We start from the raw sequence: 228,992 nt of genomic DNA, 5'->3' as shown, positions 1-228,992 counted from the left end.
GCCGGGGCGCTCGTGCTCGGTCTGGTGCTGATGGTCCTGGTCCCGCTCACCGGCGATGCGAACTCCATGAAGCTCGGCATCAAGTTCCTGGTCGCGGCAGTGGCGACGGCGTTCGCCTACGTGGCCGCCTACCGCCGCGAGCAGACCCCGTCGGTGATCTGGTTCGGCATCCCCACCGCGATCATCGCCAACATCGTCATCGCCGTCTTCGTCTGAGACCCGGTCGGTCCGGGCCGGCTGGTCCCGGCCGGTTGGTCCCGGTCCGTCCGGTACCCGGCCTCTGTGGTCACTGCTCGTCGGCCCTGCCACGGTCGCGAGCCCCGGCGTCGGATCGGCGCGCAGCGTGCCGTCGTCCACACCAGGGCCGCGCCACGTGCTGACCGTCGGCCCCCGCGCCTATCCTGGTGTCCCCATGAGTTCACTTTTCGACGACCTCTCCCTGCCCGACTCCTTCCGCCGTCTGGACGGTGTGCGGGTGGCGCCGGCGAGCCCGGATCCCGCGGCAGCCGCTGAGCGCGCAGGGACAGCAGGCGAGCGCACAGGGGCCGGCGACGCCGGCGCGCCGGCGGTCAGCGCCATCGACGGCGCACCGGCAGCGGACCCCGTCCCGGACTCGCGGGGGCTCGCGGAGGTAGCGCTGGATGCGCCCCCTCTGGAGGAGCCGCCGCCGGAGGAGCCCCCGTTCGATGAGCCGCCCCACGACGAGGAACCACCTCAGGCCGCCGTGCCGCAGCCTCCGGCCCACCACGACCAGGCTCCCCACCCCGCGGACCGCGACAGCCTCGACCACATCCGTCGCGGCGCCCCGTGGGGCGGCCCGGACGCCACGCTCCTGGGTGAGCTCACCGATGACCTCAACCCCGCCCAGCGCGAGGCCGTCGAGCACCGGGGCAGCCCGCTGCTGATCGTCGCCGGTGCGGGCTCCGGCAAGACCCGCGTCCTCACCCGGCGCATCGCCCACCTGCTGCGCACCGGCGAGGCGATGCCGGGGGAGATCCTCGCCATCACCTTCACCAACAAGGCCGCCGCCGAGATGCGCGAACGCGTCGGCGAGCTCGTCGGCCCCGCGGCCCGCAGCATGTGGGTCTCCACGTTCCACAGTGCCTGCGTGCGGATCCTGCGCCGCGACGCCCAGGCCGCCGGCCTGAAGAGCTCGTTCACCATCTACGACAGCGCCGACTCCCTGCGGCTGATCACGACGATCGCCAAGGATCTGGAGCTGGACACCAAGAAGCACGCGCCGCGCATGCTGGCCTCGCGCATCTCCTCGCTGAAGAACGACCTCACCGACCCGATCGACTTCGCCGACCAGGCCGAGGCCGCGAAGAACCCCTTCGAGAAGACGCTGGCGCGGATCTACACGAACTACACCGAGCGGCTGCGCCAGGCCAACGCCGTCGACTTCGACGACCTCATCGGTCTGACGGTGACGATGCTGCGGGAGAACCCGGCGATCCGCGAGGGGTACCGGCGCCGCTTCCGGCACCTGCTGGTCGATGAGTACCAGGACACCAACACCGCCCAGTACGCCCTGGTGCGCGAACTCGTGGGGGAGGATCCCCGAGCGGATCTCACCGTGGTCGGCGACTCCGACCAGTCCATCTACGCGTTCCGCGGCGCCACGATCCGCAACATCGTCGAGTTCGAGCAGGACTTCCCCTCGGCACGCACCATCGTGCTCGAGCAGAACTACCGCTCCACCCAGCGCATCCTCTCGGCGGCGAACGCGCTGATCGAGGGCAATGAGGGCCGGCGCAAGAAGAACCTGTGGACCGACCAGGGCGACGGTGACCAGATCACTCTGTACGTCGCCGACGACGAGCAGGCCGAGGCCCGGTACATAGGGCGCCAGATCGATGCCCTGGTCGACGATGGCCGCTCCGCCGGGGACATCGCGATCTTCTACCGCGCCAACGCGCAGTCCCGCGCGCTGGAGGACCAGCTGATCCGCGTGGGCCTGCCCTACCGCGTCATCGGCGGCACCCGCTTCTACGAGCGCCGCGAGATCAAGGACGCCGTCGCCTACCTGCAGGTCCTGGCCAACCCGGCCGACGAGATCAACCTCCGTCGCATCCTCAACGTGCCCAAGCGCGGCATCGGTGACCGCGCCGAGGCCACGATCGCGATGCTCGCCGAGCGCGAACGGATCAGCTTCGGTGAGGCGCTGCGCCGGGCCGATGAGGCCCCCGGGATCGCGACGCGCTCGTTGAACGCGGTACGCAGCTTCGTCGCGATGCTCGAGGACCTCCAGGAGATGGCTCGGCGCGGGGACGGCCCGGCCGAGCTGATCGAAGCGATCCTGCAGCGCTCGGGGTACTACGCCGAGCTGCAGGGCAGCGAGGATCCGCAGGACGAATCCCGGCTCGAGAACCTCGCGGAGCTGATCAGCGTCGCCGCCGAGTTCGAGGCGCAGACGGAAGCGGCCGATGCCGCCGCCAGCGAGTTCGAGGAGGACGAGGCGGACGAGACTGAGGGGACCGCCGCACCCGAGGGCGCCGCCTCGGACCACGCCGTCCCGGATGTCGCCGTCCCGGATGTCGCCGGCCAGGACGTCACCGGAGCGGATGTCGCTCCGGACGCGGCGCTGGCGGCCCCCGAGGATCCGGACGCCTCCCTCCTGGATCGCTTCCTGGAGAAGGTGTCCCTGGTCGCCGACGCCGACCAGATCCCCGGCGCCGAGGACCAGTTCGTCACCCTCATGACGCTCCACACCGCCAAGGGACTGGAGTTCCCGGTCGTCTTCCTCACCGGCATGGAGGACGGCACGTTCCCCCACAACCGCACCCTCGGCGACCCCCAGGAGCTGGAGGAGGAGCGGCGCCTGGCCTACGTGGGCATCACCCGTGCCCGCGAGAAGCTCTACCTCACCCGCGCCCAGATGCGCGCCATGTGGGGCCAGACCCAGTTCATGCCCGCCAGCCGATTCCTCGATGAGATCCCCGAGGAGGTGCTCGACGTCGCCCGCGCCGGTTCCACCCTCAGCGGGGCCGGCTTCGGCCAGGGCTCGTCCGGGGGCTACGGGTCGGGCGGCTACGGCGGCGGCCAGCGAGGTCCCTCGTTCAGCGGCGGCCTCGGCGGCGGCCGGCGGGACGTCAGTCGCCCCAGCCTCGGATCCGGACGTGCGCCCACCCCCGCCTCGGCGATGCCGCAGCTCGCGGCCGGGGACCGCGTCACCCACGACTCCTTCGGGATGGGGACGGTCACCGAGGTCGCCGGTCAGGGCGAGAAAACCCAGGTCGAGGTGCAGTTCAAGCCGCCGAACGGGAAGAAGCGCCTGCTGCTGCGCTACGCCCCGATCACCAAGCTCTGAGTCGCGTCCTCAGGATCGACGTCTCATTCCGTACCCGACCAGGGCGAGCGTGATGGCGACCGGCCACAGCATGAACGGCACGTAGCAGACAGCCAGCATGGCGCGCTCCGCGCCGTCCATGCCCCGATCCGGCGTCCACGCCTCGGTGGCGCCGGTCCAGCTGCCGACGAACGATGCCAGCAGCGACCCGAAGATGGCGTACATGGCCACGTTCCCGGCGCCTCCGATCGCGAGCGGCACCGTGCGGGGGATGGCACGCCCGCCCAGGCCGGGAACCCGCCGGGGGAGCCGTTCGCCCCAGGGCATGATCAGCCCCAGGCACAGCCCGCCGACGACGAGCTCGACGGCGTTCAGGCCCAGCACGTACATCGTGGGCCCGGGCTGACCGCGGAACAGTTCCGCATCGGCGAAGCCGACGTCGACGCCGGCCAGCATGGCGAGCCGCCAGAGGACGGAGGGCAGCGGCAGCAGCAGGCACGCCCAACCTGCCGCGCGTGCCCAGCGGGGAGGGGGCCTGCCCGTGGCCCCCACCCTTAATAGAGAGCGGATTCCAGAACGCATGATCTGAAACCTAGCTAGGATCCCGTCCCATGGCAAGACCCGCCCGCTTCACCGAGGACGACGTGCTCGACGGGGCCGCCCGTGCCCTGCTCGACGTCGGCCCCACGGTGACCATCGCCGACGTCGCCCGAGAGATCCAGGGGCCCAGCGGATCGATCTATCACCGCTTCGCCTCGCGCGAGGAGCTGCTGGGCCGGCTATGGATCCGCTCCATCCGGCGCTTCCATGTCGGCCTGCTCGAGGCCGCCGCGCGCCCGGACCCGCGAGAGGCCGTGATCGCCTCCGCCCGGCACATCCCCGCCTTCTGCCGACGCCATCCCGCGGACGCTCGCGCGATGCTCCTGTTCAGCACCCGGCGCCTGCTCGAGACCGGACCGGCGTCGCTGCACGGGGAGGTCGCCCACCTCAACGACGACGTGGACCAGGCGCTCGAGCGGTTGGCAGAGCGGTTGTACCCGGAGCCGACCCCGCAGCGCCGCGAGCTCCTGATGGTCGCCACCCGGCTCGCGCCCTACGGGATCACGCGACCCTTCATCGCCCGCGAGATGCCCGACTGGCTCGAGGACGCCGTCGAGGCGGCGGCGACGTCGATCGCCGACCTCGGTGGTGCCCTTCACCGATAGTGCTGGTCCGGCCGGGGCCGCAGGGCCGGGACCAGGGCCGCACGGCCGGGGCCGGGACCACAGAACCAGGGCCGGGACCGGGGGCGCAGGACCGGGGGCGCACGTCCATGACCGGGACCCCGTGGCCGGGACCGGGACCGCAGGAGCGGGGGTGCACGTCTATGACCGGGGCCCGTGGCCGGGACCGTGTGGCAAAAAGGTGGAGGTGAGCGGCACCAGACCCCTCTCAGAGGAGGGCGAGTGCCGCTCAGCTACAGGTTCGTGCCGGAGGCCGGGGGTGCGGCAGGAGGATCCAGCGGGCGGGTGAGGATCGCAGTGGTGGATCGGATCGTGCCCGCCGACACGGAGTGCTCCTCGCCGGTCGGTCGGTAGCCCAACCGCTCCCAGAACCCCTGTGCCGCGTCGGCGTTCGTCCCGACGATCCCGGCGCGGAGCTGCGCGATGTCACCGCGGGCACGCAGCTGGGCTATCACGCTGTCGTGCAGCAGGCGCCCCAGACCGCTGCCCTGAGCGGCATCGTCGACCAGCAGCAGGCCGATGTGGGCGGTCTCCGGAGAGGGCCACCCGTGGATGACGTCGCACAGTCCGCGCAGTGCCCCGGAGTCGTCGCGCAGGCCGAAGACGGTCTTTGCGGAGGCCGCTGTGCCCGGCGGGCGGTCGATGAGGACGCCGTGGCCGTCGTCGCCGGCGACCGAGCGCCCTCGGGTTCGCAGCGTGTAGCCGGGGGAGCGGGCCAGAAGCGCCTGGACGTCCTCGGCGTCGTCGGCCGTCAGCGGCAGGATCGTGAAGGTCATGCCGGGCCGGGCCCGTGGTCCTCGGCCGGGTCGTCAGGGGCGGCCGGGGACCTGCGCCGGGCCAGCAGTCCGGTCGCGAAGCTGATCGCGACGATGACCAGCACCACGATCAGCACCGTCGTGAAGGGGATCTGGATGCCGGCGGCTGCGAGCACGATCCAGAAGACGAACAGGGACAGGCCGATCAGCAGGGCGTCACGCAGGGCGCGCATGAACCGCGGGACGATCTGCGCCGAGTGCACGCGCCGCTCGGCGACCGTGTAGTACGCCGCCGCGTCCTTGCGCAGACGACTCGTGTCGACCGCCGGGCGCTCGCGCGCGGTAGTCGCAGCCGGCCGGGAGGACGCGGAGCGGCGAGGTTCCTCCCGGTCTCCGTCGATGTCCCCGTGCCGGCGGGGCTCCCGCTCCCGATCGGAGGCATCGCGACGGCGAGGTTCCTCCCGAGCCCCCTCCCTCTCGCGGTCGGCGCGCCGGCGGGGCTCCTCGTCCTCCGACCGGCCCTCATCGATCGCCTTGCCGGCGGCGCGGACATAGCCGCTCGCGCGGGACGAGGCGCGCCGGGCGGCGTCACCGGCGGCGGGCGCCTGCTTGCGGGCCGTGTTGCGTGCGGCCTTCGCGTAGGTTCTCCAGTCGGCCATGGCGTCTCCTCGCCTCAGCGGTCCTCACGCGGACGGTCGTCCTCGCGCCACCGGATGTCGCCGCCCCCGCGCTGCTCGACATGGGGGCGAGGGGAGCGGGCGCGGCGGTCGTTGTAGTAGGACAGCCCGACGTTCAGGGCGAGCGTGATCGCCACGGACAGGGCGAAGCCCGCGAACGTGGAACGGACGCCCACCAGGCGCAGCACGATGAACAGTACGCCGATCGCGACCACGCTGAAGCCGAGGTGCTCGCGGATGCGTTGGGCGAGACTGCGGTTTCGTCGGCTCATCTCCGCATCGTATCCGGGGCAGCTGAACGGCAGGGGGCGGGGGAGGCGGTTTCCCGGCCCCGGGTGAGACACCGCGCACACGGGTGGCGGCCGTACGAGCCGGTGCGGCGGAAGCGATACCCTGGCCGTATTCCCAGGGGTGGCACCGAGGCCGAGTGAGGCCTGCCGCCCACTGCCGATATCGAGAGGAATGCACCCCGTGGACCTGTATGAATACCAGGCCCGCGATCTCTTCGAGAAGCACGGTGTGCCCGTGCTCGGAGGAGTCGTCGCGGAGGACCCCGCCACTGCCAAGGCTGCTGCTGAGCAGCTCGGCACCCCGGTCGTCGTCGTCAAGGCGCAGGTGAAGACCGGTGGCCGAGGCAAGGCCGGCGGCGTCAAGATCGCCAAGTCCCCCGAGGAGGCGGAGCAGAAGGCCTCCGAGATCCTCGGCATGGACATCAAGGGCCACACCGTGCATCGCGTGATGATCGCCGCCGGCGCGGAGATCGCCGAGGAGTACTACTTCTCGCTGCTGCTGGACCGGGCGAACCGCAACTACCTCGCCATGTGCTCCGTCGAGGGCGGCGTCGAGATCGAGCAGCTCGCCGTCGAGCGCCCCGAGGCCCTCGCTCGCGTGGCTGTCGACCCCAATGTCGGCATCGACGAGGCCAAGGCCGCCGAGATCGTCCAGGCCGCGAACTTCGACGAGGAGACCGCCCACAAGGTGGCCCCCGTGCTGCAGAAGCTGTGGGACGTCTACCGCGAGGAGGACGCCTCCCTGGTTGAGGTCAACCCCCTGGTCAAGACGGGCGACGGCAGCATCATCGCCCTCGACGGCAAGGTGACCCTCGACGAGAACGCCGCGTTCCGCCACGAGGACCACGCCGAACTAGTCGACGCCAGCTCCGAGGACCCGCTGGAGACCAAGGCCAAGGCGCTGGACCTCAACTACGTCAAGCTCGACGGCGAGGTCGGCATCATCGGAAACGGTGCGGGCCTGGTCATGTCCACCCTCGACGTCGTCGCCTACGCCGGTGAGCAGCACGGCGTCAAGCCCGCCAACTTCCTGGACATCGGCGGCGGCGCCTCCGCCGAGGTGATGGCCAACGGCCTGGACGTGATCCTCGGTGACGAGCAGGTCTCCGCCGTGTTCGTCAACGTCTTCGGCGGCATCACCGCCTGCGACCAGGTCGCGGGCGGCATCGTCGGCGCCCTGCAGAAGCTCGGCGACGCCGCCACCAAGCAGCTGGTGGTCCGGCTCGACGGCAACAACGTCGAGGAGGGCCGCAAGATCCTCGCCGACTTCGCCCACCCCCTCGTCACCCAGGCCGACACCATGGACGGCGGCGCCGCGAAGGTCGCCGAGCTCGCCGCCGCAGGAAAGTGAGCAACACTCGACATGTCTATCTTTCTCGATGAGAACAGCAAGGTCATCGTCCAGGGCATGACGGGCTCGGAGGGCATGAAGCACTCCCAGCGCATGCTCGACTCCGGCACGACCATCGTCGGCGGCACCAACCCGCGCAAGGCGGGCCAGACGGTCTCCTTCGAGGGCGGCCACGAGGTCCCCGTCTTCGGCACCGTCGCGGACGCCATGGAGGCCACCGGCGCCAACGTCTCGGTGGTCTTCGTGCCCCCGAAGTTCGCCAAGGCCGCCGCGATCGAGGCCATCGACGCCGGCATCGAGCTCCTGGTGATCATCACCGAGGGCATCCCGGTCAAGGATTCCGCGGAGTTCTTCAACTATGCCCAGGCCAAGGGCGGCACCCGGATCATCGGGCCGAACTGCCCCGGCGTGATCAGCCCCGGCAAGTCCAACGCGGGCATCACCCCGGCCAACATCACCGGTCCGGGCAAGCTCGGCCTGGTCTCCAAGTCCGGCACCCTGACCTACCAGATGATGTACGAGCTGGCCGACCTCGGCTTCACCACCTGCATCGGCATCGGCGGCGACCCGGTCATCGGCACCACCCACATCGACGCCCTGGAGGCGTTCGAGGCCGACCCGGACACCGTCGGCGTGGTCATGATCGGCGAGATCGGCGGAGACGCCGAGGAGCGCGCCGCGGCGTACATCAAGGACAACATGACCAAGCCCGTCGTCGGCTACGTCGCGGGCTTCACCGCCCCCGAGGGCAAGACGATGGGCCACGCCGGTGCCATCGTCTCCGGCTCCGCGGGCACCGCGCAGGCGAAGAAGGAGGCCCTCGAGGCCGCGGGGGTCAAGGTCGGCAAGACGCCGACCGAGACCGCAGACCTGATGCGCGAGATCGTCTCCGGGCTCTCCTGAGCGTGGAGCTGCCCCCACCGGGCAGCTCAGATCCTCGTCGGGGCCCGTCCTCGACCACCCGTGGCACGCCCCGGACCCGCGCGGTCCGGGGCGTGCCGCTGTGTGCGGTGGCTGTGCTCGGCGGGCGCTGCGGACGGCCATCCCGCCTGACGGACTAAGCTTGTCGCAGCTACCGCGCGCCCGCCGAGCGCGCCTACCAAGGGAGGGGCCTCGTGACCGGAGATCTCATCGACACCACCGAGATGTACCTGAAGACGGTGTTCGAGCTTCACGAGGCCGGTGTCGCCCCGATGCGTGCCCGGATCGCCGAGCGACTGGGCCACTCGGGCCCGACGGTCTCCCAGACCGTCGCCCGCATGGAGCGCGACGGTCTGCTCCATCTCGACGATCAGCGCCGCATCCGCCTGACCGAGCAGGGCACCGAGGTCGCCGTCGACGTGATGCGCAAGCACCGGCTGGCCGAGCGTCACCTGCTGGACGTGATCGGGCTGGACTACGCCCACGTCCACGAGGAGGCGTGCCGCTGGGAGCACGTGATGAGCCTCGAGGTCGAGCGGCGGCTCGCCGAGAAGCTGGAGCCGCCGTTCACCGATCCGTACGGCAACCCGATCCCGGGCCTCGCCGCCCTCGGCATCGCGGAGACCCACGCCACCACGGAGGGTAAAACCCCCGCCAATCCGCCTCTGGAGCTGCTCGAGGCCATCGCCGACGGTGGCACCGCGACGATACGGCTGGACCGGATCGGCGAACGCGTCCAGAGCGACGTGGAACTTCTCGGTGAACTCGCAGGTCAGGGCATCTTTCCCGGGGTCGAGATGCGCGCGGAGAGGGTTGCCGGGACGGTGGTTCTGCGAGGCCCGGCCGGCGGGGAGGTCGCTGTGCCCGAGATCGTCGCGACCCAGCTCCACGTGACCCCTCTTCTGGCCGGGTAAAGTCTCCGTCAAGCTCTTCCCCAGAAGCTTTCAGTTCGGCTCTCAGGGGCGCCTGTGACCCCTAGGGTCGAACACGTGCCGAGGCGGCCGAGCCTCGACATTCCCCCCGGAAGAGCCCATCGCGCACCGGGTGCGGAGTACGAGAGCTGCAGAGCGCGAGGGCCGATGCCCGGGGCTGGGAGCGAAACGTGTCGAAGACTGCGAACAACACTCACCGCCGCGCGATGCGCACGGTGACCCCTGCTGTCCGCGCCGGACGCGCCGCCGCCGGAACGGTGATGGCCGCCGGCCTGCTGCTGGGCGGTGCCGCCGCCGCGACCGCCGAGCCGCAGAACGATGCTCCGCAGGCCCCGCAGGCTGAGGGTGCCGCTCCCGCGGTCCTGCCCCCCGTGACCGCTCCCGCCGTCGGCATCCCCGCAGCCGAGTCCGCCGAGGGCGACGACGAGGCCGAGAGCGCCACCGCCGACATCGCGGACATCACCGTCGAGCTTCCCGAGCCCGAGCCGGAACCTGAGCCCGAGCCCGTCGACGAGGAGTCCGACGAGGACGCCCAGAGCGACGAGGCCCAGCAGGATTCCGAGGACGAGGGCGACCAGCAGCGCGAGAGCCGCGAGGACGAGGACGCCACCCGGTCGAACGAGCGCTCCAGCCGCGAGGACTCCGAGGACGAGCGCTCCGAGTCCGAGGACGAGGAGTCGCAGGAGTCCTCCGAGTCCGAGGAGAAATCGGCACCGGCCCCGTCGGCCGCGAAGGGCAGCTCCGTGCTGGCCACCGCCCGCTCCGGCATCGGGACGCCGTACGTGTACGGCGGTGCCTCGCCGTCCGGCTGGGACTGCTCCGGCTTCGTCCAGTGGGTCTACGCCCAGCACGGCGTCAGCCTCCCGCACAGCGCCGGTGGCCAGGCCTCGGCGGGCACCGTGATCCCCAAGTCCCAGGCCAAGCCGGGCGACCTGGTCTACAAGCCGGGCCACATCGGCATCTACGCCGGAGGCAACACCTTCGTCGACGCCGGCAACAAGCGCGTCGACACCTCCGAGCGCAACATCTACTCCGGCAGCTGGACCTACATCCGCATCGGCTGATCCGTCCCGCATCGAGCACGGCCCCGTACCACCTGGTGGTGCGGGGCCGATCTCGTCCCGGCGGTCGGGGTACGGGGATCTCCCGGGCGGTCCCGGTACCGTGTGCGGGTGTCTTCCGCACGTGATCTTCTCGCCGCCCTTCTGCTGACCCTCGCCACCGTCCTCGGTGCCCTCTGGCTGCCCGGCGTGTGGCTCCATGAGCACGTCATCGACCAGGAGGGCTTCCTCGACGTCGCCCAGCCGCTCGCGGAGGATCCCGAGGTCCAGCGCACCCTCTCGGACAGCGCGGTGGAGACGCTGCTGGACGATGATCGGATCCCCGGCTGGGTCGCGGACCAGGTCGCTCCCATCGCCCAGGAGCAGGCCCCGAGGATCACCGGCACCGACATGTATGCGACCCTCTGGGACGAGACCATGGCGGACCTGCACGAGGCCCTGTTCACGCCGGGCGAGGACGCGCTCGGCGTCGACCTCGGCCCCGTGATCGACGAGCTCCTGGTCTCCGTCGAAGAGGTCATCCCGTTCGATATCCCGCGGCCCGACGATGCCACCGCCACGCTCGCGACCATCCCGGACGTACCGCTGCTGAACCACGCAGCGACCCTCGCGCCCTGGACCCCCTGGATGGGACCGGCAGCCCTCGCCCTCGCCGTCCTCGCTCTGGCGATCGCCGCGCACCGCCGGTCGTTCCTGATCCTGGCGGGCATCGCCGGGATCCTGGCGGGCGCGCTGACGTGCCTGCTGGCTGATCAGATCGGCACCGTGGTCCCGGACTCCGTGGACCGGGCGGATTTCATCGGTCCCATCGTCCAGGCCTTCGAGGTCCGTTTCGCGGCCGACCTGATGCCCCAGGGCGTGATCCTGCTCGGCGTCGGTGCCCTGGTGGCAGCCGCGGGACTGGTCCTGGTCGGCCTCCGCCGCCGCAGCTGACCCCGTGCCTCAGAGCAGCCCGAGGCGCTCGAAGGCGATCAGTACACCGTGCTCGGCGGGGCCGGGCACCTCCAGATCTGCTGCCTCGCGCAGCGCAGCCGGTGCTCCGTGGATCACGACGCCCGTCCCGGCGGCTCGCACCATCCCCAGGTCGTTCATCCCGTCCCCGATCCCGACCGTCGCGGTGAGCTCGATGCCGAGGTGCCCGGCCACCTGGCGGACGCCGTCGGCCTTGTCGATCTCCCGCAGGTGCAGCTCCCCGGAGCTGGTGTCGTCCTGCGCGATCGAGTTCGGCAGCGCCCCGACCTCCGGGCCGATCTCCTCGGCGAGCTGTTCGACCCGGACCGGCGAGCCCCACAGCGAGATCTTCGCGAAGGAGCACGTCGCGAGGTCCGCAGGCGTCCGCGCGGCGTCCACGATGTCCTGAGGGCCGCGGCCGACACCGCCGGCGAGACCGGGCTGCGGTGAGCCGACGCCGGCGCGGATCCGTGCTGCGGTCTCGGGCGTGCAGTACAGCGCTTCGGGGGCCTCGAGCGCGAAGGCCACGCCGTGCCCCTGCAGGATCTCCACGGAGCGACGGCCGAGCTCCTGGGGGAAGCGTGTATCGCGCAGGACGTCCGTGCCCACTCGGACGTACGCCCCCGCGGACGCGACCACCCCGTCGAAGAGCGCGGCGACGTCGGGCGCGACGATCGAGGCGGGCCGCCCGGTGCACAGCAGCACCGTGTGTCCGGCCGAGCGGGCACGGCGGACGGCGTCGGCATGCTGGGGCGGGGCGACGCCGTGAGCGGCGAAGGTGCCGTCGAAGTCGATGAAGACGCAGTGTCGTGCGGGCATGGATCCTCCGGTGCGGGGTGCGGGGTGCGGGGTGCGGGGTGCGGGGTGCGGGGTGCGGGGTGCGGGGTGCGGGGAGCGGGTCAGCGCGGGCGGTGCACGCTGATCAGCACGGAGACGCTGACCGGCGGCGGTGAGGCCGGGTCGAGACGGGCGAGCGCAGCATCCAGATCGGCGACCTCGAGGTGCCGGGCGCTCGGCGTCATCCAGGCCAGGTCCCGGGCGGTCTCCGCGGACAGGGACAGGTCGACGTGGAGCTCGCGCCGGGCGGTCTCCGCGAAGTGCGGATCCAACGCGGCGTGCAGCCGCTCCTCCTTGTGGGGATCGACGGCGACCGTGCCGGGGACCAGGTCGCGCAGCTGGGCGAGGTGCCCCTCGAGCGGCCGCACCACGATCAGGCTCCCGCCGGGGCGCAGCACGCGCGCGAACTCGGTGGGGTTGCGCGGGGCGAAGGCATCCAGCAGCAGGTCGGCACAGCCGTCGGCGAGGGGGAGCGGGGCGAACACGTCCGCGCTGCAGACCGCCGCGCGGTCATGGCTGCGAGCGGCGAAGCGCAGCGAGCGGACGGAGGTGTCGAAGCCCAGCCCGCGAGCGGCGGGGAAGCGATCCAGGAGCCCGGCGAGGTAGTAGCCGGGCCCGCATCCGGCATCGAGGATGGTCGGGGCCGGGCTGCTGCTGCGGGGTGCGTCCGCGGCCAGGTCCGGGACGTGTGACTCGGCGAGGTCACCGATCGCCTCGAGAAGGGGAGCGTAGGCCCCGGTGGCCAGGAACCGCTGTCTGGCCCGGGCCATCTCGTCGTCGTCCCCGCTGGTGGCGCCGCTGCCGCTCAGCAGTGAGACGTAGCCGGCGCGAGCGAGGTCGAAGGTGTGCCCGTGGCTGCAGCGCAGCATGTTCTGCGAGGCCTGCAGGGCGCCTCCGCAGGCGGGGCAGCGCAGCGCATCGAGGAGCCCTGCCAGGGCGGAGGGGACGGCGGTCGGCACCCACATAGAGTACGTGCCGTCGGCCCTCAGGCCTCAGCCCCCTCCACGGCGGCGGTCGCGTGCTTTCCGGCCGAGGAGATGTACTCCCGCAGATGCTGGCCGGTCAGCGTCGAGGCATCCGCGACCAGCTGCGCCGGAGTGCCCTCGAAGACGACCTCGCCGCCTTCGACGCCGGCTCCCGGTCCCAGGTCGATGATCCAGTCCGCGTGCGCCATCACGGCCTGATGGTGCTCGATCACGATGACGGTCTTCCCGGTCTCGACCAGCCTGTCCAGCAGGGCCAGCAGATTGCCCACGTCGGCCAGATGCAGCCCCGTGGTCGGTTCGTCGAGGACGAAGACACCACCCTTGTCGCCCATGTGGGTGGCGAGCTTGAGCCGCTGGCGCTCGCCTCCGGAGAGCGTCGTCAGCGGCTGCCCGATCGTGAGATACCCGAGCCCGACATCGCTCATGTGCCCCAGCAGCTTCGCCGCGGTCGGCACCTTCGACTCCGGGGCGGAGAAGAACTCCCGGGCCTCGTCCACCGACATCAGCAGCACGTCGGCGATGTTCGTCCCGCCGAGCGTGTACTCGAGCACGGCCGCCTGGAACCGCCTGCCCTCGCACTCCTCGCACGGGGTCGTGACCGTCTCCATGAAGCCGAGCTCGGTGAAGATCACGCCCGCGCCCTTGCAGACCGGGCAGGCCCCCTCCGAGTTGTTGGAGAACAGGGCGGGCTTCACGCCATTTGCTTTGGCGAAGGCCTTCCGGATGGGCTCGAGCAGCCCGGTGTAGGTCGCCGGGTTGGAGCGGCGGGAGCCGCGGATGGCGGATTGGTCGACGACGGTGACGTCGGCCCCGCGCGGCAGGCTGCCGTGGACCAGTGAGCTCTTGCCCGACCCGGCGACCCCGGTGATGACGCTGAGCACCCCCAGCGGGATGTCGACGTCGACGTCGCGGAGGTTGTGGTGGCTCGCGCCGCGGATCTCGATCGCCCCGCTCCGCTCGCGCACCTGCTCTTTCAGAGCGACGCGCCGGTCGAGGTGGCGGCCGGTCAGGGTGGCGGAGGCGCGCAGGCCCTCCACGTCCCCTTCGTACTGAAGCCGGCCGCCCTCGGCGCCGGCGCGGGGGCCGAGGTCGACGACGTGGTCGGCGATCGCGATGGTCTCCGGCTTGTGCTCGACGACCAGCACGGTGTTGCCCTTGTCGCGCAGCGCGAGCAGCAGCTGGTTCATGGTGGCGATGTCGTGGGGATGCAGACCGATGGTGGGCTCATCGAACACGTAGGTGACGTCGGTCAGCGCCGAGCCGAGGTGGCGGATCATCTTGGTGCGCTGGGACTCGCCGCCCGAGAGCGTGCCGGAGGGGCGGTCCAGGGACAGGTACCCCAGCCCGATCATGACGAACGACTCCAGCAGGGCCGAGAGATTGCTCAGCAGCGGCGCGACCGTCGGCCCGCTGTGCCGCTCGCGCAAGGACTCGACCCAGCCCGCCAGATCGGTGATCTGCAGGGCGCTCGCGTCGGCGATGGAGACTCCGTCGATGGTGGAGGTGCGCGCGTGCTCCGCCAGACGCGTGCCCTCGCAGTCGGGGCAGACGATGAACTTCACGGCACGGTCCACGAACGCGCGCACATGGGGCTGCATGGACTCGCGATCCTTGTTCAGCATGGATTTCTGGATCTTCGGGATCAGACCCTCGTAGGTCATGTTCATCCCGTCGATCGAGATCTTCGTCGGCTCCTTGTACAGGAAGTCGTGCATTTGGCGCTTGGTGAAGGACTTGATCGGCTGATCCGAGGGGTAGAAACCGGAGGAGGCGAAGATCTTCACGTACCAGCCGCCCGGTGAGTAGTTGGGGATCGTGAAGGGTCCCTCGTCCAGTGACTTGTTCTCGTCGTACAGCTCGGCGAGGTCGACGTCGGAGATCTGTCCCATGCCCTCGCAGCGCGGGCACATCCCGCCCACCCTGGAGTAGCTCGCCTTCTGGGCGATCGTCTTCTCGCCCTTGTCGACGGTGACCGCGCCGGCGCCGCTGACACTCGGCACGTTGAAGGAGTAGGCGCCCGGCCCCCCGACGTGCGGCTCGGCGAGCTTGGAGAACAAGGTGCGCAGGTAGGCGCCCGCATCGGTGACGGTGCCGACGGTGGAGCGCACGTTGGCGCCCATCCGCTCCTGATCCACGATGATCGCCGTGGTGAGGTTCTGGAGCTCGTCGACATCGGGACGGGCGAGGGAGGGCATGAAGCCCTGCACGAAGGAGCTGTAGGTCTCGTTGATCATCCGCTGCGACTCCGCGGCGATCGTGCCGAAGACCAGCGAGCTCTTCCCGGAGCCGGAGACCCCGGTGAAGACGGTCAGCCGGCGCTTGGGGATGTCGAGCGAGACGTCGCGGAGGTTGTTCTCCCGGGCACCGCGCACCCGGATCGCATCGTGGGCATCGGCAGGCGGCTGGTGCGGCGAGGGGGCGGTCATCGGTTCCTCCAGGGCGTCGAGATCGTGCGGCCGGTCCGGGTCCTGCGGTCCTCCAGCCTATCCTTGAAGACCCGGTTGAGACCTGGTAGCCGGTGGCGCAGCCACGGGCGCGAAAATCCTCAAAGGAGGTCGAGATGCGGCCCATCGACCTGGCCCGTGAGCACGGGCTGTCGTCGCAAGCGGTGCGCAACTACGAGCAGGCCGGCGCCCTGCCGCCCGCGGAGCGCACCGCCTCCGGCCACCGGGTCTACACCGCCCGGCATGCGGCGGCGCTGCGGGCGTTCCTCGCCCTCGTGCAGGCGAGCGGCCACCGGCCGGCGCTGGAGATCATGACGGCACTGCACGCCGACGACGTCGAGCGGGCACTGGCGCTGCTCGACGGCGCGCATGCCCAACTGCTGCGGGACCGCTCCACCCTCGACACGGTCGCACAGGCGGCCGGCGCTCTCACCGGCGAGGGCGACACCGCGGAAGCCGCCGGGTCGAAGTCGGCGCGCGGCGCGGGGACGCGCGGCACCGGCACCGGCGACACCCGGGCGGGAGGCGTCGCCCGGCTCCGAGACGCCCCGGGGCGCGACCTGCGCATCGGTGAGCTCGCGGCCCGGCTCGAGATCTCTCCGGCCACCCTGCGGGCGTGGGAAGACCAGGGACTGATCGCCGCGCCTCGCGAGCGGGGCAGCGGCCAGCGGCTGTATCCACCGGCGCAGGTGCGCGACGCCGAGCTCGTCCACCTGCTGCGCCGCGCGGGCCACCGGCTGGAGGACATCGCCCTCGTCCTCGACCAGGTGCGCAGCATGGGGGAGACCTCATCGGTCCGCACCGCCCTGGAGGCCTCCCGCCGGCAGGTCACGGCGCGAGGCCTCGCCCTGCTCGAGGCGTCCGCCGCACTGGCCGCCTACGTCCGCCCGGAGGCGACTAGCCTGAGACGGTGACCGATGAGCAGACGCACGATGAGCCCACCCATTACGACATCGCCCTGATCGGGTCGGGCTCGGCCAATTCGTTCCCCGGCCCCGAGTTCGCCGATCGTCGCATCGTGCAGATCGACCGCGGAGTGGGCCCGGACCACGTGTTCGGCGGAACCTGCCTGAACGTGGGCTGCATCCCCACCAAGATGTTCGTCCACACCGCGAACCTCGCCCACGTGCCCGCCGAATCCGGCCGCTTCGGCCTGACCGAGCAGCTGCGCCACGTGGACTGGCGCGCCATCCGCGACCGCATCTTCGGGCGCATCGACCCGATCACCGCGGGCGGGGAGGCGTACCGCCGTGATCACGAGGACAACTCCAACCTCACATTGATCCGCGGCACCGCCACCTTCACCGGTCCCAAGACCCTCTCCGTCCTCGACCGCGACGGCGGCACCCGCACCATCACCGCGGACGACATCATCCTCGGCGCCGGGTCGCGCCCGATCCTGCCCCCGATCGACGGGCTCGAGGACGCTGAGCCCCACACGTCGGACACCATCATGCGCATCGAGGAGCTGCCCGCCTCCCTCGCGATCCTCGGCTCCGGCGTGATCGCCGTGGAGATGGCGCACGTGTTCGCCTCACTCGGCGTCGAGGTCACCCTCATCGCCCGCTCCGAGCAGGTGCTGCGGGCGGCCGACGCCGACGTCTCGGCGCGGATCACCCAGATCCTCGGCGGTCGACTGACGCTGCACACGCGACTGTCGACCACGTCGGTCCATCGCACCGACGAGGGGGTGCAGCTGCGCGGCCAGCGCGACGGAGAGGAGATCGTGGTCCGCGCCGAGGAGCTGCTGGTCGCCACCGGGCGCCGCCCGAACTCCGATCTGCTGGACGTCGCCGCCGCCGGCATCGACACCACCGCCGACGGTCGCGTGCTGGTCGACGCGCATCAGCGCGTCCTCGGCGGCGGCGAGGTGCTCGAGGGGATGTGGGCGCTGGGAGACCTCTCCAGCCCCCACCAGCTCAAGCACGTCGCCAACCACGAGCAGCGCATCGTCCGGCACAACCTCGCCCACCCCGAACGGCTGCGCCGCTCGGACACCATGCCGGTGCCCAGCGGGGTGTTCACCCATCCGCAGATCGCGTGGGTCGGGATGGACGAGGCCGCGGCGCGGGCCGACGGGCGGGACGTGAAGGTCGCCGTCCAGGAGTACGCCTCGATCGCCTACGGCTGGGCCATGGAGGACACCACCGGTTTCGCCAAGATCATCGCCGACGCCGAGACCACCGAGATCCTCGGCGCCCACATCATCGGCCCCGAGGCCACCACGCTGATCCAGCTGCTGATCCAGGCCATGAGCACCGGCCAGACCGCCCGGGACATCGCCACCACGCAGTACTGGATCCATCCGGCGATGCCGGAGCTGGTCGAGAACGCGCTGCTGCAGCTGGTGGACTGACCCGGCGGGCCCCGGCCCGGTCGCTGGCCCGCCGCCGGGAGCCGGCGAGAAGTGCTCAGCCCTGGTCGGCGCCGGGGAGGCAGGACTTCAGCGGATCCTGTTCGATCTCGGGCGCCTTCTGCGACGAGTCCCCGGAGCCCTCGCTCGGCGTGGAGGACTCGTCGGTCGGTTCGGCCTCGGTGGTCTCCTCCTGCGAGGGAGTCTCCTCGGCGGGCGAGTCGCCCTCGTCGGTGCCGGGCTCGCCCTCGGGCGGGGCACCGGTCTCGGCGGGCTCGTCCGAGCCGGGCTCGGTCTCGCCGATCACGGATTCCGGCGGATCCTGCTTCATGGAGTCCTCGATCGAGGCGTCGACCCAGTCCTCGAGGTAGTCCCAGTCGGCGTCGTAGGACGGTGTGACGTCCTGTGTGATCGGGTAGGAGGTGAACCCGCCCTCCTTGACCCGCAGGGCGAGATCGATGAAGGCGTCCAGGTTCGAGACGGGGATGTCCGTCTGGATGTTCTCCTCGGTCGCGTTGACCAGCTTCGGGATGGACATGGCGACCGTCGCGGGGTCGGCCTCCTCGGTGACCGCGCGCACGATGCGCTGCTGGCGGCACATGCGGTTGAAGTCGTTCGACCCCTCGCGGGAGCGTGCGTACCACAGCGCGTGGTAGCCGTCGAGCTCCTGCTCGCCGGGCTCGATGTATCCGGAGATGGGGCCGGCGCCGCCGCCGATGGGGATGCGGCGCTCGACGACCATCTCCACGCCGCCCAGGGCGTTGACGAGGTCCTCGAAGCCCTGGAGGTTCACCATCGCGTAGTAGTCGGTCTCCAGGCCGAGGGTCTCCTCGACCGCCCACGTGGTCGCCGTCAGCCCCGGGTTCGGGTCGTCCGGGAAGAGATCCGGACGGTCCTCCGCCCAGGTCCACACGGCGTTGATGAGGTTCTGCTGCGGCCCGAAGTAGTCGAAGCCGTCGGGGAACACCTCGGCCGCCGCCGTGCCCTCGGGGAACTCGACGCTCTCGAGGTTGCGGGGGATGGAGAACAGGGCCGTCTGCCCCGTCTTGGTGTCGATCGAGGCGACCATGAGCGTGTCCGGACGGGTCCCGGTGCGATCCGCACCGGCATCCTGCCCGAGCAGGAGGATGTTGACCCGTTCCTTGCCCGCCCAGGGATCCTTGCCGTCGGCCAGCGGATTGTCCCCGTTGCGCCCCCCGAACACCGTGTCGGACCCGAGCAGCCCCTGGTACGCCCACAGCGACTGGACGCCCCGACCGAAGGGGACGGCGACGGCCACCACCATCAGCGCGGCGAGACCGAGGGCGACGAAGCGCTTGGCCCCGGCCAGACGCTGCTCGGTGGAGTGGGCGAGGTTCGCCAGCACGATCTGCAGGCCCCAGACGAGCCCGACGACCACGACCGTGACCATGGCCCCGATCAGCAGGCCGCGGTTGGTGATCAGCATCATGGCGTTGCGCAGCGGATCGCCCACCTGCATGAACGCCACGACGGATACGAGCGCGAGAGCGAGCAGCGCCAGGAGCACCCAGCCCAGCCGGCGCATCCGCGTGGTCAGCAGGCCCGCCCCGGGAAGGATGGAGGTCAGGACGGTCCAGAACGCCACTTTCGGCAGCGACCCGGAGTCGGCGTCCGGGGCGCCCTCGCCGTCCGCGTCGGGTCGGGTGCGCAGGGGGCGCCGACCGTCGGCATCCGCGGCGCCCTCGGAGGGGACGGCGGAGGACGCAGGATCGTCGGAGTCGCCGCCCGATGACGCGGCACCGGGGCCGGCGGACGACGCGGGACCACCGGGGGACGCAGCACCGTGGACGTCGGACGTCGGTCCCGCGGCCGCAGCCGCTTGCTGCCCCTCCGGGGCAACCGGTGCAGAGGGGACGGACGGTGCGGACTGCGCCGAGACGGGCGTCGTGCGTCCCGGGACGACGGTCGGGCCGCGCCCGCTCGAGTCGGGTTCGCCGCGCCGGTTCTGGCGCGCGGACTGCCCGCTGGACGAGTCCTCCGCCGTAGGTGCCTCGTCCGCCGGGCGCGATCCTGAGGGGAACGTCCGCGCCTGCGAGTAGTCCCGCGCGGCATCTCGCCGTTCGGCACCGAGGCCTTCGCTGGCACCCGGGGCGCCGGATCCGGCGCTGCTATCGGGGGTGATGGGCGGCGACGCGCCGGCGCCGGGCGCGAGCGGCTCGGCGGGGGATCGGGGAGCGTGCTCGCTCGACCACGCGTCGGGCTCCGGAGAGCCCTCGGCGGCGGACCAGGCATCGTGCTCCGACGTGGACGACGCCGACGATGCGGAACCAGCGGAGGACCAGGCGTCGTGCTCGCCGGCGGACGCGGGCCCGGCGGCGTCAGCCGAGCCGGCCGCGCCAGCGGCTCCGGCGGCTCCGGCCGCGGCAGATCCCTGGAGCGGGAAGGCGGCACGGCGACCACGGGCACGTCTCGGCGCGGATCCGGTCGGCGACTGCGGCTCGCCGGACGGCTGCGTTCCGACCGGCGACGACGGCGACTGCGAGCCGGGCGGCGGCTGCGCGCCACCCGAGTGCGGCTCGGCGGAGGGCTGCTCTCCGCCGGAGGACCGAGAGCCGGAGGACTGAGAGGCCGCGGTCTCCTCCGAACCGCCCGCGGGGGAATCGGGGAGGTCAGTGGCCGGCAGCTGCGCCGTGGGGGGCTCGGCCGCCGATGCGGGCTCTGCAGAGCCTCCGGAGGCCGGGGTCCCGCCGATCCACGTGCGCTTGGGTTTGCGGGCGCCGAAGGCAGCGTCACGATTCCTCTGCGCCTGGTCCGGCGGCAGGCTCGGGGAGTCGGCACGTCGGGCCGGATCTTGGTGTCTGCCGGACCGACGGCGCCGGCGCCGGGGGGCCGAGGGCGGGTCCGTCATGCACTACATCCTAGGTTCACGGCGTCGGATCCTCTCGCATGTCGCTGTGAGAACGTCGTGGAGGTCATGTGCAATATCCATCCGGGGTGCATCCGTATCCTGGTCCCATGCGCCTGATCCACACCCCGACGACGGACCTGACCTACGACGACTGCTTCTTCCTGCCGGCTCGTTCCGCGGTCACCTCCCGTTCCGACGTCGACCTCAGCAGCGACGACGGCACCGGCACCACCATCCCGCTGGTGGCCGCGAACATGACCGCCGTGACCGGCCGCCGGATGGCCGAGGTCATGGCACGGCGCGGTGGCCTCGCCGTGCTCCCGCAGGATCTCTCGCCGGAGCGGATCGACTCGATCGTGCGCTCGGTGAAGCAGCGAGACCTGCTCGTCGACCACCCGCTCACGCTCACGGCGGACGGCACCCTGGGTCAGGCCGCGGAGCTGCTGCTCAAGCGCCCGCACCCCATCGTCGTCGTGGTCGATGAGCACCACCGCCCCCTCGGCGCCGTCTCCGCGGAGGAGATCGCCGGACGCGACTCCTTCGCCGCCGTGGGCGACGTGCTCAGCGAGGACGTTCCCATCCTCGGGACGGCGGACCTCGCCGTCGAACCCGCTGCACTGCACGGACGGATCGCCGCCACCCACCACGACGCCGCCATCGTCGTCGACGACGCACCCGGCCGGAGCGAAGGCGGAGGTGCCGGTGTGCTGCGGGGCGTCCTGACCGCCACCAGCGTGCTGCGCTCGACGATCTACCGCCCCGCCACCGACGACGCGGGCCGGCTGCGCATCGCCGTCGCCGTCGGCATCAACGCCGACGTCGCCACGCGGGTCCGCGACCTGGTCGATGCCGGCGTCGACGTGATCGTGCTGGACACGGCCCACGGCCATCAGGACCGCATGCTCGAGGCCCTGCGCAGCGCCCGCGGCGTGCTCGGGGACAGCGGGAGCACGCCGGTGCGCCTGGTCGCCGGGAACGTGGTCACGGCCGAGGGCACGCGCGAGCTGATCGAAGCCGGCGCGGACATCGTCAAGGTCGGTGTCGGTCCAGGCGCGATGTGCACCACCCGCATGATGACCGGCGTCGGCCGCCCGCAGTTCTCCGCAGTCCTCGAGTGCGCCGCCGAGGCCGAGCGGCTCGGCGGCCACGTGTGGGCCGACGGCGGGGTCCGCCACCCCCGTGACGTGGCGCTCGCGCTGGCGGCGGGCGCCTCCAACGTGATGATCGGCTCCTGGTTCGCCGGGACCTTCGAGTCCCCGGGCCAGATGCGCACCGACGAGAGCGGCCGCCGTTTCAAGGAGAGCTTCGGCATGGCCTCCAAGCGAGCCGTCTCCCATCGCACGGCCCACGAGGACGCCTTCGCCCGCGCCCGCAAGGGCCTGTTCGAGGAGGGCATCTCCACCTCCCGCATGTACCTCGCCGACGGCAGGGGAGGAGTGGAGGACCTGATCGACGAGATCACCGCCGGCGTGCGCTCCTCCTACACCTACGCGGGGGCCCGCACCACGCCCGAGTTCCGCGAGCGCGCCGTGATCGGGCTGCAGAGCGCCGCAGGCTATGCCGAGGGCCGGCCTGTCGCGGCGTCCTGGAGCTGAGCGCTAGGCTTCGAGCATGACGACTCTCGTGATCGGTGGCGCCGGGTACATCGGATCGCACGTGGTGCGACTCCTCGTCGAACGAGGGGAGACGGTGGTCGTGGTCGACAACCTCTCCACCGGGATCGAGCAGCGCACCGAGGGTGCCGAGCTGCTCGAGCTCGACATCACCGCACCCGACGCCAGCGAGAAGCTCGCCTTCCAGCTGCGGGCCTCCGGCGCGGACTCGGTGATCCACTTCGCCGCGCACAAGCAGGTCGGCGAATCCGTCGAGAAGCCCGAGATGTACTGGCACGACAACATCGGCGGTCTCGCCAACGTGCTGGCCGCCTGCGCGAGCGCCGAGGTGCGCGACGTCGTCTTCTCCTCCTCCGCCGCGGTCTACGGGATGCCCGACGTGGACCTCGTGACCGAGGAGCTCGAACCCCGGCCCATCAACCCCTACGGCGCGACCAAGTACGTCGGTGAATGGATGCTGGCCGACGCCGAACGCGCCCACGGGATGCGCACCGTGGCGCTGCGCTACTTCAACGTCGCCGGCGCCGGCTGGCCCGAGCTGGCCGACACCGCTGTGATGAACCTGGTGCCGATCGTCCTGGACCGCCTCGAGCAGGGGAAGGCGCCCGTGGTCTTCGGCGACGATTACGACACCCCCGACGGCACCTGCATCCGGGACTACGTGCACGTCCTGGACCTCGCCCACGCCCACATCGCTGCGCTGGACTACCTGCGCGGCGAGGATCGCCCCCACCGGGTGTTCAACGTCGGCACCGGCGAGGGCTCCAGCGTGCTGGAGGTCATCGACGCCATCGCCCGCGCCAAGGGCATCGAGATCACGCCCGAGATCGGCGAGCGCCGCCCCGGGGACCCCGCCCGCCTGATCTGCTCCGGGGACCGCATCGCCCAGCACCTCGGGTGGAAGTCCGAGCACGGGCTCGATGACATCGTCCGCTCGGCTGTCGAGGCTCGCTCCGCGACCGTGGAGCCCGACGTCGAGGCGTACCCAAGGGCCTGACGGCACATCCCCTCGGAGCCTGAGTCCGCTCGTCCAGAGACCTGACGGTGCCCACGCCGGCAGCCAGTTCGCAGCCACCGCCCTGTCGGCGGATCGTCCGTGCACGAGTGCTCAGGACGGGTGCTCAGGTGAGGTAGCGGTAGATCGGCTCGCTGGGGTCGATCCGTTCGATGTGCAGGTTCGAGGCCGCCATGCGAGACATCAGCGGTTCGAGGTCCGTGCGCTCGCCGATCTCGATCCCCACCAGCGCCGGCCCCTCCTCGCGGTTGTTGCGCTTGATGTAGTCGAACAGCACGATGTCGTCGTGGGGGCCGAGCACCCGGTCCAGGAAACGGCGCAGCGCCCCCGGCTCCTGGGGGAACGTGATCAGGAAGTAGTGCTTGAGGCCCTCGTGGACCAGGGAGCGCTCGACGACTTCGTGGTATCGGGAGACGTCGTTGTTGCCGCCCGAGAGGATGACGATGATGTCGCCGGTGCCCTCCGACGCGGCGTCGGCCGGCTCGCCGTCCACCTGACCTGTGCCGCCCTGTCGTGCGGTCGCTCCGGTTCCCCCGATCGCACCGGTGGACACGGCGGTCGCGGCCAGCGCTCCGGCGGGCTCCGCGATGATGCCGTCGACCTGATAGAGCTCGAGCATCTCGGTGCAGACTGCGCCTTCGTCGACCGTCGTCAGCTCGGGCTCGGCGGCCTGCACCATCCGCAGGGGGTCCGCGCCGACCCGGCGCACCGAGGCCCCGTCGACGAAGCGATCCATGTCCTGCAGGGTCACGGGGTGACCGGCCTCCAGCGCGGCGGCCATGGACGCCGCCCCGGCGGGTTCGACGCCGAGCATCCGCACTGACGGGGCGCGCTCGCGCAGCCAGGCGGCACAGCCGCCCAGCAGGCCGCCGCCGCCGACGGGGAGCACCATGGCGGCCGGCTCACGGCCGTGCTCGCTGCGCAGCTGCTGGACCGCCTCGAGCGCCACCGTGCCCTGTCCCGCCATGACCAGGGGGTCATCGAACGGCGGCACCGGGGTGGCGCCGGTGCGCTCGGCGTCCGCGGCCGCGGCCTCCGCCGCGTCGTCGAAGGTGTCGCCGATCAGCACCAGCTCGACGAGGTCACCGCCGATAGCGGTGATCCTCTCGCGCTTCTGCCGCGGCGTGGTGCTCGGGACGTAGATGCGGCCGTGGATGCCCAGGGACCGGCAGGCGTGGGCGACGCCCTGGGCATGGTTGCCTGCGCTCGCGGCCACCACGCCGGCCTCGCGGGCGGCCCGGTCGAGGGAGTCGAGGAACAGATGGGCGCCGCGCAGCTTGTACGAGCGCACCGACTGGAGATCCTCGCGCTTGAGCCACACCGGCACCCCGGCCAGGTCGCTCAGCCGCTCGCTGCGCAGCAGGGGAGTGCGCCGCAGGGCCGGTTCGAGGCGCACGGCCGCGGCCTCGACGTCCTCGGCGGTCAGCGGCAGCGTCGCACCGGACGGCGCCGTCACGACTCCTCCTGAGCGGCCACCAGGGCGGTCGCCATCGCCGCCAGCCCTTCGCCGCGCCCCGTGAGGCCCAGAGCGTCCGTGGTGGTGCCCGAGACGGACACCGGAGCCCCGGCGGCCTCGCTCATCGCGGCGCAGGCCTCGTCGCGTCGGCGCGAGAGGTGCGGGCGATTGCCGATGACCTGCACCGAGACGTTGGAGATGGTGAATCCGGCCTCGCGGACCCGCCGGGCCGCCTCGGCGAGCAGACGCGCCCCCGAGGCCCCGGCCCACTCGGGCCGGTCGGTGCCGAAGTGCGCGCCCAGATCGCCGATCCCGGCTGCCGAGAAGAGGGCATCACAGGCGGCATGGCAGGCCACGTCGGCATCGGAGTGCCCGGACAGCCCGCGCTCGCCCTCCCAGTGCAGCCCCGCGACCCACAGCTCCCGCTGAGCGCCCTCCGGGGCGAAGGCGTGCACATCCACGCCGATGCCCACGCGCGGCAGGCCGGGCGTCATTCCCCGCCCTGCGCGTCGATCCGGGCGAGCAGACGGTCGATGTCGTCGTAGGTGACCTGGGGGCTGGTGCCCAGCAGCAGGGGCATCCCCGAGACCGTCGGGACGCCGAGGGCGGCCGGCAGATCCACGGTGCTGACGACGAGATCGGCGTGGAAATCCGCAGAGAGCAGGTCCATCACGGTCGCCTGGACGACGTGCGCGTCGCGGCCCTGGGAGGCGATGTGATCACGCACCTGCTCCGCGACGAGCGCGGAGGTGGCGATCCCCGCGCCGCACACGATGGCAATGGTGAGCATTCGATCTCCTGGACAGGTCGGAAGTGGGAGGCCGGCGGCCACGGACGACTGCGGTCCGCGGGCGTGACGGTGCCCGGGCGCCGGTCGATTCTGTCACGAGCAGGCTGAGCGGTCCACGAACGCTCCCGCGGACGTCTACGATGCCAGCGTGAATTCGTCCCGTCGCCACCGTTCCCGCCGGCGCGGCCGCGCCGCGGCAGTGGTGCTGGCCGGCGGGTCCGGCAGCCGGGTCGGCGCCGGGATCAACAAGGCCTTCCTGCCGCTGGCCGGGCGCAGCATCGCCAGCTGGGCGCTGAACACGCTGGCCACGGTCGAGGGCGTCGGGATCCTGGTGTTCGTGGTCCGGCCCGACGATCTCGAGCACGCGCGCTTCGTGGCCGGCCGCGAGACCGACGAGCCCCCCGAGATCATCACCGGCGGCGACACCCGCCAGGAGTCGGAACTGCTGGCGCTGCGTCATCTGGCCGACCGCATCGACACCGGCGCGGTCGACACCGTCCTCATCCACGACGCGGCCCGGCCGCTGATCTCCCACGGGCTCGCCGCCGCCGTGCTGCACGCCGCGCGGGAGAGCGGGGGAGCGGTCCCCGGGATGCCCGCCGTGGACATCGCACCCGTGGGCCGGCCCGGTCGCCTCGCCGCGGGGGACGGGTTCCGCCCGGACAGCCTGGTGCGGGTCCAGACCCCGCAGGGCTTCCACGCCGCCACGATCCTGGACGCCTACGAGGCCGCCGCCCGGGACGGCTTCGTCGGCACCGACACCGCCTCCTGCGCCGAGGCCTACACGCATACCCGCGTGACCTGGGTCCGCGGGGAGGAGACCAACTTCAAGATCACCTACGGCCAGGATCTGCTCCTGGCGCAGGACGTGGTGACCGCGCTAGGTTTGAGGACCGGGTGAGGAGGAGCTGATGTCCGTCCAGGAGAGCTTCCTGCGATGCACCGCCTGCGAGCAGGAGGCGGAGCACGTCGTCATCTATGCCGGGCGCTTCGTCTCCGAGATCCAGTGCACCGGCTGCGGAGCGCTCACGCGCCTGGACGTCTCCGACGCCTACCTTCCCGATCTCCGGCAGCGCATCTCCAGCAAGCCGGGTCGCCTCGTGCGTCGCCTGCGCAACGATCCCGGGGAGCTCGCCACCAGCCTCCCTCATCGCACACTGTCGAAGCCGAAGCGGATGGTCGAGGAGTTCCGCACCGTCTGGCGCAGCCGACGACGAGGCTGACCACGCTGATGACGCCCGGTCCCGGCTGAGGCCGGCCGCCGCGCTGGGCCACGGCGCTGGGGGCACCGCGGGGGCACAGGTCCCTCGGGCGTTTCGCCGCCGCCGAAGGGATCCGATGCGCGGCCGTGCGAGCCCGTCAGGACCGTCGAGCGAGACCGTGGTGCTGCGAGGTGTCGCGCGCCAGCCCCAAGGCGATCTGCGCTCTCCACAGACTCAGCCGGTCCACGACCGCGAAGCCGGCATGGGAACCGTGGACGGTGCGCACCTCCGCCCCGTCGGCCAGGGCCGCGAGAATCTCGTCGTACGGCTCCGCGGAGCCGGCACCGGCTCCGACCCCGTCGGAATGACCCGGACGTTCCGCCTCCCCCGCGACGCGGGCCTCCGGCCTGGCCAGGGCGCGCTCGAGCGTCGCCCGGCGCAGCAGGCGCGGGCTCTGCATCGCTGCCACGCTCGAGCGGTCGATGTTGTGCAGGCCGTCGTGGTCGACGCCCTTGACGGAATCGGTCATCGCGACCACGGGGACCACGGCGTCGATGCCCGCCCCGAGCGCGGCGAGCACCTCGGTCACGACCGTCGCCGGGGTCAGGGCGCGCTCGGCATCGTGGATCAGCAGCAGATCGTCGGTGGTCGCCGCGAGGGCGACGGAGAGGCTCGCGCGCCGGTCACCGTCGCTCGCGAGCACCTGTGCCCGGTCACCGAGGACCCGGCGCAGCGCGGGCACCGAATCGTGAGGGGCCACGACCACGGGCGAGGAGAGGCCCGCACCCTCGAGTGTGGTGAGCAGGCGTTCGATCAGCCGCGAGCCCCCGAGCATCTCCAGACAGGGCGCCACGGCCCCGTGGGAGGCGCCGGGAGCCAGTGGCGTACGGGCGAGGACGATCGGCCGCACCGGGGGCGTCGTCGGGGAATCCGGCACCGAGAGGATCCGGTTCAGGAGGCGAGGACCTCGTCGAGGATCGACTCGGCACTGGCCTCGTCGGTCTTCTCCGCGAGCGCCAGCTCGGAGACGAGGATCTGGCGCGCCTTGGCGAGCATGCGCTTCTCTCCTGCGGAGAGCCCGCGGTCCTGATCGCGGCGCCACAGGTCGCGCACGACCTCGGCCACCTTCTTCACGTCACCGGAGGCGAGCTTCTCGACGTTCGCCTTGTAACGACGGGACCAGTTGGTGGGTTCTTCGGTGTAGGGCTGGCGCAGCACCTCGAACACCTCATCGAGCCCCTGCTTGTCCACCACGTCGCGCACGCCGACCAGGTCGACGTTGTCGGCGGGGACCTCGATGGTCAGATCGCCCTGAGCGACCTTCAGCTTGAGGTAGGTACGATCCTCTCCCTTGACGATGCGGGTCTTGACCTCTTCGATGAGCGCTGCACCGTGGTGCGGGTATACGACAGTTTCGCCAACGGCAAAATTCATGTGGTGGGCCCCTTTCCGCGCATCAGTCTATCACCGGTGTCTCATGCTAAAATTCGCGCCCTCGCGCGAAGGCGCTGTTCAGAGGTGCGACTCAGGGGTGCGACGCGGCAGGGAAGCAGCGCGACGGCGAAGGCGGTCCACGGTGGGGGAGCGCGTCATCGGGCTCGCCGATCCGGGGGTCGCGGTGGGGTATCGTGGCACTGCTGTCCCCGGAACACCCCGCCGTCCTCCGCGGCACCGAACAGGAGTCCTCCGTGCGCCGTCCCCGCCGTCTCGTGCTCTCCGCAGCCGCCCTGGGCCTCGCCCTCGCCGCCACCGGTTGCACGTACTTCAATCCGGTGCAGACGCACGACTTCTACCAGGCCGGCGACGGCACCAACGCGAACATCGAGCAGTCCGGGCAGCTGGCCGCCGGGATCCGCAACGCGATCGTCGTGGTCGCCGAGGACGGCAGTGCGGCGTTCTCCGCCACCGCTGTGAACTACACCGACCAGGAGCTCACCGTCGAGCTCGAGGGCATCGGGGACGATGGCAGCACCGTCTTCTCCTCGCAGGTGACCGTGCCCGCCCAGCAGACGCTCGAGCTCGGGCCGGAGGAGGGCCAGCAGCTGGTCGAGATCGGTGACCTGGGCGCACAGCCCGGCAGCGTCATCGATCTGAACATCACCGTCGGCGAGCAGAGCACCGTGATCACGTTGCCCATCATCAGCACGGAGCTCGGCCACTACGGGCTCGAGTCGGCCCCTGCCGAGGGCTGAGACCGCACGATCCCCGGCGCGGCATCCGCGCCTCCGTGACGGCCGGCCGGGTGGATCACCGGCCGGATCTCAGCCGACGGATGACTGCCCGGCGGACTCGAACTTGTAGCCCAGCCCGCGCACCGTCACGAGGTGGACCGGGTTCTTCGGGTCATCCTCGATCTTCGCGCGCAGACGCTTGACGTGGACGTCGAGGGTCTTGGTGTCCCCGACGTAGTTGGCGCCCCACACGCGGTCGATGAGCTGACCCCGGGTCAGCACGCGATCGACATTGCGCAGCAGCATCTCCAGCAGCTCGAACTCCTTCAGGGGGAGCGAGACCTCCTCGCCGTGGACCTGGACCACATGGCGCTCCACGTCCATCAGGATGTTGCCGGCGCTCAGCGCCGTGTCCTCCTCGGTCTCGGCCGAGTCCTGGCCGCGCCGCAGAACGGCCTTGATGCGGGCCAGCAGCTCTCGTGAGGAGTACGGCTTGGTGACGTAGTCGTCGGCGCCGAGCTCGAGGCCCAGGACCTTGTCGAACTCGTCGTCCTTGGCCGTGAGCATGACGACCGGCACGCTCGAGGTGCGCCGGATCTCGCGGCACACCTCGGTGCCGCTCATCCCCGGCAGCATCAGGTCCAGCAGCACCAGGTCGGCGCCGTGGGCGGAGAAGATCCGCAGCCCGTCGGTGCCGTTGTCGGCGACCGCGACCTCGTACCCCTCCTTGCGCAGCGAGTACGACAGGGGATCGGAGAACGATTCCTCGTCCTCCACGATCAGGATGCGCGTCATGTCAACTTCCCTTTCCCGGCGTGTGGTCCGGTGCAACGGTACGCGAGTCCTCGCCGGAGCCGGATCGCCCCGTGCTGGCCGGGCCCGGTGATGCCTTCTGAGGCGCCGCGTCGTCCTGCGCCGCCTCGTCCTGTGCGGCCGCGCTCTGCGCCGCCTCGTCCGATGTCGTGCTCGGACCCCGTGCCGGGGAGGCCCCCTCGACCGGGTTCTCCTCCGGGGAGGCGTCGTCCGACGGCGTCCCGGCTCCGGAGGCCGAGCGCTGGGGGTCCTCCGCGGGCCTCGCGCCGCCGACGGTGATCGTCTCGGTGCGGCCCATCTCCGGGAGGCGGAGCGTGAACGTCGATCCCTGCCCGGGCATCGACCACGCGGTCACCTCGCCGCCGTGATCGGTCGCGATGTGCTTGACGATCGCCAGCCCCAGTCCGGAGCCCCCGGTGTCCCGGGAGCGGGCCTTGTCCACCCGGAAGAACCGCTCGAAGACCCGCTCGAGGTTCTCCTTGGAGATCCCGATGCCCTGATCCTTGACCGACAGCTCGATCATCCCGCCGTCGCGACGCACCGAGACCCCGACCCGCGTATGCGGCTCCGAGTAGGTGATCGCGTTGGAGATCAGGTTGGACAGGGCGGTGGTCAGCATCGAGGCAGATCCGTAGACCCGCAGACCGTTCGTCCCCCCGACGGCCACCTCGATCTTCGACCCCAGCGCGAAATTGCGGTTCAGGCCGACGGCCTGCTCGACGACCTCGTCGATCTCGACCGGTTCCGCGTTCAGGAGTGCGGAGCTGCCCTGGACCCGCGAGAGCTCGATGATCTCCTGGACCAGGTGCGAGAGGCGGCGCGTCTCGGTCTGCATGTGCTCCGCGAACCGGCGCACCGCGTCGGGATCCTCGGCGGCGTCCTCCATCGTCTCGGCCAGCAGCGTGATCGCGCCGACCGGCGTCTTCAGCTCGTGGGACACGTTGGCCACGAAGTCGCGTCGGGTCTCCTCCACGCGGACCGCACGGGTGAGATCGTCGGCCAGCAGCAGCGCGCCGTGCTCTCCGAGGGCGCCGATGCGCACATCGATGACCGCGTCGGAGTCGCCGCGGCTGGAGCGCCGAAGGGTCAGGCGCTCGTCGCGGAAGCCGCCGTTGCGGCCGACATCGGACGCCAGTTCCATCAGCTCGGCGTTGGCCAGTCGCGGGTAATCACCCTCGGCGGCACGGACGATGCCGTACGAGTAGGCGAGCGGGGAGGCGCGCAGCACATCGCCGCTGGCATCGAGCACGACGTACGCCGAGGACAGGATCGCGAGCACTTCCGCGGCGGAATCCGGCACGACCGGCTGCGGCGCCGACGGGGCCGCCGAGGGCCGACGGTCCGATCGCTTCAGCGCCAGGGTCGCCGCGCAGCCGATCACGAGACCTATCGCTCCGGCGAGCAGGAGAAGGGCTGTCAAGGGCACCCGTACAGCCTAGGCCCGTCGCGGCGCCCGCCTGGCCTTCCGCGGCCGGACGCGAGAGACTGAGGGTCAGGAGTTCACGGGGGAGACGCTCGGAGTTCACTTATCGCCGGTGCGCGTTCATCCGGGGTTGCGACAATCCGTGGCGAAGCCCCCATCAGACAGAGGAGTATTGACCATGCGCGAGGCGTACCAGAGCGACCTTCGGCATATCGTCGACGACCTGCTCGACATGGCCGGACTCGTCGGGACGGCCCTCGAGAGCGCGACGACGGCCCTGCTCGAGGGTGACCTCGGCCTGGCGGAACGCGTGATCGCCGCCGATGCCCATCTCGACGAGCGTCAGGTGGAGCTGGACGGGAAGGCCGTGGAACTGCTCGCCCGGCAGGCCCCGGTCGCCACCGACCTGCGGCTGCTGGTCGCCACCCTGCGCATGAGCTCCTCGCTCGAGCGCATGGGCGACCTCGCTGCGCACGTCGCGCTGGTGGCGCGCCGCACCCACCCGACGCCCGCCGTTCCCGAGCAGCACCGCGACCAGATCGCCCGGATGTCCGAGCTGGCCCTGGCCGCCCTTCAGCGTGCCGCGCAGGTCATCGCCGAGCGGGACCTCGCCCTCGCGGCGCAGGCCGAGAAGGCCGATGACGAGCTCGACGAGCTCATGCTGCAGATCTCCCGCGAGATCTCGCGGGGGGAGGGGTACACGAACTCCGAGATCGTCGATCTCACCCTGCTGATCCGGTTCTACGAGCGCATCGGCGACCACGCGGTCTCGCTCGTGCGCCGCATCGGGTTCCTGGTCACCGGCGACTCGCTGGATACGCTGCACGAGGGCTTCGACGTCAGCGAGTTCTGAGAAGTCCGCGAGTCCGGACAGTCCGCGAGTTCTCAGCGCTGCCCCCGCGTCGCAGCGGCACGGCGCCGCGCTCGTGCCGGAGCGAGTCGTGGAGACCGCCCGCGCTGCACGCGCAGCAGCCCGTCCCGGCACGTAGACGACAGCAGAACCACGCACCGCAGTGATCACGCACTGCGATGCGTGGTTCTTCTGTCTACGGGCGAGGTCTGTTCCCATGTCGGCTGCCCGGCGTCGGGACGTTTTTCGTCTCGGCTGTCCAGCAACGGGACGCTCATCGAGGACGCCCTGCGATAGGCCGGGCACACTCGCGTGACATCCCATCGGTGGTCGGTGGAGCAGCGCGTGCGCCGTGGAGTGGTGCGCCGGACCGTGGCGCGGGGCGCCGGGTAGTGGCGCGTGACCGGCGACGCAGCACGCCCGCCCGCAGGACTCGGTGCGCCCGGCTGCAGGAGACGTAGCTGGCCCGGACTCAGCCTCGGTTCGCGCGCGGCCGGCGCGCCGTGAGCCGCTCCGCGCCGGTCTTGGCACCCCGCTTGGCAGCGATCCGCAGGCCTTGCAGGATGACGCCGGAGACGAGTGCCCACAGCATCACCTTCCAGACCGGCTGGTCCTCCATCGGGTCCTTGATCTGCGAGATCTCAGCCTTCGGGCGACCTTCCTTCTTGGCCTGCTTGCGGCGCTTCTGCGTCTCCTTCTGAGAGTTCTTGGCAGCCTTGACGGTGGGGGCGTCCTCACCGAAGACGGCGCCCCAGCCGGCAGCGGCGGCCTTGTTGCCCACGGCGGCGGCGACGATTCCGGCCACGGGCACGGCGATCTTGACGAGCGGATTGGCCACGGGATTCCTCCAAGCGGTGGGGCGGCTGGGACGTCGGGACCGGCGGGTCAGGTGCCGGCGTTCTGAGCGTAGTAGGTCCCCATGTCGTCGGAGCGCAGAGCCTCCCGCAGGACGTCCATCGACTCCTCGTCGGTGCCGACGACGCTCGCGCCGCCACTGGTCGTCTCCGGGCCGCTGTGGGGGACCGAGAGGAAGTACAGGTCATCGGTGCGCACGGAGCGCAGCGAGAGCCCGAGCTCGACCATCTTGCCGGAGCTGAGCCCCTCGTCGGTGGTCAGATACGGCGCGATCGCGCCGACGGTGTCCGAGAGCTTGCCGGGATCGCTGAGCGTGTCGGTGCTGATGAGCTTGCTCGCGATCCCCTTGAGGACGGCCTGCTGGTTGCGATTGCGCTGGAAGTCGCCCTCAGCGAACTGCTTGCGCTCTCGCACGAAGACCAGCGCCTCCTCGCCGTCGAGGGTCTGGGTGCCCTCGGTGAACTGGTGGCCGCCGGCCTCGAAGCTCTCGGGGATCTGTACATCGACCCCGCCGAGCGTGTCCACGAGACCTTCGATGCCGTCGAAGTCGATGAGCGCGACATGGTCGATGGGAACCCCGGTGTAGTTCTCGACCGTGGTCACCGCCAGGCCCGGCCCGCCGAACGCCAGTGCCGCGTTGATGCGGTTCTTGCCGTGGCCGGGGATGTCGACGTACAGGTCGCGCGGGAACGAGGTGATGTAGACCTGCTGGTTGTCGTCGGTGACGTGCACCAGCATCACCACATCCGACCGCTGGCCGCTGACACCTTCGGAGGCGGCGTCCTCCTCGGAGCGCTTGTCCGAGCCCAGCAGCAGGAAGTTGCGGCCGCTCCCCTCGACCGCCTCGGGGCGCTCGCCGTCGGAGGCGCCGCGGGTGATCTGCACGACCGTGCGCTTCTCGTACTGGTTGCTGAGCCCGTTGAGGTAATTGGCCACCACCAGTCCCACGCCGAGCACGAGCACGGCGACCAGGCCCAGGGAGATCAGGGCGATACGACGACCGCGACCGCGACGCGGCTCGGACTGGTCGTCGTCCTCCCAGTCGGCGGGCAGTTCGACGTCGTCGGGGACGTTCATTCGGGCTCGCTCTCACGCAGTGTCGCCGGCGGCGACGGAGGGTCCTCGGGGAGTGTCAGGCGTCGGTCGTCCGGTGCCGGGACACACGGACGTACGCAAGATCCCATACTAAGCGGCCCGCGCGCTGTCCTTTGCTCTCGAAGCTCGTCTTCACACGACCCTCGAATCGTGGCGCCCAGCCCGTCGCGGGAAGATCCTCGGGGACGGTGTCGCTGGTCTGCTGACCTGGGGCGGGTCCGTCGGGATACAGGAGTTCGAGCTCGGGGCGCGCATCCAGGAGGCTGCGCATGTGGTGTGCGTACTGTGCCCAGTCCGTGGCGAGACGGAACGTGGCGCCGTCGGCGAGCAGCGGCAGCACCGCGTCCAGGAACGGGGGATTGATCAGGCGTCGCTTGTGGTGGCGGGACTTGGGCCAGGGATCGGGGAAGTAGACCCACAGCTGCGAGATCGCGCCCTCGGGCAGGAGCGCGGGCAGCGCCCTCTGGGCATCGAGCGGCAGCAGCCGGACGTTGCCGGGCTCGCCGGCGCGTTCGATGCGGCGCAGGGTCTGCGCCAGGCCGGGGCGGTACACCTCGACACCCAGGTGGTCGCGTTCGGGATGCTCGGCCGCGGCGGCGGCGAGGTTCTCGCCCAATCCGCTGCCCACCTCGACGACGAGCTCACTGCGGCGCCCGAAGACCTGCTCGAGGTCGAGGTGCGCCTCCGGGCCGGGCAGGGTGTCGCGCTCACCCCGCGGCGGGTCGAGCACGTAGGTCGCGGCCAAGCGGTCCCACGCGTCCTGCCGGCCGGGTGAGAGCCGTTCGCCGCGACGGACGAAGGAGACGACCTCGCGTGGGGCGCGGTCCTCAGCCGGCACGGCGGACGAGACCGTCCTGGACGACCACGGACACTTCCGGCAGGTGCGTGGTGGCCGGTCCCAGCAGGACGTCGCCGGTCTCGGCGTCGAAGCGGGAGCCGTGGCACGGGCAGTCCAGCTCGCCCTCGGTCTCCTGGCGCAGGGCGCATCCGTTGTGGGTGCAGTAGCCGGAGTAGGCGGCCAGGTCGTCGCCGCTGCCGCGCACGAGCAGCACGAAGGGCCGCTGCCCTCCGAAGTTGACCAGGGTGCTGGCGTTCTCCGGGACGTCCTCCAGCGGGACCGCGCCGTCCTCGGCCCGGACCGGCTCCGCGGTCCCGAATCCCTCGTCCTCCGGGGCGCAGGAGGCGAGACCGCCGACGGCCGCGGCGGAGGCGGGCAGCAGGAGGGCACGGCGGCGGGAGAGGCACGGACGTTCCATCCCGCCAGGATAGCCAGTCCGCTGGTCCGAGCGAGAAGCACGGGTCGGCACTGTGACCGTCCAGACGATCCGGGCGGGGCCGACGGGCGACGCGGGCCCTCAGACGTCGGCGGCCTCCAGCTCGCGCGGGTCCCAGGTGAGGATCGACCGTGCCCGCCAGCCGCGATCGCTGATCGCATCGAGTGCCTGCCGACGCCGCGCCGGCGTGAGGCGATCGAGGTACAGGGACCCCTCCAGGTGGTCGACCTCGTGCTGGAGCGCGCGAGCGAGCACCCCGCCCTCGTCCTCGACGACCACGTCGTGGCCCTCGAGGTCGGTGCCGGTGACCCGGGCGCCCCGGTGCCGCGCGGTGGGGAAGCCCTCGCCGGGCACCGAGAGGCAGCCCTCGATGGTCTCCTCGTCGAGCTCGATGCCGCCGAAGCGTTCCAGTCGCGGATTGATCACCACTCCGCGCTGCTCCGTCCCGCCGGCGTCGGCGCAGGAGTAGACGAACAGGCGCCAGCGGGATCCCACCTGAGGGGCGGCCAGCCCGGCCCCGTCGGCGGCGTCGTTGGTCTCGAACATGTCCGCCACCAGTGCACGGATGTCGTCGGTGATCTCCCGGACCCGGCGGGTGCGCTGTTCGAGGGCACGGTGACCGACGATCGTGATCGGGCGGATCGTCATGGGGAATGATCTCCTGTTCTCGGTGTATCGCTGGATCTCGTGGACCCGGTGGACCCGGTGGCCCCGGTGGACCCCGGTGGGCTCGTGACGCGGTGACGCTTGGGCGGATTGACGGCCAGCGGGTTGCGGGCGTCGACGACCCAGGGTCCGCGCTCGCGACGCAGCGGCTCGCCGTCGCGGGCGGCCCCCGCGACCGCACGGCCGATCTGCTCCGCCTCGGCGGCATCGGCGGCCAGGAAGTCCATCGTGTGGGTGGCATGGGAGTCCAGCACGATGTGGTCCCAGGCGTCGAGCCCGCTGGCGATCTGCCGTGCCCGCAGGAACTCCGCGTCCAGCGCCGCGCCGGCCACGATCACGATGGTCGCCACCCACAGCAGCAGGAGGATGGCGATCAGGCCGTTGAGGACGGTCAGCACCTCGGCGATGCGGGTCGCATAGTTCATCAGGCGCCCGGCCAGCAGCGCGGAGCCGAACAGCGTGAGCACCGACAGCACGGAGCCCAGGGTCATCAGCCGGTACCGCGGCAGCCGCACGTTGGGGAAGAGGTAATAGGCCAGGGAGACCCCGATGATCAGGATGACCAGCAGGATCGGCCACTTCACCAGGTTCCAGGCGAGGAAGGCGAAGCGCGGGATCCCGATGAGCTCGCCGATGCGCTGCGAGGCGTCATTGCCCACGATCAGCATGCCGATGGCCAGCAGCACCACGGAGACGATGACCAGGGTCTCCCCGAAGACGATGGTCCGGAACCACAGGAAGGGGCGCCCCTCCCGGGTGTCATAGACCCGGTGCAGCACGCGATGGAAGGCGGCGACGCCGTTGGAGGCGGACAGGACCGAGCCGAAGGTGCCCAGCGCCAGTCCCAGGATCCCGCCACCGGTATCGGAGGCAGCCTGGATGGCCGCCAGGTACGGCTCCGGATCCAGGGTCGGGAACAGCTCGGTGCTCATCCGCCCCAGCGCATCGAGGGTCTCGGAGCCGATCCCGATCAGCGACATCAGCGAGACCACGGCGACCGCCCCCGGGAACAGGGAGAGGACCGCGTAGAACGTCATGGTCCCGGCCACGTCCCAGACCTGGATCTCCAGCATTCGCATCCGTACCCGGTTCAGGACGTGCAGGACGCTGAGCCGGGGTCGGGGGTACTCGACCGTCGGCTTCGGGCGACGAGGGCGCGTGGCGGTCACCGGAGCACACCAGCGGACGTCGCGCGGAGGATGGCGGTCGCCGCCGCATGGCCGCCGCGGCACGGGGCGGTGGCGATGCTCATGGTGCTCGATGCTCCTCGGGGCAGACAGGTCACGTCGGGGAATGACGCTGGTGGAGCCTATGCCACCGAGAGGTCACATGCCCCGCTCAGCCGGTCTCGATGATGTCGTCGGGATCGGTCGCGACCGGATACTGCCATGGATCCTCGGGGTCCTGCGGCACGTAGGAGGTCACGATGGACCCGTCGGCGCGCTGGTCCCCGAGGCCGACGGGCGTGGCCAGGACCGCGTCGTCGAGCACCGGGCCCTGGTCCGCGAGCGGCACGGCGACCCCCTCGGCGGTGACCGTGACGTCCTGCTCACGCACCGAGACCTCGATCTCGGGGCCCTCCTCGAGCGTGAAGGAGATCTCGTCCCGCACCAGCCGCACCCGGAAGCGCGAGCCTCGCACCGTCAGGGGGAAGCGCAGCTCCGGCCACTCGGCGGGAAGACGGGGATCGAAGCAGATCCGGCCCTTCACCTGCCGCATACCGCCGAACCCGTGGACCAGCGCGTTCCACACGCCCCCGGCCGAGGCGATGTGCACCCCCTGGGAGGTGTTGTGATGCAGATCGGCGATATCGACGAACAGTCCGGCCCGGAAGTAGTCCAGGGCGGCCTTCTGGTGGCCCACCTCGGCGGCCATGATCGACTGCACCACCGCCGAGAGCGAGGAGTCGCCCGTGGTGATCGGGTCGTAGTACTCGAAATCGGCCCGCTTCTCCTCCGGGGTGAACTCGGCGCCGCGCAGGAACAGCGCGAGCACCACGTCGGCCTGTTTGAGCACCTGGAACCGGTAGATGACCAGCGGGTGGTAGTGCAGCAGCAGCGGGAACGAGTCGGCCGGCGTGTTGGCGATGTCCCACACCTCGCGCTCGAGGAACCGGTCCTCCTGGAGGTGGATCCCGAAGGTCTCGTCCTTGGGGACGTGCATGCCGTCCGCGCAGGCATCCCACTGCTCGAGCTCCATCTCGTCGAACTCGATCTCGGCGGCCAGGACCTGATAGGCCTCCGGGTCGGCGGCGCGCAGCTCGCGCACCGCCCGTGCGGCCCGGCGCAGGTTGTGGCGGGCCATGACGTTGGTGAACATGTTGTTGTTGACCACGGTGGTGTACTCGTCCGGGCCGGTGACGCCGTTGATGTGGAAGCTGGAGCGGCCATTGCCGCTGAACCGCCAGAAGCCGAGGTCGGCCCAGAGGCGGGCGGTCTCGGCCAGCACCCGCACCCCGTCGCGGCGCTGGAAGTCGAGGTCGCCGGTGACGTCCACGTACTGGGAGAACGCAAAAGCGACGTCGGCATTGATGTGGTACTGGGCGGTGCCGGCGGCGTAGTAGGCCGAGGCCTCGTCCCCGTTGATGGTGCGCCAGGGGAACATCGCTCCGCGCTGGTTCAGCTCGCGTGCGCGCTCGCGAGCCTTGGGCAGCAGATTGGCGCGGAACCTCAGCGCGTTGCGCGCCCACGACGGCTCCGTGAAGGTCAGGAACGGGACGACGTAGATCTCGGTGTCCCAGAAGTAGTGGCCCTCGTACCCGGAGCCGGTCAGGCCCTTGGCGGGGATGCCCCACTGGTCGGAGCGGGCGGAGGCCTGGGCGAGCTGGAACAGGCACCAGCGTGCGGCCTGCTGCTCGGCGGGCTGTCCGGGCATCTCGACGTCCGAGCGCTCCCAGAAGTCGGCGAGGTAGTCACGCTGATCCTGGTAATGCTTCTGGAACCCCTCGGCGCGGACGCGGTCCAGGGTGCGACGGCACCGATCGAACAGTTCGCGGTGGGGGACCGAGCGCGAACTGTGGTAGGCGACGGCCTTGCGCACGGTCAGGGTGTCACCGGGTCCCAGCTCGGCCCGGCTGACGTGCCGGCCGAGGTCCGGCATGGTGTCGATGAGTTCCTCGACCTCGACGTCGGATTCGACGGTGTGGTCGGCGCCGACGGCGAGCGTCATGCCGGAATCGGCGACCTTGTACCCCAGCAGCATCCGGCGCTGGCTGTGCCAGTCCTGCTGGGGCTCGAGCACGCGGTGCTCGAAGGACGTGGTCTGGCGGGGATCGTCCTTGGTGGCGATCGGCCCGCCGTCGATGCCCTTGCCGTAGTCGTCGGCGATGTCCTGACGGTTGATCAGCTGTGAGGAGATCGCCACCGGGGCGGAGCCGTCGAGCATGGTGACCTGCATGCTCAGCAGGGCCAGATGCCGCTGGGTGAAGGACACCATGCGGTCGGTCGTGACCTTGACCCGCTTGCCGGCCGGGGTGCGCCAGATCAGCTCGCGCCGCATCACGCCCTCGCGGAAGTCGATCCAGCGCTCGTAGGTGTCCAGGTCGGCCATCGACAGCAGCAGCGGCTCGTCGTCGACATACAGCTTCAGCACCGAGCAGTCGGGCACGGAGATCATGGTCTGGCCCGACTTCGCGAAGCCGTACGCGGCCTCGGCGTGGTGGATGCGCCAGGTCTCGTGGAACCCGTTGAGGAAGGTGCCGTGGCTGTGCACGTCACGGCCCTCCGAGGGCGTCCCGCGCATCCCCAGGTACCCGTTGGCGGTGGCGAACAGGGTCTCCATGAGCCCGAGGTCGCCGTTGGGGCGGGACTCGACCAGTCGCCACTCGTCGACGGGGAGGTGGACGCGGTCGACGGGGTCGGTGGGTACGTTGCGCTGACGGTTCATGCGATCTCCTCGAGGTCGGTCACGACGAGGGTGGCGCCGGCGGCGGAGAGGTCATCGAGGCCCGCCCCGCGATCGACCCCGATGACGGCCCCGAAGTCCCCGTCGGCCCCTGCCTTCACGCCGGAGACGGCGTCCTCGTAGACGACGGCGTCTGCCGGGGCCACGCCCAGCAGCCCGGCGGCGTGGACGAAGGTATCGGGCCGCGGCTTGCCGGGCAGCCCCTCCCGCGCGGAGACGTTGCCGTCCACGACGTGCTCGAAGCGCTCGAGCAGTCCGGCGGCGCGCAGGACCTCCTCGGCGTTGCGGGAGGAGGAGACGATCGCCAGCCGTGCGCTCCGGGGCAGGGAGTCGAGATAGGTGACGGTGCCGGGGTAGGGCTTCACGCCCTCGGCGCGCAGCAGCTCCAGCACGAGATCGTTCTTGCGGTTGCCGAGGCCGCGCACGGTCTCCTGGCCGGACGGCTGGTCGGCGGGGTCGTCGTCGGCCCCCTCGGGCAGTTCGATGCCGCGGGAGGCGAGGAAGGTCCGCACCCCGTCGTAGCGGGGCCGGCCGTCGACGTGGGTGAAGTAGTCCAGATCGGTGTAGGGTTCCTCGACGCCGCGGGCGGCGAGGAACCCGTCGAACATGCGGGCCCAGGCGCGCATGTGCACCTCGGCCGTGGGCGTGATGACGCCGTCGAGGTCGAAGAGGTGGGCGGTGAAGTCGGACGGTCTGAAGTCTGCCTCGTAATCCACGGCCGCCATGCTACGGGCCGGAAGCTCGCAGGCGCCGGGGAAGGGGACCGGTGGCCATCTTGTGACCGGTGGCCGTCCTGTGGCCCCGGGCCGTCCTGTGCTCGCCCGCGGGAGCCGCCCGTGGGCGACCCCGCCGGTGCCCCGTTCGCTCACAGCGCGCTGCGCACCCATGGCACGGTGCGCTCCCGTGGGCTAATCTTCGATCGTCCGTGCCCGCGCACAGTCGCCGGTGCGGAGCGGTTCGACCCTCCGAGGAGAAGATGACTGTCACGGAGTCGCTGCCCGTGATCGATGCGGTGCGACGCGAACTCGAGATCGATGAGCAGCTGCATGAGGGGCGTGCCCTGGTGCGCACCGTGCTCACCCTGACCACCAATATCACCCGGGCCCCAGCGCAGCTGTGGCCGCTGCTGACACGCCCGGATCAGCTCGCCCGCTGGTTCGGCCCGGTGGCCGGGGACCTGCGCGAGGGCGGTCGGTTCGAGGCGCCGGAAGGTGCGGTCGGCCGGATCCTCCACGTGGAGGCGCCGCACAAGATCTCCTTGACCTGGGACCGCGGCGGCGCGGAGGACCCGCTGCTGATCCGGCTGGACCCGGAGGACGACGGCACCACAGAGCTGCGCGTGCGCCATACGACCCTGATCGAGCGCGATGAGTTCGACCGCGTCGGCCCCGGACTGGCCGCGGTCGACTGGGAGATCGCGCTGCTCGCGCTCGCCGCCCTGACCGACGGCTGGCGCGCGAGCTGCCTGCTCGATGTGCCGACGCCGACGCCCGCCTGGCTGGACAGCGCCGAGGGCGCCGAGCACGTGCGCGCCTGGTCCGTGCGCTGGGCGGCGGAGGCGATCGCAGCCGGCGTCGACGAGACCACCGCCCGGCGTGGGGAGGCGGCGACGGCCAGCGCCTACGGCGCCTGACGGCTCGCGTCTGACGGCTCGCGCCGAGAAGAACGACCGCGGAGCGCGCGGTTCCGGACCTGCCGTGCGTCCGCGTCGTGGAAGTATTTGCCCAGGCTCAGTACCCGGTGGCAGAATCTGCCCGTGACACCGCCCGCGCAGATCTCCCCGACGGGGCGGTCGCGCAGCCCGCGCCAGGTGATGTGGGCGCTGACCCCGTCGGTGTACGCGCCGAGCCTGCTGGAGTTCTCCGGTCTGGCCGCCCTGATGCCGGTGGTCCCGCTGCTCGCGCTCGACCTCGGTTTCAGCGTGCCGCAGTCGGCGGCGCTGACCACCATCTTCGGGCTCGCCTCGTTCCTGGGCCCGATCCCCGCCGGGCGGCTGATCTCGCGGTTCGGGGCGAGAGGCTCGCTCGTGGCCACCGGGTGCCTGCTGGTGATCGCCAACCTCATCGCGTTCTTCGTGATCACCCCGGCCCTGTCCGGTGCGCCCCGTCTCGCCCACCAGGTCACGCTCGTGGTGCTGCTGACGGTGATGGCGACCAGTACGCAGGTGTGGCAGCTGGGCCGGCAGGCCTATCTGGGGACCGTGCTGCCCCCGGCGATGCGGGCCCGCGGGATGACGCTGTTCGGCGGCGTGATCCGTATCGGCCAGGTGATCGGGCCGCTGCTCGGGGCGATCGTGATGGCGCTCGGCCCCGACACCGGCGTCTTCGTGCTGTTCGCGGTCACCTCGGCGGCGGCGACGACGATGGTCGCGGTGTTCCTGCCGCCGGGGGAGAGGCCGGATGTCACGCCCCGGCCGCGACGCGGGAGGGGCTCGCGCACCGAGGCTCGTACTCGGCTGAACCGTGCCGTGGTGGCCCGCATGGTCGTGGTGGGGCTGGGGATCGCACCGGTGATGATGGCCCGAGTGAACCGTCCCGTGATCATCCCGCTGCTGGGAGCGGCACTCGGCCTGGGCTCGGTGTGGGTCTCCATCGTCTTCGGCGTCAGCGCCGTGATCGAGATCCTGCTGGTGATCCCCGCCGGGACGATCATGGACCGCTACGGCCGCGTCGCGGTCGCCGTCCCGTGCGCGGTGATGATGGGGGCCGGGTTCGTGCTGCTCGCCGTGCTGGGCGAGGCGCTGGCCGGACGCGGCGTCGCGGCCGCGCTGGTCGCTCTGCTGGTCCCGACCCTCCTGATCGCGCTCGGCAACGGGCTGGGCTCGGGCATCGTCATGACCCTGGGGATCGACGTGTCCCCGGTGCACGGCCGCACCGGATACCTGGCGTGGTGGAACACCATGCTGGGCGCGGGGCGGCTGGCGGCACCGCTGATCGTCACCGGCATCACCCTGATCGCCCCGGTCGCGGCGGCCGGGGCCGCCACCGGCGGACTGTGCATCGCGGGCGGACTCTGGCTGATGCGGGTGCTTCCTCGCCTCACGCCGTCGGGCAGCACCCGGGTGCGCTGAACGGGAGCGTCGGTCGAGGAGCGTCGGCCGAACCGGGCCGCGCGATGAGCCGGACCGGCGCAGCGGCCCGGCTCGTGCAGCCCCTCAGGCCGCCGAGTCCCCGTGGCCGGCGGCTCCGCCGGCCTGAACGGCCTGCTCAGCGGTATCGACCAGCAGCTGATGGGCGTCATCACGCGGGATGTCGCGGGCGATGGCGATCTCGGTGGCCAGCGGCGCGATCGCCTGCTTCAGCAGTGTGCGCTCGGCGAGGCTCGACGGTGTGCCTCCCGAGTCACCCAGGATGCCGCGGATGACCTCGATGCGGTCCGTGAGCCGACCGGTCTGCAGCTGCATGGTCAGCGCCTTGATCCGGTGCGCCCAGGACGCCTTCTTCTCCGGAGGCTCGATCGGTTCGCCGAGCTGCTCGATCAGCTCGGAGATCTCCTTCTCCTCGAGCAGCGGGCGCAGCCCGATGACGTCATTGCTGTCGGCCGGGACGGAGATCCGCATCTCGTCCCCGACGACTTCGAGGTCGACGTAGTCCCGGTCGGTCCCGCGGACGGAGCGGGTGCAGGTGGCCAGGATGCGAACCGGGCCGTGGACCGGGTGGGTCAGCAGATCGCCGGGCTTCGGCGGGGTGGTGCTGACGGGTGCGGTGGCAGCGGACAAGGGGGACCTCCTCGTTGGACCTGTGCGTCGCCGGTACCGGGAACCGGAACGGTTCACGGCGGCCGTGCGCGACGTCTCGCGACGACCCGGGCGGGGAACGGGGACGGCGAGTGCGCGCACAGCAGCTCGGGTGCCGTCCGACCTGCAGAAACAGGGTGCCGGCACCTACGGCGGCGCCCCACCAGGATCTCACGGGGCGGAGACGATATCCAGTGGCGGGCCGCCCGGGATCTCTCACACCCGATCGCGCGGCCCCGGCCGGGCGGCCTCCGGGGTGGGTGCCGCCGACAGTGCCGGCTCGGCCCTCGTCATCGCGACCACGACCGATGGCGGATGCCCGGCCGCTCCGCGATGAGGTCTCATGGGGCCATGAGTCGCACTCCCCGGCGCAGCGCCGCGAGCCCGTCGCCCGTTCCGGTCCGGTTCGAGGGCGTCGGCGTCGTCGCCGACGAGAACGTGCTGCTGGCCGAGGCCACCGGGAGGGTCCGGTCGGGGGAGATCCTCGCTGTCACCGGTGCCAACGGATCCGGGAAGACGACGCTGCTGCGCGTGCTGGCGGGCGTCATGGCACCCACGGCGGGCAGTGTCCGCATCGCCGGTCGCGTGCCCGACGATCGGGATCGCACCTTCCGTGCCGCGCTCGCCGCGCTCATCGGGCCGCCGCAGACGGCGCGGGACCTCACGATCGCCGAGCACCTGCAGTTCATCGGGGCCACCTGGGGAACGGCCACCGGAGCAGCGCGCAGGCGCGCCGACGACCTGCTGGAGGAGCTGGCGATCGCCCCACTGGGACGACGTTTTCCGCACGAGCTCTCCAGCGGGCAGTCGCAGCTGGTCGCGCTCGCCCTGACCTTCGCTCGTCCGTGCAGCGTGCTCCTGCTCGACGAGCCCGAGCAGCGGCTGGATGCCGAGCGCCTCGGCCTGGTGATCGACGCCATCCGGGCCCGGGCCGAGGCCGGCGCGGCCGTCGTGCTGGCCAGCCATAGCCCGCGTCTGCTGGACGAGCTCGCCGGCGCGCGCCTGGGCCTGGAGGAGCAGGCGTGAGCAACCAGCTGGCCGCGGTCCGGGAGGTCTGGGCCCAGCGCGACCAGGCCCGAACCCGCGGCGATGTCCTCTATCTCGTCTACGTCGCGGCCCTCAGCGTGCTCGTGTTCGGCTCGTCGGCACTGCAGGCGGCCGGCAGCGCCCTGGCCCGGCCGGACGTGCTTCCCGTCCTGACCACGACGGCCGCCCCGCAGGTCAGCACCGCGGTGACGCTCGCCGCGGGCGCTGCGCTGGTCCTGCTCGGTGCGGTGCGCGGTCCCGCACTGCTCGCCCCGTTCTTCATCGAGACGCTCGCCTGGAGCGGGATCCGCCGCCGCGCGGTGCTGTGGCGTCCTTTCCTCCGCGCCCTGATGGTGCCGCTGTTCGCCGCGGTCGTCCTCGCGGCGCTGATCGCGGTCACGCTGCTGACGGCCGGGCACACCACGGCGGCGGGGTCGATGTGGTTCGTCGTGGCCGCGGTGGGCACCGGACTGCTCCTGGCCACCTCGTGGCTGGCGGGCCAGCTGCTGGACCCGGCGGGGCGACGTCTGCTGGCCGGGGCGCTCGCGGTGGGCGCGGTGCTGACCGCCTTCGCGCCGTTGACCGTGGGCCTCGGCGGTGCCTACCCGGTCGGTGCCGGGGCGGCCGGCGCCTGGGCGCTCGGCCTGCTCGTGACGGGGATCCTGCTGACCGCGGCGGGAGTCCCGCTTCTGGATCGGCTGCGCGGGCGGGTGCTGCAGGAGCAGGCGCAGCGATGGCAGTCCGCCGTCACGGTCGCGACCAGCGGCGATCTTGCCGCCGCGGCCGGCACGTTCCGCCTGCCGCCTTCGACGGGCAGGCGCCTCGGCGCCATCGGGCCGGGGCCGCTGATGCTGGTCTACGCGCGACGGGATGCCGTGGCCTGGCTGCGGTCGCCCGAGAGCGTCACCACCGGTGCGCTGGTGACGGTGCTGGCGGCCGCGACCCTCGCCGGATCGACCACGATGACCGGGCCGCTGGCCTGGTTCGCCGTCCTCGTCGGCTCCATGGGCCTGTGGGCCGCGAGCGGGCCCTTCGTCGACGGGATCCGCCACGCCGTCCACACCCTCGGGGCGCCCGGCCTGTTCGGGCAGAGCGCCGAGGTCCAGGCGCTGCTGCACACCGTGGCCCCGGCCCTGCTGCTCGCCGGCCTGGCGAGCGTCGGCGGCGCCGGATACTGGCTCATCGGGGCCGGGGGCCCGGGCGCGCTGCAGGCCGTGCTCCTGCCCCTCGCGCTGACGCCGGTGATGATCACGGGTCGCGTGCGCGACGCCGCGAAGGGGCCGATGCCGCTGCGGCTGATCACCCCGATGCCGACGCCGCAGGGCGATGCGTCCGTGATCCCGATGCTCGCCTGGCAGTCGGACGCGGTCCTGCTCGCCGTGGCAGCCGGGGCGCTCACGGCCGCGCTCGGCCTGCTGGGACCGCTCTGGATCCTTGTCGCTGCGGCCGGCCTGACAGGGGTCACAGGGCTGATGGCACGCGCTCGCCTGCGCGCCCTGCGCACCTGAGTCATCCGGACGGACGAGGAGAGGAACGACCATGGACATCCGCACCACCGAGAACCCGGTGATCCGCTGGGCGGGCCGCGGGCTGAAGCGCCTCAACGACCGGCATCCGTGGAACCACAACCACCACTTCCACCCCTGGATCCTGCGCTCCCTGCCCGCCACCAGCGGCCGGGTGCTCGACGTGGGCTGCGGGAGGGGTGATCTCGTGGCCGCCCTGTGCGCTCACGCCGGGCGCATCGATGGGATCGACCCGGACCAGGCCATGGCCTATGCCTCGGCCACCCGCTTCCACGAGAATCCCCGGGTACGCATCTGGCGCCGCACGCTGGCCGAGCACTCCGAGCACTCCGAGCACTCCGAGCATGCCGAGCACTCTGGCCTGCTCGGCACCTACGACGCCGTGACCATGGTCGCGTCGTTGCACCACATGGATCTCGACGAGGCCCTGCTGCAGGCCCGGGATCTGCTGTGCCCCGGCGGCCGCCTGCTCGTGGTCACGCTGGTTCGCCCGGCCGGCGTGCTGGATCAGCTGTGGGATGTCGCCAACGCTCTGGCCAATCCGCTGATCGGGATGCTGAAGCACCCGCGACCTGCACCGGAGCCCTCGCGACCCGCGTCGAGGGAGCCCGGGATCGTCGTGCAGGAGCCGCGCGAGATCTCCCCACCGGTCCGCGAGGCGGCCTGGTCCCTCGGCACACTGCGCGAGCGTGCTGACCTGATCGTTCCGGGTGCCGTCCTGCGGCGCCGCGAAGGATTCCGGGTGACGCTGCGCTGGCAGAAACCGCGCGAGCTCACGGCGTAGCGCGGCCGACGACGGGCCACGGCGACGGCGTCCGGCTACTGACGGCGGGCGGCGCGGCCACGCATCAGGACGTACAGCGCTCCGAGCACGACGCCGAGCAGGACCAGTCCGGGCGCCACCCACGGTGTCTCCGTCCAGAACCAGCGGAGACCGGTCCGGTCGACGGAGAACCCGAAGGACAGGCAGATGCTGATGATGGCGGCGACGAGCAGGAGGCCACCCGGCCGGCTCTCCCGTTGGTTCTGCGTGGCATGCATGACGACCCTCCCCGGAGCCCTCAGCTCGCTGATCCACGTGTGAGTGCTGTCACAGACCACCGTACGCCGTCCGGCGCCGCGCCTCAACGACGGCGCGTCTCAGTTCCGCCCGTGGCGCGCGATGACCTCGCCGAGCCGAGTGATCGCCTGCTCGATGACGGCGGGGGAGTGCGTGACGAAGCTCAGTCGCATCGTCGAGCGGTCCGGGTTCTCGGCGAAGAACGACCAGCCGGGCAGGTAGGCGACGCCGGCCTCGACGGCGTCCATGAGCATCGTCTGCGCGTCATAGCCGTCGCCGAGCGCGGTCCACAGGAACATGCCGCCGTCGGGATGGGTGACGTGGGCTCCCGCGGGCAGCACCGGTGCGATCGCCTGCGCCATCGCATCGCGCCGCTCGCGGTAGACGGCGGCGACCCGGGTCACGTGCGCATCCAGGTCCGTCGTCTCGAGATACCGGGCCACGGTCAGCTGATCCACCACGGAGGACTGCATCGAGATCGCGGCCTTGGCGACCGCCAGCGTGTCCAGGATCGGGCCCTCGGCGCGGATCCAGCCGATCCGCAGGCCCGGGCTCATCAGCTTGCTCATCGAGTTCAGCAGCAGGGTGCGCTCGCCCATCCCGGGCAGGGAGGCGATCGGGGCCCAGGTGCTGCCGGTGAAGCTGAGCTCCCCGTACGGGTCGTCCTCGATCAGCGGCACGTCGTTGCGCTGGAGCACGTCCGCCACGGCCTGCCGGCGGGCCACGGGCATGGTGCGCCCGGTGGGATTCTGGAAGGTGGGGATCAGATAGACCATCCGCGGGTGATGGGTGCGGATCGCCTCCTCGAGCGCTTCGGGCACCACGCCGTCATCGTCGGTCTCGACGCCGACCATGCGCGCGCCGTGGACGGAGAAGGCCTGCACCGCCGCGAGGTATGTCGGCGACTCCACGAGCACCACGTCACCGAGCTCCAGCAGGGCCTCGGCGACGACGAACAATCCCTCCTGCGACCCCGAGGTGATGCGGATCTGGGAGGCGGCGGTGGGCAGGGAGCGGGACAGGCGCGCAGCGGCCTGCTCGCGCAGCTCCACCTCGCCCTCGCTGACGCCGTACTGAAGAGCGCGATGACCCTGGTGGGAGAGGACCCAGTCATAGGCGGCGGCCACGTCCTCGAGCGCGAACAGGTCCGGGTCCGGGATCCCGCCGGCGAAGGAGACGACGTCCTCGCGGGCGGCGAGGGTGAAGATGTCCTTCAGCGGCGAGGACTCCATGCCCGCGTAGCGGGCGGCGACGGGGAAGTGGAACGGGTGCTGCACGGGTCGGGACATAGCCGACATCGTGTCACGCGGGCAGGGCCCCCTCGAGGACCAGCAGTGCCTGTTTCGTCTCTGTTCCGCCCGCGTACCCGGTGATCGCGCCGCTGGTTCCCAGCACGCGATGGCAGGGCACCACGATGGAGATCGGGTTGGAGCCGACGGCGGCGCCGACGGCCTGCGCGGCGCGGGGACGGCCGAGGTCGTGGGCGATCCGTCCGTAGGTGGTGGTCGACCCGCGAGGGATCTCCCGGAGCCGGTCCCAGACGGCGTGCTGGAACGGTGTCCCGCGCGGGGCCAGCGGCAGGGCGAAGTTCTCGCGCTCGCCGCCCAAGTAGGCGAGCAGCTGCTCCTCGGCGCGGGTGAGCAGCAGGTCATCGGGCGATGCGGGTCTCCCGAGCCGCTCCGGCCTGGGATAGTGGCTCTGCCGCGCGCGCCAGAGCCCGGTGATGCCCTCGCCCTCCGCGGCGAACACGTACTCACCGAGCGCAGTGGCCACGCGGCGGTGGCGCGGTGCGTTCGGCGACGTGGTCGCCGGTGCGCTGCGGGCCGGGCTGCCGGCGACCGGCCCGCTGGGTGCTGTGCGGCGGGGAGCCGATGTGTCGGCGGCCGACGGACCGAAGGGGTGCGGCTGAGTCATGGGAGATGTCCTTCCGAGAGGTCGCGGACCGGTGCGTCCCGGTCCGTCCGGGACCGGCCGCGGCCGGCGGGCTGTTCAGGAGCGCGCAGCTGGGCCTGGTGGTGCCAGAGCTGCATCGCGGCGTAGGAGCGCCACGGAGAGGCGGCGGCGAGTGCGGCCTCGAGCGAGGCGTGGTCCTGGGCGATCCCGAGGTCGCGGGCAGCGGCCAGCAGCGCGACGTCTCGTGCCGGCGCGACATCGACGGCCCTGACGGCACGCAGCAGGACGTAGTCGGTGCTCCAGGGACCTATCCCGCGCAGTGCGAGCAGTCGGGTCCGCAGCTCGTCGAGGGGCAGCGAGGCGTCGATCCCGGCGTCCGGGTCGGTGGCGGTGCGGACAGCGGTCTGCAGGGTCTCGCGGCGGGCGCCGGGTCCACGGAACCATTCCTCGGCGTGGGCGGCCGCGATGCCGGGATCCACCGGCAACCGGCTGACGCCGTCGACGTGCAGGCTCGCCGGCAGCGGCGTCCCGAGGAGATCCGTGGCCCGGGAGACCTGATCCCGGGCCTGAGCGGTGGTGATCTGCTGGCCGGTGACCGACCACAGCAGGGCCTCGGCGATGCTCGGAAGGCCCGGCAGGCGCACTCCGGGGCGGTGGTCGACGAGGTGGCCCAGTGCGGGAAGTGCAGCGGCCAGCCCGGCGTCGATTCCGGCTGGGTCCGCGTCCAGGTCCAGCAGCCGACGGGCCAGGGAGATCGCCACGGCGTGATCGCGCAGATCGGCCAGATGCACCCTCAGGGGCAGCGGTCCCTCGGCCCCCAGATCAACCTGCAGCACCGCAGGCCCGTGCTGAAGGCGGAGCGCCCGCGTCCACCGCAGTCCCCTCACCTCCTCCACGCCGGGCACCGCCCGATGCGCGAACCATGCGGCGAGCCCGGCTCCGTCGAAAGGGCGGCGCACAGCCAGCTGGGCGGTGACGATGGCGGCGTCACCGGTCGCGCCGGCCGCGTCACCGGCCCGCCCCCGTGCTGCGCCGCCCTGTCGGCCCCGAGCCTCCGGGCCACCCCGCGCACGTTCGCGGACCACCGAGGGCGCATGGCCGAAGATGCGGGTGAACGTCTCGTGGAACTGCCGTTCGCTGCCGAACCCCGCCGCGTGCGCGATCTGCGCCAGCGGCAGAGAGGACCCGACGACGAGCTCATGGGCGCGGCGCGCCCGGCGCAGTCGGGCATGGGCGAGGGCACCGGCCCCGGTGGCGGCCAGCAGTGCCCGGTGCAGCGTCCGCTCGGAGACCGCCAGCCGCCGGGCCAGGCCGGGAACCGTGCCCCCGTCGTCCAGCGCCCCGGCGTCGATCAGCCGCAGCGCCCGCCCGGCGAGCGAACCTGTCGGGTCGTCATCCGGGCTGCCGGGAGGGGCCATCGGCCCGCAGCGCTTGCAGGCCCGGTACCCGGCGGCCACCGCAGCAGCGGCCGACGGGACGAACTCCACGCCGGTGCGTCGCGGGGTGCGGGCCGGGCATGAGGGGCGGCAGAAGATGCCCGTGGAGCGCACGCAGGTGAAGAACATCCCGTCGAAGCGGGTGTCCCGGGCGCGGATCGCGGCGTAGCGCTCGTCGTCGGTCATCACGGTCATGTGCCCAGTGAACCGCGCTGCGGCCAGCGGCACCAGCGGGATTCGGTCACCGCGATGCGCGCGGGGGCCCTCGAGGGGCGAGAATGCCGGTCATGGGACCCGATCCGCTGGTGGCGCGGCTGCGCCGTGCCGGCTGTGTCTTCGCCGAGGACGAGGCGCGGCTCCTGCGCGCCGCCGCCGAGAGCGAGGACGAGCTGGAGAGGATGACAGCTCGCCGCATGGCGGGGGAGTTCCTCGAGCACGTGATCGGCGCCGTCGAGATCGCGGGGGAGAGGCTCCGCGTCGGGCCAGGGGTGTTCGTCCCCCGCCAGCGCACCGAGCTTCTGATCGAGGAGGCCGCCGCCGCTGCCCACCGGCGCCCACGAGCCGACGTGCTGGAGCCCTACTGCGGCATCGCCCCGATCGCCGCGATCGTCGGCCGCCGGGTCCCCGGGGTGCGGCTGCACGTGAGCGACCAGGACCAGCAGGCGCTGCGCCACGCCCGGCGCAACCTCCCGCCGGGCTCCGGCGTGCACCACGGCGCCGCTCTGGCGGGCTTCCCGGGCGAGCTCATGGGCACGGCCGACGTGATCGCGGCGGTCCCGCCCTACGTTCCCGCTCCCGCGCTGGCCACGATGCCGCGCGAAGCGCGTGAGCACGAGCCGGTCGCTGCGCTGGTGGCCGGGGACGACGGCCTGACGGAGATCCGTCGCCTGCTCTATCAGGCACCGCACTGGCTCGCCCCGCGAGGCATGCTGCTGATGGAGATGCACCGCGACCAGGCACCCTCGGCGCTGGCCGCAGCGAGAGCGAACGGCGCGCTCGGACACGGGGACACCGTGGTGGCAGAGGACGGGGAGACCGTCGTCCTGCGGTTCCCGGCAGGGCGGCCCCGGCCCGTCATCCCGACGGCGGACCTGGTGGCGCTGCGACGGGCGCGAGACCGCATGGACCGCGATCACGCCCAGGCCCTCGACGTCGACTCACTCGCCCGCTCGGTGCACATGTCCGCCGGGCACTTCAGCCGCCGCTTCCGCGAGGAGTACGGGGAATCGCCGTACTCGTACCTCATGACGCGGCGGATCGAACGGGCCATGACCCTGCTGCGGCAGACGGACCGATCCGTCACGGACATCTGCATGGAGGTGGGCTTCACGTCGCTCGGCACCTTCAGCACGCGGTTCCGAGAGCTCGTGGGCGTCCCGCCCTCCGTCTACCGTGAGCGGGGCGCCGACGTTCTGGACTCCATGCCGCCGTGCATCGCGCGCCGCGTCACCAGACCGGTCAGGAATCGAGAAGCGTCGGCTCCGGAACCCCTCTAACGTCTCAGGCATGACCACGAACGCCGAGACGCCCCCCGCCCTGACCATCCACTCCAGCTTCCTGCCCCACACCGATGCGGAGGCCTCGCTCGCCTTCTACCGTGACGTCCTCGGCTTCGAGGTGCGCCTCGACGTCGGCGGCGGCCAGATGCGGTGGATCACCGTCGGGCCCGCCGGTCAGCCGGACACCGCGATCGTGATGCACCCCCTGTTCGAGGGCAACGGGGTCACGGCCGAGGAGAACGCGACCCTGCAGGCGATCATCGCCAAGGGCTCCTACTTCGGCGTCAACCTCGCCGCGACAGACCTCGATGCGACGTTCGCTGCGCTCGAGGCCGCCGGGGCGGACATCGTCCAGGAGCCGATCGACCAGGACTACGGCCTGCGGGACTGCGCTGTGCGCGACCCCGCCGGGAACATGATCCGCATCCAGCAGAGTCCGGCCTGAACCGGGAGGGCCGTTCTGGCCCACGGCCGTCGCGATCACCGCCATCGATGACGAGGTCGCCGGGCGGATCGCGGAGCTGGTGCGCCGTGCCACCGGCTGATTCCGGCCGGGAACCGAGCCGCCGCCGTCAGTCCCAGCGGAACAGCCAGGCGGAGATCCCGACCCCGAGGACGAGGGTCAGGGTCAGCGAGAGCACGGAGGTGCCGGCGACCGGTTCACCGGCCCATGCCGCGGAGAGTCCCTCGACCGCGGCCCCGAAGGGCAGGTGGGAGCCGAGCTCGGCGACCGGCTCCGGCAGGGCCTCGGGTCCCCCGAACATGCCTCCGCTGGCGCCCAGGAGCAGGAACGCGACCAGACCGATGGCGACGGCGGAGTTCGGGGTCGGCGCCACCGCCGCGACGATCATCCCGGTGGCGTACAGAGCAGCCGCGGCCAGAGCCAGCACCCCCAGCGCCGGGAGCACGTCCACGGGAGGGTTCGCCCCGAACAGCGCCACCGCGAGGGCTCCCGCCAGGCCGATGCCCAGCGCTGATTGCAGAATGCTGGTGATGACCTGGGCGAGCATCACCATCAGCGGCGAAGCGGGCGTCACCCTCAGCCGACGCAGGACCCCGGTGCGGCGATAGGTCGCCAGGAAGCTCGGCATGTTCAGCACCCCCACCATCGTCAGCACCATCACGATGATCAGTGGCAGCACGAACAGGTCCAGTGCCGTGCGCCCGCGGACGATCTCCTGCTCGCCCGCCGACCCGGCGCTGGTGAGCAGGATCAGCAGCGGCAGGCCGAGCGGAACCAGCAGGCCAGCCGTGTCGCGCACGACCATCCGGATCTCGCAGCGGACCAGCACCAGCAGGGACCGCAGGCCCGGCGACCGGGCGGGGATCGCAGCGGGGACGTGTGCGTCGGTGGCATTCATTCGGAGACCTCCGGGTCATGGCCGGTGAGCTGGAGAAATGCTTCGTCGAGGGTTGAGGTGCCGCTGCGTGCGAGCAGCTCGGCAGGTGCGGCCGCGGCGATCACCCGCCCGGCCTCGAGCAGGACGAGGCGGTCGCACAGCCGCTCGACCTCCTCCATCGTGTGGGAGACCAGGAGGATGGTCACGCCCTCGGCGCGAAGGGTCTCGATGGTGCGCCACATGCGGCGCCGGGCCGCCGGATCCAGTCCCGTCGTGAGTTCGTCGAGGATGAGGATCCGCGGCCTGCCGGCCAGGGCGAGAGCGATGGAGAGCCGTTGCCGGCGACCCCCGGAGAGCTTCTCGAAGCGGACGTCGCGCTCCGCGGTCAGCTCGACGAGCTCGAGGAGCTCGGCCTGGGACCGCGGGTGGGGGTAGAAGCTGCGGTACAGCTCGATGAGTTCCGAGACCGTCAGGGAGGGGTGCAGCTGCGCCTCCTGCAGCTGCACGCCGAGGATCTGGGTGAGCTGTGCCCGGTCGCGGCGGGGGTCGAGCCCGAGGACGCTGATGCGCCCGTGATCCGGAGCGCGGAGCCCGGCGATCATCTCGACGGTGGTGGTCTTCCCCGCTCCGTTGACGCCGAGCATCCCCACCGTCTCGCCCTCGCGCACCTGCAGCGAGACGTCCGCGACGGCGACCGCGCCGCGGTAGCTCTTGGCGACGCGGGCGACCTCGATCACGGCTGGTGCAGGGGTGTTCGTCATATTTCGACGGTAGGCAGCGGCGGTTCGCCGCCGCGCGTGCCGACGGTCACCACCACGACCCATGACCATCGGCACGGGTGCCCGCGGGTGGCGCCGCTCTACGATGAGCGCATGCGACGACTGGGCACCGAGGGCTGGGCGGGGCTGGCGATGCTGGTCATCGCGGTCGCGGTGTCCATGCCGTCGCTGCTCGGGGTGATCGAGCCGCGGATCGCGCGACCGCTGTGGGCGCTGCTGCTGGTGGTGTTCCTCGCCGCCGTGTTCGGCACGGGCGCACTGATCAGGCGTCGCGGGGCGGCGATCGCGTCCCTGTGCTGTGCACTCGTGAGCGCATGGGCACTGATCCTCACGGTGCCCGCGACCGGCGTGCTGCACATCGTCGTCGTGCTGACGACCGCACTCAGCGTGTACGTGGTGCCGCTCCCGGTGACCGTGGCCATCGCCGTGGTCAACACCGCCGCGGTCCTGGGCGCGAGCCTGCTCGCCTCCAGCGGCCGCTCCGAGGCGCTGATGCTCGCCGGGTTCTACCTGATGATCCAGATCGCCTCGGCCCTCAGCACCGCCGCCCTGCTGCGGGAGAAGCGCCTGCGTACCGAGCTCGCGAGGGCGCACGTCGACGCGCGGGCCGCGAGCGTGATGCTCGCCGAATCCACTCGGACCGCGGAGCGGCTGCGGATCTCGCGCGAGCTGCACGACCTGATCGGCCATCAGCTCACCGTGCTGACGCTGAACCTCGAGGCCGCCCGGCACCTCGACCCGGAGCGGGCCGGGACCCATGTCGAGAAGGCCGACGAGGTGGCCCGGGCACTCCTGCGCGACGTGCGCTCGACCGTCGGCGAGCTGCGCGCGGAGCCGGTCGACCTCGCCGGGGCGCTGCGGGGCATCGTCGAGGGGATCCCCGGACTCGAGGTCGAGGTCCGGGTGGACCCTGACGTGCCGCTGACCGAGGATCAGGCCCTCGCCTTCCTCCGCCTGGCGCAGGAGGCCGTGACCAACACGATCCGGCACTCCGATGCCGGGCGCCTGGTCATCGAGCTGGGCCGCGACGGCGGCGACGTCGTCCTGGAGGCGCGGGACGACGGGGTGGGATCGGGGGTGCCGCGGCTCGGCAACGGTCTGCGTGGCATGCGCGAACGGTTCGAGGTGCTCGGCGGTGCCCTCACCATCGACGGCCGTGGCGGATTCCGCGTCAGCGGACGGTTGGAGGCGCCATGAGACGCGTCGTGCTCGCGGACGACCAGACGCTGGTCCGGGAAGGGATCCGCACCCTGCTGGAGGTGGCCGGGATCGAGGTGGTCGCCGAGGCGGAGAACGGAGTGACGGCGCTGGAGCAGATCGAGAGGCATCTGCCGGATGTGGCGATGCTGGATCTGCGGATGCCGCGCCGCGACGGGATCTGGACCCTCGAGCAGCTCCGCGCGCGGGGATGCAGCATCCCGGTACTCGTGCTGACCACCTTCGATGACGACGAGCTCGTGCTGCGGGCTCTGCGCGCCGGCGCCCGCGGCTACCTGCTCAAGGACGTCACCGTCGACCAGCTCGCCCGCGCTGTGGACACGCTCGCCGACGGCGGCACCCTGATCTCGCCGTCCATCACCGAGAGCCTGCTCCGGGCCATTCGCGCGGGCTCGTCGATATCGGGTGACGGGGCGCCGATCCAGCAGCTGACCGGGCGGGAGCTGGACGTGCTGCGGCTGATCGCCGAGGGGTACAGCAACCGCGAGATCGCGGGTCTGCTCCACCTGGCCGAAGGGACCGTCAAGAACCATGCCTCGACGATCCTGGCGAAGATGGGGGCACGCGACAGGACCAACGCCGTGCTGCGAGCCCTGCGCGAAGGAGTGCTGGGATGAGCGAGCGCGCCGAAGCGTGGGCGCGACCGACGGCCTGGAGGGCCCGAGGACGGCGCGAGCCGCGGCCCGATGGACGGTGCCGCGGCTCGCGCGCTGGAGCGGATGACGGGAATCGAACCCGCGTAATCAGTTTGGAAGACTGAGGCTCTACCATTGAGCTACATCCGCGTGGACCACTATTGAACCAGATCACCGGCGCAGGTGGCACACCCTCCAGCGGGTGTGGCGGGATGCATCTCCTCACAGCCCGAGACGGCGAGTCGAGCGCCATGCAGGGCGAGACGGTAATATCCCTCGGGTTGCCCTCCGGGGTGTAGCTCAGCTTGGTAGAGCACCCGCTTTGGGAGCGGGAAGTCGCAGGTTCAAATCCTGTCACCCCGACTCCGCCGACGGGTCGCCATGTGCGAGCTCCGAGGCGCTCGTGAGAACAGACCATAGACATCCATGTACAGGGAGACCTGACCAGTGAAGACCGAGTCCGAGAAGCTCAACCCGACCCGGGTGAAGCTCACCGTCGAGGTGCCCTTCGACGAGCTCAAGCCGGCCGTCGAGGCCGCCACGAAGAAGATCGCCGACCAGGTGCAGATCCCCGGCTTCCGCAAGGGCAAGGTTCCCTCCCGTCTCGTCGAGCAGCGCTTCGGTCGCCCCGCGATCATGCAGGAAGCCGTCAACGACGCGATGCCGGACCTCTACCAGAAGGCTGCCGCCGAGGCCGAGATCAAGCCCGTCGGCCGCCCCGAGGTCGAGGTCAACGAGATCCCCGGCCTGGACGGCTCCGAGGAGGGCAACCTCGTCTTCGTCGTCGAGCAGGACGTGCGTCCCGAGATCGACCTGCCCGACTTCTCCGCTCTCGAGGTGGAGATCGAGGAGCCGACGGTCGACGACGACGCCGTCGAGGTGCGCCTGACCGAGCTGCGCGAGCGCTTCGGCACCCTGGTGGGCGTCGACCGTCCCGCCGAGAACGGTGACTTCGTCTCCCTCGATCTCGTCGCGACCATCGACGACGAGGAGATCGAGACCGTCGAGGGCGTCTCGTACCAGATCGGCGAGGGCAACATGCTCGAGGGCCTGGACGAGGCCCTCACCGGCCTCTCCGCCGAGGAGACCACCACCTTCACCTCGAAGCTCGCCGGCGGCGAGCACGCCGGGGAAGAGGCGCAGATCAAGGTCACCCCGCAGTCCGTGAAGGTGCGCGAGCTGCCCGAGGCCGACGACGAGTTCGCCGAGATGGCCTCCGAGTTCGACACCATCGACGAGCTCAAGGAGGACCTGCGCAAGCAGGCCGCCACCGACGCCGAGGGCAACCGCGTAGCACTGGCCCGCAACGCCCTGCTCGAGAAGCTCCTCGACGAGCTCGAGATCCCGGTGCCCGATCAGCTCGTCCAGGACGAGATCAACACCCACCTCGAGAACGAGGGCAAGGAAGAGGGCGACCCGCACGGCGAGGAGATCCGCGAGGACACCGCCCGCGCCGTTCGCGCCCAGTTCCTGCTGGACGAGATCAACGCGACCCGCGAGGTCAACGTCGACCAGAACGACCTCATGAACTACATGAGCCAGCTCTCCCAGCAGTACGGCGTCGAGCCGAACCAGCTGATGCAGATGCTCGCGCAGTCCGGTCAGCTGGAGCAGATCTTCGCCGAGGTCCAGCGCTCCAAGGCCCTGGACATCGTCCTGGCCGACATCACCGTCAAGAACACCGACGGCGAGGTGCTCGACCTGGGACTCGACGCCCCGGCCGATGAGGAGTCCGGCGAGGACGAGTCCGCTGAGGACGAGCCCGCTGCCGAGGCGAGCGACGACGAGGCCGGCGATGAGAGCGCCGCCGAGGAGTCCGAGGACTCCGCGGCGAAGTGACCGCCGGCTGCGGGCGCTGAGCTCGCAGCCACCATCGAGACGGGCCGTCGTCCCCACCCGGGGGCGGCGGCCCGTTCGCATGCCCGCACTGCGCCGGGCCATCGAGCTCGCCCGGGCCCGGCGGGTGCGCTCGCAGGTCCGGAGCACGCCGCGAGTATCGTGGGCCGGAGCACATCAGGCGCCGGCGAGCAGCGGGGAGCGGTCATGGGCAAGGTCACCTGGGGGTTCACCGCGTCGCTCGACGGCTTCATCGCCGGGCCCGGGCACGACATGAGCTGGCTGGAGGACCTGGCCGCTCGCGAGCACGAGGCGCACAGCACGGAGGGCGCGGGACTCGAGGACGGGGTCGTCGAGGCGCTGGCCGGTGAGGTGGGAGCGATCATCTCCGGCCGCGCAGGGTACGACGCCGCCCTCGCGCAGCGGGACCAGCGCGGCGAGCTCACCTCCGAGGCCTACGGCGGCGCCTTCAGCGGCACGGAGTTCATCCTGACCCACCGCCCCGAGGAGCTCGCCGAGGATCCCGCGGTCGTCCCGCTGGACTGCCACGTCACCGAGGCGGTGCGTCGCGCTCGCGAGGCAGCCGGCGCGAAGGACGTCCAGATCATCAGCGCCGACATCGCCCGGCAGGCCCTCGAGCACGATCTCATCGACGAGATGCAGGTCTTCGTCGCGCCCGTCTTCCTCGGCGACGGCACCCGGATCTTCGAGGTGCCCGGTGGGCGCCGCGTGGACTGGGAGCTGGTGGGTGCGATCCCGGGAGCGGCACGTTCGCTCGGACGGGTGTACCGGCCGCGGCGCTGAGCGGCCCCGTTCGCGACACTGCTGCGTGTCCGGCTATGCCGCGCCGGATACCCGACGGCCTCACGACGCACGAGGGCCCGGCCTCCATGCGGAGACCGGGCCCTCGGTGAGGAGCTGAGCGGATCAGCGGTAGGTGACGAACCCGATCGGGTTGCCCCAGATGCCGCGCTCGACGACCTGCTGCTTGGAGCCGGAGGCGTCGATGATCTGGCCGTCGCCGGCGTAGATCGCGACGTGGCCGGAGTAGGCCACGATGTCGCCCGGCTGCGCCTCGGACTGCGAGATCATGCGGCCGCCATCGGTGATGGCGCCGCTCGTGCGCGGCACGTCGATGCCGGCTGCCTGGTAGGCGTACTGGACCAGGCCGGAGCAGTCGAAGCCCTCGCTGGGGGAGTTGCCGGCCCAGCTGTAGTGGGTGCCGATCACGGAGCGGGCGGCGTCCACGATGGAGCTGCTGCTGGAGCTGGAGGAGCTGGTCGGGACCGAGGCGCCGCCACCGGAGGGCACGCCGGACTCGCCGTTGAGCGAGCCGCGGGTCTCGGGGCCGACGACGCCGTCCACCTGCAGGCCGTTGCTGGACTGGTAGTCCTTCACAGCGGCGTGGGTCTTGGGGCCGAAGATGCCGTCCTCGGCGAGGCTCGCGCCGTGGTCGTTCAGCGCGGACTGGAGGTCCTCCACGTTGCCGCCCTCGGAGCCCCAGCGGAGCTTCTCGGTGGAGTCGAGGACCGCGGTCGGCGCCGCCTCGGCCGGAGCCGCAGGCGCGGACTGCACGGAGGGGGCTGCCGGAGCGGAGGGCGCGCTGGGCGCGGCCTGCGCGGCGCCGCCGCCGGAGAAGGCGGACCCGACCACGACGGTGCCGAGGACGGCGGCTCCGCCGAGTCCACGGGCGGCGTTCTGGGCGTTGAGGACGGGAGAGTGGGCGCGACCGGGGATGCGGTGCGTGTTGTGCTTCGCCATGATGTGCGGATCGTTCCTTCCGGCTCCGACCTGTTGGGTCGGGATGTCTTACGGGACTATGTGACCACCGGCTTGTGGGCGATCTTGTGGGTGATGCGTCCACCGTAGGAGCGCTCGGGCCAGGAACCGAGGGGCTTGAAACAGCCCGGCAGGGGACTTGGGGGGACCTTTACGTCATCCCGACCATTCGGGACCGGACCCCGCCGCGACTTGACTCTCGCGGGAGTCGTGGACCACAGGCTGCCTGCGTGCCATGACCGTGGGACGAGGCGGTTGCTCGGGAGCGGACGGCGGGGCCCGGGTGCCGCGATCCGGCCTGACCGCTGAGCCTTGGGCGAACAGCGCACCCCGGCGCGGTCGCCAGCGCTTAGAGTCGTCTCATCGCCAATCCCGCCACGAAGGAGACACTGTGACCTCCCAGAGCACCGACAGCCCCCGGCCGAGCATGGCGGCCGGGGACAACCCCATGGGCATGGGCCTCGACGACAACGTCTACCAGCGCCTGCTGCGCGACCGCATCGTGTGGCTCGGCTCCGAGGTGCGCGATGACAACGCCAACGCGATCTGCGCGAAGATCCTGCTGCTGGCGGCCGAGGATCCGGACAAGGACATCTACCTCTACATCAACAGCCCCGGGGGTTCGATCACCGCGGGCATGGCCATCTACGACACGATGCAGTACGTCCAGCCGGACGTGGTGACGATCGGCATGGGCATGGCGGCGTCGATGGGCCAGTTCCTGCTCTCCTCGGGCGCCAAGGGCAAGCGCTACGCGACCGCCCACACGCGCGTGCTCATGCACCAGCCGCTCGGTGGCCTCGGCGGCACCGCCACGGACATCAAGATCCAGGCCGATCTCATCCTGTCCATGAAGCGTCAGCTCGCCGAGCTGATCGCCGAGCAGACCGGCAAGACGGTCGAGCAGATCACCGAGGACTCGGACCGCGACCACTGGTTCACGGCCACCGAGGCTCTCGAGTACGGCTTCATCGACAAGATCGTCACCGGTTCGGGTGACGTCACGGGCGGCGGCGGCACCGACGACTGACCGCCCCTCCGTCACCATCAGACCCGCTTCCAGCAAGGAGAACCCGTGACCTTCGATCCCCGCACCATCGGCTCGCTGCCGGCCGCCCAGGCCGGCGGCTACGGCCAGGCCGCTCCCATGCCGACGTCCCGCTACGTGCTGCCGCAGTACGAGGAGCGCACGGCCTACGGCCTCAAGCGCCAGGACCCCTACACCAAGCTGTTCGAGGACCGCATCATCTTCCTCGGCGTCCAGGTCGACGACGCCTCGGCCGATGACGTCATGGCCCAGCTGCTGGTCCTGGAGTCCCAGGACCCCGACCGCGACATCACGCTGTACATCAACAGCCCCGGCGGCTCGTTCACCGCGCTGACCGCCATCTACGACACGATGCAGTACATCAAGCCGGACATCACCACGGTGTGCCTCGGCCAGGCGGCCTCGGCCGCCGCGGTGCTGCTGGCCGCAGGGTCCCCGGGCAAGCGCCTGGCGCTGCCCAACGCCCGCATCCTCATCCACCAGCCCGCCATGGGCGGCGAGGGCGGCGGCGGCCAGGCCTCCGACCTGGAGATCCAGGCCAACGAGATCATGCGCATGCGCGTCTGGCTCGAGGAGACGCTGGCCCACCACACGGGCCGCACCACGGAACAGATCAGCACCGACATCGAGCGCGACAAGATCCTCACTGCCGCCGGCGCGCTCGACTACGGCCTGGTCGACCAGGTCCTGGAGTCCCGCAAGGAGCTCCGCCAGCAGGTCTCCTCCTGAGTGCTCGCCGCGGCCGGGCGGTCCTCGCCCGGCCGCGGCGTCGCACCGGCGGCGACGGGTCCGTCGGCCGCTTCCCGCCTCCCGGTGCGCCGGGGCACGGGGAGCAGTCGCCGGGCCCGCTTCCGCACCCGGCACCCCGAGGACTAGCCTCCCGTATCGCGGGGGACCGACGCGGTACCGTGGTCGGGTGCGCGAGATCCCGGGTCGGGATCCCGCGAACCGCGATGACCGCATGGACGACGGCCTGACGAAAGGACACGGAGATGGCGCGCACGAGCGATGGGGCCGACGTGTTCAAATGCTCCTTCTGCGGCAAGTCGCAGAAACAGGTCGAACGGCTGATCTCCGGGCCGGGCGTGTACATCTGCGAAGAGTGCATCGAGCTGTGCAACGAGATCATCGCCGAGGAGATCCAGGCCGCGCAGCCCGCCGCCGAGGAGCAGGCACCGCTGCCCACCCCGCAGGAGATCTTCGGCTTCCTCGAGGAGTACGTCGTCGGCCAGATCCCGGCCAAGCGTGCCCTCGCCGTCGCCGTCTACAACCACTACAAGCGCGTGCGCGCGCAGGAGAACGGGGAGACCGCGCCCGCGGCGAAGTCCGCCGCCGCCGCGCTGGCCGAGGAGGCCGGCGGGGAGAAGGACGAGATCGAGGTCGCCAAGTCCAACGTGATGCTCGTCGGCCCCACCGGCTGCGGCAAGACCTACCTCGCCCAGACGCTCGCGCGACTGCTGGACGTCCCGTTCGCGATGGCCGACGCCACGGCGCTAACGGAGGCCGGGTACGTCGGCGAGGACGTCGAGAACATCCTGCTCAAGCTCCTCCAGGCCGCCGACTACGACGTCAAGAAGGCCGAGCGCGGCATCATCTACATCGACGAGGTCGACAAGATCGGCCGTAAGTCGGAGAACCCGTCGATCACCCGGGACGTCTCCGGCGAGGGCGTGCAGCAGGCCCTGCTGAAGATCATCGAGGGAACGGTCGCGGCCGTTCCGCCGCAGGGCGGGCGCAAGCACCCCCATCAGGAATTCATCCAGATCGACACCACGAACGTCCTGTTCATCGTGGCGGGCGCCTTCGCAGGCATCGAGGACATCATCACCTCCCGCATCGGCCGGCGCGGCATCGGCTTCGGGGCCGAGCTGCACACCGCGCTCGAGCAGGAGGCCGTCTACTCCGAGCTGGTGCCCGAGGACCTGCTGAAGTTCGGCCTGATCCCCGAGTTCATCGGCCGCCTGCCGGTGATCACCTCCGTCTCCAACCTCGACCGCGAGGCGCTGATCCAGATCCTCACCGAGCCCCGCAACGCGCTGGTGCGGCAGTTCCAGAAGATGTTCGAGCTCGACGGCGTCGAACTCGACTTCGAGCGCAGCGCCCTGGAGGCCATCGCCGACCGAGCCATCGAACGCGGCACCGGCGCGCGCGGCCTGCGGGCGATCCTCGAGGAGTCTCTGCAGTCGGTCATGTTCGAGGTCCCCTCGCGCCACGACGTCGCGAAGGTGGTCATCACCGAAGGAGTCGTCACCGAGGGCCGCGCCCCGCTGATGGTCACCGGCAAGGACAGCGACCGGGCGGTCGACGACTCGCGGCAGGATCGCTCGGCCTGATGTCCCACTCCTCGTCCGCCGCGTCAGCCGACGACGCCGACCGCGCGAAGGAGCTGCTGCGCCAGGAGCGCCGCAGCATCGACAACATCGACGCCGCTCTGGTGCACCTGCTCGCAGAGCGCTTCGCCCACACCCAGCGGGTGGGCGTCCTCAAGGCCACCCACGGCCTCCCTCCCGCCGACCCTTCCCGCGAGCGCGAGCAGATCCAGCGGCTGCGCTCCCTGGCCGACACGGCCGGCCTCGACCCGGTGTTCGCCGAGGCATTCCTGCGCTTCATCGTCACCGAGGTGATCCGCCACCACGAGCGCCTGCGCGACGAAGGCTCCGAGACGGCCTGACCGCCCGGCAGGTCGATGGCGGAATCCGGGGCCGCGCTGGTAACGTCGCTCACATGGCTCGCCCCCTGTTCCTCGAGTGGCCGGTGATCCGGCAGCTGCGCGGCAAGGATCCGATGGGCCGGGGGTCTGCGGTCACCTCGCAGGCCACCCGGGACAAGGCTCCACGCACCGCAGATGCGGACACCGTCGTCCAGAGCGTCTGCCCGTACTGCGCCGTCGGCTGCGGCCAGAAGATCTACGCCAAGGACAACAAGGTCATCCAGATCGAGGGTGATCCCGATTCCCCGATCTCCCGCGGCCGCCTGTGCCCCAAGGGCGCCGCCAGCGAGCAGCTGGCCAACTCCCCGCGCCGTGTCACGACGGTCCGGTACCGCCGGCCCTATGCCAGCGACTGGGAGGACCTCGACCTCGACACCGCGCTGGACATGATTGCGGACCGCTTCCTGGAGGCGCGACGCCACCACTGGGAGGACGAGGACGAGCAGGGGCGGCCGCTGCGCCGCGCGATGGGCATCGCCTCCCTCGGCGGAGCGACCATCGACAACGAGGAGAACTACCTCGCCAAGAAGCTCTTCACGGCGGCCGGCGCCATCCAGATGGAGAACCAGGCGCGCATTTGACACTCCGCCACGGTCCCCGGTCTGGGGACCTCGTTCGGGCGTGGCGGCGCCACGCAGTACCTGCAGGACATGGCCAACGCCGACTGCATCGTCATCCAGGGCTCCAACATGGCCGAGGCCCATCCCGTCGGCTATCAGTGGGTCATGGAGGCGCGGGCCAAGGGCGCCCGGGTCATCCACGTCGACCCGCGCTTCTCCCGCACCAGTGCCAACGCGGACAAGCACATCCCGCTGCGCGCCGGGACGGACATCGTGCTGCTGGGCGCGGTCATCAACTACGTCCTGACCCATGACCTCTGGTTCGAGGACTACGTCCGGGCGTTCACCAATGCCTCCTCCCTGATCGACGAGGACTACGTCGACGCCGAGGACGCCGACGGCCTGTTCTCCGGCTTCGATCCGGACCAGGGCTCGTACGACATGGCCTCCTGGCAGTACGACGACTCCTCGGCCGACGGGGACAACGACTCGCAGCTGTACGCCTCCCATGAGCGTTCCGGGCGTGCCAGCGGCGAGACCGCGGAGGACGGCGAGGCGCAGGGGGAGTCGCACGGCTCCGGCGGGCCGCCCCTACAGCGCGGCGCCCCGGCGCGCGACGAGACGCTGCAGGATCCCCGCACCGTCTTCCAGATCCTCAGGCGCCACTACGCCCGCTACACCCCGGAGCTGGTCGAGGAGACCTGCGGCATCTCCCGGGAGGACTTCGAGTACCTCGCCCGTTCCATGGCGGAGAACTCGGGACCGGAGCGCACCACCTGCTTCGCCTACGCGGTGGGCTGGACCCAGCACATCGGCGGGGCCCAGTTCATCCGCGCCGCCGGGGTGCTGCAGCTGCTGCTGGGCAACATGGGTCGTCCCGGCGGTGGGATCATGGCGCTGCGCGGCCACGCCACGATCCAGGGCTCCACAGACATCCCGACCCTGTTCAACCTGCTGCCCGGATACCTGCCGATGCCCAAGGTCGGCTCGCACAGCAGCTTTCGCGAGTACGTCGACTCCATCGGCAGCAAGAGCCAGAAGGGATTCTGGGCGAACTCCGAGGCCTATGCGGTCAACCTGCTCAAGGCGTGGTGGGGAGACGCCGCGACCGCGGAGAACGACTGGGCGTTCGACTACCTGCCCCGCCTCAGCGGCCCCCACGGGACGTACCAGACCACGATGCGGATGCTCGAGGACGGGCTCGACGGATTCTTCCTGCTGGGCCAGAACCCCGCTGTGGGCTCCGCCAACGGGCGCATGCAGCGGCTGGGGATGTCCCACCTGAAATGGCTGGTGGTGCGCGACTTCAACATGATCGAGTCCGCGACCTGGTGGAAGGAGGGGCCGGAGATCGAGTCCGGGGAGCTGCGGAGCGAGGACATCGGCACCGAGGTGTTCTTCCTGCCCGCCGCGAACCACACCGAGAAATCGGGCTCCTTCACCCAGACCCAGCGCCTCGTGCAGTGGCGGGACCAGGCCGTGACGCCTCCCGGCGACTGCATGAGCGAGCTGCAGTTCATGTACGAGCTGGGCACACGGATCCGGGATCGGCTGGCAGGCTCCGAGGATCCGCGGGATCGTCCGCTGCTGGACCTGACCTGGGACTACCCGCTGACGGAGCACGGGGAGCCCGACCCCGAGTCGGTGCTCAAGGAGATCAACGGCTACTACGTCGGCGGGGAGAGGGACGGCGAGGCCCTGTCCTCCTACACGGAGATGACTGCTGACGGCACCACCGCCGGCGGCTGCTGGATCTACACCGGCGTCTACGCCGAGGGCATCAACCAGGCGGCGCGCCGCAGGCCCGGCAGCGAACAGGACATCACTGCCGCGGAGTGGGCCTGGGCGTGGCCGGCGAACCGCCGGATCCTCTACAACCGTGCCTCGGCCGATCTCGACGGGAAGCCGTGGAGCGAGCGCAAGAAGTACATCTGGTGGGACGAGGACCAGCAGCGCTGGACCGGCAAGGACGTCCCGGATTTCCCGGTGGAGAAGTCCCCGCACGACGTCGGGGACGCCGATCTGGGAGGCGCCGAGGCGCTCGCCGGCAATGACGCGTTCATCATGCAGGCCGACGGCCGCGGCTGGCTGTTCGCCCCCTCGGGCATGGTCGACGGGCCGTTGCCCACCCACTACGAGGCGGTCGAGTCCATCATCGCCAATCCGCTGTACCGCCAGCAGGCCAACCCCACCCGGGTGGCGTTCTCGGACCCCGACAACCTCAACGGGCCCGGCATCACCGGCACCGCGGGGGAGGTGTACCCCTACGTGTTCACCACGTACCGGCTGACCGAGCACCACACCGCCGGTGGTATGAGCCGCTTCCTGCCCTACCTCTCCGAGCTGCAGCCCGAGCTGTTCTGCGAGGTCTCCCCGGAGCTGGCCGAGGAGGTGGGCCTGGAGCCGTACGGCTGGGCCACGCTGATCTCCCCGCGCTCGGCGATCGAGGCGAAGGTGGTCGTCACCCGGCGGATGACGCCGCTGCAGATCGCCGGGCGCACCGTGCACCAGATCGGCATGCCGTACCACTGGGCGCAGGGCTCCTCGGCGATCGTCGAGGGTGACAGCGTCAACGATCTGATCGGCATCAACCTCGATGCCAATACCCAGATCCAGAACTCCAAGGTGATCGCCTGCACGGTGCGTCCCGGGCGGCGCCCCCGCGGAGCGGCGCTGCGCGACCTGGTCACCGAGCATCAGCACCACGCCGGCATCGACATCCACACCGGCGTGGAGAGGATCATCGCCCCCGAGCGTCACCGGGGCGAGGCCCCGGACCCCACCGGCACCACGCGAGAGGAGCAGTGATGGGATCGCTGACGGAATCGGCAGGAGACCCGGCGGCGGATACGGGCTGGGGGCACACCCATCCCCGCAAGGGCTTCTTCACCGACACCTCCATCTGCATCGGGTGCAAGGCCTGCGAGGTCGCCTGCAAGGAGTGGAACAACAACCCGGCCGACGGCGAGTTCGAGCTGCTGGGATCCTCGTTCGACAACACCGGGCAGCTGGGGGCGAACACCTGGCGTCACGTGGCCTTCGTCGAACAGGACTCCGAGCGGATCGACGAGGCCAGGGAATCCGGCCGCAAGCTGGTCAGCCTGGGAATGCCGACCGTCGGTCCCCGCAAGGACGCGCCCGCCCCGGGCGCCGGCACCACCGCGACCGACACCACGATGCCGGACACCCCGGAGTTCCGCTGGCTGATGTCCTCGGACGTCTGCAAGCACTGCACCAACGCGGGCTGCCTGGACGTGTGTCCCACGGGGGCGCTGTACCGCACCGAGTTCGGCAGCGTCGTCGTCCAGTCGGATGTCTGCAACGGCTGCGGGACCTGCGTGGGCGGGTGCCCCTTCGGGGTGATCGAGCGCCGCGACGACGGCACCGTGGCCCCGAGGTCCTCCTCGAAGGAGATCGAGCAGGACGTCCCCCACCGCGGCACCGCGAACAAGTGCACGCTCTGCCACGACCGCCTCGTCGACGGGCAGACGCCCGCCTGTGCGCAGACCTGCCCGACCGAGTCGATCAAGTTCGGTGACCGCGAGGATCTGGTCGAGGCCGCCGAGGAGCGCGTCCAGCAGCTCCACGGGCAGGGCATGACGGAGGCGCGCCTGTACGGCGCCAATTCCCAGGACGGCGTCGGCGGCATCGGCTCGGTCTTCCTCCTGCTCGACGAACCCGAGGTGTACGGGCTGCCCCCCGATCCGCAGGTGCCCACGAAGGAGCTGCCGCAGATGTACCGCACGGCCGGGGCGGCCGCGCTCGGGATGATCGCCGCCACCGCCCTCGCGTTCCTGGGAGCGCGCCGGTGACCGACTCCGCTGACTCCGGCCGCGCCGTCACCTCCGAGTTCGACGACTACCGGCCGCCCGAGCCCGCCCGACGCGGCCGCCGGCGCCGGGACGGGCCGCCGCGCGAACCTGACCAGATAGATCGGGCGAACCCCGTGAACCAGTCGAACTCCGGGGGCGGGGCGGGGTCGAACGAGCCGCCGAGCAGCACGACGGACGGCGAGTTCGACTCGTACTACGGCCGCCCCGTCGTCAAGGCGCCGCCGTGGGAGTGGCCGATCGGGCTGTACTTCTTCGTCGGCGGCCTCGCGGGCGGCTCCGCCCTGCTGGGTGCCGGCGCCGCCGTGACGGGTCGGCCCCGGCTGCGGCGCAACTCGCGCTTGACCGCCCTCGGCGCGGTCAGCATCGGTCTGCCTGCTCTGGTGTACGACCTGGGCCGCCCGGAACGATTCCTGTACATGCTGCGCGTGTTCAAGCCCAGCTCCCCGATGAGCATGGGCACCTGGCTGCTGACAGCCTTCGGCACTGCCGCCGGCTTCGCCGCGGCGGGCGAAGTGGATCGGATGTCGGGGGAACGGCTGCCGCTGGGACGGCTGCGGCCGCTGCTGCGGGTCGCCGAGTGCGCCGGCGGGACGACGTCCGCGGTGCTCGGCGGTCCTCTGGCCGCCTACACGGCGACTCTGCTGGGCGACACGGCGGTTCCCACCTGGGCCGCCTCCCGGAAGTCGCTGGCCTACGTGTTCGTCTCCTCGGCCTCCCTCGCCGCGGGCGGCACCGCCCTGGTCACCACGCCTGTCCGGGAGACCGGGCCGGCGCGCGCCCTGGCGGTGGCCGGGGTGGTCGGGGACCTGGTCGCGACGCGCCGGATGCGGGGGCAGATGCATCCTCTCGAGGCCGAGCCGCTGGAGAGCGGGAGCGCCGGGTGGAAGCTGAAGCTCTCCGAGGGCCTGGCGATCGCCGGCGGTCTCGGTGCCCTGCTGGCCGGTCGCAGCCGGCCGATCGCGGCGGCGAGCGGCCTGGCCCTGGCTGCGGCCTCGGCCCTGACCCGGTTCGGTGTGCTGGAGGCCGGGCTGGAGTCGGTCAAGGATCCCCGGCGCACGATCGAGCCCCAGCGCGAACGCCTCGAACGGCGTCGCGCGGAAGGCGTGGTCGACGACTCGATCACCACGGGACCGCGGCAGACCGGCGGGCGGCCGGACGAGCCGACGTCCTCAGAGCGGGCGGAGCAGCCGCAGTAGCCCCAGCACGCGGCTCGGCCGGGCGAGTGCGAGTCCCGGCCTCACCGCACCTCGATACCCGTGCCCTCCACGATCTCGCCGATGATCGGGTAGCCCGGCACCTCGCCGACGACCAGCAGGCCGCCGGAGGTCTGTGCGTCCGCGAGCAGCAGCAGGTCCTCCTCGGTGATCCCGTCGGCCGCCCGCAGGTGCTCACGCACCCAGTCGAGATTCCGGCGGGTCCCGCCCGAGACGTAGCCGTCCCGCAGCGCCTCGGCCGCCCCTTCGACCAGCGGCACGGCAGAGCGATCGAGGACTGCCCCCGCCCCGGAGGCGCGCACCATCTTGAACAGGTGCCCCAGCAGGCCGAAGCCCGTCACGTCGGTCGCCGCCACCGCGCCGGCGGTCAGGGCGGCCTGCGCGGCGTCCCGGTTCAGCTCGGTCATCGTCGCCACGGCCGCCTCGGACACCTCGCCGGTGGCCTTGTGGCGGTTGTTCAGCAGCCCCACCCCGATGGGCTTGGTCAGCGTGAGCGGCCGGCCCGGCCGGGCGGCGTCGTTGCGCAGGAGCCGGTCGGGGCGGGCGATGCCCGTGACGGCCATGCCGTACTTGGGTTCGGGGTCGTCGACGCTGTGCCCGCCGATGAGGGGGACTCCGGCCTCCTGGGTGACCGCCAGGCCGCCCCGCAGCACCTCGCGCAGCAGCTCCATGGGCAGCACGTCCCGCGGCCAGCCCACCAGGTTGATGGCCACCACCGGGTCGCCGCCCATCGCGTAGATGTCCGAGAGGGCGTTGGCGGCGGCGATCCGGCCCCAGTCGTAGGGATCATCGACCACGGGGGTGAAGAAATCCGCGGTCGAGAGCACCGCGGTGTCCCCATCGATCCGCACGGCGGCGGCGTCGTCCCCGTCGTCGAGCCCCACGATCACGCTCTCGTCGACCTGCCCGGCAAGCGCCGAGACGGCCTCCTCCAACTCGCCGGGCGGGATCTTGCAGGCGCACCCGCCGCCGTGGGCCATCGTCGTCAGGCGGATGCCGGGGCTCGCGGCGCCGGTCGGAGTCGCGGTGCTCGGGGCTGCGTCGGCCGTCATGGCACCGAGTCTACGGACGAGGTGCTCGGCACGTCAGCAGGTGGTCGCCATCCCGCGACAGGTGTCGGTCGGGTGCCGATGCGCCCTTCCGATCGGTCGCGCCGGCGCCTGACGTCCAGCACGCACCCGAGACGCGCCGATACGCTGAGCAGGACCGTTCCGGCTGATCCGGCCGGAACGACTGGGAGGCGTCCGTGTCCTGGTGGTCACCCCGGTCTTCAAAACCGGTGAGGGCGAGCATCTCGCCCTGGCGGGTTCGATTCCCGTCCGCCTCCGCTCCCGTCGGCCGAGAAGGAGGGGACCGTGCGCGAGGACCAGCGTGAGACCGCCGAGGACCCGCGCCGCCGCATCCCCCGCACCGACCGGCTGCTCGCCCACCCCGAGGTGGAACGAGCCCGCGCTGCGCTCGGCGAGCACGTCGTCCGCGGCGTGGTCCGCGCCGTGCAGGACCGCGCCCGCGGTGGCCACATCGCCCCCGAGGACGTGCCGGCCGAGGTGCTGCGCGCCCTCGGGGACCGGCCGTCGGCCTCCCTGCGGCCGGTGCTGAACGCCACCGGCGTCATCGTCCACACCAACCTCGGCCGCGCCCCGCTGTCCGAGCCCGCCCGGCAGGCCCTGCTCGAGGCCGCCGGGTACACCGACGTCGAATTCGACCTCGCCCAGGGCACCCGCTCCCGCCGCGGCGCCGGGGTGCGCACCGCACTGCTCGAGGCATGCCCCGACGCGGAGGACGCCCTCGTGGTCAACAACGGCGCCGCCGCCCTGGCCCTGACCACCACCGCCCTGGCCGCCGGGCCCGAGCGGGACGACGTCATCGTCAGCCGCGGGGAGCTCATCGAAATCGGCGCCGGCTTCCGCCTGCCCGATCTCATCACGTCGACCGGCCCCACGCTGCGCGAGGTCGGCACCACGAACCGCACCCACGTGGCCGACTACACCGACGCGATCGGCCCCGCCACCGCCTGCGTGCTGCGCATCCACACCAGCAACTACCGCATCAGCGGCTTCACCAGCGCGGTCCCGATCGCCGAGCTCGCCCCGATCTGCCGGGACGCCGGCATCCCCCTGATCGCCGATCTCGGCAGCGGACTGCTGACCCCCGAGGCCCTCCTGGCCGACGAGCCCGATATCGCGACCGCCCTCCGTGACGGCGCCGACCTGGTCATCGCCAGCGGCGACAAGCTCCTCGGCGGCCCCCAGGCCGGGATCCTGCTGGGACGGGCCGACGTCATCGCGCGCCTCGCCCGGCATCCCCTGGCCCGCGCCGTCCGCGCCGACAAGCTCGCGCTCGCCGCCCTCGAAGCCACGCTCGCAGGACCCACCGCACCGGTGCTCGAGGCGCTGCGCACCGATCCCGAGGCGCTTCGGGAGCGCACCGCTCGCCTCGCCGAACGGGTCGACGGGCGGCTCGTCCCGCACGACGGCCGCGTCGGCGGCGGGGGAGGCGCCGAAGTGCCGCTGCCCGGCTGGGCCGTCGCGCTCGAGCCCGAGCTCGCCTCCCCGCTGCGCACGGGCGATCCCGCCGTCGTCCCGACAGTGCGCGAGGGGGAGTGCCTGCTCGATCTGCGCTGCGTGCCGGAGGCCGACGACGACTCGCTGGTCGAGGCGGTCCGGGCGGCCCGGGACACGCTCGCCGGGCGCGAGGAGCGCCCCACGCGATGAGGCAGGTCATCGCCACCGCCGGACACGTCGACCACGGCAAGTCCACCCTGATCCGGGCGCTGACCGGCTCCGACCCCGACCGGCTGGCCGACGAGAAGCGCCGCGGGCTGACCATCGATCTCGGCTTCGCCTGGACCACCCTGCCCTCGGGCCGCGAGGTCTCCTTCGTCGATGTGCCCGGCCACGAACGATTCCTGGGCAACATGCTGGCCGGCATCGGCCCCGCGCCCATCGTCTGCTTCGTGGTCGCGGCCGACGAGGGCTGGCGGGACCAGTCCGCTGACCACCGCGACGCCATCGCCGCCCTCGGCATCGATCAGGGCATCCTGGTCATCACCCGCGCCGATCTGGCCCCGGACCGCGTGGAGGAGGTGATCGCCCAGGCGCGCGTCGAGCTCGCCGGCACCGGCCTCGGGCAGGCCCCGGCGCTCGCCGTCTCCGCCGTGACCGGGGCCGGGCTCGACGAACTGCGGGAGGCGCTCGACGTCGCGGTGACCGGCGCCCGGCAGCCCTCCCCGCACGAGCGGGTGAGACTGTGGGTGGACCGCTCCTTCACCATCTCCGGGGCCGGCACGGTGGTCACCGGAACCCTCGCTGCCGGCACCCTCGCCCGGGAGCAGCGGCTCGAGCTGTGCGGCGCCGAGCATGGGGGAGAGGTCGTGGTGCGCGGCCTGCAGAGCCGCGGCGGCCCGGTGGACCACCTCGGCCCCGTCAACCGCGCCGCGGTGAACCTGCGAGGTACTGCCCCGGAGGAGATCGGCCGCGGGGACGCCCTGGTCACTCCCGGGGCATGGAAGGTCACCGGAAGCATCGACGTGCGACGGGTGACCGGCGCGAGCTTCGCCGATGCGCCCACCGAGCTCGTGGTGCACGTGGGGACCGCCGCCGTTCCCGCCCGGGTGCGCCCCTTCGGAGACGACCATGCCCGTCTCACCCTCACGCGCAGCCTGCCGTTGAGCGTCGGGGACCGCATGGTGCTGCGCGGCGGCGGCAGCCGCCGGGTCCGCACAGGGGTGAGCGTGCTGGACGTGGATCCGCCCGCCCTGGCCCGCCGGGGCGAGGGGACCCGGCGCCGCGAGACGCTCGAGGCCATGCCGCTGGGCGGGGATGCCGCCGCCGAGGTCGCACGGCGAGGTGCAGTGCGTGCCGAGATCCTGGTCCGCTTCGGGATCCCCCTCCCGTCGGGCCGCCATCCCGGCGTGGAGCGTCACGGGGACTGGCTGGTGGATACGGACTCGATGGAGAGGTGGACGACCCGGCTGCGCGAGGCGGTGACCGCCGACCGGACGAGCGACCCCCTCTCGGCAGGCCTCCCGCGCAAGGCCGCGGCCGACGCCGTCGATCTGCCCCACCCTGGCCTGTTGGACGCCGTGGTGGCCGCCGCGGGCCTGCGCCAGGCCGACGGCCGAGTACGTGACACCGCGGCCACGGAGGGGCTCGGGGCGGCGGAGGAGTCCCTGCGATCGCTCGAGACCCGTCTCGCCGCCGAACCGTTCAGCGCCCCCGACGCTGATGACCTTCGTCGGCTAGGTCTGGGCCCCCGCGAACTCGCCGCCGCCGCGCGTCAGGGACGGCTGCTGCGGCTGCCGGGCGAGGTGATCCTGCTGCCGACCGCGCCGGCCCTCGCGATGCGGGAGCTCGCAGCCCTGTCGCAGCCCTTCACCGCCTCCCAGGCGCGCCAGGCGCTCGGCACCACGCGCCGGGTCGCGATTCCGCTGCTCGAGCACCTGGACTCCCGCGGATGGACGCGCCGGCTCGACTCCGGGCACCGGGAGGTCGTGCGCTGAGCCGTGCCTGCGGGGCCGCGGCTCGGGATGCTCCGCGGATCAGGGAGCAGCACGACGGCTGCCCCCGATCCGGTGTGCCCGTCACGAATCGGGCCACGGGCGTCGCTGCAGGTCAGCGTCGAGTGGAGAGCCACTCCCGGTGAGCTGCGATGAGCGCATTCCGGGCCGCGGAATGATCGGAGCCACCCAGCAGCGCCGACGGTGAGGTCGGAGAGTCCCACAGCGCCCGGACCTCGACGGAGGAGCCGTCGCGCAGCTCGGCGATCGCCACGACACGTGAGGCCCCCGGCGGGGGAGGGAGGAGCCGGTGCAGCGTGTCCCAGCGCACCGCATGCTGCCGTCCCACGAATCCCGCCCACGTGAACCCGGTCTCGTCGATCAGCAGCCGGGACCGTCGTGCGCCCCACAGCACGAACGCGCCCCCGCCGACCGCGAGCGCAGCGGGAACGAAGAGCACGAGGAACGGCAGAGCGTCCAGGGCGATGGCGAGAACGATCGCCGCGATGCCCGCAGCGACGCCAATCAGCATCACCATCGGACCGATGACGTGATTGACGCGCGAGCCCGCGCTGCGCAGTGTCGTGGACATGAGATGCCTTCCGAGGACGTGGATGGCGAGGATCGGCCCCGCGTGCGGCCACACCCTATGGGTAGTCCTCCCCATCGCGCGCGGCGGACGGCACGTCTAGTGTCGTGAGCACGTCAGGGACGAGTGCGAGGAAAAGGGGTCGGTGGGCGCGATGGCGGGATTCTACGGAGCGGACACGGAACAGCTGCGCTCGCAGGCGAGCGCCTTCGGGCAGGGCGCCCAGCGCATCGCCGATCTCGCGGACACGGCCACAGCCCTGATCGATTCGGTCGAATGGGTCGGGCCCGACGCCACCGCGTTCCGTGAGCACTGGCACGGCACGGTGAGGCCCCGGATGCTGGCGAGCGAGCACGACATCCGCGGTTCGCAGCGGGAACTGGAGCAGCACGCGACCGAACAGGACCAGGCCTCCAGCGGCGGGATGCTGTACCTGCCCTCCCTCCCCGACTTCGGCCCCTTCCCGTTCCCGTACCCCATGCCGTTTCCGATGCCGCTACCCGGCGGTCCGTTGGACCCCGGCATCCTCCGCCGTGGGCTCGGGGATGCGTTCAGCGACTGGTTCACCGGCGGTGGGGGCAGCGGTCCGCAGGGGTTCTACGGCGGCCCGGGCTACGGAGTGGGCAATGCGGCGTCCGACGGGCGTCCCGTGGGGCAGTACTCGAGCGGCGGCTCGCACTGGGACGGTCGCGAGATCGACAACGAACTCGGGTACGCCGATGGCTACGCGAACACGCGGGCCAGTGCCGGACACAGCACCACCGTGGACGCCTATGGCAACACGACCCATACAGCCGGTGCTCGCGCCGGGGCGGAGATCGGGTTCGACGAGAAGCTGAACCTGCCCGGGGGCGCGAGCTACCAGACCGATGGCCGCGTGGGGGCGGAAGCGTACGGCGAGGCCGGAGTCACGTACGGTCCGGACGGAGCCAGCGCCGGCGCCGCTGCCGGAGCAGGCGCGTACGGCGACATCCACGGCACCCTGGCCGGACCGCACGGAGCCAGTGCCACCGTGGGCGCGACCGGCTACGCGGGCGCCGAAGCTCATGCGAACGCGTATGCGCACGCGACACGCAATGACGAGGGGAACGTCAACGGCTTCACCTTCGGTGCGGACGCGGGGGCGTTCGCAGGGGCCAAAGCGGATGCCGATATCGCCAGGACATCGCCAGGCGGCTGGCTCTCCTCGTCCGCGTCGTTCGGCGTCGAGGCCGGAGCCGGTCTCGGCGGAAGCGTGGGCGGCACCGTGTCGACCGACGAAGTCGGCATTGCGGTCGGCGGGGATGTCGCCGCCGCTCTCGGCGTCAAGGCGGATCTCGCCGTGTCCATCCACCCCAATGAGATCGTCAACGACATCACGCCCGGTGACTACAACCTCGACGACGCCATCGGGGACGCGAAGGGCGCGTTCGACGGCGCCACCGAGGTGGCCGGCGACGTGGTCGGCGCCATCAACTCGTTCGACTGACACCTCCAGCGCAGCCGCTGCTCAACGCCGCGGCTGCTGGACGTTCCAGGCGTGGTGCGCCCGCTGCACTGCGGCACCTGCACGGAGGTACCACGGCGAGAGGCCGGTGCTGTCGTCGGCGCCCTGTGTCTTGCGCAGCGGGGAGACGGGCAGCACCCGACCGTCGTGCAGCTGCAGGGCGACCGCATCACCGTGATCGCCGCGTCCCGGCACGAGCACTCGGGCGACCTGGTCCCACCCGACCGTGGTGCGCGCGCCGAGCCCCGCGGTCCACGAGATCGACCGGGGCCCGACCCATGCACAGGTCCTGGTCCCGATCACGAGCACGACGATTCCCACCACGGCGATGACTCCGCCGAGGGCGAGGACCGCCAGCCCGGCGAGCACGGAGCCGCGTACGAGGTGCACCAGGCCGTAGAGCCCGCTGAACAACCCGAGAACGACCATCAGCGCGCCGAATCACATCAGACGCGTGCTGGTGGTGGACCGTACCGTGCTCATCAGACCCGCGGGGCCTCGGCCGCTCAGCTCTGCTTCTGCTTGACCGGCGGCTCTCCGAGCTCGACGTCCTCGGTGGTGATCTCTTCGACGTCCCGGGCCTCCAGCTCGAGTGCCTCGATCCGCCCCAGCGCCGTGAGGTCCGCCGAAGCCGCCTCGAGATGCGTCGACGCGGCCTGCGGGGCGACCAGCCGCACCCGAAGGATCGGCGTCTTCTGCGAGACCTTCGCATCGGACTTCAGGCGGCGCAGCGAGATCGCGGCCTGGGCCACCGTCTCCAGCAGCGCGGCATCCTGACCGGCGGAGGCCTCCCGCAGCGGAGCCGCCTCGGGCCAGGGCTGGGTGTGCACGCTCCCGTCGCGCCACCACGACCAGACCTCCTCGGTGGCGAACACGATCACCGGAGCGAAGAGGCGCAGCAGCACGTCCAGGGCGATCGCCAGCGCCGCGCGCGCCGAGGCGGCACCGGCCTCACCCGTCGGCCCGTTGCCGTGTGCGCGCTCCTTGACCAGCTCGATGTAGTCGTCGCAGAAGGCCCAGAAGAAGGGCTCCACGGCCTCGAGGCTGCGGGCGTAGTCCATGTCCTCGAACGCCGCGGTGGCCTGCTCCACGACCTGGGCGAGGTTCGCCAGCAGCGCCTTGTCCAGCGGATCGGTGAGGGCCGACGGGTCCGCCGCCAGGCGGCCGGCGGGATCGGCCGGAGCGGCACCGAATCCCAGGGCGAACTTGGAGGCGTTGAGGACCTTGATCGCCAGCCGTCGGCCGATCTTCATCTGACCCTCGTCGAACGCGGTGTCCACGCCCTGGCGGGCCCGGCCTGCCCAGTAGCGCACCCCGTCGGTGCCGTGCTGGTGCAGCAGCCCGATGGGGGTGACCACGTTGCCCTTGGATTTCGACATCTTCTTGCGGTCGGGGTCCAGGATCCAGCCGTTGATCGAGGCGTGCTTCCAGGGCAGCGCGTCCTGCTGCAGATGGGAGCGGACGACCGTGGAGAACAGCCAGGTGCGGATGATGTCGTGGCCCTGCGGGCGCAGGTCCATCGGGTACACCTTCGAGAACAGCTCCGGATCGGTGTTCCAGCCGCCGGCGAGCTGCGGGGTGAGCGATGAGGTGGCCCAGGTGTCGAGCACATCGGGGTCGGCGACGAAGCCGCCGGGCTGGTTCCGCTGGTCCTCGCTGTAGCCCTCGGGCACATCGATCGTGGGATCGATCGGCAGGGCGTCGACGGGCGGGGTCAGCACGGTCTCGTAGTCGGTCGTGCCGTCGGCGCCGACGGCGTACCAGATGGGGAAGGGCACGCCGAAGAAGCGCTGGCGGGAGATCAGCCAGTCACCGGTGAGGCCCTCGACCCAGTTGCGGTAGCGCGACTCCATGTACGGCGGGTGCCACGTCAGCTCGGTGCCGCGCTCGATGAGGGCGTCGCGCAGCCCGCCTCCGGACTGGTCGCGGCCACCGTTGGCGAGGTACCACTGGCGGGAGGTCACGTACTCCAGCGGCTTGTCGCCGTTCTCGTAGAACTTCACGGGGTGGGAGATCTTCTTCGGCTCGCCGACCAGGTCACCGGTCTCGGTGACCATCTCGACGACCTTCTTCCGGGCGCTGAAGACGGTCAGGCCCGCCAGCTCGGCGTAGCGCGCCCGGCCCTCGTCGGTGGTGATCCACGGGGCCTCGGCCACGAAGCGGCCGTCGCGGCCGATCACGCTGCGGGTGGGCAGTTCGAGCTCGCGCCACCAGGTGACGTCGTTGGCGTCGCCGAAGGTGCAGATCATGGCGATGCCCGCGCCCTTGTCCATCTGGGCGAGGGGATGGGCCATCACGGGGACCTCGACGCCGAACAGGGGAGAGGTGACGGTGGTGCCCAGCAGCTCCTGGTAGCGCTCGTCGTCGGGGTGGGCGACCAGGGCGACGCACGCCGGCAGCAGTTCGGGGCGGGTGGTCTCGATATAGACGGTGGAGTCTGCCTTCTCGGCCGCGTTCGTGCGGGTGAAGCCGATGCGGTGGTAGGCGCCGTCGCGGTCGCGGTCCTCCTGCTCGGCCTGGGCCACGGCGGTGCGGTAGGTGACGTCCCACATGGTGGGGGCCTCCGCCTGGTACGCCTGGCCCTTCTCGAGGTTCTCGAGGAAGGCGCGCTGACTGGTGGCGCGGGAGCGAGCGTCGATCGTCTGGTAGCTGTGGTTCCAGTCCACCGACAGGCCGAGCGTGCGGAAGACCTCCTCGAAGGACTTCTCATCGACCTCGGTGAGGCGCTCGCACAGCTCGATGAAGTTGCGGCGCGAGATCGGCAGCTGGTTCGCGGCCTTGGAGGACCTGTTGTCGCCGCCCTCCTGCGGAGGCGTGAAGTCCGGGTCGTAGGGCAGCGAGGGGTCGCAGCGCACCCCGAAGTAGTTCTGCACCCGGCGCTCGGTGGGCAGGCCGTTGTCGTCCCAACCCAGCGGGTAGAACACGTTCTTGCCGCGCATGCGCTGGTAGCGCACGATCATGTCGGCCTGCGAGTAGCCGAACACGTGGCCGATGTGCAGCGAGCCCGACGCGGTCGGCGGCGGGGTGTCGACGCTGAAGACCTGCTCGCGGGTGGTGTCGGGATCGAACGCGTACAGCTCCTGCTCACTCCATACGCCGTCCCACTTCTCCTCGAGGCCCTCGAGCGAGGGACGATCGGGAAGGGCAGGGTTCTGGCGCGGAGCGATATCGGTCATGGGCTCATTGTTCCAGGTCTGCCGGCCAGTGCAACGCGGGAGCATGTGGCGTGCGCGTCCCCTCGGCGGCGTCACGGCACGCGGTGGGTCCACTCCTCGGTGCCGAACTTGGTGGCCACCAGGTCTCGGGCCTTGCCGAGCTCGTCCTCGGTGTAGGCCGACTCGCGGGTGTCGTAGCGAGAGCGGAAGTGCTCGAGGAAGCCCTCGATGATCTGCTCGCGGGCCATGCCGGTCTGCGAGCGGATCGGGTCCACGCGCTTGTTCGCGCTGCGGGTGCCCTTGTCGGACATCTTCTCCCGGCCGATCCGGAGCACCTCGCCCATCTTGTCGGCGTCGATGTCGTAGGACATCGTCACGTGGTGCAGCAGCACCCCGCCGGCGAAGCGGCGCTGGGCGGCCCCGCCGATCTTGCCCTGCTCGGACGCGATGTCGTTCAGCGGCACGTAGTGCGCCCGCACGCCGATCTCGGCGAGTGCCCCCATCACCCAGTCGTCGAGGTAGGCGTAGGCCTGCTCGAAGCTCAGCCCCTCGACCAGCGAGGTGGGCACGACCAGGGAGTAGGTGATGCAGTTGCCCTGCTCCATGAACATCGCGCCGCCGCCGGTGATGCGCCGCACCACGCCGATGCCGTGGCGGGCGGCGCCCTCGGGGTCGATCTCGTTGCGCACCGACTGGTACGAGCCGATGACCACCAGGGGCGAGTCCCAGTCCCAGATCCGCAGCAGCGGGCCGCGCCGGCCGGCGGCCACCTCGAGCGGCAGCACCTCGTCGAGGGCGACGTGCATCACCGGAGCCATCGCCACCGGGCCGATCACGTCGAAGGTGAGGTCATCCCAGCTGGAGGCGTGCCCGAGCGCCCGGCGCACGGCGATGGCCACGGCCTCGGTGCTGAAGCCGATCATCTCCACCCCGTCGAGACGCGCATCGAGCGCAGCGGTGAGCTCAGCGGCGGAGGCGTCGGTCTCCATGCCGACCAGCGCCGCGTTCATGTCCTCGAGCGCGTCGTCCGGCTCGAGGAAGAAGTCGCCGAACACGTGGGCCGTGGCGATGCGGCCCTCCCGCTCCGTGACCTCGGCGGAGACCAGCTTGCCGCCACGAACCTTGTACTGACCGTGCATTACAGGGGCATCCATACCCTCATCTTCGCGCATGCGGGCGCGTCAGGCGATGGTCAGGGAGCGCAGCGCACGGTGGACCTCCCACACGAAGTCCGCGGTGGAGTGGCTCTTGCGCGGGGCGACTGCGTACGTCTCGGTGGGCCGGTCCGGGCTCTCCTCCCGGGTGACGCGAGGAATGAGGCTGTCCCACTCGCGGCTGCCGCCCACCCAGATCCGATAGGTGGCACCGGAGTCGTCCCCGCGGTACAGCAGGCGCAGCCCCATGGTGGTCGCGCTCAACGCCGGCTGCCGACGGGCCGGGGCGAGGTCGAACCCGCGGTCGCGCAGCAGCATGGGGTTGAAGATGGCCCACAGCAGCAGCCGCGCGCTCTCCACCTCCGGGGAGGCGGCGGCGCCGATCAGCTCACCCGGGGCGGGCAGGTCGCCGGTCTCGCTGCGCCAGGCCGTGCGGCGCTGGATGGTCCCCAGCCGCTCCTTCGCGGCCGCACGGTCGGCGTCGGTCTCGAGCCGGCCGATGCCGAGAGGGACTGATGTGGAGCCGGTGCGGGCGAAGCGGACCGGGCTGCCCTGCTCCACCGCGCCGAACTCCAGGCCTGTCCGCAGGCGGCTCACCCCGGCCTGCAGGTGGGCGTCGGTCTGACCTCGCCGGGTGGAGAAGTGCGGACTCGTGCCGAGCAGGGTCCGGCTGGCCTGGTGGAACACGTCGAGGTGGGCGCGGAACTCCTGCGCTGTCCGCGACTTGGTGAGCAGCCGCTTGGGATCGATCGGGTACTGCTCGACCGGTCGCCCCGCGTTCTGCCCGATCTCGCCGATGGTCTCCCACAGATGCCCGTGGCCCGAATCGGCCTTGGGCAGGTCCGTGCCCAGCTGTTCCCAGGTGGTGAGCACGACGCCCTCGGGCACGTCCTCCTCCGTGTGCCGGGCGATGGCCACGAGGAGGTGGAGGGGAGAGGAGCCGAGGGTTCGGCGCAGATCCCACAGCTCCTTGGCGCTGAAGCCGCCGCCCACGCGCAGCGCGACGGCCAGGCGCGCGCCGTCGTCGGACTTCGTGGAGCTGGGCAGCAGTTCGGCCACCAGATCCGGGGCCTTCTTGCGGAGGCGGGGAGGGGCGGCGATGCTGCCGGTGGTGTGCTCGGTGCGTGCGACTGTGCCCAGAAACGCCTCGCGGCTCTTCGGCGACATGAGGACGAACTCGAGCATGTGGCGCAGGATGGCCTCGGCCCGCGTGTTCGCGTCGTACCAGGCCTCCTGATCCGGGGCGGGCACGGACCGATCGACGGCATAGGTCAGCATCTGTCCGACAGTGGCGTACGAGCGGGCCATGTTCCTCCCTTACCTGCGGTTCCCCGGTGCGCGATGGTGGGACAGTATCGCCCGCCCACAGTCTGCATCAGTGCAGGGAGAGAGGACAGGCGTGTCGACCTGCTCGGACTCGACCGGCTCAGAACGGTGGGAGGTCGGCAGGTGCATCCCCGGCGGGCGGTTCGGGATCCGAGCGCCGGCTGCTGCCATGGACTCGCCGCTCGACATCCTCCCGGCGGCGCTGATGGGCCTGCCAGGCGACATCCAGCGCGGCGACGAGATGCGGGGTGGCGAGGTCGGTGTCCTCGCAGGTGCGGGTGCGGATCACCGAGTCGATCTCCCAGTCCGTCGTGATCGGCCCCGGGGGAGCCGTACCGGGGTCAGGACCGCGCTCAGGATCGCGCTGCGGGTCGATACGGCCTGCCGTCTTGAGCTGGTGGTGGCGCCAGCAGAGCCGGTGGAGGTTCACGAGCGTGGTCTGCCCGCCCCCTGCGGGATGCCCGTGGTCGAACTCGACGATGTGATCGTCCTCGGCCGCGAGCGCCGTGGGCCGGTGGCAGCCGGGGGCGGCGCAGACGGGATGGCGCAGGCGGAGCTGTTCGCGCATCTGAGCACTGGGCTTGTAGGTCGTCGCCGTGGTGGGGAGGTAGGCGCCGGTCGCGGGATCGGTGAGGATCCGGTGCCAGGTGCTGCCGGTCTCACCGGCCAGAGCCCGAGCCTGATCGGCGGGGATCGGAGTCGTGCCGTCGAGCATGCCGGGCGCGTCCGTCGCTCCGAGCAGGGTGAGGGCCGGCACGGTGACGTTGATCGTGACGGGCTGGGCCGTCTCCTCGACCGGGTCGATGTCCAGCACGGAACGGGTGAGGATCGCGTACCGCAGCGCGCTGCGAGGCAGAGCTCTGCCCCGGTCGCGGACGTCGTCGTCGAGGTCGAACGGGACCGGGGTCTCGCCGTCCTCCCGCAGCGCGTGGCGCTGGGCCTGCTGCACGGTGCGGGCGGAGGAGTCCAGCCGCCTCGCGAGCGCCGCGATCTCCGGGATCGGGCCGGTGATCGACATCGTCGCGGTGCCGCACTGAGGGTCGTCGACCTCGACGGTGACGTTCCGCTGCGCCTGTGGGGGAGGCGTGGGCATGTCGGCTGTGATCAGGGCGATGAGGTGGGAGAGGTGACGGTCGAACTGGGAGCGGGAGATCGACGGGAGATCCCACGTCGCGACGTGGTGGTCGGTCAGACGGATCTGCTCCTCGTCCAGGCGCCGGACCTTCCGCAGCAGGTGGTGGTGCCACTCCTCCGGAAGGTCGCCCTCACCCAGTCGGGAGAAGGTCTCGGGCATGATCTCGACCGCCAGGTGCGCGTCACGGATCATGCCCTGTGCTCTGCGGGTGGAGCAGCGCATGGCGGTGGCGATCTTCAGTGCGGCGACATAGGCGTCGTCCAGGCGCCCGGCGGTATCGGGATCCTCGGTGAAGAACTCGCTCATCGTCTCGAGCTGGGCGGCGTACGCGCGGGTGCGGTACTGCATGCGCCGGTGGAGGTGCAGCACTCGATCAGCCTGGTCGGTGTCCGGCTCGGCGTCAGCTGCGGCGATGATCCGCTCGTCGGTGAGCGGTTTGCGCGCCCTCACGGACCACACCGGGATGGGCCGGTCCGGGTCCGCTGCAGGAGGCTCGAGGGCGTCGAGCAGTGCCGGCGCCGGGTCCTGCAGCTCGCCGCCCATGTCAGCTCCTCTCCGATCGTGGCCCTGCCGTGAATGCGTGTCGCTTGCGCACCGAAAGAGTTTCACAATGCTCTGCCGCGCCCTCGTCGAATGCCTGGGAGAGTGTGTAACGGCTTTCGTGTCGGTGTAGCTTCTAGCGTACCTGTTGTGGCCATTGCGCGAAAGAGCTATCGGGGATGTGCGGAGATTTGTGGACGAGTGGTCGGTGGGGAGGACCGGAGTGATTTTCGCTCCGTCTGCGCGCCTGTCACATCACGGTCTGCTCGCGAATTCGTGCTTCTCTCCCGCGACCCGTGCCGTGAGGGTTCACCAGGAATGTCGCGACAGCCCGCGGGCGCGGGAAAATGCAGGAAAATATACGGATCGCATCTCGGTGTCAGCTTCCGGGATTCGTGTCCCGTGCGTCGGCCATGCGGTTTCTAGCCGACCCCGCCACGGGCATAGATCTGCCGCACCAGATCCTCGATGGCCGGCTCGGTCAGGGAGAGGTCACGCACCTCGGCCTGGGCATTGATCGCGGACAGCAGGGCCGGGACCGTCAGCTCCGTGCCGGAGAACCGGATGCGGTGGCGGATCCCGTCGGCCTCCACCGCCAGCTTCTCGGCCCCGCGCGGCAGGTCGAGCCCGGCCACCGGCTCGGCGAGATCCACGATCAGCTCGCGCGGTGCCCCGAGGTGCTCGCGGAACGAGTCCAGCGGACCGTCGTAGGCGACCGTGCCGGAGTTGACCACCACGATCCGCTCGCACAGCCGCTCCACGTCGCCCATGTCGTGCGTGGTCAGGAACAGGGTGGTGCCGCGCTCTTCGCGGTCGGTGCGCAGGAAGCGGCGCAGCCCTTCCTTCGAGACCATGTCCAGCCCGATCGTCGGCTCGTCGAGCACCACCAGGTCGGGGGAGTGGAGCAGAGCGGCGGCCACCTCGCCCCGCATCCGCTGTCCCAGCGACAGCTGCCGCACCGGCCGGCCGAGGAAGCCGCCGAGGTCGAGCCCGTCGACGAGCCTCTCCAGTCGCGCCTCGCGCTGACGGTCGGTGAGGCGGTGCATCGAGCCCAGGATCGTATAGCTCTCGCGCAGCGGCAGATCCCACCACAGCTGCGAGCGCTGGCCGAACACGACGCCGATCTCCCGGGTGAGCCGACGCCGCTCGGGCACCGGGTCGCGGCCCAGCACGCGCAGCGATCCCGACGTCGGCTGCAGGATCCCGGTCATCATCTTGATCGTCGTGGACTTGCCGGCGCCGTTCGCGCCGACGAACCCCACGGACTCGCCGCGGTCGATGCGCAGGCTGATGTCATCGACCGCCCGGACCACCTGGCGCCGGCGGCGCCGGGAACCGGGCACGGGAGCGCGCACGACGTAGTCGCGGCGCAGGTTCGTGAGCCAGGCGGCCGGATCGGGGCGACCACGCGCGCTGTCGGGCTGCGGGGGCTCGGGTGTGGACTGGGGGAGATTCATCCGCCGGCTCCTGTGTATCTGCGGACCCCGGCGCGCCAGAGCAGGCCGGCGACGATCCAGGCGAGGATCGCGGCGGGCAGACCCATCCAGCCGGCCCACTGCGGGACCAGCTGGGGACCGGGCAGGTCCAGCAGCGCGAGGGTGGGGGCGTAGGCGACCAGGGTCGCCGGGATGACGAAGGTGAAGAAGGCGCGCATCGGCAGGGCGAACACGGCGCCGGGCGTGGTGGCGACGTAGTTGCCGCCGTAGGTGAAGGCGTTGGCGAACTCGCGCCCGTCGACCAGCCAGAACTGCAGGGCTCCGGCCATCGTGAACAGCGCGCCGAACAGCAGCGCCCCGGCGAGCGGAGCCAGGATCGCCAGCATCACTCCGGTGGCGCTGGGCTGGAACCCGGCGAGGCTCAGGGCGACGACGTACATCGCCAGGCCCACGAGGATCCGGCCCAGGCGTCGCAGGGAGAGGTCGAGGCTGGAGATCTGCAGCAGCATCGGCACCGGGCGGATCAGCAGCGTCTCGAGCTTCCCGGAGCGGATCGAGGCGGAGAGTCCGTCGATCTCGCCGAAGAACATGTCCGCCAGGCCGAAGGCGAGGGCGCCGAGCCCGTAGACCACGGCGACCTGGGCGAGGTCCATGCCGCCGAGGGTGCCGACCTGGGCGAGGATCACCCACAGCTCGAGGAACTCCGTGGCCACGACCAGAACCTGCCCCGCGATGTCGGAGGCGAAGCTGGTGCGGAACGTGGCCTGCGAACGGATCCGTGATCCGTACAGGGTCGCGACCATCCGGGCCGTGGAGACGGGACGGTCTGTGCGCGGGGTGCGGGACGTCTCAGCCACCCTGGACCTCCACACTGCGCACGCCGGCCCGCAGCATCAGGTAGGCGGCGCCGAGGAGCGCTGCCACCCACAGCACCTGCACGCCGACCATCCCGACCGCTTCGGCGGGCGGCACCCGGCCCGAGAGCGTGTCGATCGGGGTCTGGATCATCGAGGGGAACGGCGTGGCCCGGGCGATGGCCAGCAGCCAGTCCGGGAACCACACGATGGGGATGAGGAACCCGGACAGCAGGTTCATCACGGTGGTGTAGACGACGCTCAGCCCACGGATCTCCAGCAGCCAGAACGCCGTCAGGTTCACCATCATGTCCGCCAGGAAGGCGAGGGTGATGGCCAGCAGCAGCGACAGCGCCCCCAGCAGGTAGGAGCTCGGCTCCTCGGGAAGGGCGAGACCCGTGACGATCGCGCCGACGGCCAGCGGCGGGACCCCGCGCCCCAGCAGCAGGAAGCCCGAGCGGCCGAGCTTCTGCGCGTAGTACAGTCCCAGGAACGACGTCGGGCGCAGCAGGTCGACGGCGACCTCACCCTGGTGGACCCGCTGGGAGACCTCCCGCGTGCCGAAGGCCTCGATGGGGGCGAGCAGCGCCTGGCCGAGCCAGACGTAGGTGGCCGCCTGGGCGATGCTGTACCCGCTGAGCTCGCCGCCCGCCGAGGTGATCGCCGCGAACATGATCGAGGCCCGGATGAATCCGAAGACGGTGTTGGTGAAGACGCCCGCGGCGGTCGCCATCCGGTACGTCGAGTACTGCCGGAAGGAGGCGGCGGCGATCCTCCCGTAAGCAGACACTCGCGCGATACTAGGGGGCCGTGTCGGCGGTCACAAGGGGTTCGGCGTGGTTCGACGCGATTGGTGCGGCCCGCTACTACGCTGTCCCGGTTCTCGTTCCTTCGATCGAACCGGATGATCCCCATGAGCACCGCTGCTGAGTCCGCCCGTCCCGGAACCGCCACCGGGCGGACGGACGACGATCCTCCCGCCCTGTCCCGCGCCCGGCGGCGTCTCGGGCTGCTGCCCCGGATCGTCGTCGCGATCATGCTCGGCGTACTCCTGGGCCTGGTCATGCCCGAGGCGATCGCCCGCGTGTTCACGACCTTCAACGGTCTCTTCTCCGCGTTCCTGGAGTTCCTCATCCCGCTGATCATCGTGGGCCTGGTGACCCCGGCCATCGCGGAGCTCGGGCGCGGGGCGGGACGGATGCTCGCCGCCACCGCGGGCATCGCCTACCTCTCCACCCTGCTGTGCGGGATGTTCGCCCTCGCCGTCTCCCTGCTCGTGCTGCCGCGACTGATCGGCGGCGCGGAGGTCGCCACGCTGGAGAACCCCGAGGACTCCGCGATCGCTCCGTACTTCAGTCTCGAGATCCCGCCGGTGTTCGAGGTGATGACCGCCCTGATCCTCGCGTTCTGCCTCGGCATCGGGCTCACCCTGGTCCCGCGCGGTGCGCTGCAGGAGTCCTTCGAGCAGCTGCGCACGATCGTCGTCCGCACCATCGAGGCGATCATCATCCCGCTGCTGCCGCTGTTCATCTTCGGCATGTTCCTCGGGCTGACCATGAACGGCCAGATCTGGACGGTGATCGGCACCTTCCTGGCCGTCGTGCTGCTGGTGCTGGCGATGACCGTGGTGGTGCTGCTGGCCCAGTTCTCCCTCGCGGGCTGGGCGAGCGGCCGCAACCCGCTGCGCATGCTGTGGACGATGGCGCCGGCCTACGCGACCGCGCTGGGCACCAGCTCCTCGGCGGCGACCATCCCGGTGACCATCGAGTGCACCAAGCGCAACGGGGTCCCCGCCGCGATCGCCGACTTCGTCGTGCCGCTGTGCGCGACCATCCACCTCGCCGGCTCCACCCTGAAGATCACCACCTTCGCCGTGGCCATCATGATCGTCACCGGCACGCCCCTGGACGTCGGCGCCCTGATCGGCTTCGTCGCCATGCTCGGCGTGGTGATGATCGCCGCTCCCGGGGTCCCCGGCGGCGCGATCATGGCGGCCGCGGGCGTGCTGTCCTCCGTGCTCGGCTTCAGCGAAGCCGCCGTCGGCCTGATGATCGCCGCCTACATCGCGATCGACTCCTTCGGCACCGCCACCAACGTCACCGGTGACGGCGCCATCGCCGCGCTCATGGCCCGGCTGCGCACAGGTCGCCTCCCGCAGACGGCCGAGAGTGCGCCGCGTCCGGAGATGCACGGGGTCTGACCGCCGCTCCCGTTGACGGTCCCCTCAGTCGCACGTAGCCTTCTCATATGAAAATGTCATCAGATGTGCAGGTGTCGTCGCGGGTCGGCGACGATCCCGGTGATGACCTGGTCGACCCGGGGCGGGTCGCGCTCGCCCGTGAGCGCATGCCCGCCGACGCAGACGTGGCCGACACCGCGGACGTCTTCTCCCTGCTCGGCGAGCCGAACCGGCTGGCGATGCTGCTCGCCCTCCTGGACGGGGAGCTGTGCGTGCACGACCTGGCCGCGGTGACCGGGCAGTCCGACTCCTCGACCTCGCACGCCCTGAAGCTGCTGCGCGCCCATCGCGTCGTCGCCCCGCGGCGCGACGGGCGCCGCGTCTTCTACCGGCTCGATGATCCGCACGTGCGGATGCTGCTCGATCTCGCGGTGGCCCACACCGCGCACACCGAGGCCGCCCATCCCGAACGCGAGGGGCACAGCTGATGGCTGCGGGGCACTCGCACTCCCACGGATCCGCCCATGAGGCGCTGAGCGCCGGCGGCCGCCACCGCTCGCGCCTCGCGCTCGCCGCGGTGCTGGTCGGCGCGTTCTTCCTGGTCGAACTGATCGCCGCGCTGGTCTCGGGCTCGCTCGCGCTGCTGTCCGACGCCGGGCACATGGCGGCCGACGTCCTGGTCCTGTCGGCCGCGCTCGGGGCGACCGTGATCGCGGGCCGTCCCGATCGCAGCGGGCGCCGCAGCTTCGGCCTGTACCGGGTGGAGGTCTTCGCCTCGCTGCTCGCCGTGCTGGTCATGCTGGCCGTCGCCGCCTGGGTGATCATCGAGGCGCTCGGCCGGATCGGCGAGGCGACGAGCGTCGGCACGGGGGTGATGCTCGTGGTCGGGCTGCTCGGCCTCGCGGTGAACCTCGTGGTGATGCGGCTGCTGGCCAAGGGTGCGCAGGAGAGCCTGAACGTCAAGGGTGCCTACCTCGAGGTCCTCGCCGACACGGTCGGCTCCCTCGGTGTGGTGATCGCGGCCGTGCTGGTGGCGCTGACCGGATCGACGCTCGCGGACACGGTCGTCGCCCTGGCGATCGGCGTCTTCGTCGCCGTGCGGGCGGTGATTCTGGGCCGCGAGGTTCTCGGCGTGCTCGCCCAGACGACCCCCCGGCACCTGGTCCCCGCCGAGGTCGAGGAGGACCTGGCCGGGGTCGCGGGCGTGAGCGAGGTGCACGACCTGCACCTGTGGACGCTCACCTCGGGGATGGACGTGGCGACCGCTCACCTGCGCATCGACCACGGCTGCGACCCCCACGGGGTGCTCGACGAGGCCGAGGTGCTGCTGCGTGACCGCCACGGGCTGGAGCACTGCACGCTGCAGATCGAGCCGGAGGACCACCGCAGCGACCACGAATCCGCGTGGTGAGCCCGCCGCCCGGGGCGGCGGGGATCGTATGCTCGGAGCCATGACTTCCGCCGCCGCAGCATCCGAGACCTCCGCGCCCGGCACAGCGCCGCTGACCGCCGTCGTCACCGGTGCCTCCTCCGGCATCGGCCGCGCCACCGCCACCCGCCTGGCCGCCGACGGGTGGCGCGTGCTCGCCGTCGCCCGACGCGAGGAGAAGCTCCGCGAGCTCGCCGCCGAGACCGGCTGCGAGATCCTCGCCGTCGACGTCACCGACGACGACTCCGTGGCGGCGCTGGCCGCCCGCGTCGAGGACCTCTTCGGCGGCACCCTGAACTCGATCGTCCACGTCGCCGGCGGCGCCCTCGGCGTCGATCCGGTCGCCGAGGCGGATCTGGAGAAGTGGCAGGGGATGTACGAGTCCAACGTGCTCGGCGCCCTGCGGGTCACCCGGGCGCTGCTGCCCGCGGTGCGTGCGAGCGGCCGCGGTGACGTGCTGTTCGTGACCTCGGTGGCCGCCCACGAGGCCTACCCCGGCGGCTCCGGCTACAACGCCGCCAAGGCCGGCGAGCACATGCTCGCCCGTACCCTGCGTCTGGAGCTGAACGGGGAGAAGGTGCGCGTGATCGAGGTGGCCCCGGGAATGGTCCGCACCGAGGAGTTCTCCCTGGTGCGGCTCGGTGACCGGGACGCGGCCGACAAGGTCTACGAGGGCGTCGAGAACCCGCTGACGGCCCAGGACTGCGCCGACGTCATCGCCTACGCCCTCAGCGCCCCCCACCACGTCAATCTCGACCTGGTCACCGTGCGCCCCCTCGCCCAGGCCGCCGCGCACCGGGTCGCCCGGCACCAGGGAGTCTGATGGCCCACGGGGCCGGGCCTCCCGCGGCCCGGGTCGCAGACCACCGGACGGAGCGGCCGGACCTGCGCCGGGTGCTCGCCCTGTTCCGCCCCTACCGCGGCACCCTGCTCGCCGTGCTGGCCCTGATCGCGATCGCGGCGGCCGCCGGGGTCGTCTCCCCGTTCCTGATCCGCGAGATCGTCGACGTCGCCCTGCCCGAGCAGCGCGCGGACCTCCTGGCCTGGGCCGTCGGCGGCCTGGTCGCCGTCACCATCGTCTCCAGCGCCCTCGGCGTCACCCAGGCGATGCTGTCCACGCGCGTGGGCCAGGCCGTCATGCACGACCTGCGCGTCTCCCTGTACGGGCACCTGCAGCGTCTGGGCTTGGGTTTCTTCACCCGTACCCGCACGGGAGAGATCCAGTCCCGCATCTCCTCGGACATCGGATCCATGCAGGCCGTGGTCACCACGGTCATGACCCAGATCGTCTCCGCCGGCGCCGGCGTGGTGATGGCTCTGGTCGCGATGGTGGCGCTGGACTGGCGGCTGACTCTGTTCTCGCTCATCGCGCTGCCGCTGGCGGTGTGGATGAACCGGCGGGTGGGGCGCCGCCGGCGGGTCATCGTCCGCACCCGGCAGGAGAAGGCCGCGGATCTCTCCGCGGGCATCCAGGAGTCGCTGTCCGTCTCCGGCGTGCTGCTGGGGCTGACGATGGGGCGCTCGCAGGCGCTGACGGAGGCCTTCACCGCGGACTCGCGCGAGCTCGCCGACCTCGAGGTGCGCTCCGAGATGGCCGGCCGCTGGCAGATGGCCGTGTTCACCACCGTCATGGCCCTGTTCCCGGCGCTGACCTACTTCGTCGGCGGCCATCTGCTGTTCCGCGACTCCGGGGGAGGGGGCGTCACCATCGGCACCCTGGTCGCCTTCATCGCCCTGCAGTCCAGCCTGTTCCCCCAGATCAACGGCCTGCTGCGGGTCGCCACCCAGATCAACAGCTCCCTCGCCCTGTTCACCCGCGTCTTCGAATACCTCGACATCCCGGTCACCGTCGACGACGCCCCCGATGCCGTCCGGCTCGACGTGGCCCGGGTGCGCGGCGAGATCCGCTTCGAGAACGTCTCGTTCGCCTACCCCGAGGCGGACGAACCGGCGCTGCGGGGCCTGGACCTCGTCGTCCCCGCCGGGAAGCACACGGCCGTGGTGGGCACCACCGGATCCGGCAAGACCACCACCGGATATCTCATGGCCCGCCTCTACGACCCCGATTCCGGTCGCATCACCCTGGACGGTCACGACCTCCGCCAGGTCGCCCGCGAATCGCTCGCCGAGAGCCTCGGGGTGGTCACCCAGGAGACCTACCTGCTGCACGCGACCGTCGCGGAGAACCTGCGCTTCGCCCGGCCGGACGCCCAGGACGAGGATCTCGAGCGCGCCTGCCGGATCGCCCAGATCCACGAGCACATCGCGGGCCTGCCCGACGGGTACGCCACCGTGGTGGGCGAGCGCGGGTACCGGTTCTCCGGCGGCGAGAAGCAGCGTCTCGCGCTGGCCCGCGCCATCCTCCGCGACCCGCCGGTGCTGCTGCTGGACGAGGCGACCTCCGCGCTCGACGTCGCCACCGAGCGGGCGATGTCCGGGGCGCTCGGCGCTCTCGCCCGCGGGCGCACCACGGTCTCGATCGCCCATCGGCTCTCGACCGTCCGCGACGCCGATCAGATCCTCGTCATGTCCCACGGCGAGATCATCGAGCGCGGCACCTTCGCGGAGCTGGTCGCCCGCGGTGGCGCGTTCGCCCAGCTCGCCGCGCAGGATTCCTCCGGCCAGGGCGCACTGCGGTAGCCCGGCGCAGCCCGGTCGGCGCGCCGCCTACGACCAAAGGGGGAGAGGGATCTCCACCGCTGGCGGGATGTGCGGGAGCGGCCCGCGGAGCGAGGATCGGAGCATCGCCGGGCGCACCCGCCCGGCGGTGACCACAGCTCCGAGCGGACAGGACGCCATGATGGCGATGACGCACCCCGACGACCCCTCGTCCCGGCACCGCGGCGGCAAGCCCGCCGCCGGCCGACCGGTCCTGTTCGTGCTGCTGCTGGGGCTGGCGGCGGTCGGGGTCCTCTGGCTGCTGGTGGCGGGCCCGAGCATCACCGTGCCGCTCGCCGTGGCCTCGGCAGCGGGACTGATGGCGCTGGTGGGCCTGACCTGGGTGGTGGCCGGGCCGCGACTGTGACGAGCGAGCGCTCAGACGTCGATCTCGATCTCGCCCTCGCCACGGGAGACGCAGGTGATCATCTGATCATCCTTCTCGTCGTCCATGAGGAACTCGTCCATGTGCTCCACCTCGCCGGAGACCAGGGGGACCACGCAGGTGCCGCACACGCCGCCCTCGCAGGAATAGTCCATCGGGATGCCGGCGTCGAGCAGCGCTTGCAGGAGGGATTGCCCTTCCTGGACCTCGACCGTCATGCCCGACTTCAGGCACTTGGCGGTGAAGGGCTCTCCGAACAGCGACATGGGTGCTCCTCCAAGCTGGATCGTCCCGACGCCCGGGATCTGTGACGTCGGCGGGAACGCGCCCACCAATATCCCACGCCGGCGGCTCAGGCGAACAGGACCGGCCGCCCAGCGTGAGCCCTGTCTCAGCATGGCGGGCTCAGGCGGCGTTCCCCTCCTGGCCCTCGCCGTGACCGTCCTCCTCGTCGTCCTCCTGGGATCGGGGCGGTGCGGGGGCTGCCGCGGAGCCGGGGGTGGGCGAGGCGACGGAGGCCCGGTCGCCGTGACCGGTCGAGCCGGTTGCACCGGTGGTCGGGGCCGACGGGCTCAGGGCGAGCGCGGCCGGACCGAAGCTGAGGACCAGCATGGCGGTGGCGCCGAGGGCTGCGGCACCGGCAGTGGCCCGGTCGCGCAGGCCGCGATGGGCCGCAGCGCTCCCGGCCTCGGAGAAGGTGCCCTCGGGCAGTCCCGCGCACTCCTCCGCCCCAGGGATGTGCGACGAGGGGCGCGGACGATGCGCAGGGCGTGACTCGTCCTCCATGTCGGTTCCTCCTTCAGGGACCTGCCGGCGATTTGCCGATGGGCCCATCCCATGGCCTCGACCTGAACTGCGGCTGTGCACGCGGCGCGGTTTCTCTGTGCCCCGCGGCGCCGGGACCCGGTTCCGCCGTGGGCCGAGTCGCCGTGTCATCCGCATCTCCTGCCCTCGCCGCCGCGTGACCGGTCCGCAGGCGCCGCGTACACTGGCCGCCATCGGCATCGACCCGGCCATCACCGGAGAGCCGCGGGAAGAACCGCCCGGCCGCCCGCACGCGGGCGCGGGCCCAGTAGAACCCGCCGGGACCAGCCCGTCACAGCTGAGGAACGAGGGGACGTCCCGTCGGCCGTCGGCCGGCGCAGGGCGTCAACCGGGGTGGTACCGCGCCACCGGCTCCGGCCGGCAGCGTCCTCGGACAGCGAGATGTCCCAGCCGCCGTCCCCAGTTCTCCCCTCGGAGGTCCGCCCCATGGTCTACCCGGTCACCGGAGGCCCGCTCGTCCCCTCTGTGAATCTGCCTGCGCTCGAGAACTCCGTCCAGGAGTTCTGGCGGGCCGACGACACCTTCCGCGCCTCGATCGCCCAGCGCGAGGGCTCTGAGGAGTTCGTCTTCTACGACGGGCCGCCCTTCGCCAACGGCCTGCCGCACTACGGCCACCTGCTGACCGGCTTCGTCAAGGACGTCATCCCGCGCTTCCGCACCATGTGCGGCTACAAGGTCGACCGCCGCTTCGGCTGGGACACCCACGGCCTGCCCGCCGAGCTCGAGGCGATGCGCGAGCTGGGGATGACCGAGAAGTCCGAGATCGAGGAGATGGGGCTGCAGGCGTTCAACAACGCCGCCCGGAACTCGGTGCTGAAGTACACCAAGGAGTGGGAGGACTACGTCACCCGCCAGGCCCGCTGGGTGGACTTCGAGAACGATTACAAGACCCTCGACGTGTCCTACATGGAATCCGTGCTGTGGGCCTTCAAGACCCTCCACGACCGCGGCCGGGCGTACGAGGGCTACTACGTGCTGCCGTACTGCTGGAAGGACCAGACGCCGCTGAGTGCGCACGAGCTGCGCATGGACGAGGACGTCTACCAGGAGCGTCAGGACCAGACCGTGACCGTGACGTTCCCCTTCACCGGGGAGCGGGCCGAGGAGCTGGCACTGGCGGGCGTGAAGGCCCTGGCCTGGACCACCACCCCCTGGACCCTGCCGACGAACTTCTCCCTCGCCGTCGGCCCCGAGCTGGACTACGCCGTGGTGCCGGCCGGCCCGCTCGGCGCGGCCGACGGGACCGCCGCCGGCGAGGGACGCTTCCTGCTGGCCGCCGACCTGGTGGGCGCGCACGCCAAGGAGCTCGGCTACGAGGACGCCGACGCCGCCGTCGCGGCGATCGAGGAGCGCCGCTTCACCGGTCGCGAGCTGGAGCACGTCACCTACGAGCCGCTGTGGACCGTCTACTCCGAGGACCGGGAGCGCTGGGGTACCCAGAACGCCTGGATCGTCACCGTCGCCGACTACGTCTCCACCGACGACGGCACCGGCGTGGTCCACCAGGCCACCGCCTACGGCGAGATCGACCAGCAGGTCAACGCCGAATACGGCATCCCGGTCATCGTCTCCGTCGACGACGGTGCGCAGTTCCTGGACTACTTCGCCGGCACCGACCTCGACGAGATCGCCGGGCTGCAGGTGTTCGAGGCGAACCGGCCCCTGATCCGCAACCTCCAGCGCGCCGGCCGCCTGCTGCGCGAGACCAGCTACGTCCACTCCTACCCGCACTGCTGGCGCTGCCGGACCCCGCTGATCTACAAGGCCGTCAGCTCCTGGTACGTGAAGGTCGCCGACCAGCGCGAGCGCATGCTCGAACTGAACGAGCAGATCGACTGGGTGCCGGGCAACGTCAAGGACGGCCAGTTCGGCCGGTGGCTCGAGGGCGCCCGGGACTGGGCGATCTCCCGCAACCGGTACTGGGGCTCGCCGATCCCGGTGTGGAAGAGCGATGACGCGAACTACCCGCGCACCGAGGTCTACGGCTCGCTCGCCGAGCTCGAGGAGGCCTTCGGCACCCTGCCGCGCGACGAGCACGGCGAGGTGAACCTCCACCGTCCCTACATCGACGAGCTCACCCGGCCGAACCCGGACGACCCCACCGGCCGCTCGACGATGCGCCGCGTGAGCGAGGTGTTCGACGTCTGGTTCGACTCCGGGTCGATGCCGTACGCCCAGGTGCATTACCCCTTCGAGAACGCCGAGTGGTTCGAGTCCCACAACCCGGCGGACTTCATCGTGGAGTACATCGGGCAGACCCGCGGCTGGTTCTACACCATGCACGTCCTCTCCACCGCGCTGTTCGACCGGCCCGCGTTCTCCAGCGTGATCTGCCACGGCATCGTGCTCGGCGAGGACGGGCAGAAGATGTCCAAGTCGCTGCGCAACTACCCCGACGTGCGCGAGATGTACTCGACCTACGGGGCCGACGCGATGCGCTGGTTCCTCATGTCCTCGCCGATCCTGCGTGGCGGGAACCTCATCGTCGACGAGCCCAAGATCCGCGACGCCACCCGCCATGTGGTGCTGCCGCTGTGGAACGTCTGGTACTTCCTGGCGCTGTACGCCAATGCCGCCGGGGACAAGGACGCCGACGGGCGGCCGGCGGGGTACCGGGGACAGGCGCGCTATGACTCCGACGACGTCATGGACCGCTACCTGCTGGCCCGTACCGGCGATCTGGTGCGCGGGGTCAAGGGGTCGCTGACCGCGCTGGCGATCGCCGACGCCGCCGAGCAGATCCAGGACTACCTGGACATGCTCACCAACTGGTACGTGCGCCGCTCCCGCGACCGGTTCTGGGAGGGCGACGCGCAGGCCATCGATGTGCTCTCGACCTGCCTGGAGGCCCTGTGCCGGGTCACCGCACCGCTGCTTCCCATGGTCACCGAGGAGATCTGGAAGCAGCTGACCGGCGGGCGCTCCGTGCACCTGACCGACTGGCCCGATGACGCCCTGTTCCTGCGGGACGAGCACCTCGTCGCGCAGATGGACGACGTCCGCCACATCGCCAGCGTCGGCAACTCGCTGCGCAAGAAGGAGCAGCTGCGGGCCCGGCTGCCGCTCGCGGAGCTCACCGTGGTCCACCACGACCCAGCCTCGCTCGAGCCGTTCGCCGCGCTCATCGCCGACGAGCTGAACGTCAAGCACGTGCGCCTGCTGGACGTCACCAGCGAGGAGGCCCAGGGGATGGGCGTCGAGCAGCGCCTCGTCGTCAACGCCCGCGCCGCCGGACCGCGCCTGGGCAAGCAGGTCCAGGCCGTGATCAAGGGATCCAAGAGCGGCGACTGGTCCGTGGACGAGACCGGCCGGGTCACCTCCGGCGGCATCGCCCTGGAAGACGGGGAGTACTCCCTGGACCTGGTCGCGGGGGAGACCTCGGCCATGGAGGGGCGCGTGGTCGGCGTGCTGCGCGGCGGGGACTTCCTCGCCCTCGATACGCGGGTCAGCCCCGAGCTGGAGGCCGAGGGCACCGCCCGCGACGTGGTCCGGGCGATCCAGTCCGCCCGCCGAGAGGCGGGCCTGGACGTCTCCGACCGGATCCGCCTGACCGTGGACGGCGACGAGGCGGTGACCTCCGCGGTCGCCGCGCACCGGGACCTGGTGGCCGCGGAGGTGCTCGCCGTGGATCTCGCGGTGCCGGCCGCCGCTGCCGAGGGCGCGCACAGCGCGAGCGAGACGGTCTCCGGGGGCACCGTCACGGTGTCCGTGGCACGCGCCTGAGGCCGCACCGGGCCGGGGCGGTGGGCGAGCTGTTCGCCGTCCCGGCCCGGTGTGGCGCTTCTCCAGGTCCGCTCATGGCCTCACGGCAGGGCCACGCTTCCTGCAGGCCAGGCGCCCGAGCCGGTGAATTCGGCGTGGCGTCTGGGTTGCAAGTCGGCATCAGCTGGTCAGAGCGAAGATGCGTAACCGCCGCGCCGCCCTATGCTGAGCACGGATCCATCCCCGGGATCCCTGACCTCGGAGATCACGATGGTTCTCGCCTCTTCCTCGTCGCGCCCCCTCGCGCCGGTCCTGTCCGTCCCGGTTCGCGCTCGAGTTCGTCGGCGCTCGCCGGCGCTCCTCGTCCTTACCCTGGCCCTGCTCGTGGGCGTCGTGCTCGCCGGCGCCCCGTCGGCTCGCGCCGAGTCTCCGCCGCCGGGCCTGGGAGGCTTCTCGCCGGGATCCCTCATCACGAACACGAGGATGTTCGACTTCGAGTCGATGACCGGAGCGGAGGTCGATGCCTTCCTCGAGGAGCGGGGGGAGAAGTGCATTGACGGCACGGACGGCGCGGCCTGCCTGAAGAACTTCACGGCGGACACGCCGCGACGGGACGCGACCGCGTACTGCGCGGCGATCCCCGCGGCGCGGAACGCCACCGCCGGCCGCATCATCGCCGACGTCGCCCGCGCCTGCGGCGTGAACCCCCAGGTGATCCTCGTGATGCTCCAGAAGGAACAAGGACTGATCACGACAAGGAACGCGACGCCCCGCCAGCTCCAGCAGGCGCTGGGCTTCCGCTGTCCCGACTTCGACGGCTGCGACCCGGCTTTCGGCGGATTCGCCCAGCAGATCTACCACGGCACCTCCCGGCTGCAGGAGTACGGCGACCCCGCCCGCAACTACCGGTACCAGGCGGGCAAGACCTACGACATCCAGTACAGCCCGTATGCCTTCTGCGGCTACGGCGAGGTGAAGATCGCCAACCGTGCCACCGCTGCGCTGTACAACTACACGCCCTTCACGCCAACCCAGGCCACCCTCGATGCCGGGGCCGGGGCGGTCGCCGATGACGTCTGCGCGACCTACGGCAACCGGAACTTCTTCCGCAACTTCTCGCTGTGGTTCGGCTCGCCCACGGGAGCCCCGGCGGATCGGCACCCGATTTCTGCAACGTGGAGCAAGGATCCGGTCGCACCCTTCACCGACGTGCCCTACGGCAGCTCGATCTTCTTCACCGAGATCGCGTGGATGAAGCACACCGGGCTGTCCACCGGCTGGTCCGACGGCACATACCGCCCGCTGGAGCCCATCGCCCGCGACGCCATGGCCGCCTTCCTCTACCGCGCCGCCGGCTCCCCGGAGTTCACCCCGCCGGAGAAGTCCCCGTTCACCGACGTCAGCGCGAAGACGTCGATCTTCTACAAGGAGATCACCTGGGCGGAGTCCGAAGGCATCACGACCGGCTGGCCGGACGGCACCTACCGCCCGCTGCAGCCCGTGGCCCGTGACGCCATGGCGGCCTTCCTCTACCGCGCCTCGGGGTCCCCGGCGTTCACCGCGCCCGCCTCCTCCTCGCTGACCGACGTCACCCGGGACTCCTCGATCTTCTACCGGGAGATCACGTGGGCCGACGCGGAGGGCATCACCACCGGCTGGCCGGACGGCACGTACCGCCCGCTGAGGCCCATCGCCCGGGACGCGATGGCCGCCTTCGTGTACCGGATGAGCGTGGACTGACCGGTCCGGACGGAGAACGCCGCTCAGCGCATGTCCTCCCGGCCGACCTCGACGACCTGGTCCGAGACCACGACCACCCCCTCGCCGACGTAGCGCCCCTCGAGATCGGCCTGCAGCCGGGCCAGGACCGGGTTGCTGTCGATGCTGTGGCGCACGGAGCCGAAGTAGCCGCCGGTCGGATCGATGCCGTGGGACGTTCGCAGCACGGACTCGTGCGCGTTGGTGATCTGTGAGGACTCGCCATACGTCTGCTGCGGCGCATCGAGCCAGGCGTCGTGGACGTTCGGCGCAGCGACGCGGCTGCCGTCGACCCTGTGCCCGTCCAGATCCAGCCGCGGCACCGGATCGGCGATGTGGATCGGCGCGTACCCGGGCGAGGGGAACCCGGACACCTGGGGCGTCGGCGCCCACACCGGGTTGTGCGCCACATTGACCACCTCGGTGGCTGCCCGGGCCGGCACGACCGTCTCGACCGGGGAGCCCACCGAGAAGATGTGGGTGACGTCGTAGGAGCCGGGCCGGCCACTGGTGCTGTTGAACGCGGGGTCCGCCGCGAGCTGCGCGGCCGTGAGCCCGCCCTGGGAGTGGCCGACGAACAGGACGTCCGCGCCGGGCGGCACCCCGGTCGCCTCCATCGCGGCCCTGACGTCCGCCATCGCTGCGGACTCCTGCCCGGCCATGGACCGCAGGTTCGAGTCCCAGCCGGCGGAATTGCCCTGGGGACCCCACGCCTGCGGGTCCCAGATGGGCTCCCCGCCGGTCGGCGGCGCATGGACGATGTAGGCCTCGCCCCCGTCCGCCGCCCGGACGGTCTGGATGCGCACCTGCCCCGAGCTCGTGCCGTCGTACCCGCCGGCCGCCACCCCGACGACGCCCGACCGCCGCGCCTCATCGTTCGCGACGATCAGATCGGCGAGGTCCCGCGGCGTCGAGAGATGAGGGACCGCGCGGACGCCGTGCACGGTGACATCCGTCCTCGGATCGAGGAGCCCGGTCTCGGTCAGCAGCTCGGCGGGCGCGATGGCGGTGGAGCCGGCGGCCAGGAGCGTGCTCGCGCCCAGCTCGGCGATCGTCGGCACGCGCTCCCCGGTGGCCCAGTCCTCCAGCAGGCCGCCGAGGGCGTCGCTGTCCCGGTGGGCCTGCTCGAGACCGTCGGGGTCCAGGCCCAGCCGGCCGGCCGCCCACCCTGCTCCCTCCAGCGCCTGGTCGACGCCCCACCCGATCGCGTCGGAGACGACGCCCGCGAGGTCCGACGCGGCACCCTCGAAGGGCTCCTCGAGCCAGTCGGGCAACCGCGGATCGTCCCGGGTCAGGTAGCCGGACCCGTCGGTGCCATCGCGGTCGTCGTGGCCGTCGTGGCCGGGCAACGGCTGCGGCCGCCCGGCGGCTTCGGCAGCCCCCGCCGCGGAGGCGGCATCCTGCCGGGCGGCTTCGGCCATCAGCATGCCGGAGAGCGAGAGCAGATCCGTGCCCAGCTGAGTGAGCCGCCCCGAGGCCAGATCGCTCCATCGCGCGCGGAGGACATCGGCATCCGGGCCGACCCAGCCGACCCTCGCCACCACCGGATCCAGCCGCCCGCGGAGCTCGGCAAGATCCTCGGACGCCGAGCGCAGCCTGTCGCCGTGGGCGCGGGCCCGCTGTGGATCCATCCCCCGGAACGCGACCGCGTGGGACATCGCACTGCCTCCCCTCGCCTCTCCGGGACCGCGCTGGCCGCGCCGGCCGTCGGATCGAGGCTATGAGCGGGCAGATGCTCCCGCCCGCGGCGGCGCCATCGAGGTGGACAGCCGCACGCTGGGGAGGAACCATCACAGCGGTCCCTCGTACACTGATCGGCGCCCCGTACGCCCCGCAGATCCCAGGAGCCGCTGTGCCGAGTTCTCCCCGCCCGGGTACGTCCCGCCCGGTCATGTCGCCCGAGCTCCGTGAGGTCTACGCGGCGCTGCTCGAGCGCGCCCCCGAGAACCGGATCGAACCGGACCTCTCGCGGATCATGCGGGTGATGGAGCTGATGGGCGACCCCCAGCACGCCTACCGCTCGATCCGCATCGCCGGCACCAACGGCAAGACCACCACGGCGCGGATCCTGGAGCGGATCCTGCGGGAGGCCGGGCTGCGCACCGGGCGCACCACCAGCCCGCACCTGCACTCACCCGTCGAACGGATCGCGATCGACGGAGCCCCGATCGACGAGGAGGGCTTCCTCCAGGCCTACCGGGACGTCGAGCCGTTCGCGGCGATCGTCGACGCCGAATCGGAGGCCGCCGGGGGAGTGCCGCTGACCTACTTCGAGTACCTCACCGCCATGAGCTTCCAGGCCTTCGCCTCCGCTCCGGTGGACGTCGCCGTGGTCGAGACCGGCCTCGGCGGCACCTGGGACGCGACCGGTGTGGTCCGGCCCGACGTCACGGTCATCACCCCGATCTCGCTGGACCACCAGGAGTACCTGGGGGAGACCATCGCCGAGATCGCGGGGGAGAAGGCCGGGATCCTCACCGCCGAGGCCACCGCGGTCATCGCCTCCCAGCCCTACGAGGACGCCGCCGACGTGCTGCGCGACCGGATTGCCGAGCTCGGGGCCGACGCGGCGATCGAGGACCAGCAGATCGGCGTGCTCGCCCGGACCCCCGGCGTCGGCGGGCAGATGCTGAGCCTGCAGGGCATCGCGGGGCGCTACGAGGAGGTCTTCCTCTCCCTCCTCGGCGAGCACCAGGCGCGCAACGCCCTGCTCGCGGTGTCCGCGGCGGAGGCGCTGCTGGGCGACGGCGGCACCGTCCTGGACAAGGACATGCTCACCGACGCCCTGTCCTCGATCACCTCGCCCGGGCGCGCCGAGGTCGTGCGGCAGTCGCCGACGATCCTGCTGGACGCCGCCCACAACCCCGCCGGCGCCCTCACCCTGGTCGAGACCATCCGTGAGAACTTCCGCTTCACCCGCACCGTCGGCGTCGTCGGGATCCTGGCCGAGAAGGACGCCGAAGAGATCCTCGGCGTCCTCGAATCCGTGCTGGACAGCGTGGTCATCACCCAGTCGTCCTCACCGCGCGCCATCGCCACCGACGAGCTCGCCGACCTCGCCCGCGACGTGTTCGGCGACGACGACCGTGTCGTCGAACAAGGCAGCCTGCCCGATGCGATCCAGGCGGCCGTGGACCTCTCCGAGACCGAGGGCGATCAGTTCGGCGGCGTGATCGTCGCAGGCTCCGTCACGCTGGTGGCCGAGGTGCGCGACCTGCTCGGCGTTCCGCAGGAGGACTGACCATGCCGCTGGACCTCGCCCCGTCGCGCAGAGCCCACGGCGCCCAGCGCGCCCTGTCCGCCACCATCCTCGTCATCGAGGCGTTCGTGGTCTTCTTCGCAGTGCTCGTCGCCCACCAGCTGGTCCCCGACCAGAGGACCGTGACCTGGGTCTGGGGACTGGTCACCGCGCTCGCACTGGTGCTGTGCTCCGGACTGCTCCGGCGCGCCGGGTGGCCCTACCTGCTGGGCATGGTGCTGCAGCTCCCCGTGATCCTGCTGGGCCTGCAGGTCACCGCGATGTGGGTGGTCGGTCTCGGATTCGCCGGGCTGTACGTCTTCGGTGTGTTCAAGGGCCACCAGCTGGACCGGGAGAAGGATGCCGTGGACGCCCGGGTGCGCGCCGCCCGCGGTCCGGGAGACGAGCCGGACGGCGAGGGCTCCGCGGGCTGAGGCGCCGATGCGGGGACCTCTCGCCGTCGTGGGTACCCTGGTGCCATGACCGCACAGCGCACCCTCGTCCTGCTCAAGCCCGACGCCGTCCAGCGCGGCCTGCGCGGGGAGATCATCCGCCGCATCGAGGCCAAGGGGTACGAGATCTCCGCCCTCGCCCAGCGCACCGCCACCTCCGAGGAGCTGGCCGCCCACTACGCCGAGCACGAGGGCAAGCCCTTCTACCCGGGTCTCGTGGAATACATGGGATCGGCCCCGCTGGTCGCGCTCGTCGCCGAGGGCGACAGCGTCATCGCCGGCTTCCGCTCCCTGGCCGGTGCCACCAACCCCACCGAGGCGGCGCCCGGCACCATCCGCGGCGACCTCGCCCGGGAGTACGACCTGCCGGTCATCCAGAACCTCGTGCACGGCTCGGACTCCGAGGAGTCCGCCGCCCGCGAGATCGGCATCTGGTTCCCCGAGCTCGGCTGAGCACCCGACCCATCGGTCCGTGCGGCACGCGCCGCGCCGGGAGATCCAGCGGGCTCCCCACGGCGCGATGCACAATATGGGCATGCAACCGGCCCTCGTCACCATCGTCTTCCTGGGGATCGCCGTCCTGGTGGCGCTCGGGATCCTGTTCGCGGTCGCCGCGCCCCATCTGCGCGCCCGCCGGGACGACGACGAGGGCCCGACGCCGCGCGATCGCCGTCACGTCTCGCGGACCTCGCGCGAGAAGAACTGACGCGTGGGCCCATGGCCGCGGCCACGTGGCCCAGCAGTGACGTGGCCCCATGAGTGTCGGCCCCCCATGAGTGTCGGGCCGTCGCCTGCTCGCCGGAACATCGACGCCCGCCGACCGCCCGGCCCTCGTGAGACGCACCGCTTCTCCACAGGACCGTTTCTCCACAGTGCTGCCCCGGGGCGGGGTCACGCCACCACGTCCGCCTAGACTGACCGCTGTCCTCGCCGCATCGTCGGCTTCCCCGACCTCGGAGGTGACCCGTGGACCCCAATGACATCCTCGCCCTGATCGCCGGCGGCGGTGGCAGCGTCCTCGTGCTCGGTGCCGGCGCGTGGGCGTACCTCCGCAGCCGGGGCAAGAAGTCCTCGGACCGCCCCGAGGACGAGCGGCGCCCCGGCACCGGCGAGCCGGCCGGCGGCGAGAGCCGCTCGGCGACAGCCGTCAAGGAACGGCCCGCCCCGCCCAGCTGGGCGGACACCCTCTCGCCCCCGGCGCCCAGCGCCGGCGAGAAGACCCCGGCGGAGCCGACCGCAGAACCCGGCCCCGCGGACAGCGCACCGCCCGAGGCCCCCACGACGCCGCCGAGCGAGCGCGCGCCCGAGCAGGTGCGGCCCGCGCGGCCGGAGACCGACGAGGCCGACCGAGCCGGCGGGCCGCCCGCTGCGGAGCACGCCCCCACCGCCGACGCCACGGCCCCGACGGAAACCGGCGCGCCCCCGCAGCAGCCGCCGGCCGAGGACACGGCCGTCGCACCGGCGCCGGAACCGGAGGCCGAGGCCGAGGCCGAGCCGGAGGCCACGGCCGCCCCGCGCGTGCTGGAGACCCCCGAGGCACCGGCGGACCGGATGGTGCGTCTGCGCGACCGCCTCGCCCGCTCCGGGGCGCTCGGTCGCGGCATCCTCACCCTGCTGACCCGCGGCACGGGCGTCGACGAGGAGACCTGGGACGAGATCGAGGAGACCCTCCTGCTCGCCGATCTCGGGCCCGACGCGACCGACGAGCTGCTGGAGAACCTGCGCCGGCGCATCAAGGTCCTGGGCACCGACGACCCCGCCGCCGTGCGCGAGGCCCTCCGAGAGGAGCTGGTCACCCTCATCGACCCGGCCCTGGACCGGCGCGTCGCAGCCAGTCGCCGCACCGCCCCCGACGGCACCGAGGTCCCCTCGGTGATCCTCATGGTCGGGGTCAACGGCACCGGCAAGACCACCACCGTCGGCAAGCTCGCCCGAGTCCTGGTCGCCGCCGAGCGCTCCGTCGTCCTGGGAGCGGCCGACACCTTCCGAGCCGCCGCCGCCGACCAGCTGACGACCTGGGGCTCCCGCGTCGGCGTCGAGACGATCCGCGCCGACCGCGACGGCGCCGACCCGGCCGCGGTCGCCTTCGACGCCGTCAAGGAAGGCATCGAGGAGACCGCCGACGTGGTCATCATCGATACCGCGGGCCGCCTGCAGAACAAGAAGGGCCTGATGGACGAGCTCGGCAAGGTGCGCCGCGTGGCCCAGAAGGGCCTGCACGGTGACGAGGTCGCCGAGGTGCTCCTGGTCATCGACGCCACCACCGGTCAGAACGGGATGCAGCAGGCCCGCGTGTTCGCCGAGGCCGTCGACATCACCGGCATCGTGCTGACCAAGCTCGACGGCACCGCCAAGGGCGGCATCGTCGTCAACGTCCAGCGCGAGCTCGGCGTCCCGGTGAAGATGGTGGGCCTGGGCGAGGGCATGGACGACCTGACCCCGTTCGACCCGTACGGCTTCGTCGACGCGCTGCTGGGGGAGTAGCGCCGGGAGCGTGGCGGTCGGACTCCGGGTCGTCCCGCCGTCGTCCCGCGGAGCGACCTGTTGGGTCACGGATTGATCACGCCAGCTTCTGAGTGTGGGTTATCCGGCGCGGGCACCCCACTATGTGAGGCGCGACCAGCCTGGTCGAGCGGCCCCGTCTCCTCACGGAGCGCGGGCCGTCCCCTCCACCCTGGAGCCGACATGGACTTCACCCTCGACACGGGGGCGACTGCCTGGATTCTCGCCAGTGCATCCCTCGTCCTGCTGATGACCCCGGGCCTCTCCCTCTTCTACGGCGGCATGGTGCGAGCCCGCACCGTCCTGAACATGATGCTGATGTCCTTCAGCGCCATCGCCGTCGTCGCGATCGCCTGGACGCTGGCCGGATACTCGATCGCCTTCGGCACCGACGTCGGCACTCTGTTCGGCAATCCCGTCGAGTACTTCGGACTCAGCGGCACCGACGATCAGTCGATCCTCGGTGAGGCCGGCGTGCCGTTCCTCGTCGCGGCCGGCTTCCAGATGACCTTCGCGATCATCGCCACCGCCCTGATCTCCGGTGCCATCGCCGACCGCGTCAAGCTCGGCACCTGGATGGTCTTCACCTTCGTCTGGTCGCTGATCGTCTATGCGCCGCTGGCCCACATGGTCTGGGGCGGTGGCCTGCTCAGCGGTGACGGGCCCTTCGCGGCGATCGCCGAACCGGTCGACTTCGCCGGTGGCACCGTCGTCCACATCAATGCCGGCATCGCCGGTCTGGTGCTCGCCCTGATCGTCGGCGCCCGCAAGGGCTTCGGCAAGGAGCCGATGCGGCCGCACAACCTGCCGCTGGTCATGCTCGGCGCCGCGCTGCTGTGGTTCGGCTGGTTCGGCTTCAACGCCGGCTCCGCCGGAACGGCCGACGAGACCGCGGGCCTGGCCTGGGTCAACACGACCGTCGCCACCGCCGGCGCGATGCTCGGCTGGGCACTGGTCGAGAAGATCCGCGACAAGCACGTCACCAGCCTGGGTGCAGCCTCCGGCGTGGTGGCCGGCCTGGTCGCCATCACCCCGGCCGCTGCCGCCCTGAACCCGGTCACCTCGATCGTCATGGGTCTGGTCGCCGGTGCGCTGTGCGCCCTCGCCGTCGGCCTGAAGTACCGCTTCGGCATCGACGACTCGCTCGACGTGGTCGGCGTCCACCTCGTCGGCGGTCTGGTCGGCACCGTGCTGATCGGTGTGCTCGCCGACGAGGGCGGGCTGATCTTCGGCGGCGGCGTCAGCCTGCTGCTCGTCCAGATCGTGGTGGCCGTGGTCGCCATGCTCATCTCGGGCGTGCTCACCGCCGTGATCGGCCTGGCCCTGAAGTACACGATGGGCTGGAGGATCAGCGAGGCCGACGAGCTCGCCGGCATCGACGTCACCCACCACGCCGAGTCCGGCTACGATCTCGCCGGAGCCCTCTCCGGTCGTCGTGACCGGGGGCCCGCCCCGACCGCCGCGCCCTCCTCCGGTGGGGGAGCGTCCCGGGAGCCCCGGAACCCCGCACCGGGTACCGTCGGCTCGACGACCGCGAAAGAGACCGACGGTGCCGACGACGATCCCCGGCCCATCACCACAGGAGAGCCCCGATGAAGCTCATCACCGCGATCATCCAGCCGCACGCCCTGCAGGCGGTCACCGACTCCCTGCGCGAGTACGGGGTCAGCGGCCTGACCATCACCGAGGTCGCCGGATACGGCCGCCAGGGTGGTCACACCGAGGTCTACCGCGGTGCTGAGTACACGATCGACACCATCCCGAAGATCAAGGTCGAGGTGCTCGCCGAGACCGTGGACGAGGCCGCCATCATCGACCTCATCGTCGCCGCCTCCCGCAGCGGGCGCATCGGCGACGGCAAGGTCTGGACCACCGACGTCGGCTCCGTCGTGCGAGTGCGCACCGGGGAACGGGACGCGGATGCCGTCTGAGGCGTTGTCCGTACGCCGGATCACGCAGGTTCTCCACGACGGCTTCGCGGATCCCTCCGCCGGCCCCACCCGCAGACTCGAGCAGGCCGCCCTCGTCGACGGCTGGCTGAGCGAGCTGTGGACGGGGGCCGGCGGTCCCGCGTCCGGCGCGGCCCTGGCAGCGATCGGCTCCCTGGGGCGGCGGGACCTCGGACCCGGCAGCGATCTGGACCTGGTGCTGCTGATCGACCCGGAGCGTCTGGACGCCTCCGAGTCGGAGCGGCTCGCGAGCGCCCTGTGGTACCCGATCTGGGACTCCGGGACGGCACTGGATCACGCTGTCCGCAGCCCGAGCGAGTGCGAACAGGTCTCCCGCGACGACCTGCGAGCAGCGATCTCCCTGCTCGATCTGCGCCACGTCGCCGGGGATGCGGAGATGGTCGAGGAGACCGCCCGTCGCGTGCGCACCCAGTGGCGCCGAGAGGCACGCCGGCGGGTCTCCGACCTGGTCGACCTCGCCTTCGACCGCTCGCACCGCTACGGCGCCCTGGCCCACTCCACCGAACCGAACCTCAAGTCCGACCGCGGCGGGCTGCGCGACGTCACGGTCATCCGGGCCATCGCCGAGAGCTGGCTGGCGGACCACGATCACGCCGTGGTCGACGCCGCGGCGCGCACCCTCGGGGACGCCCGGGATGCCTTGCAGGCGGTCACCGGCTCCTCGGGCACGCGCCTGGGCCGCGCCGATCAGGACGCGGTCGCCGCGCTGACCGGGCACGCCACGGCCGACGACCACCACACCGTGCTCGCCGAAGCCGCCCGCGCCGTCACCTGGGAGCTGCACCGCACCGTCCGCGCCGCGGAGGCCGCCATCGCCCCGGGCGGTGCCGCCACCCGCGGCGCCGGCACGGACCGTCGGCCCGCCCTGACCCGTCTGCCCCACGGCGTGCTGGTCCAGGCCGGGGAGGTCTCGGTGGACCCCTCGGTGCGCGATCTGCTGCGCGACCTCGCCGCCGTTCGCCACGCCGCCACCACCGGGCTGCCACTGGCCGACGCCACCCTGGCGCGCATGGCCGAGGGCGGGACCGACCCGCTGCTGCCCGTCCAGCGCGACGTGCTCGTGGACGCGTTCGCGGGCGAGCACTTCGCCGACGTCTACGAGGCGCTCGACGTCAAGGGTGTCTTCGCCCGGTGGGTCCCGGGCTGGAGCGAGATCCGCAACCGCCCGCAGCGCTCCGCCGTCCACCGCTTCACGGTCGACCGCCACCAGGTCGAGACCGTCCTGGAGGCGCAGCGATTCCTGCCGCGCGTCGGTCGTCCCGACCTGCTGCTGGTCACGGCGCTGCTGCACGACCTCGGCAAGCGGCCCGGCGCGCGTGACCACGCCGCCGAGGGCGCGCCGCTGGCCGAGGCCGCCGCCCGCCATCTCGGCTTCGACAAGACCGACTCCGCACTGATCGGCACGCTGGTGCGCGAGCACCTCACCCTGATCGGGCTCGCCACGGGCCGGGACCTGGCCGATCCCGCGACCCTGCGCGACCTGCTGTCCGCCGTCGGCCACGACCTGGACACGCTCGAGATCCTGCGCGCCCTGACCGAGGCCGACGCGATCGCCGCCGGGCCGGCCGCCTGGTCCACCTGGCGCGCCGACCTCGTCGACCACCTCACCGACCTCGCCCGCGACGCCCTCACCGGGACCGCCCCGGCGCCGCGCCTGGTGCTGACGCCGCAGCGGTCCGTGCAGGATGCGGTGCTCACCGCGGTCAAGCGCACCGACAGCGCCCAGGTGATCTACCCGGCACCGACCGAGAACGAGCCGATCTCGCAGATCTGCGTCGGCGCCCCCGACGCCTCCGGGGTGTTCGCCGCGATGGCCCGGGTGCTGGTGCGCCTGCGGCTGGATGTGCACAGCGCCGTGGTCGTCACTATGGACGGCGTCGCGGTGAACACCTGGTGGGTCGCGGTCGCCCCGTCGGACCTCCCGCACCCCTCCGTGCTGCGCACCGCCCTGGACCACGAGCTCGCCCACCGCGACCGGCCCGATGCCCGCGTCCTCGAGCTGCCCCCGGCGCCGCCACCGCGGACCACCGAGGACACGCCCGTGGTCACGCTGCTGCCCGGCGCCTCCCGCGAGGCCACCGTGGTCCAGGTCAACGCCCGCAACCGTCCCAGCCTGCTGGCGGACGTGGCCGAGGTGATCACCGTGCACCGGCTGCAGGTGCGCAGCGCCCACGTGATGACGCTCGGCCAGCGGGCCGTGGACGTGCTGTACCTGACCGATGAGCACGGCCGCGCCCTGGACCCGCCGACCGTCGGCCGGATCGTCTCGGCACTGATGGACGCCGCCGCGACCTGAGCCGCTCCGGGCCGAGGCGATCGGCGGCGTGTCAGGTCTCTCCTCATGCGCCGCTGGGGAGGTGCAGACGAGGCCACTACACTGGTGCGGTCCATACGACCAAGGGGAAGCGCTTCGTGTTCAACAACCTCTCCGATCGCATCACAGCGTCGCTGAAGGGTCTGCGCGGCCACGGCCGCCTCACCGAAGCGGACGTCGACAAGACGATCCGCGAGATCCGGCGAGCCCTGCTCGATGCCGACGTGGCCGTCTCCGTCGTGCGCTCGTTCACCGCTCGCGTCCGCGAGCGCGCCCTCGGTGAAGAGGTCTCCAAGGCGCTCAACCCCGCGCAGCAGGTCGTCAAGATCGTCAATGACGAGCTCGTCGAGGTGCTCGGCGGTGCCACCGGTGAGCTGGGCTGGGCGAAGAACCCCCCGACGGTGATCATGCTCGCCGGCCTCCAGGGCGCCGGCAAGACGACTCTGGCCGGCAAGCTCGCGAAGTGGATGAAGAGCGAGGGGCACACCCCGATGCTCGTCGCCGCCGACCTCCAGCGCCCCAACGCCGTGAACCAGCTGCAGATCGTCGGCGAACGAGCAGGCGTGCCCGTGTTCGCGCCCGAGCCCGGCAACGGCGTGGGCGATCCGGTGCTGGTCGCCATGAACGGCGTCTCCACCGCCCAGTTCCAGCAGCACGACGTGGTCATCGTCGACACCGCGGGCCGTCTCGGCATCGACGAGGAGATGATGGAGCAGGCGCGGAACATCCGCGACGCCGTCAATCCCCACGAGACCCTGTTCGTCGTCGACGCCATGATCGGTCAGGATGCCGCCCGTGTCGCCGAGGCCTTCCGCGACGGCGTCGGCTTCACCGGTGTGGTCCTCTCCAAGCTCGACGGCGACGCCCGCGGCGGTGCCGCCCTGTCGGTCACCGGCGTGACCGAGCGCCCGATCCTGTTCGCCTCCACCGGTGAGAGCCTCGACGACTTCGAGCGCTTCCACCCGGACCGGATGGCGAACCGCATCCTGGACATGGGTGACGTGCTCACCCTGATCGAGCAGGCCGAGAAGGCCTTCGACCAGAAGGAAGCGGAGAAGGCCGCGCAGAAGCTGGCCTCCGGCGAGGACTTCACCCTCGACGACTTCCTCGCCCAGATGCAGCAGCTCAAGAGCATGGGCAACATCAAGAAGATGCTCGGGATGCTGCCGAACATGGGCCAGTACCGCGAGGCGCTCGAGAACTTCGACGAGAGCGAGATCGGCCGGGTCGAGGCGATCATCCGCTCGATGACGCCGGAGGAGCGCAACAACCCCAAGATCCTCAACGGCTCGCGCCGCAACCGCATCGCGCGAGGTTCCGGCACCACCGTCCAGCAGATCAATCAGCTGCTCGAGCGGTTCAAGCAGGCCCAGCAGATGATGAAGACGATGGGTCGCGGCATGGCCGGCGGCGGCGGTGGCATGCCCGGCGGTGGCGGGATGCCGGGGATGCCCGGCGGGCCCGGCATGGGCATGGGCAAGAAGTCACGCGGCAAGCAGGCCCCGCAGAAGCAGGTCAAGAAGTCGAAGTCGAAGAACCCTGCGAAGGCGGCCCGTGAGCAGGCCGAGGCGGCCAAGAAGGCCAGCCAGGGCGCGCAGGGCGACTCGGCCTTCGGCGCCGGCACCGCGGCCGGTACCCAGGGCACTCCCGACGCGACTGACTTCGACCCCAGTCAGCTGCCCCCGGAGATGCAGAAGCTGCTCGGCGGCAAGTGACGTGACGCCGTGGGGCATAGTCCCTGCGCCGACGGCCACGCGCCTCGCGGGCCTGGTTGGGTTCTGATTTGTTCCGCGTGCCGGAACAAATCAGAACCCATCGTGGTAGGGCGTCGTGTAGCACTGTCAGCCGGCACGGGGCACGGGGCACGGCGCAGGGTACGGGTCGCGACGCGGCCGGGCACCAGGGAGGGGTACGCCGCTCTCGGCACGTGCACGTCATGTCTCCGGCGAGGACCTTTCCTCCCCAGAGCGTCGTCCTGCACACCGGACCGGTGGCACCGGAACGCCACCTGACGCGACCAATATGGTCCCGCCCATGGTGTTGAGAGAGGCTCGGGACATGAAGCCGGGCACGATGTACTCCCGTCGTGTGCTCCGCGAGCAGGGCATGCATCCCAGGGTGCTCGCGTCCGAAGCGATCACGTCCCCGCTCCCGGGCCTGTGCTGTCGGGCGGACGCTCCGGCGCCCTTGAGGGACGTGGCCTTCGCCCTGCAGACCGTCGTCGTGCCCGGCTCCGTGATCAGCGATGAGACCGCAGCCGAACTGCTGGGGCTGCCATTGCCTCGGCGGCTGACCCGCAGGGAGGGCGCAGCGCTGCACTGTCGCATGGGTCGCGGCGGGGCTCGGAGGACCCAGGCATCGCTCATCGTTCACCAGAGACGGCCCGCTCCGACCATCCAGTTCGGCGGACTGACGATCTCGGCGCCCGTCACCGTACTCCAGGAGATCGCCCCGAAGCTGTCCCGGATGGAACTTGTGGCGTGCGTCGACGCCCTGGCTGCGGACCGTCACGGCGCGAGCATCCGCGTGCCCCTGCAGCAGATCCGAGCCGACGCGAGAAGTTCCCGCGGACGGGGCGCGCGCGCCGTGCGCCGAGCTGCGAACGAAGCGCGGGAGCGGGTGTGGTCGCCGATGGAGACGAGGACGAGGCTGCTGATCTGCGCTCGCGGCTACCCCGAGCCTGCGCCCAACGTCTCGGTGCGTGACGGTGCGACCGGCTCCCTCTTCTACATAGACCTGGCATATGACCAGTGGCGGATCGCGATCGAATACGACAGCGAGCACCACCGCGAGGACAGGCGGACGTGGCAGCGCGATCTGCATAAGAACGAGGTGCTTCACGATCTGGGATGGAAGGTGCTCAGGATCTCCGTCGCGGACTTCCAGCGGCCTGCGGATTTCTTCGCGCGCCTCGACGCGGCCATCCGGGCACGGATGCCGGCCTCCGGCCAGGCTCGTGATGCGTCCCGGGGCTGACCGTGAGCACCCCGGTTCGGTTCCGATATGTTCCAAGCAGTGGAACACATCGGAACCGAACGCGTCGGTCCGGGCGCTGGGCCGTGGGGGCTGGGACGGGGCCGCGGAGCGACGAGGCGTCGATATCCTCGAGGCATGAGCACTGGAGCGACTGCCACGGCACCCGAGCACAGCGACGAGGCCGTCCTGCACCTGAGGGGGCCGGTGCTGCTGGGGCCGGAGCAGGAGATCCCCGAGGCCTGGGTGATGGGCGGGCGCATCCATCACGAGCGACCCGAGCTGCCGGCCGGGACGGAGGTCGTCGAGGTCGACGGCTTCGTGGTTCCCGGCCTCGCGGACCTGCACTGCCACATCGGCATCGGGAGCGACGGGGCAGGCACCAGTCTCGAGACGGCGCGCGATCAGGCCCTCACCGACCGCGACACCGGAGTCCTGCTGATCCGCGACGCCGGCTCCATCATCGACAACTCCCCGCTGCAGCGGCACGGTGACCTGCCGCGGCTGATCCGCTGCGGGCGCCACCTCGCCCGCACGAGGCGATACCTCCGCGGCTACGCCCATGAGCTGGAGCCCGAGCAGCTCCCCGGCGCGGTGGCTCAGGAGGCGGCGCGCAGCGACGGCTGGGTGAAGCTGGTGGGCGACTGGATCGACCGCGACGTCGGCGACCTGACCCCGTGCTGGGACGCCGAGGACTTCGCGGCCGCCGCCCGAGCCGCCCACGACGCCGGAGCCCGGATCACCACCCACACCTTCGACGAGGAGACGCTGCCGCTGGCCCTGGACGCCGGGTTCGACTGCCTCGAGCACGCCACCGGTCTGACCGACGAGACCATCGCGCGAGCTGCCGCGGCCGAGGTCCCGGTGGTCACCACCCTCGTCAACGTCGACGAGTTCGAGACGTACGCCGCGCAGGGCGAGAAGAAGTTCCCCGCCTACGCCGCTCATATGCGCCGGCTGCGCGAGGCCCGCTTCCAGCGCACCCGGGACGCCCACGACGCGGGGGTCCAGCTGCTGGTGGGGACCGACGCCGGGGGAGTGCTCGGCCACGGCATCATCCATGACGAGCTCGATGAACTCTCCCGGGCGGGCCTGACCGGGACAGAGATCCTGGAGGCGTCCGCCTGGGCACCTCGTCGGTTCCTCGGCGTCCCCGGCCTCGAGGACGGTGCTCCCGCCGATCTGCTGGTCCTGCCGCGAGATCCGCGGAGCGACCACACCGCCCTGCGCGAGCGCAGTGCGATCGTGCTGGGCGGCAGGGTGCTCCCACGCGGCCGCTGAGCGCTCCCCCTCGCGGCGATCGCCGAGCGCTGGCACGTTGTCGCTGCCGCGCGAGCACGGAGCACCCGCGGGGTCGAACCTCCCGGAGCAGAGGCATCGGTGCCCGTAGCATCGGACCATGGATCCACAGCAGCATCCTGGCGACGACGCCACGCCCGCACCGGACGCACCGGACGCGCCCGGCACCGCCGGCGCAGCGGCGGGGGCTGCGACCGAGCCGGAGGCCCCACCGCGCTGGCGACTGATCGGCCCCGGCATCGTGGTGGCTGCGACCGGCATCGGTGCGGGCGATCTCGTCGCAACGCTCGTCGCCGGGTCCCGGTTCGGCTACGCCCTGCTGTGGGCCGCGGTCGCCGGGGTGATCATCAAGATCTTCCTGGTCGAGGGCGCCGGGAGGTGGACCCTGGCCTCGGGCCACTCCATCTTCGAGGGCTGGCGGAGGCTCGGCTGGTGGACCTCGCTCTACTTCGGCCCGTACATCATGGTGTGGGGCTTCGTGTACGGCGCGACGGCGATGTCGGCCTCCGCGCTGCCCCTGGTGGCACTGGTCCCGAAACTGCCCGTGATCGGGGACATCGGGGGCGTCGACGAGATGCCGCTGATGGTCTACGCCGTCGGCTGCGGACTGATCGGTGCCGCGCTGGTCTGGCTCGGCCACTACCACCGGCTCGAGAAGATCATCGCGGTCCTCGTCGGAGTCATGTTTGTGACCGTCGTCGGCGCCGCGATCGTCACCCTTCCGAACATCGGCGAGATCCTCCTCGGACTCGTCCCGCGAGTCCCGGACGGCGGGCTCCTCTACGCCCTGAGCATCGCGGGCGGCGTCGGCGGCACGATCACCTTGGCGGCCTACGGATACTGGCTGGCGGCGAAGGGATGGTCCACCCCGCGCTGGATGCGCGTGATGCGCATCGACAACGCCATGGCCTACGTGATCTCGGGGATCTTCGTGGTCGCCATGCTCGTCGTGGGTGCTGAGCTCCTCTACTCCGGCGGCATCGCCATCGAGGAGGGTGATCAGGGACTGGTCGATCTGGCCGAGGTCCTGGCCTCCCGGTACGGGGAGCCGATGAGCTGGGTCTTCCTGATCGGATTCTGGGCCTCGTCGTTCTCCTCGATGCTGGGGGTGTGGAACGGCGTCTCGATCATGTTCGCGGATTTCTTCGGTCACGTGCGCAGGCGTCCCGAAGGCCATCGGGACCGGAGCATCGGCGGTCGCTACTACCGCTTCTACATCCTGTGGCTGACGTTCCCGCCGATGCTGCTGCTCCTGCTCGGCAAGCCGGTGCAGGTGATCGTGGCGTACGGGGTGCTGGGCTCGCTGTTCATGCCGTTCCTGGCCCTGACGCTGCTGTTCCTGCTGAACTCGCGGCACATGCCGCAGGCGTGGCGCAACGGATGGGTGCTCAACGTGGTGCTCGGGATCATCGCGCTGGTCTTCGTCGTCCTCGGCGCCAACCAGCTGCTCGAGGCGATCGGAACGCTGGGCGGGTGAAGCCTCGGCGCCCCACACCTGGTCGGCGCGTCATGCCGTCGGCACCGCACGGCCGGTACGGTCATCACGCCGCCACCAGGGCGGCAGCATCCGAGGGGCCCGCCGTGTGCCCCGGTGCACACGGGCGCGGCTGGTCAGTCGGGCCGCATCCCTGGCATACTCTCCTGTGTATGTGCCCTGGCCGGCCCTCTATCCGCCGGTGCACGACACCCCGAGGACCGTCAGCGCCCGCATCACCCCACAGGCTGCGGCGGGACTCACCCGAACATCCCTGAAGGAGAGTCCACCCACGTGGCTGTCAAGATCCGTCTGAAGCGCATGGGCAAGATCCGTGCACCGTTCTACCGCATCGTCGTGGCCGATTCGCGCAAGAAGCGCGACGGCGCCGTGATCGAGGAGATCGGCAAGTACCACCCGACCGAGGAGCCCTCGCTGATCGAGGTGCAGTCCGAGCGCGCCCAGTACTGGCTCGGCGTCGGCGCGCAGCCGACCGAACAGGTCGCCGCGCTGCTCAAGGTCACCGGCGACTGGCAGAAGTTCACGGGCGAGGGCGACCCCGCCGGCTCCCTGAAGACCGCGGAGTCCAAGAAGTCCGCCGACGAACTGATCGCCGACGCCGACAAGTCCGCCGCCGAGTCCCGCCAGAGCGCGAAGAAGTCGGAGAGCACCGAGGGCGAGAGCGCCCAGGAGGGTGTCGAGCCCGGCTCCGAGGAGGCCCCCGCCGAGGGCGAGTCCGTCGAGGACGCCGAGGCCGCATCGACCGACGAGGCGTGAGATGAGCACCCGCGCCGAAGCTCTCGACCACCTCGTCCGCGGCATCGTCGATGATCCCGACGCCGTCCGCGTGAGCGAGAAGTCCACGCGCCGCGGCCCGCTGCTCGAGGTCCGGGTCGGCCCTGCCGATCTCGGCCGCGTCATCGGCCGCTCCGGCCGCACCGCCCGTGCCCTGCGCACGGTCACCGCGGCCCTGTCGGAGGACGACGTGCGCGTCGACATCGTCGACGTCGACCGGCGCTGAGGTGCCTCGCACTGCTTTCAGGAGCGGCCCTGCCGGCTCCCCGGCCATGCCCGACATGGTCGCTGGGACTCGGCAGGGCCGCTCCTGGCATGCGCACGACCAGGCCGGCCGGAGAGCCGACGGCGCGGGCCGGCGCAGCGCCGGCGCGGTGATCGCCGCCCTGGGCGCTGCACTCCTGCTGGCGGCGTGCTCCTCGGGCACGGCAGACCCGGAGGACACGGCCGGGCCCGGCACCGCAGACCCGGGCACGGCGACGAGCGCACAGCCCATGACCCCGGATCCGGCCCTCACTGCGTCGTGCGGGGAGTTCTGGGGCGACCCCGACTACACCGACCCCCTCTCCCGAACGGTCCTCGACCGCGCCGGGACCGCGCCCGAGGCCGGCCCGTCGGACCCCTTCTTCTATGCCATGACCGGTGACGACGTCGAGGCCGCGTTCGAGAGCGCCCCCGAGGACGCCCGCGCCGCGGCCACGACGCTCGCCGAGTGGTTCCGCACCGAGCCCGAGAAGGGTGCCGACCTCGATCGGGACGGCTTCCGGACCGCCTGGGGCGAGGTGGCAGCCCAGTGCGCGAGCGTCTCCGAGGCGGCGAGCTGGGCCGCCGAGCCCGGAGAGGACGGCACCAAGCCCGCCGCGCTGGTGTGCGCCGACGTGTTCGACACCCCCGGCACCCTGACCCATTTCGCCAATGCCAACGTGCTGACCTCGAACATGTTCAAGCTGGTCGGCCTCAGCCCCCGGACGGTGCCCGCAGATCGCATGGACGACGTGCAGGCCACCGCGGACCTGCTCGCCGCCGAGATCGAGGCCGTGGACGACGACGGGGTCCGGGCGGCACTCGAGCAGGTGCGCGCACCGTTCCAGGACGCCCTGGACGGCGACACCTCCTCCGAGGGGCTGCGCGAGCCCCTGGCGGAACTCGGCACCAGCTGCGACACGGCCGGATACTCCTCACCGGAGCCCACGGAGGGCGACGACGGAACCGGCGACGAAGGAGACGAAGGACTGGTATGAGCACATTCGAGGTCATCGTCGCGACCATCGGCCGGGCGCACGGCCTGCGGGGCGAGGTCGCCCTGAACCTGCGCACGGATCAGCCCGAGGAGCGCCTGGCCCCGGGCACGGTCTTCGAGGTCGCCGGCGGTCAGGGGCAGCGGACCCTCACCGTGCGCGGCACCAGGCTCCAGCAGGACCGCTGGTACGCGACCTTCGAGGAGGTCACCGACCGTACCGGCGCCGAATCGCTGCGCGGCACCGAGCTGGCCCTGTCCGTGGACGCCGAGGAGGAGGCCGAGGAGGACCCCGACGCCTGGTACCCCTCGCAGCTGAAGGGTCTCGACGTGCGCCACGTCGACGGCCGGGAGCTCGGCACCGTCACCGGCATCGATCACTACCCGGCGCAGGACCTGCTGCTGGTTCGCACCCCGAGCGGCAAGCGCGTCCAGCTGCCGCTGGTGGAGCAGCTCGTGCCCGAGGTCGATCTCGAGGGCGGCACCGTCGTGGCCGACCCGCCCGGAGGCCTGTTCGACGAGCTGCCGGAGGAGGACTCTGACGACGGGCCCGACACCTCCGCTCCGGCGCCGGCCGACGAACGCTGAGCGCTGCGATGCGCCTCGACGTCGTCACGATCTTCCCCGAGTACCTCGCCCCGCTCGATCTGTCCCTGATCGGCAAGGCGCGGCGCGACGGGATCCTCGATCTGCACGTGCACGACCTGCGCACGTGGACCCATGACCGCCACCGCACGGTCGACGACACCCCGCTCGGCGGGGGAGCGGGCATGGTCATGAAGCCGGAGCCCTGGGCGGAGGCCTTCGCCGCGGTGCTCTCCGCCGGCCGGGAGTCGCTGGGGGCCGACGCCCACCCCCTGATCATCTTCCCCAACCCGGCCGGCGCACCCTTCGCGCAGGCCACCGCCCAGGACTGGTCGCAGCGGGAGTGGCTCGTCCTGGCCTGCGGGCGGTACGAGGGCATCGACGAGCGCGTCTACGAGCACCTGGCCGACCAGGGGCACGAGGTCGCCCTCGTCTCGCTCGGCGACTACGTCCTCAACGGCGGCGAGGTCGCCGTCCTGGCCATCACCGAGGCCGTCGTCCGGCTGATCCCGGGAGTGGTCGGCAACGCGGCCAGCCTGGTCGAGGAGTCCCATGCCGACGGGCTGCTGGAGTACCCGCTGTACACCCGTCCGGCGTCCTGGACGGACCCCGCCGGGACCGTGCGCGAGGCGCCGCCGATCCTGCTCTCCGGTGACCACGGGCGCATCGCCGCCTGGCGCCGGGAGCAGTCTCGCCGCCGCACCCGTGAACGCCGGCCCGACCTGCTTCCGGCCGACGACGAGGGCCCGGCCCCTCTCGGGTGACGGATCCGACACCGCTCGCCGACGCTGACCAGCACTCTCACCACGGGTCGGGGCTTGCCGGGGCCCTCGTGCGCTGACAGAATGAGCCCTTGTGCACGCCGCGCGCCCCTCTGCCTCAGGGGAGGGACGCACCGAGCGGCCGGGCAGATCCGTGGCGATGGGAGTCGCTGCCAGAGGCCCAGCACACCGGCACGAGGAGCCTGCTCCTCGCCGGATCGACGGTTCAGGACGGGCGCCGACGAGCGCCCCGCGAACGATGCCGTCCGACCTGAGGCGGAGGGCTGGAGACACACTATGCAGAAGCTCGATGAGCTCGACAAGGCGTCCCTGCGCGAGGACGTCCCCGATTTCCGCGCCGGCGACAACGTCAAGGTGCACGTGAAGGTCGTCGAGGGCAACCGCTCTCGTATCCAGGTCTTCCAGGGCTACGTCATCGCCCGCCAGGGCCACGGCGTCGGCGAGACCTTCCGCGTCCGCAAGGTCTCCTTCGGTGTCGGCGTGGAGCGTGTGTTCCCGATCCACGCCCCGACCGTCGACAAGATCGAGGTCGTCACCCGCGGCGACGTGCGCCGCGCGAAGCTGTACTACCTGCGCGGCCTGACGGGCAAGAAGGCCCGCATCAAGGAGAAGCGCCAGCACTCCTGATCCGGATATGACTCCGGATGGCAGCAGCGGACGGCGGCGGCCCCACCTGGTGGTGGCCGCCGCCGTCTGTGTCGTGCTGCTCCTGCTGACCGCAGCCGCGGTGCGCCAGTTCGTCGTCCAGCCCTTCCGTGTCCCGTCGGCCTCGATGGAGCCCACCCTGGCCCGAGGCGATGTGATCCTCGCCGACCGCACGCAGCGCGGCGAGGCCGAGCGCGGGCAGATCGTCGTCTTCGACGGCACCGGCTACTTCGCCCCCTCACAGGCGGACGGGGGCCGGTACTGGGTCAAGCGCGTGATCGCCGTCGGCGGCGACAGAGTGGCCTGCTGCAACCCCGCGGGGGCCCTCACGGTCGACGGCGTGCCCCTCGAGGAGCCCTACCTGCCCGAGGGCACCGCGCCCAGCGAGATCGACTTCGATCTCCGGGTCCCCGCCGGGCGCATGTTCGTCCTCGGCGACAACCGCTCCGACTCCACCGATTCCCGGCACCTGCTGGGCGCACCGGGCGGCGGGATGATCCCCGCAGAGCGCGTCGTCGGTGACGTCGACCGCATCGTGTGGCCTCTCACCCGCAGCGGCTCCCTCTGATCCGCAGGATCTGCGGATAGGATCACCGCGATGAACCCGCCCGATGAGACCCGCCGCGCTGTGTCCGACTCCCAGGACGCCGCATCCGGCGAGGACGCCGCGTCCGCCGACGGCGCCGCCCCGGCATCGGCCGCCTCGGCCGATGCCCGCCCGTCGCGCCGCCGGCGCATGCCGCTGTGGCTGGACACGGTCCTGACCATGGCGGTCGCCCTGCTGATCGCGGTGCTGGTCAAGACGTTCCTGATCCAGCCGTTCTACATCCCCTCGGCCTCGATGAACCCCACGCTGCTGCAGGACGACAAGATCCTGGTCTCCAAGCTCACCCCTGGCGTGTTCGACCTCCACCGCGGTGACGTCGTCGTCTTCGAGGACCCCGACAACTGGATCCCGGGCGATGTCACCGACGACCCGACGCCGCGGGTCCGGATGATGATGGTGCTCAGCCTCGTCGGGCTCGCCCCCGACCCGTCCCAGGATCATCTGGTCAAGCGACTGATCGGCCTGCCCGGCGACCATGTCGAGTGCGAGGAGGAGGGCGGCGCCGTCAGTGTCAACGGCACGGAGCTGGACGAGCCGTACATCAACCCCGACACGCCCGCCTGCAAGGCGGCGTTCGACGTCACGGTGCCCGACGGCAAGATCTGGGTGATGGGGGACAACCGCTACGCCTCGGCCGACTCCGCCTATCACGAGGTCCAGGGCGAGGACGGCTTCGTCCCGGAGGACAACGTCACCGGGAAGGCCGAGGTCATCTTCTGGCCCGCCGGCCGCTGGAGCGGACTGGGCGAGGCCGGGGACACCTTCGACGAGGTTCCCGACCAGCCGTGAGCACACCGGCTCCCACCCTGGACGCCGAGCTCGCCCTGGCCTCCTGCTGCGGGCCCGGGCGACGCATCGTCGTCGGCATCGACGAGGTCGGCCGCGGCGCACTCGCCGGACCGGTCGCCATGGGCGCCTGCGCGATCGAGGTGATCGACGGGCGCGCCGCGGCCCTGCCCGAGGATGTCCGCGACTCCAAGCTGCTCACCGCCCGCCGCCGGGAAGCCCTCGTGGCGCCCATCCGCGAGAGCATCCTCGCCGGGAGCGTCGGCTGGGCCAGCGCCGCGGAGATCGACGAGATCGGCATCATCCGCGCTCTGACCCGTGCCGCGGTGCGTGCCATCGACGCGCTGGCGATCGACATCGACGCGATCGTGCTGGACGGCAACGTCGACGTGCTCTCTGCCGAGCTCGCACGAGCAGCCGACGGTGCGCGGCCGACCCCCGTGGTCGAGCTGCGGGTCGCCGCGGACCGGGACTGCGCCAGCGTCGCGGCCGCCAGCATCCTCGCCAAGGTCGCGCGCGATGCCGAGATGGTGGCCCTGGACGCTCTCGCCCCCGACTACTGCTGGGCCTCGAACAAGGGCTACGGCTCGGCGGCCCATCGCCGGGCGATCGAGACCCTCGGCGTCCATGAGCATCACCGTCGCAGCTGGCGCCTGGGGACGACTCCCCTCGACGCGCCGGAACCCTCGCGCGCTGGCGTACTGTGGGACGACCAGTGGCACCCGCAGCATGAGGAGGAGCGTCGGTGAGCGCCCAGGAACTCGAGAACTACGAGTCCGACCTCGAACTCCAGCTGTTCCGCGAATATCGCGACGTGGTCAGCCTGTTCACCTACGTGGTCGAGACCGAGCGTCGGTTCTACCTCGCCAACCAGGTCGACCTGCAGGTCCGCTCCGGTGGCGGCGAGGTCTTCTACGAGCTGCGCCTGGCCGACGTCTGGGTCTGGGACATCTACCGCTCCAACCGCTTCGTCCGCTCCGTGCGGGTGGTGACGTTCAAGGACGTCAACATCGAGGAGCTCAACAAGCCGGACATCTCCCTGCCGTAGCGGCGACGCCGCCGGTGCCGCGGCCGCGCCGGCCGCGGCACCGTTCCTCCCCAAGGGGCGCCCGTCCCCAAAACCCGGCCCGGCGGTGCGTCGGGAGGCCTTCGCGACGAGGCTGACGGGCATGAACTCGCTCCTCCCCGTCCCTCGACCCGCAGCAGCTCCCGCCCCCGGTGCCCGGCCCCGGGCCGCTCCCAGGGCGCCCTCGTCCGGACCGCCTGTCGCCGGACCCGCGGCACCGCCCGAGGCGCGCCGTGTGCGCGAGATGTCCACCGTGGAGCTCGGCCGTGCCGGGGAGGACCTCGCAGCCGAGCACCTGGTCGCCTGCGGCTGGCAGATCATCGAGCGCAATCTCCGGCTCGGCCAGGGCGAACTGGACATCGTGGCCCTGGCCCACACCACGCTCGTCTTCGTCGAGGTCAAGACACGTCGCACGTTCGTCACCGGGGTGCCGCAGGCCGCGGTCACCGCCTCCAAGCTGCGCCGCCTGCGCAGGCTGGCCGGGCAGTACCTCATGGAGCGCTCCACGCCGCATCGGGACGTGCGCATCGATGTCGTCGCCGTCCACGCCCACCTCGACGGGACCTTCTCCCTCGAGCACCTCGAAGCGGTCTCCTGATGGGTCACGCGCGCACGCTCTCGATCTCTCTCACCGGCCTCGACGGCACCCTGGTCGAGGTCGAGGCCGACGTCTCCCAAGGTCTGCCGGCGTTCTCCCTCGTCGGCCTGCCCGACTCCTCCACCCTGCAGGCCCGCGAACGGGTCCGCGCGGCCGCCGCCCGCAGCGGGGTGCGACTGGCCGCGCGCCGCATCACCATCAACATGACGCCTGCCTGGCAGCCCAAGCACGGCTCCGGCTTCGATCTCGCCATCGCGATGGCGGTGGTCGACGCGCAGGGTGACCTGCTCACCCACCTGCCGGGGGACACCGTTCTCCTCGGCGAACTGGGCCTGGACGGGAGGGTGCGCCCGGTCCCCGGGGTGCTGCCCGCCCTGCTCGCAGCCCGCACTCACGGCGTGACGCGGGCGATCGTTCCCGAGGAGAACCTCCCCGAGGCGCGCCTGGTCGAGGGCATGGAGGTCGACGGGGCCGGCGACCTGACCAGCGTCCTGCACCGCTTCGGCGCGGACGTCCCGCCGGCACCGGCACGCGGGACCCTCCGGCTGACGGCACCGGAGCGGAAGAGCTCAGAGCGCTCCCGCTCCCCCCAGCTCCCGGATTTCGCGGACGTCATCGGGCAGGCCCAGGCGCGGCGCGCCGCGGAGGTCGCCGCCGCCGGAGGACACCATCTCCTGCTGAGCGGGCCGCCCGGCGCCGGGAAGACCATGATCGCCTCCCGGGTCCCCGGGATCCTGCCGCAGCTCGACATCGACGACGCCCTGACCGTCTCCGCGATCCACTCCCTGGCCGGACGGTTCGACGCCCGCGACGGGCTGCGCCGCACGGCCCCGTTCGAGAACCCGCACCACACCGCCACTACCGCCGCCGTGGTCGGGGGCGGGGGCGGGATCGCCCTGCCCGGCGCCATCTCGCGCGCCCACGCCGGCGTGCTGTTCCTGGACGAGGCCCCGGAGTTCCCCGCGCGCGTGCTCGAAGCCCTCCGCGAACCGCTGGAGACCGGCGACATCACCCTGCACCGTGCACGCGGCGTGACCCGCTACCCCGCGCGGTTCCAGCTCATCCTGGCGGCCAATCCCTGTCCGTGCGGCAAGGCCTGGGGCAAGGGGGTCGACTGCACCTGCAGCCCGCTGCAGCGACGTCGTTACGCCGCCCGGCTGTCCGGCCCGGTCCTGGACCGCGTGGACATGCGCGTCGGCGTGGGACCGGTCGACGTCCGCCGCTCCGGCCCCGAGGACGCCGAGCCCAGCGCGCTCATCGCCGACCGTGTGCGCACGGCACGAGAGCGGCAGCGACGACGGTACGACGGCCTTCCCTGGACCACGAACGCCCACCTGCCCGGGCCTCGGCTGCGGCGCGAGTTCGCCCCCGAGGCACCACAGCGCCGGCTGCTCGACCATGCCGTGGCCCAGGGTCGCCTCACTCTGCGCGGACACGACCGCGTGCTCCGCCTGGCCTGGACGCTCGCCGACCTCGACGGCTCCGACCGTCCCGGCGAAGGGCACATCGGCACCGCCCTGACCCTGCGCGAAGGAGAACCACGATGACCACCCCGAGCAATCCTGCCGGTACCGCGGCCGAACCGGACCCTGCAGCACCGGCCCCCGGCTCCGCGGAGACCGGCGCAGACGCGACTCGCGAAGCCCGCGTGACCTGGTCACTCATCGCCGAGCCGGCGGACCCCGTCGCCCTGCTCGCTCGGAGCGTGCTCGGGCCCGCCGGCGCTCTGGAGCTCGCCAGGCACGGCACGGAGAGCGAGCTGCTGGCACGTCTGGGCGGGCGGCTGCCCACGGACGCGGCGGACCCCGGCCCCGGCACCCACCAGCTGAGAGCCCGCCGCGCCCTGACCCGCTGGCGGACACGGCTGGACGGCCTCGACATCGACAGGGTCCTCGACGACGCCGATCAGCGGCAGATACGAGTCCTCACCCCGGAGGACGCAGAATGGCCCCCAGCCCTGGACGATCTGCAGGAGACGAGCCCACATTGCCTGTGGGTGCAGGGCCCGGGCCGGCTCGACGATCTCGTCACCGGACGCTGCGCGGCCGTCGTCGGCTCGCGGGCCGCCACCGGCTACGGAGAGGAGATCGCCGGAACGTTCGCGGCCTCCTTCGCCGCATCCGGCGGCACGGTCGTCTCCGGCGGCGCCTACGGCATCGACGGCGCGGCCCACCGCGGTGCCCTCTCGGCCGACGGCGGGGCCACCCTCGCCGTTCTCGCCGGTGGGTTGGACCGGCTCTATCCCCGCGAGAACGCGGAGATGCTCGAACGGATCCGGGACCGACACCTGCTGGTCAGCGAGGCCCCGCCGGGAACGGCGCCCACCCGCTGGCGGTTCCTCTCGCGCAATCGGCTGATCGCCGCGCTGTCCCAGGCAGTGCTGGTGGTCGAGGCGTCGTGGCGTTCCGGGGCGCTGTCGACCGCCCGGCTCGCCGACCAGATCTCCCGTCCCGTGGGCGCCGTCCCCGGCCCGGTCACCTCCGCAGCCAGCGCCGGGTGCCACCGGCTGATCAGGGAACGAGGTGCCGTGCTGATCACCGAGAGCGCCGACGTGCTCGATCTGCTGCCCGGCGGCCCGGCGGCGGGGGACGGCGGGTTCGCCGTCCAGGACGAGCTGGACCTGCTCACGCCCGCCGATCGTCGGGTGCTCGATGCTGTGCCGCCGCGCTCCAGCCTGCCGGTTGCGCGCATCGTCCGGGAGATCGGCTTCGAGGCCGTCGAGGTCGAATCCGCCCTGGCGCGGCTGCGTCTGCTGGGGCTCGTCGAGGACGTGGGGGAGAGGGTGCGACGCGTGCGCACCGGCTGACGTCCTCCCGGCCGGGGACGCCTAGATGCGGGAGACTGGGGACATGGGCACAGACCGCAGCAGCGCCGAGGACGCCGTGCTCGACGCCTTCAGCGACCATCTCCGCCTCGAACGGGGGCGCTCGGAGCACACCATGCGCGCCTACCGCCGGGAGGCCGCCCACCTGCTCGAGCATCTGCGCGAGGTCGAACGCATCGAGCTCCCCGAGCTCGACGTCGCCGCCCTGCGCTCATGGCTCGCAGCGCGGGCGGAGAGCGGCGTGGGGGCGAGCACGCTGGCGCGGTCGGCCGCCGCGGCCCGCACCTTCACCACATGGCTCGCCGCCACCGGCCGCATCCCGCACGACGTGGGCGGCCGATTGAAAGCACCCCGGCGGGGCCGCCACCTGCCCACTGTGCTCTCCAGTGAGCAGGCCGGGCACCTGCTGGACCGGATCGTGCCGGCACAGACGGGCCCCTCCGGGACCGGAGGACGCGGCGAGGCGTCCGGAACAGGCAGCGACGCCGATGCACGTGCCGGCCTCGATGGTGCTGATGGCGCAGGCGGCGCCGTCCCGTCCGACGGCGCCGAGGTCCCCGGCTCCCCGGGCGTGCCTGACGATCCTGCCCGGCGCGCGATGGTGCTGCGCGACGCCGCGGTCCTTGAACTGCTCTACTCCTCCGGACTGCGGGTCTCGGAGCTGGTCGCCCTGGACCGCAGCGGCATCGACCGTTCCCGAGGCACCGTCCGAGTCCGGGGAAAGGGCGACAAGGAACGCATCGTCCCCGTCGGCGCCCCGGCGCTCGCCGCTGTGGAGCACTGGGAGCGCGAGGGTCGGCCCGTCCTCGCGCGAGCCGGCGGCGCGGGCGCGACTCGCGCCGGCGACGCACTGTTCCTCGGCGCCCGTGGCGGCAGACTCGGTGATCGCGCCGTGCGCACGCTGCTGGATCGGTACGCCGCCGAGGCCGGCATCTCGAGGCACATATCCCCGCACACGCTGCGTCACAGCGCCGCCACGCACCTCGTCGAGGGCGGCGCCGACCTGCGCAGCGTCCAGGACTTCCTCGGACACTCCTCACTCGCGACCACCCAGATCTACACCCACGTCAGCGCCGAGCGGCTCCGCCGCACCGTCGACCAGGCACACCCGCGCGCCTGATCTGCTCACGGGCCGGCGTCGACAGCATCGCGCGCCCCGGGAGCCCCGTGATGGGCCAGCGGCAGCAGCACACTCGGTCCCCGCGCCCCCAGCAGCACCATCGGATCCACGTAGCCCTGAGCGCGCCGCGCACCCAGATGCAGACACATCTGAGCGCAATGCGACCGCGTGCTGCCCGGCGTGATCCGTCCGAGCACGTCCCCGGCGCGGACCGTCTGCCCCTCCACCACCTCGCCGGCGACCGGTTCGTAGGTGGAGATCAGGCCATCGGCGTGCCGCACCGAGACCACGGGACGCCCAGCCACCGATCCGGTGAAGCGCACCGTGCCCGAGTCGACCGCATGCACCGCGGCGCCCTCTCCGGTCACCGCGATGTCGATCCCGCGGTGGCCGGGTCCGTAGGGGGTGTCCGGAGCGTCGAAGGGTGCGACGACGTCATGGGGAGCCGGTGTCGGCCACGTCCAGCGCACCTCCTCGGCGCGCGCCGAGCCGGGCATGGCGACGACGAAGGCGGCCACCAGGCACAGTACGACCAGCACGGCCCGGACCAGGACCAGGATCCGCTGTCGGGCCGGCCGGCGATCGAGGGCGTCTCGAGAAGTCATAGCGGCATCCTCGCCACGTCGGCCGACCGCGTCATCCGGGACGAGGACCCGGTGGACGAAGAGGTCCTGGGGAGGAACGATCGCCGCGCCGACACACCCCGCAGCGTGATGCACGACGCGCTGTGCCGACTGTGAGCGTCAGATAGACTCGAGACAGCATCCGGTCCGTCCGGATGACTTCGCGTGCCCATCAGGGCTCGCCGGCCAACGGTCCTCGGTCGCCTCCGCGCCTCGCGCGCGGGCCGCCGCCGGGGCGGCCGGCTTCCCGGGCGCCAGGCCCCGCATCGACCGGTGACGGGGAAGAACCGAGAACGAAGGTCCTGCGCGATGACCGCGGACGCCCCACCGGGCGAGTCGTGCGAGCCCAGGCCTAGATAAGAGGACACCATCATGGCAGTCGTCACCATGCGCCAGCTCCTGGAGAGCGGCGTCCACTTCGGTCACCAGACCCGTCGGTGGAACCCGAAGGTCCGTCGCTTCATCTTCACCGAGCGCAACGGCATCTACATCGTCGACCTCATGCAGACCCTGTCGTACATCGACAAGGCCTACGACTTCGTCAAGCAGACCGTCGCCCACGGCGGCACGATCCTGTTCGTCGGCACCAAGAAGCAGGCCCAGGGCTCCATCCAGGAGCAGGCCACCCGCGTGGGCATGCCCTACGTCAACCAGCGCTGGCTGGGCGGCATGCTCACCAACCTGCAGACCGTCTCCGCGCGCGTGAACCGCCTCAAGGAGCTCGAGCAGATCGACTTCGACGATGTGGCCTCCTCCGGCCGCACCAAGAAGGAGCTGCTGATGATGCGCCGCGAGAAGGACAAGCTGGAGAAGACCCTCGGCGGTATCCGCGACATGGGCAAGGCGCCCTCCGCCGTGTGGATCGTCGACACCAACAAGGAGCACCTCGCTGTCGACGAGGCGCAGAAGCTGAGCATCCCGGTCGTCGCGATCCTGGACACCAACTGCGATCCCGACGAGGTCACCTACCCGATCCCCGGCAACGACGACGCGATCCGCTCCGTCACGCTGCTGACCCGGGTCGTGGCCGACGCCGTGGCCGCCGGCCTGCAGGAGCGTCACGCCAAGTCCAGCGGCGGCGAGAAGAACGTCTCCGCCGTCGAGGCCGAGCCGCTGGCCGAGTGGGAGCGCGAGCTGCTCAAGCAGTCCGAGGTCCAGCAGCAGGACGCCCCCGCCGAGGAATCCGTCGCCGCGGAGAACGCCCCGGCAGCGACCGAGGCCCCCGCCGCCGAGTCCGCCGAGGCCCCTGCGGCCGAGGCCACCGAATCCGCAGTGGAGCAGCCCGCCCCGGGCGCGTCGGACGCCGAGGCCGAGACGGCCGAGTCCGCCTCCGAGGCGACCGACGGCCGGACCGAGCCGACCGCGGCCGAGTGACCAACGGGCCCGGGGGCGATAACGTCGCTCCCGGGCCCCTCCACGGGGCGGGCCCGCCATCGCCGAAGCCCGCCCCGCACCCTCCGCTAGCAGCTCCCACAAGGAAGAGGAACATGGCCAATTACACGGCAGCAGACATCAAGGAGATCCGCGAGTCCACCGGCGCGGGCATGCTCGACGTCAAGAAGGCTCTCGACGAGGCCGAGGGCGACAAGTCCAAGGCTGTCGAACTGATCCGCGTCAAGGGCCTCAAGGGGATCGCCAAGCGTGAGAGCCGCACCGCCTCCGAGGGCCTGATCGCCGTCGACGTGCGCGACACCGATCAGGGTCAGACCGGCACGCTGGTCGAGATCAACTCCGAGACCGACTTCGTGGCCAAGAACGACAAGTTCGTCGCCCTGGGCGACGAGGCCGTGGCCGCGGCCGTCGAGTCCGGCGCCTCCGAGCCCGCCGATCTGGCCGAGACCTCCTTCGGTGAGGCCCTGACCAACGCCGGCGCCACCATGGGCGAGAAGATCCAGGTGCGCCGCATCGGTCGCGTCTCGGGCGAGGTCGTCACCGCCTACATGCACCGCACCAACAAGGACCTGCCCCCGCAGGTCGGCGTCCTGGTGGCCACCGACAAGGCGGGTGCCGAGGTGGCGCGCGACATCGCGATGCACATCGCCGCGTTCTCCCCGGCCTACCTCGACCGTGACGAGGTCCCCGAGGAGCTCGTCGCCGACGAGCGCCGCATCGCCGAGGAGACCGCCAAGAACGAGAACAAGCCCGAGAAGGCGATCCCGAAGATCGTCGAGGGCCGGCTGAACGGCTACTACAAGGAGAACGTGCTGCTCGACCAGGCGTTCGCCAAGGATCCCAAGAAGACGGTCGGCAAGATCGTCGAGGAGGCCGGCGGCACTCTCACCGGCTTCGTCCGCTTCCGCGTCGGAGGCTGACTCCCCGGGGATCCGGGCCCCCGGGCCCGGGACCCATCGGCCGCGTACCAGCGGCCGCCGACCTGCGGCCCCGCACCCTCGGTGCGGGGCCGCGGCTCGGTATCATCACCGAGGACCCCGCGCGGAAGGACCGACATGACCCAGACGTTCACGTCCCCCATACCCGTTCTCCCGAAGAAGCAGGACGGCCGCCGGGTCCTCCTCAAGCTCTCCGGAGAAGCCTTCGGCGGCGGCGCCGTCGGCGTCGATCCCGACGTCGTCTCGCGCGTGGCCGCGGAGATCGCCGAGGGTGTCGCCCAGGGCATCGAATGCGCCATCGTCGTCGGGGGAGGAAACTTCTTCCGCGGCGCCGAGCTGTCCCAGCGCGGCATGGACCGCCGCCGCGCCGACTACATGGGCATGCTCGGCACCGTCATGAACTGTCTCGCCCTCCAGGACTTCCTCGAACAGCGCGGCGTGACCACGCGGGTGCAGACCGCCATCGAGATGGGTCAGGTCGCCGAGCCCTACATCCCGCTGCGCGCCGTGCGGCACCTGGAGAAGGGTCGCGTGGTGATCTTCGGTGCCGGTGCGGGCATGCCGTACTTCTCCACCGACACCGTCGCCGTCCAGCGCGCACTGGAGATCGGCTGCGAAGAGGTGCTGATGGCCAAGAACGGCGTCGACGGGGTCTACGATTCCGATCCCCGCACGAATCCCGACGCCGTCAAGCTCGAGGCCGTCACCTACAACGACGCCCTGCAGCGCGGTCTGAAGGTCGTCGACTCCACCGCCTTCAGCCTGTGCATGGACAACGCCCAGCAGATGATGGTCTTCGGCCTGGACACACCCGGCAACATCACCCGCGCACTGCGCGGGGACCGGATCGGGACCGTGGTCACCAGCGACTGATCCGGACGCGCGAGGGCTCGAGCCCCCCGCGGGCGACGTCCCCGCGGTCTCTGCTCGTCCGAGGGGCCCGGAGCCGCCGACCGTCCCGGAGGCCGGGAGCGGGGGCGTGCCCGCCGCGCGAGAGTCCACCCAGCAGTCCCGCCTTGACGGTGCGGGACAATGGATCCCACCACCCACCGAGAACCGAGGAGCATCCCGTGAGCGACGACACCGCGAGCATCCTGAAGGACGCCGAGGCCAAGATGTCCAAGTCCGTCCAGGTCACCAAGGAGGAGTTCGGCTCCATCCGCACCGGCCGGGCCAACGCCGCGATGTTCCAGGGCATCATGGTCGAGTACTACGGAGCGCCGACGCCGCTGAACCAGCTCGCCTCGCTGCAGTTCCCCGAGGCCCGCACCGTCATCGTCACGCCCTACGACATGAGCGCGATCGGGCAGGTCGAGACTGCGCTGCGGGACTCGGACCTTGGCGTGAACCCCACCAACAACGGTGACAACCTGCGCGTGGTCCTGCCCTCGTTGACCGAGGAGCGACGCAAGGAGTACATCAAGCTCGCCCGCACCAAGGCCGAGGACGGCCGCGTCGCCGTGCGCGGCTCCCGCGGCAACGCGAAGAAGAGCATTGAGAAGCTGGTCAAGGACAAGGAGATCGGCGAGGACGAGGGCAACCGCGCCGAGAAGGAGCTCGAGTCCGTGACCAAGAAGTTCATCGATCAGATCGACGAGGCGCTCGGCGCCAAGGAGTCCGAGCTCGCGACGATCTGACGTCGCCCTCGATCTCCTGCCGCCCTCGTGACCTCGGACCCGGACCGCTCCGCACGCCCGGCCGCCTCGATGCCGCTCGAGGCGGCCGAGGGCGTGACCGGCGCGCCCCCGCGCGCGAAGCGCCGTGGTGCCGGCCGGGACCTGCCGGCCGCGATCCTGGTCGGTCTCGGCCTCGGTGCGGCGCTGCTCGCGTCGCTGTTCGTCGTGCCCCAGGCCTTCCCGGTCCTGGTGGCGGTCACGATGGTGCTCGCCGTGCTCGAGCTGACCCGTGCCCTGGCTCAGGGCGGTCTGCGGGTCGCGGCAGTGCCGCTGCTGGTCGGCGTGATCGGCATGGTGGTCTCCACCGTCGTGTTCGAGGTCGAGGGGCTGCTGGTGTCCACGGCCGTCGCGGTGTGCGTGCTGATCGTGTGGCGGGCCTCGGAGTCGATGGGCCTGACCGCGCTGCGGGACGTCGCCGGGGGAGTGTTCGCCCTGGCCTGGGTCTCCTTCCTGGGCTGCTTCACCCTGCTGCTGTTCGGTCTGGACCAGGGGCCGCTGCTGGTGCTGCTGGCCGTGCTGGGACCGGTGGGCAACGACGTCGGCGGCTACGTCAGCGGCGTCCTGTTCGGGTCGCATCCCATGGCCCCGGGCATCAGCCCCAAGAAGAGCTGGGAGGGGTTCGCCGGTTCGCTCATCCTGGGCACCGCGGCGGTCACGGCCGTCGGATCGTTCGGCCTGGGTCTGCCATGGTGGACGGGCGTGATCCTCGGCGTGGTCCTGGTGATCGTCTCCACGTGCGGTGATCTCGCCGAGTCCCTCCTCAAGCGTGACCTGGGGATCAAAGACATGGGCCATCTGCTTCCCGGCCACGGGGGCGTGCTGGATCGGGTCGATTCCGTCCTGCTCGCCGCCCCCACCACCTACGTCATGCTGGAGGTCCTGCTGCCATGAACACGAACACCGACCCGCCCGAACTCCCTGATCTCTCCCGCGAGGCCGTGCCCGGCGAGAAGGTCGCCCTGGCGCCCGGGCAGCTCCAGCTGCGTCCCACGCGCCGGGGCAAGCCGCCATCGCACCTGGCCGATCTCACCCTGGCCGAGCGCATCGCCGCCGTCGAGGAGATGGGGCTGCCCGGCTTCCGCGCCAAGCAGCTCTCGGTCCACTACTTCGAGCACTTCACCACCGATCCCGCGGACCTCACCGACCTGCCCAAGGACCGCCGCGAGGAACTCGTCGAACGCTTCTTCCCGCAGCTGCTGACGGTGGTCTCGAGGCAGTCCGCCGACCACGGTGCCACCCAGAAGTTCCTGTGGAAGCTGTTCGACGGCTCCATGGTCGAGTCGGTGCTGATGCGCTACAGCGACCGCGTGACCCTGTGCATCTCCTCCGAGGCCGGCTGCGGGATGAACTGCCCCTTCTGCGCCACCGGGCAGATGGGCCTGACCCGCAACCTCTCGACCGCCGAGATCCTCGAGCAGGTGCGCATCGCCAATCAGCTGCTCGCTGGCGGCGAACTGCCCGGCGGCCCCGGCCGCGTCTCGAACGTCGTGTTCATGGGGATGGGAGAGCCGCTGGCGAACTACCGGCCCGTGGCGACCGTGTGCCGGCGCCTGAACGCCCCCGCCCCGGAGGGCTTCGGCATGGGGGCGCGCCACATCACCGTCTCCACCGTCGGCCTCGCCCCCGCCGTGCGCAAGCTGACCGCCGAGAAGATCCCGCTGACTCTCGCCGTCTCCCTGCACGCCCCGGACGACGCGCTGCGCAACGAGCTGGTCCCGATCAACACCCGCTTCGACGTCGACGAGATCCTCGAGGCGGCCCACGACTACTTCGAGACCACGGGCCGGCGCGTCAGCATCGAATACGCCCTGATCCGCGACATCAACGATCAGGCGCACCGCGCCCAGCTGCTGGCGGATCGGCTGATCGCGCACGGCGGCGCCCACTGGGTCCACGTCAACCCGATCCCTCTGAACCCGGTCAAGGGCTCGAAGTGGACCGCGTCGGATCCGTTCGTGGAGAAGCAGTTCGTCCAGACCCTGCGGGACAACGGGATCTCGGCGACCATCCGGGACACCCGTGGCTCGGACATCGACGGAGCCTGCGGCCAGCTCGCCGCAGAGGTCATCGAGACCGACGTGCACCGGGAGGACCGTGAGGCCCGGGTCGCCCGCGTCGAGGCCGTCGCCGGCGGCGCCCAGTGATCGCGGCGCCGACGTCCACGAACCCCACCGCCCACGCCGCTACAGTGGGACACCGACAGCACCGAGGAAGGATCCACTGGTGAGCACATCGTTCGAGCGTGTCTCTCGCTTCAGCGTCGGATACGACATGCGCGAGGTCGACGAGTTCCTCGCCCGCGCCCGCACCGCCTACGAGGGGCGCGATCCCGGCTTCAGCGGAGCGGACATCACCTCGGCCAGCTTCGGCACCGAGCGCGGCGGCTATGACATGCGCGTGGTCGACGAGGCCCTGGACCGTCTCTCGGACGCCTTCGCCCTGCAGGCCAGGGACGACGCCATCGCCGAGAAGGGCGAGGACGTCTGGGTCGCCCAGCTCACCGAACGCGCCGAGATGCTCAAGGAGCGCCTGGAGCGTCCCGCCGGGGAGCGGTTCGCACCGGCGCCCCAGGGGGAGCCGGCCTACGATCGGGCCGACGTCGACGCGCTGTGCGATCAGCTGGTCGCCTACTTCACCGACGGGCTGCCGATGAGCGTGGACGACGTGCGTCGTGCCGCCTTCCGCCGTCGCCGTGGCCCGGACGGATACCGGGAGGCCGTGGTCGACGTCTACCTGGACCACGTCGCGGACGTGATGGCCTCCGTGCCGTGACCGGGGGCCCCGCCCGTCGGCTCGTGCTGCTCGGGGCCACCGGCTCCATCGGCACCCAGACCCTGGCGGTCATCTCCCGCTACCCGGACCTCGCCCAGGTCCACGGCCTCGCCGTCGGCGGCTCGCGGCCCGAGCTGGTCGCCGAACAGGTCCTCGCCCACCGCCCCGAGCGGCTCGTGGTCTCCGACCCGGACCGCGCCGAGGGCGTCGAGCGCGCCGTGACCGCCGCCTGCCGGACGGCGGGAATCTCCGCTCCCCGCCTCGAGAGTGGCCAGGGCGCCGTGGCCCACCTGGCGGGGAGCCTCGGCGAGGGCGACGTGGTCCTCAACGCCGTGACCGGGTCCGTCGGCCTGCTGCCCACCCTCGCCGCCCTCGCCTCCGGAGCCCGGCTGGCCCTGGCCAACAAGGAATCCCTCGTCGTCGGCGGTGAGCTCGTCACCCGGGCCGCGGCCCCCGGCCAGATCCTCCCCGTCGACTCCGAGCACACCGCGATCGCCCAGGCCCTGGCGGGGGTCCGCCCCGAGCAGGTCGACCGCCTCGTGGTGACCGCCTCCGGCGGCCCCTTCCGCGGCCGCACCCGCTCGCAGCTCGAAGGGGTCACTCCCGAGCAGGCCCTCACCCACCCCACCTGGGCGATGGGCCCCGTGATCACCACCAACTCCGCGACGCTGGTCAACAAGGCGCTCGAGGTCATCGAGGCGTGCCTGCAGTTCGACCTGCCGGAGGACCGCGTGGACGTCGTCGTCCATCCGCAGTCGATCGTGCACTCCATGGCGACGCTGGTCGACGGGTCCACCATCGCCCAGGCGAGCCCCCCGGACATGAGCCACGCGATCGGCTGGGCGCTCGCACACCCGGAGAAGCTGCCGGGGCTGGCCGCTCCGCTCGACTTCTCCACCGCCCAGTCCTGGACCTTTGAACCGGTCGACGAGGACACCTTCCCGGCGATCACCGTCGCCCGCGCCGCCCACCGCGAGGGCGGAGGAGCGATGGCCGCGTACAACGCCGCCAACGAGGAGGCCGTCAGCGCGTTCCTGGAGGGACGGCTGACCTTCCTGGGGATCACCGAGCTGATCACCTCCGTGCTCGCGCACCCGCTGCGTCCGCAGGCGACGCCGAGCGGAGGCGTCGAGGGCGTCCTGGCCGTGGAGGCCTGGGCTCGCGCCGCCGCACGGGAGCTGATCGAGGGCAGCGGAGGATGAGCGGCGCCCTGCTGTTCATCGTCGGCGTCCTGGTCGTCGCCGCCGGCCTCGCGATCTCCATCGCCCTGCACGAAGTGGGCCACCTGCTTCCGGCCAAGCTGTTCGGCGTCCGGGTGACCCAGTACATGATCGGCTTCGGGCCGACGGTCTTCTCCCGCACCCGCGGCGAGACCGAATACGGGCTCAAGGCGATCCCGCTGGGCGGGTACATCCGCATGATCGGGATGTTCCCGCCGCACAAGGGGGAGCCGGAGGGCACGATCCGGGAGGACTCCACCGGGCTCGTCCAGCAGATGGCGCAGATGTCGCAGGAGGCCAAGGAGTACGAGGCCTCCCAGTACGGACCCGAGGACGCCCACCGCACCTTCGTGGCCCTCTCGGTGCCCAAGAAGCTGGTGGTGATGCTCGGCGGGCCCGCCATGAACCTGCTGATCTCCGTGGTGCTGATGGCGGTGATGGTCACCGGGATCGGTCTGCCCGCCATCACCCCGACCGTCGACACCGTCTCCGAGTGCGTGGTCCCTGCCGATGCTCCGGCCGACGCGAGCTGCGAGGGCAGGCCCGAGGCCCCGGCCCTCGCGGCCGGTATCCGGCCCGGCGACACCCTGCGTGAGATCGACGGCCACGAGATCGAGACCTGGTCCGACGTGACCTCGGCGGTCCGCGCCAGCGGCGACCGCACCGTGCCCGTCGTCATCGAGCGCGACGGCGAGATCCTCACCCTCGAGGCCACCCCGATCGTGGACGCGCGACCGGTGCTGGACGAGGACGGCTCCGCGGTCTACGACGAGGACGGGGATCTGGTCACCGAGCAGGTCGGCTTCCTCGGCGTCTCCGGCACCCGGGAACTGGTCCCGCAGTCCCCGGCCGTCGTGCCCGAGATGGCGTGGTCCGCCTTCACCCGCACCGGGGCGCTGATCCTCACCCTGCCCGTGCGGCTCTACGAGGTGGCCCAGGCGGCCTTCGGCAGCGCCGAGCGGGACCCCGACGGCCCTCTCGGCGTGGTCGGGGTCTCTCGACTTGCCGGCGAGGTCGCCTCCGCCGACCAGCCCGGGTTCGAGCTGCGCGAGAAGACCGGGACCATGATCTCGATGCTCGCCTCCCTGAACATGGCGCTGTTCGTGTTCAACCTGGTGCCGCTGCTTCCGCTGGACGGCGGCCATGTGGCCGGAGCCCTGGTCGAAGGCATCCGGCGCCTGCTGGCACGGCTGCGCGGGAGAGCGGACCCGGGGCCGGTGGACATGTCACGGCTGCTGCCGCTGACCAACGCGGTCGCGATCGCCTTCATCCTCATGACGGTGCTGCTGCTCTACGCGGACATCGTCGAGCCCATCACGCTGTTCCCCTGAGGGGCGGCGGGGCTCCGCGGTGCGCGGCGGGCTCGTGCAGGTGCGGTGGAGGTGTCATAGCTCGCCTTCCACCTCTGCCGCAGGAGTCCATAATGGAGGAGTGACTTCAGTGAGCCTCGGGATCCCGTCCGTCAAGCAGCCGCCGACGGTGCTCGCACCGCGCCGGAAGACGCGCAAGGTCAAACTCGGCAGCACGTACGTCGGCGGTGACGCGCCGATCACCGTGCAGTCGATGACCACCACGCCGACGCACGACATCAACGCCACCCTCCAGCAGATCGCGGAGCTGACCGCCGCCGGCTGCGACATCGTGCGCGTGGCCTGCCCGCGCCAGGAGGATGCCGATGCGCTGCCCGCGATCGCGGCGAAGTCCCAGATCCCGGTGATCGCCGACATCCACTTCCAGCCCAAGTACGTCTTCGCCGCCATCGAGGCGGGCTGCGCGGGAGTCCGCGTGAACCCCGGCAACATCCGTCGCTTCGACGACCAGGTGGGCGACATCGCCGCCGCCGCGAAGGAGCACGGCACGGCTCTGCGCATCGGCGTCAACGCCGGCAGCATCGACAAGCGCATGATGACCGGTGACCGCGTCACCCCCGAGGCGCTCGTGGAATCCGCGGTGTGGGAGGCCTCCCTGTTCGAGGAGCACGACTTCCACGACTTCGGCATCTCCGTGAAGCACAACGATCCGATCATCATGGTCGAGGCCTACCGCCAGCTCTCCGAGCGCGGCGACTGGCCGCTGCACCTCGGGGTCACCGAGGCCGGCCCCGCCTTCCAGGGAACCGTCAAGTCCTCCGTGGCCTTCGGCATCCTGCTCGGCGAGGGCATCGGCGACACCATCCGCGTCTCCCTCTCGGCTCCGCCCGTGGAGGAGGTCAAGGTCGGCAACCAGATCCTGCAGTCGCTGAACCTCAAGCCCCGCAAGCTGGACATCGTCTCCTGCCCGTCCTGCGGCCGTGCCCAGGTCGATGTCTACTCGCTGGCCGACAAGGTCACCGAGGGCCTGAAGGATCTCGAGGTCCCCCTGCGCGTGGCCGTCATGGGCTGCGTCGTCAACGGGCCCGGCGAGGCCCGCGAGGCCGATCTCGGCGTGGCCTCCGGCAACGGCAAGGGTCAGATCTTCGTCAAGGGTGAGGTCATCAAGACCGTCCCCGAGGACGAGATCGTCGAGACCCTGCTGGCCGAGGCCAACCGGATCGCGGCCGAGGCCGACGGCGGCGAGGCCGTCGCCGCCGGGGCACCGACCGTCTCCGTCAGCTGAGCCCGCCGTGTTCCGGCGCGGAGGGCGGATCCGAGCGGTCCGCCCCAGCGGCATCGAGGTCGCTCTCGCGCATGCGCTCACCGATCCGGTGACCAATGCGCTCGCAGGGGCGAGGCTGCATGAGGTCGGCCGGACGCAGACGGTCTCCCAGGAGTTCTCCCTGGCCGGCGACGAGGACGCGCCCGTCGGCCTGCTGTGGCACGGGGTGAACCTGTCCCCGATGTCCGCGACGGACCTGGCGCTGGACGACTTCGGCCGGCACATGGCCGCCCGGTCGCGGCGAGCCAGCTCCGTGGTGGGTGACCGCGCCGCCGTCGAGAAGCTGTGGGCGCCGCTGTCCGCGGCCTGGGGGAGCGACGTCCGCGAGTACCGCTGGAGCCAGCCGCTGCTGGTGGCGGATGAGGCGACCGCGGCCACCTCCCCATCGGGTCTGCGCCCCGCACTGCCGGGGGAGGAGGACGCCGTCTTCCCTGCCGCCGTGGCGATGTTCCGCGAGGAGGTCGGGGTCGACCCGTTGCACGGCGATTCCGGGCGCTCCTACCGGGCCCGCGTGGCCGCCCTGATCCGCCAGGGGCGCACCTATGTGGTCTTCGACGACTCCCGCGTGGTGTTCAAGGCCGACGTCGGCGCCCTGTTCGGTCCGGTCGCCCAGATCCACGGGGTGTGGGTCCGCCCCGGTCAGCGGGGCCGTGGCCTGGGTCGCGCGGCCATGGCGGATCTGATCGATCAGGTGCGCCGCGACCATGCGGCGGAGGTCTCGCTGTACGTCAACGACTTCAACGAGCCCGCCCGGCGGGCCTATGCCGCCGCGGGGTTCCGGCAGGTCGGCGAGCTGACCACGATCCTGTTCTGAGCCGCCCCACTCGCTGTCCGAGCTCTCCGAGCGGTCAGAGCTCAGAGATAGATCGCCTGCTGCACCTCGGGCTCCTGGAGATTGGCGGCGTCGTACCAGAGGAACCCGGTGTCGATCATCGGCTCGATGCTCTCACCACGCACGGCGCTCAGCGCGGTACGCACGGTCAGGGCCCCCATGGTCTTCGGGTCCTGGGTGACGGCGCCCGCCATCTCCCCGGCCTCGATCGCCTCGACCTGGGCCCGGCCGGAGTCGAAACCGATCACCGCGAGATCGGTGGCACCGGATTCCTGGACGCCCTTGAGAATGCCGATCGCGGAGCCTTCATTGGTGCCGAACAGTCCGCGCAGCTCCGAGTTTGCGGTGACCAGTGAGCGGGCGATGTTCGCCGAGAGGGCTTGGTCGCCCTCCCCGTACTGGACCTCGAGCATCTCCACGTCCGGCCCGAACTCCTTCATGCCCTCGAGGAATCCGTCGCGCCGGTCGGTGCCGGACAGCGAGACCTGGTCGTGGGCGACGATGCCGACCTGGCCCTGCCCGCCGATCAGTTCGCTCATGTGCTTGGCGGCCTCCCGCGCCGCGGCCCGGTTGTCGGTGGCGACCGTGGAGACCGGGATGTCGGACTCCACCCCGGAGTCGAAGGCGACGACGGGGATGCCCTTGGCCCGGGCCTCCTCCAGCGCGGGGGCGGCCGCCCGGGAGTCCAGCGCCGCGATCCCGAGGGCGTCGGGGTTCCGCGTCACCGCGTTCTGCAGCATCGTGATCTGGGCCTCGATATCGGATTCGGACGGGGGGCCCTCGAAGGTCATCTCAACCCCCTGCTCCTCGGCCTCCGCCCGGGCACCGCGCCGCACGGCCTGCCAGAACTGGTGCTGGAAGCCCTTGGAGACCAGGGCGATGTGCCGGATGTCGTCGCGGCCGCCGCTGGTGCAGGCGGCCGCGGGCAGCAGCAGGCCCGTGGCCGCACCGGCGAGGACGGTTCTGCGGGTCGGCCTCATGACGCCCGCTCCGAACGCCTGCGCAGCCGGTCGATGAACACGGCCACGAGGATGACCGCTCCCAGCAGCACGTCCTGCCATTCCTGCGGGATCGAGAGGATCTGCAGTCCGTTGGTGAGGACGGAGATGATCAGGGCACCGATGACGGTGCCGACGATGGTGCCGCGGCCGCCGGAGAGCGACGTCCCGCCGATCACCACGGCGGCGATCGCATCGAGCTCATAGCCCATGCCCGTGGCCGGCTGCGCCGAGCCCAGCCGGGCCGAGATCATGACGCCCGCCAGTCCGGTGAACAGCCCGCCCACGACGTACACGATGATCAGCCACTTCTTGATCGGCACGCCGGCGAGGGCGGCGGCCTCCCGGTTGGAGCCGATGGCCATGGTGTACCGGCCCAGCAGCGTGCGCGACATGAGCACGGCGGCCACCACTGCCGCCACCAGCAGCACCAGCACGGCGTTGGGGATCGAGGGCAGTAGCGTGCCGGTGGAGAAGCCCATGTAGGCGGGGCTCTCGAAGTAGATCGGAGCGGCGCCGGAGACCACGAGGGCGAGTCCGGAGGCCACCATCATCATCGCCAGCGTCGCGATGAACGGTGGCAGATCCAGGACGGCGACATTGATGCCGTTGACCAGTCCGATGAGCCCACCGAACAGGATCGCCAGCACGATCCCGAGAAGCACGGGGATCCCCCAGTTCACGATGAACATGCCGCTCATCACGGCGCACAGGGCCATGCCCGTGCCGACGGAGAGGTCGATGCCGGCGGTGGAGATCACGAACGTGACGCCGAGGGCGAGCAGCCCGATCACGACCGTCGAGTACAGGATCGTGACCAGATTCCCCCAGGTGGGGAAGATGGCCGGGCTGGCGATGGAGAAGGCCACGAAGATCAGGGCCAGGGTTCCGGCCGCGAGCAGCTGTTGGAGCCGGTTCTTCAGCGCGGATCCGCGCTCGGCCGTGGTGGGCTCCGAACTCGTCCCGGCGGTGGTGGCGGTGCTCATCGTTCTCCTCGCTCGTCGCCGCCGCGCGGCGTCGTGACGGTCGGTTCAGGGGTGGTGGCCAGGGCCATGACGGATTCGGAATCGGCCTCATCGGCCTCCAGCACGCCGGTGACGCGGCCCTCGGCCATGACCACGACGCGGTGCGCCAGGCGCAGCACCTCCGGCAGCTCCGAGGAGATCACCACGATCGACTTGCCGGCAGCGGCCAGGTCCTGGAGCAGCTCGTAGATCTCCTCCTTGGCGCCGACGTCGATGCCGCGGGTGGGCTCGTCGACGATCAGCACGTCGCAGTCCTTGATCAACCACCGGCCCAGCACGACCTTCTGCTGGTTGCCGCCGGAGAGGTTCTTGACCTGCCGCTGCAGGTCAGGCGTCTTGATCCGCAGTCTCCGGCGCTGGTCCTCCGCGGCGTGGCGGGCAGCGCCGTCCCGGATGAAGCCGGCGCTGTGGAAGCGGTCGCCGAGGGCGGAGAGCTCCATGTTCTTCTGCACCGAGTGCTCCAGCAGCAGGCCGAGCTGTTTGCGGTCCTCGGGGAGGTAGCCGATTCCGTGCCGCGCGGCCTGGGCGGGGGAGCGGAAGTCCATCCGCCGGCCCCGATAGGTGATCGTCCCGGCCTGCCGGGGGAGCGATCCGATCAGCGCCCGGGCCATCTCCGTGCGGCCGGCACCCATGAGGCCCGCGACACCGAGGATCTCGCCCTCGCGCAGGTCGAAGGAGACGTCCCTCACCAGGGGCAGGCTCCGGAGTCCGTCGGCCCGGAGGATGACGGGGCGATCGTGCCGCACGTCCTGTGGGCCGGTCTCGGCGGGAAGGGTGCGTCCGACCATCTTGGTGATGACGTCCTGGACGGAGGCCTCGGCCATGGGGAAGGTGTCGACGAACTCGCCGTCCCTGATGACCTGGACGCGATCGGCGATGCGCCCCAGCTCCTCCATCCGGTGGGAGATGTAGATGACGCCGGTCTCCGGCGTGATGAACCGCCGGACCAGCTCGTGCAGCGCGTCGGCCTCCCGCTCGGTGAGGGCGGCCGTCGGTTCGTCCATGATCAGCACCCGGGCGTCGTAGGAGAGCGCCTTGGCGATCTCGACCATCTGCTGCTCGGCCACGGAGAGCGAGGCGACGGGGGCGGAGGGATCCAGGGCCATCCCGAGGCGATCGAGCAGGTCCCGAGCTCGTGCGTGCAATCGCGACGGGCGGGTGAGGAACCTGCCGAGTACCGGTTCACGTCCGATGAAGAGGTTCTGGGCGACGGTGAGGGCCGGCATCAGGTTCAGCTCCTGGTGGATGATCGCCAGTCCCTGCTCCGCGGCATCGCGCGGGCCTCGCACGGCCAGCGGGCGGCCGAGATACCGGAACTCACCGGCATCCGGCGCGTGGACGCCGGCCAGCAGCTTCATCAGCGTGGACTTGCCGGCTCCGTTCTCGCCGACGAGAGCGAGCACCTCGCCGGGGTGCAGCTCGAGATGCATCTCGGACAGGGCCCGGACACCGGGAAACGTCTTCACCGCCCCTCGGACCTCCAGGAGCGGCGGTCGGCTGCCGACAGTGTCGTCCCGCGCTCCGTGCGCAGTTGTCGAATCGTGGTCCACCAGCGTCATTGCCTCCGACCGGGGCGAGTGTCCTCGCTCTTACCCTCGTTGGTAATCGATTACACGCCCATGCTACGGACCGCGTCGTGTGTGTCAAGCAACGCCGGGCACGGGCCGTTCGGCGGTCCCCGATGGCACGCTGTGCAGGCGGTCAGCGGCACTCACCGGGCACGGCCCGATCGGGCGGATCAGGCACGGGCGAGCGCGTCGATGGTCAGCAGGACGTTGGCCGCGGTCCAGGCGAGCGGGGCCACAGCGGCGGGACGGCCGTCGAAGAGGACCTTCTCCGGCACGGAGCCGTCGAGGGTGCGGTGGGCGGCGACCCAGTGGAGGATCTCGCGGGCGCCATCGCGCTCGCCGGCGCGGGCCAGAGCGAGACCGAGCAGGCTCGTCGACGGTGTCCAGCTGATCCCGTCCTCGCGCCATGAGGCACCGGGGGCGATGCCTCCGGCGGGTCGGGCCAGGTCCGCCCGCAGCGAGCGCAGCTGCCGCGGCGCGACGAGCCCGTGGCACCCGGTCGCGTCGAGGAACGCCCGACCCGAGTCCGGCCCGCCGCCGCGCCGGTAGCGCTGGAAGCCACCGGCACCGAACGTGCTGGCCAGCAGGCTCGAGAAGGCGTCTGCGGCACGCAGTGCACGGTCCTCGCCGGTGAGCGTGCCGGCGGCCCGGAGACCGGCGAGAGTGCTGGCCATGATCCCGATCGTCACGCGGCGCTCGGGCACCTCCCAGTAGTCGGGGGAGGCGGGAGGCATCCCCTCGCCGTCTCGGGTGGCGGTCAGCAGGATTCGCTGCGAGGTGCTGATGAGCCGGGAGAGCCGCTGGGCGATCTCGCCCCGGCGGGCCTCGCCGCCGGCGTCGGCGACCTCGGCCGCGGCCCAGAGCCCGAGCCCGGTGCCGTCGAACTGGCGCTCGCGGTCATCCGGTGCCCGGTCCGTGCCGGGGACGTAGCGAGCCTCGAACCAGGCCTCGGCGGGCTGGATCGACTGCAGGTGCTCGAGGATCCGCACGGCGTGGTCGACATGGCCGACCCTGGCCAGGGCGACGGCGCAGAAAGCCGTATCGCGCGGCCACACGTACCGCCAGTACGGGGTCCAGGCGGCCACCGGGGCCGGCAGGTCGTCGCAGAGCACCCACAGGTCAGCCAGGGCGGAACCGGCCAGATCGGCGATCTCCGCGGGGATCGACCCGTCGGCCTCCACGCGCGAGCGCCAGGGCGCGGTGACGCTCCAGAACTGCTCGGAGCGCTCCGCCGCCGCGGACCCTCCCGGCACGTCCGCGGTCAGACGCGTCCCGGGGCGCAGCGCGGCCTCGACGCCCGCTGCGCCCACGAGCACCCGCTGCCCGGTCGCGTCGTAGGCGACCGTCCCGGAGTACAGAGGGATGACGGTGCGCGGGTCGGCTGGGGGTCGGAGGACACGGTAGGCCTGATAACCGCCCGCGCCGAGGGTGCCGGCGGCGGCCAGGGCGCCGACGCCCCGCAGCAGGCGGCGACGGGACGGGGCAGGAGGCAGGGCGAACGGCGAGCCGGGCTCTCGCGGTCCCGTTCCCGAGGGGCCGGTCGATGACGTCTCCATGGCTCACCTCCCTCTGCGAGCGCCGGCCCTCAGGGTACTGCGCGGGGTTACGACCAGGCCGCGCGGGGCGGGGCGCCGCGCCCTGCCCAGTACCATGGGGCCCGCGTGCGCGGCCGGTGACGGCGGCGCCGACCCGCCCGTGTCGAAAGGCCTGCTCCATGATCCGTCTGTCGTCGTCGTTCGTCCGCACCCTGCGGGAGGATCCGGCCGACGCCGAGGTCGCCAGCCACAAGCTCCTCGTGCGCGCCGGCTACATCCGTCGCAGCGCCCCGGGCGTGTACACGTGGCTGCCGCTCGGGCTGAAGGTGCTGCGCAAGGTCGAGGCGATCGTGCGCGAGGAGCAGGAGGCGATCGGCGGGCAGGAGCTGATCTTCTCCGCACTGCAGCCGCGCGAGCCCTACGAGTCCACCGGTCGCTGGGAGGAGTACGGACCCACGCTGTTCCGTCTCCAGGATCGCAAGCAGGCCGACTACCTCCTCGCCCCCACGCACGAGGAGGCGTTCACGCTCACCGTGAAGGACCTGTACAACTCGTACAAGGATCTCCCGGCCATGCTGTTCCAGATCCAGACCAAGTACCGCGACGAGGCGCGTCCCCGCGCCGGCCTGCTGCGCACCCGCGAATTCATCATGAAGGACGCCTACTCCTTCGATATCGACGACGCCGGTCTGGATGCCTCTTACGAGAAGCAGCGCGGCGCCTACCAGCGCACCTTCGAGCGCCTCGGCCTGCCCACCGTGATCTGCCAGGCCGACGCCGGCGCGATGGGCGGCTCCCGCTCCGAGGAGTTCCTCCATCCCACTCCCGTCGGCGAGGACACCTTCGTGGTCTCCGACGGCGGCTACGCCGCGAACGTCGAGGCCGTCACCACCCCGGCGCCGCCCGCTCTGGACGAGGCCGAGATCGCCGCCCTGCCCGCCATGCATGTCGAGGACACCCCGGGGGCGAACACCATCGCCGCGCTCACCGACTTCTCGAACCAGGCATTCCCCGGGAAGGGGCCGACCACACAGTCGGGGGAGTGGACGCGCTACGAGATGCTCAAGCACCTCGTCTACCGCCTCACCTTCCCCGACGGCTCCACCGAGCCGCTGGTGATCGCGCTGCCGGGAGACCGGGAGGTCGACGAGAAGCGGCTCGAGGCCGCGGTGGCCCCCGCCATCGCCGTCCCCTTCACGGACGAGGACTTCGCCGCGCACCCGGTGCTGGCCAAGGGCTACATCGGTCCCGAGGGGCTGGGGCTCGGATCCGCCTCGAAGATCCGCTACCTCGTCGATCCCCGCGTGGTGCCGGGCACCTCCTGGGTCGCGGGCGCCGGCGAGCAGGGCAAGCACGTCTACGACCTCGTCTTCGGCCGGGACTTCCACGCCGACGGCACCATCGAGGCCGCCGAGATCCGCGACGGCGATCCGGCTCCCGACGGGTCCGGCCCGATGCGCCTGACGCGCGGCATGGAGATGGGGCACATCTTCCAGCTCGGCCGCAAGTACGCCGAGGCGCTGGATCTCCGGGTGCTCGACGAGAACGGCAAGACGGCCGTGGTCACCATGGGCTCCTACGGCATCGGCGTCACCCGCGCCGTGGCCGCCATCGCCGAGCTGTGCCACGATGAGAAGGGCCTGGTGTGGCCGCGGACGGTGGCGCCGGCCGACGTGCACGTCATGGCCACCGGCAAGGACCCGGCGATCGCCGAGGAGGCCGAGCGGATCGCGAGCGAGCTCGAGGCCCGCGGACTCGAGGTGCTCTACGACGACCGTCCCAAGGTGTCCCCGGGCGTGAAGTTCAAGGATGCCGAGATGCTGGGCCTGCCCACCTCCGTGGTGGTCGGCAAGGGCCTGGCCAGCGGCGTCGTCGAGGTCCGCGACCGCGCGAGCGGGGCCGTCGAGGAGATCGCTCCGCACAGCGTCGTCGAGACGGTGGTCGGGATCGTCCGGGAGGGCTGAGCCCCGCCGGGCCTCAGCCGCCGTCGCTGACGGGCGCCTCCTCGACGCGCACCCCGGGCAGGGGCTCGAGGCTCTCGGTCCTGCCGACCAGGACGTCGGCCTCCTCCATCGCGGCGAGGATGGACAGGGGGCGGCGGGCGAACGGGGCGGCCCCGACCAGGGAGACGTGGTCCACGAGCAGTCCGCGCGCCAGCAGCGCGGGCAGCTGACCGGCCGTGCGGTCGTCCAGGGTCCCGCCGGGCAGGGCGTAGACCGCCTGGCGCCCCACCACGGGACAGCCGTCCTCCTCGGCGATGGCCCCGAGGTCCCCGGCACGCGTCCGATGGCGCTCTGCCAGCGTCAGGTGCCACTGGCGATCCTCACCCTCGCTGCGGGCGGCGAGCACCTCGTGGACGTAGCCCGCGTACCACTCCTCCTGCTGGGCGCGCTCGATGCTCGAGTGGTAGTCCGTCTCCGCGCCGATCGACGGCGGATCGGTCTCCGGGACCTCACGGCCGGGCACGATCTCCTCGGCCGCAGGCAGTGCCGGGACCTCGCCCGCATCGGCGGCCAGGTGGAGTCGTCGCACGTTCCACTCGGTGTGGGCGGCGATCGCGGCGACCGGCCGGGCGAGGGACCCGGAGACCTGCCGGGAGGCGCTGGTCGCCAGGGACCGCAGCTCCACCAGGGTGTCGACCAGGCCGGCGGCGTCGGTCGGGGCGTCAGCGGGCGGAGGGGCCGACGTCTGCCCCGGGGCGGGATCACTCGCCGCCTCCTGCTCCCGCTCGTACTGGGCTCCCGTGAGCAGTCCGGTGCGCTGGGCCGGCAGGGCGGCGGTCAGCTCTCCCAGGGCGTCCGAGAGCGCAGGGTCGGAGGGCGCTGCGCCGCCGACCAGGGCGTCGGTCCCCGCGATCGCCCGGTCCAGCACGGCGATCAGGTCGGTGCGGTAGAGATCGTCGATCCCCGGCGGCGGGGGCGTGTAGGTCGCGGGCCCGCCGATCCGTATCGGCCCGCAGCCTGCCAGTCCGGCCGGCACCGCCAGCACGAGGGCGGCCGCGCCGCCCGCCATCAGCACCCCGCGCCGGGTGAGGGCGCTCGGTGCCGGACGCGGGTCGCGGGGAAGGATCACAGGAGGATTCTCGCATCGGAGCCCTCCCTGGAGGCACCGGCGGCGTGCGGACACTATCCTGGGTCCATCCCTGCCGCGCGGTACATCGTGCGGCAGGCACAGGTACCCATAGGCAGGAGGAGGTGAGCGAGCGATGAGCGCCCTCGATGGTCCCCCGGACCACACCATCCTGCGGGAGACCGCCGGTCGGGTCCTGGCAGCCCACGATCTCGTGCTCGAGGACATCGTGATCACGGGCGGCAGCGGCACGGCGGAGGTCCGCCTCGTCGTGGACCTGCCCGAGGATCAGCTGGGCAGCGCCGACCTCGACACCGTCGCCCAGGCCTCGAGCGAGCTCTCGGAGCTGATCGACGCCGATGACTCCCTGCTCGGTCCTGATCCCGCCGTCCTGGAGGTCACGACGCCCGGTGTGGACCGGGAGCTCACCGCCCCGCGGCACTTCCGTCGTTCGCGCGGCCGGCTGCTGAGCCTGACCACGTCCGACGGGACGCAGCTGCGCGCGCGCCTGCTCGCGGTCACCGCCGAGAACACCCTGCGGCTGCGGCAGGAACCGGGCCGCGACGACCGCGGCCGCCCGAAGCGGCGCGCCCCCGGAACCACGGAACGACTGGACATCCCGGTCCAGGACGTCGCCTCCGCGCGTGTGGAAGTCGAGTTCGATCCACCCGCCGACCTCGCGCAGCTGCTCGCTGACGCGGACCCGACCTCCCCGAAGGAGAGCTGAGATGGACATCGACATGGGTGCCCTGCGCGCGCTCGAGCGCGAGCGCGACATCCGCCTGCCCGTCCTGCTCGAAGCGATCCGCTCGGCGCTGCACGCCGCCTACCTCCACACCGATCACCCGGTGCGCGAGTCAGAGGTGATCATCGACGAGAGCACCGGCGAGGTCGCCGTCATCGCCCGCGAGCTCGACAGCGAGGGCAACATCGTCGAGGAGTGGGACGACACCCCCGAGAACTTCGGGCGCGTGGCCGCCTCCACCGCCCGCCAGGTCATCTTCCAGCGCATCCGCGACCTGGAGGACGAAGCCGTGCTCGGCGAGTACGCCGACCGGGCCGACGACATCGTCTCCGGCATCATCCAGCAGGGGCGCGACCCCCGCATGGTGCTGGTCGACCTCGGCGAGGTCGAGGCCGTGCTGCCTCCGCACGAGCGCGTCCCGGGCGAGGACTACTCGCACGGGCGCCGCCTGCGGGCCTACGTCACCGAGGCGCGACGGGGCCCCAAGGGGCCGCAGATCACGCTGTCGCGCTCGCATCCCAACCTCGTGCGCCGGCTGTTCTCGCTCGAGGTCCCCGAGGTCGCCGACGGCACGGTGGAGATCACCGGCCTCGCCCGCGAGGCCGGCCACCGCACCAAGATGGCGGTCCATGCGAAGGCTCCCGGGATCAACGCCAAGGGCGCCTGCATCGGCCCCATGGGCGCCCGGGTCCGCGCGGTGATGAGCGAGCTGGGCGGGGAGAAGATCGACATCGTCGACTTCGACGAGGACCCCGCGACCTTCGTCGCCAACGCCCTCTCACCCTCGAAGGTCTCCAGCGTGACCGTCATCGACGAGGTGGGCCGGGCCGTGCGAGCCGTCGTCCCGGCCGGCCAGTTCTCGCTCGCCATCGGCAAGGACGGGCAGAACGCGCGTCTCGCGGCGAAGCTCACCGGATGGAAGATCGATATCCACACCGACGAGGAGCAGGAGCCCCGGATCGCCACGGCGGAAGGCTGAGACCACGCCCGACGCCGGGTGAGGTGTGTGCCACGCCTCGCGGGTACGGCTGATCCCGGGCGTGTCCGCTAGACTGGTCAGGCTGTTCGCCCAGTGGTGAGCGATCGATGAGCGGGTGCTGAGCCTCCCACCGGTCGCCGGCCCCCAGGCGGACTCGCTCGGAACGGAGGTGAAGGCGTGGTCGCCCACTCCGCACCTCATCGCCCCGAGCGCACGTGCGTCGGCTGCCGCCAGGTGGCCCCGCGCGAGCAACTGGTGCGCCTGGTCCGGGAGCCTGCTCCCGACGGTGCCGCTCCACGCGTCCGCGTCGACCCCACCGGGTCGGCACCCGGTCGCGGGTCGTGGCTCCACCCCGACGCAGCATGCCTCGACCTCGCCCTGCGGCGAGGCGGCTTCGCCCGGTCCTTCCGCGGCGCGGTCGACACCGGGCTGATACCCCGGGATCTCGAGAACTTCGATACCCCCCGAACGTGGAACAGGTAGAAGAACCCATGGACATCCGATGAGTACTCGCTCATGAGCACCCTCAGGAATTAATGGTCCGCGCCCTCTTGTCGGCCGGACCGAGACAGGAGAAATGTGGCTAAGGTCCGCGTCCACGAGCTCGCCAAGGAGCTCGGACACCCGAGCAAGATCGTTCTGCAGAAGCTGCAGGACATGGGCGAATTCGTTCGTTCCGCCTCCTCGACCGTCGAGGCCCCCGTGGCCCGCCGCCTGCGCCAGGAGCTGCCCGCCAAGAACGGCGACGGCGACTCCGCCAAGAGCGGCTCCGGCGCCCCCGCCGGCGGCCGCGCCTCCGGCGGCTCCCCCAAGCCCGGCAGCACGCCCAAGCCCGGCGGTGCGCCGAAGCCCGGTGCGAAGCCCGCCGCTGCGGCGAAGAATGCCCCGGCAGAGCCGGTGAGCTCGCAGCAGCCGGCCCCCGCGGCCGAGAAGCCCGCGGCACCTGCCCCGGAGCCCGCCCCCCAGGACGACGCCGGCGCGACGCCCGCGGCCGCCCGCGACGAGGCACCGACCCCGCAGAGCAAGGCACCCAAGCCCGGTGGCGAGCGGCCCGCGCCCGCCCCGAAGCCCGGCGGCGAGCGCCCCGCGGCCCGTCCCGGCGGCGCGCGTCCGGGCAACAACCCCTTCGCCAGCGCGCAGGGCATGCCGCGACCGGGTTCCCGCAAGCCGGGCCAGGGCGGCGGCCGTCCCCCGCGTGAGGGCACCCCGCGTCCGGGCAACAACCCCTTCGCCAGCGCGCAGGGCATGCCGCGACCGGGCGGACCCCGCCCCCAGGGACAGGGCCGCGGCGGCGATCAGGCCGATTCCGGCGCGCGTACGCCTCGCGAAGGCGCCCCCCGTCCCGGCGGCGGCGCGCCCCGTCCCGGGATGCCCACCCCCGGCATCATGCGTCAGCATTCCCACGGTGGTCTCGCCGACGCCAAGCCCGGCGGTGACGCCGGTTCCCGCGGTCGCGGCGGACGTCCCGGTCCCGGCGGTCGCCCCGGCGGCCCCAGCGGCGGCGGTCCCGGCGGCGGCGGTGGCGGCGGTCCTCGTGGCCGCGGCGGTCGCGGCAGCACCCAGGGTGCCTTCGGCCGTGGCGGCAAGCCCGCCCGTTCGCGCAAGTCGAAGCGCGCGAAGCGTCAGGAATTCGAACAGATGCAGGCGCCTGCGCCGGGCGGCGTCTCGATCCCGCGCGGCAACGGCCAGACGATCCGTCTGCGCCGCGGCGCCTCGCTGACCGATTTCGCCGATCGCATCGACGTCAATCCCGCCTCGCTGATCACCGTGCTGTTCGCGATGGGTGAGATGGCCACGGCCACGCAGTCGCTGGACGAGGAGACCTTCGATCTGCTCGGCGAGGAGCTGGGCTACAAGATCGAGATCGTCTCCCCGGAGGATGAGGAGCGCGAGCTGCTCGAGCAGTTCGACATCGATCTCGATGCCGAGCTCGCCGAGGAGGACGAGGAGGACCGCGAGCCCCGTCCGCCGGTCGTCACGGTCATGGGTCACGTCGACCACGGCAAGACCCGGCTTCTGGACACCGTGCGCCAGTCGAAGGTGGGCGCCGGCGAGGCCGGCGGTATCACCCAGCACATCGGCGCCTACCAGGTGCAGATCGAGCACGAGGGAGACCAGCGCGCCCTGACGTTCATCGACACCCCGGGCCACGAGGCGTTCACCGCCATGCGTGCCCGTGGTGCCGACGTCACCGACATCGCGATCCTCGTGGTCGCCGCCGATGACGGCGTGATGCCGCAGACCATCGAGGCGCTCAATCACGCCCAGGCGGCGAACGTGCCGATCGTGGTCGCGGTCAACAAGATCGACAAGCCCGGTGCGAACCCGGAGAAGATCCGGCAGCAGCTGACGGAGTACAACCTGATCGCCGAGGAGTACGGCGGCGACACTATGTTCGTCGACGTCTCCGCCCGCGAGAACCAGAACATCGATGCGCTGCTGGAGGCGGTCCTGCTGACCGCGGACGCCGCTCTCGAGCTCACGGCGGTCGCCGACAAGCCGGCCCGCGGCGTGGCCATCGAGGCGAACCTCGACCGCGGTCGCGGCCCGGTCGCCACCGTGCTCGTCCAGCAGGGCACCCTGCGCGTCGGCGACGCGATCGTCTGCGGCATCGGTCACGGCCGAGTCCGCGCGATGCTCGACGAGAACGGGGAGGCCATCCGCGAGGCCGGTCCGTCCCGTCCCGTGCAGGTGCTCGGTCTGACCGACGTGCCCGGCGCCGGGGACAACTTCCTGGTCGCCCAGGACGAGCGCACCGCCCGCCAGATCGCCGAGAAGCGGGAGTCCGCCAAGCGGGCCGCCGCCCTGTCCAAGGCCCGCAAGCGCGTCAGCCTCGAGGACATCAACAAGGCGATGACCGAGGGCAAGGTCGAGACGCTCAACCTCGTCATCAAGGGCGACGCGGCCGGTTCGGTCGAGGCCCTGGAGGAGGCGCTGCTCGGCATCGATGTCGGCGAGGGCGTGGACCTGCGCATCATCGACCGTGGCGTCGGCGCGATCACGATGAACAACGTCAACCTCGCCGTGGCCTCGAACGCCATCATCATCGGCTTCAACGTCCGGGCCGAGGGCCCGAACGCCGAGTACGCCGACCGCGAGGGCGTGGAGATCAAGTACTACAACGTGATCTACAACGCCATCGACGAGATCGAGCAGGCCCTCAAGGGCATGCTCAAGCCGGAGTACGAGGAGGTCGAGCTGGGCACGGCGGAGATCCGCGAGATCTTCCGCTCCTCCAAGTTCGGCAACATCGCCGGTTCCATCGTGCGCGGCGGTCTCATCCGGCGCGGCGGCAAGGCGCGCATCACCCGAAACGGTGTCGTGGTCACCGAGAGCCTCGAGATCGCGGGCCTGCGGCGCTACAAGGACGATGTCACCGAGGTCCGCGAGGGCTTCGAATGCGGCATCAACCTGGGATCCTTCAACGACCTGCAGATCGGTGACGTCATCACGACGTACGAGATGCAGGAGAAGCCCCGCGACTGAGCCGACAGCGGCCGGGCGCCCCCGCGGCGCCCGGCCGCTCCCGTCGGGGAGGAGAGCCGCATGCAGGAGGTGACTCTCGTCCTCCGCGCCCCGTCGGCCAACCGCGTGTACACGGAGGCCGCCGGGCTGCTCGCCGTCGCCGAGGCCCGCTGGGTGCTCGGCGCCCACCTCGGGACCGTGCCGACCGTGCGGGAGCGTCGCCTGGGCGGGATGGACGCCCTCGAGATCCGCCTCCCTTCGGGCTCCGGCACCGATCCGCTGCGCACGCAGCAGCTGATCTCGGCGCTGTCCGTCACGCTCGGCGCCTTCGACGTGGTCGAGGACGAGGGAGGGGACGACGACGAGGACCGCGACGCGCAGGCGCCGGAAGGCGCTCCGCCGGCGCCGCTGCTGCGCCCTCGGGAGCTGCCCGCCACGGTGACCCACCCGGGGGACCTGGAGACCATTCTCAAGTATCCGGGAAAGACCAACGAGCAGTTCACCGCGCTCCTGATCAATCTGGCCGCCGCGCTGAGCACACGCCGCGCCGGGCTCTTCGACGGCACCCTCAGCCTGCTCGACCCGCTCTGCGGTCGCGGCACCACGCTCAACCGGGCGCTGCGCCTGGGCCTGAGCCCGCTCGGAGCGGAGATCGACCGCAAGGACGTCGACGCCTACCGCTCATTCCTGACCACCTGGCTGCGCAGCCACCGCTACAAGCACACCCTGACCGCCTCGAAGCTGACCCTGCGCGGTCAGCATCTGGGGACGCGCCTGGACGCGGAGCTGGCCGCCGGCAAACAGGCCCAGCGCGAGGGCCGCAGCCAGCGTGTGAGCGTGCTGGGCTGCGACACGACCCTGCTCGGCGAGCTGCTGCCCGACCGCAGCGTCGACGCGCTGGTGGCCGACCTGCCCTACGGCGTCCAGCACGGCGCGAAGGCCGCCGGTGCCTGGCAGCGTTCACCGCTCGAGGTGCTGCGCAGCGCCGCTGGCCCCTGGCGCTCCCTGCTGCGCGACGGCGGTGGCCTCGCCCTGGCGATCAACCGCCATACCCTCGCCCACGAGGACGCCAGCGACGTGCTGGCCGGTGCGGGGCTGCGGGTGATCAGCCGTGACGGCGCCTTCCGGCACCGCGTCGACCGCTCCATCGACCGCGACGTCCTGCTCGCGATCCCCACCGACCATCCCCGCGCCGAGCACCTCGCAGCTCTCGGCGCCGATCAGGAGAAGATCCGACCATGAACGACAACCCCCGCGCTCTCAAGCTCGCCGACCGCATCAAGGTCATCGTCGCGACCATGCTCGACACCCGCGTCAAGGACCCCCGGCTCGGGTTCGTGACGATCACCGACGTGCGTGTCAGCGGCGACCTCCAGCACGCCACCGTCTTCTACACCGTCTTCGGCACCGACGAGGAGCGAGAGGGCACCGCCGCGGCGCTGACCAGCGCCACCGGCATGCTGCGCCGTGAGGTCGGCCGGCAGACCGGCGTCCGCCTGACCCCGACGCTCGAGTTCATCGCCGATGCCGTCCCGGAGAACGCCCGTGTCATCGAGGATCTGCTGAGCGAGGCCCGCGGCCGCGACGCCGAGCTCGCCCGCTCCAAGGAGGGCGCCGACTACGCCGGAGACGCGGACCCCTACCGCGTGGCGCGCGAGGACGAGGACGGCGACGAGGACGGTGACGCGGCCCCCGGGGTCGACGGCGCCTTCGCGACCGACGAGGACGACAGGGCCGACGGTGCTGAGCCCGCCGGCGGCGCCACCGGCGAGCGCGGCCGCGAGGACGCGTGAGCGCTCCGCACGGCGTCCTGCTGGTCGACAAGGCCCCCGACCGCACGAGCCACGACGTCGTCGCCCGGGTGCGATGGCTGCTGGGTACCAAGAAGGTCGGTCACGCCGGCACTCTCGACCCGATGGCCACCGGACTGCTGATCCTCGGCATCGGGCAGGGGACCCGTCTGCTGACCCACCTGGTGGGCCTGGACAAGACCTACCTCGCCACGATCCGGCTCGGACTGTCCACCACCACGGACGACCGGGAGGGGGAGGGTCTCGGCGAGCCCCGTGACGCCACCGGACTCTCCGATGCGGCGATCGAGGAGCAGCTCGCCCACCTGCGAGGGGACATCCAGCAGGTGCCCTCGACCGTCAGCGCGATCAAGGTCGACGGCAAGCGCGCCTACGCCCGCGCCCGCGCCGGAGAGGACGTCGAGCTCGCGGCGCGACCCGTGCGGATCTCCCGGTTCGAGCTCACGGCCCTCCGAGAGGTCGACGGCTTCCTCGATCTGGACGCCGTGGTCACCTGCTCCTCGGGAACGTACGTCCGGGCGCTCGCCCGCGACCTCGGAGCCGCACTCGGGGTCGGGGGACACCTGACCGCGCTGCGCCGCACCGATGTCGGTCCCTTCCCGGTCTCCGAGGCGGTCCACGTCCCGGCGCGTGGTGAGGGGGACGATGTCGACCTCCCGCTGCTCGGGCTCGGAGATGCCGCCTCCCGCGTCCTGCCCGTCCTCACCGTCGACGAGCAGGCCGCGCGCGATCTCGCCGACGGCCGCCGCATCCCCCGGTCCGACGAGCCGGCCCGGCCGGGCGTCGCAGCGCTCGGGAGCGGGGCCGATGGGCGCGGCGCCGGCGGCTCTGTGAGTTCCGCCGGCGAGGCCGCGCACGACGAGGCCGAGCACGACGAGGCCGAGCACGAGGTGGTCGCCGCTCTCGATACCGAGGGAGCCCTGCGGGCTGTGCTGCGGCCCGAGGGGGAGCGGTGGCGACCGATGATGGTCATCCCGCCGGAAGCGCGCGGCTGATCAGGCTCCGGCCCCGTCGGGGCTCGGTCGGCGCACAGCACGTCGACGAAGGCCGCCCCCGGAGATCTCCGGGGGCGGCCTTCTCGTGTCATGGGGTGGGCGTCAGTGGTGCACTTCCACCCGCGTGCCCTCGGAAGCCCAGTCGTAGAGCCACTTGGCGTCGGAGACGGGCAGGTTGATGCATCCGTGCGACCCGGAGTATCCGAAGGATGAGCGCCACGGGGCTCCGTGGAAGCCATAGCCGGCGTGGAAGTACTGCACCCAGGGGACGTCCGGGTTGTAGTAGTACTTCTCGTGCCCCTCGGGGTACCGGCTCGCGTTGGTCATGTCCTGCTTCTCGTAGCGCAGGTAGATCTCGTAGGTGCCGGTGACCGTCTCATTGCCCTCCTTGCCGTCGACCATCGAACGGGGGCCCCACACGGGCGTGTCGCCGACGTACGCGGTCACGGTCTTGTTGGACAGATTCACATCGATCCACTTCTCGCCGGTCGGAGTGGCCTCCTCGGCCTCGTCGGCGTCCTCGGACTCCTCGTCCTTGGCCTTCTCCTCCTCGGCCTTCTCCTCCTCGGACTTCGGAGCGTCGACCTCCTCGACCTCCGCCTCGACCTTCTTCGTCTCGAAGGCCGCCTCGAGGGGCGTGGTGCCGTTCAGCGCGGCGATCAGCTCGTCGGCCACGGCGTCGGCGTTGGTGATATCCAGGCCGTCCTGCTTCTCGGCGACGACCTTGACGACCTCACCGTTCTCGTCGACCTGCTCGATGCCGTCCTTCTTCTCGACGGAGTCCTTGTCGGCGCGCGCAGAGACCCACTCGCGCACGCTCTCCTCGTCGACCGAGATCTCGAGCGACTGGCCCGCCTCGTCCGGAGCGACCGACAGCCAGTCGCTGCGGCGCTCGGCGGAGACCTCGTGGGTCTTCCCGTCGGCTCCGGCGATCGTCATCGGCTGCTCGAGGATGCCGCTGATGGTGCCGACGACCTCCTCGGCCTCCTCGGTGGTGATCGCCGGCGGGATGTCCTTGATCGGCTGCTCCACGCTGAAGTCCTCCAGCGCGGACGCCTTCTGCGTGACGGCGTCCACGAGGGGCTGCGGGTCGATGCCCTGGCCGTCGGTCCCCGGGACCGCGGTCCACGCCTGCTTCTCCTCGTCGAAGGTCACCTGCGCGTCGACCGGTTCGGTCTTGTCCTCGGGCACGAGGCCCTTGGCGAAGTCCTGGACCGCTCCCTCGTCGACGGAGACGACCGGGTCGACCGTGTGCTCGCCCGACCAGGTCGAGGAGATCACGCCGGTGAAGGAGTCGTCGCGCTCGACGGCGGCGGCCGCCGTGGCGGCCGCATCGACGTTCACGCCGAGGTCAGCGAGGGAGACCTCGTGCTCCTGGTCGCCGGCGGTGACCGTCACCGTGACGGATTCGCCGCGCTCGGCGACGAGTGCGGCGATCTCCTCGGGGCTCTGCCCGGAGACGTCCTTGCCGAGGACCTCGGTGCCCGGCAGGGCGCGTCCCTCGAACTGCTTGGCATAGGCGAGCGCGCCGCCGGTGAGTACGACGGCGATGACGGCGACGACGGCCGCCACGATGAGGGAGACGCGTCGACGCCCGTGGCGCCCGGTGGGTCGCGATGGGCCGCCCAGCGCGGCCGGTTCGGTCACGTTCGTCATGGAAATCGATCCGTTTCTCAGCGGCCGTCATGTCAGCCCCCGCTTACTTCGCGGGAGGGCACAGGGGTCCCTCCCCGGCGCCGCCTTGTCGTTCAGGGTAGCGGAGTGCGCATCGTGGGGGATATGAGTGAAACGCCGACCTTCATCACAGCTGGGTATCATCCCGATGCGCTATCCGGGCCGTGCGCGGGGGATACAGTGTCCCCGCACGTCGATGTCGTATGCCGCTGAGCGATGTTCTGCGTTCTGCGCCGGTCGTCGTTCCCGCGGTGCGTTCGTCCGTGCGGTGCGACGTTCCGCGACGTGCTCCGGCCCCGCTGCCTGTCCCGACGTCCGAGGGTTCGGACGTGCTCCCGGCTCTGGAAGGACCCGACCCCGCCGTGACCCGCGCCCCCATCTGGCACTCCGTCGAGGAGGTTCCCGCCGGCCTCGGTGCGACGGCGGTCTCGATCGGCAACTACGACGGGGTCCATCGCGGCCACCGCTACGTGCTCGACCAGCTGCTGCGCCACGCGCAGGCACGTTCGCTGTCCCCGGTCGCCCTGACCTTCTGGCCGCACCCCCGGCACGTGATGGGCACTCCCGGTGACCCCCCGCTGCTGACGGGGCGGGACGATCGTGATCGGCTGCTGCTGCTCGCCGGGATGAGCGGCGTCCTCGACCTCGAGTTCACCCGCGACTTCGCCCAGTACTCGGCGGAGGACTTCGTGCGGGTGTTCCTGGTCGAGGGGCTCGGCGCCGAGTGCGTCGTGCTGGGGGAGGACGCCCTGTTCGGCCGGGGCAATGCCGGGAACATCGAGACCATGCGCGAACTGGGCCGCACGTACGGCTTCGAGGTCGTGACCGTCGCGGACCTCGGGCCCGACGGGGAAGGGACCGGCCGCATCTCGTCCTCCGGGATCCGCGCCGCACTGCTGGGGGGTGACGTCGACGGGGCGGCCGATGCGCTCGGCCGCCTCCACACCGTCACCGATGTCATCCACCACGGCCATCGGCGAGGGCGCGAGCTCGGCTTCCCGACCGCGAACCTCGGCCCGGCACCGGCCGGTCTGATCCCCGCCGACGGGGTCTACGCCGGCTACCTCACCGTGCTGGAGCAGGATCCTGGCCATGCGGGCACCGAGCCGCTGGCCGGCGCACCTGCGACGATCTCCATCGGCACCAACCCCACCTTCGAGGACGAGGACGGCGCGGGAGGCCCGCGACGCACGGTGGAGGCCTATGTGCACGGTGACCACGACCTCGACCTCTACGGCGACACGGTGCGCCTGGAGTTCGTCCGGTTCCAGCGGCCCACGCTGACGTTCGACTCGGTCGAGAGCCTGGTCGAGCAGATGCGCGAGGACGTGGAGGTGAGCCGCCGCACTCTGGACGTGCACGGCTCCCGTCCCGCAGCCACCGGCTGATATCCTGCTGAGGCCGTGAATTCGGCCGCGGAGAGCATTCTCGTCCCTATCCGCAGCACCCGCCCCGGCGCGTGCGCCGACAGGAGACAGCTCGCACAGAGAGCCCAGGACACAAGGTCCCGGAGCGCCGCGCAACGACCCAGGAGAGCCATGGCCTTCGATACCGCCACCAAGCAGGAGATCATCAAGGAGTTCGGGACCACCGAGGGCGACACCGGCTCGCCCGAGGTCCAGGTCGCGCTCCTGACTCACCGCATCAAGTACCTGACCGAGCACCTGAAGACCCACAAGCACGACCACCACACTCGTCGGGGTCTCATGTTGCTGGTCGGCCAGCGCAAGCGCCTCCTGCAGTACCTGCAGGACGTCGACATCGAGCGGTACCGTTCGCTGATCCAGCGCGTCGGCATCCGCCGGTGACACCATCCGCCGCTCGCCCCTGAGGGCGGGCGGCGGTTTCATGTGCCCACCCCGGTGGGCCACCGAAGAACCAGATAACAGATACCCGCCCCGACCAGGTTCGGTCCTCGGCAGTGACGTGCGGTACGCAGGCCCCGGCAGATCACCGGGTCCCGCCGGGACCGCGAGTGACTGGCGATGACCGCGCCGGCAGGGCGAACCCCCTACCCAAGGAGATTCACATGGCCATGGAAGGCCCTGAAATCACCGCGACCACCGCGGTCATCGACAACGGCTCGTTCGGCCGCCGCGAGGTCCGCTTCGAGACCGGTCGTCTCGCCCAGCAGGCCGCCGGCGCCGTCGCCGTCTACCTCGACGACGACACGATGATCATGTCGGCCACCGCCGTCTCGAACCGTCCCAAGGACCAGTTCGACTTCTTCCCCCTCACCATCGACGTCGAGGAGCGGATGTACGCCGCGGGCCGCATCCCCGGCTCCTTCTTCCGCCGTGAGGGCCGTCCCAGCACCGACGCGATCCTCGCCGCGCGCCTGACCGACCGTCCGCTGCGCCCCGCCTTCGTCAAGGGTCTGCGCAACGAGGTCCAGGTCGTCCTGACCGTCATGGCCAACGGACCTGACGACGCGTACGACGTCGTCGGCATCAACGGCGCCTCCGCCTCCACCCAGATCTCCGGTCTGCCCTTCTCGGGCCCGATCGGTGCGGTGCGCATCGCTCTGATCCCGACCGCCCAGGGCGGCGGCCAGTGGGTCGCCTTCCCCACGTTCTCCCAGCTCGAGGAGGCCGTGTTCTCCATGGTCGTCGCCGGCCGCATCACCGGCGAGGGCGATGAGTCCGACGTGGCGATCATGATGGTCGAGGCCGAGGCCACCGACAACTCCTGGACGCTGATCAAGGAGCAGGGCGCGATCACCCCCACCGAGGAGGTCGTCGCCGAAGGCCTCGAGGCCGCCAAGGTCTTCATCCGCAGCCTGTGCGTGGCCCAGCAGGAGCTGGCCGCCACCGCCGCCAAGCCGGTGCGCGAGTTCCCGCTGTTCCTGGACTACCAGGACGATGCCTACGAGATCGTCGCCGGAGCCGCCACCGATCGTCTCGCCGAGGTCATGTCGATCTCCGGCAAGAGCGAGCGCGAGGAGCGCACCGAGCAGCTGCTGGCCGAGGTCACCGACGAGCTCGCCGGTGAGGGCAAGCAGCTCGAGGGACGCGAAAAGGAGGTCAGCGGAGCCTTCCGCGCCCTGACCAAGCAGGTCGTGCGCAAGAAGGTCCTCACCGACGGCGTCCGCATCGATGGTCGCGGTCTGCGTGACATCCGTGCGCTGTCGGCCGAGGTCGAGGTCATCCCGCGTGTGCACGGCTCGGCTCTGTTCCAGCGCGGCGAGACCCAGATCCTGGGCGTGACCACGCTGAACATGCTCAAGATGGAGCAGCAGATCGACTCGCTGTCGCCGGTGACCCGCAAGCGCTACGTCCACCACTACAACTTCCCGCCGTACTCCACCGGCGAGACCGGTCGCGTGGGCTCCCCGAAGCGCCGCGAGATCGGCCACGGCATGCTCGCCGAGCGCGCCCTGGTCCCGGTCCTGCCCGGCCGCGAGGAGTTCCCCTACGCGATCCGTCAGGTCTCCGAGGCCCTCGGCTCCAACGGCTCCACGTCGATGGGTTCCGTCTGCGCCTCCACCCTGTCGCTGATGAACGCCGGCGTGCCGCTGCGGGCACCGGTCGCGGGCATCGCGATGGGCCTGATCTCGGACACCGTCGACGGTGAGACCCGCTACGCGGCGCTGACCGACATCCTCGGCGCCGAGGACGCCTTCGGCGACATGGACTTCAAGGTCGCCGGCACCTCCGAGTTCGTCACGGCGATCCAGCTGGACACCAAGCTCGACGGCATCCCCGCCTCGGTGCTGGGCGGCGCGCTGTCGCAGGCCCGTGAGGCCCGACTGGCCATCCTGGGCGTGCTGAACGAGGCGATCGATACGCCCGACGAGATGAGCCCGCACGCCCCGCGCGTGCTCGCGGTCACCGTGCCCGTCGACAAGATCGGTGCGGTCATCGGCCCCAAGGGCCAGATGATCAACCAGATCCAGGACGACACCGGCGCGGACATCACGATCGAGGACGACGGCACCGTGTACATCGGTGCGACCGACGGCCCCTCGGCCGAGGCCGCCCGCTCCGCGATCAACGCCATCGCCAACCCGATGGTCCCGGAGGTCGGCGAGCGCTACCTCGGCACCGTGGTGCGTGTGGTCGACTTCGGCGCGTTCGTCTCCCTCACCCCGGGCAAGGACGGCCTGCTCCACGTCACCCAGCTGCGCAAGCTGAACGACGGCAAGCGGGTCGAGAACGTCGAGGACGTTGCCAAGGTCGGTCAGAAGATCGAGGTGGAGATCCGCGAGATCGACGCCCGCGGCAAGATCTCCCTCGGCGTGATCGAGGACGAGAAGGACGAGCAGGCCGACGAGAAGCCGGCCGAGGACGCCGGCCAGGAGTGATCCTCGCCGGGTGATCCGGCAACGACGGACGGGCGGCATCCCTGCGGGGGTGCCGCCCGTCCGTCGTTCCAGGGCTTCCACGTTCGGGTGGGACCTGATGTGATGGAAGCGCGACGGCACGACGCTGAGGAGCATCCATGCACGATCCTGATCTGATCGCGCTGCTGACCGAGCAGCGAGGCCATGTGCTGGCGGTCGTCGACGGTCTCGACGATGCGCGGATGGCCGAGGTCCATGTGCCCTCGGGGTGGTCGATCACGCAGCTGCTCGGCCACCTGACCTTCGACGACGAGAGGTTCTGGATCTCCGCGGTGCTCGATGCCCAGCCCCGAGCGATCGAGGGACTGTGCGACGGATGGAGAGACGGCCCGGCCTCCGGGCGGGACGCCATCTCCCGGTACCGCGAGGAGATCGAGCGCTCCGACGAGGTCCTCGCGCGCGTCGACCTCGCCGAGCCGCCGCGCTGGCGACCGCCCGCGAGTGTGTTCGACGGGCCGATCATGGCCGACGGCCGCGGCATCGTCCTGCGCATGCTCGAGGAGACCGCCGTGCACGCGGGCCATCTGGACATCGTCCGTGAGCTCATCGACGGCCGACAGCACATCGTCGTGCCCTGAACTCCTCATCTCTGCTCCCGCCCTCGCCGACGGAGTCGAGGAAGCACCGTCTCTCCGGTGCCGCCGTGCACCCCCCGATTCCCGACGCCTCGGAGCGGTTCCCCCGGGGTGTTCCGGCCCGTGGGAGAATCAACCGATGCCTTCCGACCTCGCCTTCGACGACCCCGCGTCCGATGTGATGCTCGATGCCGCCACCGGCGTGCGCCGCAGCATCCTGCCCGGCGGCGTGCGGCTGCTGACCCAGACCGATCCCAGCGTGCGCAGCGCGACCATCGGGCTCTGGCTGCCGGTCGGCTCCCGCGACGAGCTGCCGCAGCATGCCGGCTCCACCCACGTGCTCGAGCACCTGATGTTCAAGGGCACCCACCGCCGCAGCGCGATGGACATCGCCACGGCGTTCGACGAGGTCGGCGGCGATTCCAACGCCATCACGGCGAAGGAGCACACCCTGTACTTCGGGCGTGTGCGCTCAGCGGACGTTCCCAGGGCGGTCGACGTCCTGACCGACATGATCACCGCCAGCCGCCTCGAGGAGGAGGCCCTGGCCACCGAGCGCGAGGTGATCCTCGAAGAGCTCGCCATGGCAGAGGACGACCCGACCGACATCGGCTACGAGACCTTCCTCGCCGACGTCCTCGGGCCCGACACGGCGATCGGCCGTCCCGTCGGCGGCACCGCCGAGAGCGTGAACGCGCTGAGCATCGAGGACGTCCGCGCCCACTGGGCCGAGCACTACCGGCCCGGCAACCTGGTGGTCACGGCCGTCGGCGACATCGACCACGACGAGCTCGCCGAGCTGGTGCAGGCGGGCCTGCGCCGCGGTGGATGGAGACTCGAGCCCGGCGCCCTGCCCGCGCGACGCCTGCGAACCGACGCCGCCGGAGGCGAGTCCGGCGGCGGCGTGGTCGCGAACGTCGCCGGCATCGATCCGCACCGGCTGCTGCGGCCCGCCGAGCAGAACCACATCTACCTCGGCGGGCAGGGGATCCCGGCGGTCAGCGAGGAGCGCCACGCCATGTCGGTGCTGATGTCGATCCTCGGCGGTGGCATGTCCTCCCGTCTGTTCCAGAACATCCGAGAGCAGCGCGGATTGGCCTACTCGGTGTACTCCTTCAGCTCCGGATACCGCGATGCCGGGCTGTTCGGCCTCTACGCGGCCTGCCGTCCGGGCCGGACCACCGAGGTGGTCGAGCTCCTCGGCGCCGAGCTGGCACGGATGGGGGAGCAGGGCGTCGACGAGGACGAGCTCGCCCGCGCTCGCGGTCAGATCACCGGCTCCTTCGCGCTGGGGCTGGAGGACACCAGCAGCCGCATGGGCCGCCTGGGCACCATCGAGCTCGTCCACGGCACCTACTCGAGCGTGGACGAGACGCTGGAGAAGATCGGCCGCGTCGATGCCGCCGCGGTGCGCGATCTCGCCGCCCGCCTGTCCACGTCCTTCAGCACCCGGGTCGAGGTCGGCCCCGAGAGCTGACCCCGGCGAGCCGGGAGCCGAGCATTCCGGGCCGTCCTCCGGTGCCGTCCAGCTCGGCCACCGCACTCCGGTCGCCCGACCAGCTCACTATCATCTATCCGCCATCCGCCGACGATCGAGGAGCACGCCATGACCCAGACAGACCAGACCACCGTGCCCGTGGCCGTGCTCGGCGCCGGAGGGCGCATGGGCACCGAGGCATGCCGTGCGATCGACGAGGCACCGGACCTCGAACTCGTCGCCCGCATCGGTCGCGACGACGACCTCTCCGCGATCACCGAGGCCGGGGCGCAGGTCGCGGTGGATCTCACCGTGCCGGCCGCGACCGGCGACAACGTCCGCTGGCTGATCGAGCACGGGGTCCACGCCGTCGTCGGCGCCACCGGCTGGACCGAGGACTCCCTGGCCGCAGTGCGCACGCAGCTCGAGGGGGCCGACGGGGTGGGCGTCCTGATCGCGCCGAACTTCGCGATCGGTGCCGTGCTGGCCATGCGCTTCGCGGAGGTCGCTGCCCGCTACTACGACAGCGCCGAGATCATCGAGATGCACCATCCGAACAAGCTCGACGCCCCCTCCGGGACCGCCACGCACACCGCCGCGGCGATCGCCCGCGGCCGGGCGGCCGCCGGCCTCGGCCCGGTCCCGGACGCGACCGAGAAGGATCCGCAGGGCGCCCGCGGGGCCGTCATCGACGGCATCCACGTCCACGCGGTCCGTCAGCGCGGACTGGTCGCCCACGAGGTCGTCCAGTTCGGGGGGCCGGGGGAGCAGTTCCAGCTCCGCCACGACTCCTTCGACCGCGCCAGCTTCATGCCCGGCGTGCTGCTGGGCATCCGCGAGGTCGCCGCGCACCCCGGACTCACCGTGGGGCTCGACGGGTACCTCGAGCTCGGCTGAGCACGCGGACCTCCATGCGTCAGAAACTCTTCGTCGCCGTCCTGGTCCTCATCACCGCGGCGTACTGCTACGGACTGGGGTGGATAGCCGTCGGCTTCGCCCGCGCCGGCAGCGCCCTCGGCTACGGCCTGGCCCTCGGCATCGCGATCCTGCTCGGCCTCAGCGTGTGGGTGACGTGGCGCGAGGTGCTGTTCGGCCTCGCCTCCGGGCGCCTCGCCGAACGCTACGCACCGCCGCCCGGAGCGATCCCCGACGACCCTCGAGCGGAGTTCGAATCCGCCCGGGCCGCGATCCAGGACGGCGCCGAGCACGAATGGAGCGCCTGGTTCCGCCTCGCCCTCGCCTATGACGCGCTGCGTGACCGCAAGGGCGCCCGCATGGCGACCCGGCGCGCGATCGAGGAGCAGCGCGGCCGCTAGAGGGCCGGGCGGGTCAGGCCCATCCGAGGGCGCGCAGCCCCGCCGCGGCCACAGCCGCACCGATCACGACCACGAGGAACGGTGCGCGCAGCACCAGCAGCACCACCGCGACGCCCAGACCGGCCAGACGTGCATCCAGGACGATCTCCGTTCCACTGGTCGCCGTCTGCGTCGCCACCAGCGCACCCAGCAGCGCGATCGGCAGCAGGGACGTGATGCGGGCGACCCGAGGACGCTCCAGCACGTCCGGTGGCGCCTGGTAGCCCAGCCACTTCTGGGCGAACGAGATGACCGAGGCCGCGATCACCGCGATCCACAGCGTGCTCATCGGCGTTCCTCCTCGGGACGGTGGGGGCGCTCTGCACTGCCCCGCCGCGACGGCAGGAGCCCTGCGACGACGGCTACCAGGGCCGCGGCGAGCACGGGCAGCCCCGAGGGCAGCACAGGGGTGGCCAGCAGGGCGACGAAGGCACCGGCCACCGCGATCGCCACGGCATCTCCGCCGCGCAGCCGCGGCCACAGCAGGGCCAGGAACGCTCCGGCGGCCGCTGCGTCGAGCCCCCACGCCCCGGGATCCGCGACATACTGCCCCGCGACCGCGCCGACCAGGGAGAACAGGTTCCAGAAGGCATAGACGCACAGACCGGCGGCCCAGAAGCCGGCGCGCCTCTCCTCGTCGGTGGTGCCGGAGGCGGCCAGGGCAGCCGACTCGTCGATCGTCAGCTGCGTCCGCGCGAGACCCCGCCATCCGCCGCGGGCGAAGGACGGCGCGAGGATCAGCCCGTACAGCGTGTTGCGCACCCCCAGCAGCACCGAGGCGATGGCCGCCCCGGCGACGGAGCCGCCCCCGCCGATCACGCCGACGAAGGCGAACTGGCTGCCCCCGGTGAACATCACCGCCGACAGCACCATCGCCTGCCACACGTCCAGCCCCGAGGCCGTCGCGAGTGCTCCGAAGGAGATGCCGTACAGGCCCGTCGCGAGGCCGATAGAGAATCCGGTGCGGCGGATCGCACGGAGCCGCAGGGGGAGCTCCGGTCCGCTGTGGCCGGCCGAGGAGGAAGCGGTCGTCATGATGGTCGACACTGTACGGTCACCAGGGAGGACACTGCCTTCGCGTCCGCCTCGCGATGTGAGAACGTAGGGCCATGACGGCCACCCCGGACACTCCTGACGTGCCCACTCCTGTCGATGAGCTCCCGCTGCGCGCGCGAGCGCTGCTGCTGGACATGGACGGCACCCTGATCGACTCCGGACCGGCGGTCGAACGCGCCTGGAACACGCTGCTGCGCGAGTACGACGCCGGCGTCGAGTTCGGCCACGACATGCACGGCAAGCCGGCCCGCCAGGTCCTCGCGGAGCTGCTGCCCGAGCTCACCGAGGAACAGCGTGACCAGGCCCACGCCCGCGTCGAGGCGCTCGAGATCGCCGACGTCGGCTCGATCCTCACCCTGCCGGGTGCCGAGCGGCTGCTGCGCGAGCTCGATGCCGCTGCAGAGCAGCTGGGCCGGGCCACCTGGACCATCGTGACCTCCTGCACCGCGCCCCTGTTCGAGGCCCGCTGGGCCACGACCGGTCTGCCCGTCCCGCCGGACATGGTCACCGCGGACCAGGTCACCCGTGGCAAGCCGGACCCGGAGCCCTACCGCCTCGGTGCCCAGCGTCTCGGGGCGGAACCCGGCGCGTGCATCGTCGTCGAGGACTCCGTGGGCGGCCTGCGATCCGGCGCGGACGCCGGTGCCCGTACCGTCGCGGTGACCAGCACCACCCCGGCCGCGGATCTGGCGCCGATCGCGGACGCCCTGGTCACGTCGCTGGACGACCTCGAGATCCGCGTCAGCGACGGGGACCTCGTGCTCTCGCGCCGCGGCAGCTGAGACGCCTCGCCGCGTCGGGCCTGTGCGTCGGGACCGCGTTGATAAGCTCAGGCGGCTTGCCGATCTCGGCCCGACCCTCACCTGTGGCGCGGCGCCGGGCGGCTGCTGCAGCGCCGGGCCGATGACCGGTGCCGTCCCCCTCGAAAGGACTCGTCCCATGTGCGGAATCTCCGGCAGCTACGGATTCGGCGCCGACACCGAGGGCATCGCCCGGCGGATGGCCGGCGCCCTGGCCCACGACGGGGCCCGCACCGTCCCGGAGGACGAGGCCCTCGTCGTCACCGACCAGGCCGCTCTGGTGCATCGTGAGCCGAACGACCGCAGCCCGGACCGCACTCAGCCGATGGCCTCATCGGACGGCCGGTACACGATCGTCCACGACGGCGAGGTCCACAATCACGGGGAGCTGCGCACGCAGCTCGAGCAGCTCGGCCACAGCTTCCGCACCGACACGGCCACCGAGGTGGTGCTGGCGGCGCACGCGCAATGGGGCACCGCCGCCTACGACCGCTTCAACGGCATGTTCGCGCTCGCCATCCACGACACGCAGACCGGCGAGCTCGTCCTGGCTCGCGACCAGGTCGGGATCAAACCCCTCTACTACTGGCTGGGCGACGGCGGGCGAGGTCCCCAGCTCCTCTTCGCGTCCGAGATCTCCGCCCTGCTGGCCGCGGAGCAGTTCGAGGCCGCACCGGATGACCGCACCGTCTACCGCTACCTGCAGTTCGGCGTTCACGACGAGGACTCCCGGACCTTCTTCGACGGTGTGCGCCGGCTCCTGCCCGGCCAGGTCTTGCGAGTCAGCACGGACAGCACGGGCAGCACGGGCAGCACAGCGTCCGCCGAGGTGACCGAGTTCTCGAGCCTGCAGGAGGAGCTGCGCCGGATCGCCGCGCGCCCCGGCCGGCCCGTCGACCAGGACACCGTCGCCGAGTACCGGGAGCGGTTCGAGCGCGCGATCCGTCTGCGCCTGACCTCCGACGGGACCGTGGGCACCTCCGTCTCCGGCGACCTGGGCTCCTCGGCGATCGCCGCCGTGATCGCGCGCCACCTGCGCGAGGAGCCCGACGACGAGGCATACAGCGCCGTCGGTGCCCGCCAGCACGTTCTCCGCGCGACCCCCACCGGCGCCGTCGACCAGGATGCCTCCGACGTGGACTCCCTGCTCGCCGACTACCAGGACCAGATCGCCGCGCACGAGGTGCGCCCGGGCGCCGGGGGCGACCTCGAGGACCTCCGCGAGGCGGTCCGCGCCCAGGGGGAGCCGGCCGCCTCGAGCGCTCCGTATGCGCGGTACGCGGTCCTTCGCGAGGCCGGCCAGCACGTCACGGCGCTGCTGGACGGCCTCGGAGCGAGCCAGACGATGGCCGGGGACGAGCGACATCACCGGGTGTACCTGCGACAGCTGCGCCGCCAGAGGAGACTCGCCCCGCTGGCCCGTGAGCTCGCCGCCTCCCGTGACCTCCTGCGCGCGGCCGCGCGGCGGGGCTCCGGACGCGCCGCGGTGCCGGTCGACGCGCTGCTGAACTCCGGTTTCGTGGAGGAGCACAGCGCCGAGACGCTCAGCCTCGTCCAGGACGACCTCAAGCAGCGGCTGCTGGAGGACGTGTTCCGCACCTCGCTGCCGGCGCTGCTGCGCGAGCACGACAGGTTCTCGAGGCGCTCCGGGGTCCAGGGGCGCTTGCCCTTCCTCGACAAGGAGCTGCTGGCCTTCCTGTTCTCCCTCGAGGAGTCGGCCTTCCTCGCCGGCGGGCGCGGCTGCGGGATCCTGCGTGAGGCGATGGACGGGATCGTGCCCGGCGCGAGCACCGACCATCGGGGCCGACACGGTGCCGGTGCCGGCGCCGGTGTCGCAGGAGCCGGCGTTCTCGCCTCCGCCGAGGACGAGTGGCTCCGTGCCCTCGGCCCGGCCGTGCGGGAGATCTTCGCCTCGGAGAGCTTCGCCGATCGGCCCTATGTCGACGCCCCTAGTGTGCTGGCCCTGTTCGACGACTTCCTGGCGAACCCGGGAACCCACGACACGGGCGTCTTCTGGCGCCTGCTGAACCTCGAGCTGTGGCTGCGCACCTACATCGACGCCCCCGAGAGCTCCACCCTGGCCGCGCCGGGTGGCCTGGCCGGCTCTGGTGGGCCTGCTGAGCCTGCTGCGGCCCGCGCCGCACGGACGACGACCGCGCCGACCGCGGATCCGGACGAGGCGGCCGAGGCCAAGAGCGACTACACGGCCAACCCGGGCAAGCAGCTCGACCTGGTCTCGGAGGCTGACGGCCATATCTGGCGCCGCTTCCCGCTGCAGACCGAGCTGGTCACCCGCGGCGATGACATCGAGGCGCGGGTCCGCGAGCACGTCGAGCGGTTCGCCGCCTCCCTCCCCGCCGATGCCCTCCCTGCCGGCGCGCCGTGGTATTTCGTGATCAGCGAGAAGATCATCGCCATCGCCCAGGGCCGCTCGTGGTTCACCTGGGAGATCACGCCGCGCCCCGCCGCGAGGGTCCTCAGCCGGTTCGTCACCCGCACGCCGGCCGGCATCGGACTGGGCGATCCCACCACCATGGAGCTGGCCGTGCGCGAGGTCGGACTGCCCCGGGTGGTCGCCGCCTCGGCGGCCGGAGCCGCGGGCAAACTGATCGGCAAGCGCGGGCTCTTCTACCACGTGGTGGGGGCCGACGTCCGTGCGATCGACGGGCCGACCCCGTACTCCGCCTTCCCCTCGAACGTCTCGGCGAAGCTGCCGCCGAAGGATCCCGACGCCGTCTCCGCGCGGATCTCGGCGGCCATCCGCGGCGCCGAGATCCCGGCGGCCGTGCGCGACAGCTTCACCGGCACGGTCGTGATGGACGCCAACGACATCGGCCGCAACGTGCTGGGGTCGGACGTGACGACCGCGAACGAGCGCCTGGAGGCGACGTTCGCCGACAACCCCCTCGGCCAGGGCCGCCAGCGCACTCCGCTGGCGATCCTGGTCGATCTCGGCCCCGCGTGAGGGCACAGACCGCGGCCCGGCCTGGACTAGGCTCCGGGGACCACGACTTTTCCGGGAGGAGACCATGACCAGCCCCGATTCGCGCCCCCTGCGGCCCTTCGGCACCGTGGGGACCGCTGTGGTCACTCCGTTCACCGAGGACGCCCACGAGATCGACCTTGATGCCGCCCAGGCACTGGCCGCGCACGTCAGCGAGCACGGCAACGATCTCATCGTGGTCTCCGGCACCACCGGAGAGGCCCCGACCCTCACCGACGTCGAGAAGATCGAACTCGCCCGCGCCGTGCGTGCGGCCGTCGGCCCCGAGATCAAGGTCGTCGCCGGGGTGGGCACCTATGACACGGCCCATTCGATCGACCTGGCCCGCGCGCACGCCGAGCTCGGCCTGGACGGGCTGCTGGTGGTGACCCCGTACTACTCCAAGCCCAGCCAGGCCGGCATCATCGCGCACACCACCGCGGTCGCCGACGCCACCGACCTGCCCGTCATGCTCTACGACATCCCCGGCCGCACGGGGGCCGCGCTCGCCTACGAGACGCTGCTGCGCCTGGGCGAGCACGATCGGATCCTGGCGATCAAGGATGCCAAGGCGGACCTGCTCCAGGCCACTAGGGTGATGGCGGAGACGGGGCTCGCCTACTACTCCGGTGAGGACGGCCTGAACCTGCCGTGGCTGACGATCGGCGCCGCGGGCATGGTCTCCGTCGTCGGCCAGGTCGCCGGTGACCTCGAGAAGCAGATGGTCGAGGCCGTGGACCGGTCCGACCTCGTCGCCGCGCGCGACGCCCACAACCGCCTCGCCCCCGTGGTCGAGGCCATCATGAATCACATCCCCGGGGCCGTCGCCGCCAAGGCCGCTCTCGCCCTGCAGGGCGTGCTGCCCCACGCGGCCATGCGCGGCCCCCATGTTCCTGCCGATGCCGACCAGCTGCGCGCGCTCGCCGCCGCGCTGGACGCGGCCGACGGCGTACCCCCCACGCGATAAGGCTCGGAGGCCTCTATGACCACTTCGTATTCCCACCGACTGAACCAGCCGCCGAAGCTGAAGCGCGGCACCCTGCGGGTCACCCCGCTGGGCGGGCTGGGGGACGTCGGCCGCAACATGTCCGTGCTCGAGTTCGAGGGCAGGCTGCTCATCGTCGACTGCGGGGTCCTCTTCCCCGAGGACGCCCAGCCCGGGGTCGACCTGATCCTGCCGGACTTCGACATGATCAGCGATCGCCTGGACGACGTCGCCGCGATCGTGCTGACCCACGGCCACGAGGACCACATCGGCGCGGTGCCCTACCTGCTGCGGATGAAGCCCGACATCCCGCTGATCGGCAGCCAGCTGACCCTGGCCTTCATCGAGGCGAAGCTCAAGGAGCACCGCATCAAGCCCTTCACCTACGCGGTGAAGGAGGGCCAGCAGGAGAGCTTCGGCCCGTTCGACTGCGAGTTCGTCGCCGTGAACCACTCGATCCCGGACGCGCTCGCCGTCCATGTCTCGACCCCGGCCGGCACCGTCCTGCACACCGGCGACTTCAAGATGGATCAGCTGCCGCTGGACGGCCGGATCACCGACCTGCGCGCCTTCGCACGCCTCGGCGAGGCCGGCGTGGATCTGTTCATGACCGACTCCACCAACGCCGAGGTGCCCGGGTTCACCGTCGGCGAGAAGGAGATCGGACCCACCCTGGACGCGGTGTTCGGCCGCGCACGCCAGAAGATCGTGGTCGCCTCCTTCTCGAGTCACGTCCACCGCGTCCAGCAGGTGCTCGATGCGGCCGCCGCCCACGGGCGGAAGGTCGCCTTCGTCGGCCGTTCGATGGTGCGCAACATGGGCATCGCCGCGGACATGGGGTACCTCGATGTGCCCGAGGGCATCCTGGTGGACGTCAAGCGCATCGACAACCTGCCCGATGAGCAGGTCGTGCTGATGTGCACCGGCAGCCAGGGCGAGCCGATGGCGGCGCTCGGCCGCATCGCCAACCGCGACCACCGCGTCAGCGTGGGCCCCGGGGACGTCGTGGTCCTCGCCTCCTCGCTGATCCCGGGCAACGAGAACGCGGTCTTCCGTGTGGTCAACGGCCTGATGGCGCTCGGCGCCGAGGTGGTCCACAAGGGCAACGCGAAGGTGCACACCTCCGGTCACGCCAGTGCCGGCGAGCTGCTGTACTGCTACAACATCGTGCGCCCGAAGAACGTGATGCCGATCCACGGCGAGGTCCGCCACCTCATCGCCAACGGCAAGATCGCGGAAGCCACCGGTGTGCCGCCGGAGCGGGTGGTCCTGGCCAAGGACGGTCACGTCGTCGACCTCAAGGACGGCGTCGCGAAGGTCGTCGGTGAGGTGCCCAACGGCTACGTGTACGTCGACGGCTCCAGCGTCGGCGAGATCTCCGAAGCGGATCTCAAGGACCGCCGCATCCTCGGGGACGAGGGCTTCATCTCCCTGTTCGCCGTGGTCAACTCGGAGACCGGTTCGCTCATCGCCGGTCCCGAGATCCACGCGCGCGGCGTGGCCGAGGACGACGTGGTCTTCCAGAAGATCCGTCCCGAGATCGTCAAGGCGCTCGAGCAGGCCGTGGCCGATCAGTCCAACCGCCGTGACACCCACCAGCTGCAGCAGATCATGCGCCGCGTCGTCGGCCGCTACGTCTCCCAGCGCCTGCGCCGCCGCCCCATGATCATCCCCATCGTGATCGAAGCCTGACCCCCTGATCGACGTGCTGCGAGTTTGCGAGCGGTAGGAGATCAGGAGGTTCAGTGAAGCCTGATCGACGTGCTGCGAGCTTGCGAGCGGTAGGAGATCAGGAGATTCGGCGGGGCCTGATCGACGTGCTGCGAGCTTGCGAGCGGTGAGATAGCGCCTGATCGCAGGCCCAGCCTCCCGGGCTGGGGCCGAGCTGGACGGTACCCTGGTGCCATGGCGACACGTACGTCTTCCCCCGCACGTGCGTCGAAAGGCTCGTCACGGACCTCGGCTGCCGGTAGCTCGCGCACCGCCGGCTCCGCGGCCCACGACCCGTCGACGCTTCCCCTGCCGGTGCGCGCAGTGCGCTCCGGCTATCTGGCGATCGCCCGGATGGTCGGCGGTTTCATCCGCTCCATCGGTGTGGCGCGCTGGGAGGTCGCCCCCGAGCAGCGGCGCGACGGCTACGCCCTGTTCCTGATGCTCATCGCGACCCTGGTGGCCGTCGTCGAGTGGTGGCAGCTGGGCGGTCCTGTGTTCGGCGCGGTGCACACCGTGGTGGCCGGGACCTTCGGCATCTCCTCCATGGTGATCCCGCTGCTGGCGGCCGGCTGGGCGATCCGGATGTTCCGCCGCCCGGATCAGGTCCGGGCCAACTCGCGCATCGCGATCGGCATCGCGCTCCTGCTGGCCGCGATCTCGGCGATCGCCTCCGTCTCCGCGCGCATGCCGGCTCCGGCGGACGGGATCGACAACCTCGCTCGCGGAGGAGGAGTCCTCGGGTATCTGGCAGCAGCTCCGCTGGAGGCGCTGCTGCCCCCGGTCGCCGTCATCGTCATCCACTCCGTGGTGATCGCCTTCGGGATCCTGGTCCTGACCGCCACCCCCGTCGAGTCGATCCCCTCGCGCGTGCGCGATGTCTACGAGGTGATGGTCGGCCGCAGCGAGGAGGAGGACGCCGAACGCGTCGCCTTCGGCCTGCGCCCGCGCCGAGCCGATCCGGAGGTCCACGAGCAGGCGACCGAGGCTCAGCCCGCCGGGCGTCCGCGTCGCCGCAGCCGCAAGGAGAAGGCCGAGGCGGAGGCAGCGGGTCGCGACCACGAGAGCTTCGGTTACGCCGGGGACGAGGCGTTCGAGCAGGGAGTGACCGCCGAGGACGCCGCGGCGGCCACGGCGAAGAAGAAGCGCCGCGGAGCCGGCCGTGGCCGGGCCCCGGTCGACTCGACAGAGGTCTTCGACGTGGTGGAGGACGAGAACCACCGTGCCAAGACCTTCCCGGGGAAGGACGCGAAGGGCGCCCCTGACGCGACCACCCCGATGCCCGCCGGCGGCCCGGGTGCCGCCGCGGCGGCCGGCGCCACCAAGCCTGCCCGCAGCGCGGCCGCCTCCCGGCCCGCCGCGACGCAGCAGAAGCCGGAGAAGTCGGAGCCCGACCTGATCGAGCCGCCGATGGGCGACCTGCCCCGGGCGGGCGAGCAGCTCGAGCTCGCCGGCGACGTCGTCTACACCCTGCCCGAGTCCTCCTTCCTGACCGAAGGCCCGCCCCACAAGACGCGGTCCGAGGTCAATGACCAGGTCGTGGCCGCGCTCATGGAGGTCTTCGAGCAGTTCAACGTGAACGCCGAGGTCTCCGGCTTCTCCCGGGGACCGACGGTGACCCGGTACGAGATCGAGCTTGCTCCCGGCACCAAGGTCGAGAAGGTCACGGCACTCGACAAGAACATCTCCTATGCCGTGGCCAGTGCGGACGTGCGCATCCTCTCGCCGATCCCGGGCAAGAAGGCCATCGGCATCGAGATCCCCAACACGGACCGCGAGACGGTCGTCCTCGGCGACGTGCTGCGCAGCTCCGTCGCCCATCGCAACGAGCACCCGCTGGTGATGGGTGTGGGCAAGGACGTCGAGGGCGGGTACGTGGTCGCGAACCTCGCCAAGATGCCGCACCTTCTGGTCGCTGGTGCCACGGGCGCCGGTAAGTCCAGCTTCGTCAACTCTATGATCACCTCGATCCTCATGCGTGCCACCCCCGAAGAGGTACGTATGGTCCTGGTCGATCCCAAGCGCGTCGAGCTGACGATCTACGAGGGCATCCCGCACCTGATCACTCCGATCATCACCAACCCCAAGAAGGCCGCCGAAGCCCTGGAATGGGTGGTCAAGGAGATGGACGCCCGCTACGACGACCTCGCGACCTTCGGGTACAAGCACATCGATGACTTCAACAAGGCCGTCCGCGCCGGCGAGCTGACCCCGCCGCCGGGCAGCGAGCGCCGACTCGCGCCGTACCCGTACCTGCTGGTCGTCGTCGATGAGCTCGCCGACCTCATGATGGTCGCCCCGCGCGACGTCGAAGCGTCGATCCAGCGCATCACCCAGCTCGCCCGTGCGGCCGGCATCCACCTGATCCTGGCCACCCAGCGACCCTCGGTCGACGTCGTCACCGGCATCATCAAGGCCAACGTCCCCAGCCGCCTGGCCTTCGCCACCTCCTCCCTGCAGGACTCCCGGGTCATCCTCGACTCGGTGGGCGCGGAGAAGCTCATCGGTCAGGGCGACGCGCTGTTCCACCCGATGGGCAAGGCCAAGCCGATGCGTGTCCAGGGTGCGTGGGTCAACGAGTCGGAGATCCACAAGGTCGTCGACCACGTCAAGTCCCAGATGAAGCCCAACTACCGTGAGGACGTCACGGTGGTCGCGGCCAAGAAGCAGATCGACGACGACATCGGCGACGATCTCGATGTGCTGCTGCAGGCGGCGGAGCTCGTGGTCACCACGCAGTTCGGCTCCACCTCGATGCTGCAGCGGAAGCTGCGCGTGGGCTTCGCGAAGGCAGGCCGCCTGATGGACCTGCTGGAGTCCCGGGAGATCGTCGGCCCCTCCGAGGGATCCAAGGCCCGCGATGTGCTGGTCCATCCCGACGAGCTGGGGACGGCTCTGGCCCGTATCCGCGGGGAGGAGACCGCAGAGCCCGCCGCGGACGAGCCGTACGCTGCCGACCAGGCAGTCGAGCTCGAACCCGGTGCGGAGGGAGACCCAGCTGCCCCCGCAGCGGCCGGGATCGGCGACGGCGGGGACCGATACGCGGCGGATCCGCTGGCCGACGACGGCTCCGAGCCCGCCACCGAGTACTACGACGAGGATGATGGGGACGGAGAGGACGCCTGGAGCCTCACGGGCCGCTGACCCGGCGGCCCCGGCCCGCCACCCCGCCGCGTCACCCGGCTCCGCCGGATGCCACCCGCCGCCCACCTCGCACAGCAGGAGCACCGATGACCACACCCCGCACGGATCCGGTCCCGCTCTGGAACATCGCGAACATCCTCACCATGGTGCGGTGCGCGATGGTGCCCCTGCTGGTGGTGCTCGCCGTGCTCTACCCCGAGTCGATCGGTGGGCGGCTGCTCGTGGCCGCGGTGTTCGTCCTGGCGATGATCACCGACTACCTCGACGGTCACCTCGCGCGCAGCCGGAACCTGATCACCGACTTCGGCAAGATCGTGGACCCGATCGCGGACAAGGCGATGACCGGGGCCGCGCTGATCATGCTCTCGGTGTGGGAGTACGTGCCGTGGTGGATGACGATCCTGATCCTGGTGCGCGAGATCGGGATCACCGTCATGCGGTTCACGATCCTCAAGTACGGCGCGCTGCCGGCCAATGCGGCCGGCAAGGCGAAGACCATGGTCCAGACCGTCGCCATCACCTTCTGCCTGATCCCGTTCGAGCTGTGGTGGCAGCCGGCTCGCTGGCTCGGCCTGGCCCTGGTGCTGCTGGCCGTCGTGCTGACCGTATGGTCCGGCCTGGTGAATCTGAAGGACGGGCTGCGGCTGCGCCGTGAGGCCCTCGCCGGCGGCCCGGGCCATGACGATGGCCTCTGACCCGGCCGTCGTCATCGCGCGGGCCGCTGAGCGGGGATGGACGATCGCCACGGCCGAGTCGTTGACCGCGGGAGCGGTCGTTGCGCGCCTGGTGGACGTCCCCGGCGCGAGCGCTGTGGTCGCCGGGGGAGCGGCCTGCTACTCCTACGACGCGAAGACGGCGGTGCTCGGCGTGGACGCCGGGCTGCTGCGCGAGACGGGAGCGGTGACCGCGCAGGTCGCGTCGGCGATGGCGGAGGGAGCGCTCGGGCTCTATGGCACGGACCTCGCGGTCGCGACCACGGGGGTCGCCGGGCCCGGCCCGGACGAGCGCGGCGTCGCGGAGGGCACCGTGGTCCTGGGCCTGGCTCGCCGCGGGGGCCGCACGCGAACGCGTGAACTGCATCTCAGCGGCGGAAGAGCGCGCATCCGGGCCGCGGCGGTCGAGGCGGCGCTCGATGAGCTGGCGGCCGAACTCGAGGACTGAGCGAATCCGCCGGTCAGCGCTATCGATCCGGCGCGGTGGCGCGGACGTCGCGCTCCCAGGTCCGCCATACACAATTCCCAGCGGGCGCTGGGAGCGAGGCCACTACACTCTGGGGAACACTCACGGGGGTGGCCGCGTTGTTCTGATCGTGATGACTTCGACGCACCGCACCCACGGGGTGCACCATCATCAGATCAACCAGAGGAACGGAGGCAAGGCCATGGTCCTTTTCCGTCAGGAGCTCGGGGACGTCCTGCGCGATGCGCGCCGTTCCCAGGGCCGAACGCTGCGGCAGGTGTCCTCCGATGCCCGTGTATCCCTGGGATATCTCAGCGAGATCGAGCGCGGCCAGAAGGAGGCCTCCAGCGAACTGCTGGTCTCCGTGACCGAGGCTCTCGGCCTCCCGCTGTCCTTCGTCCTGCGCGAGGTGTCCGACCGCTTCGCCGTCGCCGAGCGCGTCAGCATCCCCGACACCGTGCCCGAGGGTCTCGCCGACGACGCGGCCCCGCTGGTCGGCGCCCGCTGAGGTGCGGCGCAGCGAGTTCACGGAACTGGCCGATCACGTCTTCGGCCCGGTCCTGGCCCGCACCTACACACGCGACCTCGTGCTCGAGGAGACCGGCGGTCTGACCGCCGAGCAGGCCCTCGAGCGCGGGGTCGCGGTGCGTCTGGTGTGGACCGCTCTGTGCGACGCCATGGACGTTCCCGAGTCCCAGCGCTGGGAGGTCCCCGCCGAGCAGCGACGGCGCTGAGGCGGGCCTGATCCGGCGCTGATCCGTGACGGAGCGCGACACGCCGCGACACGACCGATCCTCTCGCGTGTTCGAACGCGTGTTCGGTATGGTGGGGATCGACGGTCTCCCCGGCACCATCCGCACGGTCGCGTCTTTCCTCCCCACTCCTCATCCGTCCACACGGACATCGGGGCGGCGGCGGATGTCGGGGCCGCCGCCTAGTGTGGCCGCAAGGTCAATACGTCGGCACTCCCGGCCCCTTGGAAGGAACGAAGCTCATGCCTGCACCGAAGACAGCCTCGAAGGATCGCGGCTCCTCGCTCGACAACGCCCTCGCCCAGATCGACCGCCAGTTCGGCAAGGGCTCGATCATGCGTCTGGGCGATGACACCAGGCCGCCGGTCGAGGTCATCCCCACCGGCTCCGTGGCCCTGGACGCCGCGCTCGGGGTCGGCGGCCTGCCCCGCGGCCGCATCGTCGAGATCTACGGCCCGGAGTCCTCCGGCAAGACCACGCTCGCCCTGCACGCGGTGGCCAACGCGCAGCGCAACGGCGGCATCGCCGCGTTCATCGACGCCGAGCACGCGATGGATCCGGAGTACGCCAAGAAGCTGGGCGTGGACATCGACGCACTGCTGGTCTCCCAGCCGGACACCGGCGAGCAGGCCCTCGAGATCACCGACATGCTGATCCGCTCCGGCGCACTCGACATCGTGGTGATCGACTCCGTCGCGGCCCTCGTGCCCAAGGCCGAGATCGAGGGCGAGATGGGCGACTCGCATGTGGGTCTCCAGGCCCGCCTCATGTCCCAGGCGCTGCGCAAGCTCGCCGGTGCCCTGTCCTCCTCGGGCACCACCGCCATCTTCATCAACCAGCTGCGCGAGAAGATCGGCGTGTTCTTCGGCAGCCCCGAGACCACCACCGGCGGCAAGGCACTGAAGTTCTACGCCTCCGTGCGCATGGACATCCGGCGCATCGAGACGCTGAAGGCGGGCACCGATTCCGTGGGTAACCGCACCCGGGTCAAGATCGCCAAGAACAAGATGGCCCCGCCCTTCAAGCAGGCCGAGTTCGACATCCTCTACGGGGAGGGCATCTCCCGCGAAGGAGGGCTGATCGATCTCGGGGTCGAGCACGGCGTGGTCCGCAAGTCCGGGGCATGGTTCACCTACGAAGGGGACCAGCTGGGGCAGGGCAAGGAGAACGCCCGCCAGTTCCTCAAGGACAACCCGGATCTGGCGGTGGAGATCGAGGAGAAGATCCTGCGCACCCTCGGTGTCGGGAAATACGCCGCGGAACAGGCCGCACCCGAGGGCGAGGTGAGCGAGGCGCCTGCAGCCGCGCTCGGCGAGGATGAGTTCCTCGACGAGGACGTCCCCGCCACCATCTGATCGATGGCGCACCGTCACGGCATCAGGAGCGGCGCCGGCGACCCCCAGGGCGCCGGCGCCGCTCTCCTTGCGCAGAAAGATCCGGCCGAGGGGGCGGTGCGCGAGCGCCTTGAGCGCCGCACGCGCCAGATTCTCGACGCGCCCAGAAACGGCCCGGACCCGGAGGCCATCGAGCGTGAGAAGGCGGTCGTGCACGAGTGCCGCTATCTGATGCGGCTGCTGTCCATGCGCCGGCGATCGGCCGGGGAGCTGCGTGACCGCCTCGACCAGCGAGAGGTTCCCGCGGCGATCGCCCATGAGGCGATGGCCCGTATCGAGCGGGCCGGACTGCTCGATGACACCGCCTTCGCCCACGAATGGGTCCAGCAGCGCCGCACCCTGCGCGCACTGGGTGACGAGGCGCTGCGACGCGAGCTCGAGGACCGGCGTGTCGCCGCGGCGGACATCGACGCGGCGCTGGCCGCAGGAGAGAGCGACGAGGAGGCGCGGTGCCGAGACCTCGTGCGCTCGCGCCTGGGCGATCGCGACCGGGAACGGCTGCGCACCGAGAGGGACGGAAGCCACCGCCGCCGGTTGTCGAGGCGGCTGGACGCCCTGCTCACCCGCAAGGGCTACCCCGGTGACCTCGCGGTGCGAGTGATCGCCGGCGAGCTGCGTGCCGCCGCCGAGTAGTATCGCGGGCCCGGTGGTACCGCGAGGAGACGTCGGCTCAGTCCGGGACCTCTGCCGCCCCGGTGACCCGCGCGGGAGCCTTCCGCGCCAGGCTGCTGCGGTGCTGAACCCACACTGCCACCCGTGACAGCGTGATGTTCAGCGCGATGTAGATGGCCGCGCCCACCGCGAGCAGCGGCAGGAGGTACGCCGCGTTGGTCAGGGCGTCCGAGACCCGACTGACCCCTCGCAGCAGTTCGGCGTAGCCCACGATGTAGCCCAGCGAGGAATCCTTGACCAGCACCACGCCCTGAGCGATGAGCGAGGGCAGCATCATCCGCACGGCCTGAGGCAGCTGGATGTCGCGGTAGATGAGCATCGGGCCCATCCCCACCGACTGGGCCGCCTCCGTCTGTCCCTTGGGCAGGGCCGTGATGCCGGCCCGCAGGATCTCCGCGAAGACGGCGCTGTTGTACAGCACGAGCCCGAACACGACGGCCATCAGCGGCGTGGCCCCGGGCAGCACCAGGATGCCGAAGAACATCACCAGCACGACCGGCAGGCCGCGGAAGATCTCGATGATCCCGGTCGCCAGCCACCGCAGCGGAGCGATGGGGGAGGCTCGCACCGAGACCAGCACCACCGCCAGCAGGGCGGCCAGCGGCAGCGCTATCACCGCTGCCAGCAACGTATTGCCCAGCCCGCGGAAGATCGCCTGCCAGACATGGCGGGTCTCGAAGCCTGCGAAGTTCGTCGGGACGTCGACCAGTACGGCCCAGCGGTCGTCGAACACCCCATTGAGGTACAGGCGGTAGGCGAACAGGCCGGCGCCCACGAGCAGCACCACCGTGAGGACCCCGGAGATCAGGCGGGACCGCCGCCTCTCCGCAGGGCCGGCGACGTCGTACAGGACGGGTCCGGTCGTCATCGGGCGAACGCCACCTTCCGCTCGAGGTGTCCTGCCAGTTGGCCCAGCGGGATGCAGATGATCAGATAGCACGCGGCCACGCCGACCAGGATCGCGATGACATCGGCCGAGTAGACGTTGGTCAACCGACGGGACATCGCGAACAGCTCCAGCACGCTGAAGGCCCCGGCGACCGAGGTGTTCTTCACCAGAGCGATGAATACGCTGATCAGCGGCGGGATGGCGGTGCGGAAAGCCTGGGGGAGCACGACGATGCTCAGGTTCTGCGTGAACGACATGCCCAGCGATCGGGCCGCCTCGGCCTGGCCCACCGCGACCGAGTTGACGCCCGAGCGCACCGCCTCGGCGACGAAGGCCGAGGTGTAGCACGACAGCGCGATGACGGCTGCCGCCTTGTACCCGAACGTGAAGCCCATCGACGGGGTCACGAACACATAGAAGAAGAACACGATCGTCAGTGGCGTGTTCCGGAGGAACTCCGTGTACCCGGTGGCCAGGGCGCGCAGCGGAGCGTACGGGGAGACTCGCATTCCGGCGATCACGGTCCCGGCCACCAGCGAGATCAGGCCGGCGAGCACGGCCAGCGTCAGCGTCGTGCTGAAGGCGGTCCACAGCATGTCGCGTTCGATGACGAACGTATCCACGGGCAGCTCCTGGCAGGGGCGTCGGGCCGGCTCAGGACGAGCCGGCCCGACGGGGGACGAGGGGGGATCTGGGCGGTCGGGCGCTCAGTAGCGGTCGACCTCGGGCGGTTCGGGAGTCGGCAGCACGCTGCCTGCGGTCTCCTCCCAGGCGGTCTGCCAGGAGCCGTCCTCGTAGGCGGCCTCCAGCGTGTCGTTGAGGAAGCTGCGGAAGTCGTCATCGCCCAGCGCCAGGCCGATGCCGTAGGGCTCGTCGGTGAAGGTCTCTCCGTCGTTCACCAGTTTCAGGTTGTCCGGATCCTGCTCGACGAAGCCCGCCAGGATCACGTTGTCCGTGGTCACCGCCTCGACCTGACCGTTGGTGAGGGCCGTGACGCAGTTGGAGTACGTGTCGAAGGTCTGCAGCTCGGCGTCGGGGTGGTTGTCGCGGATGTACTGTGCCGGCGTGGATCCCTCCACGGAGGCGACCGTCTTGCCGGCCAGCGAGTCCTCCCCGGTGATGTCCTCGTTGTCGGCGAGGACCATCAGCGCCTGGCCGGCGACGTAGTACGGCCCGGCGAAGTCCACGACTTCCTTGCGCTCGTCGGTGATGGAGTAGGTCGCCACGACGATGTCGACCTGCCCGCCCTCGAGGAAGGGTTCACGGTTCGCGGAGACCGTCTCCCTCCATTCGATGTTCTCGGGATCGATGCCGAGGGCGCCGGCGACGATCTTGCCGATCTCGACGTCGAAGCCGACCGGATCGCCGTCGGGCCCGGCCTGGCCGAACAGGGGCTGGTCGAACTTGGTGCCGATGGTGATGCTGCCGGCCTCCGCGAGGGCGGCCATGGTCGAGCCCTCGGGGAAGTCACCGGCGGCAACGTCCTGGACCTCGGGCTCGCCGCCGCTCTCGCCGCTGCCGCCGCAGGCCGCCAGGGTGGCGGCGGCGACGGTGCCGGCCGTGCCGGTCAGGAAGAGGCGTCGGTTCAGGGACCTGCTCATGATGTTCTCCTTCGAAGGGGCGTGGGCGATGCGGTCAGTGGTCGAGGATCTTGCCCAGGAAGTCCCGGGCACGGTCGGTCTGGGGAGCGGAGAAGAACTCCTCGGGCGTACGGACCTCGAGGATGCGTCCGGCATCCATGAACACGACCCGGTCCGCGGTGCGGCGCGCGAAGCCCATCTCGTGGGTGACGACGATCATCGTCATGCCGTCCTGGGCCAGTCCCGTCATCACCTCGATGACCTCACTGATCATCTCGGGGTCGAGCGCCGACGTGGGCTCGTCGAAGAGCATCACCTTCGGGTTCATCGCCAGGGAGCGGGCGATGGCCACGCGCTGCTGCTGGCCACCGGAGAGCTGCGCGGGCAGCTTGTCGGCCTGATCGGCCACGCCCACCCGTTCCAGCAGCTCCATGCCGCTGCGCTCGGCCTCGCGTCGCGGGATGCCCTTGACCTTGATCGGCGCGACGGTGACGTTCTGGAGCACGGTCTTGTGCGCGAAGAGGTTGAACGCCTGGAAGACCATGCCGACCTCGGAACGCAGAGCCGCCAGCCCCGGCCCCGACGTGGGCAGGGCCTGGCCATCGATGCGGATCTCGCCGGCGTCGATGGTCTCGAGGCGATTGATGGTGCGGCACAGCGTCGACTTGCCGGAGCCCGACGGGCCGAGCACCACCACCACCTCGCCGGCGGAGACCTCGAGATCGATGTCCTGGAGGACATGCAGGTCACCGAAATGCTTCTGGACACCCGAGAGGGAGACGAGGCTTTGCGTCGACGGCCGTCCCGCCGCAACTCCGGGGCTGATCTGAGTCATACGCGCACGCTATGGCACAGCTGCGCCTGCTCCTTGCCGCCCGGCCGCACCGTCACGACTTTGTGACCTTCTCAGAGCGTGTGAGAGCGGGTGAAGGTGCTGGTGAGGGCTGTCGGATGAGGCCGGGCGGGCCCATGGCCGGCGTGCGGGGTGCAGCCCGTGGCGCCCGGGCGGGCGGAGCCCGTGGCGCGCGGGCGGGCAGAGCACAGCGCGGCCGTGTCCGCCGTACCCTGGTGCCACTATGTCGCTCAGTGTCTCCAGCTCTCTCGCTTCGCAGCCCGACGCATCCGCCGCGCCGTCCCCGCACGGGGCCGGCGGCGCGACCCCCGGTGAGCCGCGCGGCACCTACCAGGTGCGCACCTTCGGCTGCCAGATGAACGTCCACGACTCGGAGCGCCTGACCGGCATGCTCGAGGACGCCGGCTATATCGCCGCGCGCCCCGGAGCCGAGCCCCGTCGCGGCGAGGTCGACGTGGTCGTGTTCAACACTTGTGCGGTGCGCGAGAACGCGGACAACAAGCTCTACGGGACCCTCGGGGCCCTGCGTCCCGGCAAGGACGCCCATCCCGGCATGCAGATCGCGGTCGGCGGGTGCCTCGCGCAGAAGGACCGCGCCGCCATCGTCGAGCGCGCCCCCTGGGTCGACGTCGTCTTCGGCACCCACAACATCGGCTCCCTGCCGGTGCTGCTGGACCGCGCCCAGCACAACCGCGAGGCACAGGTCGAGATCCTCGACTCGCTCGAGACCTTCCCCTCGACGCTGCCCACCAAGCGCGAGTCCTCCTACGCGGCATGGGTCTCCATCAGCGTCGGCTGCAACAACACCTGCACGTTCTGCATCGTGCCCTCGCTGCGCGGCACGGAGAAGGATCGCCGGCCCGGAGAGATCCTCGCCGAGGTCCGTGACGTGGTCGCCGCCGGCGCCAACGAGGTGACGCTGCTGGGTCAGAACGTGAACTCCTACGGGGTCGAGTTCGGAGACCGTGGCGCCTTCGCGAAGCTCCTGCGAGCCTGCGGCGACATCGATGGTCTGGAACGGGTCCGGTTCACCTCGCCGCACCCCGCGATGTTCACCGACGACGTCATCGAGGCGATGGCCGAGACGCCGAACGTCATGCCGCAGCTGCACATGCCGCTCCAGTCCGGGTCCGACGCCGTGCTGCGGCGGATGAAGCGCTCCTACCGCTCCAAGAAGTTCCTCGGCATCCTGGACCGGGTGCGCGAGCAGATCCCCGAGGCCGCCATCACGACCGACATCATCGTCGGCTTCCCCGGCGAGACCGAGGAGGACTTCCAGGCCACCCTCGATGTGGTCGAGTCCTCGCGCTTCTCCAGCGCCTTCACCTTCCAGTACTCGATCCGCCCGGGCACGCCGGCGGCGACCATGGAGGACCAGGTGCCCAAGGAGGTCGTCCAGGAGCGCTACGAACGGCTGACGGCGCTCCAGGACCGCATCACCTACGAGGAGAACCAGAAGCTCGAAGGCAGCGTCGTGGAGGTGCTCGTGGCCGAGGGCGAAGGCGACCGCGACGAGCGCACCCAGCGCATCTCGGGACGCGCCCGCGACCATCGCCTGGTCCACCTCTCCCTGCCGCAGGGGCTGCCGGCCGCCTCTCGCCCCCGGCCGGGGGATCTGGTCACCGCGACCGTCACCCGTGCCGCCCCGCACTACCTGATCGCGGACAGCGCGCTGGCCGCAGCCCCGGGGACGGAGCCCTCGCCCGAACAGTTCTCGGTGCGACGCACCCGTTCCGGCGACGCCTGGGAGGCCGGGGTGCAGGGTCTGGATACGGGCTCAGCCTGCGGCACCGGCCACGGCGGCGGGTCCGGGGGGCCCGTCACCCTCGGGATGCCGAGCCCGCGCACGCCCTGAGCGGGGAAGCCTCAGCTGTCGAGCTCGTCCAGCTCCGCCCCGAGGCGCTCCTCGAGGCTGCGGAAGAAGGCGATCACGGTGCTGAGGCCGCACTTGATGGCGCTGTCGAGCTGGGAGTCCAGCGCGCCGGCCCGGAAATCCGCGGCCAGCTCGCCGTACACGCCGAGCAGTCCCTCGGATTCCCGGCGCACGTAGACCTTGGGCCAGATCCGGTTCATGTTCCACTCGTTGCAGAGCTTGATCATCTCGACCTTGCGGGAGATGTCCACGGAGTGGCTCCAGCGGCCGCGGGTCTGCAGGACGCCATGGTCCTCGCCGGAGAGCATGAACTGGAACCGGTAGTCATCGAAGCGGGCGCGGAGGATCTCCGGGTGCTCCTCGTCCTCGACGAACGCATACCCGTGCCGCGTCAGGCACTCCTCGACCCTCTTGAGGGACATCGGGGCCAGAGAATCGGTCGAGTCCGTCAGTTCGGGGGACTCGTGCGGTGCAGTCACTTCCAACCTCGGACAGTGCTCTAGGAGATGCGGATCGGCCCGGGGCCCGGACCGCCGCACACATTACTCCCTCCAACCGGATCCTGAACTGGGCGCCGGCCGTGATTCCGCTGACTGCGAGCAACGCCGCAGGCTAAGGTGCCGAGCATGGATTCCGAGCCTCATGCGCGCCGCGCCCCGGAGCAGGCGCGGACCGGGCCTCCTCCCGGACGTGAGGAGGACGGGGAGGCCGGCGTGGCCGATGCGATCGAGGCGCCGCTGATCGCGATCGTGGGCGCCACCGCCACGGGGAAGTCAGATCTCGCCATCGCCCTGGCCCGTCGCGTCGGCGGCGAGGTGGTCAACGCCGACGCCCTCCAGTTCTACCGCGGCATGGACATCGGCACCGCGAAGGTGCCGCCGGGGGAGCGGGACGGCGTCCCCCATCATCTGCTGGACGTGCTCGAGGTGACCGAAGAGGCGAGCGTCTCCGCGTATCAGCAGCAGGCCCGTGCCGCCATCGCGCACATCCGCGCCCGGGGGCGGGTCCCGATCCTGGTCGGCGGCTCCGGTCTCTACGTGCGGGCCGTGCTGGACGACATCGAGTTCCCCCCGACGGACGCCGCCCTCCGCGCGCGACTGGAGGCGCGAGCTGAGGAGATCGGCCCGCGCGCCCTGCATGACGAGCTGGCACGGACCGACCCCGAGGCGGCCGACGTGATCGGACCCCAGGACACCCGTCGGATCGTGCGGGCGCTGGAGGTCGGCGAACTCACCGGCCGACCGTTCACGGCGTTCCTGCCCCGGCCGCACTACGCGGACCCCCGCACCCTGCAGATCGGGCTGCGCCTGGACCGGACCGAGCTGCACGAGCGCATCGCACGACGGGTCGAGGTGATGGTGGAGCGCGGGCTGCTCGAGGAGATCCGGGGGCTGCGGGAGCGCGGGCTCGACCGGGGCCCGACAGCGCGCCGCGCGATCGGCTACGAACAGGGCCTGGCCGTGCTCGACGGCGCGATGACCTGCCAGGAGGCCATCGAGGCCACCGTCGTCGGAACCCGCCGGCTGGTGCGCAAACAGGACACCTGGTTCCGCCGGGACGCGCGGGTGCAGTGGATCGATGCCCCCGCAGGCGGCGGAACCGGCGACCTCGAGCGCGCGCTCGCTCGCGCCATGACCGTGATCGAGCCTGCGCGGGCCGGGAGCGAGGCGCCGATCACGGCGTCGGGGCATCACGAGACGAAGAGACATAGGCTCGGACCATGACCGAGAGCATGCGATTCACCAAGGGGCACGGGACCGAGAACGATTTCGTGCTCCTGGACGACCCCGAGGGCGAGCTGGACCTGGACCCGGCGACCGTCGCCGCGCTGTGCGATCGCCGCTCCGGCGTCGGCGCCGACGGGGTGATCCGCGCCGTCCGCACGCAGCGGGCCGGCATCGACGCTCCCGGCGACGCCCCGGAGTGGTTCATGGACTACCGCAACGCCGACGGATCGACCGCCGAGATGTGCGGCAACGGCGTGCGCGTGCTCGCCGCGCATCTGCAGCGCGCCGCCCACGTCCAGGAGGACCGCTTCGAGATCTGGACCCGGTCCGGACTCCGCACCATCGAGATCCTGGCGCACCCGGACGCCGGTTCCCCGAGCTGGTCCGTGCGCGTGGGGATGGGGCCGAGCAGGATCGGCGAGGACTCGCGCACCGTCGAGATCGCGGGGCGCGCACTGGCCGCGACCGACGTGGACATGGGCAATCCCCACGCCGTCGCCTTCCTCCCCGCCGAGCTGGCCCTCGACGAGCTCGACCTCTCCCGTCGGCCGGTCCTCGACCCCGAGCCCGCCGACGGCGCCAACATCGAGCTGGTCTCCGAGCGCGGGGAGCGCCACGTGGCGATGCGGGTGTTCGAACGCGGCGTGGGCGAGACCCGCTCGTGCGGGACCGGCGTCGCCGCCGTCGCGGTCGCCGCGGCGCTGCGCGCCGGGGACGGCTCGCGGCAGCCGTGGCGAGTGGACGTACCCGGCGGCACCCTGCAGGTGGGCTGGACCGGGGTCGGCGAGGTCACGCTGACAGGACCGGCCGTGCTGGTGGCCGACGGCGTCACGCTGATCTGAGAAGGCCGACGCTGCCCGGGGCCGGTGACCGGGGGCTCAGCGTGCCGGGCCGACCTCCAGGACCCGGAACCCCTTCGCACTGGCCACCTTCGCGACCTCCCGCGCGCTCAGCTGCTGGTCGAGCCAGCGGGCGAGCGGGTCAGCGCCCAGATTCTTGCCGACGACGAGAGCGGCCGTCCCGTGCGGTGACAGCTTCGCCGTCCACGTCAGCAGCAGCTCGTGCAGAGCCTGTTTGCCGATCCTGATCGGCGGGTTCGACCAGATCGCATCCAGTGCGATGTCCTCCGGGAACTCCTCCGGTGCGACCACTCGCACGTTCTCCAGTCCCAGCCCGTCGGCGTTCTCGGCGGTCAGCTGCCGTGCACGCTCACTGACGTCCACGGCCCACACCTCCGCATCGGGCCGCAGCAGGGCCGCGGTCAGCGCGATCGGACCCCACCCGCATCCCAGATCGAGGATCCTCGCCCCCGGTGGCGGCTCCGTGATCTCGTCGAGCCGGTCCAGCAGGACGGCGGTCGCCTTGTCCAGGCCATGACCGCTGAACACCGAGGCGCTCGAGACGAGCTCGAGATCACGACCGGCCAGACGCACACGCAGCGGGAAGCGTCGGTCCTCGGACGCGGGGGAGGGGGTGAAGTAGTGCTCGGCCACCCCAGCAGGATACGGATCTCGCCGTCGGCGCAGCGCCCGGGGACAGTTGCGGCGAAGGAGGCACCGGCTCCCTGCGGACCCTGGGCCTGAGCTGCCCGCAGGCCGGGGCACGGGCTCCCTGCGGACCGGATGGTCGTGATCCCCGATGCGCCCTGGGCAAAATCTCTCGACCGCGATGGCCGGGCGTGGGATTCTGGAGGAACCACGTTGTCCCACCCGAGGAGTGCCCCGATCGTGCCCATTGCTTTCCATCCAGAACCCGAATCCGACACGGACGTCGACGGGACCACCATGGGAAGGCCCGGGGCCGAGGACCGCACCGCCAACTCCACCGGCCCGGCGACGCCCTCCCCGGCGTCCCCCCACCGGGACCCGCTGACCGAGCGGATCCTCTCCCGCGGCGAGGCCGCGGCCCCGTCGGCCGGCTTCACCTCCGACGCCGACGGCGAACAGCTCGATCTCGCCGACCGTCAGGCCCTGCGCCGCGTGGCGGGACTGTCGACCGAGCTCGAGGACGTCACCGAGGTCGAGTACCGCCAGCTGCGCCTGGAGCGCGTGGTGCTGGCCGGCCTCTACACCTCGGGCAACGCCGAGGAGGCGGAGACCAGCCTGCACGAGCTGGCGGCGCTCGCCGAGACCGCCGGCTCCGAGGTGCTCGACGGGATCCTGCAGCGCCGAGCCCACCCTGACCCGGCCACCTTCCTCGGCCGCGGCAAGGCCGCCGAGCTCGCCGACATCGTGACGGCCACCGGGGCGGACACCGTGATCGCCGACGGCGAGCTCGCTCCCGGCCAGCGTCGCGCGCTCGAGGACATCATCAAGGTCAAGGTCATCGACCGCACCGCGCTGATCCTGGACATCTTCGCCCAGCACGCCCGCTCCCGCGAGGGTAAGGCACAGGTCGAGCTGGCCCAGCTCGAGTACCTGCTCCCGCGGCTCCGCGGCTGGGGCGAATCGATGTCCCGGCAGGCCGGCGGCCGCGTCGCCGCGGGCGGCGCGGGGATGGGGTCGCGCGGTCCCGGTGAGACGAAGATCGAACTCGACCGGCGGCGCATCCGCGACCGCATGTCCAAACTGCGCCGCGAGATCCGCGCGATGAAGCCGGGCCGAGACGCCCAGCGCGCCGACCGCAAGCGCAACCAGGTCCCCGCCGTGGCGATCGCCGGATACACCAATGCCGGCAAGTCCTCGCTGCTGAACCGGCTCACCGGCGCCGGGGCGCTGGTCGAGAACGCCCTGTTCGCGACCCTGGACCCGACGGTGCGGCGCTCGGCCACGCCGGACGGTCGCGAATTCACCTACGCCGACACCGTCGGCTTCGTGCGGCACCTGCCCACGCAGCTGATCGAAGCGTTCCGCTCCACCCTCGAGGAGGTCGGCGACGCCGATCTGCTGCTGCATGTGGTCGATGCCTCCCACCCCGATCCCGAGGGTCAGATCCGGGCCGTGCGCACGGTCCTCGGGGAGCTGGAGGGCTTCGACGTCCCCGAGATCGTGGTGCTGAACAAGGCCGACATCGCCGAGCCGGAGACCATCGCCCGCCTGCGCAGCGTGGTGGGGGATTCCGTCGTGGTCTCCGCGCGCACCGGGATGGGGATAGAGGAGCTGCGCGAGCGGATCGCCGAGCGACTGCCCCGCCCCGCGGTCGAGGTCGACGTGCTCGTGCCCTACTTCCGGGGAGACCTGGTCTCCAGGGTCCACACCACGGGAGAGGTGCTCTCCGAGGAGCACCTCATGGAGGGCACGAAGCTGCATGCCCGCGTGGATGAGGCGCTCGCCGCAGAGCTCAACGGCGCGGCCTGAGCCGTCCTCGGATCGGGCGCGGATACGCTGGAGAGATGACCGCTCTCACTGATCCCGGCACCGCCCCGGGATCCGCCGACATCGAGCTGACCGCCCTGATGGACGCGGCGGTCTCGGCCATCGGCGGGTCGCCGCGGCCGGGTCAGCAGGCCATGGCCGAGGCGGTGGGGACGGCGATGAGCGGCGGTCGCCATTTGCTGGTGCAGGCGGGCACGGGCACCGGCAAGTCCTTGGCCTATCTGGTCCCTGCGCTGCGGCACGCGCTGGTCAGCCGCCGGCCCGTGGTCATCTCCACGGCGACCATCGCGCTGCAGACGCAGATCGTTCGCAAGGACCTGCCGCGGCTCGTCGAGGCCCTCGCCCCGCACCTGCCCCGGACCCCGACCTTCTCGCTGCTGAAGGGACGCGGCAACTACCTGTGCCGCCACAAGATCGACGGCGGCTATCCGGTCGACATCGACCCGGGGGCCCTGTTCGCGGAGGCCTCGACGGACCCCGCCCGCAGCGGCAGCGAACGCCTGGGGGACCAGGTGCGGCGACTGCGCGAGTGGGCGGAGGAGACCGACAGCGGAGACCGCGACTCCCTCGCCGATCCCGTCTCCGACCGCGCCTGGCGCCAGGTCTCCGTCACCGGCTCCCAGTGTCTGGGCGGGACGTGCCCGATGGTGGATTCGTGCTTCGCCGAGCGCAGCCGGGAGCTGGCCCGCGAGGTCGACATCATCGTGACCAACCACGCGCTGCTGGCGATCGATGCCTTCGACAACCACGGCATCATCCCCGAGCACGACGTCGTCGTCTTCGACGAGGCGCATGACCTCTCCGGGCGCGTGACGGGTGCCGTCACCGAGGTGCTCAGCCCCGGGATGCTGCGCGGCACGGTGCGGGACCTGCGCGGGCTGGGTGTGGCCGCCACGGCGCTCGACGACGCCTCCGAGGAACTGCGTGAAGCGCTCGAACTCGCGCCGGACGGCCGAGTGATCGGGGACCTGCCGGACCGGCTCGCCGACGCGATCCAGCAGTTGCGTATCGAGGCCCGTACCGCGCACTCCGACGCCAAGGACGCCGGCGAGGACGGCACCGTCGGCGCGGCGGGGTCCCGCAAGGCCGTGAGGGCGAACCTCCAGGAGATCATCGACGTCTGTGAACGACTGACGTCCCCGGGGGAGGACGACGTGGTCTCGGTCTCGCACTCCCCGGCGACCGGGCGCTCCAGCATCCAGGTCGCGCCGCTCAGCGTGGCCGCGGCCATGCGAGGCGCGATCCTGGAGAGCCGCACTGCCGTTCTCACCTCGGCCACGCTCGCCCTCGGCGGCCGGTTCGAACCCGCTGCCGGAGAGGTGGGCCTTGCGCGAGCGGACCGGATGGAGCCGGACGCCGTCCCGTCGCTGGAGAACTCGAGCGCGTGGGCCGGGCTGGACGTCGGGAGCCCGTTCGCGTACCGCCGCCAGGGCATCCTCTACACCGCGCGCCACCTTCCCCAGCCCGGGCGCGAGGGGCCGTCGCCCGCGATGCTCGACCATCTCACCGATCTGGTCGAGGCTTCGCGCGGGGGAGCGCTGTGCCTGTTCTCCTCCCGGCGTGGGGCCGAGCTCGCCGCGGAGCACGTGCGGGCCCGCCTCGATCTGACGATCGGGGTCCAGGGCGAGGACTCGATGGCCAACCTGGTGCGGATCTTCCGAGACGACGAGGACGCGAGCCTGTTCGGAACGCTCACCCTCTGGCAGGGCGTGGACGTCTCGGGCCGCTCGCTGCGTCTGGTCACCATCGACCGGATCCCCTTCCCGCGCCCCGATGAGCCGCTGACCTCGGCCCGCCAGGAGCGGATCGGTCAGCGCGGGGGCAACGGGTTCATGTCGGTCTCCGCCCAGCACGCCGCGCTGCTGATGGCTCAGGGCGCCGGGCGCCTGATCCGGTCGCACGAGGACCGCGGGATGGTCGCCGTGCTGGATCCGCGACTGGCGACGGCCCGGTACGGAGGATTCCTGCGGGAGTCCATGCCACCGCTGTGGCCGACCTCAGACCCGGAGGTCGCGCTCGGCGCGCTGCGCCGTCTCGCCGAGAGCTGAGCGGCGGAGAGCTGACCGCCGTGGAGAACTGAGCGGCAGAACCGGGGCGACGGGCCTCGACGCGGCGCCACGGGCGGAGCACGTCCTGAGCGGCATCAGACGGCGCGCAGCACCGCCACGACCTTGCCCAGGATCTCGGCGTGGTCCCCGAGGATCGGGGCGAAGGACGGATTGTGCGGCATCAACCAGACGTGGTCGTCACGGCGGGCGAACGTCTTGACGGTGGCCTCGCCGTCGATCATCGCCGCGACGATCTCGCCCTTCTGCGCCTCCTGCTGGCTGCGCACGACCACCCAGTCCCCGTCGCAGATGGCGGCATCGATCATCGAGTCGCCCACGACCTGCAGCAGGAAGAGCTCCCCATCGCCCACCAGGCGCGAGGGCAGGGTGAAGACGTCCTCGATCTGCTCCTCGGCGGTGATGGGGACGCCTGCGGCGATCCGGCCGACCAGGGGGACCGAGACGGAGTTCGCGGAGACCTCCGGAACCGGCGGCGGCTCGGGGGCCCCGTCGTCCTCGGGCAGGAACACCTCCATCGCGCGCGGACGCTTGGGGTCGCGGCGCAGGAACCCCTTGCGCTCGAGGGCCTGCAGCTGATGGGAGACCGACGAGGATGAGGTCAGGCCGACCGCGTCACCGATCTCCCGCATGCTCGGCGGGTACCCGCGCGCGGCGATCGCGGCATTGATGGTCTCCAGCACCAGGCGCTGGCGCCGGGTGAGCCCGGCGGTCGCGGCGTCGGCCAGCGCGTCGCCCCGTGCCCTGGTCGGCTGACTGGGGGTGGGGATGCTCGACATCATCGGGCAGGCCTCCTGGCTTCGTCTGTCGGACCCTCGCGGTTCCGTTGTCCTGTCACCCAGCGTAGGGCGGCACGCACCGGATGCCAAACACCTGTTCGAGGTTTCCCTTGCGTGTCGCGCGGCGATGGGGCTACAGTCGCACACACATTCGATCGAACAGGAGTTCGGACATGCGTACGGAAACAGCCGCTGTTCTCCCCTTCCCGCAGCGCCGCACCGAGCCGGGCGAGGGCGTCGGTCGAGCGAACGTTCGACTCGAGGTCAGTCGCCGCGGGCGCCTCGTGCTGATGATGATCGCCTTCGTGCTCGGCCTGCTGGTGGCCGCCGCTGCGCTGCTCGCCTTCGACGTCCCGTTCGCGCTCGCCGACTCCGAGGACGAGCAGCAGGTCACGGTGACCGTCGAGGCCGGGGACACCCTGTGGGGGTACGCCGAGCAGTACGCTCCGGAGGGGATGAGCCCGCACGAGTTCGTGACCGAGGCGCGCAACCTCAACCATCTGTCCACCGGGCGCATCACCGCCGGCCAGCAGATCGAGCTGCCGGCCGCCGAGGGCGCGGCCCACTGACACTCCGGGTGCCGGCCTGACGTCCGGGACGCGGCGGTATCCTGAGTGGATGCACTGCCCGTTCTGCCGCCATCCCGATTCCCGGGTCGTGGACTCCCGCACGTCGGACGATGGCGCGACCATCCGGCGCCGACGACAGTGCCCGAACTGCTCCCGGCGCTTCTCCACCTCGGAGACCGCATCGCTGTCGGTGCAGAAGCGCTCCGGTGTGAGCGAGCCGTTCAGCCGCGCGAAGGTGATCTCAGGCGTCCGCAAAGCCTGCCAGGGCCGGCCGGTCTCCGATGACGAGCTGGCGATGCTCGCCCAGCGGGTCGAGGAGGACATCCGCGCCAGCGGCCAGGCAGAGGTCGAGGCTCACCAGGTGGGTCTGTCGATCCTGCAGCCTCTCCAGGAACTCGACCTGGTGGCCTACCTCCGGTTCGCGAGCGTCTACCAGGACTTCGACTCGCTCGACGACTTCGATGCGGCGATCGCCCGGCTGCGGGCCGAGGGCGGCGGCACGGCCCGGGGCGCAGCGAGCCCGGCAAGCTCGGACTGACCCGCGGCAGGTGCGGACCGACCGGCGCGAGTGTCGGCTCGAGCCCGATCCGGCGCCTCTCCAGGAGCCCTCGGATCGACGGATTATGTGGACGTGGTTCAGGACCGCGGCCGGCTGTGCATAGGATATCCCTCGTGCACTCACGCAGTGCACACCTGATCGGCGGTCGTGGAGGGGAAGCCACGGCCGCCGATCCCCTTCTCAGGCCGGCTCGATGCCGGGCGGCAGGTCCCGGGCGTGGACGATGCCGAGATGCTGCGTGGTCCGCGTCATCGCGACGTAGAGACCCCCGGCGCCGTGGTCCTCGACCAGCTCGGCCGGCTCGACAATGATCACGCCGTCGAACTCCAGGCCCTTGGCCTCCTGAGCGGTCATCACGGCGACCTCGTCGTCGACACCCGCAGACCCGCCGCCCACGCTGGGCAGGTCCGGGCGCGAACTCAGATCCTTCAGCATGGCAGCCGTCCGCCCCTCGGCCGTGATGACGGCCAGCCGTCCGATCCCGTCGGCGTGCGCGGCGGCGACCGCATCCCCGGCCCGCTGTGCCAGCTCCGGCTCGGCCGCGCGCTCGATGAGGGGGTCCCGATCGCCCTCGCGCACCGAGCTGACCGTTGTCACCGGCAGGTCGTGAGCCGTCGCCATCGCGACCGCTCGATCCATGATCCGGCTCGGAGTGCGGTAGTTCACAGTCAGGCGCTCCACCTGGAGCCGATCCTGCACGTAGGGGCCGAGCGCATCGGACCACGACGCCGTGCCGCCGGCCGAGGAGGTCTGGGCGACGTCGCCGACCACGGTGAACGACTTGGTGGGGGCTCGTCGCATCAGCGCGCGCCAGCTCATCGGGGAGTGCTCCTGCGCTTCGTCCACCACCACGTGTCCGTAGGTCCAGCTGCGCTCGGAGGACGCCCGCTCGGCGAGCGTGCGGCCGTCCCGCAGCTGACTGACCTGGTCGGCGAGGTCCTCGGCGCGCACGATGCCGGAGGTGTCGATGTTCTCGATCACCTTGCGGGCGTAGTCGACGTCGGCCTCGCGCCGGCCGGCGGCCTCGCGGGCACGTGCCTCCGCCGGCGCGGCATCCTCCCCGAGGAGTTCGGCGACCTCGTCGAGCAGCGGGATGTCCTCGACGGTCCACGGGGAGTCCTTGGGGCGCACCAGCACGTCGACCCGGTCGGCCAGCGACCGCGGAGCTGCGGCCCGCAGCCGGTCGGGCCGGGAGAACAGGATCCGCAGGAAACCCTGCGGGGTGTAGGGGAGCCAGGCGAGATTCAGCTGTCGCTTGATCTCGGGGTCATGCCGCAGGTCCGAGAGCAGATCCGGTCGGTCCTCCGGGACGACGGTGTGTCCGCGGGCCTTGAGAGCCTTCTCGTAGCTCTCGACGAGGCGGTCCATGGCGGCTCGCACGAACACGGCGCGGGCGGCGTTGTGGGGCTTGTGGGTGGCACGTGCCTCGCGGCGGGCGGACCGGATCGCATCCCGGGTGAGCGTGAGCGGCGTGCCGTCGATGCGCAGCGTGATGTCGGACGCCGGGACCACCTGGCGCTGCTTGACGGCACGGGCGATCAGCTCGGCCATGGCGACGTCGCCCTTGAGGCGAGCGACGTCATCGGTGTCATGGACGAACGTCTCGATGCCGGGGAAGAGCTCGCCGGGGGTCAGCATGACCACGCCGGATTCTCCGAGGCTCGGCAGCACGCGCTCGATGTAGCGCAGGAACCCCGGGGTGGGGGCCATGATCAGCACGCCGGAATGCTCGAGGCGGCGACGGTGGGTGTACAGCAGGTAGGCGGCGCGGTGCAGGGCTACCGCGGTCTTGCCCGTGCCCGGCCCGCCCTGGACGACGAGGACACCACGGTTCTCGGAGCGGATGATGCGGTCCTGCTCGGACTGGATGGTGGCGACGATGTCCCCCATGCGCCCCGTGCGCTGGCCCGAGACGGCTGCGAGCAGAGCTCCCTCGCCCTGGAGCACCACGTCGTGATCCTCGTTGTCCAGGACCGACTGGTCCAGCACGTCGTCCTCGAGACCGACGACGGTCCGGCCGCGGCTGATCAGGTGCCGGCGCAGGCGCACACCCTGACGGTCGGTGCTGGTGGCCTGGTAGAAGGCGGCCGCCGCAGGTGCGCGCCAGTCCACCAGGAGCTGCTCGCGGTCCGGGGTGAACAGGCCGATCCGGCCGATGTAGCGGCGGGCCTCGTCCTCGGTGTCGAGGCGGCCGAACACGACGCTGCGGGCGACCGAGCGCAGCAGGGCGAGCCGATCCTCGTACAGCGCCATGAACGAGTCGCGCTCGGACCGGTTCTGGTGCGTCGATGCGTGCTGCGAGGCTTGGATCTGGTCGAGATTGCCCTCGACCTGGCCGATCAGTTCATCCAGTCGCTCGTAGAGCCGATCGGCGTAGGCCTGTTCACGCGCGATCTCCCGAGCGATCTGTCCTTCAGCGTCGTCCACGGACCTGTTCCCCCTGACGGTTGATCCTCACGCCCCGCCGCGCCGGGCGGACCCGGGGTCGGCGAAGCACGGTGGTCCATTATGGTGGACGGGTCTGGGTGTGCGTGCCATCCGGTACGTGACATCCAGCCGGCCGCGAGGGAGGAGACGCCGATGCGTGACCCGCGTGACCTGTACCGGTTCGAGTCCGCCGATGTGCTGGCGGCAGTGCCCCGTACCGGTCTGACTCTGGTCCATGCCCTGCCGGGTCTGGTCGATGCGGGCAATGCCTGCAAGATCGCCTCCACGTACCTGCGTGATGAGCTGCGGCATCTGCGGCTCGTCTCGTTCGACATGGACGAGCTGCTGGACTATCGCGGCTCCCGTCCGCAGGCGGTCTTCGACGGGACGTCGTACACGAGCGTCGACGTCCCGGATCTGACTCTGTCGCTGATGTACGACGAGGCGGACCGTCCCTTCCTCTTCCTCGACGGGCCGGAGCCGGACCTCCAGTGGCGCCGGCTCGCCGAGGCGCTGATCGATCTGGTCGAGTTCTTCGAGGTCGAACGCGTGGTCGGGATGCAGGCGGTTCCCATGGCCGTCCCGCACACCCGTCCGATCGGTCTGTTCGCGCACGCCAACGATCCCTCCCTGCTGGGGCGGCCCCAGGCCCAGGGCACGCCCGCCCCCGGCACGAGCATGGGCGACGAGGACGGGGAGTCCTCGGAGATCGTCGTGCCGGCGGCGTTCGGCGCTCTGCTGGAGAACCGGCTCGGCAGTGCGGACCACCCGGCGATGGGATACGCGGCGCAGATCCCGCATTACCTCACCAGGACCGATTTCCCGGCCGGAGCCCTCGCGCTGCTGAGGCGGGTCAGCGGCGCGGCCGGACTCGACCTGCCCCTGGTCCACCTGGGAGATCTCACGGACGCGGCGACCGTCGCCCTGCAGGAGACCCTCGCGCAGAACAGCGAGGTGCGCCAGATCGTCACCGCCCTGGAGGAACAGTACGACTCCACCGGTGAGGACGGCGATTCCACGCCGATCGGGACCACGATGGACCTGCCGACGGCCGAGGAGATCGGGGAGCACTTCGAGCGGTTCCTGGCCGATCACGACGACGGCCCCGAGGATCCGCCCCGGCTGTGAGGACCGGGTCTTCGGGTCCGTGCGCCCCGGGTGCCGCCTGCCCGCACCGAGAGGCCGAAGTCGCCCTTCAGGCGCTCTCTCCCGCGTCGGCTCCGGTGCCAGGGACCCGCTCGGTGCGTCCGGTCGGCACTGCGGAGTTCGTTACGCCTTCGTGACCGTGCGTCGCGGAACTCCGTGTGAACGGGGCCACGGCCGTGACAGAATGGAGGTGTTGCGGTGATGCAGGTCCAGCAGGAAAGTCCGTCGACGGTGCCTCGGCACAGCAGTACGGCATGCACCTGACGCCACCCGCCTCGGCGGGGGACGGCTTCACGCGGCACCGCGATCGCGCTTTGCGATCGTTGATGGACGACACAGAAGGTGACAGGTATGGCACAGGGCTCGGTCAAGTGGTTCAACGCCGAAAAGGGCTACGGATTCATCGAGATCGACGGAGGCGGCGCAGACGTCTTCGTGCACCACAGCAAGATCGACATGGACGGCTACCGCGCCCTCGACGAGGGTCAGCGCGTGGAGTTCGAGGTCAGCCAGGGCGACAAGGGGCCGCAGGCCGAGCAGGTTCGCCCCCTCTGATCCACGGCAACTCCCCGAATCTCACGGGCCGGGCAGGAGCATCGCGCTCCTGCCCGGCCCGTCGTCGTCCGGGCGGTCACCGGGATTGTGCACCGGCCCGCCCCTGGTCCTGGCCCAGGATCTTTCCTGCTCGAGCCAGGGCGGCGACCTGGGACGCCGGTGCCAGCCGTACCGAGACCGCATCCGAACGCAGCGCACGATCGATGCCCTCCGGCAGCGGCTGATCCGAGGCCACCAGGACGCAGTTGCCCCGGCGCTTGCCGGTCAGGTGCGCGGGCTCGGCGATGGCGCCCACGTACCCGAACACGGCCGAGAGGGTCGCGATCTCGTCGGCGAGCAGCCCGGTCCCGGGCGGTGCCGCACAGTTGGCGAGATAGATCCCTCCGCCGCGAAGCACCCGCGCCGCGTGCTCCGCGGCGTGGATGCTTATCAGCGGTTCGGGAGTGACCGGGCCGGAGAACACATCCCGGACCAGCACATCGAAGCGGTCATCGCGCCACGATTCCAGCGCCGTCAGCGCGTCGTCGATGCGCAGGCGCAGCTGCGGCGAGCGCGGCAGGTCGAACCAGGTGCGCACCTGCTTCGCCAGCAGCTCGTCGATCTCCACGACGATCTGCCGGGAACGGGGGTACCGGGAGGCGATGGCCCGCGGCAGCGAGCAGCCGCCCCCGCCCAGGTGGGCGACCTGCAGTGCCCCAGCGGCGACGTCACCCTCGGCCTCGTACTCGGCCGGCCCGCCGAATCCCTCGTCGAGGACGAGCAGCATCCAGCGCATGTACTCGAATACCAGATGCTCGGGATCGGGGTTCAGCTGCGACGAGGGCACCCCGTTGACGTCCAGCAGCACGGAGCCGTCGTTCTCCAGGGTGAGCCGGGCGGTACCCGTGGAGACGGGGATGGCGGTGTCGAGCGGACCGAGGTGCTCGAAGGGGGCGTGGCGCACACGCTGGCGACGGGGCATCGACCCACTGTAGGAGACCTCGGGTCCCGGCGCGCGGCGACCGTTCCTCCCCAATGCTCCGTCCTCCACTCGAAACAGCCGCGCGGCTCATCCGTCGGAGCCCGCCTCTAGCGTTCACAGTACGACGCAGCCACAGCGATCACGCGGATCGCACGGTCGGCTCGACGTGGACCACTCGACGTGGACCAGGAGAGGAGCACCGATGAGCACCACGCAGTCCCGCCGGCGAGGAGACGCCTCCACGCTCTCGGCCGGCTCCCGCAGCCTGCGACTGCGTCTCGCGCACCTGGACCAGGACCAGGCAGATCTCGAACGCGCCCGCGATCTCCTGCGGCAGGGGAGTGCCGCGGCCGCCGACGATCCCCGCGAAGCGTTCGAACTGGTCCACCGCGCAGCGCTGCGTGGGGCGGGCGTGCTGGTCGCCCGCGCCAATCGCGACCGCCGCCGGAAGCTCCCCCTGAATGTGTGGACCGCGCTGGAACGCCTCGGCGGCCCGGACGCGGAGCGCGCGAGCCGCCTGACACCTCTGGTCGCCGAACGGGTCCGTCTGGACCGTGATCCGACGGCGATGCCCGACCCTCAGTTGCTTCGCCAGCATCTCGAGCAGACCGGGGAGCACCTGGAGGAGATCTCCGAGCGCGTCCTCGCCGACCTGCCCGCGCACATGACGGCACTGGCCGGCTGATCCGATCGCCGGCCGCCAGGCGGGTCCCGGCACGGAGGTCCCGAGTAGAGTTCCGGCACGAAGGAGGTGCCGATGGACAGTGCACGCGGTGGACGCGAGGCGGGTGCGGCCGCCGGGGCCGCCCCGGAGGAGATCCCCGGCATCCTGCACCTGGACATGGACGCCTTCTTCGCCTCCGTCGAGGTCCGTGACAATCCCGGCCTGCGCGGCCTTCCCGTCGTGGTCGGGGGATCGGGCGCCCGCGGAGTGGTGGCGGCCGCGAGCTACCCCGCCCGCCGCCGCGGTATCCGCTCGGCCATGGCGATGTCCACGGCGCGGCGCCTGGCTCCGGATCTTGTGATCATCCCGCCCCGTATCGATCGCTACCGCGAGACGTCGGCGCGCGTCATGGAGCTGTTGGCGTCCGTGGTCGCCCAGGTCGAGCAGATCAGCATCGATGAGGCCTTCCTCGACGTCCGCGGCGCGCGTCGGCTCTTCGGGGAGCCCGAGGACATCGCTGTTCTGCTGAGGGGGAAGATCCGCGACGAGCTCGGGCTGCCCAGCTCCGTGGGCGGTTCGGTCTCGCGTCCTGTCGCCAAGATTGCGTCGGCACAGGCCAAGCCCGACGGCATGCTCATCGTGCCCGCGGCGCAGACCGCCGAGTTCCTGGCGCCGTTGCCGGTCTCGGTGATCTCGGGCATCGGCCCGAAGGCCGTGGAGTCCCTGGAGCGGATCGGGGTGCACACCGTCGGTCAGGTCCGCGAGATCCCGCTGACGACGCTGACCCGGGCGCTCGGCCCGCGGGCCGCGGAGGTGGCCAGGCTGGCCGACGGCAGCGATCGCACCGGGCTCGGGCAACGGGTGCGTGATAAGTCGCTGGGCACCGAGCGCACCTGGGACGAGGACCTCACCGATCCAGGAGAAGTGCGCCGGCGGATCACCGTGATGGCCGATGACGTCGCCCGGCAGCTGCGCCGTTCCGGGTTCGTGGCGCGGACCGTGGTGCTCAAGCTCCGCAGTCCCGACGGGACCACGATCACGCGATCCTCGAGCCTGGAGCATCCGACGGCCAGCGGAGAGAGACTGCGCGAACAGGTCGTCGCCCTCTGGGATCGCGAGCGGCACCGGCTGCGCAGGGTCCGTCTGGCCGGGGTGCGGGCCACCCATCTGGAGCCGGCCTCCGGTGTTCCCATCCAGCATGAGCTGACCGCGCGGTCCGCAGGCTGGCACGACCTCGAGGCGGCTATGGACCGCACTCTGGACCGATTCGGGTCCTCGAGTCTCAGCAGGGGCTCCACGCTGGGCCCGCCGCCCGACGGGTCGCAGCAGACCGGGCCGGACCAGGGTTCGGCGCACCCCTGAGCGCAGGCGGCGGCGCCGGTGTCGCGCTGCTCGAGCGCGAGTGTTCCCATTACTCAGGAAGGGGCTCTAAACTGGGTGAACCGCCGACGAGGGCAGTGGTCCACCAGGGCCCCTCCACGATCGGCGGCCGGGGCGCCGACCAGGCGCGAAAGGACGGGGACAAGGAGCGGGACCATGCCGCTGTCTGAACACGAGCAGAAGATGCTCGACGAGATGGAACGTCAGCTCTACGCCGACGATCCGCGCCTCGCGCGCGCTTTCACGCCGGCCAAGAACCCGCGTCGCAACGGGCGCCGGATCGCCATCGGGCTCGGAGGGGTGGTCGTCGGCCTCGGAGTCCTGGTCCTGGCCGTGGCTCTGCCCGCCGTCTGGCTCGGAGTGATCGCCTTCCTGGGGATGCTCGCCGGCGCGATCTACGCGGTCACCGCTCCCGGGTCGTCCACGCAGGATGACGGTTCGTCGGGCAACGGAGGCAACGGCGGATCCGGGCCCGGAGCCCCGCGCGGCGACAACGGTGGCACCTTCATGCGGAAGCTGGAGGAGCGCTGGGAGAAGCGGTCCGGGGACGACCCCCGACTGTGATCCTCTCCGCCCGCGGACTCCCGGGGCTCGATCCCGCCTGCCGGGGCTAGCCGCCGCCTGCCGGATCCTTCCGGTACGGGCTAGCAGCAGCCCGCGGCCGGATCCTGCCCGCAGAAGCTAGCTGCTGCCCGCGTCCGGATCCTGCCCGCAGAAGTTAGCTGCTGCCCGCGTCCGGATCCTGCCCGGCGGTACTCCAGCGACCAGGCGCGGCGCATATCGCCGCGCCTGTGCGTGTCAGTACCGTCCAGCCGGAAACGCCCGCGCAGCACGCCGGTCGAAACGCCCGCGCAGCACGCCGGTCGAAACGCCCGCGCAGCACGCCGGTCGGAGCGCCCGCGCAGCGTGCCGACTGGACCCTGGCAGCGGTTCCCGACGCACTGGGCCCGACGACGCACACCCTGCTCCACCGATGCCCCGGCTCCCTCGAGCCGGGGCATCGTCATGCCCGGCGGGTGCTCCCTCCACGCCACGCCCAGGTGTTTCCCCCGGATTCCCCACATCCCTCCACCGGGGCCCTCCCTCTCGCTCCACCGCCATCCCCGCGTTCCTCCTCGCGCCGGCCGCGGCGCTGTGGCCTGCGACTTTGGTGAACGCGAGGCTCGGGCGTGCCGACGGCGCCCGGTCCCGCCGGGCACTGTGGCGGCCTCGCCAACGCGCCGCGCGGAGATTTCCCCCCACCTTGCACCACGTCTCTGACCTGGATTGATGTGACGAAGCGCCGTTGTTCTGGGGGCAGGGGTAGCGGTATGTGGGGACTAGTGGGGTAAAGTGGAGCGCGTTGGGAGGAGATGGGTTTCGGATCGCACGAGTCACGGTGAGTGAAGGGGGGTCGAGATGTTCCTCGGCACCTTCACGCCCAAGCTCGACGAGAAGGGACGCCTGATCTTCCCGGCCAAGTTCCGCGACGAGCTCGCCTCGGGACTGGTCATGACTCGTGGGCAGGAGCACTGCATCGCCGTGTACCCGCTCGCCGAGTTCCGCCAGAAGCTCGAGGAGGCCCGTCGGGCGCCCACCACCGATCGCCGCACGCGCGACTACCTGCGTGTGCTGCTGTCCGGCGCGGAGGACGTCATCCCGGACAAGCAGGGCCGGATCACCATCCCGGGACATCTGCGCGGTTACGCGGACCTGGACCGGGAGTGCGCCGTCATCGGTGCACTCGACCGGCTCGAGATCTGGTCGCTCCCGGCCTGGGAGCGCTACCTCGAGCAGAAGGAAGAAGGCTTCGCCGAGACCTCCGAAGAGGTGGTCCCCGGCCTGTTCTGAGTTCCGCCCGAGGGACATCCGTCCTGTGAGACCTCTCGTCGTTCCCGCCCCGATGCAACTTCCCCGGCAGCGGGTCGGGAACGACGAGGAATCTGACAGGACGGCACCGCGACCAGGAACCCGGGGCCGACCGGGACGGAGCGATCCGCACCCGGACCACGGCATCCAGAACACGGAACACCGACAGCACACACCGGACCCAGGGGAGGGGTGACATGGACGAGACGCAGCGCGACCTGCCCGCGGAGGACCGGCACGTCCCCGTGCTGCTCGAGACCTCGGTCGAGCTCCTCGCCCCCGCCCTCCAGGAGCCCGGAGCCGTCCACGTCGACGCCACCCTCGGGATGGGCGGCCACGCCGCCGCCGTCCTCCACGCCGCTCCCCAGGCCCGGCTCGTCGGGATCGACCGCGATCCGCAGGCGCTCGAACTCGCCCGCCGTCGGCTGGAGCAGGAGGGGCTGGGGGAGCGGGCCACCCTCGTCCACGCCACCTACGACGAGATCCCCGACGTCCTGGAGGAGCTCGGGCTGCCCGGCGCCCACGGCGTGATGATGGACCTGGGCCTGTCCAGCTTCCAGATCGACACCGCCGAGCGAGGCTTCTCCTACGCGGCCGACGCGCCGCTGGACATGCGGATGGACACCTCATCGGACGGCCCCACCGCCGCTGATCTCCTGCGCGAGCTCCCCGAGGCCGAGATCTCCCGCATCCTCCACGACCTCGGGGACGAGCGCTTCGCCCGCCGTATCGCCCGCCGCATCGTCGAGCGCCGCCAGGAGGCTCCGCTGACCCGCAGCGGCGAGCTGGTCGAGCTGCTGGACCGCGCGGTCCCCGCCGCCTCCAAGGCCAGCGGAGGGCACCCGGCCAAGCGCACCTTCCAGGCGCTGCGGATCGCCGTGAACCAGGAGCTCGAGATCCTCGCCTCCGCGATCGACTCCGCCCTGGACTGCCTGCACGTGGGCGGCCGCATCGTCGTGGAGTCCTACCACTCGGGCGAGGACCGCCTGGTCAAGACCGCCTTCGCGCGACGGACCCGGTCCTCGGCACCCCCCGGACTGCCGGTCGAGCTCGAGGAGCACCGGCCCACCTTCACCCCGCTCGTGCGCGGGGCCCTCCAGGCCGACGAGATCGAGCGCGGATCCAACGCCCGCGCCGGATCCGTCCGGCTCCGCGCACTGACCCGTACCCGATCCGCCGAGGGAGCACACTGAGATGGCCACCACGTCAGCCGTTCACGCCCCCGCCGTCCGCCCGGTCCGCAAGCCCGGGACGAGCGCCGCCCCGAAGCCGCGACTGACCGTCGTCGCCGCCCCGAAGGCCGCCGGCAGTTCGATGCCCTTCACCCTCCTGTGCACCCTGATCGTCGCGGCCACGCTCGCGGCACTGCTGTACATGAACATCCAGATGTCCGGCACCAGCTACGAGATCACTCGGCTGCAGAGCCAGTCCCAGCGGCTGACCGAGGAGCGCCAGGCGCTCGCGGAGACCAATGAACGGCTCGGCACGCCGCAGGAGCTCGAGCGCCAGGCCCGCGAGATCGGCATGGTCCCGGTCACCGATCCGGCATATATCGACCTCGACACGGGCGAGGTCATCGGTGAGGCGTCCCCGTCGGAGCAGACTGAGGGCAATCCGGAACTCAAGGAGGTGCCTGCGGAGGCCGCCGTCCCGCAGGCAGAGATCTACGACGAGCCCGAGAGCTACCACGGCATGGGCAACGAGGGCAACGAGGGAGACTGACCATGGCGCGGTCCCGCAGCTCGCGCACCACCCGGGCCCGCCGGCCCGCGGGCGGGGCGCGCTTCCCCCAGGCCCGGGTCGGCGCCCCGGCCGTTCGTCACCGGTTGCTGATCTGCATGATCATGGTCGCCGTCATGGCACTGTCCGGACGGTTGATCTGGGTCCAGGGCCTGGACGCGAGCGCGCGGGCGCAGGAGGCGATCGAGCAGCGCACCGTCGAGCGCACCATCCCGGCTCTGCGCGGGGACATCCTCGACCGTGACGGCACCACGATGGCCAGCTCCGTCGAGCGCTACGACCTGTGGGTCAATCAGCGGCAGGTCGACGACTACAAGCAGAACGCCGAGGAGGGGGAGGCCTCCGGCGTCGAGGCCGCCGCCCAGGAGCTGGCGCCCGTGCTCGACATGTCCGTCGCCGACACCGAGAAGGCCCTCACCGGCGACAGCGGCTTCAAGTACCTGCAGAAGAACGTCGACCCCAAGGTGCGCGACGCGGTGATCTCACTGCGGATCAACGGCATCGGCGCCGACCGCGTCGCCGACCGCATCTATCCGGCCGGGTCCGTCGGCGGCAACATCCTCGGCTTCGTCGGATCCGACGGCACCGCGCTGGCCGGCACCGAGCTGTCGTTCGACGAGGCACTCAGCGGCACCGACGGCAAGACCACCTACGAGCGCGGGGCCGGCGGTCAGATCATCCCGACCGGGAAGCAGGAGACCACCCCTGCCGTCGACGGCAGTGATGTGGTGCTCACCATCGACCGCGACCTGCAGTGGAAGGCGCAGCAGATCGTCGCCGGAGCCGTGGATCAGTGGGGCGCCACCGGCGGCAGCGCGGTCGTGCTGAACGCCAAGACCGGTCAGGTGCTGGCCCTGGCCGAGCACCCCACCTTCGACCCCAACGACCCCGGTGCCGCCGAGGAGAAGAACCGCGGCAACCGGTCGATCTCCAGCGTGTTCGAGCCGGGCTCGACGGGGAAGCTGTTCACGATGTCCGCCGCCCTGGAGGAAGGAAAGGTGACGCCGGAGTCGCAGTACGAGATTCCCTACGAGAAGTACTTCGACGGGCACCGGATCAAGGACTCCCACTACCACGAGCACCAGCGGCTCACCCTCGCGGGCGTGCTCAAGCACAGCTCCAACGTCGGCACCGTCCAGGTCGCCGAGACCCTCTCCCCGGACACTCGCTACGACTACCTGCGCGCCTTCGGCCTCGGCGAGCCGACCGGGGTGGAGCTGCCGGGCGAGTCCGCCGGCATACTCCGCCCGGCCGATGAGTGGAACGGGCGCACCCGCTATACGACATCGTTCGGGCAGGGGTACAGCGTCAATGCCCTGCAGATGGTCTCCGCCGTCGGCACCTTCGCCAACGACGGCGTGCGGGTCCAGCCCTCGCTCATCGACGGCACCCGTCAGGAGGATGGCAGCATCGAGCCGGCTCACCAGGCCGAGAGCACCCGCGTGGTCTCCAGCGAGACCGCTGCGACGATGCGCGCCCTCATGGACAACAACGTCGAGGAGGGCTCCGCAGCCAGCGTGACGGGCTATGCCACCGCCGGGAAGTCCGGGACCGCGCAGACCGGGAAGGACACCTATACCGCCTCCTTCATCGGTTTCGCCCCGGCCGACGACCCCGACCTCGTGGTCGGCGTGTTCCTCTTCGGTCTGGACAGCTTCATCTCCGGGACCAAGTCCGCCTCCCCCGCCTTCTCCGAGCTGACCACCTTCGCCCTGCAGAACCAAGGCATACCGCCCACCGGTCAGCCCGGCCGCGAGCTGGAGAACGAGTGGTGAGCGACGCCGTGCCCCCTGCTCCTCAGCCTCCCGCGGACTCTGCGGCCGACGGATCCCGCGACGCGGAACCGATCATCGACCCCGCTCGGCCCCGTCGGCCCGCAGGCGCGGGCGCAGGTGCCGTCGCGCGCGCACTGGGAGCCCCTGCGCCCGTCGAGGATCTGCCCCTGACCGGGGTCACCCTCGACTCCCGCAGCGTCATGCCCGGGGACCTGTGGTGCGCGCTGCCGGGAGCCACCGCCCACGGCGCCGACTTCGCCGTCCAGGCTCGCGAGCTGGGGGCGGTCATGGCGCTGACCGACCCCACCGGCGAGGAGCGCTGCCGCCGCGCCGGTCTGCCCGTGCTCGTGGTCGAGGACCCCCGGCGGGCCACCGCCGTCGCCGCGGCGCTGGTCCAGGGCAGGCCTGCCGACCACCTTCGCACCATCGGCGTGACCGGCACCAACGGCAAGACGTCGGTGACCACGGTCGTGACCCGCGCGCTGGACGCCCTCGGCGTGCCCGCCGGCGTGATCGGCACCAGCGGCACCACCTACCGCTCCGCCGACGGGACCGAGCATGCCGTCTCCACCGTGCGCACCACGCCCGAGGCCCCCGAACTGCACGGCATCCTCGCCCGCATGCGCGAGGACCGCGTGGAGGTCGCCTCCATGGAGGTCTCCAGCCACGCCCTGGTCCTCCACCGGGCCGACGGTCTGGTCTTCGACGTCGCCTGCTTCACCAACCTCAGCCAGGACCACCTGGACTTCCACGGCTCGATGGAGGAGTACTACGCCGCCAAGCGACGCCTGTTCACTCCCGAGCACTCGGCCCGCGGCATCGTCTGCGTCGACGACGAGTGGGGCCGGCGGCTGGCCCGCGAGGCAGAGGTGCCCGTGACCACCTATGCCACCCTGCCCGGGGTGCAGGCGGATCACTCCGCGAGCGACATCCGCGCCGAGGAGTACGGCAGCACCTTCACCGTCCACGGCCCCGAGGGGACGCGCACGCTGCACGCCGCCCTCCCCGGCCGCCACTACGTCGCCAACACCCTCGCCGCCGAGCTGCTGCTGGCCGCGGTCGGGCACAGCGGCCCCCACGTGACGCGCGCCCTCGCCGAGGCCGGCACGGTGCCCGGTCGGATGGAGCTGGTGGCCCTGGAGCCGGTGCGCGGCGTGGTCGACTACTCCCACACCGCCGACGCCCTCGAACAGGCGCTGAGCACCCTGCGCACCGTCCCGGGCACCCGACGGCTGCTGGTCGTGATGGGAGCCGGCGGGGACCGTGACCGCAGCAAACGACCGGCCATGGGCGAGGTCGCCGCCCGCCTCGCGGACGTGGTGATCATCACGGACGACAACCCCCGCACCGAAGACCCGGCCGAGATCCGCCGCGCCGTGCGCTCCGGCATCCCCGCAGGGACGAACGCGCAGGTCCACGACGTGGAAGGACGGGGCGACGCGATCGATCTCGCCGTCCGGCTGGCCGACGTGGCAGACACCATCCTCGTGGCGGGCAAGGGGGCCGAGGCCGGACAGCAGATCGGCGGTATCGTCCATCCGTTCGATGACCGCCTCCGGCTGCGCGACGCGCTGGCCGCGCGCGGCGGATCGGGCGCCGACGACACCGACGGAGGACGCTGACCATGCTCACAACCACGGCACGGGAGATCGCCGACATCACCGGCGGCCGACTGGTGGGCGGAGCGACCGGGGACGAGACCGTCACCGGCGAGGCCCGCATCGACTCCCGAGAGGTCACCACCGGTGACCTCTTCGCCGCCTTCGCCGGCGAGCACGCCGATGGCCACGACTACCTCGGCGTCGCCCGTGAGGCCGGCGCCGCGCTCGCGCTCGCCTCCCGGGACCTCGGGGTGCCCGCGGTCCTGGTGGACGACGTGCGCGAGGCCCTGTCCCAGGTGGCGCGGGCCCAGCTCGCACGGGCCCGGGAGGTGGGTCCGGACCTGGTGGTCGTGGCGATCACCGGAAGCGCCGGCAAGACCGGCGCCAAGGATCTGCTCGGCACGATCCTGCGCACACAGGGGCCGACGATCGCACCCGTCGGAAGCTTCAACAATGAACTCGGGCTGCCGCTGACAGTGCTGCGGCTGACCAGCGAGACCCGTTTCCTCGTCCTCGAGATGGGCGCCCGCGGCATCGGGCACATCGCGGCACTGACCGCCATTGCGCGCCCCGACATCTCCCTCGTCCTCAACGTCGGCAGCGCCCACCTCGGCGAGTTCGGCAGCGTCGAGGCGATCGCGACGGCCAAGAGCGAACTCGTCGAAGCGCTCGAGGCGACCGGACGGGCAGTCCTGAACGCGGAGGACCCGCGAGTGGCGGCGATGGCGTCCCGCACCGCCGCCGACTCCCTGATGTGGGGCTTCACCTCCGGCGACGTGCGTGGGGACGACCTCACCCTCGACGACGAGGCGCGGATCCGCTTCACCCTCGTCGTCCCCGAGGGAGTGACCACCCTGCGCGGCGAGCCGATCCCGGCCGGGCGCTTCCCGGTGCGCCCCGACCTCCTCGGCGAGCACCTGGCCGCCACGGCGGTGGCCGCCCTGAGCGCGGCGCTGGCCGCCGGGGTGGACCCCGCCGCCGCGGTCGCCGCGCTGGATGGTGCCAAGCTCGCCTCCGGCCAGCGCATGGAGGCCATCCGCGCGGGCGGCGCGCTGATCATCGACGACGCCTACAACGCGAACCCGGATTCGATGCGGCACGCGCTGAAGACCCTGGCCCACCTCGGACGGGGGCGCCGCACCATCGCGGTCCTCGGCGAGATGCTCGAGCTCGGCCCGGACTCGGTGCGTCTGCACGACGAGATCGGCCGGCTGGTGGTGCGGCTGAACATCAGCCAGCTGTATGTCGTCGGCGACGGCGCGGCCCCCATCCACCATGGCGCGGGCCTCGAGGGCAGCTTCGGGGGCGAGTCCGAATACCTCGAGACCGTGGAGGATGCGATCGCTGTGCTAGAACGTACGGTGGCGCCCGGAGACGCGGTGCTGCTGAAGTCGTCCCGGGACGCCGGCCTGCGGCAGATCGCCCAGCCACTGATCGCGCACCTGGAGCGGCAGGTTCAGCCCACCTCGCGGGCGGATGGAGGAGACGACGCATGATCGCGATCATCATCGCGGGCGCCGGTGCCCTCATCCTCTCCATCGCGGGGACCCCGCTGTACATCAAGCTCCTGGTCAAACGCGGCTATGGCCAGTTCATCCGCGACGACGGACCCACCTCGCACGCCACCAAGCGCGGCACGCCCACCATGGGCGGCGTGGCGATCATTCTGGCCACGATCCTCGGATACTCCCTCTCCCACCTGGTGCTGCTGACGCCCCCCAGCGTCTCGGTGCTGCTGGTGCTGTTCCTCATGGTCGGGCTCGGCGTCGTCGGCTTCCTCGACGACTACCTCAAGATCTCCCAGCAGCGCAGCCTCGGTCTGCGTCCCCGCGCCAAGCTGCTCGGCCAGTTCCTGGTCGCGACCGCGTTCGCGGTGCTCGCCCTGCTGTTCCCCGACGGCGAGGGCAACACCCCGGCCTCGACCCAGCTGTCCCTGGTGCGGGACATCCCCTGGCTGGATCTCGCCTTCGGCGGGACCGTGCTCGGCTTCATCCTGTTCGCGATCTGGGCGAACTTCCTGGTCGCGGCCTGGTCCAACGGGGTGAACCTCACGGACGGGCTCGACGGTCTCGCGAGCGGGGCGACCATCATCTTCACCGCGACCTATCTGGTCGTGTGCTTCTGGCAATGGCGCCAGGTGTGCAACGTCGATCTCGACGCCGGGGGAATGGTGCGCTGCTACGAGGCCCGGGACCCCCTGGACGCCGCCGTGCTGTGCGCCGCGATCATCGGGGCCAGCGTCGGCTTCCTGTGGTGGAACACCTCGCCCGCCAAGATCTTCATGGGGGACACCGGCTCGCTCGCCCTGGGCGGCGCGATCGCGGGGCTGACGATCGTCTCCCGCACCGAGATCCTGGGCGCGATCATCGGCGGCCTGTTCGTGATGATCTCGCTGTCGGTGATCATCCAGGTCGGCAGCTTCAAACTCACCGGGCGGCGCGTGTTCCGCATGGCACCGCTGCAACACCACTTCGAGCTCAAGGGCTGGAACGAGGTCACCATCGTGGTGCGCTTCTGGATCGTCGCCGGCATCCTCGCCGGGGTGGGCCTGGGCATCTTCTACCTCGACGCCCTGCCGAGGCTCACCTCATGACCGCGACCGCGACCGGGCCTGCCGGCCGGCCTCGCGCCGTCGAGGACCGGCCCTGGCCCGGGCTCGACGTGTCTGGACTGCGGATCCTGGTCACCGGCTTCGGCGTCTCCGGCTACGCCGTCGCGGACCAGACCATGCAGCGCGGTGCCCGGGTGCTCGTCGTCGACGGCTCCGAGACCCCCGCGATCCGCGAGCGGGCCCAGATCCTCGAGGTGCTCGGGGTCGAGGTCCGCCTCGGCCGGGAGCACACCCTCGCCCTTCCCCGCGACCGCGAGATCGACCTGGTGGTGACCTCGCCGGGATGGCGACCCGATCAGCCGCTGCTGACCGAGGCGGCAGAAGCCGGGATCCCCGTGTGGAGTGAGGTCGAACTGGCCCGCCGGATGCAGGCGCCCGACGGGCCCGCCTGGCTGGGGGTCACCGGCACCAACGGCAAGACCACGACGGTCACCATGCTCGAATCGATCCTGCAGCATTCGGGCCTGCGAGCAGTGGCCTGCGGCAACGTGGGGCTGCCCGTCATCGAGGCGGCGCTGGACCCCGAGGGCTTCGACGTGCTGGCGATCGAGCTGTCCAGCTTCCAGCTGCACTGGACCGAGCACCTGGACTGCGAGGCCGCCGCGGTGCTGAACGTCAGCGCGGACCACCTCGACTGGCACGGCGGCGCCCAGGAGTACGCGCGCGCCAAGGGCAGGATCTACGAGGGCGTGCGCACCGCCTGCATCTACACCGTCGCCGACGAGACCACCCTGCGCCTGGTCGAGGACGCCGACGTCGTCGAGGGCGCCCGGGCCGTCGGCCTGACACTGGGCTCACCGGGCCTGTCCGAACTGGGCGTGGTCGACGGGGTCCTGGTCGACCGCGCCTTCCTCGCCGAGCGTCGCAGCGCCGCGGCCGAGATCGGCACCCTCGCCGACCTCGAGCACCTCGGTCCGGACGGGGCCGGCCCCCACGTCGTGCTCGACGCGCTGGCCGCGGCGGCGCTGGCGCGTGCCTACGGCGTCCCGGCCCCAGCGGTCCGCGACGGACTGCGCGCCTACCGGATGGGCGGTCACCGGGCGGAGCAGATCGCGACGGTGGACGGCATCACCTTCGTCGACGACACCAAGGCCACCAACCCGGCCGCCGCGGCCGCCTCGCTCCGTGCGGCCGAGCGCATCGTGTGGATCGCCGGAGGTGACACCAAGGGCGCGGACCTCAGCGAGCTGGTCGCCTCCGCCCGCGATCGGCTGACCGGGGTCGTCCTGCTGGGACGCGACGAGGCGCCGTTCACCGCGGCACTGCAGCGACACGCCCCCGACGTCCCCGTGCGGCGCATCGATCCGGGTGACACTGACGATGCCGCCGGGCGCACCCGGCTCATGGAGGATGCGGTCCAGGCCGCGAGATCCCTCGCCACCGCAGGGGACGTGGTGCTGCTGGCACCGGCCGCCGCGTCCATCGACCAGTTCCGTGACTACGCGGAGCGGGGGGATCTGTTCGCGGCGGCCGTATCCCGACTGCCAGGAGCGAGCGCATGACGATCGACGAGACCCGTCAGACGCAGCGGACCCCGCAGGGGCAGCGGACCCGGCAGGGGCAGGATTCCCGCCGGTCCGCCGTTGTCGTCCGTCCCGACGAGGACCAGCCGCTGGGGAACATCGGGACCCGCGTGCGTGACGGCGTCGGCTCCTGGCTGCGGTCCCCGGCCCTGGACTTCTACGGACTCATCATCGTCGGGACCCTGCTGATCGGCGTGGGCCTGGTGATGGTCCTGTCCTCGAGCGCGGTCCTGAACATCTCGCGGGGCAACTCGGGGTTCGCCGGGCTGTTCCGGCAGGGCACCTTCGCGGCGATGGGGCTGGTCCTGCTCGTCGTCGCCGCCTGCCTCCCGACCGGGTTCTACCGCAAGGCCGCCTGGCCGCTGCTCGGCCTCGGGCTGGCGCTGCAGTGCCTCGTCCACGTCCCCGGTCTCGGGGTGGAGGTCGACGGCAACCGCAACTGGATCAGCATCGGCGGCCAGACCCTCCAGCCCTCGGAGTTCCTCAAGCTCGCCCTCGCCGTATGGCTGGGAGCCCTGCTCGCGACCAAGCGCCCCCTGCTCCACCGGCCCGGACACATGCTGTTCCCGCTGGTCCCCGGCATCGTCGCCGCGCTGGGCCTGGTCGTCCTCGGTCATGATCTCGGCACCGCGATGGTGATGTGTCTGCTCGTCGCCGGGGCCGTGTGGGTGGCCGGCGTGCCACGACGGTGGTTCCTGGCCGTCGGCGCCGCGGGCCTGGCAGGCGTGATCGCCCTGACCATCACCAGCGCGAACCGTATGGCCCGCATCGGCAATTGGCTCCATGGCACCTGCGAGGGCGACTCCTGCTATCAGGCCGAGCAGGGTCTGATGGGCCTGGCCGAGGGCGGCTGGTGGGGCGTCGGGCTCGGCGAGTCCCGCATGAAATGGGGCCGGCTGCCGGCGGCCGAGGACGACTACATCTTCGCGATCATCGGCGAGGAGCTGGGACTGCTCGGCACCCTCGGCGTGCTCGCCCTGTTCGCCGTGCTCGCCCTGATCATGTTCCGCATGATCACGCGGATCGAGGACCACTTCACCCAGATCACCATCGCCGGCATCAGCGCCTGGCTGCTGGGCCAGGCCTTCGTGAACATGATGGTGGTCACCGGCCTGCTGCCCGTGATCGGTGTGCCGCTGCCCTTCATCTCCTCGGGCGGTTCGGCCCTGCTCGCCTCCATGGCGGCACTGGGAGTACTCATCTCCTTCGCCCGCCGGGAGCCCGGCGCCCGCGAGGCGATCGGCGCGCGCATGGGGGCGGTGCGCCGTTCCATCAGCGTGCTGCCCGCACCGCGCGACGCCGCCGGGAAGTCCGACGCGCGCCCGCGCCGCGGCCGGGCCAAGACCGGGCGGAGCTCGACATCGTCGAAGACCTCGACGGCAGGACCCTCGGGCCCCTCGGGGTCCTCGAAGCCCGGCGGTACCCGGACGTCCGGCGGACCCTCCGGGACCGGCGGCTCCCGGAAGCCCGCCGGCACGCACAACGCCGCGGGCAGCCGGAACTCCACCGGGTCCCGCCAGTCCCGGGCGTCGCGGAAGTCCGCGCCGTCCTCACGGAGGACACGATGACCGCGCCCGCCCCCGTCCGCATCCTGCTCGCCGGCGGCGGCAGCGCAGGCCACGTCTCCCCGCTGCTCGCCACCGCCGCCCAGATCAGCCGGCGCACCCCGGATGCCGAGGTGCTCGTGCTCGGCACTCCGGACGGCCTCGAGACCGATCTGGTCCCTGCCGCCGGCTACGAGCTGGCGACCATCGACAAGGTGCCCTTCCCGCGGCGTCCCGACGGCGCCGCACTGCGCTTCCCCGCCCGCTTCACACGCACATTGCGCGAGGTCCGCACGCTCCTGCGCGAGCGCCGGATCGACGTGGTCGCCGGTTTCGGCGGCTACGTCTGTCCGCCCGCCTACCTTGCCGCCGCCTCCGCGGGCCTGCCCGTCGTCCTGCACGAGGCCAACCGGCGCCCCGGCCTGGCCAACCGGCTCGGAGCCCGCCGCGCCGCCGCCGTGCTCACCGCCCTCGAGGGCACCAAGCTTCCCGGAGCCCGCCACATCGGCATGCCGATGCGGGAGGGCATCGCCCACCTCGACCGGGCCGCGCGCCGCGACGAAGCGCGCCGGGCGCTGGACCTCGACCCCTCGGCGCCGGTCCTGCTGGCCACCGGCGGCTCCCTCGGCGCCCAACGCCTCAACCGTGCCGTGGCCGAGGCCGCAGACTCCTTCATCGCCGCCGGCACCCAGATCCTCCACATCACCGGCCGGGGCAAGGCCGACGGCCTCACCGGACGACCCGGCCACCGGGTCGTCGAGTACGTCACCGCGATGGAGGACGCCTACGCCGCCGCTGACCTCGCGCTGACCCGCTCCGGAGCCGGCACGGTCTGCGAGCTCACGGCGATCGGCCTGCCCTCGGTCCTGGTCCCGCTGCCGATCGGCAACGGCGAGCAGGCCCTGAACGGCCGCGACGTGGTGGCCGCCGGCGGCGCCCTCATGGTCGAGGACGCGGACCTCGATGCCGCCCATCTGCGCCACCACGTCCTCCCGCTCCTCCAGGACCCCGAGCGCCTGAGGACCATGGCCGACGCCGCCCGCGCCTTCGGCATCACCGACGCCGCCGAGGTCATGGCCGACGTCGTGACCGGCGTCGCACGCCGAGCCTGAGCCGGTCGCGCCCACCGCCCGGCTACGGTGACCACATGAGCCCCGTCGAAGCCCGCCCCGGCCATTGGGATCACCCGGCGCCGCGCTCCATCCTGCGCCCCGGGGACGTCATCACCCAGCCCAGCTGGCCGGCCGACCGCGCGGTCCGCAGCCTGCACGTGGTCCGCATCGGAGGCGCCGGCATGTCCGCCGTCGGCCGCCTCGCCCTCGAGGCCGGTCTGCAGGTCAGCGGCTCCGATTCCCAGGACGGCCAGTTCATCGGCCCTCTGCGCGAGGCGGGGGCCCGCATCGGCATCGGCTTCGACGCCGCCCTGCTGGCCGAGGATGTCGACGTGGTCGTCGTCTCCACCGCCGTTCGGCCCGACAACCCCGAGGTCCTCGCCGCGCACGAGCGCGGCATCCCCGTCATCCACCGTGCCGCCGCCCTCGCCGGTCTCCTCGCGGGCAGGGAACTGGTCGCCGTCGCGGGGACGCACGGGAAGACGTCGACCACGGGCATGGCCGTCATGGCGCTGCGGGGCGCCGGCCAGGATCCCGCCTGGGCACTCGGCGCGGCCGTGCCGGACCTCGGTCGCAATGCGGGATTCGGCGCCACCGGCGACTACTCCGCGCCTGGCAGTGCCTCCACGGCCGGTGCCGCCTCCGCGCCCGGCGCCGACTCCGCGCCCGACGGCGCGACCGGACCCGGCGGTGGCATCGCAGTCATCGAGGCCGACGAATCCGACGGGTCCTTCCTCGCCTTCTCGCCGCGCTCCCTGGTGGTCACCAACCTCGAGCCCGACCATCTCGACTTCCACGGCGACGAGCAGACCCTCACCGCGGCCTTCGACGCGCTGACCATGCAGATCGTGCCCGGTGGCAGCCTTATCGTCTGTGCCGACGATCCCGGCGCCCGCGCGCTGGGGGAGCGGGCCGCGGCTCGCGGCGTCCCGGTGACAACGTACGGCAGCGATCCCGGCGCCGACTGGCGGGTGCTGTCCGAGCGCGGCGGCGCGGCCGGGGCCGAGATCGAGATCGGGACATCCGCGGACCGGTACACCTGCGAGCTCTCCGTGGCCGGCCATCACAACGTCCTCAACGCGGTCGGGGCCCTGGCGGCCGTCAGCGCCGCCGTCCCCGACGCGGACGTCGGCGCGCTGCTGGGAGGCCTGGCCACCTTCACGGGGGCCTCGCGGCGCTTCGACGTCGCGGGCCTGGCCGGGGGAGTGACCGTCGTCGACGACTACGCCCACCATCCCCGCGAGGTCGCCGCCACCATCGAGGCCGCCCGCGGCATCGTCGAGACGCAGCAGCGCGGCGGTCGCGTGCTGGTCGCGTTCCAGCCTCACCTCTTCTCCCGCACCCGCGACTTCGCGGCGGACTTCGCCGCAGTGCTCGGCGGCGCCGATCGGTCCTGGGTGCTGCCCGTCTACGCGGCCCGCGAGGACCCCGACCCGGGCATCGACGCCCGCACCATCACCGCCCACGCCCCCGGCGCGAGTGTGCAGCCGCTGACGGCGAGCGACGAGCTCCCCGCGACCGTGCGCGAGGTCGCGCGGCCCGGGGACCTGCTGCTCATGCTCGGCGCGGGAGACGTCGTCGAGCTCACGCCTGCCGTGATGGCCGCCCTCGATTCGCCACGGGAGGAGACGTGATGGCTCGCCGCCCCACTGCTCCGCGGCCGGTCCGGCCGACCCGGCCCGCATCCCCCGCGGCCCGCCCCGCCGCGACCCGGCGACCGGACGGCTCCTCGCCGTCGGCGACGAGTCCCAGCTCCGCGGCGCCTGCCTCCCGGGAGCGGTCCTCGCCCTCGTCGTCCGCGGGATCCTCGGCGACCTCTGCTGCCTCGGCATCATCGCCCGCCTCCGCGAATCCGGTCGCGTCCACGACCTCACCGAACCGGCGCCCGGCGCCGCAGTCCCCGTCACCCGCGCCGGCGCGGACGAGGCCCACCGGGGCGCCGCGTCGCTCGGCGTCATCCCGTCCGGAGAGTGCCGGCACCACAGGAACCGCTGGTCCGCGCGCGAGGAGCGTCGGTCGGCGCGGTGATGCCGGTCGCGGCACGGCCGGTGGCGATGGCGCGGAGGGCGGCTCCGTCGTCCCGGCCGCCGGTCGCTTCCGCGACCTCGTCGCGGGCCGCCCCTGGCGCCGCCGCCGCCGGGCGATCCTGGCCACGGTCTCGGCGCTCGCACTGCTGATCGTGGCAGGCCTCGCCACCGCGGTGTTCCTGCCCTCGCTCCAGGTCCGCGAGATCACCATCGCGGGGCTCGGCTACGTCGAGGAGCAGCAGGTGCGCGAAGCGGTCGAGGGCCATACCGGGGACAGCGTGCTACTGCTGCCGGGCTCCGAGATCGCCGAGGACGTCGCCGGTGTCCCGGGAGTGGAGTCCGCGGAGGTCGAGCGTGCCTGGCCCGACGGCGTCCACGTCACCGTCACCGAGGCCACCCCGGTCGCCCAGCTGACCCGGACCGACGGGAGCACCGCGGTGCTCGACGCCCAGGGGCAGGAGCTTCCCGCCGCAGCGGCCGAGGGGGCCACTCTGGTGCCCTTCGTGCTCGATGAGAACTCCTCGGACCCTGAGGGCGCCACGGCCGCGATGAGCGAGGTCCTCGCCGCCATGCCGGAGACGCTGCGCGGGTCCGTCCAGAAGGTCTCCGCCTCCAGCGACAGCGATGTCACGCTCGAACTCGCCCTGGAGGACGGCGGCACCAAGACGGTCGTGTGGGGCGACGCGGCCGACTCCGAGCTGAAGGTGGATGTGGTCCAGGCACTGGTCTCCCAGCCGGGCGACGTCATCGACGTCTCCTCCCCGGTCGCCCCGGTCACGCGCTGATCTGCCCTCGCCGGCCCACGCTGCGAGCCGGAGGATCCACGGGCGGTGATCCATCCCGCCATCCGCGGCCGACACGCGCCCGTGGTGTTTGCGTGCACGAGTCCTCGTCCATAGCGTCAAAGGAAAGGAGAGGCGCCCCGAAGTCCGAACCTCGAGTCGAGGTTGAGGGTTCTTCGGCAGTCGGCGACCAGATGCGACGCAGGCCCCTCTCTGCAGGTGAACGACAAGAGCAAGGACCCAAACGTGGCCGGAACCCAGATCTCCCTAGCAGTCATCAAGGTCGTCGGCGTCGGCGGCGGAGGTGTCAACGCTGTCAACCGCATGATCGACTCCGGCCTGAAGGGCGTCGAGTTCATCGCGATCAACACCGATGCCCAGGCGCTCCTCATGTCGGACGCGGACGTCAAGCTCGACGTCGGCAAGGAGATCACCCGTGGTCTCGGTGCCGGCGCCGACCCCGAGGTGGGCAAGCGCGCCGCCGAGGACCACGCCGAGGAGATCGAAGAGGTCCTCCGCGGCGCAGACATGGTCTTCGTGACCGCCGGTGAGGGCGGCGGCACCGGCACCGGTGGCGCCCCGGTCGTCGCCAAGATCGCCCGCAGCCTCGGCGCGCTGACGATCGGTGTCGTCACCCGACCCTTCACCTTCGAGGGACGCCGCCGCTCCACGCAGGCGGAGTCCGGCATCGACGCGCTCCAGGCCGAGGTCGACACCCTCATCGTCATCCCCAACGATCGCCTGCTGTCCATCGCGGACAAGCAGGTCTCGATGCTCGATGCCTTCAAATCGGCGGATCAGGTCCTCTTGTCCGGTGTCCAAGGCATCACGGACCTGATCACCACGCCGGGCTTGATCAACCTCGACTTCGCCGACGTCAAATCCGTCATGCAAGGGGCCGGCAGCGCCCTGATGGGCATCGGCTCGGCCCGCGGGGACGACCGTGCCCTGCAGGCCGCCGAGCTCGCCGTCTCCAGCCCGCTGCTGGAGGCTTCGATCGACGGCGCCTACGGCGTGCTGCTCTCCATCCAGGGCGGCAGCGACCTCGGGCTGTACGAGGTCTCCGAGGCCGCTCGCCTGGTCCAGGAGGCCGCCCATCCCGACGCGAACATCATCTTCGGCTCCGTCATCGACGACGCCCTCGGGGACGAGGTCCGGGTGACCGTCATCGCCGCCGGTTTCGAGGGCGGCGGGCCCGCCCCGCGCGCGGAGACCCCGCCGCTGCAGCGCTCCGAGCCGATCCCCGCTCCGCGCGCCTCCTCACAGCAGTCGCAGCCGTCGGCCTCGGGCACGGAGCGGCCGGCCGCTGTCGGCGCGGGCGCCGGTGCGGCCGCCACGCCGGGTGCCTGGGGGCTGCCGCAGCAGACCTTCTCGCCGTCCCGTCAGGACCAGGCCGGATCCGCGACCGAACAGGCCGGGTCTGCTCAGGGGCAGTACGGCCAGACCGGCCAGAACGGTCAGTCCGGCCAGTACGGTCAGGCCGCCCAGAGCGGTCAGTCGGGACAGAGCGGCCAGGCAGGTCAGAACGGCCAGGCGGAGGAGCACGGTCAGTCCGGTCACCACGGCGGGGAGCAGCAGGCCCAGCCCCCGCAGCAGGGTCAGGACGGCTCGCAGTCGGCGCCCCGCACCCAGGAGGAGCCGGCGCGGCCCCCGCGCATCGAGGAGCCGCCGTCGGACGACGACGACCTCGATCTGCCGTCGTTCCTGAAGTGAGCTCAGCTCTCCCGGTGCGGACCTCGCGACATCGCGGGGCCCGCGCCCTGTTCACGGGGCGGACCGGGGGAGTGAGCACCGGAGACTTCACCGGGCTGAACCTGGCACGTCACGTCGGGGACGACGCGGAGTGCGTGGAGCACAATCGTCAGCTGGTGGCGGAGGCCGTCGGTGCGCCGCTCGTGTTCGTCGACCAGGTCCACTCGGCCGACGTCCACGTGCTGCCCGAGACGGGGCCCGTCCCCGTCGTCACGGCGGATGCGCTGGTCACAACCCGGCGCGACGTGGCGCTGGCCATCATGGTCGCCGACTGCCTGCCGGTTCTGCTGTCCGACCCGGTCTCGGGGACCGTCGCGGCGGCCCACGCCGGTCGCGCCGGACTGCTCGGCGGGGTGCTGGAGAGGACCGTGGTCGAGATGGCGCGCTTCGGTGCCCGGCCCGAGGATGTGACGGTCACCGTCGGCCCGTCGATCTGCGGGCAGTGCTACGAGGTGCCGGAGCAGATGCGGGACCAGGCCGCCGAGCTCCTGCCCGCCGTCCATGCCGTGACCCGCTGGGGCACGCCCGCTCTCGACCTGCGCGCCGGGGCGGTCGCCGTGCTCACCGAGGCCGGGGTGCCGGCGGGCGCGATCGACGCAGGCGCTGCGTGCACACTCGAGGACGAGGAGTACTTCTCCTATCGGCGAGCGGCACGGACCGGTCGCTTCGCCGGCGTGATCCGTCGGGAGTGACCTCGCACGACACGGCCCCACGACACGCCGACCGCTTCCCGTGGAGGCGGAAAGCCCTGCTGTACTTTCTGGGGAGAAGGGCTTCCACGCACTCCCCGTGCTTCCCCGAAGCCCAGGTCAGCGTGAACAACGAACTGGGAGATCTGCGATGGGCAACTGGCGCAACGCCATGGTCGCACTCGGCCTCGCCAATGAGGTCGACGACGAATACTACGAGGACGAGCGGATCCGCCAGGACGAGGCGGCCGCTCCGGCTCGCCGCACCGAGCGTGGCCCGGAGCCCGCACCCGAACGGGAGGCCCAGGTGACCCCGATCCGACAGCGGTCGAACGTGGTGCCCATGGCGCCCGCAGTGGAGGAGTCGATGCATCGCATCACCACGATCCATCCGCGTTCCTACAATGACGCCAAGGCGATCGGCGAGTCCTTCCGTGACGGGGTCCCCGTCATCGTGAACCTCTCGGAGATGCAGGACGGCGACGCCAAGCGCATGGTCGACTTCTGCGCCGGGCTGATCTTCGGCCTGCGCGGCGACATCGAGCGCGTCACCTCCAAGGTCTTCCTGCTCTCGCCGGAGTTCGTCGAGGTCGACGGGGACACCTCGGCCGACGACACCGGCTTCTACAACCAGAGCTGAGCATTTCGGTGCAATTCGTCGCCGCGGTGCTGTACATCGCCGTCCTGGTGTACACACTCGTTCTGCTGGCACGTCTGGTCCTGGAATGGATCCAGGCCTACGCCCGTGACTTCCGCCCCTCGGGGCTGGTGCTGGTGCTCTTCGAGGTCGTCTACACGCTGACCGATCCGCCCGTGAAGGCACTGAGGCGCCTGATCCCTCCGCTGCGCCTGGGCCCCGTCGCCCTCGACCTGAGCCTGATGATCCTGCTCGTCGGCGGCTGGATCCTGCTTGCCGTGCTGGCCCCGCTCGCGCGCTGATGCGCGCGGCGTCCAGGACGTCCTCCAACATCCGCTAGGCTGTCGGCACCGCGCCGTACGCGCACCACGACCCCAGAACGACGAGAAGGTGACCCATGGCTCTGATGCCCGATGACCTGCTGTCCAAGCGGTTCACCCCGGTCCGGTTCTCCGAGGGCTATGACATGGACGAGGTGGACAACTACCTCGACAACGACATCCTGCCGCGCCTGCAAGAGCTGATCGACGAGAACAACCGCCTGACCAAGGAGCTCGAGGAGGCGCACAACCGCATCGCCGAGCTCGAGTCCGCGCCTGCTGCCGCAGCGGCCACCGACGCCCCGGTCGTCGAGGACGAGGCGGTCATCGACGAGACCCCGGTCTCGGCGACGGCGGATGTCGACGCCGAGACGACGGCTCAGCAGCCCGCGGTCGCGGAGGCTCCGGCCGAGGAGCCCGTCGCCGGCGCTCCCGCTGTCGCCGACCAGGGCAGCCCGGACCAGTCCGCGGCCGGCATCATCGCCCTGGCGAACCGCCTTCACGACGAGTACGTCAAGAACGGTGAGGACGAGCGCGACCGGCTCATCTCCGAGGCCAACGAGGAGCACCGCCGCATCGTCTCCGAGGCGGAGGAGAAGTCCCGCACCACGCTGGCCGAGCTCGAGACCAAGAAGGCCGAGCTCGACAAGACCATCGAGGGCCTGCGCACCTTCGAGCGCGACTACCGCAACCGTCTGCGCAACTACCTCGAGAACCAGCTCCGCGAGCTGGACACGAGCGAGACGCAGGACAAGCAGGCGAACTTCGGTCTGTGAACCACGCTGCTTCCACGCCGACGAGCGCCGGGCCCGAGGGGTCCGGCGCTCGTCGCCGTGTGAGCCGTCTCGTCGTCCTGACGGGGATGGCCGCCGTCGCCGCGGTGATCGCCGTGGCCGACCAGATCACCAAGGCATGGGCGGAGCACAACCTGACGGAGCTCGAGCCCCAGCCGTTCCTCGGTGAGGTCCTCCAGCTGACGCTGCTGTACAACTCCGGCGCGGCCTGGGGGATGGGCGCCGGGATCACCCCGGTGGTGACCTGCCTGCAGATGGTCATCGTGATCGGCGTGCTGATCTTCGCCGTGCGCGCGGTGCGCTCGCTCTGGTACACCCTCGCGCTCGGCCTCATCCTCGGAGGGGCCCTGGGCAACATCCATGACCGGCTGCTGCGCGACCCCGGCCCCTTCCGCGGCGAGGTCGTCGATTTCCTCGAGCTGCCCAACTGGCCCGTCTTCAACGTGGCGGACATGGGCGTCGTCGGCGGCGCCATCCTCATCGTGCTGCTGGGGGTGCTCGGCCATGCCGCCGATCCGGCCGTGGCCGAGGCCGAGGCACGAGCTGGAGCGGAGCGGGCAGAGACCTCGCCGTCCGCCGTCGACGGACCGAGCAGCGAGGACGGACCGAGCACGGACGACCGGCCGAGCGCCGACGACGCATCGAGCACGGAGGACCCCCGGTGAGCTCCTCGCGCTTCCTCATGGTTCCCGACGGACTCGCCGGCGAGCGCGTGGACGTGGGCATCTCGCGCATGCTGGGCCTCTCGCGCAGCCGTGCCGCCGACCTCATCGACGGCGGCCACGTCGAGATCGACGGGCAGGCACCGTCACGCTCCACCCGTCTGGAGCCCGGGGCGATGCTGAACGTCGAGCTGCCCGATGAGCGTCCCGCCGCCGAGGTCCGGCCGATGATCGCCGAGGGCATGAGCCTGGTCCACCAGGACGACGACATCGTGGTGATCGACAAGCCCGTCGGCGTCGCCGCACACCCCAGTCCCGGCTGGTCCGGGCCGACGGTGCTGGGGCATCTCGCCGCCGCCGGCGTGAGCATCCGCACCAGCGGTGACCCCGACCGCCAGGGCATCGTCAGCCGGCTGGACGTCGGCACCAGCGGCCTGATGGTCGTCGCCCGCACCGAGCGCGCCTACACCACGCTGAAGGACTCCTTCCGCGCCCGCGAGGTCGGCAAGGTGTATCACGCCGTCTGCCAGGGGACCCCGGACCAGCCGCAGGGCACCATCGAGGCCCCGATCGCCCGCTCCCCGAACCACGACTACAAATTCGCCGTGCGCCGCGACGGGAAGCACTCGGTGACGCACTACGAGACGCTGGAAGCGCTCCACGGCGCCACGCTGCTGAAGGTGCGACTGGAGACCGGCCGCACCCATCAGATCCGCGTGCACCTGGCCGCGCTGCACCATCCGCTGGTGGGCGACCCGCTGTACGGCGCGGATCCGACGCTCGCGGCGCGCATCGGCCTGATCCGTCAGTGGCTCCACGCGATGGAGCTCAGCTTCGTCCATCCGGTCAGCGGCCGGGAGGTCACGTTCGTCTCGCAGTACCCGCGCGACCTGCAGGATGCGCTCGAGGCACTGCGCAGCAACTGACCGGCCGTGGCAGATCCCGCCGCAGCACCTCGCGCGATGGCCACCGGTGACGCGCCCGAGTCGCGGAGCGGCTACCGTCGAGGCATGAGCGACGAGCAGACCTCCGGTGCGCTGACCCCATCCCGGGACGCGGCCCTGGCAAGGCCGGACTTCCCCTTCGCCCGGGTCGCGCGCCGCCTGGGCATCGACCCGGCCGGCGCAGAGGTGACCCTGCGCGACGACGATCGCGCCCGCGCAGCGATCGCGGAGGCCGCCCGCGCCTACCTCGAGGCCGACGACGCCCGCCGGGCCGGCCGGTCGCCGTCGACGCCCATCGCCCTGGACCCGGACTTCCCGACCGGGGTGGGTATGGCGCTGGTCGGCGCAGCGGTGCTGTGGGACGCGCGCGAGCTGGTGCCGCGCATCGCGCTGCGCGTGGCCAAGGACCATTACGAGGACGGCGCCGACGAGCTCGCTGCGAGCTACATCGCCCTGGTCCAGGAATCGGTCGACCCCGGCGAGAGCAGCACGGACGATGCGTCGGCATGGGCCGCCCAGTCCCTGCTGGTCGCCGTGCTCCAGCGCTCCGGCGACCCGGCCCAGGCCGACGAGATCGCGCGTGACCTCGCCGCCCACGCAATCCCCCTGGACCTGTGGCGCGGTGACGACCCGACCCTCCCGGACGACTCGATGGCCTGGCACGGCGGCGCCTTCGTGGGCGGCATCCCCCCTCGCCGCGACGAGCGCAGCCTCAGCTTCGAGGATGTCCACGACTACATGAACACGCTCCTGTCGGACATGCGCCGCGAGCAGGAGGCCGAAGGCGACGACTCGGGGACCTGAGCCCGCTATTCCCGACACGCCGGACTCGCCGAGGTGACCTCCCCGACGGGTCGGACCGGCCCCGGCGCGGCGCGTCGCAGGGCCTGACTGGCTACCCTGGAACGCATGTCCGACGACTTCGTGCACCTCCACGTCCACACCGATTACTCCCTGCTGGACGGGGCGGCGAAGATCGACAGACTCGTCGAGGAGACGGTCCGCCAGGAGCAGCAGGCCGTGGCCATCACGGACCACGGGTACCTGTTCGGCGCCTACGAGTTCTACAAGACGGCGAAGAACGCCGGGGTCAAGCCGATCATCGGGCTGGAGGCCTATGTGACGCCCGGGACCAGCCGTCACGATCGCACCCGTGTCCAGTGGGGGACCCGCGAGCAGCAGATCGCCGGGGACGATGTCTCCGCTCGTGGCGCCTATACCCACATGACGCTGCTCTCGCGCAGCACCGCGGGCATGCACAACCTCTTCCGGCTGGGCTCGGAGGCCTCGCTGGACGGCCAGATGGGCAAGTGGCCCCGGATGGACCGCGAGATCCTCTCGAAGTACTCCGACGGGCTGATCGCGACCTCCGGCTGTCCCTCCGGCGAGATCCAGACCCGCCTTCGCCTGGGCCACTTCGACGAGGCGGTCAAGGCGGCCGGCGAGTTCCAGGACATGTTCGGTAAGGAGAACTACTTCATCGAGCTGATGGACCACGGCCTGTCCATCGAGCAACGGGTGACCAAGGATCTGCTGGCGGTGGCCAAGGCTGTCGGCGCCCCGCTGGTGGCGACCAACGACCTCCACTACGTGCGCGAGGAGGACGCCACCATCCAGGACGTCCTGCTGTGCATCAACTCCGGGTCGCGCCTGAGCGATCCCGACCGCTTCAAGTTCGGCGGCTCCGGCTACTTCCTGAAGTCCGCCGCCCAGATGCGCGAGCTGTTCCGCGAGTTCCCCGAGGCCTGCGACAACACGCTGCGCATCGCCGAGATGTGCGACGTCCACTTCCGCACCACGGACGAGGGCGCGAACTACATGCCCAACTTCCCCACCCCGCCCGGGGAGGACGAGGAGTCCTGGTTCGTCAAGGAGGTCCAGCGCGGCCTGGAGTACCGCTACCCGATGGGCATCCCCGATGCGGTCAAGCAGCGTGCCGACTACGAGGTCGGCATCATCCTGCAGATGGGATTCCCCGGCTACTTCCTGGTCGTCTCGGACTACATCAAGTGGGCCAAGGAGCAGGGCATCCGCGTGGGGCCGGGCCGTGGCTCCGGCGCGGGCTCGATGGTCGCCTACGCCATGCGCATCACCGATCTCGACCCGCTCGAGCACGGGCTTCTGTTCGAGCGGTTCCTGAACCCCGACCGCGTCTCCATGCCCGACTTCGACGTCGACTTCGATGATCGCCGTCGCGGCGAGGTCATCGAGTACGTGGAGCGCAAGTACGGTGACGACCGCATCGCACAGGTCATCACCTACGGCGTGATGAAGACGAAGAACTCCCTCAAGGACGCTGCTCGCGTCCTGGACTACCCGTACGCGATGGGCGACCGTCTCTCCAAGGCGCTGCCGCCGACGGTGATGGGCAAGGACATCCCGATCAAGGGCATCTTCGACCCCGATCATCCGCGCTACGCCGAGGCGGGGGAGTTCCGCAAGATCCACGACGAGGACCCCGACGTCCAGAAGGTCGTCGAGATCGCCAAGGGCGTCGAGGGCCTGACCCGCGGCTGGGGCGTCCACGCCTGCGCGGTCATCATGTCCAGCGACCCGCTGATCGACATCGTGCCGATGATGCGCCGCCCCTCCGACGGCCAGATCATCACCCAGTTCGAGTACCCCACCCTGGAGACCCTCGGGCTGCTGAAGATGGACTTCCTGGGCCTGCGGAACCTCACCGTCCTCTCCGACGCGGTCGACAACATGGCGCGCAACGGGAAGACCCCGCCGGATCTGGAGCAGCTGCCCTTCGACGACGAGAAGACCTACGAGCTGCTCCAGCGCGGCGACACCCTGGGCGTCTTCCAGCTCGATGGCAGCGGCATGCGCACGCTGCTGCGGCAGATGAAGCCCGACCAGTTCGGCGACATCACCGCCGTCTCCGCGCTGTACCGCCCGGGGCCGATGGGCATGAACTCGCACACCAACTACGCGCTGCGCAAGAACGGGCTGCAGGAGATCACCCCGATCCACCCCGAGCTCGAGGAGCCGCTCGCCGAGATCCTCGGCGAGACCTACGGGGTCCTGGTCTACCAGGAGCAGGTGATGCAGACGGCGCAGAAGGTCGCCGGATACAGCCTCGGCCAAGCCGACATCCTGCGCCGCGCGATGGGCAAGAAGAAGCTCGCGGAGCTGGACAAGCAGTACGTCTCCTTCGAAGCCGGCATGCGGGAGAACGGGTACTCCCCGGAGGCGGTCAAGGCCCTGTGGGAGACGCTGCTGCCCTTCGCCGACTACGCGTTCAACAAGTCCCACTCGGCCGCCTACGGCGTGGTCTCCTACTGGACCGCCTACCTCAAGGCCAACCACCCCACCGAGTACATGGCGGCCCTGCTGACCTCCACCCAGGAGAACCGCGACCGTCTGGGCCTGTACCTCGGGGACTGCCGCCACCGCGGCATCACGGTGCTGCCGCCGGACGTCAACGAATCCGACCTCTACTTCTCCGCCGTCGGCGACGACATCCGCTTCGGTCTCTCGGCGATCCGCAATGTCGGCGCCCACGTGGTCGAGGAGATCATCAAGACGCGGGAGGAGAAGGGCGCCTTCACCTCCTTCACGGACTTCCTGGACAAGGTCCCGCTGTCGGTGTGCAACAAGCGCACCATCGAGTCCCTGATCAAGGGCGGCGCCTTCGACTCCCTGGGCGCGAACCGCCGCTCCCTGGTGCTGATCCATGAGGACGCGGTCGATTCCGTGGTCGACGTCAAGCGCAAGGAGGCCCAGGGCCAGTACGACCTGTTCGCCGACGTCTTCGGAGGCGCCGGCGGTGGTGACGACGGGGTGGCCACCGGCTCGGCCGCCACCATCGTCGTCCCCGACGTCCCCGAGTGGGACCGCAAGGAGAAGCTCGCCTTCGAGCGCAACATGCTGGGCCTGTACGTCTCGGACCACCCCCTGTACGGCCTCGAGCACGTCATCGCCCAGAACTCCTCGACGTCGATCAGTGCGCTCGCCGACGATGGCGCCGTCGAGGACGGCTCCATGGTCACCATCGCCGGGCTGATCACGTCGCTGCAGCGCAAGACCACCAAGAAGGGCGACATGTGGGCCATCGCCACGGTCGAGGACCTCGAGGGCTCCATCGACTGCCTGATGTTCCCCTCGACCTACCAGACGGTGGCCACGGAGCTCGCCGAGGACCTCATCGTCTCGATGAAGGGTCGGGTGGACACCTCCAAGGGCATGCCCGAGCTGCGCGTGATGGAGATGTCGATCCCGGAGACGGGCGCAGGCCCCGACGGGCCCGTCGTGATCGCTCTGCCGGCGATGCGCGCCACCAGTGCTGTCGCCGAGAAGCTGCGTGGGGTGCTCGAGGACAACCCCGGCTCCAGCGAGGTGCGTCTGCGCCTGCAGGAACCGGGACGCACCACGCTCATGCAGCTGGACAAGCGCCTCTCGGTGTCGCCGTCGGCCGCACTGTACGCCTCCCTGAAGGCCCTGCTGGGCCCCAGCTGCCTGCAGTGACGGCGCTGCCCGGCGTGCTGGAACGGGGCGCGCTGGATTAGCGTAGGTCCATGAGCATCGCCGACGACCTGCTGCCCGCCTCCCTGCTGGACACGTTCCGCGAGCGCGCCGTGATCCACGACCGGGAGAACACCTTCCCGGAGCAGGATCTCGCGGATCTGCGCGAGCGCGGCTACCTGCGCCTGCTGGTGCCGGTCGAGCTCGGCGGTCTCGGCGCGAGCCTGCTGGAGGCGACCCAGGTCCAGCGGCGCCTGGCGCAGGCCGCGCCGGCCACGGCGCTGGCGATGAACATGCATCTCGTGGTGACCGGTGCCTCCCTGCACGCCCACCGGCTCGGAGCCGGCTCGGTGCGCACGATGCTCGAGGACGCGGCGGCGAACCGTCTGTTCGCCTTCGGGATCTCCGAGCCCGGCAACGAGGCCATGCTGTTCGACTCCTCGACCCGGGCCGACGCCCGGCGCGACGGCGGCTACCAGGTCAGCGGCACCAAGATCTTCACCTCCCTCGCCCCCGTGTGGGACCGCCTCGTGGTCCACGGCCGGCTCGCCCGCACCTCCGAAGTCGATCCTCGCCTGGTGTTCGGCGTGATAGAGCGCACCGACGCCGTCGAGACGGTCCCGGACTGGGACACGCATGGGATGCGGGCCACGCAGTCGTGCACCACCGTGCTGGACCGGGCCCCGATCGCCGCGGACCGGGTTCTGGCGCTGACCCCCGTCGGCCCCAATCAGGACCCGTTCGTGATGGGCATCTTCGGTGCGTTCGAGTTGCTGATCGCCTCGGTGTACACCGGCATCGCAGAGCGCGCGATCATCGTCGGCGCGGACCTCGCCACCACGCGCCGCAACGTCACGCGCGGCATCGTCCACGCCGACGACCCCGACATCCGCTGGCGCCTCGCCGACGCCGCGATCGCCGTCGACGGAGTGGTCCTGCAGATCGACAAGCTCATGGCCGACCTCGACGCGCTGGGGCTGGGGGAGAGCGGCGTCGGCGTGACCGACCACGGCCCCAAATGGTTCCAGCACTTCTCCGGGGTGAAGTCCCGAGCCACCGAGGTCGCCATCGGCGCGGTCGACCAGGTCCTCCGCGCCAGCGGCGGGGCCCAGTACTTCCGGCGCAGCGAGCTCGAACGGCTCTCCCGGGACGTGCGTGCCGCGATGTACCACCCCTCCGACGCGGAGTCCGTGCACGCCTCCTACGCGAAGTCGCTGCTGGGCGAGATCGGCGGCACGCGGCCGGTGCTGCCGCGATGACTGCACGTACGACGATCGCCCCGGCCCTCCAGGAGGAGTGCCGGGGCGATCGATGGCCTCGCGGAGGCGCTTGACCTGAGCGGGCTCAGGAGCTCTCGTCGGCGGGAACGGCGAGGTCGTCCGCCGGCTCGGGAGCGGTGGACGACGATGCCGCGTCGGCGGACTCGGACTGCTCGCGCACCACGCGACCGCCCTCGGCGGCGCGCTGGAGGGTGTCCTGGAAGTCCACACCGGTAGTGGACTTGACCATGTCGAGCACCTGGGCGAGACCGACCGAGATGTTCTGGCCGATCTTGGCCTCCCCATCGGTGGAGAACACCGAGAGGTTGTCGATGTTCGAGTAGGGCGCCGCCAGCTCATTGGCGACGGACGGCAGCACCTCGAGCACCTGCGCGAGGACCGCGGCGTCGTTGAACTGCTTGTACGCCTCGGCACGGGCACGCGTCGTCTCCGCCTCGGCGTCACCCTTGGCCAGGATGGCGGCCGCCTCGGCCTCACCCTTGGCACGCAGCGAGTCGGCTTCGGCCTGACCCTCGAGCCGGACCGCCTCGGCGTCCTTCGAACGACGCTGCAGCTCGACCTCGGCCTCGGCCCGGCCCCGGGCCTCGATCGAGAATGCTTCCGCCTCGGAGGTGACCTTGCGGGCCTCCGCGCGGTTGCGCTCGTCGGTCAGCTCCGCCTCGGACTGCGCCACGCGGGCGTACTTCTTGGAGTCGGCGTCCTGCTGCTCGGCGTAGCGTTTTGCCTCGGCCGGCTTGTGAACCTCGGCGATCAGCTGCTTCTCGCGCAGGTCGTTGTTGCGGACCGCGATCAGCTCGTCCTGCTCGATGATCTTCTGCTGCTGCGCGGCGCGGGCCAGCGGACCGGCGGCGTCCGCGATCGCCTGACGGGCGTCGGTCTCCTCCTTGATCTCGGCCTGGCGCAGATCGAAGGACTGCTTCGATTCCGCCTCCTGCTGCAGGTTGAGGTTCTTCGCCTGGGTGGACTCCCGGTTGGCGTCCGATTCGGCGATGGCGGCGCGCTTGGCCACCAGGGCCGCCTCAGGCCGGCCCCAGTCGCGCAGGTAGGAGCCGTCGTCTTCGATCGCGGAGATCTGGAAGGTGTCGATGACCAGGCCCTGGTTGTTCATCGAGTGCTCGGCCTCGGCCTGGACCTGGTTGGCGAAGGACGCACGATCGCGGATGATCTGCTCGACCGTCAGCGTGCCGACGACGGCGCGCAGGGTGCCCGAGAGGATCTCCTGGGTGTAGTGGTCGATCTGCTGCTGCTGATCGAGGAAGCGCTGCGAGGCCTTGCGGACATCCTCGATATTGCCGCCGACCTTGACCTGCGCCACCCCGCGCAGTCGCAGGAAGATGCCGTTCATCGAGTAGCCCTCGACCTCGACCGGGATCTGGCGCGAGCTCAGGCTCAGCACGAACGCGCGGTCCACGATGGGCCGTACGATAGCGCGACCGCCGATGATCACACGGGCGCTGCCCGATTCGAGATCGATGTCGCCGGTCGGGCTGGTCTTCGCATTGCGGCCGGTGATGATCAGCGCTTCGTTCGGAGCCGCGATCCGATAGCTGCGCATCAGCATCACGGCCAGGATCAGGACCGCGACGAGCAGCACCGCC

205 protein-coding genes and 3 tRNA genes (2 of these 208 cut by a window edge) are annotated in these 228,992 nt (G+C 71.4%); 144 read left to right on the top strand and 64 right to left on the bottom strand.

The window, feature by feature from the left end; all coding sequences use genetic code 11:
* Both ACFQRD_RS02075 and ACFQRD_RS02070 read left to right on the top strand, forming a co-directional pair.
* On the top strand, window positions 1-216 hold the 3' portion of the coding sequence (locus ACFQRD_RS02075) for a hypothetical protein (RefSeq protein ID WP_377803399.1). The gene continues 120 nt to the left of window position 1, outside the view; only the last 216 of its 336 coding nucleotides appear in the window; the start codon falls outside the window, past its left edge; it ends in the stop codon at window positions 214-216.
* A 196-nt stretch (window positions 217-412) separates the two neighbouring features.
* Window positions 413-3,310 (top strand): UvrD-helicase domain-containing protein, encoded by a 2,898-nt coding sequence (locus ACFQRD_RS02070; RefSeq protein ID WP_377803398.1) that lies wholly within the window; start codon window positions 413-415, stop codon window positions 3,308-3,310.
* Between the two features lie 9 nt (window positions 3,311-3,319).
* On the opposite strand, the gene ACFQRD_RS02065 is transcribed toward ACFQRD_RS02070, so the two are convergent.
* On the bottom strand, window positions 3,320-3,871 hold the full coding sequence (locus ACFQRD_RS02065; RefSeq protein ID WP_377803397.1) for a hypothetical protein: 552 nt from the start codon (window positions 3,869-3,871) through the stop codon (window positions 3,320-3,322).
* A 29-nt stretch (window positions 3,872-3,900) separates the two neighbouring features.
* On the opposite strand from ACFQRD_RS02065, the gene ACFQRD_RS02060 reads away from it, so the two are divergent.
* Window positions 3,901-4,494 (top strand): TetR/AcrR family transcriptional regulator, encoded by a 594-nt coding sequence (locus tag ACFQRD_RS02060; RefSeq protein WP_377803396.1) that lies wholly within the window; start codon window positions 3,901-3,903, stop codon window positions 4,492-4,494.
* 251 nt (window positions 4,495-4,745) lie between these two features.
* On the opposite strand, the gene ACFQRD_RS02055 is transcribed toward ACFQRD_RS02060, so the two are convergent.
* Genes ACFQRD_RS02055 through ACFQRD_RS02045 form a run of 3 tightly spaced genes read right to left on the bottom strand, consistent with a single transcriptional unit; the run spans window position 4,746 to window position 6,216 of the window.
* Window positions 4,746-5,288, bottom strand: a complete 543-nt coding sequence (locus ACFQRD_RS02055) for a GNAT family N-acetyltransferase (protein WP_377803395.1) — start codon at window positions 5,286-5,288, stop codon at window positions 4,746-4,748.
* Entirely contained in the window at window positions 5,285-5,926 is a 642-nt protein-coding gene (locus tag ACFQRD_RS02050) for a hypothetical protein (protein ID WP_377803394.1), read from the bottom strand. The genes ACFQRD_RS02055 and ACFQRD_RS02050 overlap by 4 nt, the downstream gene beginning before the upstream one ends.
* 14 nt (window positions 5,927-5,940) lie before the next feature.
* Window positions 5,941-6,216: a hypothetical protein gene (locus ACFQRD_RS02045; RefSeq protein WP_377020251.1), complete on the bottom strand. Its 276-nt coding sequence runs from the start codon at window positions 6,214-6,216 to the stop codon at window positions 5,941-5,943.
* Between the two features lie 199 nt (window positions 6,217-6,415).
* On the opposite strand from ACFQRD_RS02045, the gene sucC reads away from it, so the two are divergent.
* The 5 genes from sucC (at window position 6,416) to ACFQRD_RS02020 (ending at window position 11,432) form a co-directional block, all read left to right on the top strand.
* Window positions 6,416-7,585 carry an ADP-forming succinate--CoA ligase subunit beta gene (gene sucC, locus ACFQRD_RS02040; RefSeq protein WP_377803393.1) on the top strand — a complete coding sequence of 390 codons (1,170 nt, stop codon included), beginning with the start codon at window positions 6,416-6,418 and terminating at the stop codon, window positions 7,583-7,585.
* 12 nt (window positions 7,586-7,597) lie between these two features.
* Entirely contained in the window at window positions 7,598-8,488 is an 891-nt protein-coding gene (sucD, locus tag ACFQRD_RS02035; RefSeq protein WP_377020253.1) for a succinate--CoA ligase subunit alpha, read from the top strand.
* A gap of 212 nt (window positions 8,489-8,700) precedes the next feature.
* Entirely contained in the window at window positions 8,701-9,420 is a 720-nt protein-coding gene (locus ACFQRD_RS02030; protein ID WP_377803392.1) for a metal-dependent transcriptional regulator, read from the top strand.
* A 188-nt stretch (window positions 9,421-9,608) separates the two neighbouring features.
* Window positions 9,609-10,502: a C40 family peptidase gene (locus tag ACFQRD_RS02025; protein WP_377803391.1), complete on the top strand. Its 894-nt coding sequence runs from the start codon at window positions 9,609-9,611 to the stop codon at window positions 10,500-10,502.
* A gap of 108 nt (window positions 10,503-10,610) precedes the next feature.
* The gene (locus ACFQRD_RS02020; RefSeq protein WP_377803390.1) at window positions 10,611-11,432 is read left to right on the top strand and encodes a hypothetical protein; all 822 of its coding nucleotides are present in this window, start codon (window positions 10,611-10,613) and stop codon (window positions 11,430-11,432) included.
* Window positions 11,433-11,441: 9 nt separating this feature from the next.
* Here ACFQRD_RS02020 and ACFQRD_RS02015 read toward each other — a convergent pair whose 3' ends face one another.
* The 3 genes from ACFQRD_RS02015 to ACFQRD_RS02005 all read right to left on the bottom strand — a co-directional run bounded on the left by ACFQRD_RS02015 (window position 11,442) and on the right by ACFQRD_RS02005 (window position 15,699).
* A complete protein-coding gene (locus tag ACFQRD_RS02015; RefSeq protein ID WP_377803389.1) occupies window positions 11,442-12,269 on the bottom strand; it encodes an HAD hydrolase family protein in 828 nt (275 codons plus the stop codon).
* A gap of 80 nt (window positions 12,270-12,349) precedes the next feature.
* Complete coding sequence (locus tag ACFQRD_RS02010; RefSeq protein WP_377803388.1) at window positions 12,350-13,252, bottom strand: putative RNA methyltransferase; 903 nt, start codon at window positions 13,250-13,252, stop codon at window positions 12,350-12,352.
* Between the two features lie 20 nt (window positions 13,253-13,272).
* Window positions 13,273-15,699 (bottom strand): ATP-binding cassette domain-containing protein, encoded by a 2,427-nt coding sequence (locus ACFQRD_RS02005; RefSeq protein WP_377794211.1) that lies wholly within the window; start codon window positions 15,697-15,699, stop codon window positions 13,273-13,275.
* 134 nt (window positions 15,700-15,833) lie between these two features.
* On the opposite strand from ACFQRD_RS02005, the gene ACFQRD_RS02000 reads away from it, so the two are divergent.
* Both ACFQRD_RS02000 and ACFQRD_RS01995 read left to right on the top strand, forming a co-directional pair.
* Window positions 15,834-16,631, top strand: coding sequence for a MerR family transcriptional regulator (locus ACFQRD_RS02000; protein WP_377803387.1), 798 nt, complete (start codon window positions 15,834-15,836; stop codon window positions 16,629-16,631).
* Window positions 16,628-18,073, top strand: a complete 1,446-nt coding sequence (locus tag ACFQRD_RS01995; RefSeq protein ID WP_377803386.1) for a mycothione reductase — start codon at window positions 16,628-16,630, stop codon at window positions 18,071-18,073. Before ACFQRD_RS02000 ends, ACFQRD_RS01995 begins: the two co-directional genes overlap by 4 nt.
* A gap of 55 nt (window positions 18,074-18,128) precedes the next feature.
* On the opposite strand, the gene ACFQRD_RS01990 is transcribed toward ACFQRD_RS01995, so the two are convergent.
* The gene (locus ACFQRD_RS01990) at window positions 18,129-19,676 is read right to left on the bottom strand and encodes an LCP family protein (RefSeq protein ID WP_377803385.1); all 1,548 of its coding nucleotides are present in this window, start codon (window positions 19,674-19,676) and stop codon (window positions 18,129-18,131) included.
* Window positions 19,677-21,046: 1,370 nt separating this feature from the next.
* Here ACFQRD_RS01990 and ACFQRD_RS01985 point away from each other — a divergent pair.
* Both ACFQRD_RS01985 and galE read left to right on the top strand, forming a co-directional pair.
* Complete coding sequence (locus ACFQRD_RS01985) at window positions 21,047-22,534, top strand: GuaB1 family IMP dehydrogenase-related protein (protein ID WP_377803384.1); 1,488 nt, start codon at window positions 21,047-21,049, stop codon at window positions 22,532-22,534.
* 16 nt (window positions 22,535-22,550) lie between these two features.
* Window positions 22,551-23,549 (top strand): UDP-glucose 4-epimerase GalE, encoded by a 999-nt coding sequence (gene galE, locus ACFQRD_RS01980; protein WP_377803383.1) that lies wholly within the window; start codon window positions 22,551-22,553, stop codon window positions 23,547-23,549.
* Window positions 23,550-23,673: 124 nt separating this feature from the next.
* Here galE and ilvA read toward each other — a convergent pair whose 3' ends face one another.
* Genes ilvA through ACFQRD_RS01965 form a run of 3 tightly spaced genes read right to left on the bottom strand, consistent with a single transcriptional unit; the run spans window position 23,674 to window position 25,813 of the window.
* The gene (gene ilvA, locus ACFQRD_RS01975; protein ID WP_377803382.1) at window positions 23,674-25,023 is read right to left on the bottom strand and encodes a threonine ammonia-lyase IlvA; all 1,350 of its coding nucleotides are present in this window, start codon (window positions 25,021-25,023) and stop codon (window positions 23,674-23,676) included.
* Window positions 25,020-25,517, bottom strand: coding sequence for a 2-C-methyl-D-erythritol 2,4-cyclodiphosphate synthase (ispF, locus tag ACFQRD_RS01970; RefSeq protein ID WP_377803381.1), 498 nt, complete (start codon window positions 25,515-25,517; stop codon window positions 25,020-25,022). The genes ilvA and ispF overlap by 4 nt, the downstream gene beginning before the upstream one ends.
* A complete protein-coding gene (locus ACFQRD_RS01965) occupies window positions 25,514-25,813 on the bottom strand; it encodes a PTS sugar transporter subunit IIB (protein ID WP_377020267.1) in 300 nt (99 codons plus the stop codon). The genes ispF and ACFQRD_RS01965 overlap by 4 nt, the downstream gene beginning before the upstream one ends.
* Before the next feature lie 148 nt (window positions 25,814-25,961).
* Here ACFQRD_RS01965 and ACFQRD_RS01960 point away from each other — a divergent pair, with 148 nt between their 5' ends.
* Complete coding sequence (locus ACFQRD_RS01960) at window positions 25,962-26,714, top strand: 2-C-methyl-D-erythritol 4-phosphate cytidylyltransferase (RefSeq protein WP_377803380.1); 753 nt, start codon at window positions 25,962-25,964, stop codon at window positions 26,712-26,714.
* 10 nt (window positions 26,715-26,724) lie between these two features.
* Window positions 26,725-27,036 carry a hypothetical protein gene (locus ACFQRD_RS01955; protein WP_377020269.1) on the top strand — a complete coding sequence of 104 codons (312 nt, stop codon included), beginning with the start codon at window positions 26,725-26,727 and terminating at the stop codon, window positions 27,034-27,036.
* Window positions 27,037-27,172: 136 nt separating this feature from the next.
* On the opposite strand, the gene ACFQRD_RS01950 is transcribed toward ACFQRD_RS01955, so the two are convergent.
* Window positions 27,173-27,952 (bottom strand): 2-C-methyl-D-erythritol 4-phosphate cytidylyltransferase, encoded by a 780-nt coding sequence (locus ACFQRD_RS01950; RefSeq protein ID WP_377803379.1) that lies wholly within the window; start codon window positions 27,950-27,952, stop codon window positions 27,173-27,175.
* Between the two features lie 14 nt (window positions 27,953-27,966).
* Window positions 27,967-28,449, bottom strand: a complete 483-nt coding sequence (locus ACFQRD_RS01945; protein ID WP_377020271.1) for a CarD family transcriptional regulator — start codon at window positions 28,447-28,449, stop codon at window positions 27,967-27,969.
* 194 nt (window positions 28,450-28,643) lie between these two features.
* Between ACFQRD_RS01945 and ACFQRD_RS01940 the strand changes: the two genes are divergently transcribed.
* The gene (locus ACFQRD_RS01940; protein WP_377803378.1) at window positions 28,644-29,207 is read left to right on the top strand and encodes a hypothetical protein; all 564 of its coding nucleotides are present in this window, start codon (window positions 28,644-28,646) and stop codon (window positions 29,205-29,207) included.
* Between the two features lie 69 nt (window positions 29,208-29,276).
* Here ACFQRD_RS01940 and ACFQRD_RS01935 read toward each other — a convergent pair whose 3' ends face one another.
* Window positions 29,277-29,981: a response regulator gene (locus tag ACFQRD_RS01935; RefSeq protein WP_377020273.1), complete on the bottom strand. Its 705-nt coding sequence runs from the start codon at window positions 29,979-29,981 to the stop codon at window positions 29,277-29,279.
* 1 nt (window position 29,982) lies between these two features.
* On the bottom strand, window positions 29,983-31,425 hold the full coding sequence (locus ACFQRD_RS01930; RefSeq protein ID WP_377803377.1) for a sensor histidine kinase: 1,443 nt from the start codon (window positions 31,423-31,425) through the stop codon (window positions 29,983-29,985).
* Between the two features lie 175 nt (window positions 31,426-31,600).
* Between ACFQRD_RS01930 and phoU the strand changes: the two genes are divergently transcribed.
* Window positions 31,601-32,275: a phosphate signaling complex protein PhoU gene (phoU, locus tag ACFQRD_RS01925; RefSeq protein ID WP_377794201.1), complete on the top strand. Its 675-nt coding sequence runs from the start codon at window positions 31,601-31,603 to the stop codon at window positions 32,273-32,275.
* A 469-nt stretch (window positions 32,276-32,744) separates the two neighbouring features.
* Here phoU and ACFQRD_RS01920 read toward each other — a convergent pair whose 3' ends face one another.
* From ACFQRD_RS01920 to ACFQRD_RS01885, 8 genes are all read right to left on the bottom strand, one after another.
* Entirely contained in the window at window positions 32,745-33,110 is a 366-nt protein-coding gene (locus ACFQRD_RS01920; RefSeq protein WP_377020276.1) for a DUF4235 domain-containing protein, read from the bottom strand.
* Between the two features lie 47 nt (window positions 33,111-33,157).
* Window positions 33,158-34,204: an LCP family protein gene (locus tag ACFQRD_RS01915; protein WP_377020277.1), complete on the bottom strand. Its 1,047-nt coding sequence runs from the start codon at window positions 34,202-34,204 to the stop codon at window positions 33,158-33,160.
* Window positions 34,205-34,259: 55 nt separating this feature from the next.
* Window positions 34,260-35,060, bottom strand: coding sequence for a tRNA (guanosine(46)-N7)-methyltransferase TrmB (gene trmB, locus ACFQRD_RS01910; RefSeq protein WP_377803376.1), 801 nt, complete (start codon window positions 35,058-35,060; stop codon window positions 34,260-34,262).
* Window positions 35,050-35,478, bottom strand: coding sequence for a ubiquinol-cytochrome c reductase iron-sulfur subunit (locus tag ACFQRD_RS01905; RefSeq protein ID WP_377020279.1), 429 nt, complete (start codon window positions 35,476-35,478; stop codon window positions 35,050-35,052). The genes trmB and ACFQRD_RS01905 overlap by 11 nt, the downstream gene beginning before the upstream one ends.
* Window positions 35,479-35,577: 99 nt before the next feature.
* Window positions 35,578-36,144, bottom strand: a complete 567-nt coding sequence (gene def, locus ACFQRD_RS01900; RefSeq protein ID WP_377020280.1) for a peptide deformylase — start codon at window positions 36,142-36,144, stop codon at window positions 35,578-35,580.
* Entirely contained in the window at window positions 36,141-37,331 is a 1,191-nt protein-coding gene (locus tag ACFQRD_RS01895; protein ID WP_377803375.1) for a YihY/virulence factor BrkB family protein, read from the bottom strand. The genes def and ACFQRD_RS01895 overlap by 4 nt, the downstream gene beginning before the upstream one ends.
* Before the next feature lie 169 nt (window positions 37,332-37,500).
* Entirely contained in the window at window positions 37,501-40,047 is a 2,547-nt protein-coding gene (locus tag ACFQRD_RS01890) for a glycoside hydrolase family 65 protein (RefSeq protein ID WP_377803374.1), read from the bottom strand.
* Window positions 40,044-40,790, bottom strand: a complete 747-nt coding sequence (locus ACFQRD_RS01885; protein WP_377020283.1) for an HAD family hydrolase — start codon at window positions 40,788-40,790, stop codon at window positions 40,044-40,046. The genes ACFQRD_RS01890 and ACFQRD_RS01885 overlap by 4 nt, the downstream gene beginning before the upstream one ends.
* Window positions 40,791-41,041: 251 nt before the next feature.
* On the opposite strand from ACFQRD_RS01885, the gene ACFQRD_RS01880 reads away from it, so the two are divergent.
* Both ACFQRD_RS01880 and ACFQRD_RS01875 read left to right on the top strand, forming a co-directional pair.
* Window positions 41,042-41,698, top strand: a complete 657-nt coding sequence (locus ACFQRD_RS01880; protein ID WP_377020284.1) for an SRPBCC domain-containing protein — start codon at window positions 41,042-41,044, stop codon at window positions 41,696-41,698.
* Between the two features lie 123 nt (window positions 41,699-41,821).
* Window positions 41,822-43,135: an MFS transporter gene (locus ACFQRD_RS01875; protein ID WP_377803373.1), complete on the top strand. Its 1,314-nt coding sequence runs from the start codon at window positions 41,822-41,824 to the stop codon at window positions 43,133-43,135.
* An 84-nt stretch (window positions 43,136-43,219) separates the two neighbouring features.
* Here the strand turns inward: ACFQRD_RS01875 and ACFQRD_RS01870 are convergent, their stop codons facing one another.
* Window positions 43,220-43,783: a CarD family transcriptional regulator gene (locus ACFQRD_RS01870; protein ID WP_377020286.1), complete on the bottom strand. Its 564-nt coding sequence runs from the start codon at window positions 43,781-43,783 to the stop codon at window positions 43,220-43,222.
* Window positions 43,784-44,152: 369 nt separating this feature from the next.
* On the opposite strand from ACFQRD_RS01870, the gene ACFQRD_RS01865 reads away from it, so the two are divergent.
* From ACFQRD_RS01865 to ACFQRD_RS01855, 3 genes are read left to right on the top strand one after another with little or no spacing between them, the layout of a single operon-like run.
* Window positions 44,153-44,827 (top strand): ATP-binding cassette domain-containing protein, encoded by a 675-nt coding sequence (locus tag ACFQRD_RS01865; protein ID WP_377794194.1) that lies wholly within the window; start codon window positions 44,153-44,155, stop codon window positions 44,825-44,827.
* The gene (locus ACFQRD_RS01860) at window positions 44,824-46,335 is read left to right on the top strand and encodes a hypothetical protein (RefSeq protein ID WP_377794193.1); all 1,512 of its coding nucleotides are present in this window, start codon (window positions 44,824-44,826) and stop codon (window positions 46,333-46,335) included. Before ACFQRD_RS01865 ends, ACFQRD_RS01860 begins: the two co-directional genes overlap by 4 nt.
* Before the next feature lie 31 nt (window positions 46,336-46,366).
* Complete coding sequence (locus ACFQRD_RS01855; protein WP_377803372.1) at window positions 46,367-47,137, top strand: class I SAM-dependent methyltransferase; 771 nt, start codon at window positions 46,367-46,369, stop codon at window positions 47,135-47,137.
* Window positions 47,138-47,172: 35 nt separating this feature from the next.
* Here ACFQRD_RS01855 and ACFQRD_RS01850 read toward each other — a convergent pair whose 3' ends face one another.
* From ACFQRD_RS01850 to ACFQRD_RS01835, 4 genes are all read right to left on the bottom strand, one after another.
* Window positions 47,173-47,394, bottom strand: coding sequence for a hypothetical protein (locus tag ACFQRD_RS01850; RefSeq protein ID WP_377803371.1), 222 nt, complete (start codon window positions 47,392-47,394; stop codon window positions 47,173-47,175).
* Between the two features lie 99 nt (window positions 47,395-47,493).
* Complete coding sequence (locus tag ACFQRD_RS01845; protein WP_377803370.1) at window positions 47,494-48,702, bottom strand: PLP-dependent aminotransferase family protein; 1,209 nt, start codon at window positions 48,700-48,702, stop codon at window positions 47,494-47,496.
* 13 nt (window positions 48,703-48,715) lie between these two features.
* Window positions 48,716-49,327, bottom strand: a complete 612-nt coding sequence (locus tag ACFQRD_RS01840; protein ID WP_377803369.1) for a methylated-DNA--[protein]-cysteine S-methyltransferase — start codon at window positions 49,325-49,327, stop codon at window positions 48,716-48,718.
* Window positions 49,324-50,937, bottom strand: coding sequence for an Ada metal-binding domain-containing protein (locus ACFQRD_RS01835; RefSeq protein ID WP_377803368.1), 1,614 nt, complete (start codon window positions 50,935-50,937; stop codon window positions 49,324-49,326). The genes ACFQRD_RS01840 and ACFQRD_RS01835 overlap by 4 nt, the downstream gene beginning before the upstream one ends.
* 881 nt (window positions 50,938-51,818) lie before the next feature.
* On the opposite strand from ACFQRD_RS01835, the gene ACFQRD_RS01830 reads away from it, so the two are divergent.
* The gene (locus ACFQRD_RS01830; protein ID WP_377803491.1) at window positions 51,819-52,238 is read left to right on the top strand and encodes a helix-turn-helix transcriptional regulator; all 420 of its coding nucleotides are present in this window, start codon (window positions 51,819-51,821) and stop codon (window positions 52,236-52,238) included.
* A 10-nt stretch (window positions 52,239-52,248) separates the two neighbouring features.
* Complete coding sequence (locus tag ACFQRD_RS01825) at window positions 52,249-52,686, top strand: VOC family protein (protein WP_377803367.1); 438 nt, start codon at window positions 52,249-52,251, stop codon at window positions 52,684-52,686.
* Between the two features lie 127 nt (window positions 52,687-52,813).
* Here ACFQRD_RS01825 and ACFQRD_RS01820 read toward each other — a convergent pair whose 3' ends face one another.
* Entirely contained in the window at window positions 52,814-53,602 is a 789-nt protein-coding gene (locus ACFQRD_RS01820) for an ABC transporter permease (protein ID WP_377803366.1), read from the bottom strand.
* On the bottom strand, window positions 53,599-54,342 hold the full coding sequence (locus ACFQRD_RS01815; RefSeq protein WP_377803365.1) for an ABC transporter ATP-binding protein: 744 nt from the start codon (window positions 54,340-54,342) through the stop codon (window positions 53,599-53,601). The genes ACFQRD_RS01820 and ACFQRD_RS01815 overlap by 4 nt, the downstream gene beginning before the upstream one ends.
* A gap of 111 nt (window positions 54,343-54,453) precedes the next feature.
* Between ACFQRD_RS01815 and ACFQRD_RS01810 the strand changes: the two genes are divergently transcribed.
* Both ACFQRD_RS01810 and ACFQRD_RS01805 read left to right on the top strand, forming a co-directional pair.
* Complete coding sequence (locus tag ACFQRD_RS01810) at window positions 54,454-55,557, top strand: sensor histidine kinase (protein WP_377803364.1); 1,104 nt, start codon at window positions 54,454-54,456, stop codon at window positions 55,555-55,557.
* Window positions 55,554-56,195, top strand: a complete 642-nt coding sequence (locus ACFQRD_RS01805; RefSeq protein ID WP_377794183.1) for a response regulator — start codon at window positions 55,554-55,556, stop codon at window positions 56,193-56,195. The genes ACFQRD_RS01810 and ACFQRD_RS01805 overlap by 4 nt, the downstream gene beginning before the upstream one ends.
* A gap of 94 nt (window positions 56,196-56,289) precedes the next feature.
* On the opposite strand, the gene ACFQRD_RS01800 is transcribed toward ACFQRD_RS01805, so the two are convergent.
* A tRNA-Gly gene (locus ACFQRD_RS01800) sits at window positions 56,290-56,363 on the bottom strand.
* Between the two features lie 139 nt (window positions 56,364-56,502).
* Between ACFQRD_RS01800 and ACFQRD_RS01795 the strand changes: the two genes are divergently transcribed.
* The 3 genes from ACFQRD_RS01795 (at window position 56,503) to ACFQRD_RS01785 (ending at window position 58,853) form a co-directional block, all read left to right on the top strand.
* A tRNA-Pro gene (locus ACFQRD_RS01795) sits at window positions 56,503-56,576 on the top strand.
* Window positions 56,577-56,660: 84 nt separating this feature from the next.
* Window positions 56,661-58,052 (top strand): trigger factor, encoded by a 1,392-nt coding sequence (tig, locus tag ACFQRD_RS01790; RefSeq protein ID WP_377803363.1) that lies wholly within the window; start codon window positions 56,661-56,663, stop codon window positions 58,050-58,052.
* Between the two features lie 204 nt (window positions 58,053-58,256).
* On the top strand, window positions 58,257-58,853 hold the full coding sequence (locus ACFQRD_RS01785) for a dihydrofolate reductase family protein (protein ID WP_377803362.1): 597 nt from the start codon (window positions 58,257-58,259) through the stop codon (window positions 58,851-58,853).
* A gap of 123 nt (window positions 58,854-58,976) precedes the next feature.
* On the opposite strand, the gene ACFQRD_RS01780 is transcribed toward ACFQRD_RS01785, so the two are convergent.
* The gene (locus ACFQRD_RS01780) at window positions 58,977-59,810 is read right to left on the bottom strand and encodes an NlpC/P60 family protein (protein WP_377020302.1); all 834 of its coding nucleotides are present in this window, start codon (window positions 59,808-59,810) and stop codon (window positions 58,977-58,979) included.
* A gap of 445 nt (window positions 59,811-60,255) precedes the next feature.
* Here ACFQRD_RS01780 and ACFQRD_RS01775 point away from each other — a divergent pair, with 445 nt between their 5' ends.
* The 7 genes from ACFQRD_RS01775 (at window position 60,256) to nrfD (ending at window position 69,175) form a co-directional block, all read left to right on the top strand.
* Complete coding sequence (locus ACFQRD_RS01775; RefSeq protein ID WP_377020417.1) at window positions 60,256-60,858, top strand: ATP-dependent Clp protease proteolytic subunit; 603 nt, start codon at window positions 60,256-60,258, stop codon at window positions 60,856-60,858.
* Between the two features lie 117 nt (window positions 60,859-60,975).
* Complete coding sequence (locus tag ACFQRD_RS01770) at window positions 60,976-61,605, top strand: ATP-dependent Clp protease proteolytic subunit (RefSeq protein WP_377020418.1); 630 nt, start codon at window positions 60,976-60,978, stop codon at window positions 61,603-61,605.
* A gap of 263 nt (window positions 61,606-61,868) precedes the next feature.
* Window positions 61,869-63,209: an ATP-dependent Clp protease ATP-binding subunit ClpX gene (clpX, locus tag ACFQRD_RS01765; protein WP_377794513.1), complete on the top strand. Its 1,341-nt coding sequence runs from the start codon at window positions 61,869-61,871 to the stop codon at window positions 63,207-63,209.
* Window positions 63,209-63,547, top strand: coding sequence for a chorismate mutase (locus ACFQRD_RS01760; RefSeq protein WP_377794511.1), 339 nt, complete (start codon window positions 63,209-63,211; stop codon window positions 63,545-63,547). The genes clpX and ACFQRD_RS01760 overlap by 1 nt, the downstream gene beginning before the upstream one ends.
* 53 nt (window positions 63,548-63,600) lie before the next feature.
* Window positions 63,601-66,954 (top strand): formate dehydrogenase, encoded by a 3,354-nt coding sequence (gene fdh / locus ACFQRD_RS01755; protein ID WP_377803361.1) that lies wholly within the window; start codon window positions 63,601-63,603, stop codon window positions 66,952-66,954.
* A complete protein-coding gene (locus ACFQRD_RS01750) occupies window positions 66,954-67,958 on the top strand; it encodes a 4Fe-4S dicluster domain-containing protein (protein WP_377803360.1) in 1,005 nt (334 codons plus the stop codon). The genes fdh and ACFQRD_RS01750 overlap by 1 nt, the downstream gene beginning before the upstream one ends.
* Window positions 67,955-69,175: an NrfD/PsrC family molybdoenzyme membrane anchor subunit gene (gene nrfD / locus ACFQRD_RS01745; protein WP_377803359.1), complete on the top strand. Its 1,221-nt coding sequence runs from the start codon at window positions 67,955-67,957 to the stop codon at window positions 69,173-69,175. Before ACFQRD_RS01750 ends, nrfD begins: the two co-directional genes overlap by 4 nt.
* 41 nt (window positions 69,176-69,216) lie before the next feature.
* On the opposite strand, the gene selD is transcribed toward nrfD, so the two are convergent.
* Entirely contained in the window at window positions 69,217-70,245 is a 1,029-nt protein-coding gene (gene selD / locus ACFQRD_RS01740; RefSeq protein WP_377803358.1) for a selenide, water dikinase SelD, read from the bottom strand.
* Between the two features lie 184 nt (window positions 70,246-70,429).
* Here selD and ACFQRD_RS01735 point away from each other — a divergent pair.
* The 3 genes from ACFQRD_RS01735 (at window position 70,430) to ACFQRD_RS01725 (ending at window position 73,694) form a co-directional block, all read left to right on the top strand.
* Window positions 70,430-70,521, top strand: a tRNA-Sec gene (locus ACFQRD_RS01735).
* A 27-nt stretch (window positions 70,522-70,548) separates the two neighbouring features.
* Window positions 70,549-71,907, top strand: a complete 1,359-nt coding sequence (gene selA, locus ACFQRD_RS01730) for an L-seryl-tRNA(Sec) selenium transferase (protein WP_377020309.1) — start codon at window positions 70,549-70,551, stop codon at window positions 71,905-71,907.
* A complete protein-coding gene (locus ACFQRD_RS01725; RefSeq protein WP_377803357.1) occupies window positions 71,904-73,694 on the top strand; it encodes a SelB C-terminal domain-containing protein in 1,791 nt (596 codons plus the stop codon). The genes selA and ACFQRD_RS01725 overlap by 4 nt, the downstream gene beginning before the upstream one ends.
* Window positions 73,695-73,806: 112 nt before the next feature.
* Here ACFQRD_RS01725 and ACFQRD_RS01720 read toward each other — a convergent pair whose 3' ends face one another.
* Window positions 73,807-74,283, bottom strand: coding sequence for a hypothetical protein (locus ACFQRD_RS01720; protein ID WP_377803356.1), 477 nt, complete (start codon window positions 74,281-74,283; stop codon window positions 73,807-73,809).
* Between the two features lie 151 nt (window positions 74,284-74,434).
* On the opposite strand from ACFQRD_RS01720, the gene ACFQRD_RS01715 reads away from it, so the two are divergent.
* Entirely contained in the window at window positions 74,435-75,748 is a 1,314-nt protein-coding gene (locus ACFQRD_RS01715; RefSeq protein ID WP_377803355.1) for a WXG100 family type VII secretion target, read from the top strand.
* A gap of 21 nt (window positions 75,749-75,769) precedes the next feature.
* Here ACFQRD_RS01715 and ACFQRD_RS01710 read toward each other — a convergent pair whose 3' ends face one another.
* The 8 genes from ACFQRD_RS01710 to ACFQRD_RS01675 form a co-directional block, all read right to left on the bottom strand.
* Complete coding sequence (locus tag ACFQRD_RS01710) at window positions 75,770-76,195, bottom strand: hypothetical protein (RefSeq protein ID WP_377803354.1); 426 nt, start codon at window positions 76,193-76,195, stop codon at window positions 75,770-75,772.
* Window positions 76,196-76,272: 77 nt separating this feature from the next.
* Window positions 76,273-78,942 carry a valine--tRNA ligase gene (valS, locus tag ACFQRD_RS01705; protein ID WP_377803353.1) on the bottom strand — a complete coding sequence of 890 codons (2,670 nt, stop codon included), beginning with the start codon at window positions 78,940-78,942 and terminating at the stop codon, window positions 76,273-76,275.
* 71 nt (window positions 78,943-79,013) lie between these two features.
* Window positions 79,014-80,060 (bottom strand): biotin/lipoate A/B protein ligase family protein, encoded by a 1,047-nt coding sequence (locus tag ACFQRD_RS01700; RefSeq protein WP_377020419.1) that lies wholly within the window; start codon window positions 80,058-80,060, stop codon window positions 79,014-79,016.
* 42 nt (window positions 80,061-80,102) lie between these two features.
* A complete protein-coding gene (locus ACFQRD_RS01695) occupies window positions 80,103-81,383 on the bottom strand; it encodes a hypothetical protein (RefSeq protein WP_377020316.1) in 1,281 nt (426 codons plus the stop codon).
* 118 nt (window positions 81,384-81,501) lie between these two features.
* The gene (locus ACFQRD_RS01690) at window positions 81,502-83,079 is read right to left on the bottom strand and encodes an HNH endonuclease (protein ID WP_377020317.1); all 1,578 of its coding nucleotides are present in this window, start codon (window positions 83,077-83,079) and stop codon (window positions 81,502-81,504) included.
* 419 nt (window positions 83,080-83,498) lie between these two features.
* Window positions 83,499-84,533 (bottom strand): ATP-binding cassette domain-containing protein, encoded by a 1,035-nt coding sequence (locus tag ACFQRD_RS01685; protein WP_377020318.1) that lies wholly within the window; start codon window positions 84,531-84,533, stop codon window positions 83,499-83,501.
* Window positions 84,530-85,369, bottom strand: a complete 840-nt coding sequence (locus ACFQRD_RS01680; RefSeq protein ID WP_377020319.1) for an ABC transporter permease — start codon at window positions 85,367-85,369, stop codon at window positions 84,530-84,532. The genes ACFQRD_RS01685 and ACFQRD_RS01680 overlap by 4 nt, the downstream gene beginning before the upstream one ends.
* Complete coding sequence (locus ACFQRD_RS01675) at window positions 85,362-86,156, bottom strand: ABC transporter permease (protein ID WP_377020320.1); 795 nt, start codon at window positions 86,154-86,156, stop codon at window positions 85,362-85,364. Before ACFQRD_RS01675 ends, ACFQRD_RS01680 begins: the two co-directional genes overlap by 8 nt.
* Window positions 86,157-86,279: 123 nt before the next feature.
* On the opposite strand from ACFQRD_RS01675, the gene ACFQRD_RS01670 reads away from it, so the two are divergent.
* From ACFQRD_RS01670 to ACFQRD_RS01645, 6 genes are all read left to right on the top strand, one after another.
* A complete protein-coding gene (locus ACFQRD_RS01670) occupies window positions 86,280-87,566 on the top strand; it encodes a dicarboxylate/amino acid:cation symporter (RefSeq protein WP_377803352.1) in 1,287 nt (428 codons plus the stop codon).
* A 47-nt stretch (window positions 87,567-87,613) separates the two neighbouring features.
* A complete protein-coding gene (locus ACFQRD_RS01665) occupies window positions 87,614-88,033 on the top strand; it encodes an ArsR/SmtB family transcription factor (protein ID WP_377803351.1) in 420 nt (139 codons plus the stop codon).
* Window positions 88,033-88,956, top strand: a complete 924-nt coding sequence (locus tag ACFQRD_RS01660) for a cation diffusion facilitator family transporter (RefSeq protein ID WP_377020323.1) — start codon at window positions 88,033-88,035, stop codon at window positions 88,954-88,956. The genes ACFQRD_RS01665 and ACFQRD_RS01660 overlap by 1 nt, the downstream gene beginning before the upstream one ends.
* Window positions 88,957-88,996: 40 nt before the next feature.
* Window positions 88,997-89,797: an SDR family oxidoreductase gene (locus tag ACFQRD_RS01655; protein WP_377020324.1), complete on the top strand. Its 801-nt coding sequence runs from the start codon at window positions 88,997-88,999 to the stop codon at window positions 89,795-89,797.
* Window positions 89,797-91,614: an ABC transporter ATP-binding protein gene (locus ACFQRD_RS01650; RefSeq protein WP_377020325.1), complete on the top strand. Its 1,818-nt coding sequence runs from the start codon at window positions 89,797-89,799 to the stop codon at window positions 91,612-91,614. Before ACFQRD_RS01655 ends, ACFQRD_RS01650 begins: the two co-directional genes overlap by 1 nt.
* Before the next feature lie 160 nt (window positions 91,615-91,774).
* A complete protein-coding gene (locus ACFQRD_RS01645) occupies window positions 91,775-91,999 on the top strand; it encodes a hypothetical protein (protein WP_377020326.1) in 225 nt (74 codons plus the stop codon).
* Between the two features lie 11 nt (window positions 92,000-92,010).
* On the opposite strand, the gene ACFQRD_RS01640 is transcribed toward ACFQRD_RS01645, so the two are convergent.
* Complete coding sequence (locus tag ACFQRD_RS01640; protein WP_377020327.1) at window positions 92,011-92,283, bottom strand: 2Fe-2S iron-sulfur cluster-binding protein; 273 nt, start codon at window positions 92,281-92,283, stop codon at window positions 92,011-92,013.
* A 139-nt stretch (window positions 92,284-92,422) separates the two neighbouring features.
* The gene (locus ACFQRD_RS01635; protein ID WP_377803350.1) at window positions 92,423-92,803 is read right to left on the bottom strand and encodes a hypothetical protein; all 381 of its coding nucleotides are present in this window, start codon (window positions 92,801-92,803) and stop codon (window positions 92,423-92,425) included.
* Between the two features lie 465 nt (window positions 92,804-93,268).
* Here ACFQRD_RS01635 and ileS point away from each other — a divergent pair, with 465 nt between their 5' ends.
* Window positions 93,269-96,565, top strand: coding sequence for an isoleucine--tRNA ligase (gene ileS, locus ACFQRD_RS01630; protein ID WP_377803349.1), 3,297 nt, complete (start codon window positions 93,269-93,271; stop codon window positions 96,563-96,565).
* 363 nt (window positions 96,566-96,928) lie between these two features.
* Entirely contained in the window at window positions 96,929-98,284 is a 1,356-nt protein-coding gene (locus ACFQRD_RS01625; protein ID WP_377020331.1) for an S-layer homology domain-containing protein, read from the top strand.
* A 23-nt stretch (window positions 98,285-98,307) separates the two neighbouring features.
* Here the strand turns inward: ACFQRD_RS01625 and ACFQRD_RS01620 are convergent, their stop codons facing one another.
* Window positions 98,308-99,960, bottom strand: coding sequence for a hypothetical protein (locus tag ACFQRD_RS01620; RefSeq protein WP_377020332.1), 1,653 nt, complete (start codon window positions 99,958-99,960; stop codon window positions 98,308-98,310).
* A gap of 233 nt (window positions 99,961-100,193) precedes the next feature.
* Between ACFQRD_RS01620 and ACFQRD_RS01615 the strand changes: the two genes are divergently transcribed.
* From ACFQRD_RS01615 to ACFQRD_RS01490, 26 genes are all read left to right on the top strand, one after another.
* On the top strand, window positions 100,194-101,543 hold the full coding sequence (locus tag ACFQRD_RS01615) for a bifunctional folylpolyglutamate synthase/dihydrofolate synthase (RefSeq protein ID WP_377020333.1): 1,350 nt from the start codon (window positions 100,194-100,196) through the stop codon (window positions 101,541-101,543).
* Window positions 101,544-101,545: 2 nt separating this feature from the next.
* Window positions 101,546-101,974 carry a DUF4233 domain-containing protein gene (locus ACFQRD_RS01610; protein WP_377020334.1) on the top strand — a complete coding sequence of 143 codons (429 nt, stop codon included), beginning with the start codon at window positions 101,546-101,548 and terminating at the stop codon, window positions 101,972-101,974.
* Window positions 101,975-102,019: 45 nt separating this feature from the next.
* Window positions 102,020-102,445, top strand: coding sequence for a nucleoside-diphosphate kinase (gene ndk, locus ACFQRD_RS01605; RefSeq protein WP_377020335.1), 426 nt, complete (start codon window positions 102,020-102,022; stop codon window positions 102,443-102,445).
* Window positions 102,446-102,527: 82 nt separating this feature from the next.
* A complete protein-coding gene (locus ACFQRD_RS01600) occupies window positions 102,528-102,698 on the top strand; it encodes a hypothetical protein (RefSeq protein WP_377020336.1) in 171 nt (56 codons plus the stop codon).
* Between the two features lie 260 nt (window positions 102,699-102,958).
* Complete coding sequence (ftsY, locus tag ACFQRD_RS01595) at window positions 102,959-104,476, top strand: signal recognition particle-docking protein FtsY (RefSeq protein ID WP_377020337.1); 1,518 nt, start codon at window positions 102,959-102,961, stop codon at window positions 104,474-104,476.
* A 201-nt stretch (window positions 104,477-104,677) separates the two neighbouring features.
* Window positions 104,678-106,090: an ammonium transporter gene (locus tag ACFQRD_RS01590; RefSeq protein ID WP_377020338.1), complete on the top strand. Its 1,413-nt coding sequence runs from the start codon at window positions 104,678-104,680 to the stop codon at window positions 106,088-106,090.
* On the top strand, window positions 106,087-106,425 hold the full coding sequence (locus tag ACFQRD_RS01585; protein ID WP_377020339.1) for a P-II family nitrogen regulator: 339 nt from the start codon (window positions 106,087-106,089) through the stop codon (window positions 106,423-106,425). The genes ACFQRD_RS01590 and ACFQRD_RS01585 overlap by 4 nt, the downstream gene beginning before the upstream one ends.
* Window positions 106,426-106,429: 4 nt before the next feature.
* The gene (locus ACFQRD_RS01580) at window positions 106,430-108,760 is read left to right on the top strand and encodes an HD domain-containing protein (RefSeq protein ID WP_377020340.1); all 2,331 of its coding nucleotides are present in this window, start codon (window positions 106,430-106,432) and stop codon (window positions 108,758-108,760) included.
* Window positions 108,761-108,876: 116 nt separating this feature from the next.
* On the top strand, window positions 108,877-110,493 hold the full coding sequence (gene ffh, locus ACFQRD_RS01575; protein ID WP_377020341.1) for a signal recognition particle protein: 1,617 nt from the start codon (window positions 108,877-108,879) through the stop codon (window positions 110,491-110,493).
* A 319-nt stretch (window positions 110,494-110,812) separates the two neighbouring features.
* Window positions 110,813-111,754, top strand: a complete 942-nt coding sequence (locus ACFQRD_RS01570) for a DUF559 domain-containing protein (protein WP_377803348.1) — start codon at window positions 110,813-110,815, stop codon at window positions 111,752-111,754.
* Between the two features lie 135 nt (window positions 111,755-111,889).
* The gene (locus ACFQRD_RS01565) at window positions 111,890-113,032 is read left to right on the top strand and encodes an amidohydrolase family protein (protein WP_377803347.1); all 1,143 of its coding nucleotides are present in this window, start codon (window positions 111,890-111,892) and stop codon (window positions 113,030-113,032) included.
* A 118-nt stretch (window positions 113,033-113,150) separates the two neighbouring features.
* Entirely contained in the window at window positions 113,151-114,527 is a 1,377-nt protein-coding gene (locus ACFQRD_RS01560) for an Nramp family divalent metal transporter (RefSeq protein WP_377803346.1), read from the top strand.
* Between the two features lie 291 nt (window positions 114,528-114,818).
* Window positions 114,819-115,301, top strand: a complete 483-nt coding sequence (gene rpsP / locus ACFQRD_RS01555; protein WP_377020345.1) for a 30S ribosomal protein S16 — start codon at window positions 114,819-114,821, stop codon at window positions 115,299-115,301.
* Between the two features lies 1 nt (window position 115,302).
* Window positions 115,303-115,545, top strand: a complete 243-nt coding sequence (locus ACFQRD_RS01550; protein ID WP_377020346.1) for an RNA-binding protein — start codon at window positions 115,303-115,305, stop codon at window positions 115,543-115,545.
* A 55-nt stretch (window positions 115,546-115,600) separates the two neighbouring features.
* Window positions 115,601-116,560 carry a hypothetical protein gene (locus tag ACFQRD_RS01545; protein ID WP_377020347.1) on the top strand — a complete coding sequence of 320 codons (960 nt, stop codon included), beginning with the start codon at window positions 115,601-115,603 and terminating at the stop codon, window positions 116,558-116,560.
* Window positions 116,557-117,144, top strand: a complete 588-nt coding sequence (gene rimM / locus ACFQRD_RS01540; RefSeq protein WP_377803345.1) for a ribosome maturation factor RimM — start codon at window positions 116,557-116,559, stop codon at window positions 117,142-117,144. Before ACFQRD_RS01545 ends, rimM begins: the two co-directional genes overlap by 4 nt.
* A gap of 8 nt (window positions 117,145-117,152) precedes the next feature.
* Entirely contained in the window at window positions 117,153-117,905 is a 753-nt protein-coding gene (trmD, locus tag ACFQRD_RS01535; RefSeq protein WP_377020349.1) for a tRNA (guanosine(37)-N1)-methyltransferase TrmD, read from the top strand.
* A 294-nt stretch (window positions 117,906-118,199) separates the two neighbouring features.
* Window positions 118,200-118,550, top strand: a complete 351-nt coding sequence (rplS, locus tag ACFQRD_RS01530; RefSeq protein ID WP_377020350.1) for a 50S ribosomal protein L19 — start codon at window positions 118,200-118,202, stop codon at window positions 118,548-118,550.
* A 7-nt stretch (window positions 118,551-118,557) separates the two neighbouring features.
* Window positions 118,558-119,136 (top strand): signal peptidase I, encoded by a 579-nt coding sequence (lepB, locus tag ACFQRD_RS01525; RefSeq protein ID WP_377803344.1) that lies wholly within the window; start codon window positions 118,558-118,560, stop codon window positions 119,134-119,136.
* Between the two features lie 30 nt (window positions 119,137-119,166).
* Window positions 119,167-119,964 (top strand): signal peptidase I, encoded by a 798-nt coding sequence (gene lepB, locus ACFQRD_RS01520; protein ID WP_377794452.1) that lies wholly within the window; start codon window positions 119,167-119,169, stop codon window positions 119,962-119,964.
* A complete protein-coding gene (locus ACFQRD_RS01515; RefSeq protein ID WP_377803343.1) occupies window positions 119,961-120,710 on the top strand; it encodes a ribonuclease HII in 750 nt (249 codons plus the stop codon). The genes lepB (ACFQRD_RS01520) and ACFQRD_RS01515 overlap by 4 nt, the downstream gene beginning before the upstream one ends.
* Window positions 120,707-121,009 carry a DUF2469 domain-containing protein gene (locus ACFQRD_RS01510; protein ID WP_377020354.1) on the top strand — a complete coding sequence of 101 codons (303 nt, stop codon included), beginning with the start codon at window positions 120,707-120,709 and terminating at the stop codon, window positions 121,007-121,009. Before ACFQRD_RS01515 ends, ACFQRD_RS01510 begins: the two co-directional genes overlap by 4 nt.
* 262 nt (window positions 121,010-121,271) lie before the next feature.
* Entirely contained in the window at window positions 121,272-121,625 is a 354-nt protein-coding gene (locus ACFQRD_RS01505) for a YraN family protein (RefSeq protein WP_377020421.1), read from the top strand.
* On the top strand, window positions 121,625-123,172 hold the full coding sequence (locus tag ACFQRD_RS01500) for a YifB family Mg chelatase-like AAA ATPase (protein WP_377803342.1): 1,548 nt from the start codon (window positions 121,625-121,627) through the stop codon (window positions 123,170-123,172). The genes ACFQRD_RS01505 and ACFQRD_RS01500 overlap by 1 nt, the downstream gene beginning before the upstream one ends.
* Window positions 123,169-124,431, top strand: coding sequence for a DNA-processing protein DprA (gene dprA, locus ACFQRD_RS01495; RefSeq protein ID WP_377803341.1), 1,263 nt, complete (start codon window positions 123,169-123,171; stop codon window positions 124,429-124,431). The genes ACFQRD_RS01500 and dprA overlap by 4 nt, the downstream gene beginning before the upstream one ends.
* 43 nt (window positions 124,432-124,474) lie before the next feature.
* The gene (locus ACFQRD_RS01490; protein ID WP_377794431.1) at window positions 124,475-125,569 is read left to right on the top strand and encodes a tyrosine recombinase XerC; all 1,095 of its coding nucleotides are present in this window, start codon (window positions 124,475-124,477) and stop codon (window positions 125,567-125,569) included.
* A gap of 5 nt (window positions 125,570-125,574) precedes the next feature.
* Here ACFQRD_RS01490 and ACFQRD_RS01485 read toward each other — a convergent pair whose 3' ends face one another.
* Window positions 125,575-126,174, bottom strand: a complete 600-nt coding sequence (locus ACFQRD_RS01485; protein ID WP_377803340.1) for a murein hydrolase activator EnvC family protein — start codon at window positions 126,172-126,174, stop codon at window positions 125,575-125,577.
* A 390-nt stretch (window positions 126,175-126,564) separates the two neighbouring features.
* Here ACFQRD_RS01485 and rpsB point away from each other — a divergent pair, with 390 nt between their 5' ends.
* From rpsB to ACFQRD_RS01430, 11 genes are all read left to right on the top strand, one after another.
* The gene (gene rpsB / locus ACFQRD_RS01480; protein WP_377020359.1) at window positions 126,565-127,566 is read left to right on the top strand and encodes a 30S ribosomal protein S2; all 1,002 of its coding nucleotides are present in this window, start codon (window positions 126,565-126,567) and stop codon (window positions 127,564-127,566) included.
* Between the two features lie 113 nt (window positions 127,567-127,679).
* Complete coding sequence (gene tsf, locus ACFQRD_RS01475) at window positions 127,680-128,504, top strand: translation elongation factor Ts (RefSeq protein ID WP_377803339.1); 825 nt, start codon at window positions 127,680-127,682, stop codon at window positions 128,502-128,504.
* 135 nt (window positions 128,505-128,639) lie between these two features.
* Window positions 128,640-129,395, top strand: coding sequence for a UMP kinase (gene pyrH, locus ACFQRD_RS01470; protein WP_377803338.1), 756 nt, complete (start codon window positions 128,640-128,642; stop codon window positions 129,393-129,395).
* 197 nt (window positions 129,396-129,592) lie between these two features.
* Window positions 129,593-130,159: a ribosome recycling factor gene (gene frr / locus ACFQRD_RS01465; protein ID WP_377020362.1), complete on the top strand. Its 567-nt coding sequence runs from the start codon at window positions 129,593-129,595 to the stop codon at window positions 130,157-130,159.
* 27 nt (window positions 130,160-130,186) lie between these two features.
* A complete protein-coding gene (locus ACFQRD_RS01460) occupies window positions 130,187-131,089 on the top strand; it encodes a phosphatidate cytidylyltransferase (RefSeq protein WP_377794422.1) in 903 nt (300 codons plus the stop codon).
* A complete protein-coding gene (gene rlmN / locus ACFQRD_RS01455) occupies window positions 131,086-132,342 on the top strand; it encodes a 23S rRNA (adenine(2503)-C(2))-methyltransferase RlmN (RefSeq protein ID WP_377803337.1) in 1,257 nt (418 codons plus the stop codon). The genes ACFQRD_RS01460 and rlmN overlap by 4 nt, the downstream gene beginning before the upstream one ends.
* 79 nt (window positions 132,343-132,421) lie before the next feature.
* The gene (locus ACFQRD_RS01450; protein WP_377020365.1) at window positions 132,422-132,970 is read left to right on the top strand and encodes a DivIVA domain-containing protein; all 549 of its coding nucleotides are present in this window, start codon (window positions 132,422-132,424) and stop codon (window positions 132,968-132,970) included.
* Window positions 132,967-134,172, top strand: coding sequence for a 1-deoxy-D-xylulose-5-phosphate reductoisomerase (gene dxr / locus ACFQRD_RS01445; protein ID WP_377020366.1), 1,206 nt, complete (start codon window positions 132,967-132,969; stop codon window positions 134,170-134,172). Before ACFQRD_RS01450 ends, dxr begins: the two co-directional genes overlap by 4 nt.
* Window positions 134,169-135,521, top strand: a complete 1,353-nt coding sequence (locus ACFQRD_RS01440) for a M50 family metallopeptidase (RefSeq protein WP_377794418.1) — start codon at window positions 134,169-134,171, stop codon at window positions 135,519-135,521. Before dxr ends, ACFQRD_RS01440 begins: the two co-directional genes overlap by 4 nt.
* 100 nt (window positions 135,522-135,621) lie before the next feature.
* Window positions 135,622-136,785, top strand: a complete 1,164-nt coding sequence (gene ispG / locus ACFQRD_RS01435; protein ID WP_377020368.1) for a flavodoxin-dependent (E)-4-hydroxy-3-methylbut-2-enyl-diphosphate synthase — start codon at window positions 135,622-135,624, stop codon at window positions 136,783-136,785.
* A gap of 7 nt (window positions 136,786-136,792) precedes the next feature.
* Window positions 136,793-137,638: a GNAT family N-acetyltransferase gene (locus ACFQRD_RS01430; RefSeq protein ID WP_377803336.1), complete on the top strand. Its 846-nt coding sequence runs from the start codon at window positions 136,793-136,795 to the stop codon at window positions 137,636-137,638.
* 41 nt (window positions 137,639-137,679) lie between these two features.
* Here ACFQRD_RS01430 and ACFQRD_RS01425 read toward each other — a convergent pair whose 3' ends face one another.
* The 4 genes from ACFQRD_RS01425 to ACFQRD_RS01410 all read right to left on the bottom strand — a co-directional run bounded on the left by ACFQRD_RS01425 (window position 137,680) and on the right by ACFQRD_RS01410 (window position 142,803).
* Window positions 137,680-138,636: an ABC transporter substrate-binding protein gene (locus tag ACFQRD_RS01425; protein WP_377803335.1), complete on the bottom strand. Its 957-nt coding sequence runs from the start codon at window positions 138,634-138,636 to the stop codon at window positions 137,680-137,682.
* Window positions 138,633-139,640, bottom strand: coding sequence for an ABC transporter permease (locus tag ACFQRD_RS01420; RefSeq protein WP_377803334.1), 1,008 nt, complete (start codon window positions 139,638-139,640; stop codon window positions 138,633-138,635). Before ACFQRD_RS01420 ends, ACFQRD_RS01425 begins: the two co-directional genes overlap by 4 nt.
* On the bottom strand, window positions 139,637-141,145 hold the full coding sequence (locus tag ACFQRD_RS01415; RefSeq protein WP_377803333.1) for a sugar ABC transporter ATP-binding protein: 1,509 nt from the start codon (window positions 141,143-141,145) through the stop codon (window positions 139,637-139,639). The genes ACFQRD_RS01420 and ACFQRD_RS01415 overlap by 4 nt, the downstream gene beginning before the upstream one ends.
* A 272-nt stretch (window positions 141,146-141,417) precedes the next feature.
* On the bottom strand, window positions 141,418-142,803 hold the full coding sequence (locus tag ACFQRD_RS01410) for a hypothetical protein (protein WP_377803332.1): 1,386 nt from the start codon (window positions 142,801-142,803) through the stop codon (window positions 141,418-141,420).
* 158 nt (window positions 142,804-142,961) lie between these two features.
* Between ACFQRD_RS01410 and ACFQRD_RS01405 the strand changes: the two genes are divergently transcribed.
* A complete protein-coding gene (locus ACFQRD_RS01405) occupies window positions 142,962-144,746 on the top strand; it encodes a proline--tRNA ligase (protein ID WP_377803331.1) in 1,785 nt (594 codons plus the stop codon).
* A 13-nt stretch (window positions 144,747-144,759) separates the two neighbouring features.
* Here ACFQRD_RS01405 and ACFQRD_RS01400 read toward each other — a convergent pair whose 3' ends face one another.
* On the bottom strand, window positions 144,760-145,854 hold the full coding sequence (locus tag ACFQRD_RS01400) for a DUF4439 domain-containing protein (protein WP_377020376.1): 1,095 nt from the start codon (window positions 145,852-145,854) through the stop codon (window positions 144,760-144,762).
* A 133-nt stretch (window positions 145,855-145,987) separates the two neighbouring features.
* Between ACFQRD_RS01400 and rimP the strand changes: the two genes are divergently transcribed.
* The 7 genes from rimP (at window position 145,988) to truB (ending at window position 153,846) form a co-directional block, all read left to right on the top strand.
* A complete protein-coding gene (gene rimP / locus ACFQRD_RS01395; RefSeq protein WP_377020377.1) occupies window positions 145,988-146,578 on the top strand; it encodes a ribosome maturation factor RimP in 591 nt (196 codons plus the stop codon).
* Between the two features lies 1 nt (window position 146,579).
* Complete coding sequence (nusA, locus tag ACFQRD_RS01390) at window positions 146,580-147,575, top strand: transcription termination factor NusA (RefSeq protein ID WP_377020378.1); 996 nt, start codon at window positions 146,580-146,582, stop codon at window positions 147,573-147,575.
* A gap of 177 nt (window positions 147,576-147,752) precedes the next feature.
* Window positions 147,753-148,058 (top strand): YlxR family protein, encoded by a 306-nt coding sequence (locus ACFQRD_RS01385; RefSeq protein ID WP_377020379.1) that lies wholly within the window; start codon window positions 147,753-147,755, stop codon window positions 148,056-148,058.
* A 96-nt stretch (window positions 148,059-148,154) separates the two neighbouring features.
* Entirely contained in the window at window positions 148,155-151,061 is a 2,907-nt protein-coding gene (infB, locus tag ACFQRD_RS01380) for a translation initiation factor IF-2 (RefSeq protein ID WP_377803330.1), read from the top strand.
* Window positions 151,062-151,121: 60 nt separating this feature from the next.
* Window positions 151,122-152,282 (top strand): TRM11 family SAM-dependent methyltransferase, encoded by a 1,161-nt coding sequence (locus ACFQRD_RS01375; RefSeq protein ID WP_377803329.1) that lies wholly within the window; start codon window positions 151,122-151,124, stop codon window positions 152,280-152,282.
* Complete coding sequence (rbfA, locus tag ACFQRD_RS01370) at window positions 152,279-152,833, top strand: 30S ribosome-binding factor RbfA (RefSeq protein ID WP_377803328.1); 555 nt, start codon at window positions 152,279-152,281, stop codon at window positions 152,831-152,833. Before ACFQRD_RS01375 ends, rbfA begins: the two co-directional genes overlap by 4 nt.
* Window positions 152,830-153,846, top strand: a complete 1,017-nt coding sequence (gene truB, locus ACFQRD_RS01365) for a tRNA pseudouridine(55) synthase TruB (protein ID WP_377803327.1) — start codon at window positions 152,830-152,832, stop codon at window positions 153,844-153,846. The genes rbfA and truB overlap by 4 nt, the downstream gene beginning before the upstream one ends.
* A gap of 102 nt (window positions 153,847-153,948) precedes the next feature.
* Here truB and ACFQRD_RS01360 read toward each other — a convergent pair whose 3' ends face one another.
* A complete protein-coding gene (locus ACFQRD_RS01360) occupies window positions 153,949-155,502 on the bottom strand; it encodes a L,D-transpeptidase family protein (RefSeq protein WP_377803326.1) in 1,554 nt (517 codons plus the stop codon).
* A 380-nt stretch (window positions 155,503-155,882) separates the two neighbouring features.
* On the opposite strand from ACFQRD_RS01360, the gene ACFQRD_RS01355 reads away from it, so the two are divergent.
* From ACFQRD_RS01355 to ACFQRD_RS01325, 7 genes are all read left to right on the top strand, one after another.
* Window positions 155,883-156,908, top strand: a complete 1,026-nt coding sequence (locus ACFQRD_RS01355; protein ID WP_377803325.1) for a bifunctional riboflavin kinase/FAD synthetase — start codon at window positions 155,883-155,885, stop codon at window positions 156,906-156,908.
* A 150-nt stretch (window positions 156,909-157,058) separates the two neighbouring features.
* On the top strand, window positions 157,059-157,328 hold the full coding sequence (rpsO, locus tag ACFQRD_RS01350) for a 30S ribosomal protein S15 (protein WP_377020386.1): 270 nt from the start codon (window positions 157,059-157,061) through the stop codon (window positions 157,326-157,328).
* A 227-nt stretch (window positions 157,329-157,555) separates the two neighbouring features.
* Window positions 157,556-159,823 (top strand): polyribonucleotide nucleotidyltransferase, encoded by a 2,268-nt coding sequence (locus ACFQRD_RS01345; RefSeq protein ID WP_377803324.1) that lies wholly within the window; start codon window positions 157,556-157,558, stop codon window positions 159,821-159,823.
* Window positions 159,824-159,960: 137 nt separating this feature from the next.
* A complete protein-coding gene (locus tag ACFQRD_RS01340; RefSeq protein WP_377803323.1) occupies window positions 159,961-160,440 on the top strand; it encodes a DUF664 domain-containing protein in 480 nt (159 codons plus the stop codon).
* A 136-nt stretch (window positions 160,441-160,576) separates the two neighbouring features.
* Window positions 160,577-161,914 carry a M16 family metallopeptidase gene (locus ACFQRD_RS01335; RefSeq protein ID WP_377803322.1) on the top strand — a complete coding sequence of 446 codons (1,338 nt, stop codon included), beginning with the start codon at window positions 160,577-160,579 and terminating at the stop codon, window positions 161,912-161,914.
* 129 nt (window positions 161,915-162,043) lie between these two features.
* Window positions 162,044-162,811, top strand: coding sequence for a 4-hydroxy-tetrahydrodipicolinate reductase (gene dapB / locus ACFQRD_RS01330; RefSeq protein ID WP_377803321.1), 768 nt, complete (start codon window positions 162,044-162,046; stop codon window positions 162,809-162,811).
* A gap of 14 nt (window positions 162,812-162,825) precedes the next feature.
* On the top strand, window positions 162,826-163,230 hold the full coding sequence (locus tag ACFQRD_RS01325; RefSeq protein ID WP_377803320.1) for a hypothetical protein: 405 nt from the start codon (window positions 162,826-162,828) through the stop codon (window positions 163,228-163,230).
* A 13-nt stretch (window positions 163,231-163,243) separates the two neighbouring features.
* On the opposite strand, the gene ACFQRD_RS01320 is transcribed toward ACFQRD_RS01325, so the two are convergent.
* Window positions 163,244-163,558 (bottom strand): AzlD domain-containing protein, encoded by a 315-nt coding sequence (locus ACFQRD_RS01320; protein ID WP_377020392.1) that lies wholly within the window; start codon window positions 163,556-163,558, stop codon window positions 163,244-163,246.
* Window positions 163,555-164,304 (bottom strand): AzlC family ABC transporter permease, encoded by a 750-nt coding sequence (locus ACFQRD_RS01315; protein ID WP_377803319.1) that lies wholly within the window; start codon window positions 164,302-164,304, stop codon window positions 163,555-163,557. Before ACFQRD_RS01315 ends, ACFQRD_RS01320 begins: the two co-directional genes overlap by 4 nt.
* A 101-nt stretch (window positions 164,305-164,405) precedes the next feature.
* Between ACFQRD_RS01315 and ACFQRD_RS01310 the strand changes: the two genes are divergently transcribed.
* The 11 genes from ACFQRD_RS01310 (at window position 164,406) to ACFQRD_RS01260 (ending at window position 177,905) form a co-directional block, all read left to right on the top strand.
* On the top strand, window positions 164,406-165,107 hold the full coding sequence (locus ACFQRD_RS01310) for an HAD-IA family hydrolase (protein WP_377803318.1): 702 nt from the start codon (window positions 164,406-164,408) through the stop codon (window positions 165,105-165,107).
* Between the two features lie 157 nt (window positions 165,108-165,264).
* Complete coding sequence (locus ACFQRD_RS01305) at window positions 165,265-168,090, top strand: asparagine synthase-related protein (protein ID WP_377803317.1); 2,826 nt, start codon at window positions 165,265-165,267, stop codon at window positions 168,088-168,090.
* A gap of 64 nt (window positions 168,091-168,154) precedes the next feature.
* Complete coding sequence (gene dapA / locus ACFQRD_RS01300; protein WP_377803316.1) at window positions 168,155-169,075, top strand: 4-hydroxy-tetrahydrodipicolinate synthase; 921 nt, start codon at window positions 168,155-168,157, stop codon at window positions 169,073-169,075.
* Between the two features lie 15 nt (window positions 169,076-169,090).
* Window positions 169,091-170,785, top strand: a complete 1,695-nt coding sequence (locus ACFQRD_RS01295; protein WP_377020397.1) for a ribonuclease J — start codon at window positions 169,091-169,093, stop codon at window positions 170,783-170,785.
* 213 nt (window positions 170,786-170,998) lie between these two features.
* Window positions 170,999-173,947 (top strand): DNA translocase FtsK 4TM domain-containing protein, encoded by a 2,949-nt coding sequence (locus ACFQRD_RS01290; RefSeq protein WP_377803315.1) that lies wholly within the window; start codon window positions 170,999-171,001, stop codon window positions 173,945-173,947.
* An 86-nt stretch (window positions 173,948-174,033) separates the two neighbouring features.
* A complete protein-coding gene (gene pgsA, locus ACFQRD_RS01285) occupies window positions 174,034-174,642 on the top strand; it encodes a CDP-diacylglycerol--glycerol-3-phosphate 3-phosphatidyltransferase (RefSeq protein WP_377794400.1) in 609 nt (202 codons plus the stop codon).
* Window positions 174,626-175,108, top strand: a complete 483-nt coding sequence (locus ACFQRD_RS01280; RefSeq protein WP_377794399.1) for a CinA family protein — start codon at window positions 174,626-174,628, stop codon at window positions 175,106-175,108. Before pgsA ends, ACFQRD_RS01280 begins: the two co-directional genes overlap by 17 nt.
* A 220-nt stretch (window positions 175,109-175,328) precedes the next feature.
* On the top strand, window positions 175,329-175,634 hold the full coding sequence (locus tag ACFQRD_RS01275) for a helix-turn-helix domain-containing protein (RefSeq protein WP_377020422.1): 306 nt from the start codon (window positions 175,329-175,331) through the stop codon (window positions 175,632-175,634).
* A 1-nt stretch (window position 175,635) separates the two neighbouring features.
* The gene (locus tag ACFQRD_RS01270) at window positions 175,636-175,860 is read left to right on the top strand and encodes a DUF3046 domain-containing protein (protein ID WP_377020401.1); all 225 of its coding nucleotides are present in this window, start codon (window positions 175,636-175,638) and stop codon (window positions 175,858-175,860) included.
* Between the two features lie 260 nt (window positions 175,861-176,120).
* Window positions 176,121-177,233, top strand: a complete 1,113-nt coding sequence (gene recA / locus ACFQRD_RS01265; RefSeq protein WP_377803314.1) for a recombinase RecA — start codon at window positions 176,121-176,123, stop codon at window positions 177,231-177,233.
* Window positions 177,234-177,236: 3 nt separating this feature from the next.
* Complete coding sequence (locus ACFQRD_RS01260) at window positions 177,237-177,905, top strand: regulatory protein RecX (protein WP_377803313.1); 669 nt, start codon at window positions 177,237-177,239, stop codon at window positions 177,903-177,905.
* A 37-nt stretch (window positions 177,906-177,942) separates the two neighbouring features.
* Here ACFQRD_RS01260 and ACFQRD_RS01255 read toward each other — a convergent pair whose 3' ends face one another.
* From ACFQRD_RS01255 to ACFQRD_RS01240, 4 genes are all read right to left on the bottom strand, one after another.
* Window positions 177,943-178,812, bottom strand: a complete 870-nt coding sequence (locus ACFQRD_RS01255; protein WP_377020404.1) for an amino acid ABC transporter permease — start codon at window positions 178,810-178,812, stop codon at window positions 177,943-177,945.
* Window positions 178,809-179,456: an amino acid ABC transporter permease gene (locus ACFQRD_RS01250; RefSeq protein WP_377803312.1), complete on the bottom strand. Its 648-nt coding sequence runs from the start codon at window positions 179,454-179,456 to the stop codon at window positions 178,809-178,811. Before ACFQRD_RS01250 ends, ACFQRD_RS01255 begins: the two co-directional genes overlap by 4 nt.
* Before the next feature lie 84 nt (window positions 179,457-179,540).
* Window positions 179,541-180,434, bottom strand: a complete 894-nt coding sequence (locus ACFQRD_RS01245) for a transporter substrate-binding domain-containing protein (protein WP_377020406.1) — start codon at window positions 180,432-180,434, stop codon at window positions 179,541-179,543.
* Window positions 180,435-180,468: 34 nt separating this feature from the next.
* A complete protein-coding gene (locus ACFQRD_RS01240) occupies window positions 180,469-181,248 on the bottom strand; it encodes an amino acid ABC transporter ATP-binding protein (RefSeq protein ID WP_377020407.1) in 780 nt (259 codons plus the stop codon).
* 241 nt (window positions 181,249-181,489) lie between these two features.
* On the opposite strand from ACFQRD_RS01240, the gene miaB reads away from it, so the two are divergent.
* On the top strand, window positions 181,490-183,121 hold the full coding sequence (gene miaB / locus ACFQRD_RS01235; RefSeq protein ID WP_377803311.1) for a tRNA (N6-isopentenyl adenosine(37)-C2)-methylthiotransferase MiaB: 1,632 nt from the start codon (window positions 181,490-181,492) through the stop codon (window positions 183,119-183,121).
* Between the two features lie 11 nt (window positions 183,122-183,132).
* On the opposite strand, the gene ACFQRD_RS01230 is transcribed toward miaB, so the two are convergent.
* Window positions 183,133-183,618, bottom strand: coding sequence for a YbjN domain-containing protein (locus tag ACFQRD_RS01230; RefSeq protein ID WP_377020409.1), 486 nt, complete (start codon window positions 183,616-183,618; stop codon window positions 183,133-183,135).
* A 147-nt stretch (window positions 183,619-183,765) separates the two neighbouring features.
* Here ACFQRD_RS01230 and miaA point away from each other — a divergent pair, with 147 nt between their 5' ends.
* Together miaA and dapF are read left to right on the top strand one after the other, a co-directional pair.
* The gene (gene miaA, locus ACFQRD_RS01225) at window positions 183,766-184,863 is read left to right on the top strand and encodes a tRNA (adenosine(37)-N6)-dimethylallyltransferase MiaA (RefSeq protein ID WP_377803310.1); all 1,098 of its coding nucleotides are present in this window, start codon (window positions 183,766-183,768) and stop codon (window positions 184,861-184,863) included.
* On the top strand, window positions 184,860-185,708 hold the full coding sequence (dapF, locus tag ACFQRD_RS01220; RefSeq protein ID WP_377020411.1) for a diaminopimelate epimerase: 849 nt from the start codon (window positions 184,860-184,862) through the stop codon (window positions 185,706-185,708). Before miaA ends, dapF begins: the two co-directional genes overlap by 4 nt.
* Window positions 185,709-185,744: 36 nt before the next feature.
* On the opposite strand, the gene ACFQRD_RS01215 is transcribed toward dapF, so the two are convergent.
* Complete coding sequence (locus ACFQRD_RS01215; protein ID WP_377803309.1) at window positions 185,745-186,359, bottom strand: class I SAM-dependent methyltransferase; 615 nt, start codon at window positions 186,357-186,359, stop codon at window positions 185,745-185,747.
* 234 nt (window positions 186,360-186,593) lie between these two features.
* On the opposite strand from ACFQRD_RS01215, the gene hflX reads away from it, so the two are divergent.
* Together hflX and ACFQRD_RS01205 are read left to right on the top strand one after the other, a co-directional pair.
* Complete coding sequence (gene hflX / locus ACFQRD_RS01210) at window positions 186,594-188,162, top strand: GTPase HflX (RefSeq protein ID WP_377794393.1); 1,569 nt, start codon at window positions 186,594-186,596, stop codon at window positions 188,160-188,162.
* Between the two features lie 35 nt (window positions 188,163-188,197).
* Window positions 188,198-190,228, top strand: a complete 2,031-nt coding sequence (locus ACFQRD_RS01205; protein WP_377803308.1) for an ATP-dependent DNA helicase — start codon at window positions 188,198-188,200, stop codon at window positions 190,226-190,228.
* Between the two features lie 95 nt (window positions 190,229-190,323).
* Here the strand turns inward: ACFQRD_RS01205 and lexA are convergent, their stop codons facing one another.
* Window positions 190,324-191,025 (bottom strand): transcriptional repressor LexA, encoded by a 702-nt coding sequence (gene lexA, locus ACFQRD_RS01200; RefSeq protein WP_377803490.1) that lies wholly within the window; start codon window positions 191,023-191,025, stop codon window positions 190,324-190,326.
* Window positions 191,026-191,198: 173 nt separating this feature from the next.
* On the opposite strand from lexA, the gene ACFQRD_RS01195 reads away from it, so the two are divergent.
* Both ACFQRD_RS01195 and nrdR read left to right on the top strand, forming a co-directional pair.
* Window positions 191,199-191,594, top strand: a complete 396-nt coding sequence (locus ACFQRD_RS01195; RefSeq protein ID WP_377803307.1) for a LysM peptidoglycan-binding domain-containing protein — start codon at window positions 191,199-191,201, stop codon at window positions 191,592-191,594.
* Between the two features lie 49 nt (window positions 191,595-191,643).
* A complete protein-coding gene (gene nrdR, locus ACFQRD_RS01190) occupies window positions 191,644-192,132 on the top strand; it encodes a transcriptional regulator NrdR (protein ID WP_377019007.1) in 489 nt (162 codons plus the stop codon).
* A gap of 201 nt (window positions 192,133-192,333) precedes the next feature.
* Here the strand turns inward: nrdR and ACFQRD_RS01185 are convergent, their stop codons facing one another.
* Window positions 192,334-194,580 carry a HelD family protein gene (locus ACFQRD_RS01185; RefSeq protein ID WP_377803306.1) on the bottom strand — a complete coding sequence of 749 codons (2,247 nt, stop codon included), beginning with the start codon at window positions 194,578-194,580 and terminating at the stop codon, window positions 192,334-192,336.
* A 153-nt stretch (window positions 194,581-194,733) separates the two neighbouring features.
* On the opposite strand from ACFQRD_RS01185, the gene ACFQRD_RS01180 reads away from it, so the two are divergent.
* Window positions 194,734-195,708, top strand: a complete 975-nt coding sequence (locus ACFQRD_RS01180) for a proteasome assembly chaperone family protein (RefSeq protein WP_377019009.1) — start codon at window positions 194,734-194,736, stop codon at window positions 195,706-195,708.
* Between the two features lie 369 nt (window positions 195,709-196,077).
* Window positions 196,078-196,281: a cold-shock protein gene (locus ACFQRD_RS01175; RefSeq protein ID WP_010551414.1), complete on the top strand. Its 204-nt coding sequence runs from the start codon at window positions 196,078-196,080 to the stop codon at window positions 196,279-196,281.
* A gap of 76 nt (window positions 196,282-196,357) precedes the next feature.
* Here ACFQRD_RS01175 and ACFQRD_RS01170 read toward each other — a convergent pair whose 3' ends face one another.
* The gene (locus ACFQRD_RS01170) at window positions 196,358-197,242 is read right to left on the bottom strand and encodes a spermidine synthase (protein WP_377803305.1); all 885 of its coding nucleotides are present in this window, start codon (window positions 197,240-197,242) and stop codon (window positions 196,358-196,360) included.
* Window positions 197,243-197,444: 202 nt separating this feature from the next.
* Between ACFQRD_RS01170 and ACFQRD_RS01165 the strand changes: the two genes are divergently transcribed.
* The 25 genes from ACFQRD_RS01165 to ACFQRD_RS01045 all read left to right on the top strand — a co-directional run bounded on the left by ACFQRD_RS01165 (window position 197,445) and on the right by ACFQRD_RS01045 (window position 227,373).
* Window positions 197,445-197,927 (top strand): SAV_6107 family HEPN domain-containing protein, encoded by a 483-nt coding sequence (locus ACFQRD_RS01165; RefSeq protein ID WP_377019011.1) that lies wholly within the window; start codon window positions 197,445-197,447, stop codon window positions 197,925-197,927.
* Between the two features lie 72 nt (window positions 197,928-197,999).
* Entirely contained in the window at window positions 198,000-199,268 is a 1,269-nt protein-coding gene (dinB, locus tag ACFQRD_RS01160) for a DNA polymerase IV (RefSeq protein WP_377803304.1), read from the top strand.
* Between the two features lie 174 nt (window positions 199,269-199,442).
* Window positions 199,443-199,850 carry a DUF3040 domain-containing protein gene (locus tag ACFQRD_RS01155; protein ID WP_377794387.1) on the top strand — a complete coding sequence of 136 codons (408 nt, stop codon included), beginning with the start codon at window positions 199,443-199,445 and terminating at the stop codon, window positions 199,848-199,850.
* Between the two features lie 834 nt (window positions 199,851-200,684).
* On the top strand, window positions 200,685-201,116 hold the full coding sequence (mraZ, locus tag ACFQRD_RS01150; protein WP_377019014.1) for a division/cell wall cluster transcriptional repressor MraZ: 432 nt from the start codon (window positions 200,685-200,687) through the stop codon (window positions 201,114-201,116).
* 215 nt (window positions 201,117-201,331) lie between these two features.
* A complete protein-coding gene (gene rsmH, locus ACFQRD_RS01145) occupies window positions 201,332-202,327 on the top strand; it encodes a 16S rRNA (cytosine(1402)-N(4))-methyltransferase RsmH (protein WP_377019015.1) in 996 nt (331 codons plus the stop codon).
* Between the two features lies 1 nt (window position 202,328).
* Entirely contained in the window at window positions 202,329-202,856 is a 528-nt protein-coding gene (locus ACFQRD_RS01140) for a hypothetical protein (RefSeq protein ID WP_377803303.1), read from the top strand.
* A gap of 2 nt (window positions 202,857-202,858) precedes the next feature.
* Window positions 202,859-204,649 (top strand): peptidoglycan D,D-transpeptidase FtsI family protein, encoded by a 1,791-nt coding sequence (locus tag ACFQRD_RS01135; protein ID WP_377803302.1) that lies wholly within the window; start codon window positions 202,859-202,861, stop codon window positions 204,647-204,649.
* Window positions 204,650-204,723: 74 nt separating this feature from the next.
* A complete protein-coding gene (locus ACFQRD_RS01130) occupies window positions 204,724-206,271 on the top strand; it encodes a UDP-N-acetylmuramoyl-L-alanyl-D-glutamate--2,6-diaminopimelate ligase (protein WP_377803489.1) in 1,548 nt (515 codons plus the stop codon).
* Window positions 206,272-206,273: 2 nt separating this feature from the next.
* Complete coding sequence (gene murF, locus ACFQRD_RS01125; protein ID WP_377803301.1) at window positions 206,274-207,746, top strand: UDP-N-acetylmuramoyl-tripeptide--D-alanyl-D-alanine ligase; 1,473 nt, start codon at window positions 206,274-206,276, stop codon at window positions 207,744-207,746.
* Complete coding sequence (gene mraY, locus ACFQRD_RS01120) at window positions 207,743-208,843, top strand: phospho-N-acetylmuramoyl-pentapeptide-transferase (protein WP_377019021.1); 1,101 nt, start codon at window positions 207,743-207,745, stop codon at window positions 208,841-208,843. The genes murF and mraY overlap by 4 nt, the downstream gene beginning before the upstream one ends.
* Window positions 208,840-210,363, top strand: a complete 1,524-nt coding sequence (gene murD, locus ACFQRD_RS01115; RefSeq protein WP_377803300.1) for a UDP-N-acetylmuramoyl-L-alanine--D-glutamate ligase — start codon at window positions 208,840-208,842, stop codon at window positions 210,361-210,363. Before mraY ends, murD begins: the two co-directional genes overlap by 4 nt.
* Window positions 210,360-211,952, top strand: coding sequence for a putative lipid II flippase FtsW (gene ftsW / locus ACFQRD_RS01110; protein ID WP_377803299.1), 1,593 nt, complete (start codon window positions 210,360-210,362; stop codon window positions 211,950-211,952). Before murD ends, ftsW begins: the two co-directional genes overlap by 4 nt.
* Complete coding sequence (murG, locus tag ACFQRD_RS01105) at window positions 211,949-213,040, top strand: undecaprenyldiphospho-muramoylpentapeptide beta-N-acetylglucosaminyltransferase (RefSeq protein WP_377794381.1); 1,092 nt, start codon at window positions 211,949-211,951, stop codon at window positions 213,038-213,040. Before ftsW ends, murG begins: the two co-directional genes overlap by 4 nt.
* Window positions 213,041-213,075: 35 nt before the next feature.
* Window positions 213,076-214,674, top strand: coding sequence for a UDP-N-acetylmuramate--L-alanine ligase (gene murC / locus ACFQRD_RS01100; protein ID WP_377803298.1), 1,599 nt, complete (start codon window positions 213,076-213,078; stop codon window positions 214,672-214,674).
* Between the two features lie 545 nt (window positions 214,675-215,219).
* Complete coding sequence (locus tag ACFQRD_RS01095) at window positions 215,220-215,852, top strand: cell division protein FtsQ/DivIB (protein WP_377794379.1); 633 nt, start codon at window positions 215,220-215,222, stop codon at window positions 215,850-215,852.
* 243 nt (window positions 215,853-216,095) lie between these two features.
* A complete protein-coding gene (gene ftsZ / locus ACFQRD_RS01090) occupies window positions 216,096-217,562 on the top strand; it encodes a cell division protein FtsZ (protein ID WP_377019031.1) in 1,467 nt (488 codons plus the stop codon).
* Window positions 217,559-218,293 (top strand): peptidoglycan editing factor PgeF, encoded by a 735-nt coding sequence (gene pgeF / locus ACFQRD_RS01085; RefSeq protein ID WP_377803297.1) that lies wholly within the window; start codon window positions 217,559-217,561, stop codon window positions 218,291-218,293. Before ftsZ ends, pgeF begins: the two co-directional genes overlap by 4 nt.
* A gap of 148 nt (window positions 218,294-218,441) precedes the next feature.
* Window positions 218,442-218,930 (top strand): cell division protein SepF, encoded by a 489-nt coding sequence (locus tag ACFQRD_RS01080; protein WP_377019032.1) that lies wholly within the window; start codon window positions 218,442-218,444, stop codon window positions 218,928-218,930.
* Window positions 218,931-218,938: 8 nt separating this feature from the next.
* Window positions 218,939-219,229 carry a YggT family protein gene (locus ACFQRD_RS01075; protein ID WP_377019034.1) on the top strand — a complete coding sequence of 97 codons (291 nt, stop codon included), beginning with the start codon at window positions 218,939-218,941 and terminating at the stop codon, window positions 219,227-219,229.
* Window positions 219,230-219,324: 95 nt separating this feature from the next.
* Window positions 219,325-220,023, top strand: a complete 699-nt coding sequence (locus ACFQRD_RS01070; protein WP_377019035.1) for a DivIVA domain-containing protein — start codon at window positions 219,325-219,327, stop codon at window positions 220,021-220,023.
* Window positions 220,024-220,082: 59 nt separating this feature from the next.
* The gene (gene lspA, locus ACFQRD_RS01065; protein ID WP_377794376.1) at window positions 220,083-220,706 is read left to right on the top strand and encodes a signal peptidase II; all 624 of its coding nucleotides are present in this window, start codon (window positions 220,083-220,085) and stop codon (window positions 220,704-220,706) included.
* Window positions 220,703-221,629, top strand: a complete 927-nt coding sequence (locus ACFQRD_RS01060) for an RluA family pseudouridine synthase (RefSeq protein WP_377803296.1) — start codon at window positions 220,703-220,705, stop codon at window positions 221,627-221,629. The genes lspA and ACFQRD_RS01060 overlap by 4 nt, the downstream gene beginning before the upstream one ends.
* 84 nt (window positions 221,630-221,713) lie before the next feature.
* Window positions 221,714-222,451, top strand: a complete 738-nt coding sequence (locus ACFQRD_RS01055) for a hypothetical protein (RefSeq protein WP_377019038.1) — start codon at window positions 221,714-221,716, stop codon at window positions 222,449-222,451.
* Between the two features lie 105 nt (window positions 222,452-222,556).
* Window positions 222,557-226,117 carry a DNA polymerase III subunit alpha gene (gene dnaE / locus ACFQRD_RS01050; RefSeq protein WP_377019039.1) on the top strand — a complete coding sequence of 1,187 codons (3,561 nt, stop codon included), beginning with the start codon at window positions 222,557-222,559 and terminating at the stop codon, window positions 226,115-226,117.
* Window positions 226,118-226,167: 50 nt separating this feature from the next.
* A complete protein-coding gene (locus ACFQRD_RS01045) occupies window positions 226,168-227,373 on the top strand; it encodes an acyl-CoA dehydrogenase family protein (protein WP_377019040.1) in 1,206 nt (401 codons plus the stop codon).
* A gap of 85 nt (window positions 227,374-227,458) precedes the next feature.
* Here ACFQRD_RS01045 and ACFQRD_RS01040 read toward each other — a convergent pair whose 3' ends face one another.
* On the bottom strand, window positions 227,459-228,992 hold the 3' portion of the coding sequence (locus tag ACFQRD_RS01040; RefSeq protein ID WP_377803295.1) for a flotillin family protein. 32 nt of this gene lie beyond the right edge of the window; only the last 1,534 of its 1,566 coding nucleotides appear in the window; the start codon falls outside the window, past its right edge; it ends in the stop codon at window positions 227,459-227,461.

The sequence above is a fragment of the Brachybacterium sp. GCM10030268 genome (genome assembly GCF_042666305.1).
Lineage (GTDB): Bacteria > Actinomycetota > Actinomycetes > Actinomycetales > Dermabacteraceae > Brachybacterium.
This window is presented reverse-complemented; position numbering and strand designations above follow the sequence as displayed.

What these genes read in the sequence shown, in the direction of transcription:
- ACFQRD_RS01585 (WP_377020339.1), top strand. Translation starts at nt 106,087, where the DNA reads ATGAAGCTCATCACCGCGATCATCCAGCCGCACGCCCTGCAGGCGGTC.
- ACFQRD_RS01070 (WP_377019035.1), top strand. Translation starts at nt 219,325, where the DNA reads ATGGCTCTGATGCCCGATGACCTGCTGTCCAAGCGGTTCACCCCGGTC.
- rplS (WP_377020350.1), top strand. Translation starts at nt 118,200, where the DNA reads ATGCAGAAGCTCGATGAGCTCGACAAGGCGTCCCTGCGCGAGGACGTC.
- murC (WP_377803298.1), top strand. Translation starts at nt 213,076, where the DNA reads ATGAGCCCCGTCGAAGCCCGCCCCGGCCATTGGGATCACCCGGCGCCG.
- ACFQRD_RS01280 (WP_377794399.1), top strand. Translation starts at nt 174,626, where the DNA reads ATGACGATGGCCTCTGACCCGGCCGTCGTCATCGCGCGGGCCGCTGAG.
- ACFQRD_RS01570 (WP_377803348.1), top strand. Translation starts at nt 110,813, where the DNA reads ATGGTGTTGAGAGAGGCTCGGGACATGAAGCCGGGCACGATGTACTCC.
- ACFQRD_RS01780 (WP_377020302.1), bottom strand. Translation starts at nt 59,810, where the DNA reads ATGGCGAAGCACAACACGCACCGCATCCCCGGTCGCGCCCACTCTCCC.
- dnaE (WP_377019039.1), top strand. Translation starts at nt 222,557, where the DNA reads ATGTCCGACGACTTCGTGCACCTCCACGTCCACACCGATTACTCCCTG.
- ACFQRD_RS01985 (WP_377803384.1), top strand. Translation starts at nt 21,047, where the DNA reads ATGCGCCTGATCCACACCCCGACGACGGACCTGACCTACGACGACTGC.
- murG (WP_377794381.1), top strand. Translation starts at nt 211,949, where the DNA reads ATGACCGCGCCCGCCCCCGTCCGCATCCTGCTCGCCGGCGGCGGCAGC.
- ACFQRD_RS01620 (WP_377020332.1), bottom strand. Translation starts at nt 99,960, where the DNA reads ATGTCCCACGCGGTCGCGTTCCGGGGGATGGATCCACAGCGGGCCCGC.
- ACFQRD_RS02005 (WP_377794211.1), bottom strand. Translation starts at nt 15,699, where the DNA reads ATGACCGCCCCCTCGCCGCACCAGCCGCCTGCCGATGCCCACGATGCG.
- ACFQRD_RS01750 (WP_377803360.1), top strand. Translation starts at nt 66,954, where the DNA reads ATGGGATCGCTGACGGAATCGGCAGGAGACCCGGCGGCGGATACGGGC.
- ACFQRD_RS01690 (WP_377020317.1), bottom strand. Translation starts at nt 83,079, where the DNA reads ATGGGCGGCGAGCTGCAGGACCCGGCGCCGGCACTGCTCGACGCCCTC.
- ACFQRD_RS02010 (WP_377803388.1), bottom strand. Translation starts at nt 13,252, where the DNA reads ATGTGGGTGCCGACCGCCGTCCCCTCCGCCCTGGCAGGGCTCCTCGAT.
- clpX (WP_377794513.1), top strand. Translation starts at nt 61,869, where the DNA reads ATGGCGCGCACGAGCGATGGGGCCGACGTGTTCAAATGCTCCTTCTGC.
- ACFQRD_RS01080 (WP_377019032.1), top strand. Translation starts at nt 218,442, where the DNA reads ATGGGCAACTGGCGCAACGCCATGGTCGCACTCGGCCTCGCCAATGAG.
- lexA (WP_377803490.1), bottom strand. Translation starts at nt 191,025, where the DNA reads ATGTCGAGCATCCCCACCCCCAGTCAGCCGACCAGGGCACGGGGCGAC.
- ftsW (WP_377803299.1), top strand. Translation starts at nt 210,360, where the DNA reads ATGACGATCGACGAGACCCGTCAGACGCAGCGGACCCCGCAGGGGCAG.
- rimM (WP_377803345.1), top strand. Translation starts at nt 116,557, where the DNA reads ATGAGCACATTCGAGGTCATCGTCGCGACCATCGGCCGGGCGCACGGC.
- ACFQRD_RS01850 (WP_377803371.1), bottom strand. Translation starts at nt 47,394, where the DNA reads ATGCATGCCACGCAGAACCAACGGGAGAGCCGGCCGGGTGGCCTCCTG.
- ACFQRD_RS01240 (WP_377020407.1), bottom strand. Translation starts at nt 181,248, where the DNA reads ATGACTCAGATCAGCCCCGGAGTTGCGGCGGGACGGCCGTCGACGCAA.
- ACFQRD_RS02000 (WP_377803387.1), top strand. Translation starts at nt 15,834, where the DNA reads ATGCGGCCCATCGACCTGGCCCGTGAGCACGGGCTGTCGTCGCAAGCG.
- lepB (WP_377794452.1), top strand. Translation starts at nt 119,167, where the DNA reads ATGAACCCGCCCGATGAGACCCGCCGCGCTGTGTCCGACTCCCAGGAC.
- mraZ (WP_377019014.1), top strand. Translation starts at nt 200,685, where the DNA reads ATGTTCCTCGGCACCTTCACGCCCAAGCTCGACGAGAAGGGACGCCTG.
- ACFQRD_RS01490 (WP_377794431.1), top strand. Translation starts at nt 124,475, where the DNA reads ATGGGCACAGACCGCAGCAGCGCCGAGGACGCCGTGCTCGACGCCTTC.
- lepB (WP_377803344.1), top strand. Translation starts at nt 118,558, where the DNA reads ATGACTCCGGATGGCAGCAGCGGACGGCGGCGGCCCCACCTGGTGGTG.
- ACFQRD_RS02070 (WP_377803398.1), top strand. Translation starts at nt 413, where the DNA reads ATGAGTTCACTTTTCGACGACCTCTCCCTGCCCGACTCCTTCCGCCGT.
- ACFQRD_RS01255 (WP_377020404.1), bottom strand. Translation starts at nt 178,812, where the DNA reads ATGACGACCGGACCCGTCCTGTACGACGTCGCCGGCCCTGCGGAGAGG.
- murF (WP_377803301.1), top strand. Translation starts at nt 206,274, where the DNA reads ATGCTCACAACCACGGCACGGGAGATCGCCGACATCACCGGCGGCCGA.
- ACFQRD_RS01840 (WP_377803369.1), bottom strand. Translation starts at nt 49,327, where the DNA reads ATGACTCAGCCGCACCCCTTCGGTCCGTCGGCCGCCGACACATCGGCT.
- ACFQRD_RS01845 (WP_377803370.1), bottom strand. Translation starts at nt 48,702, where the DNA reads ATGTCCCGACCCGTGCAGCACCCGTTCCACTTCCCCGTCGCCGCCCGC.
- ACFQRD_RS01590 (WP_377020338.1), top strand. Translation starts at nt 104,678, where the DNA reads ATGGACTTCACCCTCGACACGGGGGCGACTGCCTGGATTCTCGCCAGT.
- ACFQRD_RS01505 (WP_377020421.1), top strand. Translation starts at nt 121,272, where the DNA reads ATGTCCACCGTGGAGCTCGGCCGTGCCGGGGAGGACCTCGCAGCCGAG.
- ACFQRD_RS01195 (WP_377803307.1), top strand. Translation starts at nt 191,199, where the DNA reads ATGCGTACGGAAACAGCCGCTGTTCTCCCCTTCCCGCAGCGCCGCACC.
- ACFQRD_RS01880 (WP_377020284.1), top strand. Translation starts at nt 41,042, where the DNA reads ATGACTGTCACGGAGTCGCTGCCCGTGATCGATGCGGTGCGACGCGAA.
- rsmH (WP_377019015.1), top strand. Translation starts at nt 201,332, where the DNA reads ATGGACGAGACGCAGCGCGACCTGCCCGCGGAGGACCGGCACGTCCCC.
- ACFQRD_RS01135 (WP_377803302.1), top strand. Translation starts at nt 202,859, where the DNA reads ATGGCGCGGTCCCGCAGCTCGCGCACCACCCGGGCCCGCCGGCCCGCG.
- dapB (WP_377803321.1), top strand. Translation starts at nt 162,044, where the DNA reads ATGACCCAGACAGACCAGACCACCGTGCCCGTGGCCGTGCTCGGCGCC.
- ACFQRD_RS02060 (WP_377803396.1), top strand. Translation starts at nt 3,901, where the DNA reads ATGGCAAGACCCGCCCGCTTCACCGAGGACGACGTGCTCGACGGGGCC.
- ACFQRD_RS01055 (WP_377019038.1), top strand. Translation starts at nt 221,714, where the DNA reads ATGAGCGACGAGCAGACCTCCGGTGCGCTGACCCCATCCCGGGACGCG.
- ACFQRD_RS01635 (WP_377803350.1), bottom strand. Translation starts at nt 92,803, where the DNA reads ATGGAGGACGAGTCACGCCCTGCGCATCGTCCGCGCCCCTCGTCGCAC.
- ACFQRD_RS01205 (WP_377803308.1), top strand. Translation starts at nt 188,198, where the DNA reads ATGACCGCTCTCACTGATCCCGGCACCGCCCCGGGATCCGCCGACATC.
- ACFQRD_RS02050 (WP_377803394.1), bottom strand. Translation starts at nt 5,926, where the DNA reads ATGGCCGACTGGAGAACCTACGCGAAGGCCGCACGCAACACGGCCCGC.
- ACFQRD_RS01855 (WP_377803372.1), top strand. Translation starts at nt 46,367, where the DNA reads ATGGACATCCGCACCACCGAGAACCCGGTGATCCGCTGGGCGGGCCGC.
- ACFQRD_RS01425 (WP_377803335.1), bottom strand. Translation starts at nt 138,636, where the DNA reads ATGAGGCCGACCCGCAGAACCGTCCTCGCCGGTGCGGCCACGGGCCTG.
- galE (WP_377803383.1), top strand. Translation starts at nt 22,551, where the DNA reads ATGACGACTCTCGTGATCGGTGGCGCCGGGTACATCGGATCGCACGTG.
- rbfA (WP_377803328.1), top strand. Translation starts at nt 152,279, where the DNA reads ATGAACGACAACCCCCGCGCTCTCAAGCTCGCCGACCGCATCAAGGTC.
- ACFQRD_RS01710 (WP_377803354.1), bottom strand. Translation starts at nt 76,195, where the DNA reads ATGGTCGTTCTCGGGTTGTTCAGCGGGCTCTACGGCCTGGTGCACCTC.
- ACFQRD_RS01360 (WP_377803326.1), bottom strand. Translation starts at nt 155,502, where the DNA reads ATGACGAACGTGACCGAACCGGCCGCGCTGGGCGGCCCATCGCGACCC.
- miaB (WP_377803311.1), top strand. Translation starts at nt 181,490, where the DNA reads ATGTCGCTCAGTGTCTCCAGCTCTCTCGCTTCGCAGCCCGACGCATCC.
- ACFQRD_RS01905 (WP_377020279.1), bottom strand. Translation starts at nt 35,478, where the DNA reads ATGGAACGTCCGTGCCTCTCCCGCCGCCGTGCCCTCCTGCTGCCCGCC.
- ACFQRD_RS01260 (WP_377803313.1), top strand. Translation starts at nt 177,237, where the DNA reads ATGGCGCACCGTCACGGCATCAGGAGCGGCGCCGGCGACCCCCAGGGC.
- ACFQRD_RS01835 (WP_377803368.1), bottom strand. Translation starts at nt 50,937, where the DNA reads ATGACCGTGATGACCGACGACGAGCGCTACGCCGCGATCCGCGCCCGG.
- dinB (WP_377803304.1), top strand. Translation starts at nt 198,000, where the DNA reads ATGGACAGTGCACGCGGTGGACGCGAGGCGGGTGCGGCCGCCGGGGCC.
- ACFQRD_RS01665 (WP_377803351.1), top strand. Translation starts at nt 87,614, where the DNA reads ATGAAAATGTCATCAGATGTGCAGGTGTCGTCGCGGGTCGGCGACGAT.
- ACFQRD_RS01290 (WP_377803315.1), top strand. Translation starts at nt 170,999, where the DNA reads ATGGCGACACGTACGTCTTCCCCCGCACGTGCGTCGAAAGGCTCGTCA.
- def (WP_377020280.1), bottom strand. Translation starts at nt 36,144, where the DNA reads ATGACGATCCGCCCGATCACGATCGTCGGTCACCGTGCCCTCGAACAG.
- ACFQRD_RS01320 (WP_377020392.1), bottom strand. Translation starts at nt 163,558, where the DNA reads ATGAGCACGCTGTGGATCGCGGTGATCGCGGCCTCGGTCATCTCGTTC.
- ACFQRD_RS01615 (WP_377020333.1), top strand. Translation starts at nt 100,194, where the DNA reads ATGTCGCCCGAGCTCCGTGAGGTCTACGCGGCGCTGCTCGAGCGCGCC.
- ACFQRD_RS01785 (WP_377803362.1), top strand. Translation starts at nt 58,257, where the DNA reads ATGGGCAAGGTCACCTGGGGGTTCACCGCGTCGCTCGACGGCTTCATC.
- pgsA (WP_377794400.1), top strand. Translation starts at nt 174,034, where the DNA reads ATGACCACACCCCGCACGGATCCGGTCCCGCTCTGGAACATCGCGAAC.
- ACFQRD_RS01565 (WP_377803347.1), top strand. Translation starts at nt 111,890, where the DNA reads ATGAGCACTGGAGCGACTGCCACGGCACCCGAGCACAGCGACGAGGCC.
- ACFQRD_RS01825 (WP_377803367.1), top strand. Translation starts at nt 52,249, where the DNA reads ATGACCACGAACGCCGAGACGCCCCCCGCCCTGACCATCCACTCCAGC.
- rlmN (WP_377803337.1), top strand. Translation starts at nt 131,086, where the DNA reads ATGAACACGAACACCGACCCGCCCGAACTCCCTGATCTCTCCCGCGAG.
- ACFQRD_RS01725 (WP_377803357.1), top strand. Translation starts at nt 71,904, where the DNA reads ATGAGGCAGGTCATCGCCACCGCCGGACACGTCGACCACGGCAAGTCC.
- ACFQRD_RS01640 (WP_377020327.1), bottom strand. Translation starts at nt 92,283, where the DNA reads ATGTCGCTGTTCGGAGAGCCCTTCACCGCCAAGTGCCTGAAGTCGGGC.
- ACFQRD_RS01165 (WP_377019011.1), top strand. Translation starts at nt 197,445, where the DNA reads ATGAGCACCACGCAGTCCCGCCGGCGAGGAGACGCCTCCACGCTCTCG.
- ACFQRD_RS01170 (WP_377803305.1), bottom strand. Translation starts at nt 197,242, where the DNA reads ATGCCCCGTCGCCAGCGTGTGCGCCACGCCCCCTTCGAGCACCTCGGT.
- dapA (WP_377803316.1), top strand. Translation starts at nt 168,155, where the DNA reads ATGACCAGCCCCGATTCGCGCCCCCTGCGGCCCTTCGGCACCGTGGGG.
- tsf (WP_377803339.1), top strand. Translation starts at nt 127,680, where the DNA reads ATGGCCAATTACACGGCAGCAGACATCAAGGAGATCCGCGAGTCCACC.
- ACFQRD_RS01335 (WP_377803322.1), top strand. Translation starts at nt 160,577, where the DNA reads ATGCCTTCCGACCTCGCCTTCGACGACCCCGCGTCCGATGTGATGCTC.
- nrdR (WP_377019007.1), top strand. Translation starts at nt 191,644, where the DNA reads ATGCACTGCCCGTTCTGCCGCCATCCCGATTCCCGGGTCGTGGACTCC.
- recA (WP_377803314.1), top strand. Translation starts at nt 176,121, where the DNA reads ATGCCTGCACCGAAGACAGCCTCGAAGGATCGCGGCTCCTCGCTCGAC.
- ACFQRD_RS01560 (WP_377803346.1), top strand. Translation starts at nt 113,151, where the DNA reads ATGGATCCACAGCAGCATCCTGGCGACGACGCCACGCCCGCACCGGAC.
- ACFQRD_RS01410 (WP_377803332.1), bottom strand. Translation starts at nt 142,803, where the DNA reads ATGGAGACGTCATCGACCGGCCCCTCGGGAACGGGACCGCGAGAGCCC.
- ACFQRD_RS01155 (WP_377794387.1), top strand. Translation starts at nt 199,443, where the DNA reads ATGCCGCTGTCTGAACACGAGCAGAAGATGCTCGACGAGATGGAACGT.
- ACFQRD_RS01655 (WP_377020324.1), top strand. Translation starts at nt 88,997, where the DNA reads ATGACTTCCGCCGCCGCAGCATCCGAGACCTCCGCGCCCGGCACAGCG.
- dapF (WP_377020411.1), top strand. Translation starts at nt 184,860, where the DNA reads ATGACCGAGAGCATGCGATTCACCAAGGGGCACGGGACCGAGAACGAT.
- ACFQRD_RS01670 (WP_377803352.1), top strand. Translation starts at nt 86,280, where the DNA reads ATGAGCACCGCTGCTGAGTCCGCCCGTCCCGGAACCGCCACCGGGCGG.
- ACFQRD_RS01295 (WP_377020397.1), top strand. Translation starts at nt 169,091, where the DNA reads ATGACCACTTCGTATTCCCACCGACTGAACCAGCCGCCGAAGCTGAAG.
- phoU (WP_377794201.1), top strand. Translation starts at nt 31,601, where the DNA reads ATGCGCGAGGCGTACCAGAGCGACCTTCGGCATATCGTCGACGACCTG.
- ACFQRD_RS01315 (WP_377803319.1), bottom strand. Translation starts at nt 164,304, where the DNA reads ATGACGACCGCTTCCTCCTCGGCCGGCCACAGCGGACCGGAGCTCCCC.
- murD (WP_377803300.1), top strand. Translation starts at nt 208,840, where the DNA reads ATGACCGCGACCGCGACCGGGCCTGCCGGCCGGCCTCGCGCCGTCGAG.
- ACFQRD_RS01545 (WP_377020347.1), top strand. Translation starts at nt 115,601, where the DNA reads ATGGTCGCTGGGACTCGGCAGGGCCGCTCCTGGCATGCGCACGACCAG.
- miaA (WP_377803310.1), top strand. Translation starts at nt 183,766, where the DNA reads ATGGATTCCGAGCCTCATGCGCGCCGCGCCCCGGAGCAGGCGCGGACC.
- ACFQRD_RS01945 (WP_377020271.1), bottom strand. Translation starts at nt 28,449, where the DNA reads ATGAATTTTGCCGTTGGCGAAACTGTCGTATACCCGCACCACGGTGCA.
- ACFQRD_RS01810 (WP_377803364.1), top strand. Translation starts at nt 54,454, where the DNA reads ATGCGACGACTGGGCACCGAGGGCTGGGCGGGGCTGGCGATGCTGGTC.
- trmD (WP_377020349.1), top strand. Translation starts at nt 117,153, where the DNA reads ATGCGCCTCGACGTCGTCACGATCTTCCCCGAGTACCTCGCCCCGCTC.
- ACFQRD_RS01660 (WP_377020323.1), top strand. Translation starts at nt 88,033, where the DNA reads ATGGCTGCGGGGCACTCGCACTCCCACGGATCCGCCCATGAGGCGCTG.
- ACFQRD_RS01770 (WP_377020418.1), top strand. Translation starts at nt 60,976, where the DNA reads ATGCCGACGTCCCGCTACGTGCTGCCGCAGTACGAGGAGCGCACGGCC.
- ACFQRD_RS01700 (WP_377020419.1), bottom strand. Translation starts at nt 80,060, where the DNA reads ATGCACGGTCAGTACAAGGTTCGTGGCGGCAAGCTGGTCTCCGCCGAG.
- ACFQRD_RS01695 (WP_377020316.1), bottom strand. Translation starts at nt 81,383, where the DNA reads ATGGCCCGCTCGTACGCCACTGTCGGACAGATGCTGACCTATGCCGTC.
- ACFQRD_RS01345 (WP_377803324.1), top strand. Translation starts at nt 157,556, where the DNA reads ATGGAAGGCCCTGAAATCACCGCGACCACCGCGGTCATCGACAACGGC.
- ACFQRD_RS01405 (WP_377803331.1), top strand. Translation starts at nt 142,962, where the DNA reads ATGATCCGTCTGTCGTCGTCGTTCGTCCGCACCCTGCGGGAGGATCCG.
- ACFQRD_RS01175 (WP_010551414.1), top strand. Translation starts at nt 196,078, where the DNA reads ATGGCACAGGGCTCGGTCAAGTGGTTCAACGCCGAAAAGGGCTACGGA.
- ACFQRD_RS01440 (WP_377794418.1), top strand. Translation starts at nt 134,169, where the DNA reads ATGAGCGGCGCCCTGCTGTTCATCGTCGGCGTCCTGGTCGTCGCCGCC.
- ACFQRD_RS01820 (WP_377803366.1), bottom strand. Translation starts at nt 53,602, where the DNA reads ATGAATGCCACCGACGCACACGTCCCCGCTGCGATCCCCGCCCGGTCG.
- ACFQRD_RS01485 (WP_377803340.1), bottom strand. Translation starts at nt 126,174, where the DNA reads ATGACTTCTCGAGACGCCCTCGATCGCCGGCCGGCCCGACAGCGGATC.
- ispF (WP_377803381.1), bottom strand. Translation starts at nt 25,517, where the DNA reads ATGACGCCCGGCCTGCCGCGCGTGGGCATCGGCGTGGATGTGCACGCC.
- ACFQRD_RS01245 (WP_377020406.1), bottom strand. Translation starts at nt 180,434, where the DNA reads ATGAGCAGGTCCCTGAACCGACGCCTCTTCCTGACCGGCACGGCCGGC.
- ACFQRD_RS01760 (WP_377794511.1), top strand. Translation starts at nt 63,209, where the DNA reads ATGTCCCACTCCTCGTCCGCCGCGTCAGCCGACGACGCCGACCGCGCG.
- ACFQRD_RS01815 (WP_377803365.1), bottom strand. Translation starts at nt 54,342, where the DNA reads ATGACGAACACCCCTGCACCAGCCGTGATCGAGGTCGCCCGCGTCGCC.
- rpsB (WP_377020359.1), top strand. Translation starts at nt 126,565, where the DNA reads ATGGCAGTCGTCACCATGCGCCAGCTCCTGGAGAGCGGCGTCCACTTC.
- ACFQRD_RS01890 (WP_377803374.1), bottom strand. Translation starts at nt 40,047, where the DNA reads ATGAACCGTCAGCGCAACGTACCCACCGACCCCGTCGACCGCGTCCAC.
- ACFQRD_RS01955 (WP_377020269.1), top strand. Translation starts at nt 26,725, where the DNA reads ATGTCCGTCCAGGAGAGCTTCCTGCGATGCACCGCCTGCGAGCAGGAG.
- ileS (WP_377803349.1), top strand. Translation starts at nt 93,269, where the DNA reads ATGGTCTACCCGGTCACCGGAGGCCCGCTCGTCCCCTCTGTGAATCTG.
- ACFQRD_RS02055 (WP_377803395.1), bottom strand. Translation starts at nt 5,288, where the DNA reads ATGACCTTCACGATCCTGCCGCTGACGGCCGACGACGCCGAGGACGTC.
- ACFQRD_RS01375 (WP_377803329.1), top strand. Translation starts at nt 151,122, where the DNA reads ATGCAGGAGGTGACTCTCGTCCTCCGCGCCCCGTCGGCCAACCGCGTG.
- ACFQRD_RS01775 (WP_377020417.1), top strand. Translation starts at nt 60,256, where the DNA reads ATGGCGGCCGGGGACAACCCCATGGGCATGGGCCTCGACGACAACGTC.
- ACFQRD_RS01885 (WP_377020283.1), bottom strand. Translation starts at nt 40,790, where the DNA reads ATGGCGGCCGTGGATTACGAGGCAGACTTCAGACCGTCCGACTTCACC.
- mraY (WP_377019021.1), top strand. Translation starts at nt 207,743, where the DNA reads ATGATCGCGATCATCATCGCGGGCGCCGGTGCCCTCATCCTCTCCATC.
- ACFQRD_RS01965 (WP_377020267.1), bottom strand. Translation starts at nt 25,813, where the DNA reads ATGCTCACCATTGCCATCGTGTGCGGCGCGGGGATCGCCACCTCCGCG.
- ACFQRD_RS02065 (WP_377803397.1), bottom strand. Translation starts at nt 3,871, where the DNA reads ATGCGTTCTGGAATCCGCTCTCTATTAAGGGTGGGGGCCACGGGCAGG.
- ACFQRD_RS01305 (WP_377803317.1), top strand. Translation starts at nt 165,265, where the DNA reads ATGTGCGGAATCTCCGGCAGCTACGGATTCGGCGCCGACACCGAGGGC.
- rpsO (WP_377020386.1), top strand. Translation starts at nt 157,059, where the DNA reads ATGGCCTTCGATACCGCCACCAAGCAGGAGATCATCAAGGAGTTCGGG.
- ACFQRD_RS01500 (WP_377803342.1), top strand. Translation starts at nt 121,625, where the DNA reads ATGGGTCACGCGCGCACGCTCTCGATCTCTCTCACCGGCCTCGACGGC.
- ACFQRD_RS01935 (WP_377020273.1), bottom strand. Translation starts at nt 29,981, where the DNA reads ATGACGCGCATCCTGATCGTGGAGGACGAGGAATCGTTCTCCGATCCC.
- dprA (WP_377803341.1), top strand. Translation starts at nt 123,169, where the DNA reads ATGACCACCCCGAGCAATCCTGCCGGTACCGCGGCCGAACCGGACCCT.
- ACFQRD_RS01915 (WP_377020277.1), bottom strand. Translation starts at nt 34,204, where the DNA reads ATGAACGTCCCCGACGACGTCGAACTGCCCGCCGACTGGGAGGACGAC.
- ACFQRD_RS01865 (WP_377794194.1), top strand. Translation starts at nt 44,153, where the DNA reads ATGAGTCGCACTCCCCGGCGCAGCGCCGCGAGCCCGTCGCCCGTTCCG.
- ACFQRD_RS01610 (WP_377020334.1), top strand. Translation starts at nt 101,546, where the DNA reads ATGCCGCTGGACCTCGCCCCGTCGCGCAGAGCCCACGGCGCCCAGCGC.
- pyrH (WP_377803338.1), top strand. Translation starts at nt 128,640, where the DNA reads ATGACCCAGACGTTCACGTCCCCCATACCCGTTCTCCCGAAGAAGCAG.
- rimP (WP_377020377.1), top strand. Translation starts at nt 145,988, where the DNA reads ATGAGCGCCCTCGATGGTCCCCCGGACCACACCATCCTGCGGGAGACC.
- ACFQRD_RS01645 (WP_377020326.1), top strand. Translation starts at nt 91,775, where the DNA reads ATGGCGATGACGCACCCCGACGACCCCTCGTCCCGGCACCGCGGCGGC.
- ACFQRD_RS02045 (WP_377020251.1), bottom strand. Translation starts at nt 6,216, where the DNA reads ATGAGCCGACGAAACCGCAGTCTCGCCCAACGCATCCGCGAGCACCTC.
- ACFQRD_RS01805 (WP_377794183.1), top strand. Translation starts at nt 55,554, where the DNA reads ATGAGACGCGTCGTGCTCGCGGACGACCAGACGCTGGTCCGGGAAGGG.
- ACFQRD_RS01275 (WP_377020422.1), top strand. Translation starts at nt 175,329, where the DNA reads ATGGTCCTTTTCCGTCAGGAGCTCGGGGACGTCCTGCGCGATGCGCGC.
- ACFQRD_RS01340 (WP_377803323.1), top strand. Translation starts at nt 159,961, where the DNA reads ATGCACGATCCTGATCTGATCGCGCTGCTGACCGAGCAGCGAGGCCAT.
- valS (WP_377803353.1), bottom strand. Translation starts at nt 78,942, where the DNA reads ATGACCGATATCGCTCCGCGCCAGAACCCTGCCCTTCCCGATCGTCCC.
- ACFQRD_RS01180 (WP_377019009.1), top strand. Translation starts at nt 194,734, where the DNA reads ATGCGTGACCCGCGTGACCTGTACCGGTTCGAGTCCGCCGATGTGCTG.
- ndk (WP_377020335.1), top strand. Translation starts at nt 102,020, where the DNA reads ATGACCGCACAGCGCACCCTCGTCCTGCTCAAGCCCGACGCCGTCCAG.
- ACFQRD_RS01420 (WP_377803334.1), bottom strand. Translation starts at nt 139,640, where the DNA reads ATGAGCACCGCCACCACCGCCGGGACGAGTTCGGAGCCCACCACGGCC.
- ACFQRD_RS01600 (WP_377020336.1), top strand. Translation starts at nt 102,528, where the DNA reads ATGCAACCGGCCCTCGTCACCATCGTCTTCCTGGGGATCGCCGTCCTG.
- ACFQRD_RS01325 (WP_377803320.1), top strand. Translation starts at nt 162,826, where the DNA reads ATGCGTCAGAAACTCTTCGTCGCCGTCCTGGTCCTCATCACCGCGGCG.
- sucD (WP_377020253.1), top strand. Translation starts at nt 7,598, where the DNA reads ATGTCTATCTTTCTCGATGAGAACAGCAAGGTCATCGTCCAGGGCATG.
- ACFQRD_RS01720 (WP_377803356.1), bottom strand. Translation starts at nt 74,283, where the DNA reads ATGTCCACGACACTGCGCAGCGCGGGCTCGCGCGTCAATCACGTCATC.
- ACFQRD_RS01715 (WP_377803355.1), top strand. Translation starts at nt 74,435, where the DNA reads ATGGCGGGATTCTACGGAGCGGACACGGAACAGCTGCGCTCGCAGGCG.
- ACFQRD_RS01045 (WP_377019040.1), top strand. Translation starts at nt 226,168, where the DNA reads ATGAGCATCGCCGACGACCTGCTGCCCGCCTCCCTGCTGGACACGTTC.
- ACFQRD_RS01650 (WP_377020325.1), top strand. Translation starts at nt 89,797, where the DNA reads ATGGCCCACGGGGCCGGGCCTCCCGCGGCCCGGGTCGCAGACCACCGG.
- nusA (WP_377020378.1), top strand. Translation starts at nt 146,580, where the DNA reads ATGGACATCGACATGGGTGCCCTGCGCGCGCTCGAGCGCGAGCGCGAC.
- selD (WP_377803358.1), bottom strand. Translation starts at nt 70,245, where the DNA reads ATGACGGCCGACGCAGCCCCGAGCACCGCGACTCCGACCGGCGCCGCG.
- ACFQRD_RS02015 (WP_377803389.1), bottom strand. Translation starts at nt 12,269, where the DNA reads ATGCCCGCACGACACTGCGTCTTCATCGACTTCGACGGCACCTTCGCC.
- ACFQRD_RS01685 (WP_377020318.1), bottom strand. Translation starts at nt 84,533, where the DNA reads ATGAATCTCCCCCAGTCCACACCCGAGCCCCCGCAGCCCGACAGCGCG.
- ACFQRD_RS01140 (WP_377803303.1), top strand. Translation starts at nt 202,329, where the DNA reads ATGGCCACCACGTCAGCCGTTCACGCCCCCGCCGTCCGCCCGGTCCGC.
- ACFQRD_RS01550 (WP_377020346.1), top strand. Translation starts at nt 115,303, where the DNA reads ATGAGCACCCGCGCCGAAGCTCTCGACCACCTCGTCCGCGGCATCGTC.